Source organism: Vibrio sp. 1078-1, assembly GCF_033340475.1.
Genome location: NZ_JAWOWM010000003.1, coordinates 346,028 through 576,713 on the forward strand (window position 1 = coordinate 346,028; position 230,686 = coordinate 576,713).

212 protein-coding genes, 1 tRNA gene and 2 pseudogenes (2 of these 215 cut by a window edge) are annotated in these 230,686 nt (G+C 45.2%); 100 read left to right on the forward strand and 115 right to left on the reverse strand.

Features of this window, described 5'->3' with window-relative positions; all coding sequences use genetic code 11:
* The 3 genes from R7190_RS08590 to R7190_RS08600 all read right to left on the reverse strand — a co-directional run.
* On the reverse strand, nucleotides 1-934 hold the 5' portion of the coding sequence (locus tag R7190_RS08590; RefSeq protein ID WP_186585467.1) for a sucrose-6-phosphate hydrolase. It extends 521 nt beyond the left edge of the window; the window shows 934 of its 1,455 coding nt (coding positions 1-934); its start codon is at nucleotides 932-934; its stop codon lies off the left edge, out of view.
* Between the two features lie 31 nt (nucleotides 935-965).
* Nucleotides 966-1,889 carry an aminoimidazole riboside kinase gene (locus R7190_RS08595; protein WP_017819849.1) on the reverse strand — a complete coding sequence of 308 codons (924 nt, stop codon included), beginning with the start codon at nucleotides 1,887-1,889 and terminating at the stop codon, nucleotides 966-968.
* Between the two features lie 165 nt (nucleotides 1,890-2,054).
* Nucleotides 2,055-3,494 (reverse strand): sucrose-specific PTS transporter subunit IIBC, encoded by a 1,440-nt coding sequence (locus R7190_RS08600; RefSeq protein WP_025767958.1) that lies wholly within the window; start codon nucleotides 3,492-3,494, stop codon nucleotides 2,055-2,057.
* A gap of 235 nt (nucleotides 3,495-3,729) precedes the next feature.
* Between R7190_RS08600 and R7190_RS08605 the strand changes: the two genes are divergently transcribed.
* Nucleotides 3,730-4,716, forward strand: a complete 987-nt coding sequence (locus R7190_RS08605) for a LacI family DNA-binding transcriptional regulator (RefSeq protein WP_005373712.1) — start codon at nucleotides 3,730-3,732, stop codon at nucleotides 4,714-4,716.
* 63 nt (nucleotides 4,717-4,779) lie between these two features.
* Here R7190_RS08605 and R7190_RS08610 read toward each other — a convergent pair whose 3' ends face one another.
* From R7190_RS08610 to R7190_RS08630, 5 genes and pseudogenes are all read right to left on the reverse strand, one after another.
* Nucleotides 4,780-6,153: a carbohydrate porin gene (locus R7190_RS08610; RefSeq protein WP_186585612.1), complete on the reverse strand. Its 1,374-nt coding sequence runs from the start codon at nucleotides 6,151-6,153 to the stop codon at nucleotides 4,780-4,782.
* Nucleotides 6,154-6,892: 739 nt separating this feature from the next.
* The gene (locus R7190_RS08615) at nucleotides 6,893-7,771 is read right to left on the reverse strand and encodes an alpha/beta hydrolase (RefSeq protein WP_186585471.1); all 879 of its coding nucleotides are present in this window, start codon (nucleotides 7,769-7,771) and stop codon (nucleotides 6,893-6,895) included.
* Nucleotides 7,772-7,802: 31 nt separating this feature from the next.
* Nucleotides 7,803-9,746, reverse strand: coding sequence for a TonB-dependent receptor domain-containing protein (locus tag R7190_RS08620; protein ID WP_054576367.1), 1,944 nt, complete (start codon nucleotides 9,744-9,746; stop codon nucleotides 7,803-7,805).
* Between the two features lie 151 nt (nucleotides 9,747-9,897).
* Nucleotides 9,898-10,851, reverse strand: a complete 954-nt coding sequence (locus R7190_RS08625; RefSeq protein ID WP_256900902.1) for a LysR family transcriptional regulator — start codon at nucleotides 10,849-10,851, stop codon at nucleotides 9,898-9,900.
* A 196-nt stretch (nucleotides 10,852-11,047) separates the two neighbouring features.
* Nucleotides 11,048-11,371 (reverse strand): annotated as a pseudogene (locus R7190_RS08630) (IS1-like element transposase); the annotation flags it as partial.
* A 394-nt stretch (nucleotides 11,372-11,765) separates the two neighbouring features.
* On the opposite strand from R7190_RS08630, the gene R7190_RS08635 reads away from it, so the two are divergent.
* Nucleotides 11,766-13,370, forward strand: a complete 1,605-nt coding sequence (locus tag R7190_RS08635) for a S8 family peptidase (RefSeq protein WP_132937018.1) — start codon at nucleotides 11,766-11,768, stop codon at nucleotides 13,368-13,370.
* Between the two features lie 279 nt (nucleotides 13,371-13,649).
* Here R7190_RS08635 and fabG read toward each other — a convergent pair whose 3' ends face one another.
* The 4 genes from fabG to R7190_RS08655 form a co-directional block, all read right to left on the reverse strand.
* Nucleotides 13,650-14,369, reverse strand: a complete 720-nt coding sequence (gene fabG / locus R7190_RS08640; RefSeq protein ID WP_017633598.1) for a 3-oxoacyl-ACP reductase FabG — start codon at nucleotides 14,367-14,369, stop codon at nucleotides 13,650-13,652.
* A gap of 300 nt (nucleotides 14,370-14,669) precedes the next feature.
* Nucleotides 14,670-15,464 (reverse strand): metal ABC transporter permease, encoded by a 795-nt coding sequence (locus tag R7190_RS08645; RefSeq protein ID WP_167416166.1) that lies wholly within the window; start codon nucleotides 15,462-15,464, stop codon nucleotides 14,670-14,672.
* 3 nt (nucleotides 15,465-15,467) lie between these two features.
* Entirely contained in the window at nucleotides 15,468-16,394 is a 927-nt protein-coding gene (locus tag R7190_RS08650) for a metal ABC transporter solute-binding protein, Zn/Mn family (protein ID WP_186585473.1), read from the reverse strand.
* On the reverse strand, nucleotides 16,384-17,526 hold the full coding sequence (locus R7190_RS08655) for a hypothetical protein (RefSeq protein ID WP_017633595.1): 1,143 nt from the start codon (nucleotides 17,524-17,526) through the stop codon (nucleotides 16,384-16,386). Before R7190_RS08655 ends, R7190_RS08650 begins: the two co-directional genes overlap by 11 nt.
* Nucleotides 17,527-17,734: 208 nt before the next feature.
* Here R7190_RS08655 and R7190_RS08660 point away from each other — a divergent pair, with 208 nt between their 5' ends.
* Nucleotides 17,735-18,406 carry a cupin domain-containing protein gene (locus tag R7190_RS08660; protein ID WP_186585475.1) on the forward strand — a complete coding sequence of 224 codons (672 nt, stop codon included), beginning with the start codon at nucleotides 17,735-17,737 and terminating at the stop codon, nucleotides 18,404-18,406.
* 73 nt (nucleotides 18,407-18,479) lie between these two features.
* Here the strand turns inward: R7190_RS08660 and R7190_RS08665 are convergent, their stop codons facing one another.
* Nucleotides 18,480-18,719 carry a YdcH family protein gene (locus tag R7190_RS08665; protein ID WP_005373737.1) on the reverse strand — a complete coding sequence of 80 codons (240 nt, stop codon included), beginning with the start codon at nucleotides 18,717-18,719 and terminating at the stop codon, nucleotides 18,480-18,482.
* A 228-nt stretch (nucleotides 18,720-18,947) separates the two neighbouring features.
* On the opposite strand from R7190_RS08665, the gene R7190_RS08670 reads away from it, so the two are divergent.
* On the forward strand, nucleotides 18,948-19,751 hold the full coding sequence (locus tag R7190_RS08670) for an SDR family NAD(P)-dependent oxidoreductase (protein WP_025767963.1): 804 nt from the start codon (nucleotides 18,948-18,950) through the stop codon (nucleotides 19,749-19,751).
* A gap of 77 nt (nucleotides 19,752-19,828) precedes the next feature.
* Here the strand turns inward: R7190_RS08670 and R7190_RS08675 are convergent, their stop codons facing one another.
* On the reverse strand, nucleotides 19,829-20,731 hold the full coding sequence (locus tag R7190_RS08675) for a LysR family transcriptional regulator (protein WP_017633593.1): 903 nt from the start codon (nucleotides 20,729-20,731) through the stop codon (nucleotides 19,829-19,831).
* Between the two features lie 80 nt (nucleotides 20,732-20,811).
* Nucleotides 20,812-21,681, reverse strand: coding sequence for an AraC family transcriptional regulator (locus R7190_RS08680; protein ID WP_005387011.1), 870 nt, complete (start codon nucleotides 21,679-21,681; stop codon nucleotides 20,812-20,814).
* Between the two features lie 125 nt (nucleotides 21,682-21,806).
* Between R7190_RS08680 and R7190_RS08685 the strand changes: the two genes are divergently transcribed.
* Together R7190_RS08685 and R7190_RS08690 are read left to right on the forward strand one after the other, a co-directional pair.
* The gene (locus R7190_RS08685) at nucleotides 21,807-22,955 is read left to right on the forward strand and encodes a PLP-dependent aminotransferase family protein (RefSeq protein WP_017819834.1); all 1,149 of its coding nucleotides are present in this window, start codon (nucleotides 21,807-21,809) and stop codon (nucleotides 22,953-22,955) included.
* Between the two features lie 411 nt (nucleotides 22,956-23,366).
* Entirely contained in the window at nucleotides 23,367-24,395 is a 1,029-nt protein-coding gene (locus tag R7190_RS08690) for a hypothetical protein (RefSeq protein WP_186585477.1), read from the forward strand.
* 79 nt (nucleotides 24,396-24,474) lie between these two features.
* Here R7190_RS08690 and R7190_RS08695 read toward each other — a convergent pair whose 3' ends face one another.
* Entirely contained in the window at nucleotides 24,475-24,801 is a 327-nt protein-coding gene (locus R7190_RS08695) for a DUF4156 domain-containing protein (protein WP_017633591.1), read from the reverse strand.
* Nucleotides 24,802-25,025: 224 nt separating this feature from the next.
* Between R7190_RS08695 and R7190_RS08700 the strand changes: the two genes are divergently transcribed.
* Nucleotides 25,026-25,736 carry a biotin/lipoate A/B protein ligase family protein gene (locus R7190_RS08700; RefSeq protein ID WP_005373753.1) on the forward strand — a complete coding sequence of 237 codons (711 nt, stop codon included), beginning with the start codon at nucleotides 25,026-25,028 and terminating at the stop codon, nucleotides 25,734-25,736.
* Between the two features lie 59 nt (nucleotides 25,737-25,795).
* Here the strand turns inward: R7190_RS08700 and R7190_RS31355 are convergent.
* Nucleotides 25,796-25,873, reverse strand: a pseudogene (locus R7190_RS31355) (VOC family protein); the annotation flags it as partial.
* Nucleotides 25,874-26,021: 148 nt separating this feature from the next.
* Between R7190_RS31355 and R7190_RS08705 the strand changes: the two are divergent.
* Nucleotides 26,022-27,590 (forward strand): DEAD/DEAH box helicase, encoded by a 1,569-nt coding sequence (locus R7190_RS08705; RefSeq protein ID WP_062854891.1) that lies wholly within the window; start codon nucleotides 26,022-26,024, stop codon nucleotides 27,588-27,590.
* A gap of 106 nt (nucleotides 27,591-27,696) precedes the next feature.
* Here R7190_RS08705 and R7190_RS08710 read toward each other — a convergent pair whose 3' ends face one another.
* Complete coding sequence (locus R7190_RS08710) at nucleotides 27,697-30,576, reverse strand: MGH1-like glycoside hydrolase domain-containing protein (protein ID WP_062854892.1); 2,880 nt, start codon at nucleotides 30,574-30,576, stop codon at nucleotides 27,697-27,699.
* 220 nt (nucleotides 30,577-30,796) lie between these two features.
* On the opposite strand from R7190_RS08710, the gene R7190_RS08715 reads away from it, so the two are divergent.
* Nucleotides 30,797-31,708: a LysR family transcriptional regulator gene (locus tag R7190_RS08715; RefSeq protein WP_186585479.1), complete on the forward strand. Its 912-nt coding sequence runs from the start codon at nucleotides 30,797-30,799 to the stop codon at nucleotides 31,706-31,708.
* Here R7190_RS08715 and R7190_RS08720 read toward each other — a convergent pair.
* Nucleotides 31,661-32,596: a LysR family transcriptional regulator gene (locus tag R7190_RS08720; protein WP_318137538.1), complete on the reverse strand. Its 936-nt coding sequence runs from the start codon at nucleotides 32,594-32,596 to the stop codon at nucleotides 31,661-31,663. The two genes, R7190_RS08715 and R7190_RS08720, sit on opposite strands and share 48 nt — an antisense overlap.
* 200 nt (nucleotides 32,597-32,796) lie before the next feature.
* On the opposite strand from R7190_RS08720, the gene grxB reads away from it, so the two are divergent.
* Together grxB and R7190_RS08730 are read left to right on the forward strand one after the other, a co-directional pair.
* The gene (gene grxB / locus R7190_RS08725) at nucleotides 32,797-33,426 is read left to right on the forward strand and encodes a glutaredoxin 2 (RefSeq protein ID WP_029825713.1); all 630 of its coding nucleotides are present in this window, start codon (nucleotides 32,797-32,799) and stop codon (nucleotides 33,424-33,426) included.
* Nucleotides 33,427-33,436: 10 nt separating this feature from the next.
* Nucleotides 33,437-34,561, forward strand: coding sequence for an alkene reductase (locus R7190_RS08730; protein WP_186585481.1), 1,125 nt, complete (start codon nucleotides 33,437-33,439; stop codon nucleotides 34,559-34,561).
* Nucleotides 34,562-34,643: 82 nt separating this feature from the next.
* Here the strand turns inward: R7190_RS08730 and R7190_RS08735 are convergent, their stop codons facing one another.
* From R7190_RS08735 to R7190_RS08745, 3 genes are read right to left on the reverse strand one after another with little or no spacing between them, the layout of a single operon-like run.
* The gene (locus R7190_RS08735; RefSeq protein WP_186585483.1) at nucleotides 34,644-35,702 is read right to left on the reverse strand and encodes a zinc-binding dehydrogenase; all 1,059 of its coding nucleotides are present in this window, start codon (nucleotides 35,700-35,702) and stop codon (nucleotides 34,644-34,646) included.
* A gap of 4 nt (nucleotides 35,703-35,706) precedes the next feature.
* Nucleotides 35,707-36,219, reverse strand: a complete 513-nt coding sequence (locus R7190_RS08740) for a 2,4'-dihydroxyacetophenone dioxygenase family protein (protein ID WP_186585485.1) — start codon at nucleotides 36,217-36,219, stop codon at nucleotides 35,707-35,709.
* A 40-nt stretch (nucleotides 36,220-36,259) separates the two neighbouring features.
* On the reverse strand, nucleotides 36,260-37,021 hold the full coding sequence (locus R7190_RS08745) for an SDR family NAD(P)-dependent oxidoreductase (RefSeq protein WP_054574554.1): 762 nt from the start codon (nucleotides 37,019-37,021) through the stop codon (nucleotides 36,260-36,262).
* A gap of 131 nt (nucleotides 37,022-37,152) precedes the next feature.
* Between R7190_RS08745 and R7190_RS08750 the strand changes: the two genes are divergently transcribed.
* Nucleotides 37,153-38,175, forward strand: a complete 1,023-nt coding sequence (locus tag R7190_RS08750) for a helix-turn-helix domain-containing protein (RefSeq protein ID WP_047102756.1) — start codon at nucleotides 37,153-37,155, stop codon at nucleotides 38,173-38,175.
* A 20-nt stretch (nucleotides 38,176-38,195) separates the two neighbouring features.
* Here R7190_RS08750 and R7190_RS08755 read toward each other — a convergent pair whose 3' ends face one another.
* Nucleotides 38,196-39,629, reverse strand: a complete 1,434-nt coding sequence (locus tag R7190_RS08755; protein WP_005387040.1) for a PLP-dependent aminotransferase family protein — start codon at nucleotides 39,627-39,629, stop codon at nucleotides 38,196-38,198.
* A gap of 271 nt (nucleotides 39,630-39,900) precedes the next feature.
* Between R7190_RS08755 and doeA the strand changes: the two genes are divergently transcribed.
* From doeA to R7190_RS08785, 6 genes are all read left to right on the forward strand, one after another.
* The gene (gene doeA, locus R7190_RS08760) at nucleotides 39,901-41,088 is read left to right on the forward strand and encodes an ectoine hydrolase DoeA (RefSeq protein ID WP_005373780.1); all 1,188 of its coding nucleotides are present in this window, start codon (nucleotides 39,901-39,903) and stop codon (nucleotides 41,086-41,088) included.
* Between the two features lie 54 nt (nucleotides 41,089-41,142).
* Entirely contained in the window at nucleotides 41,143-42,150 is a 1,008-nt protein-coding gene (doeB, locus tag R7190_RS08765) for a N(2)-acetyl-L-2,4-diaminobutanoate deacetylase DoeB (RefSeq protein ID WP_186585487.1), read from the forward strand.
* Between the two features lie 123 nt (nucleotides 42,151-42,273).
* On the forward strand, nucleotides 42,274-42,753 hold the full coding sequence (locus tag R7190_RS08770; RefSeq protein WP_186585489.1) for an Lrp/AsnC family transcriptional regulator: 480 nt from the start codon (nucleotides 42,274-42,276) through the stop codon (nucleotides 42,751-42,753).
* A 155-nt stretch (nucleotides 42,754-42,908) separates the two neighbouring features.
* Nucleotides 42,909-44,429 carry an NAD-dependent succinate-semialdehyde dehydrogenase gene (locus tag R7190_RS08775; RefSeq protein WP_186585491.1) on the forward strand — a complete coding sequence of 507 codons (1,521 nt, stop codon included), beginning with the start codon at nucleotides 42,909-42,911 and terminating at the stop codon, nucleotides 44,427-44,429.
* A 41-nt stretch (nucleotides 44,430-44,470) separates the two neighbouring features.
* Complete coding sequence (locus tag R7190_RS08780; RefSeq protein WP_053304591.1) at nucleotides 44,471-45,874, forward strand: aspartate aminotransferase family protein; 1,404 nt, start codon at nucleotides 44,471-44,473, stop codon at nucleotides 45,872-45,874.
* A 172-nt stretch (nucleotides 45,875-46,046) separates the two neighbouring features.
* Nucleotides 46,047-46,568, forward strand: a complete 522-nt coding sequence (locus R7190_RS08785) for a DUF2058 domain-containing protein (RefSeq protein ID WP_186585493.1) — start codon at nucleotides 46,047-46,049, stop codon at nucleotides 46,566-46,568.
* Between the two features lie 92 nt (nucleotides 46,569-46,660).
* Here R7190_RS08785 and R7190_RS08790 read toward each other — a convergent pair whose 3' ends face one another.
* The 3 genes from R7190_RS08790 to R7190_RS08800 form a co-directional block, all read right to left on the reverse strand.
* Entirely contained in the window at nucleotides 46,661-47,275 is a 615-nt protein-coding gene (locus R7190_RS08790; RefSeq protein WP_017633575.1) for a LysE family translocator, read from the reverse strand.
* A gap of 77 nt (nucleotides 47,276-47,352) precedes the next feature.
* Nucleotides 47,353-47,745: a ribosome recycling factor family protein gene (locus tag R7190_RS08795; RefSeq protein WP_017633574.1), complete on the reverse strand. Its 393-nt coding sequence runs from the start codon at nucleotides 47,743-47,745 to the stop codon at nucleotides 47,353-47,355.
* Nucleotides 47,746-47,764: 19 nt separating this feature from the next.
* Nucleotides 47,765-48,634, reverse strand: a complete 870-nt coding sequence (locus R7190_RS08800) for a LysR family transcriptional regulator (RefSeq protein ID WP_186585494.1) — start codon at nucleotides 48,632-48,634, stop codon at nucleotides 47,765-47,767.
* Nucleotides 48,635-48,739: 105 nt separating this feature from the next.
* Here R7190_RS08800 and R7190_RS08805 point away from each other — a divergent pair, with 105 nt between their 5' ends.
* Both R7190_RS08805 and ansB read left to right on the forward strand, forming a co-directional pair.
* Nucleotides 48,740-49,996 (forward strand): adenylosuccinate synthase, encoded by a 1,257-nt coding sequence (locus tag R7190_RS08805; protein ID WP_005373814.1) that lies wholly within the window; start codon nucleotides 48,740-48,742, stop codon nucleotides 49,994-49,996.
* 370 nt (nucleotides 49,997-50,366) lie between these two features.
* Nucleotides 50,367-51,431 (forward strand): L-asparaginase 2, encoded by a 1,065-nt coding sequence (ansB, locus tag R7190_RS08810; RefSeq protein WP_053304594.1) that lies wholly within the window; start codon nucleotides 50,367-50,369, stop codon nucleotides 51,429-51,431.
* A gap of 76 nt (nucleotides 51,432-51,507) precedes the next feature.
* Here ansB and R7190_RS08815 read toward each other — a convergent pair whose 3' ends face one another.
* Nucleotides 51,508-52,344: a pyruvate, water dikinase regulatory protein gene (locus R7190_RS08815; protein ID WP_005373820.1), complete on the reverse strand. Its 837-nt coding sequence runs from the start codon at nucleotides 52,342-52,344 to the stop codon at nucleotides 51,508-51,510.
* A gap of 251 nt (nucleotides 52,345-52,595) precedes the next feature.
* On the opposite strand from R7190_RS08815, the gene ppsA reads away from it, so the two are divergent.
* From ppsA to tyrS, 4 genes are all read left to right on the forward strand, one after another.
* Nucleotides 52,596-54,968 (forward strand): phosphoenolpyruvate synthase, encoded by a 2,373-nt coding sequence (gene ppsA, locus R7190_RS08820; RefSeq protein ID WP_005373822.1) that lies wholly within the window; start codon nucleotides 52,596-52,598, stop codon nucleotides 54,966-54,968.
* Nucleotides 54,969-55,138: 170 nt separating this feature from the next.
* A complete protein-coding gene (locus R7190_RS08825) occupies nucleotides 55,139-55,918 on the forward strand; it encodes a hypothetical protein (protein WP_005373824.1) in 780 nt (259 codons plus the stop codon).
* Nucleotides 55,919-56,111: 193 nt separating this feature from the next.
* The gene (locus R7190_RS08830) at nucleotides 56,112-56,918 is read left to right on the forward strand and encodes a response regulator transcription factor (protein WP_021707696.1); all 807 of its coding nucleotides are present in this window, start codon (nucleotides 56,112-56,114) and stop codon (nucleotides 56,916-56,918) included.
* 82 nt (nucleotides 56,919-57,000) lie between these two features.
* Complete coding sequence (gene tyrS / locus R7190_RS08835) at nucleotides 57,001-58,260, forward strand: tyrosine--tRNA ligase (protein ID WP_017633572.1); 1,260 nt, start codon at nucleotides 57,001-57,003, stop codon at nucleotides 58,258-58,260.
* Between the two features lie 107 nt (nucleotides 58,261-58,367).
* Here the strand turns inward: tyrS and R7190_RS08840 are convergent, their stop codons facing one another.
* Complete coding sequence (locus R7190_RS08840; RefSeq protein WP_017633571.1) at nucleotides 58,368-59,402, reverse strand: ABC transporter substrate-binding protein; 1,035 nt, start codon at nucleotides 59,400-59,402, stop codon at nucleotides 58,368-58,370.
* Between the two features lie 137 nt (nucleotides 59,403-59,539).
* Nucleotides 59,540-59,899, reverse strand: coding sequence for a DUF6559 family protein (locus R7190_RS08845; RefSeq protein WP_017633570.1), 360 nt, complete (start codon nucleotides 59,897-59,899; stop codon nucleotides 59,540-59,542).
* Nucleotides 59,900-60,066: 167 nt separating this feature from the next.
* On the opposite strand from R7190_RS08845, the gene R7190_RS08850 reads away from it, so the two are divergent.
* Nucleotides 60,067-60,321, forward strand: coding sequence for a hypothetical protein (locus tag R7190_RS08850; protein ID WP_318137539.1), 255 nt, complete (start codon nucleotides 60,067-60,069; stop codon nucleotides 60,319-60,321).
* Nucleotides 60,322-60,422: 101 nt separating this feature from the next.
* Here the strand turns inward: R7190_RS08850 and R7190_RS08855 are convergent, their stop codons facing one another.
* Nucleotides 60,423-62,831, reverse strand: a complete 2,409-nt coding sequence (locus R7190_RS08855) for a beta-mannosidase (RefSeq protein WP_017633569.1) — start codon at nucleotides 62,829-62,831, stop codon at nucleotides 60,423-60,425.
* Nucleotides 62,832-63,134: 303 nt separating this feature from the next.
* Between R7190_RS08855 and R7190_RS08860 the strand changes: the two genes are divergently transcribed.
* The gene (locus R7190_RS08860) at nucleotides 63,135-64,721 is read left to right on the forward strand and encodes a BCCT family transporter (RefSeq protein ID WP_005373846.1); all 1,587 of its coding nucleotides are present in this window, start codon (nucleotides 63,135-63,137) and stop codon (nucleotides 64,719-64,721) included.
* Nucleotides 64,722-64,783: 62 nt separating this feature from the next.
* On the opposite strand, the gene R7190_RS08865 is transcribed toward R7190_RS08860, so the two are convergent.
* A complete protein-coding gene (locus R7190_RS08865; RefSeq protein ID WP_005387087.1) occupies nucleotides 64,784-65,512 on the reverse strand; it encodes a UTRA domain-containing protein in 729 nt (242 codons plus the stop codon).
* A 210-nt stretch (nucleotides 65,513-65,722) separates the two neighbouring features.
* On the opposite strand from R7190_RS08865, the gene R7190_RS08870 reads away from it, so the two are divergent.
* The 9 genes from R7190_RS08870 to R7190_RS08910 all read left to right on the forward strand — a co-directional run bounded on the left by R7190_RS08870 (nucleotide 65,723) and on the right by R7190_RS08910 (nucleotide 76,245).
* Nucleotides 65,723-66,790 (forward strand): ABC transporter substrate-binding protein, encoded by a 1,068-nt coding sequence (locus tag R7190_RS08870; RefSeq protein ID WP_005373851.1) that lies wholly within the window; start codon nucleotides 65,723-65,725, stop codon nucleotides 66,788-66,790.
* A gap of 12 nt (nucleotides 66,791-66,802) precedes the next feature.
* Nucleotides 66,803-67,627, forward strand: a complete 825-nt coding sequence (locus R7190_RS08875; protein ID WP_005373854.1) for an alkaline phosphatase family protein — start codon at nucleotides 66,803-66,805, stop codon at nucleotides 67,625-67,627.
* On the forward strand, nucleotides 67,624-68,514 hold the full coding sequence (locus tag R7190_RS08880; protein ID WP_017633568.1) for an ABC transporter permease: 891 nt from the start codon (nucleotides 67,624-67,626) through the stop codon (nucleotides 68,512-68,514). Before R7190_RS08875 ends, R7190_RS08880 begins: the two co-directional genes overlap by 4 nt.
* Before the next feature lie 2 nt (nucleotides 68,515-68,516).
* The gene (locus tag R7190_RS08885) at nucleotides 68,517-69,305 is read left to right on the forward strand and encodes an ABC transporter permease (protein WP_017633567.1); all 789 of its coding nucleotides are present in this window, start codon (nucleotides 68,517-68,519) and stop codon (nucleotides 69,303-69,305) included.
* A complete protein-coding gene (locus R7190_RS08890) occupies nucleotides 69,302-70,321 on the forward strand; it encodes an ABC transporter ATP-binding protein (RefSeq protein ID WP_005373862.1) in 1,020 nt (339 codons plus the stop codon). The genes R7190_RS08885 and R7190_RS08890 overlap by 4 nt, the downstream gene beginning before the upstream one ends.
* Nucleotides 70,322-70,323: 2 nt before the next feature.
* Entirely contained in the window at nucleotides 70,324-70,983 is a 660-nt protein-coding gene (locus R7190_RS08895) for an HAD family hydrolase (protein ID WP_017633566.1), read from the forward strand.
* Between the two features lie 192 nt (nucleotides 70,984-71,175).
* Entirely contained in the window at nucleotides 71,176-71,832 is a 657-nt protein-coding gene (locus R7190_RS08900; protein WP_021707693.1) for a TetR/AcrR family transcriptional regulator, read from the forward strand.
* A complete protein-coding gene (locus R7190_RS08905) occupies nucleotides 71,819-73,147 on the forward strand; it encodes an efflux RND transporter periplasmic adaptor subunit (RefSeq protein ID WP_042523281.1) in 1,329 nt (442 codons plus the stop codon). The genes R7190_RS08900 and R7190_RS08905 overlap by 14 nt, the downstream gene beginning before the upstream one ends.
* Nucleotides 73,144-76,245, forward strand: coding sequence for an efflux RND transporter permease subunit (locus R7190_RS08910; protein ID WP_186585495.1), 3,102 nt, complete (start codon nucleotides 73,144-73,146; stop codon nucleotides 76,243-76,245). The genes R7190_RS08905 and R7190_RS08910 overlap by 4 nt, the downstream gene beginning before the upstream one ends.
* 482 nt (nucleotides 76,246-76,727) lie before the next feature.
* On the opposite strand, the gene R7190_RS08915 is transcribed toward R7190_RS08910, so the two are convergent.
* The 5 genes from R7190_RS08915 to R7190_RS08935 form a co-directional block, all read right to left on the reverse strand.
* On the reverse strand, nucleotides 76,728-77,534 hold the full coding sequence (locus R7190_RS08915) for a DNAase (protein WP_373921214.1): 807 nt from the start codon (nucleotides 77,532-77,534) through the stop codon (nucleotides 76,728-76,730).
* Nucleotides 77,535-77,761: 227 nt separating this feature from the next.
* A complete protein-coding gene (locus tag R7190_RS08920) occupies nucleotides 77,762-78,610 on the reverse strand; it encodes a hypothetical protein (RefSeq protein WP_064354528.1) in 849 nt (282 codons plus the stop codon).
* Between the two features lie 395 nt (nucleotides 78,611-79,005).
* On the reverse strand, nucleotides 79,006-79,272 hold the full coding sequence (locus R7190_RS08925) for a hypothetical protein (RefSeq protein ID WP_005373876.1): 267 nt from the start codon (nucleotides 79,270-79,272) through the stop codon (nucleotides 79,006-79,008).
* A 324-nt stretch (nucleotides 79,273-79,596) separates the two neighbouring features.
* Nucleotides 79,597-82,755: an efflux RND transporter permease subunit gene (locus tag R7190_RS08930; protein ID WP_186585496.1), complete on the reverse strand. Its 3,159-nt coding sequence runs from the start codon at nucleotides 82,753-82,755 to the stop codon at nucleotides 79,597-79,599.
* A 13-nt stretch (nucleotides 82,756-82,768) separates the two neighbouring features.
* A complete protein-coding gene (locus R7190_RS08935; protein WP_025767993.1) occupies nucleotides 82,769-83,926 on the reverse strand; it encodes an efflux RND transporter periplasmic adaptor subunit in 1,158 nt (385 codons plus the stop codon).
* Between the two features lie 518 nt (nucleotides 83,927-84,444).
* Between R7190_RS08935 and R7190_RS08940 the strand changes: the two genes are divergently transcribed.
* Both R7190_RS08940 and R7190_RS08945 read left to right on the forward strand, forming a co-directional pair.
* Nucleotides 84,445-85,962 (forward strand): phospholipase D family protein, encoded by a 1,518-nt coding sequence (locus R7190_RS08940; protein WP_171344242.1) that lies wholly within the window; start codon nucleotides 84,445-84,447, stop codon nucleotides 85,960-85,962.
* A gap of 90 nt (nucleotides 85,963-86,052) precedes the next feature.
* Nucleotides 86,053-86,640: a class I SAM-dependent methyltransferase gene (locus tag R7190_RS08945; RefSeq protein WP_186585497.1), complete on the forward strand. Its 588-nt coding sequence runs from the start codon at nucleotides 86,053-86,055 to the stop codon at nucleotides 86,638-86,640.
* A gap of 54 nt (nucleotides 86,641-86,694) precedes the next feature.
* On the opposite strand, the gene R7190_RS08950 is transcribed toward R7190_RS08945, so the two are convergent.
* On the reverse strand, nucleotides 86,695-87,165 hold the full coding sequence (locus tag R7190_RS08950; RefSeq protein ID WP_186585498.1) for an ASCH domain-containing protein: 471 nt from the start codon (nucleotides 87,163-87,165) through the stop codon (nucleotides 86,695-86,697).
* A 200-nt stretch (nucleotides 87,166-87,365) separates the two neighbouring features.
* Here R7190_RS08950 and R7190_RS08955 point away from each other — a divergent pair, with 200 nt between their 5' ends.
* Nucleotides 87,366-88,211, forward strand: a complete 846-nt coding sequence (locus R7190_RS08955) for a tetratricopeptide repeat protein (protein ID WP_005373890.1) — start codon at nucleotides 87,366-87,368, stop codon at nucleotides 88,209-88,211.
* A gap of 13 nt (nucleotides 88,212-88,224) precedes the next feature.
* On the forward strand, nucleotides 88,225-88,620 hold the full coding sequence (locus R7190_RS08960) for a DUF2391 family protein (RefSeq protein WP_005373896.1): 396 nt from the start codon (nucleotides 88,225-88,227) through the stop codon (nucleotides 88,618-88,620).
* A 9-nt stretch (nucleotides 88,621-88,629) separates the two neighbouring features.
* Here R7190_RS08960 and soxR read toward each other — a convergent pair whose 3' ends face one another.
* On the reverse strand, nucleotides 88,630-89,064 hold the full coding sequence (gene soxR / locus R7190_RS08965) for a redox-sensitive transcriptional activator SoxR (protein ID WP_005373898.1): 435 nt from the start codon (nucleotides 89,062-89,064) through the stop codon (nucleotides 88,630-88,632).
* 201 nt (nucleotides 89,065-89,265) lie between these two features.
* Here soxR and R7190_RS08970 point away from each other — a divergent pair, with 201 nt between their 5' ends.
* The 5 genes from R7190_RS08970 (at nucleotide 89,266) to fusA (ending at nucleotide 95,994) form a co-directional block, all read left to right on the forward strand.
* On the forward strand, nucleotides 89,266-90,474 hold the full coding sequence (locus tag R7190_RS08970; RefSeq protein ID WP_025767996.1) for an MFS transporter: 1,209 nt from the start codon (nucleotides 89,266-89,268) through the stop codon (nucleotides 90,472-90,474).
* 170 nt (nucleotides 90,475-90,644) lie between these two features.
* The gene (locus R7190_RS08975; protein WP_025767997.1) at nucleotides 90,645-91,526 is read left to right on the forward strand and encodes a LysR family transcriptional regulator; all 882 of its coding nucleotides are present in this window, start codon (nucleotides 90,645-90,647) and stop codon (nucleotides 91,524-91,526) included.
* A 101-nt stretch (nucleotides 91,527-91,627) separates the two neighbouring features.
* On the forward strand, nucleotides 91,628-92,632 hold the full coding sequence (dgcN, locus tag R7190_RS08980; RefSeq protein WP_025767998.1) for an N-acetyltransferase DgcN: 1,005 nt from the start codon (nucleotides 91,628-91,630) through the stop codon (nucleotides 92,630-92,632).
* A gap of 50 nt (nucleotides 92,633-92,682) precedes the next feature.
* Nucleotides 92,683-93,675 carry an N-acetyl-D-Glu racemase DgcA gene (gene dgcA, locus R7190_RS08985; RefSeq protein WP_053307177.1) on the forward strand — a complete coding sequence of 331 codons (993 nt, stop codon included), beginning with the start codon at nucleotides 92,683-92,685 and terminating at the stop codon, nucleotides 93,673-93,675.
* 294 nt (nucleotides 93,676-93,969) lie between these two features.
* On the forward strand, nucleotides 93,970-95,994 hold the full coding sequence (gene fusA, locus R7190_RS08990) for an elongation factor G (RefSeq protein WP_042523303.1): 2,025 nt from the start codon (nucleotides 93,970-93,972) through the stop codon (nucleotides 95,992-95,994).
* A gap of 75 nt (nucleotides 95,995-96,069) precedes the next feature.
* On the opposite strand, the gene R7190_RS08995 is transcribed toward fusA, so the two are convergent.
* Nucleotides 96,070-96,264: a hypothetical protein gene (locus R7190_RS08995; protein ID WP_005373920.1), complete on the reverse strand. Its 195-nt coding sequence runs from the start codon at nucleotides 96,262-96,264 to the stop codon at nucleotides 96,070-96,072.
* Between the two features lie 187 nt (nucleotides 96,265-96,451).
* Here R7190_RS08995 and R7190_RS09000 point away from each other — a divergent pair, with 187 nt between their 5' ends.
* Nucleotides 96,452-97,264, forward strand: coding sequence for an aminoglycoside phosphotransferase family protein (locus R7190_RS09000; protein WP_165935375.1), 813 nt, complete (start codon nucleotides 96,452-96,454; stop codon nucleotides 97,262-97,264).
* Here R7190_RS09000 and nqrM read toward each other — a convergent pair.
* Genes nqrM through R7190_RS09015 form a run of 3 tightly spaced genes read right to left on the reverse strand, consistent with a single transcriptional unit; the run spans nucleotide 97,242 to nucleotide 98,246 of the window.
* Nucleotides 97,242-97,451 (reverse strand): (Na+)-NQR maturation NqrM, encoded by a 210-nt coding sequence (gene nqrM, locus R7190_RS09005; protein ID WP_025768002.1) that lies wholly within the window; start codon nucleotides 97,449-97,451, stop codon nucleotides 97,242-97,244. The two genes, R7190_RS09000 and nqrM, sit on opposite strands and share 23 nt — an antisense overlap.
* Before the next feature lies 1 nt (nucleotide 97,452).
* The gene (locus tag R7190_RS09010; RefSeq protein ID WP_005373923.1) at nucleotides 97,453-97,959 is read right to left on the reverse strand and encodes a NifB/NifX family molybdenum-iron cluster-binding protein; all 507 of its coding nucleotides are present in this window, start codon (nucleotides 97,957-97,959) and stop codon (nucleotides 97,453-97,455) included.
* Nucleotides 97,956-98,246 (reverse strand): DUF134 domain-containing protein, encoded by a 291-nt coding sequence (locus R7190_RS09015; protein WP_005373924.1) that lies wholly within the window; start codon nucleotides 98,244-98,246, stop codon nucleotides 97,956-97,958. Before R7190_RS09015 ends, R7190_RS09010 begins: the two co-directional genes overlap by 4 nt.
* Before the next feature lie 500 nt (nucleotides 98,247-98,746).
* On the opposite strand from R7190_RS09015, the gene R7190_RS09020 reads away from it, so the two are divergent.
* The 4 genes from R7190_RS09020 to ompV all read left to right on the forward strand — a co-directional run bounded on the left by R7190_RS09020 (nucleotide 98,747) and on the right by ompV (nucleotide 102,661).
* Nucleotides 98,747-99,646, forward strand: a complete 900-nt coding sequence (locus R7190_RS09020) for an ABC transporter permease (protein ID WP_005373926.1) — start codon at nucleotides 98,747-98,749, stop codon at nucleotides 99,644-99,646.
* Nucleotides 99,639-100,868, forward strand: a complete 1,230-nt coding sequence (locus R7190_RS09025; protein WP_005387213.1) for a quaternary amine ABC transporter ATP-binding protein — start codon at nucleotides 99,639-99,641, stop codon at nucleotides 100,866-100,868. Before R7190_RS09020 ends, R7190_RS09025 begins: the two co-directional genes overlap by 8 nt.
* A 261-nt stretch (nucleotides 100,869-101,129) precedes the next feature.
* Nucleotides 101,130-101,663: a copper resistance protein NlpE gene (locus R7190_RS09030; RefSeq protein WP_158155736.1), complete on the forward strand. Its 534-nt coding sequence runs from the start codon at nucleotides 101,130-101,132 to the stop codon at nucleotides 101,661-101,663.
* 221 nt (nucleotides 101,664-101,884) lie between these two features.
* Complete coding sequence (gene ompV / locus R7190_RS09035; RefSeq protein ID WP_158155734.1) at nucleotides 101,885-102,661, forward strand: outer membrane protein OmpV; 777 nt, start codon at nucleotides 101,885-101,887, stop codon at nucleotides 102,659-102,661.
* Nucleotides 102,662-102,736: 75 nt separating this feature from the next.
* Here ompV and R7190_RS09040 read toward each other — a convergent pair whose 3' ends face one another.
* The 3 genes from R7190_RS09040 to R7190_RS09050 form a co-directional block, all read right to left on the reverse strand.
* Nucleotides 102,737-104,404, reverse strand: a complete 1,668-nt coding sequence (locus tag R7190_RS09040) for an ABC transporter substrate-binding protein (RefSeq protein WP_158155732.1) — start codon at nucleotides 104,402-104,404, stop codon at nucleotides 102,737-102,739.
* 160 nt (nucleotides 104,405-104,564) lie between these two features.
* Entirely contained in the window at nucleotides 104,565-105,179 is a 615-nt protein-coding gene (locus R7190_RS09045) for an outer membrane beta-barrel protein (RefSeq protein ID WP_005373936.1), read from the reverse strand.
* Between the two features lie 180 nt (nucleotides 105,180-105,359).
* Nucleotides 105,360-106,244, reverse strand: coding sequence for a LysR family transcriptional regulator (locus R7190_RS09050; protein ID WP_005387224.1), 885 nt, complete (start codon nucleotides 106,242-106,244; stop codon nucleotides 105,360-105,362).
* Between the two features lie 93 nt (nucleotides 106,245-106,337).
* Here R7190_RS09050 and R7190_RS09055 point away from each other — a divergent pair, with 93 nt between their 5' ends.
* Nucleotides 106,338-107,219: a DMT family transporter gene (locus tag R7190_RS09055; protein ID WP_318137540.1), complete on the forward strand. Its 882-nt coding sequence runs from the start codon at nucleotides 106,338-106,340 to the stop codon at nucleotides 107,217-107,219.
* A 63-nt stretch (nucleotides 107,220-107,282) separates the two neighbouring features.
* On the opposite strand, the gene R7190_RS09060 is transcribed toward R7190_RS09055, so the two are convergent.
* From R7190_RS09060 to pncB, 4 genes are all read right to left on the reverse strand, one after another.
* Entirely contained in the window at nucleotides 107,283-108,062 is a 780-nt protein-coding gene (locus R7190_RS09060; RefSeq protein ID WP_054730619.1) for a methyltransferase domain-containing protein, read from the reverse strand.
* Nucleotides 108,063-108,232: 170 nt separating this feature from the next.
* The gene (locus R7190_RS09065; RefSeq protein WP_064369415.1) at nucleotides 108,233-108,751 is read right to left on the reverse strand and encodes a glycine zipper 2TM domain-containing protein; all 519 of its coding nucleotides are present in this window, start codon (nucleotides 108,749-108,751) and stop codon (nucleotides 108,233-108,235) included.
* Between the two features lie 214 nt (nucleotides 108,752-108,965).
* Nucleotides 108,966-109,325 (reverse strand): acyl-CoA synthetase, encoded by a 360-nt coding sequence (locus R7190_RS09070; protein ID WP_318137541.1) that lies wholly within the window; start codon nucleotides 109,323-109,325, stop codon nucleotides 108,966-108,968.
* Between the two features lie 320 nt (nucleotides 109,326-109,645).
* The gene (gene pncB, locus R7190_RS09075) at nucleotides 109,646-110,956 is read right to left on the reverse strand and encodes a nicotinate phosphoribosyltransferase (RefSeq protein WP_005373949.1); all 1,311 of its coding nucleotides are present in this window, start codon (nucleotides 110,954-110,956) and stop codon (nucleotides 109,646-109,648) included.
* A 298-nt stretch (nucleotides 110,957-111,254) separates the two neighbouring features.
* Here pncB and R7190_RS09080 point away from each other — a divergent pair, with 298 nt between their 5' ends.
* The 4 genes from R7190_RS09080 to R7190_RS09095 all read left to right on the forward strand — a co-directional run bounded on the left by R7190_RS09080 (nucleotide 111,255) and on the right by R7190_RS09095 (nucleotide 114,100).
* Nucleotides 111,255-111,980, forward strand: a complete 726-nt coding sequence (locus R7190_RS09080; RefSeq protein WP_005373953.1) for an NUDIX domain-containing protein — start codon at nucleotides 111,255-111,257, stop codon at nucleotides 111,978-111,980.
* Nucleotides 111,981-112,012: 32 nt separating this feature from the next.
* Nucleotides 112,013-112,666 (forward strand): isochorismatase family protein, encoded by a 654-nt coding sequence (locus R7190_RS09085; RefSeq protein WP_054579245.1) that lies wholly within the window; start codon nucleotides 112,013-112,015, stop codon nucleotides 112,664-112,666.
* Nucleotides 112,667-112,695: 29 nt separating this feature from the next.
* Nucleotides 112,696-113,052, forward strand: a complete 357-nt coding sequence (locus tag R7190_RS09090) for a VOC family protein (protein WP_042523322.1) — start codon at nucleotides 112,696-112,698, stop codon at nucleotides 113,050-113,052.
* A gap of 154 nt (nucleotides 113,053-113,206) precedes the next feature.
* Entirely contained in the window at nucleotides 113,207-114,100 is an 894-nt protein-coding gene (locus R7190_RS09095) for a DMT family transporter (RefSeq protein ID WP_005373960.1), read from the forward strand.
* Here the strand turns inward: R7190_RS09095 and R7190_RS09100 are convergent, their stop codons facing one another.
* The gene (locus tag R7190_RS09100) at nucleotides 114,101-114,841 is read right to left on the reverse strand and encodes a DNA-binding transcriptional regulator YciT (protein WP_186585499.1); all 741 of its coding nucleotides are present in this window, start codon (nucleotides 114,839-114,841) and stop codon (nucleotides 114,101-114,103) included.
* Between the two features lie 217 nt (nucleotides 114,842-115,058).
* On the opposite strand from R7190_RS09100, the gene R7190_RS09105 reads away from it, so the two are divergent.
* Nucleotides 115,059-115,538 (forward strand): peptide-methionine (S)-S-oxide reductase, encoded by a 480-nt coding sequence (locus R7190_RS09105; protein ID WP_054701515.1) that lies wholly within the window; start codon nucleotides 115,059-115,061, stop codon nucleotides 115,536-115,538.
* Nucleotides 115,539-115,576: 38 nt separating this feature from the next.
* Here R7190_RS09105 and R7190_RS09110 read toward each other — a convergent pair whose 3' ends face one another.
* The 4 genes from R7190_RS09110 to R7190_RS09125 all read right to left on the reverse strand — a co-directional run bounded on the left by R7190_RS09110 (nucleotide 115,577) and on the right by R7190_RS09125 (nucleotide 120,524).
* On the reverse strand, nucleotides 115,577-116,632 hold the full coding sequence (locus tag R7190_RS09110; RefSeq protein WP_170896882.1) for an NAD(P)H-dependent flavin oxidoreductase: 1,056 nt from the start codon (nucleotides 116,630-116,632) through the stop codon (nucleotides 115,577-115,579).
* A 187-nt stretch (nucleotides 116,633-116,819) separates the two neighbouring features.
* Nucleotides 116,820-118,223 carry an ethanolamine permease gene (gene eat / locus R7190_RS09115; protein ID WP_149192166.1) on the reverse strand — a complete coding sequence of 468 codons (1,404 nt, stop codon included), beginning with the start codon at nucleotides 118,221-118,223 and terminating at the stop codon, nucleotides 116,820-116,822.
* 11 nt (nucleotides 118,224-118,234) lie between these two features.
* The gene (gene eutC, locus R7190_RS09120) at nucleotides 118,235-119,119 is read right to left on the reverse strand and encodes an ethanolamine ammonia-lyase subunit EutC (RefSeq protein ID WP_054701512.1); all 885 of its coding nucleotides are present in this window, start codon (nucleotides 119,117-119,119) and stop codon (nucleotides 118,235-118,237) included.
* Nucleotides 119,112-120,524 (reverse strand): ethanolamine ammonia-lyase subunit EutB, encoded by a 1,413-nt coding sequence (locus R7190_RS09125; RefSeq protein ID WP_047102789.1) that lies wholly within the window; start codon nucleotides 120,522-120,524, stop codon nucleotides 119,112-119,114. Before R7190_RS09125 ends, eutC begins: the two co-directional genes overlap by 8 nt.
* Before the next feature lie 184 nt (nucleotides 120,525-120,708).
* Between R7190_RS09125 and R7190_RS09130 the strand changes: the two genes are divergently transcribed.
* Nucleotides 120,709-121,659, forward strand: a complete 951-nt coding sequence (locus tag R7190_RS09130) for a helix-turn-helix domain-containing protein (RefSeq protein ID WP_005373973.1) — start codon at nucleotides 120,709-120,711, stop codon at nucleotides 121,657-121,659.
* Nucleotides 121,660-121,703: 44 nt separating this feature from the next.
* Here the strand turns inward: R7190_RS09130 and R7190_RS09135 are convergent, their stop codons facing one another.
* Nucleotides 121,704-122,231: a TetR/AcrR family transcriptional regulator gene (locus R7190_RS09135; protein WP_005373975.1), complete on the reverse strand. Its 528-nt coding sequence runs from the start codon at nucleotides 122,229-122,231 to the stop codon at nucleotides 121,704-121,706.
* 122 nt (nucleotides 122,232-122,353) lie between these two features.
* Between R7190_RS09135 and R7190_RS09140 the strand changes: the two genes are divergently transcribed.
* Nucleotides 122,354-122,575 (forward strand): hypothetical protein, encoded by a 222-nt coding sequence (locus R7190_RS09140; RefSeq protein WP_017635120.1) that lies wholly within the window; start codon nucleotides 122,354-122,356, stop codon nucleotides 122,573-122,575.
* A 98-nt stretch (nucleotides 122,576-122,673) separates the two neighbouring features.
* Here R7190_RS09140 and R7190_RS09145 read toward each other — a convergent pair whose 3' ends face one another.
* Together R7190_RS09145 and R7190_RS09150 are read right to left on the reverse strand one after the other, a co-directional pair.
* The gene (locus R7190_RS09145) at nucleotides 122,674-123,045 is read right to left on the reverse strand and encodes a VOC family protein (protein ID WP_005373979.1); all 372 of its coding nucleotides are present in this window, start codon (nucleotides 123,043-123,045) and stop codon (nucleotides 122,674-122,676) included.
* A 59-nt stretch (nucleotides 123,046-123,104) separates the two neighbouring features.
* The gene (locus R7190_RS09150; RefSeq protein WP_005388706.1) at nucleotides 123,105-123,995 is read right to left on the reverse strand and encodes a LysR family transcriptional regulator; all 891 of its coding nucleotides are present in this window, start codon (nucleotides 123,993-123,995) and stop codon (nucleotides 123,105-123,107) included.
* Between the two features lie 109 nt (nucleotides 123,996-124,104).
* Between R7190_RS09150 and R7190_RS09155 the strand changes: the two genes are divergently transcribed.
* On the forward strand, nucleotides 124,105-124,716 hold the full coding sequence (locus tag R7190_RS09155) for a LysE family translocator (protein ID WP_047102790.1): 612 nt from the start codon (nucleotides 124,105-124,107) through the stop codon (nucleotides 124,714-124,716).
* 130 nt (nucleotides 124,717-124,846) lie between these two features.
* Here R7190_RS09155 and R7190_RS09160 read toward each other — a convergent pair whose 3' ends face one another.
* The 3 genes from R7190_RS09160 to R7190_RS09170 form a co-directional block, all read right to left on the reverse strand.
* Nucleotides 124,847-125,056, reverse strand: coding sequence for a hypothetical protein (locus R7190_RS09160; RefSeq protein ID WP_080257663.1), 210 nt, complete (start codon nucleotides 125,054-125,056; stop codon nucleotides 124,847-124,849).
* 105 nt (nucleotides 125,057-125,161) lie between these two features.
* Nucleotides 125,162-126,760, reverse strand: coding sequence for a chaperonin GroEL (groL, locus tag R7190_RS09165; protein WP_047102791.1), 1,599 nt, complete (start codon nucleotides 126,758-126,760; stop codon nucleotides 125,162-125,164).
* A gap of 33 nt (nucleotides 126,761-126,793) precedes the next feature.
* Complete coding sequence (locus R7190_RS09170; RefSeq protein ID WP_005373989.1) at nucleotides 126,794-127,084, reverse strand: co-chaperone GroES; 291 nt, start codon at nucleotides 127,082-127,084, stop codon at nucleotides 126,794-126,796.
* Between the two features lie 267 nt (nucleotides 127,085-127,351).
* On the opposite strand from R7190_RS09170, the gene R7190_RS09175 reads away from it, so the two are divergent.
* On the forward strand, nucleotides 127,352-127,702 hold the full coding sequence (locus R7190_RS09175; RefSeq protein WP_025768015.1) for a rhodanese-like domain-containing protein: 351 nt from the start codon (nucleotides 127,352-127,354) through the stop codon (nucleotides 127,700-127,702).
* 96 nt (nucleotides 127,703-127,798) lie between these two features.
* Here R7190_RS09175 and R7190_RS09180 read toward each other — a convergent pair whose 3' ends face one another.
* The 4 genes from R7190_RS09180 to R7190_RS09195 all read right to left on the reverse strand — a co-directional run bounded on the left by R7190_RS09180 (nucleotide 127,799) and on the right by R7190_RS09195 (nucleotide 131,965).
* On the reverse strand, nucleotides 127,799-128,197 hold the full coding sequence (locus R7190_RS09180) for a GFA family protein (RefSeq protein WP_005373991.1): 399 nt from the start codon (nucleotides 128,195-128,197) through the stop codon (nucleotides 127,799-127,801).
* Nucleotides 128,198-128,449: 252 nt separating this feature from the next.
* Entirely contained in the window at nucleotides 128,450-128,713 is a 264-nt protein-coding gene (locus R7190_RS09185; RefSeq protein WP_005373992.1) for a DUF3012 domain-containing protein, read from the reverse strand.
* A gap of 194 nt (nucleotides 128,714-128,907) precedes the next feature.
* The gene (gene fni / locus R7190_RS09190; protein ID WP_005388695.1) at nucleotides 128,908-129,927 is read right to left on the reverse strand and encodes a type 2 isopentenyl-diphosphate Delta-isomerase; all 1,020 of its coding nucleotides are present in this window, start codon (nucleotides 129,925-129,927) and stop codon (nucleotides 128,908-128,910) included.
* A 238-nt stretch (nucleotides 129,928-130,165) separates the two neighbouring features.
* Nucleotides 130,166-131,965 (reverse strand): cation:proton antiporter, encoded by a 1,800-nt coding sequence (locus tag R7190_RS09195; protein ID WP_005373994.1) that lies wholly within the window; start codon nucleotides 131,963-131,965, stop codon nucleotides 130,166-130,168.
* A 440-nt stretch (nucleotides 131,966-132,405) separates the two neighbouring features.
* Between R7190_RS09195 and R7190_RS09200 the strand changes: the two genes are divergently transcribed.
* A complete protein-coding gene (locus R7190_RS09200) occupies nucleotides 132,406-135,069 on the forward strand; it encodes a DUF2339 domain-containing protein (protein ID WP_054574522.1) in 2,664 nt (887 codons plus the stop codon).
* Between the two features lie 88 nt (nucleotides 135,070-135,157).
* Here R7190_RS09200 and R7190_RS09205 read toward each other — a convergent pair whose 3' ends face one another.
* Genes R7190_RS09205 through flgB form a run of 12 tightly spaced genes read right to left on the reverse strand, consistent with a single transcriptional unit; the run spans nucleotide 135,158 to nucleotide 145,148 of the window.
* Nucleotides 135,158-136,198 (reverse strand): flagellin, encoded by a 1,041-nt coding sequence (locus R7190_RS09205; RefSeq protein WP_186585500.1) that lies wholly within the window; start codon nucleotides 136,196-136,198, stop codon nucleotides 135,158-135,160.
* Between the two features lie 18 nt (nucleotides 136,199-136,216).
* The gene (gene flgL, locus R7190_RS09210) at nucleotides 136,217-137,116 is read right to left on the reverse strand and encodes a flagellar hook-associated protein FlgL (protein ID WP_005373998.1); all 900 of its coding nucleotides are present in this window, start codon (nucleotides 137,114-137,116) and stop codon (nucleotides 136,217-136,219) included.
* 13 nt (nucleotides 137,117-137,129) lie between these two features.
* Complete coding sequence (gene flgK / locus R7190_RS09215) at nucleotides 137,130-138,503, reverse strand: flagellar hook-associated protein FlgK (RefSeq protein ID WP_005374000.1); 1,374 nt, start codon at nucleotides 138,501-138,503, stop codon at nucleotides 137,130-137,132.
* The gene (locus R7190_RS09220) at nucleotides 138,504-139,052 is read right to left on the reverse strand and encodes a rod-binding protein (RefSeq protein WP_054728653.1); all 549 of its coding nucleotides are present in this window, start codon (nucleotides 139,050-139,052) and stop codon (nucleotides 138,504-138,506) included. It abuts the gene before it with no gap.
* 10 nt (nucleotides 139,053-139,062) lie between these two features.
* On the reverse strand, nucleotides 139,063-140,199 hold the full coding sequence (locus R7190_RS09225; RefSeq protein ID WP_373920861.1) for a flagellar basal body P-ring protein FlgI: 1,137 nt from the start codon (nucleotides 140,197-140,199) through the stop codon (nucleotides 139,063-139,065).
* Nucleotides 140,184-140,855, reverse strand: a complete 672-nt coding sequence (gene flgH, locus R7190_RS09230) for a flagellar basal body L-ring protein FlgH (RefSeq protein WP_017635111.1) — start codon at nucleotides 140,853-140,855, stop codon at nucleotides 140,184-140,186. Before flgH ends, R7190_RS09225 begins: the two co-directional genes overlap by 16 nt.
* A gap of 32 nt (nucleotides 140,856-140,887) precedes the next feature.
* Nucleotides 140,888-141,673, reverse strand: a complete 786-nt coding sequence (flgG, locus tag R7190_RS09235; protein ID WP_005374008.1) for a flagellar basal-body rod protein FlgG — start codon at nucleotides 141,671-141,673, stop codon at nucleotides 140,888-140,890.
* 24 nt (nucleotides 141,674-141,697) lie between these two features.
* Nucleotides 141,698-142,429: a flagellar basal-body rod protein FlgF gene (flgF, locus tag R7190_RS09240; protein ID WP_005374009.1), complete on the reverse strand. Its 732-nt coding sequence runs from the start codon at nucleotides 142,427-142,429 to the stop codon at nucleotides 141,698-141,700.
* Between the two features lie 12 nt (nucleotides 142,430-142,441).
* On the reverse strand, nucleotides 142,442-143,638 hold the full coding sequence (flgE, locus tag R7190_RS09245) for a flagellar hook protein FlgE (RefSeq protein ID WP_005374010.1): 1,197 nt from the start codon (nucleotides 143,636-143,638) through the stop codon (nucleotides 142,442-142,444).
* Nucleotides 143,639-143,665: 27 nt separating this feature from the next.
* Nucleotides 143,666-144,349 carry a flagellar hook assembly protein FlgD gene (gene flgD / locus R7190_RS09250; RefSeq protein WP_171342656.1) on the reverse strand — a complete coding sequence of 228 codons (684 nt, stop codon included), beginning with the start codon at nucleotides 144,347-144,349 and terminating at the stop codon, nucleotides 143,666-143,668.
* Nucleotides 144,349-144,783, reverse strand: a complete 435-nt coding sequence (flgC, locus tag R7190_RS09255; protein WP_005374012.1) for a flagellar basal body rod protein FlgC — start codon at nucleotides 144,781-144,783, stop codon at nucleotides 144,349-144,351. Before flgC ends, flgD begins: the two co-directional genes overlap by 1 nt.
* Nucleotides 144,784-144,785: 2 nt before the next feature.
* On the reverse strand, nucleotides 144,786-145,148 hold the full coding sequence (gene flgB / locus R7190_RS09260; protein WP_005374013.1) for a flagellar basal body rod protein FlgB: 363 nt from the start codon (nucleotides 145,146-145,148) through the stop codon (nucleotides 144,786-144,788).
* A gap of 77 nt (nucleotides 145,149-145,225) precedes the next feature.
* Here flgB and flgA point away from each other — a divergent pair, with 77 nt between their 5' ends.
* The 4 genes from flgA (at nucleotide 145,226) to R7190_RS09280 (ending at nucleotide 147,626) form a co-directional block, all read left to right on the forward strand.
* Nucleotides 145,226-146,023: a flagellar basal body P-ring formation chaperone FlgA gene (gene flgA, locus R7190_RS09265; protein ID WP_171342657.1), complete on the forward strand. Its 798-nt coding sequence runs from the start codon at nucleotides 145,226-145,228 to the stop codon at nucleotides 146,021-146,023.
* 136 nt (nucleotides 146,024-146,159) lie between these two features.
* A complete protein-coding gene (gene flgM, locus R7190_RS09270) occupies nucleotides 146,160-146,441 on the forward strand; it encodes a flagellar biosynthesis anti-sigma factor FlgM (protein WP_005374016.1) in 282 nt (93 codons plus the stop codon).
* Nucleotides 146,442-146,461: 20 nt separating this feature from the next.
* Nucleotides 146,462-146,899: a flagellar export chaperone FlgN gene (gene flgN / locus R7190_RS09275; protein WP_005374018.1), complete on the forward strand. Its 438-nt coding sequence runs from the start codon at nucleotides 146,462-146,464 to the stop codon at nucleotides 146,897-146,899.
* On the forward strand, nucleotides 146,880-147,626 hold the full coding sequence (locus tag R7190_RS09280) for a lytic transglycosylase domain-containing protein (protein WP_021707687.1): 747 nt from the start codon (nucleotides 146,880-146,882) through the stop codon (nucleotides 147,624-147,626). The genes flgN and R7190_RS09280 overlap by 20 nt, the downstream gene beginning before the upstream one ends.
* 434 nt (nucleotides 147,627-148,060) lie before the next feature.
* On the opposite strand, the gene R7190_RS09285 is transcribed toward R7190_RS09280, so the two are convergent.
* The gene (locus tag R7190_RS09285; RefSeq protein ID WP_017819767.1) at nucleotides 148,061-148,579 is read right to left on the reverse strand and encodes an NUDIX hydrolase; all 519 of its coding nucleotides are present in this window, start codon (nucleotides 148,577-148,579) and stop codon (nucleotides 148,061-148,063) included.
* A gap of 277 nt (nucleotides 148,580-148,856) precedes the next feature.
* Here R7190_RS09285 and R7190_RS09290 point away from each other — a divergent pair, with 277 nt between their 5' ends.
* Together R7190_RS09290 and R7190_RS09295 are read left to right on the forward strand one after the other, a co-directional pair.
* Nucleotides 148,857-149,123, forward strand: coding sequence for a DUF333 domain-containing protein (locus R7190_RS09290; protein WP_005374023.1), 267 nt, complete (start codon nucleotides 148,857-148,859; stop codon nucleotides 149,121-149,123).
* A 249-nt stretch (nucleotides 149,124-149,372) separates the two neighbouring features.
* Entirely contained in the window at nucleotides 149,373-150,029 is a 657-nt protein-coding gene (locus R7190_RS09295; protein ID WP_005374025.1) for a hypothetical protein, read from the forward strand.
* Here R7190_RS09295 and R7190_RS09300 read toward each other — a convergent pair.
* Complete coding sequence (locus tag R7190_RS09300) at nucleotides 150,019-150,861, reverse strand: YdcF family protein (RefSeq protein WP_138939760.1); 843 nt, start codon at nucleotides 150,859-150,861, stop codon at nucleotides 150,019-150,021. The genes R7190_RS09295 and R7190_RS09300 overlap by 11 nt on opposite strands.
* 131 nt (nucleotides 150,862-150,992) lie before the next feature.
* Between R7190_RS09300 and R7190_RS09305 the strand changes: the two genes are divergently transcribed.
* Nucleotides 150,993-152,363: an L-serine ammonia-lyase gene (locus R7190_RS09305; protein WP_186585502.1), complete on the forward strand. Its 1,371-nt coding sequence runs from the start codon at nucleotides 150,993-150,995 to the stop codon at nucleotides 152,361-152,363.
* 121 nt (nucleotides 152,364-152,484) lie between these two features.
* Here R7190_RS09305 and R7190_RS09310 read toward each other — a convergent pair whose 3' ends face one another.
* Nucleotides 152,485-152,721, reverse strand: a complete 237-nt coding sequence (locus tag R7190_RS09310; protein ID WP_005374030.1) for a hypothetical protein — start codon at nucleotides 152,719-152,721, stop codon at nucleotides 152,485-152,487.
* 248 nt (nucleotides 152,722-152,969) lie between these two features.
* On the opposite strand from R7190_RS09310, the gene R7190_RS09315 reads away from it, so the two are divergent.
* Nucleotides 152,970-153,845, forward strand: coding sequence for a LysR family transcriptional regulator (locus tag R7190_RS09315; RefSeq protein ID WP_047102796.1), 876 nt, complete (start codon nucleotides 152,970-152,972; stop codon nucleotides 153,843-153,845).
* A 68-nt stretch (nucleotides 153,846-153,913) separates the two neighbouring features.
* On the opposite strand, the gene R7190_RS09320 is transcribed toward R7190_RS09315, so the two are convergent.
* The 5 genes from R7190_RS09320 to R7190_RS09340 form a co-directional block, all read right to left on the reverse strand.
* On the reverse strand, nucleotides 153,914-154,783 hold the full coding sequence (locus R7190_RS09320; RefSeq protein ID WP_138939764.1) for a LysR substrate-binding domain-containing protein: 870 nt from the start codon (nucleotides 154,781-154,783) through the stop codon (nucleotides 153,914-153,916).
* Between the two features lie 200 nt (nucleotides 154,784-154,983).
* A complete protein-coding gene (locus R7190_RS09325; protein ID WP_005374035.1) occupies nucleotides 154,984-155,964 on the reverse strand; it encodes an OmpA family protein in 981 nt (326 codons plus the stop codon).
* Between the two features lie 453 nt (nucleotides 155,965-156,417).
* Nucleotides 156,418-157,542: a M14-type cytosolic carboxypeptidase gene (locus R7190_RS09330; RefSeq protein WP_017819760.1), complete on the reverse strand. Its 1,125-nt coding sequence runs from the start codon at nucleotides 157,540-157,542 to the stop codon at nucleotides 156,418-156,420.
* 113 nt (nucleotides 157,543-157,655) lie between these two features.
* Nucleotides 157,656-159,056, reverse strand: coding sequence for an FAD-dependent oxidoreductase (locus tag R7190_RS09335; RefSeq protein WP_042523350.1), 1,401 nt, complete (start codon nucleotides 159,054-159,056; stop codon nucleotides 157,656-157,658).
* Between the two features lie 218 nt (nucleotides 159,057-159,274).
* Entirely contained in the window at nucleotides 159,275-159,634 is a 360-nt protein-coding gene (locus R7190_RS09340) for a DUF3316 domain-containing protein (RefSeq protein WP_017819758.1), read from the reverse strand.
* Nucleotides 159,635-160,046: 412 nt separating this feature from the next.
* On the opposite strand from R7190_RS09340, the gene R7190_RS09345 reads away from it, so the two are divergent.
* Together R7190_RS09345 and R7190_RS09350 are read left to right on the forward strand one after the other, a co-directional pair.
* On the forward strand, nucleotides 160,047-160,973 hold the full coding sequence (locus R7190_RS09345) for a VirK/YbjX family protein (protein WP_005384371.1): 927 nt from the start codon (nucleotides 160,047-160,049) through the stop codon (nucleotides 160,971-160,973).
* Between the two features lie 12 nt (nucleotides 160,974-160,985).
* Complete coding sequence (locus R7190_RS09350; RefSeq protein WP_005374044.1) at nucleotides 160,986-161,537, forward strand: outer membrane beta-barrel protein; 552 nt, start codon at nucleotides 160,986-160,988, stop codon at nucleotides 161,535-161,537.
* Nucleotides 161,538-161,605: 68 nt separating this feature from the next.
* Here R7190_RS09350 and R7190_RS09355 read toward each other — a convergent pair whose 3' ends face one another.
* The 5 genes from R7190_RS09355 to R7190_RS09375 form a co-directional block, all read right to left on the reverse strand.
* Complete coding sequence (locus tag R7190_RS09355; RefSeq protein ID WP_186585504.1) at nucleotides 161,606-162,511, reverse strand: EamA family transporter; 906 nt, start codon at nucleotides 162,509-162,511, stop codon at nucleotides 161,606-161,608.
* Nucleotides 162,512-162,577: 66 nt separating this feature from the next.
* On the reverse strand, nucleotides 162,578-163,282 hold the full coding sequence (phnR, locus tag R7190_RS09360; RefSeq protein WP_005374048.1) for a phosphonate utilization transcriptional regulator PhnR: 705 nt from the start codon (nucleotides 163,280-163,282) through the stop codon (nucleotides 162,578-162,580).
* Between the two features lie 9 nt (nucleotides 163,283-163,291).
* Nucleotides 163,292-165,016, reverse strand: coding sequence for a putative 2-aminoethylphosphonate ABC transporter permease subunit (locus tag R7190_RS09365; RefSeq protein WP_213986350.1), 1,725 nt, complete (start codon nucleotides 165,014-165,016; stop codon nucleotides 163,292-163,294).
* 8 nt (nucleotides 165,017-165,024) lie between these two features.
* A complete protein-coding gene (locus R7190_RS09370; RefSeq protein ID WP_186585507.1) occupies nucleotides 165,025-166,131 on the reverse strand; it encodes a putative 2-aminoethylphosphonate ABC transporter ATP-binding protein in 1,107 nt (368 codons plus the stop codon).
* 260 nt (nucleotides 166,132-166,391) lie between these two features.
* Complete coding sequence (locus R7190_RS09375) at nucleotides 166,392-167,402, reverse strand: putative 2-aminoethylphosphonate ABC transporter substrate-binding protein (RefSeq protein WP_171342663.1); 1,011 nt, start codon at nucleotides 167,400-167,402, stop codon at nucleotides 166,392-166,394.
* Nucleotides 167,403-167,668: 266 nt separating this feature from the next.
* Here R7190_RS09375 and phnW point away from each other — a divergent pair, with 266 nt between their 5' ends.
* From phnW to phnX, 3 genes are all read left to right on the forward strand, one after another.
* Nucleotides 167,669-168,772, forward strand: coding sequence for a 2-aminoethylphosphonate--pyruvate transaminase (gene phnW / locus R7190_RS09380; RefSeq protein WP_186585508.1), 1,104 nt, complete (start codon nucleotides 167,669-167,671; stop codon nucleotides 168,770-168,772).
* Nucleotides 168,773-168,798: 26 nt separating this feature from the next.
* Entirely contained in the window at nucleotides 168,799-170,178 is a 1,380-nt protein-coding gene (locus tag R7190_RS09385) for an aspartate aminotransferase family protein (protein ID WP_186585509.1), read from the forward strand.
* A gap of 79 nt (nucleotides 170,179-170,257) precedes the next feature.
* Nucleotides 170,258-171,073, forward strand: a complete 816-nt coding sequence (phnX, locus tag R7190_RS09390) for a phosphonoacetaldehyde hydrolase (protein ID WP_186585510.1) — start codon at nucleotides 170,258-170,260, stop codon at nucleotides 171,071-171,073.
* Nucleotides 171,074-171,159: 86 nt separating this feature from the next.
* On the opposite strand, the gene R7190_RS09395 is transcribed toward phnX, so the two are convergent.
* Nucleotides 171,160-172,188: a LacI family DNA-binding transcriptional regulator gene (locus tag R7190_RS09395; protein WP_005442357.1), complete on the reverse strand. Its 1,029-nt coding sequence runs from the start codon at nucleotides 172,186-172,188 to the stop codon at nucleotides 171,160-171,162.
* Between the two features lie 227 nt (nucleotides 172,189-172,415).
* Between R7190_RS09395 and R7190_RS09400 the strand changes: the two genes are divergently transcribed.
* From R7190_RS09400 to R7190_RS09410, 3 genes are read left to right on the forward strand one after another with little or no spacing between them, the layout of a single operon-like run.
* Complete coding sequence (locus R7190_RS09400; RefSeq protein WP_005384357.1) at nucleotides 172,416-172,859, forward strand: PTS sugar transporter subunit IIA; 444 nt, start codon at nucleotides 172,416-172,418, stop codon at nucleotides 172,857-172,859.
* 59 nt (nucleotides 172,860-172,918) lie between these two features.
* Nucleotides 172,919-173,206 (forward strand): PTS sugar transporter subunit IIB, encoded by a 288-nt coding sequence (locus R7190_RS09405; RefSeq protein WP_005374080.1) that lies wholly within the window; start codon nucleotides 172,919-172,921, stop codon nucleotides 173,204-173,206.
* Nucleotides 173,207-173,215: 9 nt separating this feature from the next.
* Nucleotides 173,216-174,472, forward strand: coding sequence for a PTS ascorbate transporter subunit IIC (locus R7190_RS09410; protein ID WP_186585512.1), 1,257 nt, complete (start codon nucleotides 173,216-173,218; stop codon nucleotides 174,470-174,472).
* 217 nt (nucleotides 174,473-174,689) lie between these two features.
* On the opposite strand, the gene R7190_RS09415 is transcribed toward R7190_RS09410, so the two are convergent.
* Together R7190_RS09415 and R7190_RS09420 are read right to left on the reverse strand one after the other, a co-directional pair.
* The gene (locus tag R7190_RS09415) at nucleotides 174,690-175,052 is read right to left on the reverse strand and encodes a hypothetical protein (protein ID WP_005384348.1); all 363 of its coding nucleotides are present in this window, start codon (nucleotides 175,050-175,052) and stop codon (nucleotides 174,690-174,692) included.
* A 9-nt stretch (nucleotides 175,053-175,061) separates the two neighbouring features.
* Entirely contained in the window at nucleotides 175,062-177,092 is a 2,031-nt protein-coding gene (locus R7190_RS09420; RefSeq protein ID WP_025768035.1) for a S8 family serine peptidase, read from the reverse strand.
* Nucleotides 177,093-177,558: 466 nt separating this feature from the next.
* On the opposite strand from R7190_RS09420, the gene R7190_RS09425 reads away from it, so the two are divergent.
* Nucleotides 177,559-178,815 (forward strand): type 2 secretion system lipase, encoded by a 1,257-nt coding sequence (locus R7190_RS09425; protein ID WP_017819748.1) that lies wholly within the window; start codon nucleotides 177,559-177,561, stop codon nucleotides 178,813-178,815.
* A gap of 155 nt (nucleotides 178,816-178,970) precedes the next feature.
* Here R7190_RS09425 and R7190_RS09430 read toward each other — a convergent pair whose 3' ends face one another.
* Nucleotides 178,971-179,570: a TetR/AcrR family transcriptional regulator gene (locus R7190_RS09430; RefSeq protein ID WP_005374096.1), complete on the reverse strand. Its 600-nt coding sequence runs from the start codon at nucleotides 179,568-179,570 to the stop codon at nucleotides 178,971-178,973.
* Nucleotides 179,571-179,681: 111 nt separating this feature from the next.
* On the opposite strand from R7190_RS09430, the gene R7190_RS09435 reads away from it, so the two are divergent.
* On the forward strand, nucleotides 179,682-180,224 hold the full coding sequence (locus R7190_RS09435; protein ID WP_005374097.1) for a carboxymuconolactone decarboxylase family protein: 543 nt from the start codon (nucleotides 179,682-179,684) through the stop codon (nucleotides 180,222-180,224).
* A 96-nt stretch (nucleotides 180,225-180,320) separates the two neighbouring features.
* Here the strand turns inward: R7190_RS09435 and R7190_RS09440 are convergent, their stop codons facing one another.
* The 3 genes from R7190_RS09440 to R7190_RS09450 are packed head-to-tail and all read right to left on the reverse strand — an operon-like array spanning nucleotide 180,321 to nucleotide 184,853.
* Entirely contained in the window at nucleotides 180,321-181,697 is a 1,377-nt protein-coding gene (locus R7190_RS09440; RefSeq protein WP_213986349.1) for an efflux transporter outer membrane subunit, read from the reverse strand.
* 14 nt (nucleotides 181,698-181,711) lie between these two features.
* Nucleotides 181,712-183,676 (reverse strand): MacB family efflux pump subunit, encoded by a 1,965-nt coding sequence (locus R7190_RS09445; RefSeq protein ID WP_186585514.1) that lies wholly within the window; start codon nucleotides 183,674-183,676, stop codon nucleotides 181,712-181,714.
* A 1-nt stretch (nucleotide 183,677) separates the two neighbouring features.
* On the reverse strand, nucleotides 183,678-184,853 hold the full coding sequence (locus R7190_RS09450; RefSeq protein ID WP_005384341.1) for an efflux RND transporter periplasmic adaptor subunit: 1,176 nt from the start codon (nucleotides 184,851-184,853) through the stop codon (nucleotides 183,678-183,680).
* A gap of 390 nt (nucleotides 184,854-185,243) precedes the next feature.
* Between R7190_RS09450 and R7190_RS09455 the strand changes: the two genes are divergently transcribed.
* The 5 genes from R7190_RS09455 to R7190_RS09475 all read left to right on the forward strand — a co-directional run bounded on the left by R7190_RS09455 (nucleotide 185,244) and on the right by R7190_RS09475 (nucleotide 188,853).
* Entirely contained in the window at nucleotides 185,244-185,369 is a 126-nt protein-coding gene (locus tag R7190_RS09455; protein ID WP_261393921.1) for a hypothetical protein, read from the forward strand.
* A gap of 256 nt (nucleotides 185,370-185,625) precedes the next feature.
* Entirely contained in the window at nucleotides 185,626-186,969 is a 1,344-nt protein-coding gene (locus R7190_RS09460) for an OmpP1/FadL family transporter (protein ID WP_213986348.1), read from the forward strand.
* A gap of 78 nt (nucleotides 186,970-187,047) precedes the next feature.
* Nucleotides 187,048-187,767, forward strand: coding sequence for a carbonic anhydrase (locus R7190_RS09465; protein WP_140390011.1), 720 nt, complete (start codon nucleotides 187,048-187,050; stop codon nucleotides 187,765-187,767).
* A gap of 79 nt (nucleotides 187,768-187,846) precedes the next feature.
* A complete protein-coding gene (locus R7190_RS09470; RefSeq protein WP_186585517.1) occupies nucleotides 187,847-188,398 on the forward strand; it encodes a YtfJ family protein in 552 nt (183 codons plus the stop codon).
* A 20-nt stretch (nucleotides 188,399-188,418) separates the two neighbouring features.
* Nucleotides 188,419-188,853 carry a hypothetical protein gene (locus R7190_RS09475; protein WP_005480927.1) on the forward strand — a complete coding sequence of 145 codons (435 nt, stop codon included), beginning with the start codon at nucleotides 188,419-188,421 and terminating at the stop codon, nucleotides 188,851-188,853.
* Between the two features lie 79 nt (nucleotides 188,854-188,932).
* On the opposite strand, the gene R7190_RS09480 is transcribed toward R7190_RS09475, so the two are convergent.
* Entirely contained in the window at nucleotides 188,933-189,472 is a 540-nt protein-coding gene (locus tag R7190_RS09480; RefSeq protein ID WP_017635078.1) for an NUDIX domain-containing protein, read from the reverse strand.
* 51 nt (nucleotides 189,473-189,523) lie between these two features.
* On the reverse strand, nucleotides 189,524-190,198 hold the full coding sequence (gene yjjG / locus R7190_RS09485) for a pyrimidine 5'-nucleotidase (protein WP_005374109.1): 675 nt from the start codon (nucleotides 190,196-190,198) through the stop codon (nucleotides 189,524-189,526).
* A 138-nt stretch (nucleotides 190,199-190,336) separates the two neighbouring features.
* Between yjjG and R7190_RS09490 the strand changes: the two genes are divergently transcribed.
* The 4 genes from R7190_RS09490 (at nucleotide 190,337) to R7190_RS09505 (ending at nucleotide 192,771) form a co-directional block, all read left to right on the forward strand.
* Complete coding sequence (locus R7190_RS09490; protein WP_005374110.1) at nucleotides 190,337-191,260, forward strand: LysR family transcriptional regulator; 924 nt, start codon at nucleotides 190,337-190,339, stop codon at nucleotides 191,258-191,260.
* A 115-nt stretch (nucleotides 191,261-191,375) separates the two neighbouring features.
* The gene (locus R7190_RS09495; protein WP_140116651.1) at nucleotides 191,376-191,690 is read left to right on the forward strand and encodes a hypothetical protein; all 315 of its coding nucleotides are present in this window, start codon (nucleotides 191,376-191,378) and stop codon (nucleotides 191,688-191,690) included.
* Nucleotides 191,691-191,737: 47 nt separating this feature from the next.
* On the forward strand, nucleotides 191,738-192,424 hold the full coding sequence (locus tag R7190_RS09500) for a helix-turn-helix transcriptional regulator (protein WP_005497912.1): 687 nt from the start codon (nucleotides 191,738-191,740) through the stop codon (nucleotides 192,422-192,424).
* Nucleotides 192,425-192,588: 164 nt separating this feature from the next.
* Nucleotides 192,589-192,771, forward strand: a complete 183-nt coding sequence (locus R7190_RS09505) for a hypothetical protein (protein WP_186585521.1) — start codon at nucleotides 192,589-192,591, stop codon at nucleotides 192,769-192,771.
* A 70-nt stretch (nucleotides 192,772-192,841) separates the two neighbouring features.
* On the opposite strand, the gene R7190_RS09510 is transcribed toward R7190_RS09505, so the two are convergent.
* The 5 genes from R7190_RS09510 to R7190_RS09530 all read right to left on the reverse strand — a co-directional run bounded on the left by R7190_RS09510 (nucleotide 192,842) and on the right by R7190_RS09530 (nucleotide 200,297).
* Nucleotides 192,842-196,960, reverse strand: a complete 4,119-nt coding sequence (locus R7190_RS09510; protein WP_054574510.1) for a M66 family metalloprotease — start codon at nucleotides 196,958-196,960, stop codon at nucleotides 192,842-192,844.
* A 31-nt stretch (nucleotides 196,961-196,991) separates the two neighbouring features.
* Nucleotides 196,992-197,861 (reverse strand): hypothetical protein, encoded by an 870-nt coding sequence (locus tag R7190_RS09515; RefSeq protein ID WP_005384146.1) that lies wholly within the window; start codon nucleotides 197,859-197,861, stop codon nucleotides 196,992-196,994.
* Nucleotides 197,862-198,893: 1,032 nt separating this feature from the next.
* Entirely contained in the window at nucleotides 198,894-199,127 is a 234-nt protein-coding gene (locus R7190_RS09520) for a hypothetical protein (RefSeq protein WP_005497910.1), read from the reverse strand.
* Nucleotides 199,128-199,214: 87 nt separating this feature from the next.
* Nucleotides 199,215-199,769 carry a sugar O-acetyltransferase gene (locus R7190_RS09525; protein ID WP_186585522.1) on the reverse strand — a complete coding sequence of 185 codons (555 nt, stop codon included), beginning with the start codon at nucleotides 199,767-199,769 and terminating at the stop codon, nucleotides 199,215-199,217.
* A 129-nt stretch (nucleotides 199,770-199,898) separates the two neighbouring features.
* Entirely contained in the window at nucleotides 199,899-200,297 is a 399-nt protein-coding gene (locus tag R7190_RS09530) for an OsmC family protein (RefSeq protein WP_186585523.1), read from the reverse strand.
* 202 nt (nucleotides 200,298-200,499) lie between these two features.
* Here R7190_RS09530 and msrB point away from each other — a divergent pair, with 202 nt between their 5' ends.
* Both msrB and R7190_RS09540 read left to right on the forward strand, forming a co-directional pair.
* On the forward strand, nucleotides 200,500-201,642 hold the full coding sequence (gene msrB, locus R7190_RS09535) for a peptide-methionine (R)-S-oxide reductase MsrB (protein ID WP_132936960.1): 1,143 nt from the start codon (nucleotides 200,500-200,502) through the stop codon (nucleotides 201,640-201,642).
* Nucleotides 201,643-201,675: 33 nt separating this feature from the next.
* Entirely contained in the window at nucleotides 201,676-201,822 is a 147-nt protein-coding gene (locus tag R7190_RS09540; protein ID WP_005374142.1) for a DUF2256 domain-containing protein, read from the forward strand.
* 61 nt (nucleotides 201,823-201,883) lie between these two features.
* On the opposite strand, the gene R7190_RS09545 is transcribed toward R7190_RS09540, so the two are convergent.
* The 3 genes from R7190_RS09545 to R7190_RS09555 are packed head-to-tail and all read right to left on the reverse strand — an operon-like array spanning nucleotide 201,884 to nucleotide 205,487.
* On the reverse strand, nucleotides 201,884-202,591 hold the full coding sequence (locus R7190_RS09545; RefSeq protein WP_186585524.1) for an SDR family oxidoreductase: 708 nt from the start codon (nucleotides 202,589-202,591) through the stop codon (nucleotides 201,884-201,886).
* Complete coding sequence (locus tag R7190_RS09550) at nucleotides 202,591-204,135, reverse strand: cryptochrome/photolyase family protein (RefSeq protein ID WP_186585525.1); 1,545 nt, start codon at nucleotides 204,133-204,135, stop codon at nucleotides 202,591-202,593. The genes R7190_RS09545 and R7190_RS09550 overlap by 1 nt, the downstream gene beginning before the upstream one ends.
* Complete coding sequence (locus R7190_RS09555; RefSeq protein ID WP_085569242.1) at nucleotides 204,135-205,487, reverse strand: DASH family cryptochrome; 1,353 nt, start codon at nucleotides 205,485-205,487, stop codon at nucleotides 204,135-204,137. The genes R7190_RS09550 and R7190_RS09555 overlap by 1 nt, the downstream gene beginning before the upstream one ends.
* A 349-nt stretch (nucleotides 205,488-205,836) precedes the next feature.
* On the opposite strand from R7190_RS09555, the gene R7190_RS09560 reads away from it, so the two are divergent.
* On the forward strand, nucleotides 205,837-206,850 hold the full coding sequence (locus R7190_RS09560) for a GGDEF domain-containing protein (RefSeq protein WP_005374150.1): 1,014 nt from the start codon (nucleotides 205,837-205,839) through the stop codon (nucleotides 206,848-206,850).
* A 90-nt stretch (nucleotides 206,851-206,940) separates the two neighbouring features.
* Here the strand turns inward: R7190_RS09560 and R7190_RS09565 are convergent, their stop codons facing one another.
* Nucleotides 206,941-207,519, reverse strand: a complete 579-nt coding sequence (locus R7190_RS09565; protein ID WP_005374156.1) for a malate synthase — start codon at nucleotides 207,517-207,519, stop codon at nucleotides 206,941-206,943.
* Between the two features lie 174 nt (nucleotides 207,520-207,693).
* Between R7190_RS09565 and R7190_RS09570 the strand changes: the two genes are divergently transcribed.
* The gene (locus tag R7190_RS09570; protein WP_080773721.1) at nucleotides 207,694-209,250 is read left to right on the forward strand and encodes a DUF3612 domain-containing protein; all 1,557 of its coding nucleotides are present in this window, start codon (nucleotides 207,694-207,696) and stop codon (nucleotides 209,248-209,250) included.
* A gap of 387 nt (nucleotides 209,251-209,637) precedes the next feature.
* On the opposite strand, the gene R7190_RS09575 is transcribed toward R7190_RS09570, so the two are convergent.
* Nucleotides 209,638-210,993 carry a diguanylate cyclase gene (locus R7190_RS09575; RefSeq protein ID WP_021035911.1) on the reverse strand — a complete coding sequence of 452 codons (1,356 nt, stop codon included), beginning with the start codon at nucleotides 210,991-210,993 and terminating at the stop codon, nucleotides 209,638-209,640.
* A 132-nt stretch (nucleotides 210,994-211,125) separates the two neighbouring features.
* Between R7190_RS09575 and R7190_RS09580 the strand changes: the two genes are divergently transcribed.
* Together R7190_RS09580 and R7190_RS09585 are read left to right on the forward strand one after the other, a co-directional pair.
* The gene (locus R7190_RS09580; protein ID WP_158173507.1) at nucleotides 211,126-211,731 is read left to right on the forward strand and encodes an alpha-ketoglutarate-dependent dioxygenase AlkB family protein; all 606 of its coding nucleotides are present in this window, start codon (nucleotides 211,126-211,128) and stop codon (nucleotides 211,729-211,731) included.
* A gap of 69 nt (nucleotides 211,732-211,800) precedes the next feature.
* Nucleotides 211,801-212,889, forward strand: coding sequence for a DUF3541 domain-containing protein (locus R7190_RS09585; RefSeq protein WP_005384167.1), 1,089 nt, complete (start codon nucleotides 211,801-211,803; stop codon nucleotides 212,887-212,889).
* Nucleotides 212,890-212,943: 54 nt separating this feature from the next.
* Here R7190_RS09585 and R7190_RS09590 read toward each other — a convergent pair whose 3' ends face one another.
* Complete coding sequence (locus R7190_RS09590; protein ID WP_017635515.1) at nucleotides 212,944-214,152, reverse strand: NupC/NupG family nucleoside CNT transporter; 1,209 nt, start codon at nucleotides 214,150-214,152, stop codon at nucleotides 212,944-212,946.
* A gap of 561 nt (nucleotides 214,153-214,713) precedes the next feature.
* Between R7190_RS09590 and R7190_RS09595 the strand changes: the two genes are divergently transcribed.
* A tRNA-Leu gene (locus tag R7190_RS09595) sits at nucleotides 214,714-214,797 on the forward strand.
* A gap of 32 nt (nucleotides 214,798-214,829) precedes the next feature.
* Nucleotides 214,830-215,441, forward strand: coding sequence for a DUF2913 family protein (locus tag R7190_RS09600; RefSeq protein WP_005374167.1), 612 nt, complete (start codon nucleotides 214,830-214,832; stop codon nucleotides 215,439-215,441).
* Nucleotides 215,442-215,519: 78 nt separating this feature from the next.
* On the opposite strand, the gene R7190_RS09605 is transcribed toward R7190_RS09600, so the two are convergent.
* The gene (locus R7190_RS09605) at nucleotides 215,520-216,920 is read right to left on the reverse strand and encodes a tryptophanase (protein WP_053307136.1); all 1,401 of its coding nucleotides are present in this window, start codon (nucleotides 216,918-216,920) and stop codon (nucleotides 215,520-215,522) included.
* Between the two features lie 298 nt (nucleotides 216,921-217,218).
* The gene (locus R7190_RS09610; RefSeq protein WP_186585526.1) at nucleotides 217,219-218,463 is read right to left on the reverse strand and encodes an NADH:ubiquinone reductase (Na(+)-transporting) subunit B; all 1,245 of its coding nucleotides are present in this window, start codon (nucleotides 218,461-218,463) and stop codon (nucleotides 217,219-217,221) included.
* A 159-nt stretch (nucleotides 218,464-218,622) separates the two neighbouring features.
* Here R7190_RS09610 and R7190_RS09615 point away from each other — a divergent pair, with 159 nt between their 5' ends.
* The 3 genes from R7190_RS09615 to R7190_RS09625 all read left to right on the forward strand — a co-directional run bounded on the left by R7190_RS09615 (nucleotide 218,623) and on the right by R7190_RS09625 (nucleotide 221,599).
* On the forward strand, nucleotides 218,623-220,011 hold the full coding sequence (locus tag R7190_RS09615; protein WP_017635517.1) for a cytochrome ubiquinol oxidase subunit I: 1,389 nt from the start codon (nucleotides 218,623-218,625) through the stop codon (nucleotides 220,009-220,011).
* A 10-nt stretch (nucleotides 220,012-220,021) separates the two neighbouring features.
* Nucleotides 220,022-221,020, forward strand: coding sequence for a cytochrome d ubiquinol oxidase subunit II (cydB, locus tag R7190_RS09620; protein WP_005374173.1), 999 nt, complete (start codon nucleotides 220,022-220,024; stop codon nucleotides 221,018-221,020).
* Nucleotides 221,021-221,194: 174 nt separating this feature from the next.
* On the forward strand, nucleotides 221,195-221,599 hold the full coding sequence (locus R7190_RS09625; protein WP_054574501.1) for a hypothetical protein: 405 nt from the start codon (nucleotides 221,195-221,197) through the stop codon (nucleotides 221,597-221,599).
* Between the two features lie 65 nt (nucleotides 221,600-221,664).
* Here the strand turns inward: R7190_RS09625 and lhgO are convergent, their stop codons facing one another.
* The 3 genes from lhgO to R7190_RS09640 form a co-directional block, all read right to left on the reverse strand.
* Entirely contained in the window at nucleotides 221,665-222,891 is a 1,227-nt protein-coding gene (gene lhgO / locus R7190_RS09630; RefSeq protein ID WP_186585527.1) for an L-2-hydroxyglutarate oxidase, read from the reverse strand.
* A gap of 8 nt (nucleotides 222,892-222,899) precedes the next feature.
* On the reverse strand, nucleotides 222,900-225,023 hold the full coding sequence (locus tag R7190_RS09635; protein WP_186585528.1) for a TRAP transporter permease: 2,124 nt from the start codon (nucleotides 225,021-225,023) through the stop codon (nucleotides 222,900-222,902).
* A gap of 88 nt (nucleotides 225,024-225,111) precedes the next feature.
* On the reverse strand, nucleotides 225,112-226,122 hold the full coding sequence (locus R7190_RS09640) for a TAXI family TRAP transporter solute-binding subunit (RefSeq protein WP_005374185.1): 1,011 nt from the start codon (nucleotides 226,120-226,122) through the stop codon (nucleotides 225,112-225,114).
* An 836-nt stretch (nucleotides 226,123-226,958) separates the two neighbouring features.
* On the opposite strand from R7190_RS09640, the gene brnQ reads away from it, so the two are divergent.
* Nucleotides 226,959-228,269 carry a branched-chain amino acid transport system II carrier protein gene (brnQ, locus tag R7190_RS09645; RefSeq protein WP_186585529.1) on the forward strand — a complete coding sequence of 437 codons (1,311 nt, stop codon included), beginning with the start codon at nucleotides 226,959-226,961 and terminating at the stop codon, nucleotides 228,267-228,269.
* Between the two features lie 103 nt (nucleotides 228,270-228,372).
* Nucleotides 228,373-229,581 carry a GGDEF domain-containing protein gene (locus R7190_RS09650; RefSeq protein ID WP_005374203.1) on the forward strand — a complete coding sequence of 403 codons (1,209 nt, stop codon included), beginning with the start codon at nucleotides 228,373-228,375 and terminating at the stop codon, nucleotides 229,579-229,581.
* Nucleotides 229,582-229,624: 43 nt separating this feature from the next.
* On the opposite strand, the gene R7190_RS09655 is transcribed toward R7190_RS09650, so the two are convergent.
* A protein-coding gene (locus R7190_RS09655) for a sigma-54-dependent transcriptional regulator (protein ID WP_186585530.1) crosses the window boundary here: on the reverse strand, nucleotides 229,625-230,686 show its 3' portion. 288 nt of this gene lie beyond the right edge of the window; the window shows 1,062 of its 1,350 coding nt (coding positions 289-1,350); the start codon falls outside the window, past its right edge; its stop codon occupies nucleotides 229,625-229,627.

Below are 230,686 nucleotides of genomic sequence, written 5' to 3' on the forward strand. Positions count from 1 at the left end.
CGATTTCTGGCAACCCTATCCATGCAATAAGAATGCGACGCCCATTCTCATCTAAATAGGTTTGTGGGGCGTAGAAATCAAACCCATAATCTGGCTGTAAAATATCTTGGTGGTTTTCTAAAGTCATCGACTCTAGGTTCAACTGATCACCCACGATATACGCGACAGAATAGATGTTTTTGAAATCATAAGGATTACTACTGCTCACGCCCTGTGGAGAAAACAGCATCACCGATTGACCATTAATCTCAAATAAATCAGGACACTCCCACATGTACCCAAGGTCAGAGAACTTGGTCTTGATAGGACCTTTATGCTGCCACGTTTTCAAATCTTTGCTTTGATAGAGCGCCATAGAACCATGCTCGGTTTTGGTTTGAGCACCCACCACCATCAAATAGTCGTCGCCTTTCTTCCAAACTTTTGGGTCACGAAAGTGCTCCGTGTAATGTTCGTTCTCAATGACTACACCGTGCTTTTCAATGCTACCGTCTGAATCCATGGTGGCAAAACACTGTGTTGGGATTCGATTCCAGTTTTGGTCACGCTTGTTGCCAGTAAAAAACAGCAAAGCCTTGTTGTTTTCCACCAAAGCGCCGCCCGAATAGACACCATGTGAATCGTAGTCTTGGTCGGGATGAAGACCCACGCCATGATCAGTAAAATGGATGAAGTCTTTAGTAGAAAGGTGATACCAATACTTCATTCCATGGACTGGTCCCACAGGCGTCCACTGGTAAAAGATGTGGTGCTCACCATTGAAATAGCACAACCCATTTGGGTCATTTAACAGCCCAAATCTAGGGGCGATATGAAAACTAGGAAAGCCTTTATCTTGCTGACGTGAAAGTGTCATTTCTTCGATATCACACTGAGGGATTTGCTCAAGTCGGCGATATCTTTGCTCTACAGTCCAACGGTTGTTTAAGCTCATAATTTTTCTCAACTGAAATTGGATCTGAAGATCATTGCCCAATAAATTGCAGCAACTCTGTCTGGGTCGGAAGCGCGGTCATTGCGCCTTTTTGCGTCGTCGCTAATGCACCACAGCCATTTGCCCATTGAATCGCAGAGCTAACAACAGGATGATTTTTCCAATCGTCATGCCGAGACAGGCATGCCAGTAGCCCTCCGACAAAAGCATCACCCGCACCTGTGGTGTCAATCGGACTAACGACTTGACCTGTGATCAGTTCACTCTGACTTTCAAAGACGCGCCAAACACCTTTCGCACCTTGTGTCACCAAGACCAAAGCAATATTCAAAGAGGCTATTTGTTGTAAACCTTGCGCCATCGACGTTGAGTCAGTTAAGAACAAAAGCTCTTCTTCAGAGAACTTAACCACATCGGCCATCGCTACAGCCTTCATCACGACAGCTTGGATTTCTGATTGATCTTGCCACACTTCATCACGCAAGTTAGGGTCAAAGCTAATGAAACCACCAGCGGCTTTTGCTCTTTTGATCGCCTCAAATGTGCTGCTTCTACTTGGCTCATTTGCCAGTGAAATTGAGCAAACGTGTAGCCAGTCACCTTGCTTAAAGTTTGGGATGTCTTCAACAGACATAAACTGATCAGCGCTCGGTTTTACCATAAACGTAAAGCTGCGCTCACCTTGCTCGTCTAAATCCACCACCACTGTTGATGTTCTTTGCTCAGGATCTTTAACGAGAAACTCCGTGCTCACGCCCTCTTGATCGAGCGTTGATTGCATGAAGCGACCAAATGGGTCATCACCTACACGTCCAAAAAACGCACTCTTACCAGATAGACGAGCAATTGCTACGGCGACATTCGCTGGTGCACCACCGGGACATTTGAGTAAAGAAGTCTCAGATTCCGGTATTAGATCGACAACAGCATCACCAGTTACCCACACTTGATTCATCTTGCTTACCTTGAAATTAAAGCCCTGATAGTCCAACGTGTTGAACACCTTCACTACCAAGTAAAAATTGAAAAAGGCTAGCCAAGCCATTAGTGCTTGGCTAGCACCCCAAACATTTAGGAAAAGAAGTGGATTTTGGGGGACTCCACCCCTAAGGAGTTCAGATTAAGCCGCTGCTTTTCTACCGACTTTAGCGCGGTCACGCATACCAAGAACAATGGTGAGAACAAATGCGGTCAAGAACGCGATCACCATACCCGCGATGTAGTACCCAATCTTCTCTGGCGTAATGGAAATGATGCCTGGAAGACCAGCTGCGCCCAATGCCTGAGCTTTCACATTAAACATTGTGATGAACGCACTTGATAACGCCGCAGCGCAAACTGCCGCAATAAATGGGTAACGTAGTTTTAAGTTAACACCAAACATAGCCGGTTCTGTAATACCTAGCAAACCCGTAACACCAGATGGAATCGCAATACCTTTCATCTTCTTATCTTTGCTCATCACGCCCACCGCCAACGCTGCCGCTCCTTGAGAAACGTTAGACATCGCCGCAATAGGAAAGATAAAGGTGCCGCCCGTCGTCGCAATATCCGCAAGAAGTTGAGTTTCAATCGCAATGAAGCTGTGATGCATACCAGTAATAACAAACGGAGCATAAATAAGACCAAATACCGCACCACCAACAAAGCCAGCAGTGTTGTATAGCCAGTTCAGACCATCACCCAATAGGAAACCAATATCACGCGTGAACGGACCGACGACAGTAAACGTCAGCAAACCCGCTATGAAAATCGCCAGTAATGGCGTTAAAAGGTTGTCTAAAACAGAAGGTATGACTTTACGTAAGCCTAGCTCAACCTTCGCAAGAATGAATGCCGATACCAAAACCGGTAACACCGAACCTTGGTAGCCCACTTTTTGGATTTCAAAGCCAAGAATATTCCAAACCGGAATGTTGCCAGACACAGATGCGCCGCCGAATCCCCAACCATTCAGCAAGTCAGGGTGAACCATCAACATACCTAGCGCCGCCCCTAAATATGGGTTACCGCCAAACTTCTTACTGGCTGAAAATGCCAGCAGAATAGGCAGGTAAACAAACGGCGCGTTCGCAAACGTGTTGATCATGTTCGCCAAGTCTGTCAGTCCTGGGTTGGCATCAATCAAAGATTTGCCATCAATGAACAAGCCTTGAGCAGTCAATAGGTTATAGATACCCATCAACAAACCACCAGCGACGATTGCTGGAATGATTGGAACGAAAATATCAGACAGCCCTTTCACCGCGCGCTGAACAATGTTTTGTTTCTCTGCGCCAGCAGACGCAACGTCGTTGGTGGACATTTCACTCATCCCCGTCAACTTCGCCATTTCTGCATAAACTTGGTTTACGATGCCAGATCCAAAAATGATTTGGTACTGACCCGCAACTTTGAACTGCCCTTTTACTCCTTCAAGGCTATCAATCGCTTGTTCATCTATTTTTTGCTCATCTGCAACGGCAAGGCGTAAGCGTGTCGCACAATGCGCAAGTGCGGTGATGTTGCTTTTACCACCTAATAGAGTTAACAACTCTTTTGCTACTGCCGGATAATTCATTTCATACCCCATTGGATTATTATCTGAGCTTGCGAAATTTTCGGGAACGTTTGCAAAACAGATTTTTGCTCAATAAAACCAAATGATCAAAGATAAAGCAGAGAGAATGTGAGAATGATCGTCAAATTCTCTCCCTAAGAGCAGTATAGGAGGTTAGAATCGCTACTTATCAAAGAGCTTTTCATCTTCTCTTTGCAAACAATCCCAAAAACGAAAAACAGAATGGATAGGAACAATGGCGAGTCTGCATGATGTCGCCCGTCTGGCTGGCGTATCAAAATCAACAGTGTCACGGGTTATAAACGATGAATATGGCGTAAAAGAAGCGACAAAACTGAAAGTCCGCCAAGCAGTAGCGGAGTGTGGCTATGTGCCAAACCAAGTCGCTAAAGATCTAAAATCTCAAAAGACCAATCTGGTTGGTGTCATTGTTCCTCGGGTTTCCTCTCATGCCACATCCCAAGGTGTCGATGGATTAACCGATGTCCTTGAAAAAGCAGGGAAACATGTCTTACTTGCTAGCACTCACCAAGCCCACGAAAAAGAACTGGAATACATTCAGATCTTTAACCAAAAACGGGTTGAAGGGATCATTCTTTACGCCACCCACCTCGATTCCAAGCTGGTAAAAGCAATTCAAAACTCAGCCGTTCCAGTTGTGCTCGTCGGTCAAGATGGTTCCATGTTTAATATTCCAAGCATCATTCATGATGACGCACGAGTAGGGTTTGAAGCGGGAAATAGACTGGTTGCAAAAGGTTGCCAAACCATGGGTTTTATTGGCGTGCAAGGTGACGATATCGCGGTAGATAAGCAACGCTCTGAAGGATTTGTTCAAGCGCTGCAACACCATGGTTTTGAGATCGCCTTCCATGCTCGTGGTGACTTTACCATCGATTCTGGCTATTCATTGGCAAAACAACACTTAACAAAGAACCCTAAGCTAGATGGCTTGTTCTGTGCGACAGACCGTATTGCTATCGGTGCGATGAGAGCGATTCAAGAGCTCGGGTTAACACCGGGTAAAGACGTTTTAGTGCTAGGAGTTGGTGATGATGAGCTCGCATCAGTGTGTACCCCAACCTTATCAACATTTAACTATGCATTTGATAAAGCGGGTGAAAATGGTGCGAAACTGCTACTAGATAGAATTGCCAACAGAAGTTTTGAAATGAGTAAGATGGTACTAACCTTCAAAACAATTGAGCGTCAGTCCTGTTAATGAAAAAGCGCCAACTGAAATCAGTTGGCGCTTTTCTTATTACTCTTTGTCGGTTAGATCCCTTTAGAACCAAGTTTCCATTTGCAGTGCAAACAGAACTTCACCACCATCACCCATCGTTGCAGCACCCGCATCCTGGCTAATCGAGTAGCTATTCAAGTCTTCGCTCCAATCAACGTAGCTAACTGCAAAACGTAGCTCCGGACGGTCAAAGAAACCTGCAGCGGTAGACATCTTAAGCGTTGGTGCGATTGTCGCTTTGTAAAAACTGCCACTTGCTTTATCAATCGCATTGTCTAGGTCCATGTATTGGTATGAGCCTTCATAAACCATCTCAAAGTTCTGCGTAAACTCTTGCGCTAAGCGGATGTTGAACGATGCCCACGTAAATTCATCATTTTTAGCAAAGCGATCTTGGCTGTGTTCTGCTAGCAACGCAGGTGCTACACGCCAGTTGTCGCCGATGCGTGTTACACCATAGCTGAACAAGCGTACGGCTTTTGCGTCTTCTAACAAATCTCCGTTTGAACCGATGCCTTTAAGTTCCGCACCCAGTCCATCACCCATCAAAATACCGGTTTTAGAGAAGCCTTCACTCATGCCAAAGAAGGTATCGCCATGGTAAGCAAACATCGCATGTAAACCTTTGTCCGCTGCTCCTTCTACGCGATCATTGTTATCAGCTGACGTCATGCCGCTCAGCATCAATTGCCAATTACCGAAGCGGTTGTTCATTGTCGCGATATAGTTTTCAACATCCGTTGACGAGCTATCAATCTCACCAAAATCACGACCATAGATCGAGAAGTTTGCTTTCCATGATTCGCTCATTTGGACGTCATACACACCAGCACCAGTGCCAGATAAGAAAACAATATCCGAGTCAAAGAAGTGAATGTCAAAGTTATCACGATCAAATCGTTTACCAGCCCAAAACGTCGCGTCAGCAAAAGCTCTTGATTCAGAGAACATACTCAACTTGTTTAGCTCAGCATATACCTGACGAACGTTTAATTGACTCTCGCTCGCCGTCCATTCGTTATTGGTTTCCGTACTATCTGCCAACATGATTCGGAACAATGCGCTGGAACCATCATCTGCAAAACGTTTGTGAATAAGGTTTGCTTCCACATAGTGATCATCCTCTACCCCTAATCGCCCAACTGGAGCGCCAATAGCACCAGCTGCCGTCATGTAAGGACCAGTACCCACTGCACCATTCAGATCGTCATTAATCAGTAGCCCGGAACGAGCGTAGCCGTGAAACTCAAAGCTTGAGGCTTTCTCATTTGCTTCTGTGGATGCTTTTTCTGTCTGTTCAAGTCTCTGTTCTAATTCATTAATTCGCTTTTCAAGAGCGTCAACATCTGTTGCTGCGAATACAGGTGCAGTAACCAGTCCAAGCGCTACTGCCATCGTCAAAGTGTGTAGTTTCATTTCCATAGTCTCACGTAAATTTATACTTAGGCATATTGCAAACGCTCCCAAGAAAAATCGCAAACTTATGGTGACTTTAAATGTCCATCTAAAGCCTGAATTTCAGAGCGCTCGTACTCAGAGCGTCTCTACTACTTATATCAATGAGGGCGATAATATATAAACTTTTCGGGAACGTTACCGCAAAGAGGTAATTTTGTTACTTCTATCACGTTCAATTGTGTTACTTACAGAAAAATCATTAACCAGCGCACATTTGAATTAATTGTTAGCGCTAGAGGAAGTAGTTTGAAGGTGACAGGCTACAAAGAAGGAGTTTAATGTTCATTTGAGAGAATACTCCCTCGCTTCCCTATGCTACTTGATGGTAACTCATCTCTATTTATTGATGAAAAGTAGCAGCTAAGGTTGAACGTAACTAAGAGCGAAGCGGATCTCGATACCTCATTTCAAACAACTTGAAAGGCTGTTAAGACGAGATAAACGACCTTCATTTTCTGTGAAGAGCGCTTTGTTGTTCTAATTCAAGCTAACGAAACACTTTTTTGGACAGAAGTACGTTAGAATACATACCCTAAAGTAGTCATAGATTTATTCAACCACTGCCTGAAAATGAGCCAGCCGCTCCCATTAATCAGAATGATAAAATGCCCAATAGAGATACATGAAAAAGCCAACTGTAATCACAGTTGGCTCAGTATTTCCCCTTGAACTTTTAAGCCTTATATTGACTAGAGCGTTAGTTCGGAAAGTGTTTATTTAAGAAGTCCAAAACATGAGTAACGTACTTCTCGGTATCAAAGACAGGTGCACTGTGTCCTACACCTTCTTCAATGAAAAGTTGGTTGGTAACTCCATGCTCATCAAGCTTAGCCTTAAGTATCTCACTTTGAGATAGAGGCACTCGCTTATCCAAGGTGCCGTGTAACTGTATATATGGTGGAGTATTTTCATTCGCATAACTCGTCGTTGATGCTTTCTTGGCAAGCTTTGGAATATTGTTTGGAATATCTCCTAAGAAACGAGATACAGACGATTTTTTGCTGGTTTTCTTGCCACCTTTATTACTTAACTCAAGTAAATCGGTAGGGCCAAAAAAGCTCACTACGGCTGAGACCTTGTACTTTGGTGGCTCATAGAAATCTACTTGGTTGTATGCCGAGTTAGTCGCACCAATAAAGCCAGCGAGGTGCCCACCAGCAGAGCGTCCCATTATCACAACATTGTCCGCTTTAATACCGAGCTTTTCAGCATTGCCGTACAAATAGTTCAGTGCATCATTAATGTCTTGTACTGGCTGAGGAAAGATCGCTTCTCCACTTAAGCGATAATCAACTGAAGCTAGCGCATAACCTTCATTCAACACAGACTGAAGTAATAATGGGTTCTTTTCTGGGATGGCGTCTTTGCTTCCACGTTTCCATGCACCACCATGTACCCAAACTAATAACGGGTACTGAGTATTTGATTCAACCGATGGAGTATAAAGATCAAGTTTAATCTCTCTCTCACCTACAGTTTTGAACAAGATATCCTTCTCTACATTGAACTCCCCAGCCAAACAGACAAAGGGCATAAGTAGCAGAGAGGTCATCGCAGACTTAATTTTGGTATTCATTGTTTTGTTATTCGCTTAAAAAGTGAGTAGATTAGAAAGTCGCTTCAGCAGCTAACCAGTAGCGTCGGCCATCTTCAATGTAGCCAAACTCTTCCTCTGTGGTTTGAGCATCGAACAAGTTATAAACCGCTGCCATTAACTTCACACTCTTAGTTACACGCCAGTTCACACCGAGATCCACGTAAGTAATAGAAGGTGCCAACGTTCTTGTGCTATCACTAGTGATGTTGTTTTTGTCTTTGCCTTGATAGTTTATTCGGGCCCATGAAGCAACATCATCACGCACTGCCCAATCACCATTAAGTGAGAAGATATGTTCAGGTGCTTGTACGAGAGGTAAGCCATCATCATCGTCATTAGTGTTCTTTTCACTACGAGTATACGAGTAGGTCGCACTTAGTGTAATTGACTCTGTAATACCCTTAGATACGGAACTTTCTGCACCATAGCTGATCGCATCATCAATGTTGACGTAAGTGCGGTCGCAACTTCTGCTATCAGTACAAGTCGGATCGACAAACTCACTTTCGATCTTGTCTTTGAAGTTGCTGTAAAACAAAGTAATGTTTGCAGAAAGGTCTCGCTCATTAACGTAATACAGTCCCATCTCTGTATTGATGGAGGTTTCTGCTGTTAAGTCTGGATTACCGTAAATAGAACAACGTCCTCTACAGCTCTCTTGAACCCACTCTTCGTCCATTTGTGTCAAACTAGGTGCTCGATAACCCGTAGACACACCACCTTTTAGCGTCCAACTAGGGTCAATAGACCAGACCCCGTAAGCTCTTGGGCTAAATTGCCCGTCAAAGATCTCATTGTCGTCGTAACGTAAACCAAGAGTGAGAGCGAATGTATCCGTGAGATACCACTCGTCCTCAGCAAATACTGCCCATTGCTTGTTTTTAGAGGTCAATGATAGTTTATTATCAGTCAGATCCTTTTGCTCGAAAGATGCGCCCAGCGTTAAATAGTGAGCATTAAGAGGCAGACCCCATTGCGTATTAATTTGACTATTCTCTACTTCTTTATCTGCACCGATATTTTTTACTGTTTCATTACTGATAAATGAAGAACTTGTACCCCAAGAGTAGTTTCCGTCGTGGCTAAAACCAATAGATTGGCGTTCATATTCTCGTACTGCAACTTGAGACTCTCGCTCCACTGATTTACCTAGAGTGGTCTCTCGCTCTTGGTTATGATTGGTGAACTCCAGAGTAAAAGTGTCATCCGAGGTAGGTGTGAGGTACAAAGAAGCTCGATAGTTGTCGAGTGTCTTACCTGCATAACCACCTTCAATTTCATCTTCTTTTCTTTCCTGATACAGTCCAGTCAAAGAAGTACTCAACAGACCATCTATGACAGGGCCAGCAAGGTACAGCTGCCCTTGATAGCTATTTCCAGATTTTGAATTTTCTTGAAGCGTCGTTTCTGCACGCAAGCTTCCGTGCCACTCTTGATAATTTTTACGCGTAATAATATTAATCACACCCCCCAAAGCATCAGACCCATAGAGGGTTGACATAGGGCCACGTACAACTTCAATACGTTCAATTGCACTCAACGGGGGAAGCCAGTCTTGTTCAGTAAACGTACTACCATTAGTTTGAGTTTCTCGACCAGACTGCTTCCTGCCATCAACAAGAATGGCCGTATATTGAGCAGGCATACCTCGAATTGAGATATCTTGGCCATCACCACCTCCTGTGACGGTTACCCCAGGTATATCACTTAAAGCATCAGTCAAATCTTTATATGAGCGATTTTCAAGTTGCTCTCGGGTGAGAACACTTATAGTTGCTGGCGCTTCTGTGACATTCTGTTCGTAACCAGAGGCTGTGACCACTACGGTTTCCATTGCTGTTGTATTGATACCAGTCTCAGGTAACTGGTCATTTGCAACAACGACCATAGGTACAGTAATACAAGCAGAAACAACTGATGTAGAAAATAGAGAGTATGTGAAAAGAGGCTTCATATTGAATAGGCTTAAAATGTAATTGCATTTAATAATTATTATCAATTAAACCTGATTATCATAATCACTGACAAGTTAATCACTATCGAGAAAAGAGAATATCACTATCCAATATACGAATAGTTAAACACGAATTACCCGATATAAGCATTTAAGCTAAAGTATCGGTTCCAACATAGAGCTGTTTAAAGATCTCTCGTACCCATTCACACATAGGATCATCGTTAAAGCGTTTGTGCCAATATAGGAAGACTTCTTGAAAGTCCAACTGCAACTCGGCAGGTACTTCTCGAACGATCAAACGAGGGTCTTGACAAGCTGCTTCTGCAAAAGGTGTTGGTAGATGAAATATAATCTCAGTCTCCGCAGCGACACTTGGAGCAGAACTAAAGTTATTCAGTTGAACTGGTGCTGATAAACGCTTTTTTTTGTTCGCTAGCCCTAGCTCTTGGTATTTATGCTCAAACGACAATCGCTTCTCACCCTGCAAAGAGACTTGTCCAAAGTCAAATTCGGCCAAACGCTCTGGAGTTAGCTCTAAATCGGCCAGTGGATGATAGCGGTTCATAAGCAAACGGAAAGTGCGCTTAGCAACAACCATTCGATAGATATTTTGCTCAGAGCTTGGCGGTTGATGAGAGGAAAGTGCGAAATGAACATCTCCAGCCACCAACGCATCAAAATGACGTTTTGGTGCTGAGTCCAAACTGACCTTAAGGTTTGGAGCCTCTTGCCGAATCTTAGCGATAACCTTAGGCATTAAGGTATTAATCTGAGGAAGAAGGCCGTAAACCTTAACGGTGCTTGATACAGTGCTCGGATCAAACGAGTCTCTATGGGCAAGTTTTTCTAAACTGGTAATCACATTATTGATGTCTTGCCTTACTGACTCTGCTTTTGGAGTCAGTTCATAGCCGTATTTCTTGCGCACCAGTAATTCGTCATTAAAGAAAACTCTCATTTTTTGCAGTGCTCGACTTACCGCAGACTGGCTCATATTTAAAGCCATAGCGGTGTTAGATACATGCTTCTCTTCGAGCAAGTGCTTTAAAACAAAGAGCAAATTCAGATCAATTTGAGATAAGTTCACGTCAATACCACCCATCAAGCTTCCAGTAGGTGGTATAGTACATAAATCTCTAGAGTTTGTGGTAAGTGTTTTCGATACTACAAGGCACTATTGAAACACAAGTCTGGTAGCAGGACAGTTTCCGTGCTAACACGAAAAGGGGCAAAAGTGTGTTTCAGTTCTTAAATGGGGAAGTGTTTTCCTCATATACCTCAACCAATACAGCTAGCCTTTCAAGTTTACAAATTAGTCTTATATTTGCTTTATCGAAAGGCATTGAGGTTACTTACCTTGGCGAGATTTTTTAAAGTACTCAATACTGTGTTGTATACGACATTCAACACTTGTACTGTTTCCCTAACGCCAGAGCTATTCATTGACATATCAACAGTTTTTTCTTTTACATCTGGCTTGCGGGCTTCGTAAACGTAATCGAGTTAAAGCTCTTTCGACACTCGATACATCTGGAGCGAGGAGAGCCAGAATGCCCTTTTCCATGTTCACGAACGGGCTCTGTTTTATTACAGAAACGATATTGAACTTGGATAGTAACCATGAGTTAAAAACATCAGAAATCAGGTGGCTATATTAACATCTATCAACCGATTTGAGTTATGACCAATAAAAGGATAGTTAGGTTTTTATTGCGTAAATTATCGGTAAGATGAAGTCATATAACAGGCAATATGTCAGGTGTGTAGAATTATTCTATTTTAGGGATTTTGCTCTAAGTCTAAATGAATCTTTGCATTTCAATTTCAATAAAGCTTGGTTATTGATCATGTTTCTGAGTATGCGAATTATTATCAGTTATGCATATGATTGCTCATTGTCTAGTTTGACTTGTGTAACGTCACTTCAGCACGCACTACGCTGATTGTCTGTGTTTTCGTGTTGACAGTTTGGTACTAGGTAAAAATCAACAAGACTATGATTTCGAGGAACATTTTATGTTAAAGAAACTACTAAGTTGTTGTATCACCTCCGCACTCTGTTTTCATTCTTCTCTCGCTTTTTCGCAACCCAATGAGATTGCGGACAGTGCAGAGTTACAACAAGCTCCCGACACATTGCCTGCCACTTTGATGCTTGCACCGGACGACATCGCCATTGCAGATCGCTATATTGTGGTATTTCAACAGCCGCAAATGATGGTGAGCAATTCAACGGAATTCGAGCAATTCACGCAACAATCCGTAGACCGCATGTCTGGTTTGTATTCGATACAAGTGGAGTCGGTTTTTGACCACTCGATAAGTGGATTTGTCGCTAACTTGAGTCCTGAGCAACTAAAAGATCTGCGTTCTGATCCTCGTGTGGACTACATTGAGCAAGACAGAATCCTATCGCTTGACCCAATAGTCTCGGCAGACGCAAATCAAACCAATGCCATTTGGGGACTAGACCGAATCGACCAACGAAACTTGCCACTCGATAACAACTACAGTGCCAACTTTGATGGGACTGGGGTAACGGCTTATGTCATCGATACTGGTGTGAATAACGCGCATGTTGAGTTCGGTGGTCGCTCAGTTTCAGGGTATGACTTTGTCGATAACGATGCAGATGCAAGTGACTGTAATGGACACGGCACACACGTAGCTGGCACCATTGGCGGCAGCTTGTATGGTGTTGCGAAAAACGTCAACCTTGTCGGCGTGAGAGTATTGAGCTGTACCGGATCGGGTTCTACTTCTGGTGTTATTGCCGGTGTGGACTGGGTGGCTGCGAACGCTTCCGGACCTTCAGTCGCCAACATGAGTTTAGGCGGCGGTCAATCCGTCGCTCTGGATAGTGCGGTGCAAAGTGCGGTTCAGTCAGGTGTCAGCTTTATGCTAGCAGCAGGTAACTCCAACGCCGATGCGTGTAACTATTCTCCAGCACGCGTTGCTTCCGGAGTAACTGTCGGCTCGACCACCAGCACGGATGCACGTTCGAGTTTTTCAAACTGGGGCAGTTGTGTGGATGTGTTTGCGCCAGGCTCGCAAATCAAATCTGCGTGGTATGACGGTGGTTACAAAACCATTAGTGGTACTTCGATGGCGACGCCACATGTAGCGGGTGTAGCAGCACTGTATCTTCAAGAAAACAGTTCGTTGTCACCAAGCCAAGTGGAAGCCTTGATCGTTAGTCGCGCAACAAGCGGAAAGGTGACGGACACAAGAGGCAGCGTGAACAAGCTACTTTATAGCTTAACCGATGCTGATTGTGGTCAAGACTGTGGTGGTCCAGATCCAACACCGGACCCAGAAGGCAAGTTAACCTCGGGCGTGCCAGTGAGCGGTTTAAGTGGTTCAACTGGTCAAGTCGCGTATTACTATGTTGATGTAGAGGCGGGGCAGCGCTTAACCGTACAGATGTATGGCGGTACTGGCGATGCTGACTTGTATCTCCGTTTTGGTGCAAAACCAGCACTGAATGTATGGGAGTGCCGACCTTTCAAATACGGTAACAATGAAACATGTACGGTAAGCGCAACACAAAATGGACGCTACCACGTCATGATTCAAGGTTACTCAAACTATAGTGGTGTCAGCATTCAAGCAAGCTACTAGTTATTATTCTCGTTATTGAAAGAGAACAAAGCCCACTTTTCGGTGGGCTTTTCTTTTGGGAATACTGTGCTTAAGGATTACTGAGTTTCATAGGACACGTTCGATGCTATTCAAACGCATCAGTTTTTTGCTTCAAGAACTCAATGAGAGTGCGAACTCGAAGCGGCATCAAGGCTTTCTATTAGTAGTTAGTAGTACTCACATAAGTCGGGTTCCTCAAACAAAAACGCCCTTCATATAAGTAAAGGGCGTTTGGTATTTGACGTTTTGATTAGCGAGCTATAATACCAACCCACCGTCAATCTTGAGCACTTGGCCTGTGATGTAGGCGCTCTTGTCTGAGGTTAGGAAAGAGACGCCATTGGCGATATCTTGAACTGAGCCCATGCGCCCTAATGGGGTTTTGCCTTCCATCATTTGAATGACTTTCTCTGGCAGGTTCTTGGTCATGTCGGTGGCGATAAAGCCTGGCGCGACACAGTTGACGCGTATCTGTGCACCCTTTCTTGAAAGTTCTTTCGCCCAGCCTTTGCTCATTGAGATGACGCCGCCTTTACTTGCGCCGTAGTTGCTCTGGCCGATATTACCATCCGTTCCCACTATAGAAGAAATGCTAACAATACTGCCTGTGCCCTGCTCTAGCATGACAGGAGCAACACGTTGGGTGAGTAAGAACACCGCTTTTAGGTTCACGTCGATCACGCTGTCCCAGTCTTGCTCTAACATATCTGGCAACAATGCATCTCGAGTGATGCCCGCGTTGTTAACCAGAGCATCGATTCTTCCGTGCTGCTCTACAACACTTTCTACTACTTCACTGACGGCTTCGGCATCACACAAGTTGACTTGATAACTGCTTAGCTGCGCCGACTGACTCCATTCCACGGGAGATATGTCTAGCCCGATTACGTGGAATCCATCCTCCAGTAATTGCTCACAAATCGCTTGGCCAATACCACGAGCCGCACCAGTGACTACTGCTACTTTTTCCGGTTTCATCTTGGTCTTCCTTAAATGTTGAGATTACAAATTCGCTTGTATCCCTAGCGTTTTTTGTTTTTATGCCTAGTCGCGTTACAGCTGCGCTTCTCATACGCAGGGTCTTTTATATCTTATAAAAACTATAGAAACAGTCTGGGAGTCGGATGTGAACTAATCAAGGCAACTTGATGACTATGGCAAGATCAACGTAAGAAAGTGTGTTGGAAGGCGCAAAGTTACACGATTGGAGGACTTGGATAGAAAAGTATTGGTCTGATTAATCAAATACTACTTCATCAGACCAATATTACTTGTCTCTTAATCTCTTACAAAAGCTGGTTTTGTTATTTTCACCAGAAAAGGCTGAAGCAAGAGATTAAACAACATGCCAGCAATAAACAGGGTGATCACAATACTCGCACCACTCGGTAAGTCATAGCGAGCCGATGCGGCAATACCCGTTAATATCCCAACAATACCGATGCTGATACTGGCGACAAAGAATCGAGTTCCCTTCAATGCTGCCGCACATAAAGCTGGAATCACCAACAAAGCAAATTCTAAATAAATGCCGGTTAACTTGACCGTAATGGGCATCAGAATAGCAAAGATCAGATAAAAACCACTACCGCGCATAAACGCAGGTTTTAACCAAACTAATAGCAACATCGCAGTGGTAATGAGTGCCAAAGGCCAAACGTCTGCCCAAGTCGCCCATAACAGTTGCCCATTAAGAATGCCTTGAATAAAGTCTCCGCCGTGTGGGTCTTTACTCACCAGCAGGATCGCCAGCGATGCAGACACAACAAACAAGCTGCCAATCATGGGCTCTAAATGCTGCTGGTATCGTTTCTCCATTAAAGCAATCAAACCGCAAAGCATCAAAGACATCACCCAAGGGCCAATCATTTCGCCAAAGAATGAACCTGAGAACAGCGCGTATTGGCTCAACCAGTAGTGGCTTAGTGCTGCCCCCAATGCCGCGACTTGCGCCACCGCCAAATCAATAAAGATGATCTGACGATTAAGAACTTGCTGCCCCAGTACGATGTTGCCAACCAACGCAATTAAACCACAAAAAACCGCAGGTAAAAGCCATGCATAATCCGCCATGACTTAGATCTTCACAGGAACGGGTGGCACTAACACATCCAGTAAATCATCAATGACCTGATCGTACATCTCATCTAAGCTTTCACCCTCAGAAACGGTCAATGGCAGTTGAATCACAGGTTTGTCAGTATGATCTTGCAACCAGTTCGCTGGACGCTGATCCTGATGAGAAGAGTAAACAATCGCATCAAAACTGTCAGCATCTAACTTGGTAAGTGATTGCAGGTGAGATGTGGTCGGTGAAATGCCCGGTTTAGGTTCGAGATCGGCAATCTGCTTCATTCCGAGCCAATCGTACAAATAACGATACGTCGCGTGATAACCGACAACTTGCTTACCCTTTAAAGCAGCCCCTTTCTCATTCCATTCTTTAAGCTTTTTACGCCAATGAGCACGAAACTTCATACCATTCACTTGGTAACTTGGTGCGTTGTCGGGATCAATCGCTTTTAGGCGCTCCGTGACTTTACGAGATAATGGAATCATGTCATTTGCCGCAAATTGAACATGTGGGTTACCGTGAGCGTGTATATCTCCCATGCTACGGTCAACGTGAGCATGAGTATCTAACATGCGCACGAAGTCCGTCGCGTAGATCATGCTCGGCGCACCATTTTGCACCGCCGCATTGCTGCTACGAACTTGCAGCATAGGTAACCACCCCACCTCTAGCTCTGCGCCCGAACACATTGCCATGTCCGCTTGGCGCATCTTCGCAATCAAAGAAGGACGAGCTTGTACGTAATGTGGGTCTTGCTTAGCCGTTGTCGCTGAATAAATACTGGCATCTGGCGCGTGGCTTTCAAGAAAGGCTTTCCATTCTGGCTCACAAACGAAAATGTTTAGAGCCGAAGCAGGCGAAGCAATGATGGCAGCTCCTGCCGCCATCATCACCAAACTGCATTTATTTAATGTCAGCTTAGAACGCATGAGCACCGTGCGCTCCAAATGTCATCACGTATTGCAGAGTGAACACGTTGTCTGTCTCACTGTCTTGGTTATCAATGCGAGTGTATTGCGCACGGATAGTACCGAAGTGAGAAGAATCCCATGCGATCATCGCATCCATTTCTTTATCATTCAGCTCAGTAAAATGCATGTGGTCGCCATGTGCATGACCATCGTAGCTTTCTGCTTCGCCGTAACGTAGACCTGCTGACCAGCTTGGGTTGAAGCGATAAACACCCGAAACATAGTAAGCGCTTAAGTTGTCTGGTGACTCTGCATCGTTTTTATATTTGCTATCTACCACACCGTCTAACAGCATGTATTCAGCCGATAGCGTGAAGTTGCTGTATTTGTAATTACCGTCTGGTGCCCATTTCCAAACAAAATCAGCACCGTAAAGGTTCGCACCTGTCACTGCTGCGCCATGATGGTGATCGTGCTCATGCTCTTCTTCATGACCGTGGTCGTGATCTTCGAATTCTTTAACCTTGCCGTTTTCGTTACGCAGGTAACTTAAACCAAACTGCCAACTTGAAGATTCGGAGAAGTCACTACCAAGCTTCAGCGTCGTGGTGTACACGCCAACTTCAGAACCATCTTCGACAGAAGACATTTTGCTACCACTGAGCGCTTCTACACCAAGTTTTACATAAAGGTCGGTTGGCAACACGATGTTTGCACGTACACCATCATCGTAGTAGTGCGAGCCAAGGAAAGTACGATAAGCAATTGGACGCTCAACAAAGCTATCGGTGTGCATGTGTTGGTTGTTCAGGTAACCAAAGTCAGATAGGAATCGGCCAGCGCGCACGTTTACACCATATGGCAATGCCAAAGTTTCGATGAATGCCTCTTCAAGCTCTAATTCTGTCTCATCACCATGACTTTCAAGAACCGCGGTCAATGCGCCGTAAAACTTGTCGTCGATATTTGATGAGAAGTTTAATTCCGTATGGCCTAGACCAAAGCCTTCTTCGCGCTCAGAATTATGACGTTGGCCATCTTGGTAGTAGCCATCAACAACAACACCAATCTGTGGGTTCGATAGTGTGTCGGCAAAAACAGGGGATGCAAAAATGCTACCGATCACGAGAGACACCAATTTCTTATTCACTACTATTTCCTTTTTGTTATGTTATAACATTTAATTTTGCGATGTTATAATATAACAATTCTCATTACACAAGCAGAAATTTAAATTAGGCTCCGATTTCATGTTCGTACTCAATCCATGAATTGGGCTATCAACAAATGAATCAATTGATGTTTTTTATACGTATACTAATGAGAATTAGTAATTAAATAAGTAACGGAATTTCAATATGTTGAATATGGATTTTTCAAAAAGAATCGTGATAGATACTGCTCAACAGGAGTGGATCGCCAGCCCTTCCAAAGGTGTGTGGCGCAAACCTTTGGAACGAGAAGCCAAAGAATCAGGGCATACCACCAGCGTCGTTAAGTACGAGCCAAATTCGCAGTTTTCGACTCATCCTCACCCTCAAGGAGAAGAAATATTGGTGCTCGAGGGGGTATTCTCTGACGAATACGGTGACTATCCTGCCGGCACTTACCTTCGTAACCCTCCAGGAAGTCAACACGCACCATTTAGCAAAGAAGGCTGTGTGATTTTAGTTAAACTAAATCAGTTCGAATCTGAGGATCTTGAAACAGTTCGCATTAATACAAACCAAGCGAGCTGGCAGAGTGGTGTCGGTGGGTTGCAAGTCATGCCGCTGCATAATTTTGAGCACGAACATGTCGCATTGGTTAAATGGCCAAAAGGTAAGAAGTTTCAACCACACCGTCACTTTGGTGGTGAAGAAATTTTCGTATTGTCAGGAGAGTTTAGAGACGAGCTAGGTACCTATCCCGCTCTCTCTTGGATTCGAAGCCCACATATGAGTGAGCATTTTCCTTTTGTAGAGCAAGATACGATCATTTGGGTAAAAACTGGTCACCTGCCGCTCCAAGCTCCTGCTCAGCACTCCTAGTGTTTGCACACTTGGCATCGTCCATTGGAACTAAAATCGGCCCGCAATTTACGAGCCGATGATCATTTCGTCACTAAGAACCCATTATTCGCGAGTGGAGCCAGTCTTTGAGCTCAGCCCGGTTATGTTTTAACACGTTCATTTCGTGATCATCAATCGGGCTTCCTTGAAGTTCTAGTACGCGGATTTCCTTATCTAAAGCATTGTAGTTTTTAACGGTTTCAGCAAATGATGCATCGTTTTCGGTAAGCTGAGTAATGGTATCCAAATGTTCTGGGAATTCATGAGTTAATGAGTGATTTTCACCTAACATAGAGACCTCTTGGCTATTATTTGAGTACAAAATAGTGCCTAATTTTTGAGCACCACATGTATAACCGTAGCATCTAATGAGACGTTAATTCGTCGCACCGTCCACAAAAAGAACAACAAAGTTATTTTCAATTTTTCCTAGAAAGTGTTTTCTTTTTAGTCTCAATAGTCGAATGCAAAAGATGCCACTATGATCGTTCTATATTAACCTTCAACAATGAGAGCGATCATGCGAAAGACAATTCTAGTTACTGGATCTACTGACGGTATTGGTTTAGAAACCGCGAAAATGTTAATTAACCGTGAACAACACGTAATAATCCATGGCCGGAATATAGAGAAAGTTCAACAAGTTGAGCAAAGTTTGAGGGAGATGAAAAGTGGTAAAGTTGAAAGCCTTGTTGCTGATTTATCCTCTCCCAATGCGGTAAAACAGATAGTGATGGAGATAACAGAACGGTTCAATCATTTAGACGTCATCATTAACAATGCTGGTGTGTACGCAACACCAAATCCAAGAACTAAAGAGGGTCTTGATGTACGCTTCGCAGTCAACACCATTGCTCCCTACTTACTCACTAGAGAGCTATTGCCGTTGCTCGGAGATACGGGTCGTGTGGTTAATTTGTCTTCAGCTGCACAAACAACAGTAAACACTAGCGCTTTACTCGGTAACAAACCATTGTCAGATGGCGAAGCATATGCCCAAAGCAAATTGGCATTAACGATGTGGTCACGAGCAATCGGACTAAAGCTTAAGAACACTGGCCCTATGTTGGTATCAGTAAACCCAAAATCATTCCTAGGTAGTAAGATGGTTAAAGATGCTTATGGGGTTGCTGGTGGTGATATCCGCTTAGGAGCAGATATTCTAACTCGCGCTGCGCTATCAGAAGAGTTTGCTCAAGCGCATGGTATGTACTTCGATAATGACATTGAAGCATTCGCGCCCCCACACCCTGATGCATTAGATCAAAGCAAAACACAGCAGATAATTGATACTATTGAATTAATCTTAAGCAAACTCTATTAATAACAATTAAGAATTATCTTGAGGTTCGTTTTTATTCGGACCTTAAAAACAATGTATTCGATAAGTGAAACTTGTTATCACTTTTCCGCAAACTCCCAATAAGGTGGCGTGCCATAGTATTCAGCAAAGTAATCAATAAAGGCACGCACCTTAGGCGCAATTAAACGAGAGCTTGGGTACACAGCCCAAATCCCAGCATCCATCGCTAAAGGGTGATCTTCGAGTACTTCCACTAGCTGACCACTTTGTAATTCTTGATAAACACTCCAAACCGAGTTGATAGAAATACCTAACCCGTTTACCGTCGCGTCTCTCATCGCATCACCATTATCGGTTTTAAAACGACCAGAAGTTCTTACATTGACCATTCCATCTTTTGTATTGAATGACCAATTATTCATTCCAACTAAGTTAATACATTGATGATTCGTCAAGTCTTGGGGCTTGTTAGGTCTCCCAAATTGTTCAATATAATCTGGTGATGCAACGATAATACGACGATCTGGCGCAAGCTTTCTTGCGACCAATGAAGAATCTTTCAACTCAGCGACACGAATGGCGACATCGAAACCTCCCTCAACCAGATCAATAATGGAATCAGAAAATCGGCAGTCCACGGTTAACCCTGGGTAACGCGCCATAAAACCTTTTAATGCGGGCACAATATGCAAGCGACCAAAAGTTGCAGAGGCGGTTATACGTAATACTCCCGTTGGCGCGCTCTGCCCTGAGCCAACAGCTCCCCTTGCTGCCTCCACTGTTGCAAGGACCTCCTCCGCGTGAGGTAAAAATGCCTGCCCCTCTTCAGTTAAGGAAACTTTGCGTGTGGTGCGATGAACTAAACGAACTCCTAAGCTGTCCTCAAGTTTATTGATGTGTGCGCTAGCGACAGCAGGAGAAAGTCCAAGCTCCTGACCAGCCATGCTGATGTTGTGTGTCGAAGCCAAACGGACAAATAGCTTTACATGATCGATGTTCATTTAATTTTCAATTATTTGTAAAAAATCACCATATAGAGCTTAGCATTTTCTTCCTTACGGATAGTAAATAAATACTCCAGTTAGAAAAAGCTGATGGGCAGATAGAAGTCCAGCTCAAACGCCTCATCATGGCTGAGGAAATGGTTTTTATGATAGTGAACATAAGCGGGAGTAGAACGCTGCTTAAAGCCTGAATTCGGCAACCACTTCTCTAACACCATACTCAATTGAGGAAGAAGCTCTCCATATACCCCTGTTAAGCGAAAAACAGCATGCAAACCACCCGGAATCGTCATTTGATTCACGACACCGCGTACTTTAAGCGGCTTATCAATCGCCATACAAGCCACATAGCGACACTTATCGAGCTCGACCCAAGCGGGGTTGGAGTGATGCAAACCGTATTGAACCGAAAAGTCCCGATTCTCAGAGCTTGCCCACGCCTTCAAAATCAGCCACGCATTGCGAATGGAACGGCTATAACCCTCATGCCGCACATAAGCCGCAAAGCGTTGTGGAACCTCCATAATTTTAGGTTCTGGCAACTCGCGTTTCGCAACCCGATGATAACCCGCAGCCACTTCCGGATCTTTTAGATACGGCTTTTCTGCGACTTGTAAATCATGCTTTCGCCACGCACCAGGAGACATAGCGAACGTTGCTTTAAACGCTCGGCTAAAAGAAGATACCGAGCTAAAGCCGCACTTGTTAGCAATGTCTAACACCGATGAGCTGGTATCAAACATCAGTTGATTGGCGGCGTATTCCATTCTTGTGCGACGGATATATTGATGGACAGACTCCCCTACCACATCTTTAAAAATACGATGGAAGTGCTGTTCAGAATAGGCTGCTACATCTGCTAGCTCTTTAGCCGATAAATCTCTGCTAATGTCCTGGTGAATGTAAAACAGCACGTCATTGATTCTGGAAACTTGTTGATGGCTCACGGAGTAAACTTTCGCTTAAATAGCATAAATGGACATATTTAACAGCATAAATGGACACACCAAGCTTGGCAATTTACCTATACTATTTCTGACATAAAAAAAGACAATTACGAGAAGCACAGCACATGGAAATCGCACAGTCATTACAACAAACTAAGTCATCCTACATCCGAGAGATCCTCGCAGCAGCGAGCGATAAGAACGTCATTTCTCTTGCAGGTGGCTTGCCGGACGAAAAAACCTTCCCGATCGACTTAATGAAACCGACGCTCGAAAACCTCGCTAATATGCCAGAGGTGTTTCAATATGGCGCAACAGCAGGCTACGCCCCGCTACTTAACTTTTTGACCGATTATTACCAGCTGCCGGAATCTCATTTGGCGATGATCACAACGGGCTCTCAGCAAGGGCTAGATTTGATTGCGCGTGCGTACGTAAATCCGGGCGATAAAGTGGTGATGGAAGCACCGAGCTACCTTGGTGCTATGCAAGTATTCGGTCTAGTGCAAGCCAACATCGTGACCGTTTCACAAACCGAGTGTGGCCCAAACCTTGAAGAACTCGAACAGTGCTTTGCCACGCAGCAACCAAAAATGTTCTACGCCGTACCCGATTTTCACAACCCAACGGGCGTATGCTGGGCGCTAGAGACTCGCCAAAAAGTTGCCGAGCTTTGTATACAATACGACGTGGCGTTCATTGAAGACGCACCATACCGCGAGCTGCGTTTTTCTGGTGAAGCGCTTCCACTGGTTTCGGACTTCTGCCCACAGCACTCCATCGTATTGCGCTCTTTCTCCAAAATAGCTTCACCAGGCTTGCGTATTGGTGTAGTTACGGGCAAGAGTAGCTACCTTGAGCCACTCATCAAAATTAAACAAGGTGCCGATCTGCACTCTAGTATTCCTATGCAAGCTTTGCTGCATGGTCTACTTCAACATGACAACTTCGAAACGCACATTTCAACCATCTGTGCGCTTTACAAATCACGTTACGATGTCATGTTTGCTGAACTGCAAAAACAGCTGCCAGAAAGTTGCGTACTCAAACCCGTCGATGGTGGTATGTTCGTTTGGGTCGAGATTCCAGAATGCGACACCTTCGAACTGGCGAAAAACCTTCTCGCAAACTGGGTTGCTGTAGTGCCTAGCCCGGTCTTTTATCCAGAAGGTTCAAAGGTAAAAGCCGCTCTGCGTCTTAACTTTACCAATGCTACACCAGAAGAACTGACGACAGCTGTCTCTCGACTCGCGGATGTCCTCAACACGTTGTAATTGAACGCGAGTGTAAGAACCTGCCTTTGAGATTCAAAAAAAAGTCTCAAAGGCAGCATCAAAAAAGTTCCCAAAAAAATTTATATTTTTCCTTCAAATCAACTCTCTACAGTAAGTGCCTGTTTTCTCTTGAACCTCTCACTCATATAAAAATGAGAACTCAATCACGTATTTGATGGTTAGAAAAGTTACGTCTATCTTTCAGTCAAAGACATCAACTTCGCAGCGTTAATGCTCTCAATTTCAGACACTTTATCAATCGTGGCTTAGCGGTTGATAAACGACTAAATAAGCATCTGTGGGCATACCCACTACGAAGGGTTGACCAGAACCATTCTGAATGTCGCGAGCCAATCTTTTGATTGGCTATTACGTCAGTGAATCGCACCAAATGACAGAGGGGTTATCAGGATGAATACTCGAACCACGACAGGACTCGTCACCATCGGCTGGTCCGTTACACTTTCACTTTTTACCGCATTCGCCGTGTATGCCAATACGTCGCCAAACTGTAGTGACGTATTAGCGGGCAACACAACCGCCGCATCGCAAAAAATGATGGTTTTATTGGGCGAAGACATCACCAAATCCAACCGTATCACTACGGTGATTCCTGCCGAAAACAATCCATTTGTGACCGAAGAACTGGTTTCGGTTTCTAACGACGTATCGCCAAACGGTCGTCTTTCACAAAAGAGTTTGGAAGAGATTCGGAAAGTCCGCTCAAATCTAGAGAAAGCAGCACAGGAAGTAAGCCGATTACAGGGCACTTTTGAAGTGGCTTTAATCAGTTTGATTGATGGTTACTGCCAATTTTCTAATCATAAACGTACTCAACATGCCAAAATCGACTTTGACCATTTGGAAGGCCTCACTTTGTATTCAATCCCCGCTTTAATAGCAATGGTCGATCAGTCGTACTACATGGCAAAGAATCGAATCGCTAATGAGCAGAAACAGTTAAGCGACATTGAAAAAGAGAAACAGAGGCAGAAACAGCAAGCAACTGCGGCGGCAGCCGCTCGTTACCAAGACAGTAACGTACTTGTAAGAGTCGAGAACTTTGATGGCGCTAATGTGACATTTTCCGTTACTAACATTGGTTCACAAGGATCATTGCAACCAAATTTCAACTCGTTTAATGCATATCGCACAGAAAGTGGAGAATTAATCTACAAGTCAGAGTCTTTATTACACCTGGCGGATACTGCAGGTAACACACTTGAAACAATGGGTATCGCTGAGCTCTCATCACAAGGTGGAAGTGACATATCGATCTCTCCTGGAGAAACCCGAAAATTCGTTACTAGCATTGCTTCAGAAGTCGCGCCACATACGCAGTTGAGCTTAGAGTTTCCAGCCAAAGTGCTTAATACCGAGCGAGACTTTACATTGTCGTTTTCTGATACATCAGCGGTGGCGACAGCAAACGTTAATTAACGCAAAGTCTCCAGTATTTGTAGAACGCATCAAAGACAGGCGAGCAGCGCCTGTCTTTCAATTATGAGCAAGAAAATCGCTACTGTTTGCACTTGTAAGCATTTGCAAACATCGTCACTGACGTAGAAAAGCTCAACGGTTGATACAAGTACAAGGTATCTGCGCCTAAATCCACCGCCTTGATGCGCATTTGGTTTAGCGTCCCCCAAACCATGTCTTTATCTGCGTGAAACCAGTAATCGTAAAAGTGTCCTTCTGAGCCGATCACGGTACCCATTAGTTCACAGTTTTCAATCGCATTCACATTGTCCCAAAGCACCTGTACTTGCTCAGATTCTTGAGTTGGGAACGTCACACATCCCGTTAATGATGCCGCTAACGCGAGAGTCATCACTCGCTTTTTCATACTTATATCGCCAAAATTTTTCATAGATGGCAGATTTTATGAATGGCTGATGTGATGACTAGCAAAAACTTTTTATCGCGTGTTCAAGCAGAATTAATGGACAACGGAAAAGATCCAAAAGGTGATCATGCAGCTAGCGAGCAAAAGCCTAATCACTCAGACCTAGCAATAAAGCTGTATCTGAGATACAACAGTAACGATTAAATAGCCGCGAGGGATAGAGTTTGGTTGCTAAAAATAAGCTAATTCGCTACACAGCTACGGAAGTCGCTGATGCATTTGACAAAGAAGATGAGCTCATTAAACAAGTTCAGTCCAACCAACTCTCGCAAGTGCTATTGCTTTGGCAAGTAAAAAGTCCAACGCTCGTGCTTCCCGCGGGTAAGAAATGGCCAGTGTCTAATGAGTTAGAACATGCGTTAAATACGTCTGGCTGGAAGCTCTTTTCTCGTAAAACCGGTGGTGCCCCAGTCCCTCAGGTGCCAGGTATTATCAATCTATCCCACATTTACCACTGGCCAGAAGGCGAGCCTTACAACATCAAAAAAGCGTATCTCGATTTATGTGCGATATTAACGGTTTTCTTTAAACAGCTCGGCGTGAAAGTGGATGTTCATGCTACGCCTTATTCCTACTGCGATGGCGAGTACAACCTCAACATTGGCGGGCAAAAAGTCGTGGGAACCGCGCAGCGTGTTTTACTTAAAAAAGGCGGCGGACAAGTGGTATTGTCACAAGCATGCATTCTGATTGATGCCGACGTCGAGAAGATTGTCGAACCAGTACGAATGTGTAATCAGCTTTGCGGTCACAGCGATGATATTCGTGGTGATGTCCACACACCGCTCTTCCATCATGTATCCGACCGCCCATCGGTAGATTCGCTCTTTCAGCAATTGACGAGTGCGTTTTTAACGCATGCAAAAGCGGAGTAATGAAAGGAGCAAGCCTCCCCCACACTCCGAACAGCATTTGATAAACTAAAACTGCATACCGTGATAGCGATGTAAGAATGGGCATCGCCAACGTAAAACCATTCAATCGATCGACCAAACCAGTTATCAGTTTTGCCTGCCAAAAAGAAATGAGATCCAGTTCAAATATTTATCCATGACGGAATTAGTTGAAGCCTGCGCGTAAAAGCCTCAGAATGTCGCACTTTTCGCACCGATTTGTTTTCGGCGCGTTGTTATCTAACTCTACAATTGAGAATCATACATATGGGTTTTACCTCGTTAGGTCTATCTGCTCCAATCCTTAAAGCTATTCAAGAGAAAGGCTACGACACCCCTTCGCCAATTCAGGCAAAAGCAATTCCTGCTATTTTGGAAGGGAAAGACGTAATGGCAGCAGCGCAGACTGGTACAGGTAAAACCGCAGGCTTTACGCTACCGATTCTTGAGCGTTTATCGAACGGCCCTCGCGTTCGTGCTAACCAAGTTCGTGCACTTATCCTGACGCCAACGCGTGAACTGGCGGCTCAGGTGCAAGAAAACGTGTTTATGTACGGCCGTCATCTTCCACTAAGCAGTGCGGTTGTTTTTGGTGGTGTGAAGATCAACCCGCAAATGCTGCGTCTTCGCAAAGGTGCGGATGTGTTGGTTGCGACACCAGGCCGCCTGATGGATTTGTACAACCAAAATGCAGTGAAGTTCGACCAACTAGAAGTTCTGGTACTGGATGAAGCAGACCGCATGTTGGATATGGGCTTTATCCGTGACATTCGTAAGATCCTAGCTCTGCTACCAAAACAGCGTCAGAACCTACTGTTCTCGGCGACTTTCTCGGATGAGATCCGCGATCTTGCGAAAGGCTTGGTGAACAACCCAGTTGAGATTTCAGTGAATCCGGCAAACTCGACAGCGAGAACGGTTGAGCAAAGCATCTACCCAGCAGACGTTAAGAAGAAAGCACCGATGTTGGTTAAATTGATCAAAGACGGCGATTGGAAGCAAGTGCTGGTGTTTACGAAAACGAAACACGGCGCAAACCGTCTGGCGAAGTTCCTGATCGAACAAAACCTACCGGCTGCTGCCATCCACGGCAACAAGAGCCAAGGTGCGCGTACCAAAGCACTGGCGGATTTTAAATCGGGTGAAATTCGTGTGTTGGTCGCGACGGACATTGCTGCGCGCGGTATCGATATTCCGCAATTACCGCAAGTGGTGAACTTTGAGCTACCGAAAGTGGCAGAAGACTACGTTCACCGTATTGGTCGTACTGGCCGCGCGGGCGAAGTAGGTAAAGCGATTTCACTGGTGTGTGCGCTAGAAGCATCTGAGTTGTTTGCGATTGAACGTTTGATTCGAGAAGTACTACCACGTAAAGAGTTGGAAGGTTTTGCGCCAACCAATGTGGTGCCAGAATCTAAACTGGATACGCGCCCAATCAAACCGAAAAAACCTAAGAAGCCGAAAAAACCAAAAGCGCCAAATGCTGCAAGTGAAAACGCCCCAGCAGCCGAAAAGAAAGCAGGCAATGGTGCAAACAAACCTAAACGTCTCTTCAACGGTGGTAACAACGGCAACAAAAACAGCACCAACCAAGGCGGTGCAGACAAGCCTAAAGGTAACCGTGAAAACCAAGGCCGTGCACACAGCAAACCAGATGACCGCAAACCTAACGGCAACAAGCCAAATGGCAATAAACCGAATGGAAATAAACCAAACGGTAATAAGAGTGGCAACGCTGGTAAACCGTCTGGTAACCGCAAGCCAAACAATGCTAAGCCTGCAGGAAACAAACCATCAGGCCAACGCCGTAAGCCTCGTCCGCAAGCTGCAAACTAACCTGTAAACGGCCCCCGATAGCAAATACAACAAAGCCGCTGATAATCTCAGCGGCTTTGTTTTTCTTAGAACACAGTTTTTTATAACACAGCTTTGTTAAAACAGCCTACATTAAAGGTGTGATTCGAATATCTGCGATTTGCGCTTCGTTCTTTTCACCCTCAATACCACCAGCGTAGATGTAGGTTTCATTCGATGTGAGGTAACTCATATTGAAGTGGTCCTTCAGCGCGATCTGATAGGTTTTCCCCTGCTCCAACGCTACTTCAATTGGCGTCGAGTAACGCATACCTTGGTTTTCACCAATATGGCCCATCTGCAAGTAACCTTGGCCAACCACTTTACCTGCATCATCCAATACCTCTAACAATTTCACGGTGTTCGTGATACCAGTATTAAGTTGCCCTAGGTTATTGTTGTACCAAGCATCGAACTGGTAAGTGCCCGTTACAGGAGCTGTAAACGACTCTGCACCTTTTACGACGCCGCTGTCTTTGCCCACCGTAACCACTGAGACATTGTCTTTGAGTGGCTGATATTCGCCATCAAGTTTGATGCGGATCTCTTCACCGACACAAACTGGCTGGCTTGGGTTAGAACGGAAGCCTTTATCGTTAATGCTTTCAGCCAAATAACAAGCAAAACCTGTTGGCGTATCGGAATAAGATTGAGCAATCACGTTCTTTTGAATCAGCTCGCCATTGCGATACAAGTTCACGTTGTACTTGCTCGTCACGTCAATCGAAACCGAATTATCAACGCTTTTTACCACCAATGTTGGCTCTTGCGGAGAATAAACGCGACTGTCTTCACTCACATACGGTTTCACACCAGAAACCAAAGTAATGCTGCTATCTACATTCACAAGCGCACCCAGTGTCACGTGGAAATGCCCCTCTTCGTCCATCGTGACATTTTCAACTGGGTAGTAGCCCGTTTCATCTTTGCTTACTTCAGGCAAATCAATGGTTACCGAGTAGTTCTTTCCTTTGAAGGCAAAGTTTTCCAACTTGATTTGTTCAGACTGAGCCAACAAGTTATTGCGCACCCAACTTGTGATAAATGGCTTCACTTCCAACTTACCCGTTTCGGTATGGATGCCGAATAGGGTCTCTACCACCATGTTCAAGTAGCCACCCACAGACCAAAGCTGACGCTGAGAGTTAATCACTGGGCCATCCAAGCTCGGATCTTCGCCATGATCACTATGGATGATGAATGACTTACCAGAAAGCCACTCTAAGTTTTCCATGTTGGATAAATTGGTTGCCGTACCACGAACCAACGATTGAATGGCATTGTTCGCTGCTGCCACGTTTTGTGTTTGATGCGCGGCACGCAAGCTGTACGCGGTAACAAATGGCCAAATTGCGCGGTTATGGTACACAGGCACGTCTGGTTGTTGAGGGAAATAAACCGGCACGCCAAACTCACTGTGTGGGTAATTGGCCATGATTTGTTTCGCCTGCGCATCACTTGCCACACCACTGATGATCGCAAGTGCTTCGCCCAACATGTCGTATTTGTCGACCGCGATGTCTTTGCCATTATCAAACAAATAGCTTACGTACATACCGCGTTCGGCATTCCAAAACTGCTCGTTGATAGCGTTTTTTAACTGAGCAGCCCATTCAGTGTATTTGACCGCGTTGGTTGAGTCGTACTTCTCTGCCAACTTAGCCGCGAGCTGAATCGCGCGGTAGTGAACCACGTTTGTCGATAACGCTTTGCTGCTACCAATCGCATTGACATCGTTTGGCGTCCACGTTGAATACGTTTGCTCACGCCAATCAAGGAATGATTGCTCACCAGTGTATAAACCAGATTTCGCATCAAAAGCCGCCAGGCGATCGGCTTCAAGTGTATTACTGATCGCTTTGTAAGCGCGCTCGGCAAACTGGTTGTACTCTTCTCCATCCAATGCCGAAAGTAAGCGTTCTGCACCAAGCGCCCAAGTCGTGCGGTCGGTACTAATTGGCCAGCTACCGCCCGTGCCCGTATCTTGCACAATCTGCTCGCCATCGTATTGCTGATCGGTCGTATCGCGGAAAGCGGACAATTTGAAATTCAAACCATTTTGCACGCGAGTTGGATTCATCAATGCAAGCGAAAGGTCTGCTGCGTACGCCAAATCACGCGTCCATACGTAATGCCACTTCGCGCCCGTCTCAAAAACTTCCGCTTTGATTGGGTTGTTGTAGTTGTAATTGCCGTCTTTGATTTCAGAAACGGCAAGCTGGTCTAGCTCTTTCATCGTCAACGCAAACAACGCATCAAACGCGACATCGCCCGACACCACTCGCGGCCCTGTTTGTTCATTAATCACTAAGCCCTGGTCGAGCGCATCACGCAATTCTGTCGTCGTTGAAATACCAAATTCACGCAGCTCAGCTTTAGGATCTTTCACCGAGAAAATCACGGTATCACTCGAGTCATCGTAATTGGCGAACAGTTTCACTTCTTTATTCTGATGCCCTTCATGCACCATTGCAGGGTCGAGAATCGCATCAGAGTAGTATTTTTCCGCTTCTTCTTGCGTTGCTTTCGTCACAGTCATTGTCGCACGACTTTCATCGGCAAAGCTCACAGAAAACTTGTAATACCCTTTGTCTTCAAACGTGATCTCAGAGTTGCAATCATCGTTCATACACGCTTCATTCGTGTCTGGTTTTGGCAGGTACTCTTGAGCTTTATCGAACGCCGCGGGCTCCTCAAAATAGGTGTATTGGATCTGCCAACCCGGATCAGCAATCTTGAACTGATTGCTACCTCGAGCGACGCGCAGTACGGTTTCGTACTCGTTATTACCCAAATAGTTTAGCTTGGCATGCTCTGCCGTGCCCCAATCCCCATTTAAACCACGTAAATATAAGTCGGCTGAAATAATTGGTTTGTCGACCGGCACAGGCGCATCAGAAGAATCTGACCCACACCCAGCAAGACCAATACAAGACGCGACGGCAAGCGCAATAAAACTCGGTTTCATGTTCATCCCTTAGATTGTTGTTTTGGCGACAGTCTAAAGAACACCCTTTTGAGGGGAAAATAGGAAGTCAGGAGCGAGCTATAGATAACATCTATACGTCAGACCCCAACAGTGATGTAGATCTATGAAATGCGCATAATTTCAATCAAATGAGATTCCAGATTTGTGATTTATAAATGAAATTGTGCAAAATACCCCTCGTTCTTAAAGGGGAAAGAAAATGGACAAATCTCTGCAGCAATTTTTACTGGTTGCACGCTGCCAAAGCATCAGCGCTGCGGCAAGAATGGCAGGGTTAAGCCAGCCAACGGTAACAAGCAATTTAAAGAAGCTGGAAGAGAATCTCGGCGTGACGCTGTTTGAACGTCATCCTAATGGCATGGTGTTGACCGAATACGGACGCATCCTCTATCGCCATAGCAACGCGATGCAGCATGAATACAACCAAATGATGCAAAGCATTGATGAACGGAAACAGTACCAAGTCGGAAAAATTAAAATGGGCACTGGCGATGCGTGGTGGCCGCTATTCGTCAAACAAGCACTCAATGAACATCTGACCAAGCAGCCATCGGCATCTACGCACGTCGAATTTGGCAACCACTTAGGCTTGATGGATTCATTAATCAGCGAACAGATTGAATTCTTCATCGGTCACGAGATTGTCGGCTTGTCGTCTAAATGCGATGTTACGTTTATTCCACTATTTCAAACGGTTGATGCCTATTTTGTTTCCCCAAGCCACCCACTTCTAGGGAAAACCGTCACCGAAGAGATGCTGCACGAATACCCCGCTCTTTCGGTCACTTATGACGCTAAGAAATTCGCTCACGTCATCGACAACCCAATCCCGAAACAAAATGAACGCGAAAGGCAGCAACTGGATGACAGACCGACTTACGAAGTGGATTCTCTGCTCGCCAGTATTGATGTACTGAAAGAAAGCGTCGCGGTGATGTCTTATACCGGCCACCTCAAACCGTATTTGGAATCCTTTGGCTTACGATGCTTAACCATGGAAAACGAACCAAACCCTGGCACCGTCGGGATTTATCGCCACCGCCGAGAAACCTCTGAATCGCATCTAGATCTGATTGCTGGCATCACTCAGCGCGCTAAATTGCTCAACTAGAAAGTCCAAAAACAGGCGAACTCTTTTCGGTTGATATTGGCGGCTTTGATAAATGACATATAGATCCGCTTCAGCGCCTTGCGAAAAGGCGCTGAAGTTTTTCATATACCCATCCAAAACCGTTACTAAACGTTGTTGTTTTAGGTCTTGCTGAATATCTAAAATCGATTTCAACGCAATCCCCGCCCCCTCCAACGCCCATTGTCGAATCACTTCACCATCATCAGAAAAGCGCTTTGGCGTGACCGTGATCGTTTGGTGAGACTCTTCATCTTTAAAGTGCCACGTCTTTAATTCTTCATTGCTGCGCACCATGGCTAAGCAGCGATGGTCCGCGAGATCTTGTGGACAGTTTGGGACACCTTGCTTCGCCAAATAATCAGGTGACGCGCACAGCACGCGTTGACTCGACGCCAGCCTGCGCGAAATGAGATTACTGTCCGCTAACTCACCGTAACGAATCACTAAATCGAGCCCCGATTCAGCCAAGTTCGATAAATTGTCATTAAGATAAAGATAAGGCGTCACATCCGGATATTGCTCAGAAAAAGCCGACACCATCGGCGAAATAATTTGTTTGCCAATATCTCGTGGAGCTGAAATTTTCAACGTTCCGCGCACTTCCGAAATACCCGTTTGCAGCAAGTTTTCCGTCTCTTTCACGCTATCAATGATGTTCAGACAAGCTTGATGGTACATTGCCCCTGCGTCCGTGAGTGATACGTGGCGTGTGCTTCGGTTGAGCAGCTTTACGCCATAGCGTTCTTCTATCGCTTGCAGCCTTGCCGTTACCGTCGCCGGAGACAAACCTAACTCCCTTCCCGCCGCTGCCAGACCTTGATGTTTAACGATGCTGACAAACAACGTCATATCCGAAAACTTATCCACCTTCGCGCCCTTATTATTTGGAAAAACTGAATAATCAATTCAGATATAACCCAATTATCAAATTAAGTCGAATCCATATACTGACCCTATCGACATTGTTTAGACCCAGAACGTTATGTGACAGGGCAAAGTTAAACGCCGTAACGCTGTTCAACGCACAACAACACGCCCTACCCAGCCAAGAGAATAGGAAACAAAAAATGAAACTGTACATTTATGAACATTGCCCCTTTAGCGCCCGCGTCCGTTTTGTCGCTGGCATGCTGAATATTCAGCTCGACGTCATCAACATTGCTTATGACGACGAGAGCACCACCACAAACATCATCGGCGCAAAACAAGTTCCTCTTTTGATCAAAGACGATGGTGAAGCGATGGCGGAAAGCTTAGACATCATCAACTACTTCCTTGAATTGGCATCTTCCAATGAAAGCAGCCAACCCTCAGCGCCGGTTTTAGACTGGCAAAAACAAGCGTTTTTACCGCTACAAAAAGTCGGGTATCCGCGTTGGTCAAACATGACGTTACCGGAATTTGCAACAGAAACCGCTAAACAAGCATGGCGTGCAAAAAAAGAAACCGAAGCGTTAAATTTTGAAGCCTTGATTAACGATACACCTGCGATTGCGAAAGAAGTCGCCGCTTTGATAGAACAAACCAAACCCTTGCTCAACCTAAGTTCAGAAAAGCAAACGTCACTGGTTGACCAAGCCATTATGTTCTCTATTCTACGCGGTTTTTTCAGTGCTCCCGAAGTGCAATGGGATCCAGCCGTACTTCATTGGATGGCAACCGCTCGTAAAGCGACCAACGTGCCAGTACTTATCTAAGGAGCGCAACATGCAACAAAGATCAAATAAGCTGTTTGAACCAGCTCAACTGAAAGCGTTGTCACTACAAAACCGTATTGTCATGGCACCAATGACTCGCGCACGCACCACTCAGCCGGGCAACATCCCGAATGAGATGATGGCAACGTATTATCAACAACGCGCTTCTGCCGGGCTGATCATTTCCGAAGCCACACAAATTTCGGACGATTCTCAAGGCTATTCGTTCACCCCTGGCGTTTACACCGATGCGCAAGTGGCGGGCTGGCAGGGTGTGACCCAAGCGGTCAAGTCACAAGGCGCAGCGATGTTTTGTCAGCTATGGCATGTGGGCAGAGTGTCTCACCCAACATTCCAAAATGGTGAACAGCCTATCGCGCCATCTGCGCTCGCTCCGGTAGAGACGCAAGTTTGGATTGCAGATGAACAAGGCAACGGCAATATGGTCGATTGTGTTGAGCCACGCGCCATGACACAAGCGGATATCAACCGAGTTGTCGGTGATTTCGCGAACGCAGCCAAACGCGCTATTGAATCGGGTTTTGATGGTGTAGAAATCCACGGCGGGAATGGGTATCTGATCGATCAGTTCTTAAGAACCAACTCAAACCATCGAATAGACAACTACGGCGGTTCACGAGAAAATCGTATCCGTTTTCTTATCGAAGTAGTGGATGCAGTTATCGCCGCTATTGGTGCGCATCGAGTTGGAGTGAGACTGGCACCATTCATTACGTTTAAAGATATGGACTGCCCAGATATCGTTCCAACAATCTTGGAAGCATCAAAACAGCTACAGGAGCGCGACATTGCCTACTTGCACTTGTCCGAGGCCGATTGGGCCGATGCACCAACGATTCCTGAGACGTTTCGAATCGAACTTAGAAAGCGCTTTCGCAACGCTATTATTGTTGCCGGTCGCTACGATCCTCAACGAGCAAACGAAGTATTAGAGAAAGGCTACGCGGATCTTGTAGCATTCGGACGGCCATTCGTAGCAAACCCAGACTTAGTCTCTCGCTTGCAACATCACCATCCGTTGGCAGAACTCGATGGCTCAACGTTGTTTGGCGGAAACGAACGAGGCTACACCGATTACCCTGCTCTGCAACATGAATGCGCAGAACAGGCCTAACAAAAAAGCCCCAACCTAGCAGCTACGGTTGGGGCTGTCACCAAACTAAAATTGGTTTTAGCTAGCTTAATCTGGCTAAGAGTTAAATCACTTCTAACGCGCCGCAGCGCCAAGGTTCGATAACGACTTTGATGTGGTCATTTGGCGTCATTAACTGTCTAAACGCGTCTTCGACACCGTCGATTCCCACTTTGGCGGTGAGCATTTTCTGCCAAGGCAACTTGTGTTCGGCAATCGCTTGTAGGCATTGCTCAAACTCGTGCGGTTGGTAGTAGTAAGAGAATCTCAAGTCGAGCTCTTTTACCGTCGCGTAAGCGTAGTTAATGATTGCGGGTGTCGTATGGATACCCGAGATGACGATTCGCGCTCGGGCAGGGGCGCGGCGCATAAAATCGTCAATTAATGTATGCTTGCCCACACACTCATAAATGACCAGACGTGAATTCATCGCGTACTGCTCACCAACGGCGATCTCGTCTTCCTTGGTCGGGTTGATCAATCGATTTGCGCCAAACTCACTAGCAAGTAGCAACTTCTCTTCCTGAAGATCGACCGCAAGAATATTGCTGACGCCACGTTGTTTCAGTGCAGCAATCACAGCCAGCCCTATAGGACCGCAACCGACAACCAGCGCGGTTTCTTCCGTTTCGATTTCACTGCGATTGACCGCGTGCAAACCGACCGCTAGTGGCTCAGTCAGTGCCGCCGCCTCAGATGGCATTCCGTCTGGGACAGGTAGCAATAACGCTTCATCAAGCAGGAAGTACTCAGAGTAAGCGCCATAAGTACCCGGAGTAACACCAACGCCCGCGCCATTTTGGCTGAGCAACATCGGTACTGAGGTGACTCGGCTACCAACGGACAACGTTTGCTGCGTATCGGCACCGTATTCGATAATTTCCGCGCAGAACTCATGCCCCAACATCACTTGAGCGTGCTCACCGGCTTCATCAGGCATCAACCCGAGCTGGTGGAATACATCAAATACCTCATCCGCGTGTCGAGTAATGTGAAGGTCGGAGCCACAAATGCCACAGGCGAGACTGCGAACCAACACTTGTCCCGAAGCGGGTTTGGGGATTTCGACTTGCTTCAGGCGGACACTACCATCCTGCATTATGATACTGTTCATCTGTTGCATGGGGTTACTCCGCAAGATCATCACTCAGGCCAGCAATCGCACCCGGTTTGATGTAGCGCGCGGTGAAGCCTTGTGCTTTCGCTGTTGCAATAACAACTTGCTCAATCCAACCTGCATCCATAATGTTGATGAAGTTACCCTCTTCGTCAAAGTTAATGTTCGCACCTTGGATCACCATAAAGCCATCAGCACCACCCGACTCTTCTGGACAGTGAAAGGTATGAATCGAACCGCCCGGCTCATATAAGTAGCTACCAGCGGTTTGGACTTGGTCTGGGTATTCAATGTAGTGCCAAGCGCCACTCAGTGTATAGAAATGCACCACACCAGTATGGAAGTGCTTAGGTAAAGTCACGCCCGGCTTGAATTTGGCACGAATCACCCAAGTACCGTTTTCTGGGTCAAGAAACAACGGGTAAACATCCACACCCGGTAGAGCGTCTTTGATGAGCGACTCCTCATTGGTATTAAGAGTTAATAAGAAATCTTGGTGCTGAATAACTTCTGGTAATGACATAACTTACATCCTCGCTATTGCTGTAATGTGGCGTACTCACCTATCCCATAAGTGGGTACTTAAAATTCTCGAAACCGTCAGATGCGCTGATGGTACAACCGTTGATACAGTTGGCTTTCTCGCTGACCAGAAACGCCACCACATCAGCAATCTCTTCTGGTTGTGTGAAGTTTTGACGCATCTGTTCTTTGCGGATGTGGTCCCACAGGCCAATCTCTTCGTATTGCCTTAACATCGGAGTATCAACGCGTCCCGGAGCGACAGCGCAAACACGAATACCCAATGGTGCGAGTTCTAATGCGGCGCATTTGGTCATCATATCGACTGCGGCTTTACTGACGTTGTAGGTAAAGGTCATCTCAGACGCCATTCGTGCGTAAACAGAAGAAGTATTGAGGATCACGCCCGGCGTGCCTTGCGCTTGGAATTGTCTTCCAGAGGCAAGAATGCCGTAGTAAACGCCATTTTGGTTGACCTTAGAGATCGGCTCAAAATCGGCAATTGGGTCGTGGTCAAGCAGAGGTTTCGGTGCACCGATGCCCGCGTTGTTGACCATGATGTCAAGCGAGCCAAACTGTTCGACCGCGCACTTCACCATAGCTTCAACTTGTTGGTAATCGGTGACGTCCGCGACAAAGGTTCCCAACTGCTTTGAGTCAAAACTTGTGTACATTTGCAGTGATTGTTCTGAAATATCGACAGCAAGCACTTTGGCTCCTTGCTCTCTCAGCTTTGCAATGATGGCTTGGCCAATTCCACCAGCCGCCCCAGTCACAATGGCCGTTTTATTGATAAGTTCCATACTGCTTCTCATCCATGCGTTGTTGTTATCAAAATGTAACCTAGATCAACTCACTGACACTCACTTGACCTTTTGCGAAGTAAATTTGATACATTGCGATTTACAACCTGTTAACATTTAAAAATCGAGACATGTATATCGTACGAAGTGGCGCTGCCGATAAATTTGATAGCTTGGTTTCCGAACTGGGGCAGAATCCGGTTGAGATTATGGCTGCCGTCGGGCTGTCTGCGGCGCAGTTTCGCAATCCCGATACGTATCTCGCCTACCCTAGGCTGGCTGAATTGCTGGAGGAAGCGGCTGCTCGTTGTCAGCAACCGCTGTTTGGCGTGTTGCTCGCCGAGCGTCAAAACCTACAGAGCTTGGGAGACTTACCAATGCTGGTTTCCCGGGCGCAAACGGTCGGTGAAGCCTTGGCGCGGGTGAATGATTTTCTCTATCTGCATTCGTCAGGGGTCACTCTCAACATGACGCCACAAGATGATTGGGTACGGTTGTCGCTCAATATTGATGTGCACAGCGAACGAGGTATCGCGCAGTTGATGCAGCTCAGTGTGTCGCATCTGGCGATGTTTATTGCCAGTCTGCTTGATATTGAAGCAAGTCACTTCGCGCTACATTTGACTCAACACGCAACATTGGAAGTAGAAAAAAGCAAGTTTGCCCAGCAGAACAAACTGCGTTTCGGTGATAAGTTTGACGGTATCCTACTTAAAGCGACTCTGCTTAACGCTAAGAACCACCAAGATGAAGACGCACTAGAGCGCCATTTTCAACAGCACCTCAAAGAGCTGCAAACCCGTTACCCCAACAATCTCAGTGACCAAGCAGCAAACATGATTGGCCGTCTGCTCTCAACCGGAGAATGCAGCGTTGAGCGCGTTGCAAGAGCATTGGACCTGCATCCGAGAATGCTGCAAAACAAGCTGAAACAACAGGGCACAAATTATCGACAGCTTTTACAACAAGTGCGTCAGGATTTCGCCGAACAGCGATTGCATGAGAATATTCAGAGTATTACTGATATCGCGTTGCAACTGGGCTATGCAGAAACTGCGGTCTTCAGCCGCCACTTTCGTCGCTGGACGGGAAAATCACCAAGGCAATGGCGACAAGAAAAAACTCAGTTACAAACGTTTAAGCCCATCAGTTAAAAGCATAAATAACCTATCGTTCAAACCAAAAAGTGTGAGGTGGGAGGGTTGGTATCGAGAATTTCAGCAATCACAGATAACCCGTGTTTGATGTAGCCTCGGTTTGTTTCTGCTCCCAAGCTGATTCGCACGTAAGGCATTGGCTGATTAGTATCGAGAACAAACGGTTTATATCCAGTGATCTGCACCCCTGAACGCTTAGCCGAAGCAACCAGGTCATCGCTATTCCACTGCTCGGGTAGTCTCAACCAAATGTGCTGTCCATTCGGGTGCGAGCTATAAACATGCCCTTCTAAAGCGGCTTTTGCTATTCGCTGTCGCTTAGCAAACTCATTGACTTGAAAGCGAATAAGTCGATTTAACGTACCGTTTTCGATCCACAAATGAGCAACTTCAAATGGTAATGGAGTCGCAGACCAACTCGTTGCCGCTAAACGACCAATCGCGTGCTGCAAAAAATGACGTGGGACCGTCAGATAGCCAGTGCGCATGCCTGGCGCTACAACTTTGGTTAAACTGGTGACATAGAAAGCTTGTTCGGGTAACAATGTGGCAAGGGGTGGGACACGGTTAGGTTCTAGTGCTCCATACACGTCATCTTCAATGACATAGATGTCGTATTGCTGCGCAATATTCGCTATCGCCTCTCGGCGTTCAACATCCATATGCGCACTAGTCGGGTTAGCCATGCTAGGTGTGCAACACAATACCTTGATTGGTTTGTGTTTACATGCCCATTCAAATGCATCCGGCGTTATACCAAACTCATCCATTTCAAGTGGTTGCAACTTAAATCCAAGCATTCTCGAGCGAGAGATCAAGCCATGATCAACCAAGTGACCACAAGCAACTACATCACCGTGTTCAACAACTGTGCTTAAAGCCAACGTTAAACCATGGCATGCACCATTTGTGAGTAATATTTGATCGGCACCCACATCCAGCCCTTGGCTACTTAGAAATCGTGCTCCTGACTCAATATGATGAGGCTGACCTGTTACCGGCTTTGCTTTACTGATCAAACCACGATTGTTTGTTTGCCCAGCAATCTCCATTAACGCCTGATTAAAAAGCGTAATGTGGCGATCGGTCACCACTGGATGTGCAATCGACATATCAATTTCATCCGGCGTTTCTTTCATCTCTTGTGTCAGCATGAACTCCGTGTCCGTACTTTCATCCACAAAACCTGATTTGACAAAAGTACCATTCCCAACCCAAGACTCGATCGCCCCTTTTTTCTCTGCATAACCATATGCATGGCTCACCGTTTGTACGCTGACGCCAATTTGCTCTGCAAACTCACGATGTGTGGGTAATCGAGTCCCCGGTTTTAGATAACCACTGCGGACACATTCGACAAGATAGTTACCAATGGAGATGTATTTAGCGGTGCCTGGCCGAATGATCGGGTTCAAAGAAATTGTCATGACACAATATTTTAATTGATTCATTTTTAACGCTCATTGTAACTTCCATTTAACAATTGGCGAACTTTAACTCACAAAATGAGGTGAAATGCACAAAAATAAACCACAATTGTAATGATTGACATGAAATGTATGGGTTAAACAAACATGTTAAACAGCATCGTTTAATCCAAATACAACCCCAGAGGTAAGTTGCAATCATTTTTAACGCAGATCTGGCTAGCTGGTAGAAGGTAGAAATACCTCAGCGTCTCCGAAGGCCCATAAGGCGTCGGATTTCTAACAAGGAGAAAATATGAGAGGCGTTGCTTTGCATTTTACACTGGATGAGTTCCAGGATCGGTTAACGAAAGTTCGGCAATCGATGGAAGAAAGAGAATTGGATGTCCTTATCATTCATGACCCTTCTAACATGGCGTGGCTGACAGGCTATGATGGGTGGTCTTTTTACGTGCCACAATGTGTCGTTGTTGGTCCATCTGATGAACCCGTTTGGTTTGGACGCTGCCAAGATGCCAACGGAGCATACAGGACTGCGTATATGTCGGCAGAAAACATCACCTACTATCCAGACCATTATGTAATGAATCCGCCGCTACACCCGATGGATTTCCTGGTCGAAGCCGTACTGGCTCCGCGCCTTTGGGATCGTGGTCGTATCGGTGTAGAAAAAGATAACTATTACTTTAGCGCCACCGCTTACGAATCACTCACCACGCACCTACCGAATGCTCAACTTCTCGATGCAACTGGACTAGTCAACTGGTGCCGCGCCGTTAAATCCGATCAAGAACTGGCGTACATGTACCGTGCCGCTCGCATTGTTGAAAATATGCACCGTGTCGCGTTCGACATGATTGAACCAGGATTACCGAAACACCACCTTGTTGCCGAGATTAACCGCCAAGCCGTGCTCGGGCATGAAGACCACTTTGGCGATTACACCGCGATTGTGCCGCTTTTGCCATCAGGTTCTGATGCTTCCGCACCTCACCTGACTTGGGATGACAGACCGTTCAAGAAAGGCGAAGGGACGTTTTTTGAAATTGCAGGGGCGCACCGCCGATACCATTGTCCACTCTCTCGCACTATTTTTCTTGGCGAGCCTGACGACAAGTTTAAACGAGCCGACGAAGCCCTAACTTTAGGGCTTGAAGCAGGCTTGAAAGTGGCAAAGCCCGGAAATACCTGCGCCGACATCGCCAATGCACTAAACCAGGTTCTCGATAAAGCGGGATTCTCACGCGAAGGCGCCCGTTGTGGCTATCCAATAGGTTTGAGCTACCCGCCAGATTGGGGGGAACGAACCATGAGTTTGCGAGACACCGATAAAACCATCTTGAGAGAAGGCATGACATTCCATTTTATGCCGGGGTTGTGGTTCAAAGATTGGGGATTAGAAACAACGGAAAGTATCGTCATTACCCATGATGGAGCAAAAACGCTGTGTGACTTTCCACGCCACTTATTTGTTAAACACTAATTTTTCAAACCTCAAGCTCTGTTGAGCTAGGTCTGAGAACTAAAAGGACTTGATATGCAAAAAAGCTCGATCACAGCCACCATAGACTTTGACCGAGAAGGTGTACAGCACGGCTTTTTAACGCTGCCCTATTCACATGACGACTCCGCTTGGGGAAGTATTATGATACCTATCACCGTGATCAAAAATGGTCACGGACCAACCGCACTGCTTACTGGCGGTAATCACGGAGACGAATACGAAGGCATCACCAGCCTGCTAAAATTGACGAACTCGCTTCAGGCAGATCAAATCCAAGGTCGTGTCATTATTGTACCCATGATGAACTTACCTGCGGTACAAAATGCCTCACGTACGTCGTTTATCGATAAAGGGAATTTAAATCGCAGCTTTCCCGGCAACCCCATAGGCACAGTGACCGAGAAAATTGCGGATTATTTTACTCGTTACCTAGTTCCTAAGTGCGATTTTGCGTTAGACATTCACTCAGGTGGCAAAACGTTAGATATCGTGCCATTCGCCGCTGCCCATCGTCTCGACAATCTCGATCAAGAAGAATCCTGCATATTAGGTGCAAAACTGTTTGGCGCACCTTACACCATGATCTTGCTCGAAATGGACGCCACCAGCATGTATGACACTGCCGTGGAGTCTCAGGGAAAAATCTTTGTTACCACCGAACTAAGAGGAGGCGGAACCAGCACTCCAGAAACCATCGCTTATTCCGACCGTGGCATTCGCAACTTCTTACGCTTCTCAGGCAACTTGCCCGGTGACTACGAACAACCAACCCAACCAACTAAATTATTAGATATGCCTGATGCAAGTTGTTATGTGCAAAGCCAACACCACGGCATCACAGAATACTTATTTGATCTTGGCGATACCGTCAAAAAGGGAGATGTATTAGTGAGAATCTTCTCGACCGAGCGCACAGGTACCGCCCCCGTTGAGTACAAGTCACAGCGCAATGGTATTTTCGCGGCACGTCGTTTTCCTGCTATGGTGAATATCGGTGACACTATCGCAGTTATAGCCGAAGACTGCGGCGAGATAGGCTGATTGAAAAGCCAACTAAAGAAATCAAAACAAATGGCATACCAGAAGCAAACTGGAAAGCACCTTATAACAGCGACCAGTCATCAGCCTTTATGAAATGATTAGTATTCAACAGGGAGACTCATAATGCGCCTCGATCGCTACGACGTAAAAATTCTACAAATACTTCATGATAATGGTCGTATCACCAAATCTCACCTTGCCGAGGCCATCAACCTATCCGTGAGCCCTTGCTGGGAGCGCGTCAAAAAACTGGAAGAAGCAGGCATCATTGAAGGTTACGGAGCAAAAGTAAATACCGATATTTTGTTCAAACGAACGTCAGTTATGGTTGAAGTTACGCTCAAAGAACACAACGCCCAAGCGTTCAAACGCTTCGAGCAACTGGTTCAACATTCACCAGAAGTCACTGATTGCTATGCCACGGGCGGTGGTATCGATTACATCCTTAAAATTCAGTCAGAAGATATCGACCATTATCAGCGGCTTATCGACAACTGGTTAGACTCAGATGTGGGCATTGAGCGCTACTTTACTTACATTGTGACAAAAACAATCAAACGTGATGCGGGCACATTCGAAGTAAACCAAAACGCTTTGTTATAAAAGGGAAAATGCGTATCAGGCGTGAACAGAAAAAACACCATATTTAACGGCACTAAAAAGAAAGTTCTGACGTTTTAAACCTCGGTATCAGAAATTACTTCGGTCACTTCTCCATTACAGTTTCATTATGGACAACGATGCTGGGAGAAGGACTCATGACAGCACTGCACAGCTTACACGCTGAAGAATTAAAAGCCTCGCACGACATGATGGCGATAATGAAAGACGTACGTTTGGTGAGAGGTTTAGCGTACGTGAATGGCAAATGGGTAAGTGGTGATCAATTTCATCCGGTGGATAATCCAGCAGATGGCACGGTCATCGGTTACATCACTAAGCTATCTCAGCAACAACTCTATCAAGCGATTGATGAAGCCGACCAAGCCTTTCGTCAATGGCGAAAAATGCAAGCAGAAGAGCGCGCTGAAATTCTCATGCGTTGGCACGACCTGATTCTAGAATCAAAGCAAGACCTTGCTCATTTGATGGTGATGGAGCAAGGAAAAACACTAGGTGATGCTGTAGGTGAGATTGACTACGGCGCATCCTTTGTTCGTTGGTTTGCCGAAGAAGCACGCCGCTGTTATGGCGAAACCATCCCAAGTCATATTCCGAATGCGCAGCTATCAACGGTGCGCGAGCCAATTGGTGTCGCAGCACTGATTACACCATGGAACTTTCCTAATGCCATGATCACACGCAAAGCCGCAGCCGCACTAGCAATAGGCTGTCCGGTGCTCATTAAGCCAGCCAGTGAAACGCCTTTTTCTGCGTTAGCGTTGGCAGAGTTAGCAGATCGAGCTGGCTTTCCACCTGGTGTGTTTAACGTGATCACTGGCGATGCGGTGATGGTGTCACAAACCTTGTGTCACTCCGATAAAGTCAAAGCGCTCTCGTTCACAGGCTCAACTCGAGTAGGCAAACTATTGCTACGCGACGCGGCACAAACCGTGAAGAAGTGCAGTATGGAACTCGGTGGTAACGCCCCTTTCATCGTGCTGCCAGATATGGATGTCGAGCAAGCAGCCAAAGCCGCCGTGGATGCGAAGTTTCAAACCGCAGGACAAGACTGCTTGGCCGCAAACCGTATATTCGTCCCTGACGATAAGTACGAAGCGTTTTTGGAAGCGTTTGCCAAAGAAATGAGCCACATCGTTTTGGGCAATGGCTTAGACGAAAAAACCACCATGGGACCGCTTATTAATCGCACTGCGGTGGATAAAGCGCATGATTTGGTGCGTGACGCGCTCGACAAAGGCGCGCGATTGGTAGCGGGATACCACCAGCCCGTACCAGGCGAAAACTTCTTCGCGCCGACATTGCTAGCCGATGTAACCCCAGAAATGGCGGTGTATCGCGAAGAGAATTTTTGTCCTGTGGCAGGCGTATTGCCTTACCAAGACTTAGATACCGTGATTGAAATGAGCAACGACACTGAGTACGGCTTAGCTGCCTATGTTTATGGTCACGATATTCACCAAATTTGGCACTGCACGCGCGGTTTGGAGTTTGGCATGGTGAGCGTGAACTCCGTCAAAATGACAGGGCACCCTATCCCATTCGGCGGCGTGAAACAGTCTGGTCTTGGACGAGAAGGAAGCCGTCACGGATTTGAAGAATACAGTGAAATCAAATACTGCTGCTTAGGCGCTTTACCAACCGTCAGTGGCAGTTGAGACACGAAATATGGATATCCAATTATTCGAGGAGAAGGATCATGAGTAACAAAACCCAACAACTTTTAGAGATCGATCGTCAGAGAGTATTTCATGCCTCAACCCACCTGAAGCAGTATGCGGCCGGGGAGCTTCCGGGAAGAATTATCTCGAGCGGAAGCGGAATACGCATCACCGATTCAGAAGGCATCGAGCTGATAGACGGCTTTGCCGGGTTGTATTGTGTGAACATTGGCTATGGCAGGACTGAAATGGCCGATGCGATTTATGAACAAGCCAAAGAACTGGCGTACTACCACACTTACGTCGGCCATACGAACGAAGCGCTCGTGACACTGTCAGATCGCATCATCAAAATGGCGCCTGAAGGCATGAGCAAAGTTTACTACGGCATGTCAGGCAGCGACGCGAACGAAACTCAACTTAAGTTGGTATGGTATTACAACAATGCTCGTGGTCTACCAGAGAAGAAAAAAATCATTTCGCGTGACCGCGGCTACCATGGTTCAAGTATCGCGTCCGGTTCAATGACAGGTTTGCCGCTGTTCCACGCCCATTTTGATTTACCACTTGAGCGTATCAAACACACCATCGCGCCATATTATTATCGCCGTGAAGACGAGAGTATGTCTGAGCTTGAATTCTCTCAATATTGCGCAGATCAACTCGAAGCGATGATCTTGGAAGAAGGCCCAGAAACGGTAGCAGCAATGATTGCAGAACCAGTGCTCGGTACTGGCGGTATTGTGCCACCACCAGCAGGGTACTGGCAGGCGATTCGCAAAGTGCTCGACAAATATGATGTACTCTTGATTGCGGATGAAGTGGTGTGTGGCTTTGGTCGCCTCGGCTCCGATTTTGGCTCACTCCACTACGACATGAAACCAGATCTCATCACGGTAGCGAAAGGGTTAACCTCAGCGTATCAACCGCTGTCTGGCGTGATCGTCGGTGAACGAGTTTGGAGTGTGCTAGAAAACGGCACCGACCAATGGGGCGCTATCGGACACGGTTATACCTACTCTGGTCACCCAATGGGAGCGGCAGCCGCGAACTGCAACCTCGATATCATTGAACGTGAAGGCCTGGTGCAAAACGCAGCCGAAGTCGGCGCTTACTTGCAGCAACGTATGGCGGAGACGTTTAACGATCATCCATTGGTCGGTGATACTCGTGGCGTTGGCTTGTTGCATGCGTTGGAGTTTTCTTCAGACAAACTACGCCGAGCACACTTTGATCCAAACTTGAAAGTAGGTCCGCAAATCGCGGCAGCCTGTTTAGAGCAAGGCTTAATCGCTCGCGCTATGCCACATGGTGACATCCTCGGTTTTGCTCCACCGCTTATCGCGAATCGCAACGATATAGACACCATTGTCGACAAAGCGCATCAAGCGGTAAACAAAGTGATGGATAACCTCGTCACATCTAAACAGTGGCAGCCATAACCCACCTAGATTTCAGTAATGCTCGCGGGCTTTGGAGAAGGCCCGCTTTGCACTTTCCATTAAAGAGATAACAAGCCAACCAAACATTTTAGACCCATAGAAAGCACTATTATTTACTACAAGTGGCAATAGTGGGTAAAATGCCCAAAATTGCGCACTAACTGGATAAAACATGGCAAAACTTACCCTTCAAGAACAAATGCTGAAAGCTGGCTTAGTTAATGAAAAGAAACTAAAGAAAGCGAAGAAAGGCTCTAAAAAATCACGCGTTCAAGCACGCGAAGTAAAAGCGGCGGTTGAAGAGAATAAACGCCAACAGTTAGAGCGTGATAAACAATTGAGCGAGCAGCAAAATGCTGAGCGATTAAACAAAGAGATCAAAGCGCAGATCAATCAATTGATTGAGATGAACAAGATCGACTTAAAAGATGGCGACATCAAATACAACTTCACTCACGGTACGCTAGTGAAATCTCTTTATGTAGATTCACTTATCCGCGAGCAGTTGATTAAAGGTATTTTGGCAATCGCAATTGTTGGTGAAAGCTATGTTGTCATTCCACGTGGAGTAGCGAATAAAATTGCTCAACGTGATGAGTCCGTCATCATCGAACAAAAAGAATCTGAATCGGACATTCCAGCAGAAGACGACCCATACGCAGATTTCGTCGTGCCTGACGATTTGATGTGGTAACAATAAATAATCGATGCATCAACGAAAAGAGCCGCTGATGTAACATCAGCGGCTCTTTTTATAGAAAAATAATCTACAGAGATGATGTGTTGTTATTGCTTACTTAGTAGCAAATTCGCCCCTGATGCGGCTAAAAACAACGAACATCCGCGATTGAAACGTTTCGCCATTTTGGGATTTGAAAACCAGTGTCTCAAGTACAAACCAAAGATGGCATAGATTGAAATGGCGACCATTTCTAATATCAAAAACGTCGAGCCAAGGGCAAAAAACTGCTCTTGAACGTTGGCATTGGCATCAACAAATTGCGGCAAGAATGCAGTAAAAATAAGTATCGCTTTCGGGTTGCCAGCAGCAAGCGTAAATTCTTGCTTCGCAAGTCCTGCGTAATTGCGCGAATTGTCCAAGTCAGAGATCGGACTGGACTCTGAACGCCAAAGGTTAAACGCAATCCACAGTAGATACAGCGCTCCTACCAACTTTATTGCCAAAAATAGCATTTCTGACGTATACAAAATCACAGCCAGACCTGATGCAGACAACGCAATCATCGCTGAAAAAGCAGCAATTCTGCCTAAACTGGCCGTAAACGCGGCCCTAAAGCCGTAACAACGCGCATTATTCATTGCCAATAAATTGTTTGGGCCTGGAGCCATATTTAGAGCGAAGCAAGCAGGAATAAAAAGGAGAAGCTGCCAAATATCCATAATAAAATGGTCTTAGTGAGTGATTTTGATCGGTACCCTAACATCTGTTAATAAAGTGAGTAAACCACAAACCGATCTTAAAGCAACTCAGCACCAAATCGTACCGTGCGAGCTTGAACTAACGTGCAGTTCGTTTCAGCCATCAGCTCCGCTAGGGTGATGTTTGGGTTTTGTCTCACCAAACGTATCAACTTCACGTCCAAAGGTTCCAATTTGTCTTGGTGAGCAAGTAGAGCTTGTTCGATCTTGTTGATCGCAAATCGCATCGTCTCTGCTTCTTCGTTTTTGAGATGCTCTAAAAACGCTTTTACATCCAAAGCCTCGCCCGAGATTTGCCAGTGACGAGATCGTCTAATTCGCTTAAGATCGCACTGTTTTTCTGCTGCGAGTGTTTTCGCTCGCTTGGCATGGTCGCCCCCAATACGGTGAATCAAGGATGGGAGCGAAATCGTAATCTTCGTCTCTTTCATGGCCTTTTCTTTCATCGTCTTAGCCCTCAACCACCGACACATTCTCGCCAACCCATGCCAGCAACTGTTTTGCCGCTTTGGATAACACCTGATTTTGACGCACGATGTAGCCGAAATCAGTGTTTGGAAAACTTGGCAAAGGCGTAACTTCACGAGAAAGCTTTAATCTCGGATCGAGCGAGAAATCCGGCACAATAGCAGTCCCAAACCCCGCTTCCGCCCAGTCGATTTGTGCTTCCACACTGCCCACTTCCATCACGCGATGCTTAGGCAGATTTAGTTCAGGTAAAGACGAATCAATCAGCTCTCGGGTTCGAGTATCGTGCCCTAGCAGGATCAGCGTCTGGCTCTCTTTTCGATTGTCTTGCCACTCAAAAATGTTATCGCCAAACGCACACCAGTGAATCTGCGTGAGAGGCGTAAAATGCAGCGGTTGACTCTCTTTTTGTGCGATAACAAAGCCGATATCGGCACGCGCACTTTTCACCAAATCCACCGCTTGAGAAGATGTGGTATTGAACAATGCCAAGTCGATCCCCGGATATTCACTTTTGAATTGCTGAAATGGTTTGATAAGCAGTAAACGTGAAACAATATCGCTCGCCGCAATAGAAAGCGTCCCCTGCGTAAGATCGTTGATGGCATTGAGATCCGACTGACAAATTTGCAGCTCATTGAGCATCCGCTGCGCCGTAGCTAACAAACGCTTCCCCGCTTGCGTCAACTGCACAGGATTTCGCTCAATCAATTTCGTGCGCGTGGCTTGCTCCAACTGCTTGATATGCAAACTTACGTTCGGCTGTGTCATGTGGAGTTCCGTCGCTGTTTTACCAAAGTGTTTTACCTCTGCAAGAGTTACGAAGGTTCGCAGCCAGTTCAAATCTAACATTGCCAATTCCGATATGAGATTCTTATCAAGTTAATGAGTATAATTAATTTCTCTTATTATGGCGAACACCTTAAGATTTTTGCATCTGTTTTTGGAGATTAAATTATGTCGTCTATCGTTGTTGTGGGTGCAAACTGGGGTGATGAAGGCAAAGGCCGCATCGTTGACTTTTTGGCAGAGCAAGCTTCTGCGAGCATTCGTTTCCAAGGTGGTAACAACGCGGGTCACACCGTGGTTAACGATCTAGGTACGTTTAAGCTGCACCAGCTACCAAGTGGCGTATTCAACCCAGACTGTTTGGCAGTGTTAGGTCCGGGTATGGTTATCAGCCCTGCGTTGCTGTCTCAGGAGATTGCGGAAGTTGAAGAAGCAGGCGTAAAAGTGAATATGTGCATCTCAGATCGCGCAACACTGTGTCTACCTCTACACGCACTAGAAGATACGCTAGAAGAACAACGTTTAGGCGACAAAGCATACGGTTCAACTCGTCAAGGTATTGCACCTGCGTACGGTGACCGCGTAATGAAGAAAGGCATCCTAGTTGGTTGGTTGAAGCAACCAGAAGTATTGGTTGAACGCCTTCAATTCATGATGGATTGGAAACTGCCGCAACTGCGTGCACTTTACCCGACGTTCGAGTTTGAACAAACCGCTGAAGAACTGGCGAACTGGCTGCTAGAAGTCTCTGCACCTTGGCGCGATTCAATTTGCAACGTAACGCTTCCTCTAAAAGAACTACAAGCGAAAGACAAAACTCTATTGTTCGAAGCGCAGCTTGGCGCGGGTCGTGACCTTGTTTACGGTGAGTACCCTTGGACAACATCTTCTAACGTTGTATCAATGTACGCGGGTATCGGTAGTGGCCTTCCGGCACTTCGTCCTGAACGCGTTATTGCGGTTGCAAAAGCCTTCAGCTCATCAGTGGGTACTGGTACGTTGATCACTGCAATGGAAGAGCAAGACGCTTTCCGCGAACTTGCTGGCGAGTTCGGTGCAACTACGGGTCGTCCACGCGACATGGGCTACTTCGACGCAGTCGCTACGAAGAATGGCGTTGAACTGCAAGCCGCAACTGAAATTGCACTAACGAAAGTAGACTGTTTGACTGGCCTTAACGATCTGAAAATCTGTGTTGGCTACGAAGGCGACCACAGCGAAAACCCAATCTGGCCTCAAACTGCCTCTCTTGCGCCAATCTACGAGAAGATGGAAAGCTGGAGCGAGGACATCACAGGTTGTCGTAAGTTTGAAGAGCTTCCAGTAGCAGCACAGAAATACGTTCTACGCATTGAGGAACTCATGGGCGTACCAGTAAAAATGGTGTCTGTGGGTCCTGGTCGTGAACAAATGATTATGCGATAAGATGTGAATTAACACATCATTGGCAAGCGGCTTTTATCTGTTCCGGGGTAAAGCCGCTTTTTTTTACACTGTAAACTTTGAAAAATTGCACGGCTAAATTCATGTTTAGTAACCTCATCACGAGACTCCTACCTCCTTTATTTATAAATCAATAAATTATAGGGCTTAACACGTTGTGCACGTTACTAGCACATCTCACTTGTTAAAGAAGCACATCAATTAGGTTAACTGGTTGATTTGATATTCTTTAAGTGATTAGTTGATCACGATCTTCATCTGCAATTTGTTGAACTAGTACTCAAAAAATCTAACCCGCTGTTTTTAGGATAGATGAGTTCCCCAACATCCAACCTAACAGCAGGTGATTCCCATGACGAAAAATCTTTTCCGCCTCAGTACGATAACCCTTGGTTTGTGCCTTAGTTCTTTGTCTTTCGCGCAATCCGATCTTCCGAACATTAAAATTCTTGCCACTGGCGGCACCATAGCAGGCGCAGGTCAATCTGCAACCGAGTCAAACTACACAGCAGGTAAAGTCGGCGTTGAATCATTGATTTCTGCGGTGCCGAGTATGACCAACATTGCCGATATTTCTGGAGAGCAAGTGGTCAGTATCGGTTCACAAGATATGAATGATGAAGTGTGGCTAAAATTATCGAAAAGAGTTAATGAGCTACTCGCTCAAGATGATGTTGACGGCATCGTCATTACTCATGGTACGGATACGTTAGAGGAAACCGCTTACTTCCTTGATCTGACCGTCAAGAGCAAAAAGCCTGTCGTGATCGTCGGTGCAATGCGTCCTTCCACCGCAATGAGTGCTGATGGACCAGTCAACTTATACAATGCAGTCGTAACAGCCACCGATGAAGATTCAGAAGGACGTGGCGTGCTAGTCGCAATGAATGACACGATTTTCGATGCGCGAGATGTGACAAAAACCAATACAACCTCCGTCAGCACTTTCCAGTCACCCAACTTTGGTGCTATCGGCTACATTCATAATAGCGATGCCAAATATCAACGAAGCCCAGAGCGTAAACATACGACAGAAACCCCATTCGATGTATCAAAGCTTACTAAGTTGCCTAAGGTCGGTATTGTTTATAACTATGCAAATGCCTCCAATTTGCCAGTGAAAGCCTTTGTGGATGCGAAGTTTGACGGCATCGTAAGTGCTGGTGTCGGTAATGGTAACTTGTACCACACTGTGTTTGATGAGCTAGAGAAAGCGAGTAAAGATGGCGTTGTTGTTGTAAGAAGCTCCCGAACGCCTAGCGGCTCAACCACTTTGGATGCTGAAATTGATGACGAAAAATACGGCTTTGTTGCCGCTGGTACATTGAACCCACAAAAAGCACGTATCTTACTGATGCTGTCACTGACTCAGACCAAAAACTATCAAGACATCCAAAAGATGTTCCAATACTATTAATTCTGTCTAAGGTTCATTCGATAGAGGAGGTACACACCTTACCTCCTCTTACACATAGCGACATGAGCGTCTCTTGTTAGCCAAACAAGCGACGCTTCATTCCTGCTTTTTCCAGAATACGCGTAGTAATTTCCTCAACAGACAGAGAGGACGTATTGATATATGGGATCGCCTCTCTTCTAAACAACGCCTCAACAGTGTCTAGCTCCAGCTTGCACTGCTCTGTGCTAGCGTAATCACTTCCAGACAAACGATTTTCACGGATTTCAGTCAAGCGCTCGGGATCGATAGTCAGCCCAAACAACTTATGACGATGGATCTCAAACTCAGGCAACAAACGCATCATCTTCACATCTTCCGCAATGAACGGATAGTTCACAACACGTAAACCAAATTGCATCGCCATGTACAAGCTAGTCGGCGTTTTTCCGCTGCGCGATACTCCCAGCAGGATAATATCGGCTTGTTCCAACCCTTTTAGCGTGATGCCATCATCATGCGCCAATGTGTATTCAATAGCCGCAATACGGTCAAAATAGGTGTCGGAATCTTTCCCCACACTGCGAGAACGCTGCAACTTAGGCTTTGGTGCCATCTGAATGTCGTCTTGCACTTTCTGCACAATACTCTCCAACACATCGTAACTGTATGCCGGCGCTTCAAGCAGCATTTCACGTACTTCTGGAACGACAATTGAGAAAAAGACCAGAGGTTTGACGCCATTGCGCTGGTAGGAAGTTTCAATTTCTTTGACTACGTCAGTAGCTTTGTCCTGGCTTTCTACAAACGGAAAGGTTTTTTCGTTAGGAATGAACGGAAATTGACCGAGAACAACATGCCCTAATGTCTCACATGTTATCGCCGTACCGTCAGAAACATAGAACACATCACGACTTTGGTTATTTATTTGCATTTCTGTTTAATTTTTCAAAATCTTTTGAGTAGGATGGTACACATAATATTAATAAATCAGTTTGGCTTTCAGTTAGGTTCACCACAGCTTTAAAAATTCTTTTGAATTTTTTTCAGCCAGAACGTAATCGTTTGCCTTTGATATCAATCTGAATGAAGCAATGTATGGTCAACGTGTAATAACAGCCAACATGCGATTGTTTAGATCGATTTAAGTCCCCCTACTAAGCTGCAATGTTTCTGGAGAAAGACATGCAAAAGAACACCCTCTGGTTCAATGGCCTATCCATGGATGATGTCGACAAAGTCGGCGGTAAGAATGCTTCACTTGGCGAAATGGTATCTAACCTAGCAAACGCAGGCGTTTCTGTACCAAATGGTTTTGCGACAACCTCATACGCGTTTAACCAATTCCTTGACCACGAAGGTTTGGATGAGCGTATTCACCAATTACTCGATGAACTAGACGTTGAAGATGTAGAAGCTCTGCGTAAGACAGGTGCAAACATTCGTCAATGGGTATTAGAGGCCCCTTTCCCTGCGGACCTTGAACAAGAAATTCGTGAAAATTACCAAGAACTGATCGAAGGCAATCCTGAGCTTTCAGTCGCAGTTCGTTCATCTGCTACGGCAGAAGACCTACCTGATGCTTCTTTTGCTGGTCAGCAAGAAACGTTTTTGAACGTGAAAGGCATCGACGCAGTACTAGAAGCAACTAAGCACGTTTACGCTTCTCTATTTAACGACCGTGCGATTTCTTACCGCGTTCACCAAGGGTTCGACCACCGTGGCATCTCGCTATCTGCGGGTATCCAACGTATGGTGCGTTCAGATAAAGCCTCATCGGGTGTTATGTTTACACTAGACACTGAATCGGGTTTCGACCAAGTTGTCTTCATCACCTCTTCATGGGGTCTAGGCGAGATGGTCGTTCAAGGTGCAGTAAACCCTGACGAGTTCTACGTTCACAAGCCAATGCTTGAAGCAGGCGAACACCCAATCGTTAAGAAAACATTTGGTTCTAAGTTGATCAAAATGATCTACTCAGATAACCAAGAAATCGGCAAACAAGTTGATATCGTTGATACTTCTGATGAAGAGCGCAACACGTTCTCATTGAACGACGACGAGATCAAAGAGCTCGCAAAACAAGCAATGATCATCGAAAAGCACTATCAGCGTCCAATGGACATTGAATGGGCAAAAGATGGCATTGATGGCAAGCTGTACATTGTTCAAGCGCGTCCTGAAACCGTATGTTCACAAACGGAACAAAACGTGATTGAGCGCTACGAGCTACAAAACAAAGCGGATGTTTTGGTTGAAGGTCGTGCAATCGGTCAGCGCATCGGTAAAGGCGTGGTTCGCTTGGTTGACTCTCTGGACCAAATGTCTTTAGTCCAAGAAGGTGACGTGCTAGTTACAGACATGACTGACCCAGATTGGGAACCAGTGATGAAAAAAGCATCTGCAATCGTAACCAACCGTGGTGGCCGTACGTGTCACGCTGCCATCATCGCTCGTGAGCTTGGTATTCCTGCAATCGTTGGCTGTGGCGATGCGACAAGCAAGTTAACCGATGGTGCAACCGTGACCGTATCTTGTTCAGAAGGTGAAACGGGCTACGTTTACCAAGGTGAACTTGAGTTTGATGTAAAACGCTCTTCTGTTGATGAACTGCCACTGCTACCAACAAAAGTGATGATGAACGTGGGTAACCCTGATCGCGCGTTTGACTTCGCACAAATTCCAAATGAAGGTGTTGGTCTTGCGCGTCTTGAATTCATCATCAATAAGATGATTGGTATCCACCCGAAAGCATTACTTAACTTTGATGCACAAAGCGATGAGCTAAAAGCAGAAATCACTCAGCGTATTCGTGGTTACAAAGATCCTATCGATTTCTACGTAAGCAAACTGACAGAAGGTATCGCAACCATTGCTGCGGCATTTTGGCCGAAACGCGTTATTGTTCGTATGTCTGACTTTAAGTCTAACGAATACAGCAACTTGGTTGGCGGTAAAGCCTACGAACCGCATGAAGAAAACCCAATGCTTGGCTTCCGTGGCGCGTCTCGTTACATTTCTCCAGTGTTTGAAGACTGCTTCGAGCTAGAAACTCAAGCAATTAAACGCGTTCGTAACGAAATGGGTCTGAAAAACGTTGAAATCATGATCCCATTTGTGCGTACACCAAGCGAAGCAGCATCAGTGATTGATTTGCTAGCGAAGTTTGATCTGCGCCGTGGCGATCAGGGTCTTAAAGTCATCATGATGTGCGAACTGCCATCCAACGCGGTCCTTGCCGATGAGTTCTTGAAGTACTTTGATGGCTTCTCGATTGGCTCAAACGACATGACTCAGCTAACGCTTGGACTTGATCGTGACTCTGGCGATGTTGCACATCTATTTGATGAGCGCAACCCAGCGGTTAAGGTGATGCTTCAGATGGCGATTGACGCGGCAACAAAAGCAGGCAAATACGTTGGTATTTGTGGTCAAGGCCCATCAGACCACGACGACCTAGCGGAATGGCTAATGGATCAAGGAATTAGCTCTGTATCACTAAACCCAGATACGGTTATCGATACTTGGTTAAAACTCGGTAAAGTTAGCAGCAAGTAACACACGATAAACTCTAGCCCTCACACTCCCCTTGTGAGGGCTTTGTTATTCACACGTCATTTCACAATCAGTTCGTGATTCCTCTCTCAAGTTCGTCATTTAGTCAATTTCATTATCAAAGTCTGATGACCTAAAATGAATGGTATATTGATAACTCCAGAGAGAATTTGATGAAAAAGCCTATCGCACTCCTTACTACTTTGATGCTCCTGGCATCCCCTGCTTATGCCGATTGGGATGAAATTTCCAATAAAATGTCTGAGCTTGGCGACGCAGTTTCTGATACTGCACAAGATGCTTGGGACGATACCAAAGCGTTTTCAAAACAAGCGTGGCAAGATTTCACGAACTGGTCCGAGGAAGCGATCAATACCGCAGGCGAATGGACAGAAGCCAGCATCGAGAAAAGCAAAGAATGGATAGATGCTGCCGACAAAAAAATTGATGAGCTGATGGAAGGCGATACGCCAGAAGAAGCTCGCCAAGCCGTGGACTTAATGGCAGATAGCGCTTTGCTCAAGTTATTTAATGAAAAGCCGGAGGCAAAAGCTATTTACGACAACGCGTACGGCTACGCGGTCTTTGATTCTCGTAAATTATCTTTGCTGTTTCACACCAACTCAGGGTCAGGAGTCGCAGTGAATAAGGAAACAGAAGAACGCACTTATATGAATATGTTTGGTTTGGGCGTTGCACTTGGGGCTGGCGGCAAATTTTACCAACAAGTGGTTCTGTTTGAGAGCAAAGAAGACTTTGATACGTTCGTCAACGAAGGATGGGAGGCCACAAGTGAAGCCTCTGCTGTTGCGGGCGAAGATTCAGAGCAACTTTCAAAACAATTTAACAGCGGCGTCGCCGTCTATCAGTTGAACGCTAAAGGTTTGCTCATCGATGCTAACGTGTCTGGTTCTAAATATTGGGTTAACGAAGAGCTCACTAACTCGCAGTAATGCATAGCAACTAATCGCTTAAATAAAACCGTTGTTATGCACCCTTATCAATAAGTTAACGGGGATATGATTCCTCAAAACTGAGCACTTACGCAACTTTCTCTATGGAAGTCACCAGAAGATGGCGACTTCCCTTTCTCGTTGGATTGCTTTTGGTTATGCTTGCGCAAAACCACCTGCAATTCGGTATCCCATGCCTGACAATAACTTTAATAATCTGCTAGCAGAAGCAATTTCTGCTCTTAACACGCCTAACTTTACTCCTAAACTTATGCGTGTCATTCGCACTCTTTTTCATTTTGATTGCGCAGTTATTTTAGGTTACCGAGAAGGTAAACATCCTATTTATCTCTACGACTCAATTGAGAACGAGCGAGAGTTACTTTTTCAACGCTACCTTACTGACTCATTTCAAAATGACCCTTTTTTTCTCAAACTAAACGAGACAAAGCAACAAGGCGTATTTACGCTCAAAGACGTGGCGCGTAAAGGCGTTGACTTCACCTCATACTGCGAGCAGTTCTATCATCAAACAGGGTGGAAAGACGAACTTAGCATGCTAGTCGAAGTTGAATCTGGCCGTTGGGTCATGCTGTACTTCGGATATATGACTGATGGAAAATACTTTTCTCAGCAACAAATCAATAAGCTAAAGCCCTATTTCCCGATAATTCAGTCGCTTTGTCAGCAGCATTGGAAACAAACGGAATTTACCTTTTCTGAGCCTGTTTTTGCACAGAGTGCTTATTCTGGCAGTATGCGATTAGCCATTGAGCAAGCTTTAGCAACGTTTGGCGTAGAATCACTCACCCGTCGCGAACAAGAGGTGGCTTCGCTTCTCGCTCAAGGGTTTGACACCAAAGAAATTGCCGCGCGGTTACACTTAGTTCAAGGCACGGTCAAAAATCATCGAAAGCGAATTTACTCGCAATTAAATGTGTCTTCATTGAGTGAGTTATTCCAGCTTTTCCTCAATCACCTCATTCTCCATTCAAGATAAAAAACTGTCCCTTAAGGGATATATCGAGAAAAGGTGTCGCGTTTTAGTCTGAATGTAACAACCACTAAAACAGACAAAAAGAATGACGACACCATTACTGCAAGATTTACAAGATCGCGGCTTGATTGCACAAGCCAGCGATTTGGAAGAAATTCAGACACTTCTCTCACAGCCACAAACCGTTTACTGCGGCTTCGATCCTACAGCTGGCAGCTTACATATCGGCCACCTCGTGCCTTTGATTATGCTTAAGCGCTTTCAAGATGCCGGACACCAAGCTGTTGCCTTGATTGGCGGTGCAACGGGCATGATTGGCGACCCAAGCTTTAAAGCGACTGAGCGCAGTCTGAACTCAGAGGAAATCGTCTCAGGCTGGGTTAACGATCTTTCTAATCAAATTCAGCAGTTGATGAATCACCAACTGGCCAAGCCGATGATCATGGTAAACAACGCTGACTGGATGAAAGCGATCAATGTGATCGACTTCTTCCGCGATGTGGGTAAGCACTTCTCAATCAATACTATGGTAAACCGAGAATCGGTAAAACAACGCCTGCAACGACCTGACCAAGGTATCTCCTTCACCGAATTTAGCTACGCCCTACTGCAATCGTACGATTTTGCCGAGCTAAACCGTCGATACGGTTGCCGTTTGCAAATCGGTGGCAATGACCAATGGGGAAACATCGTCAGCGGGATCGATTTAACTCGCCGTCAAAATGGTGAGCAAGTATTTGGCTTAACTCTGCCGCTGATCACCAAATCCGATGGTACCAAATTTGGCAAAACCGAAGGCGGTGCAGTATGGCTAGATCCTAGCAAAACCTCTCCTTACGCGTTCTACCAGTTCTGGCTTGGCGCAGAAGACGCCGACGTTTACCACTTCTTGCGTTACTACACATTCTTGAGCTGCGAAGAAATTGCCAGCATTGAAGCGCAAGACCAAGCAAGCCAAGGTAAGCCACAAGCACAACGTATTCTCGCTGAAGAAATGACGCGATTTGTTCATGGCGAAGAAGGCCTAGCCAGTGCCGAGCGTATCACTCAAGCTTTATTCAGCGGTAATGTGCAACAACTGAGTTTGGGTGAATTAAAACAGTTGGAGTTGGATGGTTTACCAAGCATTGAGAGCACACAACAAGATTTGGTTGAGCTGTTGATTGAGTCGGGCTTAGCAAGTTCGAAGCGTGTTGCACGCGAACACATCAGCAACAACGCCATCAGTGTAAACGGTGAAAGAGTGGCGGCTGATAACCCGAGTTTAAGCTTCCCACTGTTTGATCAATATTGGTTACTGCAACGCGGTAAAAAGCACTTCTGCCTCGTAAAGCGTGCCGCGTAGCAACACTCGCAGTACAAAACTTATAAAAAAATTCCCCTCACCACTTTCGTGATGAGGGGAATCCAAATTTGAACGATTTTAAGCCTAACAATAGGCAAAGACGTTGCTTATTGCGTTCTTAAACGTTGCCAGTACTTTTCGTAAATCGCTAACGTTTCTGCGCCAACATCATTAATAAACTCGCCTTTTTTCAAGTCTTCTGATGAAGGGAAAATAGTACGGTTGTTTTTCAACTCTTCTGGCAATTTGTCACGCCCAGCGTTCGTTGCCGACGCATAACCCAAACTGGTCACGATTTCCGCTTGGTTCTCTGATTGGTACATGAAGTTAATAAATTTATGCGCCAATGCTTTGTTTTTACTGCCAGACGGAATAGTGAAGTTGTCCATCCACAATACCGCGCCCTCTTCCGGCATCACGAACTTCAGCTCAGGCATTTCAACCTGCCCTTGGAATGCGTTGCCGTTCCATTGCATGCCGACCGATGTTTCACCGGACACGTAAGGGACTTGCGGCGCATCTGAGTTATACAGTAATACGTTGTTTTTCAGCGCAACTAGAGAATCAAAAGCCTGTTCGATTTCAGCTTCGTCTTTTGTATTCACGCTATGGCCATTTTTCTTAAGCGCCATACCAAACACATCGCGCACGTCATCAATCAACATGACTTGTTGTTCGTATTGAGACTCCCATAAGTCTGCCCATTTTGTCACTGGTTGCTCAACCATGGATTCGTTGTAGCTAATCCCGGTAATGCCCCAAATATAAGGCAGCGAGTAATCATTTTTAGGATCGTGCGCTTGGCCAAGTAAACCGTCCATTGTGTCTTGCATGTTTGGCACTTGAGCGTGATCTATTTTCGAAAGCAGCCCTTCTCGCCCCATTTTTTCAATGAAGTACGCAGAAGCAAAAACCACATCGTAACCAGAACCTTTTAGCAATTTTAGCTTGGTGTACATTGATTCATTATTCTCAAAGGTCGAATAATTAATCGTAACGCCTTCTTGTTTTTCAAACGCTTTTAACGATGCTTCCGGCAAATAGCCACCCCATGCATAAACGTTCAACGTTTTGCTATCTGCATGAGCAAACATGCTGAGCACAAGAGCACTCAGCCCCAATCCTTTGATGATTAATTTCATGGTATGCAATCCAACCAGTCCAGCGACGCGCTGGGATTCGGGTGCATAATTAGGTAATTGTTACCCAATTGAAAGAAAATTTAATTAATCTTTAACAGCAAAAATATTTATCGAATTTATAAAATTAACGCATGTTTTTAATAGCGACTGTGCATACCAAAATGATGAGACATTCCATCTTCCATTCGGCCGCCTTTCCAGCCACCAGAGCCGAGTAAATTAAGCACATCTTGAGCGGTATAGTCGGCACCAGAAAAGAAATCATGCGCCACGTCTGAGCGTATTGCTTGCAACTCTGGTTGATTTTCCAAATCAAGATCTTGCGGATCCGCATATAATGCCAACGCAATTTTTTGTTGGCACGCGCTTAACTCACTGGTGCTCGTCTTTACCTGATCAACCGAAAAATACTCACGACTGCCGTATCCCACCACCAATCTAGTACTCATTAGTTTAATCACTTTCTTAATGCGACGACGTTGTATAAATCTCAACATGTTTTGTTATTCCTGTATTAAGTTGGCTATGGTCGTATTCTTTTGTTCGAATTAAAACACTCTGTTTTATCCGCGAAATTTCTCTAGCGCTTTTCGCGATGATCGGTTGTATAATACGATCCTGAAATATTTTGTTACGTTACCTCGGTAACCCCTGAGACTGCAACATGAACAACAGCAGATGGGTCGGCTTTATAGGCGGCACGATTGTCTTACTTAGTACCTTTATCCTATTCGGATCTTCCGTCCACGCTGCTTGGTACCGAATCCCTGCGGAAGCCATTCATGGTATCGCCTTCACTTTGGCTTTTGGTTTAGGGTTAAACAGCCTGCTGGCGTACGCGACGGCAGTGATTACTCTTGCTGTACTATTCTACATTGGCTTTGTCGTTAGCTATCGGGTCCATCAGAAACTTAAATAGTCTTCTGTCTCAACCTGAGCTTAATAACGGATACTTGGTAACTAAAAAGGGAGCAAACGCTCCCTTTTTAGTTATCAGCATATAGATGTTCTATGCCCGCTTTAATCATTAAGGTGGCATACCCTCAACGACTGCTGCATACCTGAAACATCATCACCTAAATACTCAACCGTCATTGGAACGTTGACCAACAGAGTAAAACTGGAGTCACTGAATCTTCCATCAGCATCACTCTCCAAATGAACAAAAAACGCAGGCTTATCCGCAATCAATGTAATTCGCCTCCCTTCAATAGAGACATCTATATTGGCTTTCGCTATCGGCAAGGTTTTTAGCTCGTGAGTACTAAACCATGTGTTGCTTATTCTGTCTTCACCGATTTGCGCTTCAACATAGAAGAAGCCTGACGTAAGTTCATCCTTCTCGATCAATTCATCCAACTGCCACAAAATCGTATTGCTGTCTGCTATGACTGTTTGTTCTAAGCTCCAACATTGCTTTTCTTCCCCTTGCCAATCTACCCACTTAAGCAGTGCGTTGACGCTTGCGGACTCTTTGGCATCATTGAGCAAATGTAGGCTCAACATGCCTGTATGCTCGGAAAATACCAAATACTGCGGCGCAAAAAAGCGTTTTGCATGGTAGTGCAACTGCTTCCATCGACCACTGTATTCCAAACTAGACCAAGAACTGACAGGCCAATTGTCGTTGAGTTGCCAGTACAGCATGCCGCGACAAACTGGAGAAATGGCACGCCAATGATCGCATGCAGTTTTGATCGCGATTGCCTGCTGAACTTGACTTAAATACAGCATACTCTCAAATCCAGAGGGAAAACGAAAATAGCGCGTGAACATCTCTGTGATAATACTATGACCTCGAGGGTTCTTCTGATGTTGTTCGAAAGTTGGGGATGTAATATTCCAGTCTTGCTCAGGGACAAACCGCTTAACTTCAGCAAAAGATGGCCAAGATTGAAAACCAAACTCAGAGCAAAAACGAGGATTCACGTCAACGTAGGCACTGAATGATTTTCCTGAATGCCAAACGTCCCAAAAGTGCATATCGCCTTTACTATCATCATGCCACGCATCACCGAAATCCAGTTCACCATTACATGGGGAACTTGGCCAGAAACGGCGAGTGCTATCTCGCTCGGTAATCTCCTTCTCAATCATGCGGTTGAGGCGATCGTAGTTTACCGTGTATTTGACTTTGCTGCGCTTAGATTCGTCATACCAACCAATAGCTCCAATCACTTCATTGTCACCACACCAAAGTGCGATTGATGGGTGCTCCTTGAGCCTCGGGATTTGGAATCTAAGTTCTTCTTCTACCTCTTTTAAAAACTCGTCGTTTGATGGGTACAACGAGCAGGCGAACATCATGTCTTGCCACACCAACAAGCCAAGTTCATCACAAAGGTTATAAAAGGTTTCACTCTCGTACTGACCACCGCCCCATACGCGAATCATGTTCATGTTGGCATCAACCGCACTTTGCAAAAGGTTGCGATAACGTGTTTCGCACTCTCGCCCCGGCATTGCGTCAATAGGGATCCAGTTGGCGCCTTTAGCATTAATCGGTACGCCATTGACGATAAATTCCATTGCAGAGCCGTGCTCATCAGCTTGGTTATTTAGGGTTAACTGACGCAAACCAATGTTGTGCGTTAACTTTTGCTCTCTGCAAGAAATGGTAATGGGATAGAGATACGCTTCGCCATAACCCGATGGCCACCAGCGTTGAGGCTCAAAAATGTGGAACTGGCAATGATAGTGATCACTTCCTTTTGTTTGAATACATTGACGCTCACCATTAAATTCAACAATCATTTCATGGCGTTGACTGTCCGTTTCCACTTCAACTACTACATCAAGAAACACACTCCCATCGGCTTGCCATTGCTGCTCTGTCGAGAAGCCTTTGAGCCAAAGCTCATTCACAATGTCGATTTGAATGGGGTCGTAAATACCCGATACCATCAAGCAAATGCCCCAGTCCCATCCGGAATGGCATTGTGTTTTGCGGATCAAGTTCATGTGTGGAATTTGGTTGTTGCCCATTGCCGATGGAATAGGAAATGGCAGTTTTTTTGCTCTTGCGATACCTTCTAAATCCGCCCGAGCAAACTCAACCCGAATCGTGTTAGTACCTTGCTTTAAATGCGGTTTAATATCCACACGTTGCTGGGTAAACATGTTGCTGCAAGTTAGTGCTAGCTCACCATTAACATAGAAGGTTGCCAATGTATCGACACGAGTTAGCGTCATCCAAATTTGCTTGGCAGACAACGTAAACGCGTCGACGTCAAACTCACGTGAGATATGCCACTCACACTCTTCAATCCATCGAACTTTGTTTTCATTATCGGCAAAATAAGGATCTGGAATCTGCTCTGCTTGTAAAAGCGCCGACACATTATCGCCCGGAATAAACATTGGAATTTCAAGATTGGGGCGCTGTGGCGAGGTAAGCATCCACTGCCCGTTAAGTTCGAAGTGAGCCATCGAGTTAAACCTTAGCTTGGGAAAAACATGTTTTCTCAATGTAATCCTGATAAACCCATGCAAAAACAAGGGAAATGTTAATTACATACGAAATGCGGTGCATTTCACGTAAAAACTCTTTCTTTTGATCTCTACCCAAAAATCAGCAACTTGGCTAACCTGTTAAAAATTAATCGAAATCTAAGGTTATATTTGCAACTTCGACATGTTAACATCATCGGCTTTTTGAACATCCTCACACTTTTCGTTGAAACGATGTGAGGGGAAATGCACGGCTTCATAGCCCTAAAAAGCGAAGTAATTATGTCAAATATGACGAATGCCGCCTCCCACACAGCGCCTATTCAGGATGCTGACTATTCTGCTATTCATCCCCCATCTTTACTCAAGCGCCTCGAACTCACCAATCCTGTCTTTTGGTTAAGTGGTAGCTTCCTCACTCTATTCGTTTTACTTGCTCTAACGAATACCGACTCTCTAACCGCAATGGTTAACACCGGCTTCGGCTTTGCTACTAAATATTTCGGAGCTTACTGGCAAGTACTGCTTCTTCTGAATTTCCTAATTGGTTTGGCTCTTGCGTTTGGTCGCACTGGTTATGTGCGCCTAGGTGGTCTAGCGAAACCTGATATTGATAACTTTAAGTGGTTGTCAATCGTACTCTGTACTCTACTTGCAGGTGGTGGTGTGTTCTGGGCCGCAGCTGAGCCTATCGCGCACTTTGTGACTGCTCCGCCTCTATACGGGGAAGCCTCACCGAAAACTGCCGCAATCAATGCCCTATCTCAGTCTTTTATGCACTGGGGCTTCTTAGCTTGGGCGATCCTTGGTGGTCTATCTTCCATTGTCTTAATGCACTTGCATTACGATAAAGGCCTGCCTCTTAAGCCGCGTACTCTGCTTTACCCTGTGTTTGGTGATAAAGCCATTAAAGGCTGGATTGGTGATGTTGCTGACGCATGTAGCATCATTGCAGTAGCAGCAGGAACCATCGGTCCTATCGGCTTCTTAGGTTTACAAATTAGCTACGCGCTAAACTCATTGTTTGGCCTGCCAGATACGTTCGTAACGCAAAGTATGGTTATTATGGCGGCGATCCTGATGTATACCCTTTCCGCACTGAGCGGTTTGAGCAAGGGTATTCAAATCGTCAGTCGTTACAACATTATTTTGTCTGTACTATTAATTGGTTACATCCTGTTCTTCGGGCCGACAAGCTTTATCGTTGATGGCTACGTGCAAGGCGTTGGTCGTATGGTGGATAACTTCTTCCCTATGGCACTTTACCGTGGTGATACAGGCTGGCTAAGTTGGTGGACAGTATTCTTCTGGGGTTGGTTTATCGGTTATGGCCCAATGATGGCGATCTTTATTGCTCGTATCTCTCGTGGTCGTACAATTCGCCAATTAATCATGTCTATTAGCATCGCGGCACCGCTGATTACTTGCTTCTGGTTTAGTATCGTTGGTGGCAGTGGCCTTGCGTTTGAACTTGATAACCCTGGTTTGATTTCATCTGCGTTTGAAGGCTTTAACTTGCCCGCAGCACTGCTAGCGATTACTGGTGAATTACCTTACCCAATGATCATTTCGGTTCTGTTCCTGATCTTAACGACAACATTTATCGTGACGACGGGTGACTCGATGACTTACACAATCAGTGTAGTGATGACGGGCTCAACAGAACCAAACGCAGTGATTCGCTCGTTCTGGGGGCTGATTATGGGTATTGTCGCTATTGCGCTTATCTCAATGGGCTCTGGTGGTATTTCTGCATTGCAGTCTTTCATTGTAATTACTGCCGTGCCTGTGTCTTTCATTTTGCTGCCAAGCATTTGGAAAGCACCCGGCATTGCAAGCAGAATGGCAAAAGAGCAAGGCCTCGTTTAAACCGCCTCTCTAACCAATATGCGAAAAAGAGCCCTTCATTGGGCTCTTTTTAATTCTGCGCTTTATCCTACGCTATCAATGCGAATCATCACTGCGTCTGGACGCCAATACTCGAATTCGCAGTCCATTAAATGCCCATCTTGTTTGTAGTTTACCCGCCGAATTTTCAGAACGGGTTGTCCTTCAGCTAGGTTCAACGCCTTAGCGACATGAGCAGGAGCTGACGTGGGAATCACATCAAAACGAGAGCGCTTTGTCTCGTAACCATACTTCTCACGATAAATGCCTGTCAGGGACATGGTGAGGTTCTCAGACAATATACCCTCAAACAGTGCCGCTTTGAGCACGTTCTCAACAAACAATACCGCTCGCCCATCAATAAAACGTAACCGTTCAATTACATAAATTGGGGTAATTCGCTCCACCTCTAACGATTTGGCATACTCACCTGCGGCCATTTCACTTCGCACGTTGAGTAGCTTAGTTTCTGCAATACGATGCTGCTCTCGAATCATCTGATGGAAGTGAGAACGAGACAACGGGTTGTAACAGATACGCTCAGGAGATACATACCAACCCCGGCGCTCTTCTCGATAAATAAGACCTTCCGTTTCCAAAGACACCAACGCATCTTTGATTGTGATTCGAGTCGTAGAAAACAGCTCACTGAGCTCTCTCTCTGACGGCAGTTTTTGTCCTTCCGACATGATGCCGGAAAGAATCTGCTGTTTTAAGCTGCTTCTAATTTTTCCTAATTGGGTACCAAATTGTCCGGTGCCTGTCGCTCTCATTCTGATCTAGTCCAAGGATAATTTGACGAATAACATAAGGCGTTTACGTAACAAAAATATGACATTAATCAACAGAACACATACTGAACGTATGAAATATAAGTGCCATATAAAATCAGCAAAACTGTCAAATTACTTGCGCTAAATCGTCACATTCCATCCATAGCATACAAAGCGAACTTACTGACCTAGTCCAGAAGGATGGAGACAATGAAAACTTTGCTAAGTCGTTCAATTACCGCACCAGCGGCAATCATTGCGGTAACGCTCGCTACGCCAACAGTAGCGAAAGAAGCCGATATTGAATCTTTGGTAGCAGCAGCACAAAAAGAAGGGGCGGTTTACAGTGTGGGTATGCCTGACAGTTGGGCAAACTGGAAAGACACTTGGGCTGATTTAAAGTCAAATTACAACCTTAAGCACCAAGACACGGATATGAGCTCGGCTCAAGAAATCGCAAAATTCGAAGCTGAGAAGAAAAACGCGACCGCAGACATTGGTGACGTAGGCTTTGCCTTCGCACGTGTAGCGGTTAAAAAAGGCGTCACTCAGCCATATAAACCAACAACTTGGAATGACATCCCAGATTGGGCAAAAGACGAAGATGGTCATTGGGCACTTGCTTACACTGGCACTATTTCTTTTATCTCCAACAATAACCTCGTAAAAGACGCGCCAAAAACGTGGGATGACCTATTAAAAGGCGACTACAAAGTGACCGTAGGTGACGTAGGCGTAGCAGCACAGGCAAACAACGCGGTTCTCGCCGCAGCGTTCGCCAACGGTGGGGACGAATCCAACCTCAAGCCTGCGCTCAAATTCTTTTCTGAACTCGCGAAGCAAGGTCGTCTTTCATTTACCGATCCGAACATCGCCAACCTAGAAAAAGGCGAAGTGGAAGTGGCGATCATGTGGGACTTCAATGCATTGAACTACCGCGACAAAATTGACCGCGACCGCTTTACAGTGAGCATTCCTCAAGATGGCTCTGTGATTTCTGGTTATACAACCATAATCAATAAATACGCGAAGAACCCTAATGCAGCAAAGCTTGCTCGTGAATACATCTTCAGCGATCAAGGGCAAATCAACTTAGCAGAAGGTTATGCGCGTCCAATCCGCACCAACATCACACTGCCTCAAGCAGTGCAAGACAAGCTAATTGCTAATGACCAATACAGCAATGTACACCCAGTGACTGACTTCTCAGCTTGGGAAAAGTCCGCACGTAAGCTGCCACGTCAATGGCAAGAAAGTGTCTTAATCCACCAGCAATAAGAGTAAGTCGTTATGAGCAATAAGGTCATCCTTGTTGTTCTAGATGGACTGAACTATCAGGTAGCCCGTGATTGCATGGGCTACCTCAATGGTCTTCTAGAACAAAGTCGTTCCCAACAAGAAACTCGCGCAACGCTTTATCCTGTGCAGTGTGAGCTGCCCTCTATGTCTCGCCCACTTTATGAGTGCATTTTAACGGGCGTTCGCCCTGTAGAAAGCGGCATCGTAAACAACAATATCGTTCGTCTATCCAAACACGATTCCATTTTCAGTTTGGCAAAAGCCCAAGGAAAAGTGACCGCTGCGGCTGCCTACCACTGGGTAAGTGAGCTTTATAATCGCGCGCCATTTGAACCTGTTCGCGATCGTTTCACGCATGATGAAACCCTGAATATCCAGCACGGCTGCTTTTACCATTGGGATCATTATCCTGATGAAGCCTTGTTCCTGGACGCAGAGTATTTACGCCGCAACTATCAACCTGATTTCTTATTGATCCATCCGATGAATATCGACGATACAGGACATAAGTTTGGCCTAGACTCTCGCCAATACCGCAATTGTGCGCGAGGTGCAGACATTATTCTTTCCAACTACATCGATCAATGGCTTGCTGATGGGTATCAAATCATTGTGACCAGCGATCATGGCATGAACAACGATCTTTCTCACGGTGGGATTTTACCTGAAGAACGAGAAGTTCCCCTGTTTGTCATTGGTGATAAGTTTACCCATCAAGATTGTCATATTAAGCAAACTGATATTTGTGGCACCGTTTGTCAATTGCTAAACCTTGACCACACGAAGCCATACACTCAGGAATTGTTAGCACTATGAGCAGTTCAGTCCTCTCCCCAAGCTCTAGCGAATCACGTTCAAATTTGGCAAGTACTTGGTTAAAGCGCTTTAAGCCAGCCATTTGGTTGGCACCTTTCGCACTGTTTTTCTATCTATTTCAACTCGCACCGATGATTTGGGTGCTGTTAAACAGCTTTATCTACGATGGCGAGTTTGCCTTCGATAACTACATTGAAGTGCTCGACTCCGCCTTTATGATGCAGGCGTTTGGCAACAGTTTGTGGTTAGCTGTGTGGTCGAGCATTTTTGGCTTAGCCATTGCGACTCTGTTGGTCTCTTCTCTGCGCAGAGTCGATTCTAAAGTCCGCGACGGTGTGATTGCGTTTACGAACATGAGCAGCAACTTTGCAGGCGTACCTCTGTCATTCGCTTTTATTATTATTTTGGGCACCAATGGGGCGATTACCCTTTTGCTCAAGCAGTATGGCTTACTCGGTGATTTCGACCTTTATGGTAAATGGGGCCTGCTGGCAATTTACATCTACTTCCAAATCCCGCTGGCGGTGTTGTTGCTCTACCCTGCGTTCGATGCGTTGAGTGATGATTGGCAAGCAGCTGCTGCGCTACTGGGAGCCAAAACATCACAGTATTGGGCGAAAATCGCTCTGCCAGTGCTCTCACCAGCCTTATTCGGTACCTTTATTATCTTAATAGCCAACGCAATCGGCGCATATGCGAGTGTTTATGCGCTGACCTCCGGTAACTATAACGTCATCACAATTCGAATTGCGAGTCTGGTATCGGGAGACCTGTTCCTTGAACCTAATCTCGCCGCTGCAATTTCGGTGATTCTAATGGCGTTACTTGCCTTTATCACAGTGATTAACCAATGGCTCATTTCGAAAAGCTATGCAGGTAGGAAGTAGTCATGAACAACGTTAATACTCGATTCCATAAAACGGTGGTTTATTCCATTGTTGGGATCATGCTCATCCCGATTTTAGCGACCTTTGTCTATTCGCTTTCATCACGCTGGGGTGCCACGGTGCTTCCAGATGGTTTCACTTTTGATTGGTACGTTAAATTGCTGACCGACCCACGCTTTTTGCAAGCGTTTGGGCGTTCGCTGTTTATTTGTATTGCTTCGCTAACCCTCAGTGTGCTTCTGGTTCTGCCAGCGATATTCGTGGTGTTTTACTACTTTCCGAAGCTCGATAAGCTCATGAACGTATTGATTTTGCTACCATTCGCTGTACCACCAGTGGTGTCCTCCGTCGGCTTGCTTCAACTTTATGCTGACAGTGAAATCTCCCTTATCGGTACTCCTTGGATTCTAGTAGGTACTTACTTCACCATCGCGTTACCGTTCATGTATCGTGCGATTTCTAATAGCTTCGAAGCAATTAACCTTAACGATTTAATGGACGCTGCACACTTGCTAGGGGCAAGCACAACCAAAGCGTTTTTGATGGTCATTTTACCTAACCTCAAAAAAGGACTGATGGCATCGCTTTTCCTTTCATTTTCATTTCTATTGGGAGAGTTTGTGTTCGCCAATATTTTAGTCGGCACACGTTATGAAACCCTGCAAATCTACTTGTATAACATGCGTCAGACGAGCGGCCACTTTACGTCTGCCTTAGTGATGACCTACTTCCTATTTATTTTTTTACTGACTTGGTTGGCAAGTCGTTTCAGCCGAGGAGTCAAACAATGAGCTACGTAACAGCGAAAAATCTGACTAAACGTTTTGGTGATAACACCGTATTTGAGGACATTCACTTTAACATCGAGCAAGGTGAATTCATTACGCTTTTAGGCCCTAGCGGTTGTGGTAAATCGACACTACTTCGCAGCCTTGCTGGGCTTAACCCTGTCGATGGAGGCGAGATTTGGGTAAACGGAGAAGATATCACGCATCAAGTCCCGCAAGAGCGTGGTATTGGGATGGTCTTTCAATCGTATGCGCTGTTTCCCAATATGACCGTCGAAGGCAACATTGCATTTGGCTTAAAAATGAAAAAGCTTGCGAATGATGATATTCGACGTGAAGTGGCTAAAGTCATCAAACTGGTGGATCTGGCAGGTAAAGAAAAACACTATCCGCATCAACTTTCTGGCGGTCAGCGCCAGCGTGTCGCACTCGCTCGAGCGTTGGTGGTGAAACCTCGCATATTATTGCTTGATGAACCACTTTCTGCGCTTGATGCCAAAATCCGCAAACACCTTCGTCAGCAAATCCGAGATATTCAGAAAGAGATGAATCTCACCACTATCTTCGTAACTCATGACCAAGAAGAGGCGATGATTATGTCTGATCGTATCTTCCTAATGAGTAAAGGAGAAATTGTTCAAGCAGGAACACCTGAAGAAATCTATACTCATCCTGCTAACGAGTTTGTGGCCGGTTTCATGGGGCACTACAACCTTGTAGAGGCCAATAAAGCCAAGCAACTCTTCAACATTGATACCGAATGGAAAGTGGCGATTCGCCCAGAGTCTATATATGTAAAAGAGCAAGGTCGTCAATATGATAGCCACATCTCAGCGCCACAAGTAGGTACGATCACCAACCACCAGCTTCTAGGTAATGTTATTCGCTATCAAGTGAACGTTGAAGAGTGTGAGCTCACTGTTGACTTGCTTAACCGCTCTTCAGAACGCTTACTAGCGAATGGCAGCCAACTAGAGCTACTCTTTAACCTAAACGAAATTCAACCAGTGAGAGCCTAAACATGTCCAAACCTTTGTATGTTTTTGATATGGATGAAACCCTAATAAACGCTGACTGCGCAATGATTTGGAACGAGTTTATGGTTGAGAAAGGCATCGCGACTGATCCTTTATTTATTATGGAAGATCAGCGTCTAATGGCCTTGTACTCTGAAGGCAAAATGGACATGGAAGATTACCTAGCGTTCTCCATGAAGCCACTAGAAAACATGCCGATTGAAGAAGTAAACGCCTTGGTTGAAGAATGTGTTGAAAGCCATATTTTGCCTAAACAGTTCCCTCAAGCCAAAACCCTGATTGAGCAACTGTCTCGTGATGGTATAGATATGGTTATCATCTCTGCCAGCGTCACTTTTTTGGTGGAAGCCGTTGGTCGCCGTCTTAATATTCCAACCGCACTCGGAATTGATTTAATCGAGAAAAACAACCGTTATACTGCTGAAATCGACGGTATCCCGAGTTATCGTGAAGGCAAAGTCACGCGATTAAAACAGTGGCTAGAAAATCAGCCTGAGCCTTATTCCGAAATCCATTTCTATACCGATTCAATCAACGATTTACCGCTTTGTGAATACGCGAACTACGCTTATCTGGTAAATCCATGCCCACAACTAAAAGAACACGCCAACAGACCGAATTGGAGTGTGTTAAGTTGGGGGTGATATAGCCTCACAAGACCGTTCTTCCTAAGTAAATACTTTTCTATTTGTTCAAAGAGCAGTTCTTTCTGCTCTTTTTTACTTCTCTTCATCACAAATTAATCACTTGATTAAATACTGATTAATTTTTCACATGTCGCATGAGAAATCAGCGTCTTATAATTAATCAAATGTTTAATATTTTGAGAGAAGATTGTGACGGAAGCGCATCGAAGGGCGGGAAGACCCACAGATAATATCGACGCAAGGGAAAAACTGATTTTCCACGCGCGCGAACTCTTCACCATTATGGCTTATGACAAGGTCTCTACTCGCCTAGTCGCGCAGAAAGCAGGCGTGAACGTGGCGATGATTCGTTACTACTTTGGCAACAAAGAAGGCTTGTTCGAGACCATGTTGCGCGAAACACTGTCACCGATGCAAAAGCAGATGCAGACGTTGGTATCCAACAGTAACGAGCAAAACTTTCTCGATCTAATGCGCACCTACTACCGCGAAATGATCAAGGTACCACAGTTCCCACGCTTAGTTGCCCAAGTTATGAATATGCCCCCATCGGAAACCCAACGCAAACTGCTCGAAAAAGTCTTCGCAGATATCAGTAAGCCAATGCAAGGCGTGATCTTTGATAAGTTGATCGACAGTGGCGTTTTACGAAAAGACGCCGACCCTCAACTTTGTCGCGTCTCTTACATCAGCTTGATGGTATTTCCTTTTATGGCACCACCAGCACTGCTCGCCATTCATGGCATTGAACTTTCTGAAGCCTTCTTGAACCGATTATTCGAACACAACATACAACTGATGAAACATGGATTTTTAGACTCGGGCGACCAATATGAAGATAAATAAAAAGCTGCTGTTCTTTCCTGCTCTTGCGGTGGGGGTCGTCATTCTGTTTTTGGCGATTAGCCTCAAACCAGATTTGCCCGTAAAACCCGCTGGAGATCGTGCACGGTTGGTCGAGACGATTCCACTTGAGCTCAAAGCCATTGCTCCAGTAGCCATAGGGTTTGGCAAGATCGCCCCAAAAGTGGAATGGAAAGCGATAGCCGAAGTGACGGGGAAAGTGGTCTACCGCCATCCGCAGCTGGAAAAAGGACAAGTGTTGCAAGCAGGGACAGAAATCTTGCGAATCGACCCACTCGATTACGAACTGAAACTGGTTCAAGCTCAAGCCGATCTCAAATCTGCTCAAACCTCTCTGGCTAAGCTGAACCAAGAAGAAGCGAATCTCAAAAGCACACTCAAGATAGAAGCCAACCGTCTGGTTATCGCCAACAAAGAGTTAGACCGTAAACAAAACCTACGTAAAAAAGGCCTAACGTCTCAATCGGATGTAGATCAGCAAGAGCAAAGCGCGCTCTCTCAACGTAAGTTAGTACTGGATATTGAAAATCAAATTGGTTTGATGCCGGATGAGAAACGAGTCGCGGAAGCCCTAGTTAAAGTTAATGCATCAAAAGTGGATGAGGCCGAACGCTCGCTTGATAAAACCATCATCACGCTTCCTTACGATTTGCGTATTGCTGACGTAGAAATTGAGAAAAAGCAAGTGGTTAATCTACAACAGACCATGGTGACCGGGCATGGTATTGATGTTATGGAGGTTGAAGCTCAACTGTCCATTCATGACATGCAAACTTTGGCTGCGAGCATCGGTGAGTTTGTTCGTGATGAATCTGGTATTCCACAACCTGATATGAATGCGATTCATGCCAACATTGAACTCAGCAGCGGTAACCTCTCTGCAAGCTGGCCTGCGAAAGTTGCACGCATCAGTGAAACGGTTGATCCAAGCCAAGCGACTGCCGGTGTGATTCTGGAAATTGAACAAGACTACCGTGCATTAAACCCAACCTCTGCGCCTCCACTAGTGAACGGCATGTTTGTGCGAGCCTTGATTGAGGGACAAGAGAACCCGAGTTGGGTCATCCCAGAGCGTGCGCTTCATGGCGATAAGATTTACCTGATGGGCGATGACAATCGTCTGCAAGTCGTGACGGTTGAAGTGTTATATCGCCGAAATAACCAAGTGGTGATCGATGGCGAATTGGAGCAAGGTCAGAAACTGATCATCAACGATTTGCTGCCTGCGATTAACGGCATGCTATTGAAAGAGTCACCTGAACAGTCAGAAACGGCTATTGAGGAGTCTGATTCATGATCCGATTCTTCGCCAAGCACCCAACGGCAGCCAACTTGCTGATGCTAACGCTGCTGATATTGGGGATTTCTTCACTTTCCACGATTAAGCGGGAAACCTTTCCTGAGTTTGATCCGCCCTACATCCTAGCTGGTGTGGTTTACCCTGGCGCTTCCCCGCAAGAAGTCGAAGAGAGTATCTGTGTCCGCATGGAAGATGCTGTTGATGGCCTTGCTAACATTGAAGAAACGCAATGTGAAGCGATTGAAGGCTCTTCGCGTCTTATCTTAAAACTGAATGAAGAAGCCGACATCGGCCGCATGTTGGTCGACGTTCAGACTCAAATCAACTCAATTAATGACTTCCCACAAGAAATTGAGTCTCCTGTGGTCCAAGAGCTAGATTGGAATGAGCCCGTTGTGGATGTCGCGATCACTGCAGACACCACATGGCCAGAGCTAAAAGCCTATGCAGAACAACTTAAACGCACATTAAAGCTCGATTATGATGTGTCTTTGGTTGAAGTTGCAGGCTTCTCTGACCACCAATACCGAGTAGAGTTAGATACTCAAGCTATTCGACAACTTGGCTTAAGTGTTGGTGATATTGCTGAGCAGATTGGTCGTCAGAACGTCAAGCTGCCAAGTGGTAATGTCGAAACGCCAGATAAGAACTTTCTGATCCGCTTTGACGAACGACGCGTGACACCAGAAGAGCTTGAGACTATTGTCGTGGGCTCTGGTCCAAATGGATCAATCATCCGTCTAAGAGACATTGCGACGATTACCGACCGATTTGAATTGGACGAACAGAAAGTCCTCTTTGATGGTCACCCATCTGCCCTACTAAAAGTCAGCAAAAACAAAGAAGACGATGCACTGCGCATTAAAGAACGTGTTGCTCAATTTGTCCAAGAACAACAAGCCATTGCGCCAGATGGTGTGATGCTACAAATGACCAATGATCTTTCATCCGTGCTTTGGGATCGCCTGACCATGATGGTCAAAAACGGTTGGCAAGGTATCATTCTGGTTTTCGCCACCATGTGGTTGTTCTTTAGTTTTCGCTACTCTTTTTGGGTCGCAGCTGGTTTGCCCGTAGCCTTCTTGGGTGGCTTATTTTTGATGGCGCAACTTGGCCTGTCCATCAACATCATGTCTTTGGTCGGGTTACTCATGGCCATCGGTATCATGATGGATGATGCCATCGTTATTGCCGAATCGATTGCCGCTCACCTCGACCGAGGAGAAGAGATCGATGATGCCGTTATCAAAGGAGTGAAAAAGGTACTGCCAGGGGTAATTTCTTCCTTCCTAACTACGGTGTGTATTTTTGGTAGCTTGTTATTCCTGCAAGGTGAAATGGGTGCGGTACTTAAAGCAGTTCCTCAAGTTCTGATCCTCGTTTTGAGTTTGAGTTTGGTGGAAGCCTTCTTGATCCTACCTAACCACCTTTCTCATTCGCTACATAAACAAAAGCAAGAGCGAAAAACACCGAAGTTCAAACAAAAGCTGCTCGCTTCTTTTGAAAACTTCCGCAACACCACCTTGGTCAACGCAGTAGATAAAGTGGTCGAGTATCGCTATGCCTTTATGGGTGGCGTGGTTGCCTTGCTTCTTATCTCCGCGGCCACGTTAGTAGGTGGTTTACTCAAGTTCCAACCCTTCCCTGAATTGGATGGCGACATTGCAGAAGCGCGTATTATTCTTCCTCCGGGTTCTTCTCTGTCTCAAACGGAAGCTGTCGTCGATAAGATCGTCGCTTCCGCTCAAAAGCTAGATAAAGAATGGACAGAGAAAGTGGAAGACGGCAATCCATTGGTTCTACACATCACCAGTCAATTCAACGCTAACGCCGACGCGAATGAATCTGGCCCTCACATTGCCACGGTACGTCTGGATTTGCTGGGTGCAGAGAGTCGTAACACACTCATCGATGAATTTATCGATGCATGGCGTGAAGACATTGGTGAACTTGCCGATCCTATCTCGCTGGTATTTAAACAACCGACCATGGGGCCGGGTGGACGAGCGATTGAAATTCGAGCGAAACATGATGATCTTGATGCGCTCAAAGCAGCCTCTATCAACATTCAGCAATACTTGAATGAGTTTGACGGTGTCCATGGCGTGTTGGATGACATGCGTATGGGTAAAGAAGAAGTCTTGGTTAAACTGCGTCCGGGAGCGGAAGCTTATGGGATTAACGGCCAACTCATCGCCAATCAATTGCGCGCGGCTTTCTTTGGCCAAACCGCAGACGAAATCCAAGTTGGAGTAGAAAATATTTCCATCGAAGTTCGCCTTGATAAAGCGCAAGCTGGTGACTTACAGCAATTGGCAAACTTCCCAATTATCTTGTCCGATGGAAGTCAAATTCCGCTCGCGACCATTGCTACTTTGGATTTCCAACGTAATTACGTAAGAATCCAGCGCATTGATGGCTTGCGCACCGTGAGCGTATTCGGCGATATCGACAATACGAAAGCCAACTCAACCGCCATTATTCGTCAGTTCCAACAGGATGAAGCGCCAAAGCTTATGCAAAAGTATCCTGGTCTTCGCTTTGATTTTGAAGGCGAAGCCAAAGATACCGCTGAAACTGGCGCATCAATGGGTAAAGGCTTCTTGCTTGGTTTGTTTGGCGTGTTTGCGATTCTGAGTTACCAATTCCGCAGTTATTTGGAACCATTCGTCGTCATGCTTGCGATTCCCCTCGCTTTTATTGGCGTGGTATGGGGACACATCCTACTCGGTCACTCATTAAGTATGCCAAGTATGATGGGCTTCGTCTCATTAGCAGGGATTGTGGTGAATGACTCGATTCTGTTAGTTCAGTACATACGCCATCATGTGGATGAAGGGGATAATGTGCATGACTCGGTAGTCAAAGCCAGTCGGGAACGCTTTAGAGCAGTATTCCTAACATCAATGACCACTGCAGCAGGTTTGCTTCCGTTGCTGACTGAAACCAGTTTGCAAGCACAGGTTATCCAACCACTGGTTATCTCTATCGTGTTTGGTATTTTCGCATCCACTCTGCTGGTGTTGTTTATGATCCCTGCTGCGTATGCCATTTTAGCTGACTTCGGCCTAGTCCATAAGCACGAAGAAATCTAAAACGACTGATAAGTAAACTTATCAAAATGAACAAGAGCGGCTTAGGTCGCTTTTTGTTCAATACCAACACGTTAAAAAACACACAATCACTTAACAAACAGAGGGTTATTGTGTCTCATTAAGTGTGAATATGAACAGTTAAGGATTAAGTATGTTGAGTTTTATATAACCAAATCAAATAACCAACACAAGATTTATAATATGTCTTATTGTCAAAAACGGAATTTCACAGAGTAAAAATACACGTAGGCAACACATTCACAATTTAAACTCACGATAATGAAAACATTGATTGAAGAATTAACATTTTAACAATCATTACAACAATGTTAACTTTAGCCTCGTTGGTCGCGCTGGTGGTAAGCCTCTCACCAAGCCTATTGTCAGTTTTATATGGACGTTCGACCACCTCCAAAATGAATAGACACCCAATTTGGTGCCCTTTTTTCGCCCGTGAAAGCATTCTTCGCGGGCTTTTTTCTTTAAGTTAAGTATGAACGCTCTGGATCAACTTTTTTTGTCAACCTTTCGGATTTGGAGGTAGTATGCGAATCAATAAGCGGAGACAGTGCTAGCAACTCTAAAACATTTTTTTCAAAGATTTCATCCGCGTGTCTTACCCAATCTAAAAACTTTTTTTGAGCAAACATAGGCTCGATTTCATATAAAAATTCAATACTAAAGTAAAACTCATTTTTGATAGGCAAATTGTACACTCTTCGATAGTCTTTTTTATACTCCAAATTTCCTTCTACATATTTTGAAAATGTATTTTCACCAATCTTGATGTCTTGGCATTTGATTGGAGGGTAACCACGAAGAAACTCTCCTATAAGGAACTCTTCTTTCGCTCTCTTTTTTTCTTCGTTTATCGGGTCCATTCCCCAACGATGATTTGCGTACGCAATGGCATCATTCATCAACTCTGTATGATCACCTTTTCGAGAGCCGTCAGGTGACTCTACAGCATGATAAAAATCCACGTACTCTTTCTCTATAAATGAAGATAGTTGATTAACACTAGTAATATATTTATCTGAAGATTTAATCCTTAACCGAATATATAAGCTACCTTGTTTATTGATTGGTAATAGTGGATTTATTATTCTATTTTGAAAAGAGAAATAAATCGTGGCCAAGTTTATAAACTTTTCATGCCGCTCTACTTTTGAATCAATATTGAATCGTTGTAATTCAATAAAATCTTGGTATACATGACCTTCATATATATTGTTCGGACATTCAAATGATAGTACTAAGTCATCTATCTGGAATACATTATGTAACAAGTGCGCAAAATCTGGTTTCCCTCTAAACCCATCTTTAAAGATTTTGATAAAATTAATATTTATATCTCTTGTTATTTAAATATGTATTGATATTTGTGATAAGCTCTATACTAAATCCATTGGCTTTATATGCGCCATGGCGTACAAAGGTAAATAGACATCCAATTTGATTCATTTTTCTCTCATGGCTACATACTTTGCTAGCTTTTCTTGACACTGACGCTGTGTTACTCAGCCTTAGTTTTTTCGTTCAACCCCTTTACTGCTTTGGCTGTATACGAGTCGATGAGCGGAGACAAATCCAGTAATTCCAATACTTTTTTTTCAAAGGTTTCATCCGCACTTCTCACCCAATCTAAAAACTTCTGCTTAGCAAACATCGATTCGTACTTATACCAAAACTCGATGCTCAGGTAGAATTCATTTTTTATGGGTAAATTGTATACTCTTCGTAATTCACTCTTATACTTAAGATTACCTTCTGAGTATTTTGAGTATTTGTTTTTTCCAACTTCAACTATCTCACACTTTATTGGTGGATAACCACTTAAGAAACCTCTAATTAAATATTCTTCTTTTTCTCTTTTTCGGTCTTCACTTTCTGGAATTTCTCCCCATTGTTTATTCGCACGCTTAGTCAATTCTTTCATCAAGTCTGTATGATACCCCCTCATAGAGCCTTCACTTTGCTCCGGGGCATGATAAAAATCATAATATTCTCTCTCTAAAAATGAGGACAATTGACTAATATTATCAATATCTTCTCCAGTAGATTTAACCCGTAGCCTAATATATAATCCACCTTGTTTGTTAATAGGAAGCAAAGGGTTTAATATTTTCTTCTGAAACAAAAAATATACCGTAGCTAACTTTACAAACCTTTCATGCCTCTCTATTTTTGATTCAACATCGAACTGTTCTAAATTAACAAGATCCTGGTATACATGTCCTTCATATATGTTGTTCGGACACTCAAATGACAGCACTAAGTCATCTATCTGGAACGCATTATGTAATAAGTCAGAGAAATCCGGCTTTCCTCTAAAACCATCTTTACACATTTTAATAAAACTCATATGTCTATCTCTTACTCTTCAAATATGCATCAATACCTTTAAACGAACGCCTGAAATATGAGTTCTAATTCAAGTAAAGGTAAGCCACATACTAAGGTATTATGAAGGTCAAAAAGGAGATCGGATCTTTTCAAAATTTTAAATATCTAACATCACCTCCACTTTACTGAAATCTACACTTTTGAAAGTTACATCCCCTCCATCCAGCAATAGCTCATCAAACACGCCAACTATTGATAATAAGCTTGAGGATCTGATCTCCACCCATGAAATGAGAAACAAAAAAGCCAGCCTTAAAAGGCTGGCAAGTAGAGCAACAAGGTCAGTGCTTACTGCTAACTAACACCGAACTCGTATTGGATTCATTTTCGTCTGTTAGTCTCTTTTATCGGCGTTTATGACTTGCTTGCTTTCTCTTTGTGGCACGTTACCTTTACTAACTGTTCTTGCTCATCTTTAATGTTTTTCACGATACGCTCATCACGTGCGTGAATGGCATCCATGTTCATTTGCTGAATATCTGCTATAGCTTCATGTTTCATTTCAGAAAAGTCCTGACGTAAATCTGAGCTCCACTCCTCTTTGTCTAAAGTGTTAGCAGCAGCGATTGGTGATGACATTACAGCAATAAGACTTAGAGTAGATAGAAATACGCTTTTCATAATAAGCTCCTTGAGGATTAGCAGTTAATTTTAATTACAATTCATATATTGCACATACGATGCCAACTTTTATTTTGTTATTTTTCAACAGCTTAAATAAAACCTCATATTCAACGTTATCTTCGTCTGGTAAATTTCGCTAACCAAGTGTCAAATTAACCATGCGAATTTAAAACATTAGAAACATACATATTATAAATGCTTTGTCAGGCAGTTTTCTCATCAGATAATTACGTAACTGCCCACTAAAAAATCACTTTGAATCAAAATGCGGAAACAAAAAAGCAGCCCGAAGGCTGCTCCTAATCGTTAACATCAAGCTTGTTAACTCGATACGCTTGCTTCAACGCTCGACGTCACTGGCGACTTTCTGAAACGATTAATCAAACGATGGATAAACCTCTTAATCGATCTGAAAATATTTTTAATATCTTCAAGCATTAAATACAAACAAGGCACCAACACTAAAGTCAGAACCGTTGCGTACAACACCGCAAAGCCCAAAGCGACAGCCATCGGTATGACAAAACGCGCCTGCAAACTCGTTTCAAACATTATCGGCAATACACCCGCAAACGTCGTTATTGAGGTGAGAGTGATAGCTCGAAAACGAGCACAACCCGCCTCAACAACCGCTTGTTTGATGTTCATACCCTTTTCTCTCACTTGGTTTACGTAATCTGTCATAACCAGAGAGTCGTTGATAACCACGCCAGCAGCGGCGATCAAACCAAATGTCGACATCATACTGATGTCTAAACCTAGCCAGAAATGGCCCCAAATCGCCCCCGTCAGACTAAACGGAATGACGGACATTACAATCAAAGGTTGGGTATAACTTTTTAACGGTACAGCTAACAAGATGTAGACGATGATCATGCCTGCAATAAAGAACAAAATCTGTTCATTACGCTGCGCAGCCTGCTCTTCAATATCACCACCCAATTCTGTTTTCACACTCGAGAACGCTTGCTTCATATCCGGTAAGATATTGTCGTCAATGACCTTTACGATTTCTTGAGGTTCAACCAATTCTTCGTCTATCGAACCATAGACATAAACGGTTTGATACCCGCCTTCACGTCGAATGCTACTCACGCCCGGCTGCTCGTTGATCTTCACCACATCACCTAGCATGACCTTCTTACCTGCTGGTGTGGTAATCACAGCGTAACGCAATGATGAGAATGCTTCACGCGTCAGTTGCGGGTAACGCACCATAACTTTAATTTCTTCACCATCACGAATAATGCGCTGTGCTTCGCCACCATAAAAGCTGCCACCAACTTGCTCTGCGATCATGGTGAGATCCAGACCGAGATCGTGCGCTACAGGCGCAAGAGACAGGAGTACTTCTTTGCTTCCAGAATCAATAGAAGATGAAATATCATATAACCCTTCTTCCTGCTGTAAACGCTCTATCAAGTAACGCCCAGCCTCGTTGAGCTCATTGATGTTAGAGCCAAACAACAAGTAGCCAAACTCATCTCTGTCACCACCACCCGCACTCTGCTCACGGATTTTGATGCTCTTCATACCGGGAATAACAGGCATAGCTTCACGCCAACGTCGAGCCAGTTCAAATGTATTGAACGGGCGTAACTCTTCATCAACCAGAGGTACTAATACACGACCTTCGGTGCGGCTTCTGTTGTAAGACAGCACATCACGAATCATTCCTTGACCATGTTCTGCAATGGTCTCAGATTCGATCTTTTGCATGACACGTTCAATAGTCTTGAGTGCACTGATTGTCTGCTCACTTGAAACGGTATCATTCATTTCAATAGTGATCGCAGGATAGTCAGTCGGCACTTTAGGGTTAGGGATCACCCGAACATAATTCGCGTTGATCAAAGCCGCGCTGATCAGCAGTAAACCACAGAACACCGCAAACACTGTCCAGCGCCAATGGGTGCATGTTGTTACAAAGTTACGATATGGACCATTTACAAAACCAAAAAAACGTTGGTTAAATCGGTCACGCCAGCCACCTGGTTTAACTGGCTTAAAATGGGTATGCGCCAAGTGCGCTGGTAGGATCAACTTTGATTCAATCAAACTGAAGATCAAACACAGAATCACGACACCAGCAATGCCGTAAAAGAAAGCGCTATCAATACCACTCGAAAGCAAGAATGGTGCGAATACAGCAATCGTTGTCAGAACACCAAATGTCGCTGGCGTAGCAACACGTTTGACACCGCGTACCACGTTCTCGACACCGCCGCCCTTTTCTTCGATTTCACTGTACGCACTTTCTCCCATGACGATGGCGTCATCCACCACAATTCCGAGCACCATGATGAAAGCAAACAGCGAGACGATGTTCACTGTAATACCCAAAGCTGGCATCATCATTACAGCACCGAGGAAACAGACAGGTAGCCCAATCATTACCCACATAGCCAAGCGGAAACGTAGGAAAATGGTCAGCATAATCGCGACTAATGCAGCGCCTTGCAGCAAGTTTTTCAACATCATGTCGAGACGCCCATTTAAATAATAAGTCGTATCAACTAAGACTTTGAGCTTAACATCCTGCGGCAATGTCTTGTTTTTTGCTTCAATATAATTACGAACGGACTGTGCAACAGGGATAATGTTCTGATCACGAGTTGCTTCAACAGACATGTAGATCGCATTTTGCCCTGAGTATTCAAAATAGCGCTCTTCTTCCGTAAAGCCATCTTTGATCGTGGCGATATCTTGCAGTAAAACCTTCGCACCATTTGCGCCAAGCTTTACAGGAATATTTCTAAACTCATCACCACGGTAGTATTGGTTTTCAATCCTTACTGCAATCATCCCTGAGTTTGTTTTTACTTCGCCCGCAGAAAAGTTAGCTGAATAACGGCTGATCGCGCTGCTGATATCGCTCAACGTAAGGTCGTATTTACGAAGAACAAGTGGGTCAACTTCAATCGCTATTTCTTCTTCTGGCGCACTCAGATACACCAGCATGACGTTTTCTAACTGAAGTAATTCATCTTCGATTTGCTTAGCAAGCGGTTTAAGCTCCTCGAGCGGTCGGTCCCCAACTAACCCCATTTCGATTACATCTTGGCGCCATTCAACTTGGTAGACATTGATTGGTTCCATACCCGCTGGTAAGTTAGATAAGGTATCAATACGTTGGTTTACATCATCTAAGACACGCTTGATATCGGCATTAACGTCTACCTCGATGGAAACATACGCGCTACCTCTAGAGGCCGTTGAGACTGCTTTTTTAATCCCGGTGACGTCTTTAATCGATTCCTCGACCTTAACGAGAATACTCTCTTCTATCTCTTGAGGAGAAGCGCCAGGATAAGTCGCACGAACATCAATGTAGTTCACCTCAATATTCGGAAACATCTGCCTTTGAATAAAGAGAAAGCTCACCACACCCATGATAATGATGAACACCATCAAAAGGTTGGCAGCGACGGGGTTATTCGCAAAATAGGCAATTAAGCCCTTTTGTTTAGTATCTTCCATGACATACTCCTACTTACTGTACGACGGTTTCGGAGTCGTCACTCTTTTTTGCGATTTGTACCGCCATGCCTTTTTGAGGGTACTCGGGCAAGGTCAGTACCAACTTATCACTTTGCTCTAAACCTTCGCCCACCAACAAAAACTCACCTTCTGCTCTCAAAACCGTGACAGTTCTGGGTTGAAGTTGATTATCGCCATTCACTACCCACACGGTACGATTTTTTACTAATTCCTGTGGCAAGCGGTAGATATGCTTAAGTTCCTTACCAGTGAAGCTCACTTCAACGTAGGAGCCGAATTTAATTGGAGGCTGCTGGTTATCGACACCGTATGGGTCCGCGATTTGAATGACCATGTTAATCATTCGGGTAGCGCTATCAATCATGCCTAGATCACGAACTACTCGACCTTCTCTAGTGGTAGAAAACACACCTTGCTGCGTCACTGTCGCAGTGAGTTCACCAATGGATTCGGGTAAAAATGCACTATCAAAACCGGCAATCGGTACGTGCACCTCTGCCACTTCGATGTTGTTTAATGTGGCAACTCGAGAACCAGATGTAACAAATTGACCAACACCAATATCACGCTCAACAACCAGCGCATCGTAAGGTGCAACGACTTTGCAATTTTCTAACTCTCTTTTTGCTCGTTTGAGTGCCGCTTGAGCCGACTTTACTTGCGCTTGTGCGCTCAAAACGTGAGGCTTGCGTAAATACAGATCCGTCACTTGCTTATCGCTCAGTCTCTTTGCCTGACGTTTTGCCACTTCGGCTTTCGCTTGTTCCTCAATCAAGTTTGCGCGTGCACTAGCTAAATCGGCTTCAGCTTGTAAAACCGACGCTTCATAGTTGTCGCTTTCAATTGTGAAAAGAACCTCTCCTCGTTTCACGATGCCACCCGTTACAAAATTCGGGTGCCAACTTATCACTTCACCACTGACTTGCGCGGAAAGGTGTGTTTTTTCAAAAGGGACTAATTCACCGTGACTGGTAATCACCACTTTGTGATCAGTAGGAAAAAGAGAAGAAGCCTGAACAGTAGGTTCTGTAATTGCATCTTTGGTTGACTCTTTTTCCGGCGCAGTTGCGGCAATTGCAGCATATCCTGCATAAGAGCCTCCAACGACGACGAAGGGTAAAAGCCAACGTAATATGGGTTTTGCTAACATCGAAAATCCTTTTTTATTGTTGTTTTCAACACCACACTTTTATTCAGTCCATTGCTCCCGGTAAGCATGGTGATGAGAGAATTGAATTTGAATAAACATCAAAGCGGCGCTTGCCTAGTCTTTTAAGCAGCGAACTAGATAGTTATTGCCAATTCAAAGTTAATAAAATTAACAAAAAATTAACCAACTGCGCAAGTTGCTCTGACTTAACTTTTGTTCTAAACAGCAAATGACATGCCAAGCATTTATTTATTAAAAATCATATGGTTATATAAAAATCATTATTTTATCCAGTGTGCTATTGGTCATAATCACCAGATATTAGTGATTATGACCAATACGGCCATAATGATAATTAAAATAAATGATTATCTGCGCTCTAAAAGTTGAACTTAGTGCAGGCTCTATGGCAATTCATTGATTAATCGCTCGTTATCAAACGGTTCTGGGTGCATGTGGCGTCAGCTTAAGTCTATAATTTGGAGTAGGTAACACTCTGTAAGACAAGGAAATGTGCTTTGTTACAAACACTCGCCAAGTTGCTCTTCCCCTCGCTGCTCACTATTTTATCGGCATGCTCATCCGTATCGTTGAATGACGCCAGTGAAAAGTCCACCAGCTTTCAGCTCGGTTATCAAAAGGATTCTGTTCTTGCGCAGTACTTTGAAGCTTACGGGAGAGACCCTAAGTCCATAACTGGCTTTGCACCGTTAAATCAGGGACACGATGCCCTTCTTGCTCGAACCTCTTTGATCGAGTCCGCCCAGAAAAGCCTTGATCTTCAATACTATATTTACCGTGGTGACGAAACGAGTCAGCTAATAACGTGGCGCTTGTATGAAGCGGCAAAGCGTGGTGTTCGAGTAAGGCTGTTGCTTGACGATATGCAAAAGCGAAACGACGATGTGATGGCTGCCCTCAATGCACATCCTAATATAGAAATCCGCTTATTTAACCCGCATCAGTATCGCGACTCCCGTTGGTTCGCTCTTGCTAGCGATTTTGAACGTCTTAATCGTCGTATGCACAATAAGTCTCTGATTGCAGACAGTGTTTCCGCCATTGTCGGAGGTAGAAATATCGGCAATGAATACTTCTCTTTTGAATCGCAAGTTGAGTTTGGTGATTTTGATCTTCTGCTCTATGGTGAGGCGGTACAACAAACTGCCGATCAGTTCGACCTCTACTGGAATAGCGCCTATGCGATACCAATGGAATGGATTACACCGAATTCACAGCAAATTACCGACCAAGCGATTCAAAAGCAGGTCAATAAACTCCGGTTAGAGGAAAAGTTTTCAACCGGCCGCTATGACTTCACACAACTGGATATGTACCAAGATCTAAAACAAGGCAAACTCAAGCTCTACTGGGGAGAAGCGAAAGTATGGTTTGATCTGCCCGATAAAGTCGCAACCCGAGAGAGCCAACTTATTGATAATTTGTCGGAACTGGTTAAAAGTGTTGAGGATTCATTTGTGCTCATTTCTCCTTATTTCGTTCCTACTAAAGTAGGTACTCAAGCATTAAGTAACGCGGCCAAGCGAGGCGTTGATATCACGATTGTGACCAATAGCCTCGCGTCTAACGATGTGTTTGCCGTGCATGGTTGGTACGCAAAATATCGAAAAGATCTACTCGAAGCTGGAATCAAGCTTTGGGAAGTAAAAGCGAGCGCAAAACTCAAAAGTAAGTGGAGCCTCACGGGGAGTAGCAGAGCAAGTTTACACGCTAAAGCAATGACGATTGATAACAAAACACTTTTCGTTGGTTCAATGAACTGGGACCCACGTTCGGCAGCTTTGAATACCGAAATGGCCGTTGTTATCGAACAGCCAGAATATGTGCAAATGTTTCTAGAACAACTGCCGAATCAACTGTCGAGTAACGCCTACGCCTTAACTCTGCGCGACGGGGACATTGTCTGGATCGACGTAAAAACAGGCGAAGAATACGACTCCGAACCAGAAGCAGGAGTATGGCGAAAAATGGGCGCTTGGTTCTCCGGAATATTACCGATTGAAGATCAGCTATAACAGTTGCCAATACTGCAAATCTCCCCAGTCAAGCAAAACAAAATGGACGCTAGTTTTGGGCAGGGGACACAACCAACATAAGGAAGTTCAATGCCAGCGCAATGGAATGAATACTATCAGAAGATTTTAAGCCAACCTCACCGCCCAAACGTGGAAAATGCCCTGAACCTACTTAAGATAGAAGGCAAAGTCGCTCTTGATATTGGCTGCGGAATAGGTCGAGACAGTCACTTTCTCCTCGAACAGGGATTTAAGGTTCACGCATGTGATAGCAATGAAGATGCAGTAAAAACTTGTTTAACACGCTTTGAAGGTAATAAGCGATTTTCAGTTTCGCAGTGCTGTTTTACTGAGTTTAATTATCCTCAGTGCAGCTTGGTTATCGCAAATGCCAGTTTGTTCTTTTGCCCTGACAAAGGCTTCAAACAAGTCTGGACAAAAATAGACAGCGCATTACAACCGGGCGGTATCTTCTCCGGTGATTTCTTGGGAGTGAAAGACTCCTGGGTTACCTTCGAAATGCACCCAAACATTACCGCATTAACAAAAAAGGAAGTGGAAAGCTTATTCGAAGGTTACGACCTCATTTCATTGCATGAAAGAGATGAAGACGGGACCACTGTAGTCGGAAGCCAAAAACATTGGCACATGTTTAGTGTGACCGCTCGAAAGCGCTAAAAATGGTCTCTCAGTAAAGAAAGCAGCACTTCAAATCAGTGCTGCTATCAGAGATTAATTGACGGGATACACCACTTCAAAACGCTCTAAAACCAGCGTACGTTTCTCATGCCAATCGATGTTCAACTCATCGCATTCAGCTCTAAAAAATGCAGTATGAGCATCACGCCACCAGTTTAAGGTTCTATCACCTTCGCCTTCTGCGAAGGCAAACTCTGCGGTTACATCCTCATATTTGCATGTACTTACGTCAGTAATTCGTATCACGCAAACTGGGTCCCCATCCCAATTCGTCACTACTTGTAAATGACCGACTTGGGGCATGATTTCACCATGTTCTCGATACCAAAGCTCCAAACTGCACGATGCAGTTTTCTGTCCAATACGAACCAAATCTGCGCATACATTCGCGTTGTATTCGTCGGCACAATAATAGTCAGCACTGACTGATGGTACAGCTTCCCTTTGTTCTGGTGATAATAATTCTAGGAATTGTTCTAAGTAATCCTTAGCTCGCGCGTCCATGCTCACTCCATTAATCATAAATTCGCAAGGAGGATAAAAGATATCACAACAAATAACCACCAGGAACAAACTGAAAAACAACAAGAATATGACTTCTACGTAGACGACTGTTATTTCTTTTGTAATAACTTTGCTAAACGTTTGTGCTATTTGCTATTGTTGCATGGTCTATCTGTACTCTTCTCGTGAAAGGACGTTATATGCGCTTATTTATTGGTATTTTTTTCTCGCTGATACTTGCCTTGCCAACAATGGCATCGGAGGAAAAGTATTCAGAATCGGATCTGTTAGATAGACCATTAATGGAACGCTATATTTTAGATGAACTAAAAGCGCTACGTCAGGACTATCAAAGCCTAGAAAAGCGAATGATCACAGAGATCACCGATCGCGAGCTAACGGTCGCAGATAAATCGTTGAACTATGCCAACGTGACCGTTACATACTTCTTCTACATCATTGCTGGTGTCGCATCGCTGATTGCCTTTGTCGGATGGCAATCTCTGCGCGAGTTTAAACACAACACCAAAGAGATGGCTGATAAACGATTGGAGAAGATCGCCCAAGAATACGAGAAAAAGTTTGTCGCCCTTGAGCGAGATTTAAAACGCAAAACTCGCATTATCAGTGAAAACAACAAAGAGATTGAGAAAATCAACGAGATCCATAACTTATGGCTACGTGCACAAAGCTCTCAAACTCCAGAACAACGTATTGAAATCTATGATGAAATCTTATTAATTCGTCCAGGTGATTTAGAAGCGTTGACTTACAAAGCCGACGCAGCGATGGAAATCAACGAATACCATTGGGCACTTAGCATTTGTAACCGCGTACTTGAAGTCGATTACACCAACGGCCCTGCACTGTATCAACGCGCGTGTGCATACTCTCGCCTTGGTATCGAAGAGCAAGCTATTGAAGACTTGGAACGCGCAATTGAATACAGCCCATCCATTCGTGATTTACTTGCAGAAGAACGAGACCTCGAATTGCTGCACGGTAATGAGCGTTTTGAAAAGCTCTTACATCTAGCAAGCGAATAATGGAATAAACAGCATGAGCAGCCACTTTAATCTAGAAGACGCTAGCCAAGTATTGGTTGGTGCTTTTGCCCTAGCAGTCCCGATCTCATTTTCGGAGGAGGCGTGGCGATTGGGTGAGAGCCTACCAATGGCAAACTTGCTCATGCTGTTAAGTCTTTCTGTCATTTTCCTCAGTTTTTTCGCGTATCAAAGCGTGTTTCAAAGCCACATCAAGAATCGCGTATCCATCTTTATTTTTCGTGTGGTTATCGCGTACCTCATTGCGGCCGTTGTGGTAGCGTTAGTTCTTTTCTGTCTTGATAAGCTGCCACTCATGAATGAGCCTTTGGTTGCGATAAAGCGCGTTATCGTCATCACAATGCCTGCTTCGATGGGCGCGATCGTAGTCGACAGTTTCGACAAAGAATAGAGATAATCGCTACTCTTCTTCTAACGTTAAGTTCGACCCCGAGTGGTCTTTCCCTAATACATCTTCTGGGTTTCGCAGTGCGCAGGTTTCTAACGACAAGCACCCGCAGCCAATGCATCCGCCTAAATCGTTTTGCAACGCTTTAAGTTTTTGAATCTTTTGTTCTAACTGTTCATGCCAATGGCTTGCCATTTCTTCCCATTGCGCTTTGTTAGGGGCTTGGTGTTTCGGCAGTTCATCTAACGCATGTTTAATTTCTTCTAACGACAACCCAACTTGCTGCGCTGCTTTGATCACCGCAACACGGCGCAACACACTGCGATGGTAGCGACGCTGATTACCTTGATTTCTCCAACTCGAAATCAGTCCTTTTTGCTCGTAAAAATGTAGGGCAGATACTTTCACTCCAGAACGTTTTGCCACTTCTCCTACGCTGATTTCCATCCTTGACTCCCTGTGTATCAATTTTGTTAAAAAAATGCTTTACCTCAAGTTTACTTGAGGTTTTAAAGTTGCACCATCTTAATTAACGCTAAACCCCGGCGATCTCAAGATAATGTGTTCAGCGCGAACGACTTGGTTGTTAAACACAAGACAGTTGGACATCAACCTTTTGAAATCCATCGGGAGTTAGAGGCAAACATAATGAAAAATAAAACTCAGCCGTACTTAGCTGGCCGCTTCTTCGACAGTATCTCCTCTGGCTTATTCATGATGGCGCTGCCATGGGTCATGCTTTCCGAACCTAACATGGGTACATTCGTCGCTTTAGTTTCTCTGAGCTGCACCGCGATTTCTTTTCTAGCAACGCCTTTCTTTTCCACTTTAATTGACCGACATTCACGCAAAGTACTACTCGTGCTCAATCAATGGATTCAATCGGGTATGGCTTTGGTGGTGTTCATTGCTTATTGGTTAGGGTTTGAGTCACACTGGTTACTGGCTTTTGCACAATTGGTGTATTGGGTTTCGAGTAATTTTGCATGGACGACCAACAATGCCTTCACCCAAGAAAATTATCAGCACCATGAGTATGCGAAAATTTCGGGTCAGCAAGAAATTGTAATGCAATCCACAACCCTCGGAGCTGGCGCGTTGGGTATTGTTTTGCTTGAAATGTGGGGTATGAAAGAGTTTGCTTTGTTTGCGGCCAGCGCCTCTGCGTTAGCAGCGATGTTCTATATTCTGACGCCTTATACCCAACAATTAAGGGCATCAAAATCCGTTGCTTTCATCGCGCAACTCAAAGAGAGCAAACAAATATTCCGTCTCGAACCTCGATTTTATGGCTTTATTCTGCTCTCTTGCCTCTCTTATCCTGCATTGACGTATTTGAGCAAACTGGTGCCGATTTGGTTTTCTGAACAAGGCATCTCTGGCGATTGGTTTGCAGGGTTCAACATCAGTTTTGGCCTCGGCTCGTTGCTAACCGGCTTTATTGTCACCAAAGTGCTAAGCCGTGCCTCCCATAGCCACATTATGTTCGCTTCGATGGTTATGGTCTCTTTTGCGCTTATCGGTATGAGTTTTGCGATGAGCCCGCTGACCATCTTATTGTTTACGGCGCTGTTTGGCGTATTTAACGCGCTAAATCGCATTGCGAGAGTCAACTGGATGCATCATACCGTAGCGGTTCATCAACGAGGTCGCGTCGATGGCGGCATCAGCATGTTTGCCACCACCATTCAATCTCTCAGTTACGTGTTAATCGCGATGTTAAGTCATTACGAGCTAACACAATACGGTTTTGCAATAGCAGCTGTTGTCATGGTGTTAGCAGTGGTTTTGATGGGATTACTCAGCCGAGACGTCGAGCCGTTTAACGACCTGCCCCTTCATGCAGCAGCAAAGTGAAGCATAGAAGTTGAGAAGTTGAGAAGTTGAGAAGTTGAGAAATTGAAAAAGCGAGATAAGAAGGCAACCAACATCGTCTTCCTATTTTTTACGCCAGCACTTTTGCCTCTATCGCTTATCAGCAAGGTTGGGTATTCTGAGGTGACCAACATGAGCAGGGGGAAATCGCAGTGAACTTAAGGCAATTAGAAGTCTTTTACGCCATTATGCAAGCAGGAACGGTGTCAGGCGCGGCTCGCTTACTGCACGTTTCCCAACCTAATGTCACTCGAGTTCTCGCCCATACAGAACAACAACTGAGCTTCGCTTTATTTGAGCGTGTAAAAGGTCGCCTCGTTCCCACTCAAGAAGCCAAAGCCTTATTGCCAGAGGCTGAAAAAGTCTATCAACAACTCGGACAATTTCGCTCTCTGACCAACAAAGTCAAACAGGGAACTCAACATTTACGAGTCGGTGCCCCGCCTGTTTTGGCCGCGCACTTGTTAGCGCCGACTGTCGCGTTGTTGTCGAAAGAGCACGGCATCTCCTTTGAGCTATTAACGGCCAATCGCGATGAGCTGTGCTCAGGATTACTGAAACATGAACTGGATGTCGCCATTGCGTTCGGTGAAGAAACACCACCAGCGATCATGGGGCACGTGTTATTGAAAGAAAACTTAGCACTGATCGCTCCTAAAAGCGCAGCGATACCCGCAGAAAAAACCGTCATTTTAGAAGAACTCATCAGTCACGATTTACCCATTATCGGTTTAGATAGCCGAGACCCTCTGGGCTTGCTGTTACATCAAACCTTGTCAGCGCGTGACGAGCATTATCAACATGCCATTACCGTCCGCAGCTACTCCGCGGCGGCTGAACTGGTGAAAAACGAAGCAGGATTCGCGATTGTAGACCCTTGGACTGCAAAACAATATCGCCAAGATAATGCCGTTTCCGTGCATGCTTTGGAGCCAAATATGTCCTTCTCTGTCTCTATTTTATTCGCAGAGCACACACCTCAATCCATTGCGACAAAGCAATTTATCACCGCTCTAAAACAACAGATGGTTTAAAGGTATAACCTGAAGTTATACCTGCCTAACAAATAAGCATTCGGTTTCCTAAATCAGTCTGGCTAAATTAATGAGCAATAACGATGACGAAGGGAACCATCATGCAAATTGCTCAACCTTACCTACTTTTTCTTGGCGATGTAACCGATCCACTTGCAGCAAAAACCGCGCGTGGCATTTACCAATGGCGACCTGAGATTTGCCTTGGCCAAATCCGCCTGACGCCAGAAACCGTATCGCTTGGTTTAACCGACATGACAATACAACAAGCGCAGCAGCAAGGAGCAAAAACGCTGGTGCTCGGCACGGCAAATCCAGGAGGCGTCATTCCCGAAGCTTGGCAAGCAACCTTACTTGAAGCGGCAGAGATGGGATTTGAAATTGCATCGGGCATGCATCAACGTTTGGCGGAATTTTCTCCTCTTGCCGATCTAGAACAACGCGGATTAACCAAACTGTATGATGTTCGCCATTATGATGCCCCGCTCAAGGTCGGCAATGGCAAAGCTCGTGCAGGCAAGCGAGTACTTACTGTAGGAACAGATTGCTCCGTTGGCAAAATGTACTCTGCCCTTGCCATTGAGTATGCATTGAAGCGTAAAAACTGTCGTGCAGAGTTCAAAGCAACGGGTCAAACCGGAATTCTCATCGCAGGCAGTGGCATTTCGATTGATGCCGTAGTTGCCGATTTTATCTCCGGCGCAGTAGAAGCGATCAGCCCTGAGTTCACCGATCACGATTGGGACATCATCGAAGGGCAAGGTTCATTGTTTAACCCTTCGTTTGCTGGCGTAAGTTTGGGCTTACTTCACGGCGCACAAGCTGACGCTCTGATACTGTGCCATGAGATTGGTCGCCCGCACATCCGCAACTTACCACATGCGAGCTTGCCAACCATTGAACAAACGATAGAAGCGAATCTGGCCGCTGCTCGCCTAACAAATCCAAACGCTCAATTAGTGGGTATTTGCTTGAACACTTCGGCGGTCAGCGAAGAAGATGCAGCCCAGTTATGCCAGGATTGGAGCGACAAATACCAAGTGCCCGTCACCGACCCTGTACGTTTTGGCGTTGATGCGGTTGCAGATAGGCTCCTTACGATTTAAGAAACATTTACGGTTTAGAAAATAACTGCGGTTTAGGGAAAACTAGTGAGATGAAAATTCATGTAGAACCTGTCACGATTGCCATGGCGACACCATTTCGCATCTCTCGCGGCAGTCGGACAGAGTGCCACGTAGTCCGCGTGACAATTGAACATCGAGGCATGACCGCCCAAGGTGAATGCACGCCATACCCTCGTTATGGTGAATCGGTTGAATCGGTGATTAAGGCGATTTCTCACGCCGCGCATGAACTGCAAAGTTTGTATGCCAAAGGCGAAGCTGATGTCATGGTTCTCAAAAGCCAGCTTCAATCGTTATTACCCGCAGGGGCGGCAAGAAATGCATTGGATTGCGCCCTTTGGCATCTTCACGCGCTTTTGAGCCAAAAGCAGCAGGTTCACGACCTCTTTACGTTACCCGAGGCGATTGTGACGGCGATGACGGTTTCTATCGACACGCCGCAAGCGATGGCAAAACAGGCACAAGCTTACCTTAGCCAAGGCGCAAAACTGCTAAAGGTAAAACTGGATGGTGAAAACGTGATTGAGCGCGTTGCAGCAGTACGCGATGCCGCGCCGCACGCACAAATTGTCTTAGATGCGAATGAAGCGTGGCAAAACCTCGACCTCGCGACGGTATTTGCTCAACTCGAACCGTTTAATATCACCATGATCGAGCAACCGTTGTCACAAGACTGCGACGACGTACTCGCCAGCATTCCACACCCCATTCCACTTTGCGCCGATGAGAGTTGTCACACCAGAGAGCAATTGCATCAACTGCTTGGCAAATACGAGATGGTGAACATTAAGCTAGATAAAACTGGCGGGCTCACTGAAGCACTATTATTAGCCGACGACGCCCAAAAACTCGGTTTTAGCCTCATGTCCGGTTGTATGTTGGGGACGTCGCTGGCGATGCGAGCCGCGTTACCCATTGCTGCTCAGGCGAGCGTTGTCGATCTTGATGGCCCGGTGTTACTAGGACAAGATGTAACGCCAAGCTTGGTTTATCGCGACGGCGAAATCGTTCTTTCCAAATAGCCTAAACAATCCAGAGGTTTTACTCCAAAAGTCAGAACCTCTGAGTTTATGATCTCGATAAAAAAAACAATCAGCCCCATCATGAAATAAGTCACATAAATTATATGGTTATTGAGGCATGCTAAGATTCCAGTAGTCCAAGAAGGTGATCTTATGCATCGAGTCATCCGGAAAATGACGTGGAAAACGAATAGGCGGTAATCCCGCCCTACTCCAATGCAGTGCGTGGGTTTCTATAACAACCCACTTCCTAGCAATTCGTAGGTTTTTCACGCCATCTTGCAAGGAGGCTCTATGCCTATCAATAAAATACGCAATATCGCTTTTGTCGGTCAAACCGGGACCGGTAAAACCACACTGATAGAAAAACTGCTCTTCACCTGCGATGCCACCCACCATTTAGGCAGCGTAGAAAAAGGCGATACTGTTACCGACTTCGACCCTCAATCCATCCAATATCAACACAGTATTGAAGCAACGCCAGTCGCACTGCGCTGGAATAAACACCGGCTCAATATCATCGACACTCCGGGACAAAACGAGTTACTTGGCCGTACTATCAGCGTTTTTCCTGCCGTTGAAACATCCGCCCTTGTCATCGACCCTCAAACACCACTAAACCAAACTTCCGATCGCCTATTCACCTTTGCAAAAGAGCAGCAAAAATGTCAGATGATCATCATCAATAAGCTCGATAACCACGGTAATCAGTTAGAGAGATTGATGGAGAACATCGTTGAGCATTTTGGTGACCACTGCTTGCCGATCAACTTACCTTCGACTGACGGAGAATCTGTAGTTGACTGCTATTTCGAACCAGAATTGGGACGAGAAACCTTACTTGCAACGGTAGATGAAGCTCATGAGACCTTAATTGACCAAGTTATCGAAGTCGATGAAGAACTAATGGAACTGTATCTGGAACAAGGCTCCGAACTCACCGCAGAGCAACTGCATGATCCGTTTGAAGAAGCACTGAGAACTGGACATGTGATTCCTGTCTGTTTTGTCTCAGCACAAACCGGTGCGGGCGTCGAGCTGCTGCTACGCACCTTGGCGGAGATCATGCCCATGCCAAACGAGGGTAACCCTCCTCAACTGGAAAAGAACGGCAAAAAAATCAAAGTAAATTGCGAAACCTTAGAGCACACCGTCGCACACGTGTACAAAGTCAGCGTCGACCCATATATGGGAAAACTTGCCTACTTACGTGTATATCAGGGTGAAATCAATGCGGGCAGCCAGCTTTATATTGGCGAAAGCAACAAGGCATTCAAGGTTGGGCACTTATATCAACTGCAGGGCAAAGATAGAACCGAGATCCCTCGCGCGCTTACAGGCGACTTCTGCGTTTTAGCCAAAGTGGATGATCTCGAATTCGATTCAATCGTTCATGACTCTCACGAAGAAGATGGTGTTCAACTCAAAACGTTGGATCTTCCTGACCCCATGTATTCTTTGTGCTTGAAGCCTCTTAAGCGTGGAGATGAGCAAAAATTAGGAGATGTGCTGAATAAAATTGCCAGTGAAGATCCTTCTCTGCGCATCGAACATCGCGCTCGCACCAACGAAACCATCATCAGCGGCCAAGGGGAGTTTCACCTCAAAGTCGCATTAGAAAAGATGGCGAACGTGTACAAACTGGACGTCGAAACCTGCCAACCAAGCGTCGAATACTTTGAAACCATCACCAAACCTGCCGAAGGGCATTATCGACACAAAAAACAAAGTGGCGGTGCAGGCCAATTTGGTGAAGTGCAATTGAAGGTTCGTCCACTCGAACGTGGTGCCGGATTTAAGTTCATCAACAAAGTGGTGGGTGGCGCCATTCCAACCGCGCTCATTCCTGCTGTTGAAAAAGGTATTTTGCAAGCGTTAGAGGAAGGCGCGATTTCTGGCAACCCAATTAAGGATGTGGAAGTCACCGTTTATGACGGTAAATATCACTCCGTCGATTCGAAAGAAATAGCGTTTGTCATCGCAGGTAAGAAAGCCTTTTTAGATGCGATTAACAACGCAGATCCTATTGTGCTAGAACCCATTGTCCAGATGGAACTGCACATCCCAACCGCGAACGTTGGCGATGTTTCTGGAGATTTATCTGGAAACCGAGGCTTAATCGAAGGCACCGAGCCAATCGACAGTAGCTTCACCTTACTCAGAGCCAAGTCACCAGTAAACGAGCTGCAAGATTACGCTCGTCGATTACGAGCTATCACGGGTGGTGAAGGCAGTTTTAGTATGACTTTAAGCCATTACGAGCCCGCGCCACCAGCAGTGCAAAAACAGGTCTGCCAAGGCAGTGCACAACAAGGTTAATTCCCTACGATTCAAATCAATCACATAAACAAAAAAGCGCCCTCATTTTGAGGGCGCTTTTAGGTAAAAGAAAAATTATTTATCGAGAGACAAACCTATCTGACTGATTTTGCTTTCAAACTCTTCGATGCTGTTCGCTTTGTAAGTCGGAGCACCGTTAAAGTAGCGCGGTTTCTCTGGCAGCATCGCATTTTTCAGCTCTTGTTCTTGATCGATATTGTCATGGTAAACCGTTACACGATTTGGAATATCCTGCTTCATTACAGCCATTTTGGTTCTCCTTTATTAAGACGAATAGTAAGCGTAGAACGAATTTATCGGAGTACAGGCGAGACTGTGTAAAATTTAGACACTCACAGCAAAATCATATTTAAACAGTTGCATTTAATATTTTTGAGGCACTTTGTCGTGGCTATTGGAAAACGTGAGTGCAGCGATTAAGGTGAGCTCTCTCTACATGAAGACAGGAAGTCCGGTGTCGCAACAAGAACTCAACCAAATGGGCAGTGCCAAAGTTTTTCTCATCGAAAAAGATGGCGTCCAAGTAATAGAAAAACGTAACCCTACTCAAATAGAAGTGGCGTTTTATCAACGCTATGCCGAGCAGTTTAACGCGCTTGGAATACACGTACCGCGCTTGATTCAACTCGACGACCAGAAAAACGTTCTGTACATTGAATACGTTCCCCACGCAGTCGAGCAAGCATTCTTACTTGAAGATGATCGAGTCATTGAACAACTCGTCAAACTGCACCGACTTCCACCAACATCAGATGGTGTTTATCACCGCCACCAGTGGACACCACAAGCGACTCAACAAGCACTCGCAACACTTAAACTGGGCTCAGAGACAGAACAGTTCTTCCACCAGCTACAACAACGATCGGCGCACCTTTTCGATGGGCAGAACTTGATCTCCGGAGACACCAATGCAGGAAACTGGGGACAGCGCCAAAATGGCGAGCTGGTGCTGTTCGACTGGGAGCGCTTTTCTACAGGGCATGTCGCGATAGATTTAGCGCCGCTCATCGAGGGCATGGGCACATTTGATGATTACTTGAACGTAGCAGACAAATATATAAAGTGCGCAGAGAAAGGTGAAACAACAGAATTGGCGCGCGATATCGGACTAGCAAAAGCGTGGATCGTTGTCGAGGTAGTCAACATACTGGTCTCCAGAGAGAATCCGCAGACCAGCAAGTATTTGGACTGGTTTCGGCAAACCTTGCCGCAATGGGCCAAAAGCCTTAGTGCTCAGGTGATGAGTTAGGCTCTGAGATTTGATGTAAACGCCTTTCAGGTTCTGCGCATGAGGTTTCGCAGTTGCATACTTTATCAACACCGACGTTGTTTAAACCGCCGCAACTTCCTTGAATACGCTTGTTATGAAAAATGACACCAAGTGACATCAACAAAATGATTGCGAGAAAACCAAGAAAGGTAAATAACCAAACCATATTAACCTGCCTTATTAGCCATCGACTCTAGCTTAAGTATAGCAGGGCTAGATGTTGCTTTGAGTAGCGCTTTAGGTCTTGCCAACAAGGAGGTTTTTGATTTTTGGCCACCACAACCACAGGAGCCGCAGCCGCCTTTTTGTTTGTGAACACTTTTCTTATGATTGTTTGATGGGCGTCCTTGAGAGGGCTCAATCAAAGGCTCTCTTGGAACCGCAAGCACATCTTCCAAGGAACTACGAGTAGACAGCCTAAATACTGGCGTGCCACTGCTAAGTAGCTTTGCCAATACACGTTCACCGATATTTCGCACAAGAACAGCATCCACGTTGTACCCTTGTAGAGACTGAATCAACTGAGACTTCGCATTACAACCCGCTTGTGGCATAGAAGCAATGTTCGCTAAGTTTTTTAGCATACCGTCAGTATCAGAATAAATAGCAATGTATGGTGCTTTTACAAAGTGGTTTGCCACCCGCTCACCATCATTAGGAATAGCATAAATCATAAGTTTGACTCCTCATTCGGAAAAACTAATGCATGACCTTCAACTAAACTTTTTGCGACTTTCAATCTTGCACTTTTTACTGTGTTACCAAAAGTTTGTCTAGAAACGCCCATCTGCTCCGCAGCTTGCTGCTGGCTAAGCCCCTCTAAGTCGGCTAAACGTAGCGCTTCTAACTCTTCTGGTAATATGGCGACTTGCTCCAACTGATTAAATGGAATGCCATTGGGCTTAAAGCAATGGTGAGCCGCACGTCCGCATATTCGTCTTTCTATCTTTGGTCTTGCCATCATTGTCCCTCAAAAACACAGAGTCAAATTACGCCTTAAACTGGCATATGCCAATAACATTTTTAGCATATGCCAATAAACTAAGTTTGCAAAAATCAACACGACAAATACGTAATACATCAGCATTAATTAGACATCTAATAATTTAGGAATTTTGATGACAAACGAACAAAAAGATCAATTCTAATTAACCGGATAATAAAAACGTTAGTTTGCGCAGATTTTTCATACAAATACACGCTAATGTGTTCATTTTATTGAAGAAGAAAAACTATAATCCAAGCAAATCATTAGTTTGAACACTAATGATTGTTTTATTTAAAAGGATGTATACCTAAGGAACGAAAAAGAGAAGTTTGACGACATCGGCCTGAGCTTAAAGGGTAATACTTTCGATACAGAACCTGTCGAACGACCATTACTTGGCCTAGGCGCCCTACTCTTCTTGCCAAATTAAGTTTCTTGAAAGCGCTTAGGTATATCAGAAAAAGGAAGTACATATGTCTGACTCAAATTGGCTCAGCGAATTCCCGGAAATGGATGCCTCTGATCTCAGGGCGATTCGCAAAACACTCGACGGCGCCTACAGAGATTTCTCTCGCGAGTATGGTGAACTCATTGAGTCTCTGTTTGATCCGCTCCTTGCGTTTCTTGTCTGGTTTGAAAAACTTCTGATTTCTACACCTTGGTTCATTATTTTAGGTGTCTGCACCACTCTCGTTTATGCCGCCAGCCGCTCTTGGAAACTGGCCGCTGCATGTTTTGGTTCGCTGATTCTGATTGGCTATTTTGGAATGTGGGAAGACACTATGCGTACGCTCAGTATCATCACTGTATGTACTATGCTTGCCATCGCACTTGGTATCCCTATCGGCATCGCTATGGCGCGCTCTAATCGCATTCAGTCGGTGGTAACACCATTACTCGACGTCATGCAAACCATGCCGGCATTTGTGTATCTCATTCCAGTTGTGATGTTATTGGGCATCGGGAAAATTCCTGGCCTTATCGCAGTAGTGATCTACGCGATTCCACCGGTTATTCGTTTAACCAATTTGGGCATTCGTCTAGTTGATAAAGAAGTATTGGAAGCCGCAACCGCATTTGGTGCCAGCACTCGGCAACGGCTTTTTGGGGTTCAGCTTCCGCTTGCAATGCCAACCATCATGGCGGGAATTAACCAAACGATCATGATGGCACTGTCAATGGTGGTCATCGCATCAATGATTGGGGTAAAAGGTTTAGGTCAGCCTGTTCTAAAGTCTATTACCAATCAATATTTCACTCTTGGTCTTCTCAATGGTTTAGCAATTGTCGCCCTAGCAATCCTTTTTGATCGTGCTTCACAAGCGTATGCGAAACGCACTCAAGCTCATTTAGGAGACTCAAAACATGACTAGTCCACTTATCGAAATCAGCGGTCTGTATAAAATCTTCGGTACCAGACCCAATAGCGTGATTGAGCGCGTTAAGTTGGGACATAGTAAAGAGCAGGTTTTAGCGGAAACGGGCCACACGGTCGGACTAAAAGACATCAACCTGCAAATTCAAAAGGGTGAAATTTTTGTCATTATGGGATTATCCGGTTCTGGAAAATCCACCATGATTCGCCACTTCAATCGATTAATCGATCCAACCATGGGGCAGATCTTGGTAGAAGGGGTGGATGTCATGCAACTTTCTAACAAAGAGCTTGAACAGTTTCGCCGTCACAAGATGTCTATGGTGTTCCAACGCTTTGGCTTGCTGCCTCATCGCACTGTTATCGACAACATCGCATATGGTTTGGAAGTTCAGGGAATGAATAAAGAGGCGCGCTTAGAAAAAGCAAATGAATGGTTAGAAACCGTTGGACTGACGGGTTATGAGCACCAGTATCCTGCTCAACTATCGGGTGGACAGCAACAGCGTGTGGGCCTTGCACGGGCACTGGCTACCGACGCCGAAATACTGTTGATGGACGAGGCTTTCTCGGCATTGGACCCTCTGATTCGGAGCGAAATGCAAGATCAGCTGGTAGAGCTGCAACAGAAGCTGCACAAAACCATTATTTTCATTACTCATGATTTAGATGAAGCGCTTCGACTTGGCGATCGCATCGCGATTCTTAAAGACGGTGAACTTGTCCAACAAGGCTCACCAGACGAAATTTTACTGCATCCTGCCGATGAGTACGTTGAAGCCTTTGTAAAAGACGTCAATAGAGCGCGAGCACTGACAGTCGAAACGCTGATGCAGCCACCTTCATACTGTGTTCGCGCTGAAACCATTGAAGATGCGCTGAGTGAAATGAAACGTGTTAAACGTGATTATGCCTACCATGAGACCAATGCAGGCTATCAAGGCGTGATAACACAGCAAGGATTGCTAAACGCAGCGAAGTTAACTCATATATCAGATTGGCGTGATGATATCTATGAAGAGGTGCCTATCATCTCTCCACATTTAGCCATTGAGCAAGTGCTGACTGAAGTCATGTCGTGTGAACATTCACTGCCCGTCATCGATGAGCACGGCCATTTGAAAGGCGAATTAAATCGTCAGGTTATTGCGGAGCTGTTTTCTGATCAACGAAGCACAAAACGAGGCACTTCACGCTCAAGCTTCAATAACGTTTCTTAGATGATGTTGATAATACAGCTCACAACAATGTGGGCTGTTATCAATTAACTCACTCCCACTCCCCTTTTTAGATATTTATCTGTGGGCTCAAGCTTGATACCCAAAGCAACATTTACATTGTTCTGATTTTCCTGACAATTTCATGCTCATATCCGGTTTTATTGACATAGTTAGATCATTCTATTGCTTTTTGATGACGCAAATCCTCGATAAATGTCTACTATTACTCTCATACAAAATCTTGATTTAAAGAGGGATAAAATGAAAAAGACAATGTTGGCACTAACAGGCGCGGTAATCATTCTTGCAGGCTGTCAAGATGAGAAACCTGCCGAAACAAGCGCAGTTGAAGTACCTCAGGCAACGGAAACTGAAGTCACCACCAGTGCAGACGTTACGACTGAGACAATTGACACGTTACCAGTAGAAGAAGAACAAGTAATTACTGAAGAGACTTTTGTAGACTCTGAACACAACGCACAAAGTGCTCTGGACTGGAACGGCACCTACAAAGGAACACTACCTTGCGCGGATTGTGCTGGTATCGATATGACCATCACACTAAATCAAGATGGCACTTACGTACTTGAAGAAAGCTACCAAGGCAAAGAAGACGGTCAATCAAAATCTGAAGGTCAATTCACTTGGGACGCAAATGGCAGCATCGTAACGTTGACAAATGAAGATGCACCAAACCAATACTTTGTTGGTGAAAACGTACTTATGAAGCTAGACATGAATGGCGAAAAAGTAACGGGTGACCTAGCACCACTATACAACTTAACGAAACAGTAAGAAGTTAGTATCAATACCTGATAAATACCCCAAATCCGAGCCACCCCAGCTCGGATTTTTCGTTATTTTAACGAAAGCTATTCCAGCAACCTTTCTATTCTGAAGCAACATTCTGCTTCTTACCCTGATTGTTCATTACATTTCCATACGCTTTGCCGATAGATGCTTACAACGTTATTTTGTACAGTGTTCAAAACAAAACAGAACAACTCGGAAAAATGATGAAAAAAACATTAATTGCACTACTTACTCTGACAGCTGCTGGCTCAGCTTTCGCTGGCGATACTTACATTCGTAACGGTAACATCTACAACAACGAAGGCGGTTGGAACGTAGAAGCTGGTGTGGCTCAAGGCAGCGATCTTTTCAAAGATCAAAAGCATAATACAGCACCAATTCTCAACGGTGGTTACCATGGTGACGACTTTAATGCCGACCTAAGTGGCATTAACTACCGCTTCTTCGGTAACACCAATGAGTTAATCAACATGAGTACCTACCTTGTAGGTAGCGGTGTAATGCGCGACGGTGATACAGCGAAAAGCCTGAAAGGCACAGATAAACGCCGCTTCGCCGTCGATCTAGGTTTAAACGCAGACTTTACACTGGATCAAAACAACGTCATTTCTACGTACCTTCAGCACGATATCAGTGGCGCTTACAAAGGTTACTTAGCGGGCGCGACTTACTTCCACATCATGAAATTCGGTAGTGTTGATTTTGTTCCTTTTGCTAACCTAACTTATCAAAGTGAAGACTACGTAGATTACTACTTTGGTGTAAAACAACGCGAAGCAAACGCAAACCGCAAAGCATACAAAGGTGATTCAACGGTAAGCTATGGTGTGGGCTACAAACTTGTTATGCCAATCAACGACAACTGGCAAGTAAGCCAAATGACACAATACACGCGCCTAGGCAGCGGTATCAGCGACTCATCTATCGTTGATAGTGCAAACCAATGGGTTGTTGGCGCAAGTGTGTCGTACAACTTCTAATCCGATACGCCCTTATAAAGCCATCATTTCGATGGCTTTATGCGTTGGACATTTGCATAATCTTGAACACAGACTCTAGTGTGAATGAGCAATCCATAACCTATGTAAATCGCTATAGCCTGTATTCTTCACCTGCACACCTCGCACTTGCTGTGTTTTTGTCACTTCTTCGTAGCCAACAAACAAAGGCAAATATAGGTACTGATCGCGCAGCGCTTTCTCTAGGTTTAATAAAGACTGTAGCGAGTGATCATCTGCCATCGCCCTGCGAACCTTTTCTCTGTGCCTTAACATCTGGCTTTGATCAAAACTAAAACGCAGTCCAGTTGCTATCGACAGCCATTCGAAGATGCCATATTCAAATGGTGCTTCCATGACTTCCTCAATGAAGAGCAAATCTGCTTGGTGAGACACTACCTCAGGAAAACTAATGTCATCAATAACGACGATCTCCAACTCCAATCCCGTTGCACGAATCACACTGTGCAACCATTCGGAATGACGAATTAAACTCGGTATCGTCCAGACAGGTTCAGCTAATACCACTTTACCTTTCAGTTTAGGTATCACAACACCATCTGTTATTGATAAATCTTGCTCGTGAGTCTCTAACTGAATGCTGTCAACGGCACTTGGCGCATCATAAATTCGCTTTTGCACATGGATGTAATCAGCGAGTTGATACCAAGTTTCTTTTGTGAGTTGGGATTCCGCACGTTCGCGGTAGGTCAGATATGAAAATGCGCTAATTTTTTCCACTTCAACGTGATCGGAGCTTTGGTTAAAGCTCAACATATTTAAGGTTTTAACATCACCATGAGACAGCGTTATTTGATCTAACAATGCGCGTGCTGAAAAATACTCTTTGTGCGCTTCAAGAGTCATACTCTCCTGGTTCCAGCCGCTGATTTTAAATGGCCCAGTCCCTATGTGGTAGGAATAACTAGAACCGAAAGAGACGACATCTCGACACAGAATAGACGCATGAGGAGTTGCTAGCATGTATGGAAACAACTTGTTCGGATGCTTCAATATGATTTTTAAGCAGTTAGATGTTTCTGCAACCACGCTATCAATGCATTGCCAGAGCTCGTGAACTGGTCCTTTTATCTCCCTGAGTCTTTCTATACTCCAAACCACATCCTGTATGTTAAGGGGCTCGCCATCATGGCGATATATGCCTGGCCGCAACCATAACGTCATTACCTTGCCTTCCATTTTCCATTCATGTGCTAACGATGGCTCGATACCACCATTGGAATTTTGGGTCAGCAATACGTCATAAACGCTTTTCGCGACGTGTAATTCAGTGTGACGGTAAGTATTCGCAGGGTCGATTTTGGATACCCAAGGGTAAGAAGAAATCAAAATAGCGTTATTTGATTCATTCAATCGATTCACTTTTTCAGAAGCGATGGTTAGTGCTCTAACCGCGGTTTGACCGAACCAATCAATAAGTTTCGTTATTGAGTTCATTCTTCCTCTGCCAAGCTCCTCAACCAAAAACTCGGTCATCGCTTGTTGGAGGGAAATATTAATACTGAGACGGCTAGCGTTACTTCGGCCAATCGCAGGTTGCCAATCGACCCAATCGTAAGTGGCAAGCTTTTTCATCACAATAGAAACATTGCGCCTCGACGTGCAAATCACCGCTTCTAGCTCAGAAAGCGTAACAAGGTGATACTGGTGAGGTTCAAAGTGCTTTAACAGTAGATCCAGATACCTAAGATTGACATCGTTCACAAAGATTCCTAAGAGTTATTCCAAAGCAAAAAAATAGCACAGGACGCTTAGCAACTAAACTTCCTGTGCTATATCTAAACAAATTCAAAGCTTGGACTCAGCTCGACCAACAGAAGTCAAAAACGTTTACTAAGCCAAGAGGTAACTTGAATAAGTATACTTAGAAACGGTAGCTCATACCTACAGAGAATACATTGATGTCTGCATCAACCGTTACTTTTTCATTGCCAAATTTCGCAATGTCTAGCTCAGGCATCATGTATTCCCATTCAACTTGTAGAGCAAAGTTTTCAGTAATAGCGAACTCTGCACCTAAACCGTACATGCCTGTTACAGTGCTGTCAGAAATGGTGGTATGGCCTGCGCTACCGTCAATCACAGAGTTGCTAATTTTGAATTCAGCATTGAAGTAAGAAAGACCAGCTTTAGCAAAAAGGTTGAAACGATCGCCAATCGGTAGAGTCGCTTTTGGCTGAATCGATAGATACTTCATATCACCAACAGTAACAACTTTGCCGTCTAAAGCATCGTAGCCACCAATGGCTGCTTCTAGAGAAATGTATTCGTTGAATTTGTAACCACCGAATACTTTGCCTGAAAGGCTTGAGTCATCTTCAAGTTTAAGTTTAGTGCTAGCGTTAGTACCACCACCATTGATAGAGCCATTAACATCACCAAACGATGCTTGACCTACAGATGCACCAACGTAAGGAGCTGCGTTTGCAACAGAACATGTTGCTAGAAGGGCTGTCATTAGCCATGTTTTTTTAAACATTGTATTTCACTGCCTGTTAATTATTGAGGTTGTGTTTTGCCCATCCTTAAGCATGCCATGCTGTCCATTTCACTTGGTTTCAAAACCAAGTGGATGTTAATGAATAAAAACTCAATAAAACATGAAATATTTAGACACAACTTTGCCACTTTCTTTCTTAATTTTGACAATTTAGTCATTTCACAAGCATTGCTGCTTCAACCAGTTAGTGAGCTTGATGATTTCCGCTTGCTTGGCTCGACTCTTTTTATGAATAAAATAAAAGCTGTCTCCGGTTTCCAATCCATGAGAAGGGATGTACACCAAATCGTGCGCTTTATCTCTTTCATTGAGCATAAAATCATTCGCAAATGCGATGCCTTGGTCATAACGCGCCGCCTCTATTGCCAACAACATATGACTAAAATGTTGAACATCGACATCTTTCGGCAAGGTGTAACCGCCCGCTCTGCACCACTCTGCCCAATCTTTTCCTCTCTCTCGATAAATTGAGTCTGTCGACAAAATAGGGTATCGCCAAAGCGCTTCTGGAATCGGTTGATCTTGCAACTCTTTCCAAATTTTATGGCTGCAGACCGGATACAACGTCTCCGCGTATAACTTTACCGACATGTAGTTTCGCTTTGGCTTCTCTACCGTGATAAAACAATCGCCAACGCTGTCTGTCTGTTCAGGATCACCAACGACCATATTGAGTGTCAGATCGATTTCTGGATGTAGGCGCTTAAAATCAGACAAACGCGGAATAAGCCACTTTACGGCGAGCGAGCTATAAATCGCCAACCGTATGCTGCCTTTGTCCCCTTCTCGCACCTTTTGGCTGGCCATCGCAATTGAGCTAATTGCTGGGCTAATATCCTCTAAATAGCGGGTGCCCGTATCGGACAAAGAGAGCTTTCTGCCTTGGCGGATAAATAATGATTCACCCAAGTAATCTTCTAATAATCGTATCTGGTGGCTAACGGCACTTTGCGTCACATTGAGTTCTTCAGCAGCAAGCGAAAAGCTAGAGTTTCTGGCAACAGATTCAAAACAGTGAACCGCTCTGAGTGGTGGCAATTTCATTATCTAAAAATCTCATACTTAAACTAATAAATATCACTTCACTTCATCCTATGACATCACCTACTCTTTGGCAAAGAAAGAGGAGAGGAAAAAGTGAAAGTTACATCGGTCGGAGCAGCGATGCTGCTATTAATTGTTGGAAATCTCATTGCGGTGCTTTCGGACTCTTTAATTAAAAGTGTCGGAAATGAAGTGCCTATTTTTCAATTTGTCTTTTTCCGACAAATATCAGCGGTGCTTTTCCTGCTGCCAGTCTACCTGCTAACAAAAAATGCGCCTTTTCTTGAAGGGTTTAAGTGGCATACTGTTCGCGCTCACGTATGGTTACTTGGTGCAATATTCATGGTTTTGGCGATCTCATCTTTACCGCTCGCAACTGCGAACGCGATCTTTTACGCCGCGCCATTGATCATGTTGCCGCTTGCAGCAATCTTTTTTGGAGAACAGTTGTCTAAGCAATCGGTCGCCGCAGCGATAATGGGCTTTGCCGGTGTATTGGTCATCATTCGTCCAGACCAAATCGATTGGGCAGCCATTTCAGCTTTAGTTGTTGCAATTACTTTAGCAATCAATAACTTGCTCATTCGAAAACTGCCAAAAAATCAGTCTGTGATGCAAACGTTATTGATGACAAACTTGGCAGGTATTCCAGTAGCCTTCTTGCTTGTTCTGATCGAAGCAGAACCTTGGGACTGGAGTGCTTTCCCTGTTGCTGCTGGCTCAAGTTTGTTCATCATGATTTATGCAGCAACATGTGTCATCGCTTACCGCTCGATCGATAGCAACAAAATTGCCAGCGCTGAATACAGTGGCTTAATTGGTGCCGTGTTTGTGGGATTGATTTGGTTTGGAGAAGTGCCAGACATATTTATGGCAATAGGAACCATTATGATTGTTGTGCCTCTGGTTTGGCTTTCTAAACGAGAGCGTCGCAAGAAAAAGTTGCAAGAGCAACAAGAAGCGCACGTTACTTAAAGTTGTGCTCTAACCCAAAGACTAAAAAACCGAGCCGTAAGTGCTCGGTTTTTTTATGTGGCTCTAATCGGTTTTTACGTAAGCGACTACGTGAGATAAAAACTGCCTTGCAAAGCGATCATTAAACCGGATGCGATATTCATGCTCGGCTTCCGACACTAGACGCCAGCCTTCAGCAAAGTATTCTTTGATATCATCAACCGCCTCTTCTTTATTTTTGATGTGTTTCGCGTTCCACTGATAAGTGCAAGAGACAACGATCAGCCCACCCACCTTGGTGGTTTTTTTTAGAGCATTGATCACGCTAAGTGGCGACTCACATTGATCAATCACATTTAAACATACGACTAAATCAAAGCGAGATTGGAGAGTATCGAGCTCAAAAGGCTGGTTAATTAGCGTCAAATCAACATGAGCACATTTCTGTACGATATCTCTATTCTCAACCTCTAAAGTGTTTAAGGTGTTCACATCGTGAAGGTAAGTAAGCTCGACGCGTTGTTCTTCTATTAACAGTTGCTTCAAGCCATCCATTAACCTATTTGAAGGCTCCACAAGCGTCGCTTCTTTAAGGTTAGGTAAGCGTTGCACTAACTCATAATAATTTCTTCCCAGCGCCGCCCCAACCTCAAGTAGGGAATACGGCTGAACGCTGCTTTCGATTACCGCCTGCGCAATAAAATCAGCAACTTGGGAGCAGTGAGGTGATGACAAAAAAGAAAGTGGGACTTGTTTTGAGCGACTGGTTATCATCTCAATCTGTTGATCCTCAATGAACTTGTCGAACCATTGAGCTTCGAAATAACCAGCCAGACCGTGCTCGGTCAGGTAAAAATCTTCCATGTTTTTTCCGTTCGTACTTTTAGAAAAGTGATTGTATCGAACGCGGAAATTAACGGGTATTTCTGGCCGCACATTCCAATAGGAAAACAGATGAAAACGCCGCGTATGTGAAAAAGCCCTTTCATCTCAAAGATAAAAGGGCTTGTTAATCGCTTCGGTTAAGTCGCTAACTATTGTGGTAGAACAACGTTACCATCTTGAATTGGGAACGTTTTTGTCGCTGGTTTGCTCGCCAAACGAACCGTCGTTGGTGCACCTGAAACTTCGTAAGTGACGTCGTAACCCACTACTTTATCTGATGTCGTATATTCTGTATGACACTGTTTTTTCGTCGTTGTTACTACATCACCTTTTTGCACATTCTCCTGGATCTTACGACCTGTCAGTGCACCAGCAATCGTACCAGCTGCAGTTGCAATCACTTTACCTGAGCCACCACCGATTTGGTTGCCCAGCGCAGCTCCAGCTGCTGCGCCACCAACCGTACCAATAATTTTATTGTCATCCGCAGGGGTAACTTGCTCGGTTACTACCACGTCTTTACATACTTGGTGCGGCTTTTTCACCGTTTCAGTCACCGCTTCAACCAAAGTAATGTTTGCTTGAGTTGGAGCTGGTGGCGTTTTGTCTTTACAGCCTGCTAGTACAGCAACAACTGCCGTTGCAATTGCGATAGATTTCATATTCATGATTTACATCCCAGTATGGTTTGCTTTGATGAGCGTTATGGTAAATCGCAAAAGGGAAATCACATCAGACGAAAACAAACCCTTTGTTATTAACAAGTAAAGAAACACTGTTTTATAAGAGGTACGTCAAGAAACACTCAGCAGAATGTCAACAGAGCTAAAACTGTATCACTACTGATTATGATTGGGCTGGACTAGTCTATGAGATTTATTTTTAAGCCAAGCTCAAAAATAGTTCGTCATCCGTTAAATACTTATGGCGGTGGCTTAGATTACGCACGTGCATAAACATAAAATCAGGGAAACCAGGCGCTATAATGTTATTTGGTTCCCAGCATACACCGCCAACAAACACATATCGCTCCTGCTTGTCATCTTCGTGAAGGGGGTTATTAAGAGGAGAAGAAAACTCTGCTCGGCAACCTTCAACCACACAAACAATTTGTCCTTTAAAAAGGCCAATCACGCGCTTTACAAGATTTGCCTTGATACCACACTTCCATGCTTGGCGAGTGGCCATCTCATAGCCATATTTTCGGATCGCTTTCTTTTGCAAATGTACTACTAGGTTCATTTTGACTCCTGATTCAAGCAACTACGTGAAGCCCAAAGTCATAAAAGCAGATAGACGTCTATACCCGAGTGAGCTCATGGTACGTGGGAATAAACTACGTGATTAGACTGAGTTTAGTGTCGGATGAGATACACCGTCCACGATGCTGTAACGTATCGATTTACACCAATCAAAGGCAGATAACACATCAACTTTTGAGTGCTTTCCTGCGCTGTATCTGGTTACTTCTGTATATTACTATAACGAAATCACCCTCCACGTTTACCTATATAAATTTGTCGTAACGATAGAGGGTGCTTATCATGGAGAGAGGATAACGCCTACGCGTCGATGAGATAATTTTGACCTTCAGTTTCTAAACGATCAATCATTTTACGACACTCATTTAAATCAAGAGGTTGTTCAAAGCGGCGCTTGAGATTCATCAAAAAGAAGATATCTTCACACATGGCTTTCTCAGGTTCGTCACTGATTTTGGCGACCGGTGAACCATTGCACGTGACCATTTTTATCACGATAGAAAGTGGCTGGTAGGCTTCACCATCTTTATTGACATAATCACCCATATCATTGGCAAGAAAAGTACCGATACCAAAACTCACCTGAATACGTCCTTGGAAATACTCGCAAATATCTAACGCTTGTTCGAAGTTAAGTCCGTCGGTAAACACCAGTGTTTTTGTTAATGGGTCTATATTCAGTGACTGGTAGTGTGCAATCATTTTTTCACCCCAGCTATAAGGGCAACCACTATCGTGACGTACACCGAAGTACGCGTTACTTAGTTCTTCATCAAAGTCTTTAAGGAAAGCATCGATACCAATCGTATCGGTTAACGCAATACCTAGTGCACCATTAAACATTTTTTGCCAACGTTGCAACGCCACTTTTTGCGAATCTCGCACATTCACCAGAGCTTGGTGTCCCATAAACCATTCATGAGCAACGGTGCCGATAGGCGTCAAGTTTAGCTCTTTTGCTAAGTGATAGTTACTTGTTCCTGTCAAACATTCCGGCACTTCCTGGCACAAATATTCCAGCATAGTGCGCTGAGCTTGGAAGGAAAAACGTCGACGCGTCGACATGTCAGAAAATTTAAAGTTAGTGATTTTACGACGTTTTAGTTCCGACTTTAGGTGCCGAACTTTCTCTTCTAAAACAGTGGTAAATTGCGCAACAGGGATATCTGACCAACGCTGACGGCTACGAACTTCAGACACGATACTCATGATGATCGTTTCGTACAAGATGGTATCTCGCCACAAACCGTTAATGGTAATTCTTAACTGGCTTGAGCCATCAGCCATGGCTTTATTATGGAAAGAGACATCACTTTGTGGGTTGAAACGGAAATGGCGCAGTGCATCAACAAAGTCAGGATTCAGGTAAGGCGCGACACGCTTAATATATTCAATTTCTTCTTGCGTAAATTGAATATCTTGCAGTTTAAGGACTTCGGCTTTTACCTCAGGCAAAAGCTCAGAGAGGTCTTCCTCACTGCGCACGATAAACTTATATGACACCATCGCATCAGGGTAAAGCGCTGTTACAGCACTCATCATATTGACTTTGTAGACATCGAAATCCAAAGCGCTTTGAATGATGCGGGAAGAAAATAGTTTGGTGGTCATTAGGTGCCCTTCTACATGCCCTTCCTGGGTATATAACTTTTTGTTACTAACTAATTTGCGTAAACAATAAACACCCATCTATAGTTTGTCAACTTTTGTTACTAACCACTCATTTTTATAAGGTTTTTTTGTCTAGAATTCGAGCAAGCATTGTGAATAAGTCAGAGTCATCCGTAAATTTATGCTCAAACCGTATTACGAACACTACCAAAAACGTTTCTAACAACTCGTTACTTACCCATTGATTGACCACTTGTTATGCGCTAGATTACTTACAAATCAATATTAGGACCCAACCATGATCGTATCTGTCGACATTATTCCATTCAGGCTATCTGGCTGTGCCGATAAGGGATTGGAAGTGTTGTTGATTAAACGTTCAAATCCAAATCGGCCATACCATGGAGTCTGGGCACTACCGGGCGGATTTGTCTTTGATAAAGACTTAACCAGTGAAGGCGGACGCCCGGCCGATGAAAACTTTGAAGCGGCGCGTCGCCGAATTTGCCGTGAGAAAATCCATACCTACCCTCGCCATTTTAGCGAAGCGTTTATCGACGGTGATCCAAAGCGCGACCCAGAAGACTGGAGCTTAAACATTACGCACTACGCCTTAGTCGATCGTAACAATGTAGAGCAAATAAATAATGCAGGTGTACCGGAATGCCAACTTAAATGGTTTTCGCTACAGGCTATTCTCAATGGAGAAGAGACTCTCGCATTTGATCATCAAAAAACCATTGAAAAAGCGTGGCAAAAGCTTCGTGCATCCATTGAATACACATCGGTTCTTTTGTTTGCATTAGACAAAGAGTTTTTGGTTGCGGACATCATTTCTGCTTATCAAGAGTTTGGTATTGATATCAGCCGAATGACGATTAAGCGCCGCTTGATAGATTCAGGCGTACTAAAACCCACTAATAAAGTCGCTTCAACCAACAAAGGCAAAGGTGGAAAACCCGCAATGGTATATACGCTGACTAGCGACGAAGTAACCTTTTTTCAAAACTGTTTGCGTGGATAAACGCAGACAATCAGACAGACAAGGAGTCTGCCATGACTGTTCGAGTAAACTATCAAACTACAGCAGTGATCGACGTTGATCCAGAGAAAGGCTTTAGTGAGTTATGTCCAAATGAACTGCCCGTTGCAGGTGCGTTGGAAATCGTACCGGAGCTTCTGAGTAATCATGCCAAAGGCCGATTAAAACTGGTCAGTCGTGACTTACACCCACCAAAAGCAAAGTGGGATGCAGAATCGCCATCCAATATGCTTGAGCCCGTTGGTTTACCGAATGTGGATATAAAGTGGAACCGTCACTGTGTGCTTGGCACAACAGGTTCTGAGCTGCTAGATGGTTTACCACCCGTGTTGGACTATGATTTTCAAGTTAATAAAGGTATGGATCCTGACGCGCACCCTTACGGTATTTTTTTCCATGATATTGCCGACACCAAAACGACAGGCGCGCATGAATTTCTAAAGTTCAACGGGATTGATACCTTAGTTATCGGTGGCCTTGCCTTAGACTTTTGTGTGAAAAAATCCGTCATGCAAGCGCTGGAACTTGGCTACAATGTGGTAGTTAATCTTGCTTCAACTCGTGCGGTGCTGCCTGATAATGTAGAGAATGTGCTGACAGAGCTCAGAGATAATGGCGCATTATTTGTCGAAAAAGCGGACGACATCATCGTAGAAAAGTTCGCTTAGAAACGATAGTAACCGAGAAGGATTTCACCATGCATCAACATGAAAAATTGAATTACGTTGAATTTGGTTCCACTAATGTCAGTGCGACCAAACAATTTTTTGAGCGTGCTTTTGACTGGAGCTTTACCGATTATGGTCCAGAATATTCTGCATTTTCAGGACAAGGGTTGGATGGCGGATTCTTCAAATCTGAGTTTATAAACCAAACCGCAAATGGTGGCGCACTTTTAGTATTTTATAGCTCAGACATTCAGGCCACTCAGACAAAAGTAGAGCAGCATGGTGGAAAAATTATCCGCCCTATTTTCGAATTCCCCGGCGGCTGTCGATTCCACTTCACTGAACCGAGTGGAAATGAATTCGCAGTATGGTCAGAGAGCCATTAAGTGATCACAAATCAACAACACACCATCAACGTGAGCCCAAGCTAGCCAGATCCGGAACTGGCATTACATTTCTGGTTGACCTCATCCTTGGTTTAATTCACTGTTAGCGCAACAATTAATCGATGAGGCGCTAGACCTCGACCAAGGATGTCAAATGACTGCCGTCAGTTTTTTTCGCTTACTCTGCCTCGCTGCTATTTGGGGTGGCTCGTTTCTGTTTATGCGAGTCGCCGCCAACACATTCGGGCCGGCTTACTTAATCGAATTTCGAGTTACATTTGCCGCCGTCGCTTTGTTATTGATCGCCGTATATTTGAAGAAGAAACTCACGTTAACTGCGCATACTAAACACTTCTTTATTATTGGCTTATTCAATAGCGCAGTTCCATTTTTACTCTTTGCGTACGCAGCCCAGACACTGAATGCATCAACTTTAGCAATATTGAACTCAACCGCCCCAATATGGGGAGCACTAGTTGGCTTTGTTTGGTACCGCAGCCCACTCACAGCGAAATCTGTTCTCGGTATGCTAATAGGCATAGGAGGCGTTGCAGTCTTGGTCGGCTTAGATACTTCAACCATAGGTGAAGAAGCCATGCTCCCTATTGCCGCCAGTTTGATGGCTTCTTTCAGCTATGGCATTGCTACCAACTACACTAAAAATGCGCCACAAGTACCTGCTTTTGACAATGCTCACGGCAGCATGTGGGCGGCGGTTATTTGGGTACTGCCGCTGCTACCATTCTTACCAATGCGTGCAGAACCAAGTCATTTCGAATGGAGCTCTGTTGTCACGCTCGGCGTTGTATGCACAGGGTTCGCTTATTTGCTCTATTTCCGCTTAGTTTCTGATATCGGCCCAGCTTCAGCACTGACTGTCACTTTTCTTGTTCCTGTTTTTGGTATCTTATGGGGCTACTTGGTGCTAGATGAGCCCGTCGGCTCTAACACCATCATAGGAACAATTCTAGTGCTTAGCGGCACTATGCTAGTCACCGGTTTCTCCCCAACAGCAATGCTCGCGAAGAGAAAACGAAGCGTGGCTTAATCAGCCTAATATAACTTCCACACCTAGCTTTTTGATTTGTTCAAGGTCGCTTTTCGGAGCGGCTTTGTCAGTCAGCAGCACTGATATTTCGTCAGTCTTACCAATTGATGAGGGATAAATTTGCCCAAATTTACTAGAATCCGTTAGAACAATATTGCGCCTTTTTTTCGCAATGATGGTTTCTGCGATCTCAGCGCGCATCATGTCGCGGCTAGTAAAGCCAGTGTCTTGATGGAAGCCGTCAATACCCAAGAAGGCCGTGCTGAAATGAATGTTCTTAATACACAACTTAGTCAGCGGTCCGACCAAGCTCTCGCCTTGGTGCTGATACACGCCACCAAGCAAGATAATGTTGGCAGAAGTGTTACGGATGAGATGGGCGATATACGCCGATGGCGTAATAATGGTCACATCGCCGCGCTCAGCCAATGTCCGAGCCAACAACGCATTGGCACTGCCTCCTTCAATCAGCACTGTCTCATTCGATGCGACCAAATCCGCAGCTTGGTTTGCGAGCGATTGTTTAATATCGAAACGTACTTCTAGGCGGGCATCAATGTCATCACTTTGCAACGCGGTAGCTGCGCCGTGAACGCGCTTTAGGTAGCCCTGTTGCTCCAGAAAGTTCAAATCCTGTCTGATGGTCACACCCGACACGCCAATGATGTCAGAAAGCTCTGTGACTTGAACGCGTTTACGGTCGTTCACTAATTGCAGGATTTCATTTTGTCTTGGGTTCACAGGTTCGCTCCTTATTGATGAGCTTACAGTATACTCACCTGATGTTTCATATGAAAAGAACTTGAAAGTAAAAAGGAAAAAACGCGTGGTCTGATTAGCCAAGCTGTACCTTGCGAATATCGCTCCCATCAACAGATAATAGGGCAACGAAAATGGGATGGAAGAAGAGGGGTTAACTCCCTACATCCCAACAACGGTAAAGACTAGGATAAAAGTAATGGAAGAAATTTACTTCGCAGGCGGTTGCCTTTGGGGCGTGCAAGAATTTATGCGCCACCTTCCGGGCGTAATCAACACAGAAGCCGGGCGAGCAAATGGCACAACGGATAACACTCAATCCGAATACGATGGCTACGCAGAGTGCGTGAAAACCCAGTTCGACCCTGAGCAAGTTTCGGTTGAAACTTTAATGGGGTATTTGTTTGAGATAATCGACCCTTACAGCGTTAACAAGCAAGGTGAAGACGTAGGTGAGAAGTACCGTACTGGTGTTTATAGCCAAAACGAACAGCATCTCACCATCGCGAAAGCGTTTATCGCAGCACGACCGGACGCCGACAAGATCGCCGTAGAAGTACTGCCACTCACAAATTATGTGCCAAGTGATGATGAGCACCAAGACAGACTCACAAACTTTCCGAATGATTACTGCCACATCCCATTAGATTTACTACATAAATACAGGGATAACTCGTAACCATTCAGTCAGCATCGCTTTAAAAGGCAAGATGCATATCAGTTTAAATCGATGCCTTCCACTAATGACAATGTCATTTCTGCCGCCGATATTTCTTTACAACCCGACGAGTTTTGTCCGCACCACAACGGAGTGAATTCATCTCGGTTTTGCTTTTCCATAAGCGCTCTTAGTTGAGCCATTTCAATGGAGGCGTATGGGAATTTCGGCGCAAACTCACTGATGTAGCCTAGCTCCGACATCGCGCGATTCACAATGCCTCTCGCTGGTCGGCCCGAGAAAACATTGGTCACAGCGGTATGTTGCGCGCGTTCACTGGCAATGGCATATCGATGTAAAGACGATGTTTTCGCCTCATCACACAACAAATAGGCGCTGCCAACTTGAACGGCACTAGCTCCTAATCTCAACGCGGCTTCCACCCCACTTCTATCAGCGATTCCGCCTGCAGCAATAACAGGCAAATTCACCCGTTTGGCGATTTGTGGTAATAACGCCATCAAACTTAATTGAGTAGTTAAATCATCCGATAAAAACATACCTCGGTGTCCACCAGCCTCCAAGCCTTGGGCGATAATACCGTCAACGCCTTTTGCTTCTAGCCAAAGTGCTTCGTCCACCGTGGTCGCTGACGAAAGGATCTTCCCTCCCCACCCTCTAATTCGAGCTAACAGATCATCGTCTGGCAAACCAAAGTGGAAACTGATCACTGGCGGTGCAAATGGTTCAATCGCGTCAGCAATATCATGATTGAAAGGCATCCTTGTCGGAGCGTTTGGCTGAACCTGAACGGTTGCATCAACCTCGGAAAAATACGGTTGCAGCGTTTTTTGCCACTTTTCGTGCTTGTTGGCGTCATACTCCGGCATTTCATGGCAAAAGAAATTGAGGTTAAACGGTCGGTTAGTTGCCTGCTTGATAAGTTGAAGTTCTTTTACGATGGCGTCTTTGTTCAGCATTCCACAAGGTAACGAGCCAAGCCCGCCAACATTACTGACGGCTATGGTCATTTGGCTGTCTTGCACACCGGCCATTGGCGCTTGAATAATCGGTAACTCTGTTCCCAAAAGTGTATTAAATACCTTGTTTATCATGCTCTTTCCTTGAAAACTTAACCTTTACCTGTGATGGATCTGCGCCATCGTTATCCAGACTAGACTTTCACATGATTAACCGCTTATAAAGTTAAAGTGATGCATTTGTGCGCTATGCACTTTTGATAGAAATGACAAAGGGAGCCTATGGCTCCCTTAATATGCTGAATAACAAGAATCAAAGTGACTATCGTACGACATCTGATTCAAGCTCTAGCTCTGCTACAGACAGCATGGCAAACTCTTCCTCGGCGGTTGCTGCCACCAGTTTGTTGCGGCTGTATAACCCATAATAAACACCACCGATAAGAAACAATCCCATTGTCATGAAAAAGGCTGAGGGATCAAAAGCATAAACACCTGTCATTGCGATCAAAGAAAGCACCAGAGAAATACTCGAAGTAATTATCCCACCAGGCGTTTTATATGGACGAGTTAATTCCGGCTGTTTAATTCGCAATAAAATATGGCTCAAGGACATTAATGCGTACGATACAGTCGCACCGACAACAGCCATCGCCAAGATTAAGTCCCCCTCACCCGTAAGTGAAACCAAGAACCCAAAAACGCCCGGAACCAAAAGCGCACGAGAAGGCACTTTTTTGTCACTGGTTAATGACAAAGTTTGCGGTAAATAACCCGCGCGGGAAAGCGCAAACACCAAGCGACTGTAACCATAAATGATTGAAAAGAAAGAAGCGATAAGGCCAGCCAATCCAAGTAAGTTCACGGCCATTGCTACCGTTGAATTGCCCGTAAGCTTTAGGGCGTCAACTAATGGCACCGCGCTATCGCCTATGACCTTTGAGCCAACCGCACCAGCCAAAAGGACGACTACGATAGTTGCGGTTAGCAATAAAAACAGCATCGCACCAATGATGCCTTTGGGAACATCTTTTGCCGGATTTTTTGCCTCCTCTGCCGCTAAAGGCACACCTTCAACCGCAAGAAACAACCACATTGCAAATGGCAACGCAGCCCATACGCCATACCACCCAAACGGCAAGATTTCTGTTGCCTGAGCCGTCGCCGGAGCAATATCGAATAAGTTATTAACGTCAAAGTGACCAATAAGCACAGCAGCAGTAATTAGAATAGCTAGCACAGCCAAACCACTGATGACCATCATTACTTTGAGAGCTTCGCCAACCCCTGCCATATGAATAGCGATAAAGACGGCGTAGAAAAGTGCGTAAACAACAGGGCCATCGATACCAACCAATTCATTCACTGCTGAGCCAATAAAAATCACTATCGCAGCAGGCGCGAGCGCATATTCAATCAAAACTGATAAGCCAGTGAAAAAGCCACCTGTCGGCCCCATCGCCTGTCTTGCGAAGCTGTAACCACCACCCGCAGCAGGAATAGCCGCAGACATTTCAGCTAAAGACAATACTAGCGTGAAATACATTACTGCCATCGCGATAGCAGCAATAAGAAAGCCTCCCCATCCTGCTTGAGCGATGCCAAAGTTCCAACCGGCAAAGTCACCAGATATAACATACGAGACACCTAAGCCAGCAAGTAAAATCCAACCTGCGGTGCCTCTTTTTAGCTGCCTTTTGGCCAAGTACTCCTGATGTTTAGACATAGTAAATCCTTCTACTTTGATGAAATTAAAAAGTTGTCGCTGTGTTTATCTTCAACGCTTGCGCCACTTGGCTCATTGATATCGGAGCGATCTTTCAGATTCACTCCTGACAGTTGTAATTTTCGAGCCTCCTTGAGCAAGTAAAATGCGCGTTCACAGGCATCGTCATAGTTGAGCCCCTGAGGGCGCACATTGGAAATGCAGTTTCTTTGGGAATCTTTAGAGCCTCGTTTAGCCCCCCAAGTGAGATACATACCCATGCTATCCGGAGAAGTTAGGCCGGGTCTCTCTCCAATTAAAACCAGCACGGCCTTGGCGTTAAAACATTCACCAACATCATCCCCTACCGCTACTCTTCCTTGCTTTACGATTGTGATAGGTGCGAATTTCCATTGATGTCCATCATCAGCGCTTAAAAGAGAAATCAATCGAGTAACAACAGGCACGGCATGGTTTTGAATTGCGACGGAAGAAAGTCCATCAGCAATAACAATCGCAAGATCAATGTCAGCGTTATGCTCATTTGCTATCGAGTTGAGCGTTTGCCAAGAAGATTCATCGAGTTGCCTTCCTAAATCGGGCCTTTGCAGGTACATAATCCGATCACTCACTTGGCTGCTCACTACCACTGGAGGCTCTAAGGTATTTTCAAGAATCGAGTAAGAGTCCGACAAACCAGCAACGAGAGACTCAATATTCAAACTGCAATGCACTGCATCCATAGCTTGGGCGTGATCCAGCTGAAATGAGAGTAACTCGTTGGTTGGTACACTGTTCCCGCTACGACCCAGAGCGATCCGAGCAGAGGTGAAGTCGCGTAACTTGCCCCACGGGTTGTGTGTGACAACTTCAGACTCATCTTGTGGGGACTGAGCAATGGTGATTACTTTACCCATGAGAATACCCCTTATTCAGTTGGTTAATTGCTCCCGAAAACGAGCGAGAGATTTGCTCACTTAACCGAACGTCTTGCACGCTCTCGAAAATCTGCATCTCCATTAACCATTGTTCAAACTCTGGTGCTGGCTTCAAACCGAGTACTTTTCTTGCGTAAAGGGCATCGTGAAATGAGGTAGTTTGATAGTTGAGCATGATGTCATCAGCCCCTGGAATACCCATGATGAACGAGCACTCGGCCACACCTAATAGTGTCAGCAAGTTATCCATGTCATTCTGATCGGCATAGGCATGATTGGTGTAACAGATATCGCAACCCATAGGTAAACCAAGCAACTTCCCACAGAAATGATCTTCAAGCCCAGCACGAATGATCTGTTTGCCATCAAACAGATACTCAGGGCCAATAAACCCAACGACAGTATTAACCAACAAAGGATCGAACTGTTTCGCGACAGCATAAGCGCGGGCTTCACAAGTCTGCTGATCGACCCCATGAAATGCATTAGCAGACAGCGCTGTACCTTGTCCGGTTTCAAAATACATCACATTGTTTCCTACACTACCTCGATTCAAAGACAACGCGGCTTCATGGGCCTCTTTCAAAATCGACAAGTCGATTCCGAAGGTATCATTCGTCCCTTGCGTGCCGCCTATCGACTGAAAAACGAGATCGACTGGTGCGCCCATTTCAATGGCTTCGATCGTGTTCGTGACATGAGTTAACACACAAGACTGAGTCGGTATTTGATAGTGTTGAATCACCTCATCCATTAAGTTCATTAACTTAATAGCTTGAGGTACATTATCTGTTGCCGGATTGATACCGATAACCGCATCGCCATTTCCGTACATCAGACCATCAAAAATGGTCGCTGCGATACCGTTGAGAGAATCAGTGGGATGATTCGGCTGTAAGCGAGTAGACAGGCGACTCGGCAAACCAATCGTATTCCGAAAAGCCGTGACAACTTGGCATTTTTTAGCAACGAGAATCAAATCCTGGTTGCGCATAATCTTACTGACTGCGGCCACCATTTCTGGTGTTAAACCTTGACGAATTTTAGCCAACGTTTCACCATCGGCTTCTTCACTCAGCAGCCAATTTCGAAAATCTCCGACCGTCAAGTGCTCAATCGGCTTAAAGGCTTCAAGGTCATGCGTATCGATAATTAGGCGAGTGATATCGTCGCTTTCGTATGGAATAACCGCCTCGTTAAGAAACGTTTTAAGTGGTAACTCAGACAGCGCCATTTGTGCGACTACACGTTCTGCCGCTGACTGAGCACAAACCCCGGCTAACGCATCGCCTGAGCGCTCCGGTGTCGCTTTCGCCATCAAGTCAGCTAATGACTTAAAGGTATAGACTTTACTTCCTTGTTGCCGACGATAAGTTGCCGTCATTGCTCTTCCTCTTCACTATTTGGTTCGCTTTTTGCTGAACTATCAATAAGCTTTAAGAAAGTATTGCCAAATGTGTTCCGTAGCGTTATCAAAAACTGGCAACATTTATAAACCAATAATAAACAATGAGTTATGTAAATACTGCTCCAACATGACTCACAAAAAAGGAATGAGCATCACAAGGATGAGTAACCAAATGCCCCAAACTGCACCAATGCTGTGCATCCATCACACTAAGGATGCAAACCAACAAGCTGCGAGTCTGATAAACTGGCAACAGGAATATGACCAACTCAGCGATGGTCGATTTTTAGGTCAAATTCGAGAACGACGATTTCCCAATTTCCATGTGTTTCGTGAAGACAGTAACCGCTCGCTAAGACAGCAATGCAGGGTTGAAGAGGGAGGTATTTGGTTGGGTTTGAGTGCGGAAAATAAGCCGCTACACCTAAATCACAGTCAGTTTAATTCAAGCCAACTTTTGCTTAGGCAAGGTGGCGCTGATTTTGAGTTAATGACACCGGAGCAGTTTTCTATCTATGGAATAGTGCTCGACAAAAACTTCGTTCACATCATAGAAAATCAACTTGAGCTTGGGAGTATCCAAAACAACACATTACACTTAACGGGTTTGACGGAAAAACACATTCAACAACTTAAATACTACTTAGGCACGTTACTTGGTTCCGCCGAGCCAAGATGGTCTGAAACCACACATCAAGCAATCTTAAAAGATATTGTGCTGGAGTTGTTCTCACTCAGTTCACTGCACACGAGCCATCCGATATCAATCTCTCATCGTCAACACGTGATGCACCGTATAAAACAACAGCTACAGGATCTAGACTACCGTACACCGATAACCGTCAGTGAACTGTGTGACGCAGTACACGTCAGTCGTCGCACACTACAGTACACCTTTGAACATTGCTGTAATACTTCCCCAAAGCAGTTCATACATCGAATGCGCCTGAATCAAGTACGTAGAGTGCTACAAAGCCCTGAAGATAATCGAACAATTGCAGAAATCGCTTTTGACTTTGGTTTTTTCCATCTCGGGCAGTTCAGTCAAAGCTACAAGCGGCTATTTGGTGAGACGCCAACTGAAACGAGAAAATGGGAGCCCAGCAAATAAAATGACAGGCAGTATATTCTTTCAGATCCTGCGTTGGGGCCATGTTATGCAGTCGCAATGATTTGCTGAAACTTAGCATGAAGCTCTTCAAGTGCCGCTTCAACATCCGGTTCTGCACGGCTCAAGTGCGAGATTAACGTCATAAAATAGCAGTCAAAAATCAGCGGTATTTTTCCCTCAAGGACGGAGCTTCCGTTTACAGATTGAAACAAAGCTTGGTTAAACGACTGATAATAATCCAAATCCCAAATCACTTCTTTCAACAAAGCTCGGCTCAGCTCAACGTTCGCAAAATAGTAGCGATAGTATTTCTCCGTCAGTGCCAAACCAATGTCGATATCGGTTTTACCTTCCACACTGACTAGCGTTTCTTGGCTGATCTGTTGCAGTTGCGCCAGCATCCCTTCGCGCAAAATCGACAGTTTAGTCGGGAAATGGCTAAACACTGTACCATCGGCTACTCCTGCTTCTCTCGCTATCTGCCTTGTGGTCGTCATGTCATAGCCATTTTGAGCAAAAGATGCCCATGCGGCTTTTAGAATTTTATCTCTGGTTTGTTGTCGCTTCGTCATTGATGTGTCTGCTTAATGAGCCTGAAAGGATCATACCTTGCGTGGTTGAGATTGACAAATTGAGCGCGCTCATTTATAAAATTGAGCATGCTCATTTTATATAAAAACAAAAGGAATCGCTCATGTACGTATTAAACAAACTAGGCCAAGGATTGATTTTCTTCCCGACCATCTTCTGCTTTTCGTATATTTTAAGACCGATATTAATGGTCATCCTTATTCCAGGAGGACTCGCACTTTTGGCGTTAATCGGTGGCGCAGAAGTCAGAGCGGAACTCAAAGCCATGCTGCTTGAGGAGTTTTTTGGCGTTAGCCCATCGCACACCACCTCGAAAAAGGCGTGAGTGCGCTACAAACGTTGGCAAGGCTAAGTAAAAAAGAAAACGCGCAGATATCGAGATCTCAATACCTGCGCGTAGATGTGGTGAAAATAAGACTGGCTTTAGTCAGTATTCATGTTCTGGCCAATTCGCCATAAAACGCCACTAGGGTCAAACAAACAACATTCGCGCATGCCCCAAGGTTGCTCGACTAGCTCTGTCAAACGCGAACCAAATTCCTCATGACCCACTTTGGATAAGTGCTGATGCCAACTTTCTGCGTCTTCTACGAGCAAGTGCATCATGAAGTTATTGCCGTGTTCTGGCTCATAAAAATTCTGTAAAAGAAACGCGCAGCTACCTTGAGAGAAGTATGCTACATCACCGAAGTCCGACGCCATTTCAAAGCCAATCGCCTCATAAAAACGTTTTGATAGCGCGTAATCTTTCGCCGGAACAAATGATTTGATTTCAACAATATTGAGGTTTTCCATTTCCAATTTCCTAAGCCTTTTTCCATAAAACTGACTGACGTAATCTCGCTCTATGCCTTCTATTCGCCTTGCGTAATCTGCTGTGATGACAGTGGCACACACTCTGCCATTTGCGTTTGTAACCACGTGATAAATTTATGTTCGAGTTCTGTACGCTTTTTATCTTGACTCAATAAAACGTAATTGCAACTTGATGGAGAAAACCCAAATGGTGCGACCAAATTACCACGCTTAATATCGTCCATGACAAAAGGATACGATCCCATTGCGACGCCTAAGCCGTCCACCGCTGCTTGTATGCAAAAATAAAAATGCGCGAATGATTGCTGAGTGTTGCCGTTGAAAGTTTCACAACGTGTTGATTGCTGCCAATCCGCCCAAGCATTCGGTCTGGTTTGGCTATTCAACAATCGAGCTGCTTTCAAATTGTCTTTAATGGATTGCCAATACTCAGGAGAAAATACCGGCCCCACCCACTCTTCCACAAGAATGGTTTTGTCGTAATCGTGATGCTGCGCAAAATCGTCTCGACGAATCGCCATCGAAAGCCCAGTTGATCCTAATGTTACCGGGCCACCAGCCGTCGACAAACGAACATCAGCACGGTGTTCATCATTAAACGCGGCCAACCTTGGCATCAACCAGCGCATGGTTAATGTCGGTTCACAAGACACTTCAAGATGCTGATGCTTCTCTTGAATAAGCGTATTCACGCCTGTTTCTAGCGTTTGGAATGCCGTTTCTGTGTATGTCTTGAGTAATTCGCCTTCTGCCGTCAACACGACTTTCCTGCCCTCTTTGAAGAACAAAGGTTGAGACAGATATTGCTCAAGTTGCTTGATCTGCTTACTCACGGCTCCGTGAGTAATGTTCAGTTTGTCAGCCGCTTCAGTGTAGCTTGAAGAACTCGCCGCAACGTGGAAGACATAAAAAGATTTCAGGTGACGCATCTGTGAGTTTTTCTCACCAATATGGGAATATTTTTCGATTATAGTCAGTAATAAAGACACCTACAATTCCGCTACATCCCAGACTTCATCATTCAAACAGGAAATCGATATGGAATTTGTAACTCTTGCGTTATTAGGTGTGCTTATTGTCATTAGCCCTGGCGCAGACTTTGTTTTGGTATTAAGAAATAGCTTAAATCAAGGACGAAAAGCAGGCGTATACAGTGCGATTGGTATCAGCATGGCGATAAGCATCCACACCGCTTACTCCATGCTGGGGATCAGTTACTTAATTTCACAAAATGAATGGTTGTTTAATCTCGTGCGCTATCTTGGAGCCGCTTATCTTGTCTACCTTGGGATTAAAGGAATATTCTCCTCGCAACCTGCATCAAACTCAGAAACCGTTCAACAGAGCGAGTATTCAATGTGGCGATTTTTCATGCAGGGGTTTCTGTGTAATTTACTCAATCCCAAGACGATGCTGTTTTTTCTGAGTATTTTTAGCCAAGTGATTTCTCCCGACTCTAGTCAGCAACACATCGCCTTGTTCTACGGGATTTATATGATTGCGCTGCATGGTATTTGGTTTTCTATCGTTGCTGTTTTATTCACGTCACCCCAGCTACAAGCTTTCTTGTTGAAGATTAAGCATCGACTCAATCAAGCATGTGGGGCGGGATTAATCATTTTCGGCGCGATGCTGGGCTTAAAAGTGTAGTACGCTTGCGGTCCGATTACCCCAATTCAAATTGATCATTGAACAAGTGGCTGTAATCAAATAAAAATCTGCATTATCAATACCTTAAATTAGAAAAAACAGCCAACGTGCGCTGGCTGTTTCGATGCAGTTAATGAATGACCCGAGCGTCCCCTTTAAGTAACTGAGACAGATCGATAGTGAATATCGTCACTGTCGGACGTTTAGGCAGAGCATTTTCGATCGAAAACTCTGGCCCAGCTGGAACGAGGGGGAAGTGAATAGCAGTCGGCCACTTTGACGAAGCTTCATTACCGCCCGGCTCAGATATTGAGAAAGAAAACGCAGGTAAACGGGTCATAACACTTACCTCAAATGACTGATTAGCGGGCTCAAGCGAGCCCGCTTAGGTTTTGCAATGTTATTGTTATTTTAACGCTTACTTAATCACTAACGATTGATGACGTTAGATATCAAGTTCTTTGTCTTCAACGTGGTTGGTGATCATCGCTTCAGTGGTGATCATCAAGCCAGCAACAGACGCTGCGAATTGAAGCGCTGAACGTGTTACTTTCGCAGGGTCCAAGATGCCCATTTCGATCATGTTGCCGTATTCACCTGTTGCAGCGTTGTAACCGTAATCGGAATCACCAGCTTTGACAGCGTTCGCCACAACAGAAGCTTCGTCACCTGCGTTAGTTGCGATTTGACGAAGAGGCTCTTCCATTGCACGTAGCGCAACTCGGATACCCACGTTTTGGTCATCATTGTCGCCTTTTAGATCCGCCAATTCTTTCGCGATCTTAGTTAGGGCAACACCACCACCAGCAACAATACCTTCTTCAACCGCTGCGCGAGTAGCGTGTAGCGCATCGTCCACGCGGTCTTTCTTCTCTTTCATCTCAACTTCGGTTGCAGCGCCGATCTTGATCACCGCTACGCCGCCAGATAGCTTCGCAACACGTTGTTGAAGCTTATCTTTGTCGTATTGAGAAGTGGTTGTTTCGATTTGTTTTTCAATCGAAGCCACACGATCAGCAATCGCGCTTGCTTCTGCTGCGCCACCCACAATGGTTGTTGTGTCTTTGGTAATGGTCACTTTCTTCGCACTACCTAGTTGCTCTAACGTTGCTTTTTCGAGCTCTAGGCCGATTTCTTCAGAGATGACCGTACCAGCAGTTAGTACCGCAATGTCTTCCATCATCGCTTTACGGTTGTCACCAAAGCCAGGCGCTTTCACCGCGGTCGCACGCACGATGCCGCGCATGTTGTTCACAACCAATGTCGCTAACGCTTCACCTTCGATGTCTTCAGCAATGATCAATAGCGAGCGAGAAGATTTCGCTACTTCTTCTAGTACAGGCAATAGCTCGCGGATGCTGCTGACTTTTTTGTCCACCAATAAGATGTATGGGTTGTCTAGCTCGACGCTGCCATTTTCTTGGTTAGTGATGAAGTATGGCGACAAGTAACCGCGGTCAAATTGCATACCTTCAACCACAGACAATTCGTTGTCTAGACCTTGGCCTTCTTCCACCGTAATCACGCCATTGCGACCCACTTTTTCCATCGCTTCTGCAATGATTTCACCGATCGCGCGATCGCTGTTTGCAGAAATGCTACCCACTTGGATGATGGATTCTTTGTCGCTGCATGGCTTAGACATTTCACGTAGTTTCTCAACCGCCGCTTCAGTGGCTTTGTCGATACCACGTTTTAGGTCCATTGGGTTCATGCCAGAGGCTACCGCTTTAAGACCTTCATTGATGAAAGATTGCGCCAGTACAGTAGCCGTCGTTGTACCGTCACCCGCTTCATCATTCGCTTTGGACGCCACTTGTTTCACCATTTGTGCGCCCATGTTTTCGAACTTGTCTTTCAGTTCGATTTCTTTCGCTACAGACACGCCATCTTTGGTGATGGTTGGCGCACCGTAAGATTTATCAAGCACAACGTTGCGGCCTTTCGGGCCTAGTGTCACTTTTACTGCGTCCGCCAGTAAGTTCACACCTTTCAGCATTTTTTGACGTGCGTCATTAGCAAATAATACGTCTTTTGCAGCCATGGTTATCTCCTCAAAAAACTACTACAAAAATAATTACTCAACGATTGCTAACACATCAGATTCGGACAGAATTAAGTATTCTGCGCCGTCAATTTTCTCGGTTTTCACGCCGTAACCGTCATTGAAAATGATTTGGTCGCCCACTTTGACTTCCATCGCAGCGCGTTCGCCATTTTCAAGACGTTTACCTAAACCAACAGCAATGACTTTCCCGCGGTTTGATTTTTTCACCGACTGAGAAGTTAAAACGATTCCCCCTTCAGATTTATTTTCCACCTCTTGTCTTTCAACAATTAGCTTGTCATTTAAAGGACGAATTTTCATTTTTAAGTGCCTCCTACTTGGAACCAAAAATAAAAGACAAAATAAACATCAAGATGGATTTGCGAGTCGACAGCTCGCTTTCGATGAAAATAATAAGGTCGAAAAATGAGAGTTCAAGAGGTGAATTTGATAAAAATTTTTTATTAAATTAAATAAAATTTTCTATCGAATTATCGCATTCACAACCACTTAGCATCTCTTTATGATGGAAAATGTGCTCAATCAAATCTAGAGTGGTTACGTACTCTTAAAAAGGATAATCAAACAATGAAAAAGGCCGTATCTCTATTTCTTGCAACGTTATGCGTTGGCTTCCTCTCACCCAACGTGTCAGCTTCTGAACGCGCTGAACAAGGTTGGCAATTGATTGACGAGGGCGCGATGATTGTCGATGTGCGCACGCCGCAAGAGTTTTCTGAAGGGCATTTGGATAATGCCGTCAACTTCCCTTTATCTGAACTTGATAAACATTTTCAAGACGTCGATAAAGATCAAGCTATCGTGTTGTACTGTCGCAGTGGTAACCGCTCTGGCAAAGCGTATCAATACTTACAATCGCAAGGCTTTACGAATCTGCACAATGCAGGTGGCTTTGAAGAACTACAAGACGCCAAATAGTCGTCTCCGTTCTAATATACAAAGTAAAAGCACAGAGCGCGTCGCAAGCGTATTGTAACGCGCTCTGTTTCTAAATACTTATCTACAACAACTCTACTATCTGGGCCCTGCATCAAATTGAGTCAGGTTATCCGATATCTCGATCCATGGCGCTTTCGATGCGACAAAAATATGGAAATCAGGCTTGTGAGAAGGTGTGTCATCCAAGATACCAAGGCGAATATTGACGATCCCATTGTTCTTTTTCGAATACAGACTTGATCCGCAGTGGCGACAAAAGCATAGCATGGTATTTTCGCTTTTCTGATAAGTTTGAATATCTTCTTTCCCTTGGATAATAAGCAATTTATCCAACGCAATACCACCGGCAGATGAATAGTCAGAACCTGTGAACTTGCGGCATTCAGAGCAATGGCAATTTCCCATGTACTTGAATTCATCTGCCACTTCCAACTTTACCTTGCCGCACAGACATGAGCCTTTTAGTACTTCCATTTGAATTCCTTTTTGTTATGAATCTAATTGAATTAGATGGCTATCTCGACACCATGCCACTGCAATACGAAAAATTAAAGACAGGCAATACAGGTTTTCAAAAATGAAACGAAAATGTAAAACATTCCATTCAGAGGGAAGTGCGCTCGACACGTGAAAAATCGAGCTATTTTAGATACAAAAACACCAAGCAATAACGCTTGGTGTTTACCTCACAGAATGTCGCCTCAGAAAAGGCGCTTTCCGCTGTGCTTAAAAAATGCAGTGTTTAGTAAAGCTGGTCGCTTCGTTTGCAGTCCAGTCACCTTTCGGCTTATCTTTCAGGTTTTCACACCATTGCTCGCTGCCGACACCATCTTGCAGAACACAATGCTTTGCAAAGTCTACCGCGTTGTCTGCTGTCCATTCTGTTTTTGGCTTATCGCGCATGTCGTTACACCAGCCTTCAGTGCCCACTTCATCACTACAAGCGGTCAAAGCAGAAGCCGCCAACATCAGCATGACTAGTTTTTTCATAAATTTAAGGTTCCAGTTGCAAACAATAGTAAAATTAAACTCAATCTCTTCAACACATGCCCATTCAAGTGTCTGAATAAAGGCGTCACTAGCTGAAGTGACTTTTGTATCAACTATAACGAAATTATCAGTCTACGTGTTAAGACACCGAAAAATTATTGAGCGACTCTGTGTAAAGCGCGCCATTCTAAAAGCTATAGGCAGCGCGCTTTTGTTAGCTCACCAACCTTAAAAGAGCCAGTACCAAAGCACGCTAAACGCAGCTCTAATGCCATTTGTTCAAAGTGATCGACGACAGACTGCGTGCTGATCGTCGCAGCTTTTAATACCGCACCAGCTTGCCCAATGAGATTAGCACCCAAATGAATGGCTTTCGCCGCTTCAAGTCCGTTATGAACACCTCCCGAGGCGATCAAGGGTAATGTAGGATGCAGTGCGCGGATTTGAGCCAAACATGTTGCTGTAGGGACACCCCAATCGCGGAAAAGCTCGGCTGCACGCTGCATTTTCGGATTATCTTGGCAATACCCTTCAACCGCACTCCAGCTTGTGCCACCCGCGCCCGCAACGTCAATTGCATCCACACCAGCATCAATTAATCGCTGCGCAACGTGTCCGCTAATACCAAAACCGACTTCTTTGATAATGATAGGAACCTTCACGCGAGATTTAAGCATCTCAATTGCCTGGAAAACACCAACCCAATTGTGGTCGCCATTTTTCTGAAACGCTTCCTGCATTGGATTAACGTGCACAAACAAGGCATCGGCTTGAATCGCCTCAACCGCACGTTGCGCATTATCGAGTTTACCTTTATCGAGCAATTGAGCGGCTCCAAGATTGGAATACAACGGTACTTCTTTCGCCAACTCACGAATGGTTTTACCCAAGCCCGAATGCTGACTTTCTTCTAAGCTAATCCGTTGCGAGCCCACACCCATGGCAATACCTAATTCACTTGCTGCTTCAGCTAAACGACAATTGATCGTTTCTGCGTCTTTTGCTCCGCCAGTCATCGAGCTAATCAAAAACGGTAGCGCTAATTGATGACCAAGAAACTCTGTCGATAAATCGATCGCGTGAAAGTCACATTCTGGCAGCGCACAGTGTTCAAACTCGACAGACTCAAAACCCGCCGTTTTATGCTTCATGCTCATATCATGATGTAAAACAGCATCTAGGTGTAAATCTTTTCGGTTAGTTTGCGGAGCCATAATGTCACCCTAAAGTAAAACAGTCGCGCAGTATTGCGATCCTTATCAGTAACGTCAATGCGAATTTTGTGAATTTGCCGGATTACTTTTCCGAAACGAGTAATGAATCTCGACTGCCCCTGACATTATAAGAAAAGAAACTCGCTTTCCGTTTTAAACAAGCCGGCAAGTTTCTCTTCAAATTGAGATAATCAGCGTACGATACCCATGATGAAAATGGATCACATTGCTCTGTAGTTTACTTTACGCTGTCCGACAGAATTAGCGACACAACAGTGCTTGTCGTCGTTGGTTCAAACTGTTCGGGATCATCACAGAATTGAATTTTTCCTTTTTCTTCTACATGGAACAGCGGTACAACTGAACTACCTTTGTGATGCGCTAAATAATCTTGATACGTGAAGTTATCGCTCAATTTCGTGTGTTTAACCTCTGCACCACGACTTAACATACTGGCTAGCTGGGTATAGCTTACATTGCCGCCCATCAGCAATTTACCATGGTACTCCTGAGCCACGGAGTGCTTCTCGCTGCCATTGCCGTTGGTTTTCACTTTTTGTAAGCAGTGAACTTTATCTTCCCCAAACTCGTCGACGAATTGCATGCAAGCCATAATGTTGAAATGCTGATCGGGCGTTAATGCAACCACTTGTCCAACTCCTATCAAGTTCAAGTTGTCGTCCGCGTGACTAGAAATAGGGTTGCCGTAATAGTAATCCAATCCCAACATACGAACCTGACTGATGTACTCCCAGTTTGAGTCAGTCATTAATACGCGGCGGTCATAACGCGCCAGCGCCTGCCCTATTTCTCTTGCTACTCGGTTAGCACCAATCAACAAGAAGCCGCGTGGTGCTGGCTCTGCAACGCCCAACGTCAGCGCTACAGGACGTGCCGTCGCACTTTGTAACACGACCGTTCCTATAATCACCATGAAGGTCATAGGGACCAGTAAAATCGCTTCATCAATGCCGTATTCAGTCAATTTGATCGCGAAAAGAGACGAAATCGAAGCAGCAACAATACCGCGCGGTGCAACCCAAGACAAAAACAGCTTATCTTTGAGACGCAAGTTGCTGCGGAAGGTTGAAAGAAAAATCGATAACGGACGCGACACTAACTGCATAAATACAAACAACAATAACGCACCGCTACCTAGCGCAGCAAAATCATCCAGACTGATTCGAGCCGCAAGGAAGATGAACAATCCGGTGATCAGTAAAATGGTTAAATGCTCTTTAAAATGCAGAATTTGCTGAATATTGATGTCTTTAGCGTTTGCGAGCCACATACCCATTACGGTGACGGTTAGTAACCCAGCTTCAGACTCAATGTGGTTAGAGACCGAAAATACACCTAGAACCACCATCAAAACCGCAAATGGCTGCAAATATTCCGGTAGCCAAGAACGACGCATGATCGTCGCAACTGCATAGCCTGAGGCCGCACCTAGCATGACACCGACAGCAATGATCGTCCCAAACACTTCGACGCTATTTATCGCACTGTGAGATACGATAAACTCGTAAACCATCACAACAAAAAGCGCACCGAGCGGGTCAATCAAAATCCCTTCCCATCGCAAAATGTTAGCAAGCGTACTGTTAGGTCTTACGGTTCGTAGAAGTGGCACGATGACCGTCGGCCCTGTTACTACGGTTAAGCTGCCAAACAACATGGCAAGCTCCCAAGTAAAGCCGAGGAAATAGTGTGTTGCGATACTGGTCGCTGCCCACGAAATGATCGCCCCGATGGAAACAATGCTCCATACCGAACCACTCACGCCACGAATTTCTTTAAAATTTAAGGTCAAACTGCCTTCAAATAAAATCACTGCCACCGCTAAAGAGACCAACGGAAAGAGCAAATTACCTAATATCTCATCAGGGTTTAACCACTGCATAAATGGCCCGACGATCAGCCCTGCCAACAACAAAAATAAAATCGCTGGCAAACGCAATCGCCAAGCTAACCATTGGCAACCTAAACCAATAACCCCAACCGCTGACAGCACCAGCGCTTCATTACCCACTTGCATCAATAATTACCTGTTTTTGTCTTTTTTCGCGTGAATGCGCTATACCCGAATACATTCAGCCTTACGGTCAAATAGAAACAACCGAACGTGCAAATCAAACGACTGACCTTCGATGACATCGCTACGAAACGCACATGTTTGAAGTCATTTGGCGATCGCATCAGAACTATGAATATAGTTGACCCCCAATGACTTAACGACTCATTTTTGTTCATCAGGTTTTAAAGTGGCACACAAGTGTGCGACTTTGTCGAATTCATCATTACGCATTGAGTTTCATTATGTAGAATGATTTCTAAAGAAAGCGCGGAACCTAGCACTATATGAGGCTAAGGCATAGAGCATGAACTAAGCTTTAGCGTAAGTGCTCAAAGTTAAGAATCGTGGGTCACGCGACGTACGCAAGGAGAAATGGATTGTACGTAATACTAGCACTGTTCATGGCGTGTCTCGCCATCCTCATCGGAGTGAAAGCCGCCAACCGAGCTGCACTTTTAGAAAAAGAACTAGCCAAACTTCGTGAGGAAGTCACATCACTACGAGCCAGTGTCCATGGGGGCTCAAACCCACAAGTGCACCAACAATCCAGCATCGAAAAAGACACACCATCTGTAGCGACGCCACCTCACATAGAATCACAACAGAAAAATGTCTCATCCTCTGGGGAACATGATCCAGCTGCCAACCTAGACTTGGACCAGAGCGCTGCGAATCAAGGGTACGCCCAGACAAGAGAAGTGCAACTGGATGTTTTTAGTCAAGAAAATGAGTCATTCCTTCAGAGTAAAGTTCAGAGCCTGCTTAGCAACATTCAAGAAAATTGGTTGGTTTGGGTAGGCGCATTGGCCATGCTGATCGGTGGAGGTTATCTCGTACAGGTGATTGGTAGCCACATCCAGTTTTCGCCATTTATGCGAGTATCCTTTGCCTTTGTGATCTCATTACTTATGGTGCTTGTTGGCGAGTGGTTTCACCGTAAAGAACAACAGAATCCGCAACGGGCAGCACGAGCCCAAGGCTTTACGTATGTTCCTGCTGCCGTTACCGGTACGGGATTAACGGGCATTTACTGCACCGTCATTTTTGCCTTTGTGGTTTATCAAATGCTAACGCCGAGTATCTCGTTGATCATTTTGGCTTCAGCCGCATTTTTCAGTTTAGCATTATCATTGCGACAAGGGCCGTTAATGGCCGTGCTTGGCTTAATTGGTGGCTACACAGCACCACTGTGGATTGGAGGTAGTGAACCCAACTACTTTTTGTTAGCCGGATACATCTGCGCGATTTCGTTCGCGGCGACCTTATTGATGCAAAAAGTGCGTAGGGCATGGATTACGCCAAGTATCGCGATTCCACATGTCATTTGGATGTTGCTGTTAATTGAGAGTGTACCAACAGAACTGTTGTTCTCGTGGCTCGCGATTTATCTCTCCATCACTTTGTATCTCATTTTCGCGGTTCCGAGAATGGGTTGGATGCTCAATCCTCGCTTTCGTCACTATCAAAGCAAGTGGACAAACTCGCCGACCGCTACCGCTCTCGCAACTGCTTTATTGACCTTTTCTGCCGTCACCAGAATGCCGGAGCTGAACACTCTACAAATGGCGTACTGTTATACGCTGCTTGTTGCGAGCATCTGGCTACCAGCACTTCGTACAGGCTGGTCATTACGTGTATTTTTGCCATCCATACTCGTCTCGGCAACCGCGCTAATAGTTCTTACCATCGCTTTTGATGCGCTGTATATGGTAGAGCGAGAAGCTAGCATCCTATTCGCATTGGCGGTGAGTATTGCGCTGATCTGCTATCGAACATATTGCCAATCACTTAGTGACCGTTCGCAACTCAGTGGGCTGCTTCTGCTGGTACTGGCTCCCGCGATGAGCTTAATTACGTTGCTTTATGTTGACGAATTTATGCAAGGCTACCTGTGGTATTGGACTACCTTCTGCGCATTGATGGCCACTTACTATGTTGTGCTTGGTCAGCGTGCACGTTCGTTGGCATTAGAATGCTCTGCCGTTATGCATGCTTTAATCGTAGGTATCGCTTTTGTTTGGTTGAGCGATACTTGGTTAACAACAGCAATCTCAATACAAGTTGCGATAATGGCCTTACAGGCTCAAGTCGGGTTATTTCGACCTGCGAGTTGGGCGATTAAAGTGGCAATGGGAATACTGGTTATCCGACTCACGCTGCTACCTTTCATACCCGAATGGCAACCGGTAGAAGCTGGGCATTGGGCTTGGGTTCTTGTGAGTTATATGCCTTCTCTCTTCATCTTGTCTTATGCTCGTTCAACACTAAAACAAGTGGACCGAGAACTGACCAACTGGTTTGAAGGGGCGTTTTTACATGTATTCTTAATGGCATTGTTCACCCAAACTAACTACTGGTTAACGGGGCAATATGGTTACTTGGGGCACATCGACTTCACAAGTGCGGCAGTCTTTGCCAATCAAGCATTAGTTATGGGTTTGGTATACAGCTACCGCAGCCAATTTGCGCAACGCTTAAGCCGTATCTACGAAATCTATAGTTACTTGCTTTGGTGCGCGTTCGCTATATTGATTATTTTGCTTAATACGGCAGAATCGCCGTTGGTGACTGATAACGTCTCGGCACAAGCACTTCCCATCTTTAACATGCTGAGTATCGGCTGGCTGTTACCAGCTTGCATCCTGCTTATCGCAACGTTTAAGCGCTGGAATACGTTGCAAGTTCATCGATTTGCGATTGCTAGTCTAGGCTTTTTACTTGCAGCCATTTGGTTGGGGATGTCTATCCGTCAATTCTGGCAAACCACATCGATGATGCTGTATCAGCCAACCAGCATGGCAGAGTTGTTCAGTTATTCAGTGGCTGGCTTGCTCGTAGGTGGATTGCTGACTTGGCGCGGCGTGACCCAACAGGGGCTGATGATGCAGCGTGTCGGTCTAGTGGTCCTTGCCTGTGTCGCACTGAAAGTATTCTTATGGGATGTGAGCTCTCTGGATGGGTTCTGGCGAGCGATAAGCTTCTTAGGCTTAGGTGCGTCTTTGATAGCACTTGGATGGCTATTCCAGAAATTGAATCGTTCGGTGGCAAAAGCTCTCGAGCCCTAGACGAGTCGAAGAGAGATTCCCGACAGTGCGCTGTTTTCGTTATTGGGGGACGATAACAGTGTAAAGCCGGGAATCATTGGAGTGTTCGTTACTTCAGTAAAGCGACCACAGTATGACGACGCACGTTTGCTTGCGCATTCAATGCCTGAAAAGTCGAAGTAAACTCGCCAGACTTTTGCATGAATCCATCCAGTTTTGCATTCACCTCATTGACTGAAAGCTGTGCGGTTTTGGTTTGGATAGAACGCATTTGAGTATTCAGTTCACCATGAAAAGCTTTCGCTTCCTGCAAGCTCGTTTGAACTTGTTTCAGATGCTGATTTACTTTGGCAATCGTCTGCTTGATGCCGTCGCGTGAGCCTAGATCAAACCCGAGCTCCGCAATACCATCTGGCTCAGACTTTAAGTTCAAAACGTTAGGCTGTCCCGCAGGGAATCGGTGCCCTTCCCCCGTTACCATCACCTTTTGCTGCATTTGTTGATAAGCGTTGTCTCTGGCTTCAAATAAAATGCTGCCATCATCGGCTAATGAGGCTCGCATTCCTAACGCAATCAAGCTGCGATCCAGCATTTTGACCGTTCGCTCACCGTCTGATTGTCCATCAAACTGAATCATCACCGCTTGACCTTGAGGAAAATCCAAACGGATTTGCTCGGCCTTGTCGCTTAAGCGATGAACATTCAAACCTGGAATAGAAAAGCGACGAATATCCGCTTTATCCAGTTTTAAGTGCAGTTCGTTATTTAGGACTTTCTGGCCATCGAAACGTGCTTGCTCAACGACTTTTTGGATGGTGGCTTTAGAGCGAACCAATGTATCCTGCAAACCAGGAACATTTTGTACGCCTTGATTAATAGCTTGCGTCAAACCACGTTTAATTTGCGTGAGCTCTTTGCCAATCACCTGCAGCGATTTGGACGCGATCTGAACCGCCGTGGCTTGCTGCTGACCCTGTGTAAGCTGAATACCAGATACAGAGTAGGCTGACGCAGTGTCAGCCTGAATTCGCCCCGGGCGCGGTTTAATTGCCGTACTTGAGTCTGCAGAACGGGTCGGCATGATAGAGGCTTGTTCTTGTCCACCTAAGCGTATGCTATGGGGTCTAACCTCTACTGTACTCATTACCATAAAAAGAACTTCCTAACCTTATAAACGGTCAAACAGCGACAAACCATCGATCTTCACATAGCTTGCTTGCGTTGCTTGCAAAGCGGCCATGTAATTACTCAATCGTACCGACGCTTCACCATAGTCCAGAGCAGAGAGGTCTCCAGATACTTTGTCAACGAACAGCTTGTTTTCACTGTGCGCGCCACCAACAAGATCTAAGTTGTTGTGTCGACCACCAATCTCAGTCATGGTCCCTAGTACGTTTGAAAAAGTATCGTCGATAGCGCTGATACTCGCCTCAACTTCAGCTCTGAAGTTGGCGGTAGGGCTCTCAAACTCTTTGATCAGCGCATCAATTTGGTTAAGCACGTTATGGCCTCCCCCAAGGTCCAATATTTCTTTTGCAGTCATATTGGAATCCATCGTGACACCTTTAGCAATTGTTACTACGCGCTTGTCACTATTACCTTCAATTACGTAGCTGCCGCTCGCTTTACTTACAGCCGCAGTATCCGTTTTAGTACCAGAGAAAAGGTAGTGCCCTTCTTCATCCTGCGCGTTAAAAGACGACTCAATAGAGTCACGGTAACTCTTAAGCTCTGTAATCATACCGCCACGACTTTCGTCAGTAAGAGAGCCGTTCGCACCCCAAAGCGCGATGTCTCGCATGCTTTTTAAGCTTTCTTTGATCGAATCTAAATGGGTTTCTTGACTCGATAGCGTCGTTTTTACGTTTTCAATATTGTTTTTGTACTGAGCAATCGCACTGGTTTCTCGGTCTAAGTTAAGCAACTTGATCGAAGCCATTGGATCATCAGACAGCTTGGTCAAGCGCTTGCCAGTAGACATCTGTTGCAGAGCTTCGCCTAGTCCCGCGCTATTGCTCTGCAAGCTGTGCAACATCATTTGACTAAATTGATTGTCACTAATTCGCATCTAAACTTTCCTCTTAGAATAACTGCAGAATAGAATCGAGCAGTTGATTTGCTGTGCTGATCACTTTCATGTTGGCATTGTGCGCATTAGCAAACATCATTAGGTTAGCCGCTTCTTCATCGCTGTTTACGGAACTAACATTATCGCGAGCTGCGTGCGCTTGCTTGTTCATGGCTAACTTCGCTTGATAATCAGCATTAGCTTGGCGTGCTTTAATTGCGGTTTGACCCACCATTGAACTAAAGGCATCGTTCAAGCTTACTGAGCCGTAACCTGATACCGCCACTGGCTTGTTGCTTAACTCGATCAATGATTGCAACGCATCTGCGTTACCAGGTGTTCCATCACTTGAGAACGCAAGCTCATCTGGAGTTAGCTTGGTAATATCCAAACTGGCTGCAGGGTTTGCTGGGTCATAGCTGAACAAAGGTTTACCTGGGTTGCCATTTAAGTCTTTGCCAGTCGCAAGCACGGCGTTGTATTCATCCGCGAGAGCTTTCGCCATGTCATTCAGAGCCAATTGGTTTGGTTTCAACACTTCGGTTTGATAGTCATTAATCGCACCTAATTTGCCACCAAGCGAGTCACCAATCGCAAAACTTTGATTCGAGAACGTGACGTGTAAGTCCGCCAAGTAAGGATCACTCGGGTCAGGAATGGCTTCCAGTTTGCCATGGTCCGTACCCATCACAAGCGGTTGACCAGAGGTTAGTGTGACCTGAACACTGCCGTCATGCTGCTGTGTTGTTTTGATTTCAATGGTTTGAGATAACTCACCGATTAACCTATCTCGTTCATCCATTAACTGTGATGGGTTACCACCTGTACCTTGCATCTCTACCAGTTGCTTGTTCACCTTCGCGATATTTTCCATAAGGCTATTCGCGTGGTTAAGCGCTGCATTACGTTGGTCGCTCATGTCTTTATGTTGATTGTATAAAGACTCGGTAAGCGTATTAAAACGGCGGGCCAAAGCTTCAGATTCGTTAATGATCTGCTGGCGGTAAGGTATGGATTCCGGCTTAACGGTCGCATCGTTAAGCGCAGCGTTTAGCGAGTCCAAGCCAGCCGATATACTGAAACCATCGGCACCAAGCGTATTCTCCAGCTGACTCATGTTACTGGTGTATCCAGATGCGTATGCCGCCATACTGTTAGTCGACCACGTTTGCTTAATCAGAAATTGATCAGTAACGCGGCGAATGCTAGTGACTTCTACCCCTAAACCTGGACTTAAGCGATTGGCTTTACCATCATCGACAGACGCCATCAACGCTTGTTGACGACTGTAACCCACGGTATTCACGTTTGCCACGTTTTGCGCGGTTACGTCTAGGGCCACACGGTTCGCGCCTAAACCTGAAAGGGCAATATTAACTAGGTTCATTTACAGCTCCATTTTTCTGATCAACGGCTGAGAAAACGCGGTAGTCATACCGGCCTCACCGAATACCTGTTTAACAGAGGCGACGGCTTGAGAAGCGGTATTAAATAGGCTTGAATTCTTCTCCACCTCTTTAGAATCTACTTGTGAGATAGATTCAGAATTCGAACCTTTACCATCGTTAGCGGATGAGATGTTACGCGCAGCATCGAAAGCAACCTCACGCATAGACGGGCTCAGCTGCTGGATGAGCATATTGGCAATGCCTGAGCTCTGTTTCTTTGCTAGTTCCATCGCCAGCTGACCGTCATACATATCACGGAATACCCCTTGTTGCTGACTGGCAAACGGGCTGTCTTTATCAGCAAGAGCATCACTACTGCTACGCATTTGGCGTAACACCATTTGTAGGAACATTGCCTCAAATTGACCTGCGACGACTTCAAGTGCGCCTTCTTGATCACGACTATGCTTGATGTGAGCCAATGCACTGTTGTCGTGATAAAGCATCGAATTTAACTGAGTTTGTTCATTGGTACTGTCTAGCTTCATCCTTAACTCCTTATATCACGACCAATTCAGCGTTCAATGCACCCGCTTCACTCAAAGCTTGCAGGATAGACATCAAGTCTGTAGGCGTGGCACCTAAACTATTTACCGCATTAACTATGGTGTTAAGTTCCGTGCCTGGAGGCCAAATCACCATCTGAGCGAGATCTTCATTCACATCAAGATCCGTTTGGTTAACGACTTTCGTATCGCCATTTGCAAACGCATTAGGCTGACTAACTTGTTGTGATTCAGAAATTCGCACGGTTAAGTTACCGTGACTTACTGCTGCTTCACTTACTTTGACACTCTTACCTATCACCACGGTGCCAGTGCGAGAGTTAAAGACAATACGAGCAGGTTTACGGCCTTCAACGACGCTCATTTCTTCAAGCATCGACATCATGACGACACGCTGCTGTGTATCTTTTGGTGCACGCATATCAATGCGAGCTTTATTGATCGCAACTGCAACGTTAGGTCCAAAAGTGTTGTTAATTTCACGCGCAATATTTTTTGCTGTAGTGAAGCTAGGCTTGCGCAGGTTTAGGGTGATTTCATCACGTTGGTTGAAATCGGTTTTGATTTCTCTCTCTAAAGTCGCACCATTCGGAACGCGACCCGCCGTTGGTGTGTTTACTTCTACTTTGGAGCCACTTCGCCCCTCTGCAGATAAGCCCCCCACAACCACGTTGCCTTGCGCAATCGCGTACACTTCGCCATCAATACCACGTAAAGGCGTTAGCAATAACGTACCACCGCGAAGGCTCTTTGCATCACCGATTGAAGACACAACCACATCCAACGTTTGTCCTGGGCCTGCCATTGGATCAACGGACGCTGTCACACTCACAGAAGCCACATTTCGTAGCTTAGGGTTCATACTGTCATCAATTTGAACCCCAAACTGACGTAGCATGTTGGTAATAGATTGAGAGGTAAATTTCACTTGGTTTCGGTCACCTTGGCCGGCTAAGCCAACCACCAAACCATAACCAACCAGCTGGTTTTCTCGAATGCCGCGAACATCGACCAAGTCCATGATCGGAATTTCCGCTTCAGCATGTGAAGTGCCTGGTAGTCCCAAGGTCAACACCAATAGGAGAGACATAAAGAAAGATTGCATTGTCTTCATTAGAAAGGTACCCATGGGCTGTTGAAGAACTGAGTTAGCCACCCGGCTGCGTTGCTGTCAGCTAGGGCTCCGCGACCTGCGTAGGTAATTCTTGCATCAGCAATTCGTTGAGAAGAAACTTGGTTACTGCGGTTAATATCATCCACACGGACGATACCGGTTAGGCGAATAAACTCGTCGCCTTGATTCAGACGAAGCCATTTTTCACCGCTGATACGCAATACGCCATTAGGTAATACTTCGTGTACCGTTACCGTAATGGCACCTTGAAGCTTGTTGCCTTGTGAACTTGATGCACTGCCATCGAAGTTACGTTTGCCATCCACGCTAACCCCTAACTCATCGATAGTTTTCGTGCCTATGGTCGGCGCCACAAAGTTAATTGCTGAACTTTTACCGAACTTAGTACCCGCATTTTTACTCGATGAGGTTTCTTCTGATAATTGAACCGTTAATACATCGCCAACTCGGTAAGCACGACGATCCTGGAACAGAGTCATCGTGTATTGGTGACGATAAAGGCTACCAGATTGGGTTTCCGGCAGCGTGTAATCGAGCGTTGGTGGTGCATATTCCTCAGCATTCGGCTCAGGCGGAATAAATTCCTGACGGCCAGCACATCCCACCAGCAACACGGCGGCTACTGCCCAACTCTTAGAAAGCCATTTCATTGCTTTTTCCTTCATCATCACCAATTTCATACTTACATTGATTGCGAAACAAACTTCAGCATGTCATCTGCAGCAGAGACCACTTTCGCATTCATCTCATACGCACGTTGAGTGGTGATCATGTCGACCATCTCTTCTACTACTTGTACGTTTGACCCTTCCAGTGCACCTTGCTTGATAATGCCGGCGCCATCAGCTCCTGCAATCAGCTCATCAGCTGGACCGCTGGCTTCCGTTTCACGGAATAAGTTGCCACCCATGGCCTCTAAGCCGGCTGGATTGATGAATTTTGCAAGTGTAATTTGACCAAGCTGCTGAGGTGTTGGATCGTCTGCTGTTGTTGTAGTCACTGTGCCATCAACACCCACAGAGAAAGAGACCGCATTGTCTGGGATCTGGATTTGAGGCTCTAAAGGCAGGCCCTGACTGTTCACCATTAAGCCTTCTGAGTTTCGATGGAACTGACCATTACGTGTATACATGATCTGTCCGTCCGAGTTTTCTATTTGGAAGAAACCCTGACCCATTACAGCAAGATCCAACTCTTGCGTTGTGTTTTGGGTATTACCTTGCGTGAACACTTTTTGTGTGCCAACAACGCGAACACCGCTACCTAGCTGAATACCACTTGGTAGTTCGTTAACTTGGTCTACTTGTGCGCCTGGTTGACGCTGAATGCTGTAGAAAAGATCTTCAAATACGACTCGGTCACGCTTAAAGCCAACCGTGTTTACGTTTGCTAGGTTGTTAGAAATGGCAGTCATCTTCGTGTCTTGCGCTGCCATGCCTGTCTTACTTACCCATAATGCTGAATGCATTTTTTACTCCTTGCGGGGCGAGACTTAGCTCGCCGCCATTAATTTGTTACCAGCTTTTGCTAGAGTTTCCGCCGTTTTCATCATGCGAACTTGCATTTCAAAGTTGCGCGTCAGCGACATCACACTAACCAATTCATCAATAGCAGATACGTTACTGCCCTCAATGTGCTCAGGAGAGAGTTGCACGGTTTCATCTGCCGCGAATGGCACGCCATCTACGCTGTGCAGCAAGCTATCGCTCTCTTTTTGCAGTTGATTAATTTCCGGTTTAACCAACTTCAAAGTGCCTGCCACAATTTCTGCGCCGCCACCTGGTGGGATCACTGAGACTTGACCACGCTCGCTGATTTCAATCTTTTGATAATCCGGCACAACCAAAGGACCATTGTCACCGAGGACAGGGAACCCATTGATTGTTAGAGCGCCAAAAGTATCGACCTGAATATTGCCTGCACGGGTGTAAGCTTCGTTACCCGCTGGGGTTTCTACAGAGAGATATCCCTCCCCCATAACCGCAACGTCCAACGGACGTCCTGTTTTCACAATATCGCCAGCGTCGAAACGTGTTGAGGCAGAGTTGGTCACAACCATAGTGCGACCATCAAAACCTGGGCCTTGCATCTCTACACTACGCACACGCTCCATATCCGCTCGAAAACCCGCAGTATCAGCATTTGATAAGTTGTTTGAACGAACGTGCTGCGCTTTAAGAACTCGGCTGGCACCCGACGTTGCCGTAAATAACAAACTATCCATGCAAAACTCCCATTACACCGCGTTAAACAAAGCTTGAGTAAGCTTGTCGCTGGTAGAAATTGTCTTTGCGTTTGCTTGGTAGTTGCGTTGTGCAGTCATTAGAGCAACAAGCTCGCTGGTTAAGTCAACGTTAGAACCTTCTAATGCACCCGGAGTTAGGTCACCCATCGTACCTGAACCCGGAACACCCATAATTGGAGCACCTGAGCTAAAGCTTTGAGTCCATGATGTTCCACTCACTTTCGCTAAGCCTTGTGTGTTTGCAAAATCAGCAAGAACAACCTGACCTTGTAGCTGTGATTGGCCGTTAGTGTAAGTCGCGTAAACCATGCCGTTACCTTCAACGCGTACACCTGCAAGTTCACCTGATGTGTAACCGTTAGGACTATTAGTACTTACGCCAAAAGCTGCACCAAATTGCGTGCTGCCTTTCAGGTTAATGTCTACACTCATCGCGTTCGCGCCTGCAGCAGGGAATGAAACATTAAACGGCGCAGTTGGTGCTGAAAGCGAGCCGTCTTTACCAAACGTTACAGGCACAGTTGCTACTGGCGTCGTACCGCCATCTACTTGAACGTTCACTTCCCACGAGTTAGAAGCAGTCTTAGTAAAGTACTGAGTTACCGTGTGCGAGTTACCCAGTGAGTCGTAGACTTTTGTTGTGTAAGACGAGTTAAATGAGCTTGGATCTTTTGGATTGAATGGCGTTACGGCTTTATCAATAACAGACGCGCTTGCGTCGAAGTTCGCAACAAAATCTAAGCTGTCTGTTGCTTTAGCATTCAGTGAGGAAGTCGATACCTGAATATTACCCACAGAACCTGTCATTAGGTTGTTGTTGCTATCGACACTGTAACCTTGAAGCTTTGCACCGCTGTTAGCCGTAACAAAGTTGTTCTTATCCGTTGAGAACACACCTGAACGTGTGTACAACATTTGACCCATATTATCTTTAGTAACAAAAAAGCCACCGCCATTAATAGCTAGGTCCATCGCACGGCCAGTTCCTGTGATACTGCCGTCTTTGTCGAAGTTCTGTGAAATTGACGCGACTTCCACACCACCAGGTTGCATGCCGTTATATACAGCGGAGAATTCTGTGCGGCCACCTTTAAAACCATACGTTGATGCGTTGGCAATGTTGTGACTGATTGTGTTTAGCTCTGTGTTGGTCGCGTCCAGACCACTTAGTGCGATGTTAAAACTCATAAATAGACCTCTGATTTCCGTATTTGGTTAAGCACCAAACTGAGTGATTTGATAGAAAGGAACGTTGCCAACGCCATGGACATTGACTAATGCTGCGCCACCGGTATTAGGAATGCGCACTTGCTCAACAGTGCCTGCCATCAGCACATTTGGACTTGCTTGCCCTTCTTGCACTTCTACGGCCACTGAGTATTTGCCTGGTTTAAGACCAAGTTCTTCAGGATTAATTGAAAAGTCGACGTCACCTTTGCCGTGAGCACCTAGTGGCACTTTAGTTGATTGACCAAATTCATCTTTAACAACTAACGTGACTTGGTTTGAGCTATGAGCGAGTTCGATTTTTCCGTTTTGTACGTCTTCACCAAGCTGAAATTCATCCGCATTGACGTAAACCGTTTGCCCAACAAGGCCTGCTGTTGACAGCACTTGCATGTTGTCCAGTAACACCATGCTCTGTTGCATTGTCTTAGACATATTCTCGGTACTTTGTACCTGCGAGAACTGAGCCAATTGACCAACGTATTCCGTACCATCAAGGGGGTTAAGTGGGTCTTGGTTTTGAATTTGAGCCACCATCAAAGAAATAAACTCATTCTCCAATGAAGAAGCACTGTTCATGTCTTTAGGGTTTGGTGAGATACCGTTGCTGTCTTTTGATTTTGTATTTACTGGAGCGTCAGACGATAAAGGGGTGTATTGTGCAATACTCATTAGCTACCCTGCCCTAATCTAAGCAGACCTTGCTGCATACTTTTTACATTGGCTAATACTTCAACATTCGTTTCGAAGCTGCGTGTTGCGGACATCATGTCTGCCATTTCAGCAACTACATCAATATCTGGGTAAAACACATAGCCTTCATCATTAGCCAGTGGGTTGTTCGGCTCAAAACGCTTCTCTGCATCTCCAGCATTTTTAACAACGTCAACAATGCGAACTTCTGCATTGGGATAAGCTCCATTTTCTGTTGTCATTTGCGTTTTTTGGTACACAGTCGCAAATACTGGCTTAAGCGCTTTATAAGCATCTTCTGGATTTGCAGATACTGCATCTGCGTTTGCTAGGTTACTGGCTACCGTATTAAGACGCACAGTTTGTGCTGTCATCGCGGAACCAGTGATCGAGTAAATATCAGTGAATGACATAATTAACGTCCCTCAATCGCTTTCGCTAAGCCATTAAATTTCATGTTGAGAAACGTCAGGCTAGTTTGAAAGTCCATGTTGTTTTGCGTGAATTTTGCTTGTTCAACACCAAGCTCTACGGTGTTGCCATTTTTGCTATTCTGGTAAGGCACCGAGTATTGGGCCTGAACCTGGAACTTTGGCACCGGTTTGTTCACACCACCTGCCGTTACTTGGTTCATTACGGTGGTGAAACTTAGGTCTTTCGCCAAATACCCAGGGGTGTCAACATTTGCTAGGTTACTGGCGAGGACTTTGGTACGCTGAACGCGAAAATTAAGTGCCTCTGGATGTACTCCTAAAGCATTTTCAAATGTGATCGCCATGCATCTTCCTTACAGTTGGCTCGAATACGCCAACATACAAACAAGATACGTGCCATAAAAAATAGCCATATATATCAATGATTTACAAACAAGGATGGAAGCCAAACTTCCGGTTCTCGGAAAGCATTAAAAACAAGAGGAAAGTGTCTACTTCCTCAACAATAATGCTGACGTTACTCGCTTTGACATCAGAACAAGCATTCGCCAACACCAATGACAAAACCCTAAGCGTTGAAGAGATAAGGTCCGTTGTAGCAACGGATTTCGAACAAGAGGTGGATCGCGTAGCGCTCTCCAATCAGTGGGGGGAGTACAAACTAGACTTCGACATGTGGGTGCCCGGTTCAGCCAATCACTTGCCAGAATGTGAATCGCCTTTAGTTATCACAGGTCGTGACAACAACACGTTGCCAGTCGGTAACCTCAAGCGCTCAGTCAGCTGCGACAATATCGCATCACCATGGCGAATTAACGTTACGATAAAGTCTTCGCTGACTCTGCCTGTTTTGGTCGCGACAACCACGGTTGGCCGAAATGAAGCCGTAACGGCTAAACACATAAAGCTTGAAACCCGAACCATCTCTCGCCAAGACGATTTTTATACTCGCCCCGAGCAAGCAGTAGGCTTAGAAACCTCTCGTCGTTTGCGGGCTGGACAAGTGGTTAATCCATCCAATTTGTCGGCCCCACCTCTAATCGAGAAAGGCAATGAAGTCATAGTCATTGCGAGCAAAAATGGATTTAGTGCCAGCACAAAAGGAGTCGCCTTAGAAGATGGAGCGAAAGGGCAACAAATTGACGTGGAAAACCCAAGTTCGGGCAAGGTCATAAGAGCAGTCGTAACTGGATTAAACCAGGTTCATACTCAATTTTGATTTTTTGACTCGGGGTAACATTTTTTAATTTTGGCTCTCGTCAGTAACACTGAACTTCGAGTACAAAAAAAATATTTAATGTTTATCACATTCTAACCGCCTACTTAATTTAGAACATGATGATGAGGACCACAGCATGAAAATCGACAAAGTCGCGGGCGGTCATGTCCCACAAACAAAATTACAGCAAGCAAGCAAACAGCCTGTCGACGTCGTCGAACAGAGCAAAGTACACGAGCCTGCATTTCAAGCGAATACCGTAGCGATAGATCGCGCTCAAGCTGAAATGGCATCACTACCTGATGTTGATATGGAAAAAGTAGAACAAGTACGCAACGCATTAGCGCGTGGTGAACTTAGCCTAGATACAAAAGTGCTATCCAAGGCAATCATGCAGTTCCATACAGGTCACGAGTAATAAAACGCTAGGAAGACATCATGGCAAGCGCAGTATCGCAGCGAATTCAACAATTTGTTCGCTCTATATCTGAGGATATTAAGCTTTATCAACAACTGCTTCCTTTGCTTCAGCAGCAAAAGGTATTGTACTTAAAGTTTGATGGAGAGGCACTGAACGACAATGTTCAGAAACAAATGCCGATACTCAATAAACTCAGCCGCTCCGCCAATGACAGAAGCCAGTGTATGCGAGCGCTGGGGTTAGCGTGTAATGACGCCAGCGTAAAACGAATTTTCAACGCTTTGCCTGCCCAAATAGGTATGCAAGCTAGAAAACAATGGGCGCTATTGGAAACGTTGGTAAGTCAGTGCCAACAATACAATCAGAGCAATGGCCACAGCTCTGCGGCGTTCCATGAGTTGGTCAGTCAACTCAAACAACCTGTGCAACACACTTATGAAGATAAATCGTTCTAAACGATGTTCGTCTTGCCTACAGATTCAGTCGCCATCTCGGCTGAGTACTGTAGGCCTTTTTATTTTTATTGCCTTTCTGTCCTACCTTCCATTCACATGCCAGGCAAAACCAAATGCTGTCGATATTCAAACGCAGTATCAAGTATTAGCCCCATATAAGCCACAAATTGCCAAGCGTCTCGATTCATCCAAACCGGTAATTAACCACATTTTCAAACAGCTTCAAAACCACTCATTACCAAATAGCCTAGCCTTAGTGCCAATGTTAGAGTCTTCTTACAATCCCAAAGCCGTTTCTCATGCTAACGCCGCCGGACTTTGGCAATTGATACCAACCACAGCGAAACGATTCGGATTAACGATAAATACAAAACAAGACGATCGCTTTGACACAGAAGCCAGCACAACGGCCGCGCTCAAGTACCTGGCGTTTTTATACAACAAATTCGATCAAAATATGGCTCTGACCTTAGCTGCATACAATGCCGGAGAAGGACGCGTTGCACGTGCTATTCAGCAAGCAGGAAGTCGAGATTTCCAACAACTCACGCTGCCTAACGAGACTCGTCAATACGTCAGCCGCTTCTATGCATTGGAAAAGTTGATAGATATCGGTCAGTTACAATCCTCATCATTTCAACCTTTACTCTTGTTTGCTCCAGACACTCCTATGATTTCACAACCGCTGGTCGACTTTAGCCGACTGCCTCCGCTAGTTAATTTGTGATAAAAGCTACGACAGAGCCCAATGTCAGAGAAACGTAAAATTACAAGATCCTGTTCGGCGAATTTGAAAACTCGTGATCTCTATGCAAACGTGTGCAAAAAAGTTGAGGTAAGGTATCTCAAAGATAAGAAAGAGTAGTGGTTTACTAAAAAGCGCCCCAATTGCGCTTGGCAATTGGGTAGATATGCGTCACATTGCGTTTGCAAAAAACATGAAAACCAATGGTCAGACCTAATAATTATTTACACACTAAATGTAAAACAGCTATTGTTTTCATAGTTCGAAACAAATCTAACATATCAAGATGGCGCTTCGCTTGCGCGTCTGGAATAAGTCCGGGTTCCGGGGGGGAGTCCGGACTTTTTTATTGCTCTAAAATCTTTGCCCACAATAGAGCCAACAGAAGCTAAGTCGTAATAATGCAAGCTAGCTGCTTATAGTAATTCTTTAGAAATCAACTGAAGCAAAAACGTTTCGCGCTCAATGCTCATGCCTTTTTTCGGGCTTTCTGCCATCGTTTTTTCATTGTGTGCAATTGCTTCGTGAATGTTCATCCATAACGGGCGCATTCCATTTTTAACTTCGTAATCTTCATACGCCGTTTCGCCTAGCTCACGTTCGATTTTACATGTATAACAATACGACACCATGTGCATCACGTCAGCGTCATCCTTGTACCACGGACGAAACTCCTCAAAGATTCCGAAAGGCTTAATACCATGTATATTTTGGGCGCCCGTTTCTTCCTCTAATTCACGGACTAATCCAGCAATGACATCTTCACCATCATCAATACCACCGCCTGGTAGCGTGTAGTCATGGTAACGTTCTGTATAGAGCAACAGCACATCTTCACCATCAAGTACAATGGCTCGCGCTGCATTGCGCTGAAAAACAATTTTGTCATCCAAATGCTCTATGTCTGGATGAACGGTCGATTTTAAATGTCTCATCGAAAATACCACGGTCAATGTTTTGTGCGCATATTACCGAATTTCACACTTTAAATCATTGTTGTAGGCCAGGTACGTTCGAGCGCTTGTCAGGAAGTGATTGATATGACCTTCACAACAATACGCCAAGAACAGAAGTGTGACGTGCTAATCAGCAATAAATGAGAATATCTAAATTCTTATACGTCCCTCTTACTTTTAACATCGATAAGACAATAATCTCTTAAAGTTGCCTATAATCAATACAATACTCGCCCACCCCATGCGGAGATAAAGAATGAAAAAGACAAATTTAATGATGGCTATGGCTGCAACATTGGTACTGGCTGGTTGTTCAACTTACGAGGGAGCGACCCGATCAACTGAGTATACCTCCGTTGCAAATCCCGCAGCCGTATACTGTGTTCAGCAAGGTGGTGAGCTGGATACCGTGTCGGAAAACGGCGAACGTGTCACTTACTGTGTGCTGTCGGACAATGAACGCGTCGAGCAATGGGAATACTATCGCGAGAATCACAAAGAAAATGAGGGTGACAACTACTAATTATTTTTGTCGATACGTCACCTTCCCTCTATCACTTAGGAGCCTTTGGGCTCCTTTTTTATTTGATTTATCAAAGTGTTCTTACGTTGTTTTTACATATCTCTGACTTTACCGCACATCGACCCTATATCGAACAGTGTTCTATTCTTGACATTCCCCTGACATAACTTTCCACTTGGACAATAAAATTCCAAACACAGATCACACTAATTCACATTTCTTCCACATTTTCTGGGACAGGTGAGCAAGATGAAAACACAAATAGTAAAAGAAGCCGAGTCAGCCCCAAGCAACGTTGTTACTGAAAAATCAAAGCGCATTATTTATAAATCGAGTTTAAACGCCTTGATGATTGTCGCTATAAGTATTCTCGTTAACCTTAGTCTTCGTCTTGATTATGTCGTGTTGGGATCAAGCCTTGGCGAGCTTTCCGTTACAGAAACGCTCCAGCTTGTGATGCTTGCTATTGCATCATGGTCGTTTTTCAGCTTATCGAAACAACAGCCTCAGCTAAAGCATGCGGCTATTTTGATTGCAGGATTTTTTGCAGTACTGATTATTCGCGAAACGGACTATTGGACAGACATGATTCATCATGGCTCTTGGGTTTTCCCAGCACTTGCTGTCACCGCACTGGCTTGCGCCAAAGCTTACCAAGGTGGTAAAGGTACCATGAACGAAATGGCGACCATTTTAACGGTGCCACATATGAAGCTATTAGTTGGTGCTGTAATGCTATTATTAGTCTTCTCTCGTTTGTATGGTATGGGTAGTTTTTGGCAACAAGTGATGGACGAAAATTACATCCGTGATGTTAAAAATATCTCAGAAGAAGGTATAGAACTGCTTTGCTACTGTTTGATCGCATTAAGCGCCGTCCGCACAAAACGCGAGCTTAATGAATAGACTCTGGGTCAAAGCGACGGTTCAATGCCGTCAGTATCGGATGGAAGATACTTAATGCCTTTTCCGCAGCACCTACAGATTCATCCAAGGCCGTCATTTCGACGGCCTTTTTCATTTCTTCAATATGTTGCAAAGCCTCTTTATCGAGCGGTAAAGAGAGCAATTTGTGAATAGCATCTCTTGCGATCATCAGTGGCTTTTTTCGGACAATTGATAAATCTCGGAAAAATGCGCCATGCTTGATCCCTTCTAAATAAACTCGGTAGGTTGTGAGTTCATCGAGTAGCAAGAATGTCTCCGCCATAAGCCCTTTATGTGGGTATGGCACGCTAATATGTTTGCTGATATCCAGTGGAATATTGAGGGTCACCCCCATGGATTCGCAATCGGATTTAAGTACTCGTAATAAGCCTTGCTCATCCATCAAATTCTGGATATCAATGATTCGTTCGAGGTGGTAGTCATTAGACAGCAAGATAACCTCAACCGGATGCCCCGACCATAACTCGAACAACCCACTTTTGCACAAAACTTGGGAAACATAACGCATGTTTTGAAACGTGTTCAACGACTCCGTTTCTAAGAGTATATGACGTTCAGGGAACGGATTCACAGAGTCTGCGTTTAGGGTTCTAAAATACGCGTACATCGCCTCTGCTTCAGAAACACTTTGTCCTTGCGTTACTCCGCCACAAAAAATAATCGCCGTTCGCTCTGTCGGTAGTGATGCAGTCCTACAAGACAAAGCTTCGACTCTTGTTATGCCCTCAGAGGTCAACCTGTTATTGACGAGGCGTTTACCTAAAACGATGACGATGTTGTCTAACTTCATTTTAAAATCTCGCGCTTAGTTGGCAGTGTTACAAAAATCTTCTTTCACTCCCGACCCACAAGCTTTAACATCTAGTTAACAACACTGTTCTAGAGACCTTTATAAAGGTTCACTGCTAAAGGAAGTCAATTATGCTGTCGATTTTCGATATATTTAAAATTGGTGTCGGGCCATCCAGCTCCCACACTAATGGTCCTATGCTTGCCGGATTCCATTTCACTCAGCTAGTTAGCGACTCTATGGCGAAAGTGCATCGGGTGCAAGTGGACCTTTATGGCTCATTGTCACTGACAGGTAGAGGGCACCATACAGACCGAGCCACGGTCCTTGGTTTGATGGGAAATAAACCTGATACCATCAAAATGAGCAGTGCCAAAAGTGCGCTACAAAATACCATAGACAATAATACGCTCATGCTCGCCGGTACACACCAGATTGAGTTTAGCTACGACCATGACATCGTCTTTCATAGCGACAACCTTCCCCTGCATGAAAATGGCATGACGATTACGGCATTAGACGCAGCTGGAGATCAAGTAGCGTTTGAAATTTATTACTCCATTGGGGGCGGATTCATCGCCACCGCCGACGAACTAGAGAACGGCACGCAACAAAATGAGGTCGCAGTACCATTTCCGTTTACATCCGCAGATGAGATGCTGGAAAAAGCCGAGACGAACGGTTTCAGCTTGGGAGGCATGATCCTCCAAAACGAACTCGCATTTCGCTCAGACGAAGAAATTAACCAAAGAGCAGAGCAAATTTGGAAAGTGATGTCGCTCTGCATGCAACGTGGTTTCGATACGGAAGGGGTTTTGGAAGGTGGTCTAAATGTCACTCGTCGAGCACCAAACCTTTTGAAAAAGCTCGAAGCCAACGCTGCAGTTGAAAACGATCCGATGGAGATCATGGATTGGATCAATCTCTTTGCCTTTGCGGTTAGTGAAGAAAATGCAGCAGGAGGGCAAGTCGTCACTTCTCCAACGAATGGTGCAGCAGGAGTGATTCCGGCGGTATTGATGTACTACCATCGCTTCATCAAAGAGCTCGATGTTAAACAGCTAAAAGACTTTCTCGCAGTCGCCGGCGCTATCGGCATCTTATATAAAACTAACGCGTCAATTTCTGGTGCAGAAGTGGGGTGTCAGGGAGAAGTTGGGGTTTCTTCATCCATGGCTGCCGCTGGCTTAACAGCGCTAAGAGGGGGCAGTAACGAGCAGATTTGTATTGCTGCGGAAATTGCGATGGAGCATTCATTGGGTATGACTTGTGACCCGATTGGCGGCTTGGTTCAAGTACCTTGTATTGAAAGAAATGCCATGGGAGCAATGAAAGCGATTAATGCATCGCGTATGGCATTAAAGCGCACAAGTAAATGCTTAATTTCGTTAGATAAAGTTATCGAAACCATGTATCAGACTGGTAAAGATATGAATAAAAAATACCGTGAAACCTCTTTGGGGGGCTTAGCTGTCATTCATATGGCACCGCCATGCGAATAATGGCAAGTGGTCATTGCGCTTAGCTTCTCACCATACGCTTATCTGGTAATTATGATCTGATGATATTACATATAGAAATGCCGCGTTCTTCGCGGCATTTTCTTAACAAGAAACTATTCGATTAATCACGTCGACCACGAAGTTCAATTTTTTGAGTTGCAGCATCCGAATGGATTGTTACACCGCCATAGGCCATTTCATTGCGACCCTTCAGCGTCAATTGAGAATCTGCACGCTCTACGTCAACCTGATTTTTCGTTGCCATCGTCATATCAATCGTGCCCGTGTATGACCCATCGCCAGCAAATGCTACGTTTGTTGAGCAAACCATCAAAACAAGTGCGATTAGTTTTTTCATACATCACCTCTATTATCGTTCTTACTTTCTTTCGGTGGAAAAACTGTAACAACAGAAACGCGCTCATACGAGGAAAGCCATTATTTACCAAATGGAAATCCATGCTAATAAACTGATGTAACCAAGAATAACTTATCGTTACCTTCAATAAATCAGGGATAAGGCAGCAACTTAAATTGACCAAGCGTTGTCTTTTCTTAAGAAATTCAGCGATATGATTTGTCGACAAAAGCCAAGCGAGACAATGTATGAGCGTTAATCTGGATATTCAAAATATTTTGGTATTAAAACGGATGTATGAGTTACGTAACGTCCGGTTAGTCGCAGAATCACTCGGTAAAACGTCAGGAGCAATCAGCAAAAATCTGACAAAGATGAAAACTCAGCTCAATGATCCGCTATTCGTTCAGACCAAAAATGGCTTTGAACCAACAGCTTTTGTGGAAGCGAACATTGCGCATTTTGAGCAAATAATCAACAGTATTGATTCCATCAAACCACAGCATTTTTCACCAGCTCATTTTGACGGCTCAATCACTATTTATGCCAACACATTGTTTTGGGAGTACTTCGGTGACAAGTTTTACTTGGAGTTACTAAAGCACGCTCCAGAAGCAAAATTCTCATGTTTGCGCTGGGGTAGCGAAGCAAAAAAACGATTAATTGACGGTGAAAACGCCATTGCGATTCATTACTTTGATGAAGATCTGCCACAGTCAATTGTTCAGACCGAACTGGGGCGAGGAAAAGCGGTATTTTTTGTTCGACAAGATCATCCCGCTCAAAACTCCCAAGAGCTAGAAGAATACCCTTTTATACTTTTTAAAACGCCGGGATGGAACGACTACCGATACCCTGTGTTGGAAAGGCTCAAACATATGGGTTTTAGAACCACACCTAAAGTGGAAATTGAGCACCCAGCGATGATTCAAAAAGTGCTTTTGCAAACGAATCATTTTGGCATAACGATGAGTGGACATGTTCCTAAGGGTTGCCGAAGTATCGCGCTTCCTGCTGGGCTAGAGCTTGATGTTCGCTACGTGATGAGCTGTCGTCGCTCTCAACAGCAAGCTCCGGTAAATCAGTGGTTATTAGATGTCATTAAGCATGTCGCTCAGTCCTAGACTGATGACTTGCTACTGCTAATAATAGCCAAACCACACATGCGCTCTACTCACTCGCTGAACGAACATTAAAGACTCTGTATTAACCATTGAGCAAAGGTGTTTACGTGTGATTTTTCGGATGCTCGAACCATCATATAATGTGCACCAGAACTTGGCATATGCCAAGTTCCAACCTGGACTAATACGCCCTGTTGCAGCTCATCCTCAACAAGAAAGTCTCTTACCAACAACACGCCAAGTTGATTCATCGCAGCATGAATAGCAAGCAATGAATGCTCAAACTCGGCGACGACTTTGCTCACCTTCCCTTGATAACCTTGGTGCGCAAGCCAATCTTGCCAAGATTCATGATAACCGCTAGTACAGATTTTAGGCACTTTAGCTAACTGCGAGAGGTCATTTATCGGGTTTAAATGCATAAAGCCCGGGCTTGCGACAACGATCCAGTTTTCTTGGGTTAATCGTATGGCTTCTTGCTCTTGCCAATCTCCATCTCCGTTAATAATTTCGATATCCGCAATTGCACTGGCGTTTGGAACTGTATTAGCAGTGGTCGAGATTTTAAAGGAAATGTCTGGGAATTGTCGCTGAAAATCAGCCAATCTTGGCATTAACCACTGAGAGCAAAAGCTGTGAGCGACATGTAAGTTAACTTGCGTATTCTTGGGACGAGTAAATAAATGCTGCGTCGTGGTCGATAATGTTTGAAGCACATGATTAACCACAGGCCAGTATTCTTGTGCGGAGCAGGTCAGCGTAAGGTGAGTGCCCTTGCGCTCGAATAACGTCGCATTGAGCTGTGACTCTAGCGATTTCACCTGTTGGCTGACGGCCGCACGAGTCACATTTAGCTCCTCTGCGGCTTTTGTAAAACTCTGTAGTCGCGCCGTGGCTTCAAAAGCTCGGAGCAAATTGAGCGGCGGTAAACTTTGCATATCATTCTCCCAAACACTTGGCTGTCATGCTATGAACTGGTGATGACAAATTGATGAAGGTGCTGAGTTTACGTATGTTGAGCACATGTCAAAGCGTCCCGATATAACTATGTTTCTACACAACTACTGAGTTAGTTAAGCGGGATCAAAAAAGCCAGCGTGATACACGCTGGCTTTTGGAACTTTATCTTAAGCAGGAATTATTCTGCTTTTTCAGTTGTTTGGTATTCAAACGCAGGAACAACCACTTCAACACGACGGTTCATTTGACGACCTTGACGTGTCTCGTTGCTTGCCACTGGGTTAGCTTCACCCATGCCTTTCACTGTCATACGCTCAGCCGCAATACCTTTTGCTTGGAACTCGTCAGCAACGGCTTTCGCACGTTTTTCTGTGAGTTGCTTGTTGTAAGCAGCAGAACCTGTCGTATCGCTGTAACCCGTGATCTCAACTTGAGCTTGTGGGTAAGTATTCATCAAATCAACGGTACCAGAAAGGTTCGACGCGTCTTTCACTTCTGCACTTTCTAAGTCGAATTGTACTGTCGCTGTTGTTTGAGCAGGGTAAACGTGATCTACAATGCGTGTTGCAGGACGTGCTTCTACCACCTCTTCAACGGCTTTTTCTTGAACGACAGGCTCAGAACCAAACTTGTAGTTGAAACCGATACCGAAGAAATCTGAATCCATGTCTTCAATTACATCATCAGACATATCTTGGTAGCGTTGGTATTCAGCACGTAGGCTCCAGTTGTAGTTGATTTGGTATTCAGCACCCAGAGAGCCAGTTGGTACGAAATCTTTCTCGTCACCAGCCATCATGTATGCAGCACCAACTTTCGCGAATAGATTCCAAGAATCCGTTAGCGGTAGGTTAAATTTAGGAGCAAGCGTCAACGCCCAAAGATCACCATCAACGGTGTTTAGGCCAGGCTTTTTGAAGTTTGCAGTGAAGTCACCAAGGTAATCAACACCATACTCTGCTGCAACGTACTTGTTGAAGCTGTAGCCTAAGTGCATAGATGCTGCAAAACTGTCGTCGTCACAAGGTTCGTTTAGGTAACACGCATCGTTTAGAGAGTTGTAACCTACTTTACCGCCCATGTAAGTGTCAGCAAGTGCAACGTTTGAGATCACACCACCAGCAAGTACAGTAGCCACTGCTATAGCGATTTTTTTCATTATTCTTTTCCTTTTTCTTGTACACAAAGCAACACATCGCGGCAGCATACTGCCGTAAAATATGAAGCCGTAACTTTCTCTTTTCTTCGAATAGAAATAGCTAAATAGCGTAGGAAAGAATCAAAAATGATATTCAAACGCCAATGACGTAAAACGGAAAAAGGTAACCTCAAGACCATCTATTCATGAGCTTCATCCGCATACCCAACCGAAAAACAAAGTTCGTTGCGTTGGTTTAGCCATAGTCAATTCGTTGCGGAGAATATCACAAAGAAGCCAACTTTCTGTGACGCAAATCACCATAAAAAGCCACTTTCTCAAATTTAAGAATCATCATTTAAGCTTGTGAATGGCAACAAATTTTTACAGGGGAGCGTGGATCTGGAGAGCACAAAAAACAGCTCATTTAAATGAGCTGTTTTCGAAATAATGAAAAAGCGTTAACTCGTCGCGCTAAATTTTATCCGCTACGGTTAACGTTGCAGCTAATACATCTTGCCCAAACAAGACACTACGCTCAGGAGACCAACCGTAAAGTGGATCTGGGTGATTGTTGTTATCTTTAAATGGCATTTCGATTGTGTAAGACAAGCATTTGAACTGCTCTGCAACCCAATTTGAACCCACCGTCAAATTCGCTTTACCAGGCTCATCTTTATCGTAACCAATCTCATCTTGGAACTCTGGCGTAATAGTCAGTAACGCTTGCTTAAATGATGTCTCTAAAGCGGCAAGATTTTCATCGTAAGAAGGAATACCTTCTGAGCCAGCGACGAAGTTATACGGAATCGCTTCATCGCCATGAATATCTAAAAACATGTCAACACCCGTTTCCAGCATGCGCTGACGCACAAGGTAGACTTCTGGGCTCTTTTCCATTGATGGCGTTTGCCATTCACGATTTAGGTTTACACCTACTGCGTTGGTACGCAAGTGACCGCGAATACCACCGTCTGGGTTCATATTTGGTACGACGTAAAGCACCGCTTTTTCAAGCAATGCACGCGCAACCGTGTCGTTTTCATCTAACAGACGTTGGATCATACCTTCCATGAACCATTCCGCCATGGTCTCACCTGGGTGCTGACGTGCAATCATCCAGATTTTCTTTTTGCCTTCTTCTGGCTCACCAAAAGTAAGCAAGCTCATGTCATTGCCATCTAGCGTATGACCAAGCGTCTCTAGTTGGCAGTGGTGCGCGCTTTGTGCCATGTGTAACAAGTCTAAATGACGATCGTACGTGTATGGCGCAAAGTACGCGAAGTAAATTGAGCTGCGCTCAGGGATTACAGTGAAAGTCAGCGTGTCGCCATCGAACTCTGCCGGTACTCGGAACCATTCTTCACGATCGTAAGACGCAACCACATCGTAACCTTGCCATCCTTCTGGATAAGCCGATTTAGCCAAATCAAGCAATTTGATGGTGTGTGATTGCTCGGCTTCTGTCTCAAGACGGAAGTGGAACCACTGGTAGAATTCCGACATATTGTCGTTAGGAATTTTGAGTTGGATGTCGTTTTTGTCGTCCGCTTTCACTACGTGAATGCTGCCGCTATCGAAGTTGCTGAATACTTTCATTTTATGACTCACCTTTTAAATCTGAGCTTGAAAGACAGAGGCTAACACAAGGCTTCATCGCGCCCCAATGACTTTCACTGCAAACTGTCTCGTTTGTGGCTAAAGTCTTCAGTTTAGTCAAGCTTATCCGCTTTGCCTGCTGGTCCCGCGAGTTTTGCTAGCCACTTATCCCAGATAAACGGCGTTTTCTCGTTATCTTCTGCTTCCTCTTTTCGACGTACCGCGTTGCGCACTATCATAGCCCCGGTCCAGCGAAGCGGTTCTGGTGGGAAATACCCCAACGGTCCTTTGGCTAAACCACTGTTCGTCCACTCGTTATCGATTCCCAATATCAATGAAGATAAGATCTTTCCGCCCATTCGAGTCTGCGCTACACCATTGCCTGAATAACCAAATCCGTAAAAGATATTGCTCTGTTTATCTAGCTCGCCGAAAAAAGGGAAACCAGTAGCAGAACGATCAGAGCCCCCCGTCCATGAATAAGCAAACTCCTCTCCTCTCAAATGAGGAAACAACTTATCGAACGACTTGCGCAGTAGACCTTGGTAGCGTGTTGGCTTGTTAAACATTGCGTCGACTTGGTTATTGAAAGAAAACTGATTGCCGCCTTTCCCCAACATCAAACGGCCATCTGGCGTATCTCGGTAATAGTGGACGAAGATACGTGAATCCAACACGCTAGAACCTGCCTGCCAACCAGATAGAGGTAGTGCGTCACCAAGGGGCTTGGTGATCACCATGTCGGAAGAGACCACCACGATACTGTTTTTGAACTGTTTAAACTGCTCCACCATCCATGCATTTAATGCCAATACCACCTGCTGCGCTTGAACATTTCCTTTAGGTGTACAGACAGTGGCAGGTTTTCCATAATCTAGACGCGTCATCGGCGTGTTCTCATAAACTTCTACACCCAGATCAATAGCAACACGGCGTAACCCCCTCACTAATAATGCAGGTTGAACGCTGGCTGCAACTGGAGAGTGAAAGCCTTCTATATGTCGAGGTGAACCCGCATTGGCACGCAGTTCCTCCACCGAGCAACGACGCCAACTGTTCACTTCTAATCGCTTTAACTCGTCCACAACTGGCTGCATTCCCCCAGTTTGAGCCTGATTGGTTGCAGTGTAATAAACCCCTTTCAACGATAAGTGCGCATCAATGTTGTGCTGCTGACAAAAGTCGTCAATCTCTAGCACTGCTTGTTCCGACTCTTTTACTAACCAAGCAGCATGTTCTTCACCGAATAACCGTTTCAATGTCGGAAACTTGGTAGACCAAGTCAGCATACAACCGCCGTTTGCGCCCGATGCACCACTGCCACAAAGGCCTTTTTCAATCACGACTACCTTTTTTTCCGGAGATTGCTGCTTAATCATAATCGCGGTCCAAAGTCCGGTGTATCCGCCACCAACAATCGCAACGTCAGTATTAATGTTCTGCTGTAACGGTTGTGGCGTTTCTGGTTGCTCAGCTTCAATTGCCTGCTTGAACCAATATGAATGATGTGTCATCGGGTATCCTCGTTAGTGCGTTACATCCATTTCCGCAAACACTTTACAAACGATGATGACAATCAACGAGCAAGAAAATCTAACGCTGAGCGATAGAAAATGTTGCACTGAGAGTGTGAAATTTTCGCTTTCGACAAAAACAAAATGGGGAGCTCGTGGCTCCCCAAAACAAACAGCAAAAAATATTAGTGGTAAACAATTCAAGTCCGTCTTACTGGTTAGTATTTACCGGTATCACGCATGCGGTACTCGTATTGAACATTGAGAATAGGCTGGTAAACAACTTGCCCGTCACTTTGCAAGAACTCATTTACCATGACTTTTGAGTCAGTGATAGAAAACGATTGGCGATCAACATACGTTGTAAGGCTCGTAAACTCATCACGGAGTTGTCCAGATGATTTATTTTGGTAGCTTTGGATCATGTCTCGGCCCATTTCATAAGCCGCTTGTTTGCTATCCATTACGTCGCCATGGATAGTTTCAGTATCGTTTGTCCACTGATAACCACCAGCAAGAGCCATAGAAGGTGCAGCAATCAGAGCAATCGTACTTGCTAAAGTTGTTAAGCGTTTCATAAACCTCTCCTTACTTACCTTTACATCGGGCCAAAATTGGCTCGATACTTATAAGGTACGTATAAAGACCTAAAACACGTCAAAACAATTTCAAATAATGTTCAATTTTCGTTCAACTTATTTCACATTAACTTAGCAACTCAACGTCATATTCAGCCTACATTCGCATTTTCTTCATTTAGAACAATGGGTTTCAACCTGACACTTCCTTACCAAACCATACAATACCTAAGGTCAATTTTCTCTTAGAATTCCAGCAAAAGAACAGTGTTCAAAACCTTACACAAACGTCGGACACAGCAAAAACCACCTCTTTTCAGTCGTGCTTTGCATTCCTCCTTTTCGGGTTCTTCGCTGCTCGTCCGTCGGTTCTTAATTGTCGCTATTGAGCACAAGTTAATCTGGAGTGAAAATGACCGCGAACAAATCCATTTTTTACCATAGCAAATCGATTTACTCAGATGATTATGCTGATGTCTACAAGCCAATTTGGACCTACAGAGCTAAGTTCATCTTACGTGCGCTTTATTACAAACGTGCGTTTAAGCACCTTTCAGACAATATTGAATCGTCATTGTTAGAGTTGCTTTGTACACGTACGCATCGATTTTTAGAGAAGCCGTTTCGTCCGTATATCATCAAAAACAACTCAGCGTTCGATCGTTCTAACTTGGTGGTTGATCACTATAAAACGATTTCAGAACTGTTTTCTAAACAAACAATCGAAGAAATCTACACAGACTCGAAAGGCCTAACATTAGCCTCTTTTGAAATTGACGAAATCCTGTACTCGGTGAGATTAGTATACGAAGCACGTTATCAAAAAGAAGGCGATATGAGCCTAGTGCTGCACAGCGCTGAAGATGGCAACTTCTACACACTCTCTTTTACGCTCGGTCACATCGAATCTGGACGCAGCATTATGATTGGCGGCTTACAAGGACCGCGAAGCAGTGAAGAAAACAACGCGAAAATTAAAAAGCTAACTCGTAAGCTTTACGGACAGAGACCAAAAAGCTTGATGGTGAGCTTGCTCACTTTGCTCGCACAAATTTGGGAAGTGAACACGATTCTAGCAGTGAAAACGCAGTCCCATACTTACGCAGCTAAGCGCTACAGCAAAGGGCGAATCAAAACAGATTACGATGCACTCTGGCAAGAATTAGGCGGCACCGAATACAATCGTCATTTTTACTCAATTGATGTAAATGCACCCCGTCGAGATATCGAAGGCATGTCGCGCTCTAAGCGTTCGATGTATCGTCGCCGTTATGAATGGCTAGACAACACCAAGATCACTTTCGAACAAATATTAAAAGGCGAGCAAGCTAAAAGCTAAGGAGAAGCGTTCATGCGTTATTCATTCATTACTGCTTTAGTGTTGTCGGCTTTTTCTTTGTCAGCCAATGCAGAAACCAGTGAGCACATCATAGGTACAAACATTGGCTATGGCGATGTGAACTACGATGCTCCGACAAGCAAAGAATCAGGCGACATGTTCTTAGGTGAAATATATTACCGCTACATGCCAACACATAACTTTGGTATCGAAGCAGGTTATAAAGGCGCGTTTGACGGTATCGGCTCGATACTCGTGAGTCCGATTTCAGAAGTCACCGATACGAGCTTCTCCGGACCTCGCTTGAGTGGCTATGCTAGCTATCCTCTGGGTTCAGGTTTCGAACTGTACGGCAAGGCAGGTGTCACTCTCTACACTCTCGAATACACTTATAAAGTGAACGGTCAGAGCAAGAACATCGAACACTCAAGTGTCGGAGGTGAAGCGGCTGGCGGTATCGGCTGGAGCTATAAACACTTTGGTTTGAATGCAGAATATGTGTACTCAAAAAACAGCGATTTTGACTCTAGCGGCGTGATGTTTGGTGCGCAACTGCGTTTTTAAACAAGGCTTACAAGTTAATACAAAAGGCAGCGAGAGGCTCATTCGCTGCCTTTTTTCGTGAATATAGGTCAATACGCAAGCGCGAGAATGATCCCCGCCACGATAGAAGTAACGCCAAGCCCTCGGGTGAGATACCATTTCTCAGACAGAAACCAAATCCCCATAAACAATCCAAACACAATACTGATTTGCCTTAGTGCTACGACCAAACTCACGTTGTCGGTCATGGTCATCGCAAACAGCACCAAGCCGTAGGTGGATGCCATCATTACCCCTGCCATGCTGGCTGTTTTTCGGATATGCCAGGCTGTCTTAATCTCATCTGGCTTGCCCGTAACCAAGCACCACACAAGGGCAGGAATACCAATTGCCCAAAACTGCACGCCCAAATAGAAGATTGCACTGTACTGATCATTCAAGATCTCTGATACTTGTCCTGTGAGTAAACTCAGCGCTTCTTTGTCGACCACAGAGTAACCCGTTGTGCCTATTGCGGCAATCAATGCCCAGAACACACCGACATTCAAATAAGAGCCCAATGTCATTTGACGAAAATTCGTCAGTGGCACCAGCATACAACCAAGGGTAATCAGCAAGAACCCAACCCACTGCTGACTGGATAATTCATGTCCCAATACCACAGTGATTGCGCCGACCATCATCACAGGCAGTGCTCGAGCAATCGGATAAACCACACCCACGTCTGCGTGCTTATAAGCGACAATCAAACCGACCAAATAAACCATTTGTGAAATGCCGCTAATGAACAGCAATCCCCAAAACTCGCTCGGTAATGATGTCCAGCCAATGGTCGCCAAATACCAAATCAAATAAGGGGTAAGAATGGCACAGGCAGAGAAGCTGGCGGCCATGGTAAACGCGAGTCCAGAACCTGAGTTGCTTTTACCAAGGATATTCCACCCCGCATGGAGAACAGCAGAAAAAACGACGAGACCAATCGCCAACAAATCCATTTCAATGTTCCTGTCTGAATAAAATAAAGGCCCCGAGATGGAGCCTTACATAATGAGAAAATCCACTTAACGATTGAGTTCCGCCAGAGATTCAATGCTGATGGCATCGTGTCGCCAATACTCGATATCGCAATCAATTAACTCACCGTGTTGATTGTAGTTGATGCGCTCCACTACCATCGCAGGCGTACCGGCTGTCGCACGCAGTGCCTGAGCCATTTCACCCAACAAAGTGCTGGTTGAAATGCGGTAGCGAATCTTTTGATACGTCACGCCATAATGCTCGCGGTAAATGTCCGTCAGTGAATTTGATAAATCGTAATCCAGCAGGTTCGGAAACAGCTCTGGACGAATGTAGTTTGTTACGAACACCACAGGTCTGTCTTCAAGGTATCGTACACGGTCGACTCGATACACATCCGAGAAAGGCTGCAAGTCCAGCAAACGCGCCGCTTGTTTGTTTGCCAACGTCCCTTTTGCTGCGACCAACTCCGTTTTTGGCACACGATTTTGCGCTTTCGCCATGTTCGGGAAGTTCAGCGTTTGGGTTGGGTCGTAACGCAATGGCTCAGGTGAGATAAACCAACCTCGGCGATCTTCGCGATAGATTCGACCTTCCGCTTCCAGCAGTGATAAAGCTTCACGCAGAGTGACGCGTGTAGTATCGAACGACTCCGCCAACTTACGCTCTGCTGGCAGTTTTTGACGCGGCGATAGCATGCCCGCTTCAATCTGTTCAACAATCGAATCTTTAATTTTTACGTATTGCACGAAGTGTCCTTATCTTTTGCGCCAAGCTTGTGTGCGATTTTCTAACAATTTACCCAAAGTCATCTGAACAATCTTCGCAATTGCGGCAGCCATCATGATCATCACAGCCATTGCCGCAGCAGCGCCAGTTTGACCTGCATCGTCCATATTCAGAATCGAGACCGAAGCCGGAATCGTATCGGTTGAGTAAAGGAATACTACCGCAGAAGTGGTGGTCAATGCATTAACAAACAAGTAAGTCGCAATGTCCAAAATCGCAGGTAAACACACAGGTAATGTCACTTTAAAGAACAACTTGTACTGAGGAAGCTTCACCGATGCCGCCGTGGCTTCAATCTCTGATGGCAACTGCTTTAGCGCTGTCAGGGCGGTCATGTGACCCACTGTGTAGTAATGCACTACCGTGTTAATCACCAAGAATGCCATGGTGCCATAAAGCACGTTCAGAGGATTGTTCGCATCGTTGAAGTAAAAGATGTAACCCAAGCCAAGCACCATACCAGGAACCGCCATTGGCACCACGCTAAGCATTTGCATCACTTGACGAATTGGACCAAACGCACGTCCTTTCTCAATGCAGTAAGCACCGACAAAGATAATGGCTGTACCAATAACTGCCGTCCAACCTGCCAGCGTTAGCGAGTTGAAGAATGGGCTCCAACCGTAAGTGCTCATTTCAGCAAAGTTGTAGTTGTTTAGTGTCAGCGCTTTGTTCCAAGGCCAGAACGTAACTAACGAGCCATACACCGCCATGCCAAGTACTGCCAACACTGCAATAGAAATGATGCTGCAGTAAACCAAACAAATGCTGTCGCGCGCTTTGTTAGGTTCTGGCTGATAAGGCACCGAGCGAGTGTCAAATAAGCTCTTTTGCTTTTTCTGTACCCAGCGGTCTGCTCCAAATGCCATTACCGCAGGGAATAAAAGCATAATGCTGGTCACCGCCCCCATGGCAAAGTTTTGTTGCCCCACGACTTGCTTGAAGATGTCAGTCGCCAGAACGTTGTAGCTGCCACCAATCACTTTCGGCACACCAAAGTCCGTGATAACCAGTGTAAAGACGACGATAAGCGTACTGATCAAACCGTATTTCGCCGCAGGTAGCGTCACCATAAAGAAGGTTTTGATGGGCGATGTTTTAAGTGCGCGGGCAGCTTCATACAAACGGGCATCTGAAGTGCGCAGCGAAGTAGTCAAAATCATCAATGCATGAGGGAAGGTCCAGAAAATCAAACCCATCGAGATACCAATCACGCCGTAAATCGAGTTTCCTAACAACATCTCTTTGGCAATGCCTTGATTACCGAAAAGGAAGATCAAACTGATCGCTGGTAACAGCGAAGGCGCAAGAATTGGCGCAGTACCTAGGATTTGGAACAAACCTTTAAACGGCATGCATGAACGAGTCAGCGCGTAGGCATAGCCAAATGCAAGCACACCGACTAACGAGGTCACTATCACGCCCAAAGTGAAGGTGTTGCCCACCGACACCCACAAGCTTGAAGAGGAAAAGTACGTCGCAAAGTTTGCCAATCCGACAAATTCGCCATTGGCATTTTGCACACTCTTGGTCAACATAGCCCAAAGCGGCATTAAGATGAACAACACCATCATGGTCGACAAGCCAGCGAGCAAACCAAACAACACAAGGTTGTCGCGGCTAACACGTCCGAGTAGGGATTTTGCTTTGTCTTGTGTGGTCAGGCTATTCATCGTCATTGTCTTCGCATCCATGTTTACACCTACGCCGCTAGCGCTTTATCAACCGAGGGCACGGCGTAACCATGCAGCCCTTCTTCAGCAAACTGGATGTAACGTACATCGCCCGCCTTGATATTGAGTTTTTGAACCGTTTCCACAGGCACATCCACGACGATGGTTTTCGTTGCGCTGTCGTTTTGCAATACGCAATCAATGCGGAAAAACGCCCCCAAAAACTCGGTAGCCGTAACTCTCACAGGTAAAGAATTGGTGTAGTTTTCAACGAACTTGATACTTTCAGGACGCACCGCAAGGTCGAAGCGGTCACCGCGTTGGATCTTACGATTAGTCAAGCTTGGCGCTGGCATTAGGGTTTCTGCAATGCGTACTTGGGAGTCCGTTGCGGCTGAGGTTTCAATAAAGTTCATGCTGCCGACAAACTCAGCGACAAAGCGCGTTGCTGGTTGTTGGTAGATTTCTTGAGGTGTGCCAACTTGCTCAATCACGCCATGGTTCATTACCACGATACGATCCGCCATCGACAACGCTTCATCCTGATCGTGCGTAACCATGATGGTGGTGATGCCCAGCTTACGTTGCAGCTTGCAAATCTCATCACGTAAGTGAACACGTACTTTTGCATCCAGCGCTGACAGCGGCTCATCCAATAACAATAAACCCGGAGACAACGCCAATGCACGAGCCAAAGCAACACGCTGTTGTTGACCGCCAGAAAGTTGATTAGGAAATTTCTCGCCAGAGGTTGGAAGACCAATGGTTTCTAGCCAGTAATCCACCTTCTCTAACGCTTCTTTGGTCGACATACCTTGGTTTTTCAAACCCACCGCAATGTTCTCTTGCACAGTTAGGTTCGGAAACAGCGCATAAGATTGGAATACGATGCCGAAATCGCGCTTCTCTGGTGGTAGGAATGTGGTCTCTTGACCGTTTTGAAAAATTGCACCAGACGTTGGCAAGTCTAGGCCTGCAATGGCACGTAATAGAGTGGTTTTACCGCAGCCAGAAGGACCAAGAAAACAAACAAACTCGCCCTTTTCAATCGCTAGCGAGATTTTCTTTAATGCAGTGAACTGTCCGAATTGCTTCACTACATTTTCGATATTTAGGTAATGTTGGTTAGTTGACATAACACACGCTCCAGATGGTATATACCAACTTTAGTTTTGGAGTGTTACGTTCCAATGACAAATTTATAGCCAGAAGATGACAAATAGATGAAGGGAGATGAGAGTGGTAATTAGAGATTCCCGACTTTCTTAAGTCCGTCATTCCAGCGAACCTAGGTGAGACTAGGAATCTACTTGCAGCAAACTCTGAAATAACATAGAAAACAAAAAATCCACCTCAACCGAGGTGGATTTCAGTATTCAACTCAAAGCAAATTCAATTAAGATTTTGGCTCTGATTTCGCGTCAAATTTCTCAGACCATGCCGTTAGAATCTCTGCACGCTTGCTGCCCATTTGCGCAAAGTCCATCTTCGCCATGTTCTCTTGAACATTAGGGAAGTTAGACACAGTAGCTTTCACTTCTTTATGTGCAACCACTGGGTACATTTCTACGTAAAGCTCGTTTGCCGCTTTAGAGATTGACCAGTCGACAACACGTTTCGCTGCATCCGACTCTTTTACTAGACCAACGGCTTCTGATTCCCAACCGATGCCTTTTGGTGTGATCACCGCTAGTGGCGCGCCTTGTGTTTTCAACTTCGCGCCGCGGCTTGCCATCGAGATACCGATAGCCACTTCACCCATACCCGCTTGAACACATGGCTTAGAACCCGAGTGCGTGTAGTGTGCAATGTTCTTGTCTAAGTCACGCATGTAGTTCCATGCCTGATCTTCACCCATGTTTTGTAGCCACGCAGAAACTTGCATGTAGCCAGTGCCCGAAGACGCAGGGTTCGGCATTGCAATGTGACCTTTGTAAACCGGCTTTGTTAGGTCTTCCCAAGAAGTTGGTTTCGGTAGGTTAAGTTGTTTCGCTACCGCTTCGTTGAAACAAACTGCGTTAAAGAACGCATCGTTACCAAACCAAGCTTGGTTTGATTGAGGGTCGTTTAGGTTCGCGTGCAGCTCTTCCAAACCTTTTGGTGTGTAAGGCTTAAGAAGACCTTCATCTTTAAGCAGTGCCATTGACGATCCAGCAAGACCCCAAACCACTTCCGCTTGAGGGTTGTTCTTTTCGGCCAGCAATTTCGCCGTCATGATACCGGTGGAATCGCGAACCCACTTAATCTTGATATCTGGGTTATCTTTCTCAAACGCAGACTTGTATTTAGCAAGAATGTCAGTTTCGAAAGCGGTGTAAACCGTGACTTCCTGTGCTGCCATTGCATTCGTAGCTAGCAGAGAGACAAGTGCAGCCAGCGATCCTTTCATCAAACGGTTTTTCATCATTTTCTCCAGTTAATTTGGCCAAGTTTTAATTTGGTCTGTACCAGTTGACGATATACACCCTACTGAGCCTTTGTGACGAAATCATGACCATTAAATGGCAGTTTTACGAAAATTTGCGATGAATAATCGTTCAATTGATCCGCAATTTTCTGGATATTAAAGTTTTATGAAATTGGACATTCGCCTATTTACTGCCCTTTTCTTCCTCGCTAGAGTTAACTCGAAATTTGGTGTAGACCAATTAGCCTATTCTAATGGAAATCGAGATGAAAAACGAATACCTACTACTGACTCCAGGTCCTCTATCTACTTCTGAAACAGTACGTGAAGCCATGCTAAAAGACTGGTGTACTTGGGATGATGAATACAACAAAGACATTGTAGAAGTGATCCGCACTAAGCTTGTAAAACTGGCGACGGAGCAAGACAGCTACACCAGCGTACTAATGCAAGGTAGCGGCACCGCATCAGTAGAAGCAACGATTGGCAGTGCCATTGGCAAAGATGGAAAATTGTTGGTTGTCGACAACGGTGCTTACGGTGCGCGTATCGCTCAGATCGCTGAATACCTAAATATTCCATGCCATGTAGTTTCCCCAGGCGAAACATCACAGCCACACTTGAACGAGGTGGAAACTGCATTGGCATCGGATCCTGCGATCACACACGTGGCAATTGTTCACTGTGAGACAACCACTGGCATGCTGAACCCAATTGAGGCGTTTGCTTCTGCGGCAAAAGCACACGGTAAAGTGGTGATTCTCGATGCCATGTCGAGCTTTGGTGGCATTCCTATCGATATTGCAGAATTAGGCATCGATTTTATGATCAGCTCTGCAAACAAATGTATTCAAGGCGTGCCGGGTTTTGGCTTTGTGATTGCAAAACAAACTGAGCTAGAAAAGTGCCAAGGTCAGGCACGTTCTTTGAGCCTTGACCTTTACGACCAGTGGCACTGCATGGAAGTGAATCACGGCAAATGGCGTTTCACGTCTCCAACGCACACGGTTCGCGCTTTCTATCAAGCATTGTTAGAGCTGGAACAAGAAGGCGGTATTGAGGCTCGTCATCACCGTTACCAAACTAACCAGAAAACACTGGTTGCAGGTATGCGTTCTTTGGGGTTTGAACCGCTACTGAGTGACGATCTTCACTCGCCAATCATCACTTCTTTCTACTCTCCGACGCACAGTGATTACCAGTTCAAAACGTTCTACACACGTTTAAAAGAGCAAGGTTTTGTGATTTATCCGGGTAAGGTATCGAACGCAGATTGCTTCCGTATCGGCAACATTGGCGAAGTTTACCCAGCTGATATCGAGCGCTTAATCGGTGCAATTGAAAAAGCAATGTACTGGCAAGTTGCGTAAAGCAGCCTTCTGATTGAGAGAGCGTTATGACTCAGAATATCAAACCGACCCATTTCCGCAGCGAAGGCGATGTCAACACGACACCAGCGCGCCAAGCTTGGAACGCATCGATGGACGACGAGCGCACGCAAGCATTACTGAAGCGTGATTCGGAGGTCTTTCTTCATCAAGCCATGTCAACGCCTTGCTTAGATACATTGGAAGCGGCAGAAGGCATCTATATCCAAGATGCTACCGGCAAAAAGTACATGGATTTCCATGGTAATAACGTCCACCAGTTGGGCTATGGTCATCCGCATGTGATTAAACGTGTGCAAGAGCAAATTGCCAAACTGCCGTTTTCACCGCGTCGTTTTACCAACGAGACCGCGATTGAATGTGCCGAAAAACTCACCCAAATCTGTGGCGGCGAATTGAATCGCGTGCTGTTTGCTCCGGGTGGCACATCTGCGGTTGGCATGGCACTTAAACTAGCGCGCCACATCACGGGCAACTACAAGGTGGTGTCTCTGTGGGATTCCTTCCACGGCGCATCGTTGGATGCCATCTCAGTAGGTGGCGAAGCGTGTTTCCGCCAAGGCATGGGACCATTAATGGCAGGTGTTGAACGCATTCCACCAGCCGTGTCTTACCGAGGCGCTTTCCCAGTAGAGGACGGCAGCGACGTGCATTACGCCGATTACCTCGAATACGTGATTGAGAAAGAAGGCGGCGTGGGCGCATTTATCGCAGAAGCGGTTCGCAACACGGATGTTCAAGTGCCGAGTAAAGCCTACTGGAAACGCATCCGTGAAATCTGTGACAAACACAATGTCATGCTGATCATCGACGACATCCCTAACGGCATGGGTCGCAGCGGTGAATGGTTTACATACCAAGCCTACGACATCGAGCCAGATATGCTCTGCATCGGTAAAGGCTTGGGTGGTGGCTTAGTGCCTATCGCAGCCATGGTGACCAAAGACAAATACAACACTGCTGAGCAGATCTCCATGGGCCATTACACTCATGAGAAAAGCCCTATCGGTTGTGCAGCGGCACTGGCAACCATGGAAGCTATTGAGCAAGACGGTTTGCTAGATAAAGCCAAAGCCGACAGCCAGTTCATGCGTGAAAAGTTGCTAGAGATGAAAGCCAAGTACCCAGTGATTGGCGATGTTCGTGGCATCGGCATGTTATGGGGCATTGAACTGGTCACTGACCACGAAAGCAAAGCACGCGCGTATGACGAAGCGGAAGCTGTGCTGTACCAATGCCTCAACAACGGAGTGAGCTTCAAGGTATCGCAAGGTAACGTGATTCAGCTCAGCCCACCGCTGATCATTACTCGCGAACAACTAACCGAAGCGTTGGCGATATTCGAAGAAGCCATCGCCAAAGTATGCAAAGACTTTAACTACTTCTAACCTCAACAAAAACCAATTTATCCTGAGCGCAGTTCCAACGTGTAGGCAGCGCTCTGGCAAGCAAGAAAAAGGATTGAACATGAGCAACTCACCAATTCAAGCAGTGATCTTTGACTGGGCTGGCACTATCGTCGATTTCGGCTCTTTTGCGCCAACCAGTATCTTTGTGGAAGCGTTCAAACAAGGTTTTGATTTTGAAATCGACCTTAAAGAAGCACGTGAACCAATGGGGCTTGGTAAGTGGGATCACATCCAAGCTGTGGGTCGTATTCCTGCTGTTGATAAGCGTTGGAATAAGAAGTTTGGTCGCTCAATGACCAGCGAAGACATCGACGCTATCTACGCAGCATTCATGCCTCTGCAAAAAGCAAAAGTGGCTGACCACGCAGACCCCATCCTTAATGCGATTAAAGTTGTGAACGGTCTGAAAGACAAAAGCATCAAGATCGGTTCTTGTTCTGGTTACCCTCGTGAAGTGATGGACGTATTGATTCCAGTGGCGGCGGATTACGGCTACAAACCGGATTACGTAGTAGCAACAGATGACCTGCCTCAAGGTGGTCGCCCAGCACCATTTATGGCACTGAAAAACGTGATTGAGCTGAATGTAACCGACGTTAAAGCGTGTATCAAAGTGGATGACGCAGCACCGGGCATTGATGAAGGTCACAACGCCGGTATGTGGACCGTTGGCTTGCTGCTTTCTGGTAACGAAGCAGGTCTGACGTTTGAAGAATACCAAGCTGCGGACGAAGCAACGCTTAATGCCGCTCGTGAAAAAGCGCGTGCAAAATTGCTCAAGAGCTCGCCGCACTACCTCATCGACACCATTGCTGACTTCCCAGAAGTGGTTGCAGATATCGAACGTCGCCTAGCAGCAGGTGAGCGTCCGTAGTCGAGAATCACTGTTCTCACGTATAAAAAAACCTCTCAGCATTGAGAGGTTTTTTGTATCGCGTTTTAGTATCTAACCAAATCAAATTAGTTGATCGCAGTGCTCGCTCGGCGTTTTAGCTTAAAGCCCATATCCGTTGCATGCTCTACAGGCTCACCTTTAATGGCTTGCAGTAACTTGTCTGCAGCTTTCGTCCCCATGCGTTCGTAGTCGAATTCCGCACAGGTCAAACTTGGATAGGCGTGCTCACCCATGGAAGAACCTTCCAAACAGATAATCGCAATGTCGGTCGGGACTTTCAGCACTCGGCGGTGACACTCAAACAACGCGCCAATCGCAATCTCTTCATGGCTACATACCAAAGCATTCAAACTTGAATCGCGCAGCAATAGCTTTGCCAACCCTTCCGCACCCAATTGTGAAGATGGTGCTTCGTGCGTGGTTAAGAAATGATCCGGCGCAAGATAGTTCTCAATCATCGCGCTTTGCCAGCCGTGTAGCTTACGTTGCAAAGTGGAGTGATCGCCACGCGCACCAATGAAGCCCACGTTCTTGAAGCCTTGTTCAATCACATGCTTGGTACAGGCTTTACCCACCTCAAAATGGTCAACGCCGATATTGAGATAACTGGCTTTCGAACTTAACTCTGCAATTTCCAATACTGGCGTGTTCGAGGCTTCCAAAAGCTGATTGGTTCGCTGGCTGTGTTCATTACCAAACAACACCACTCCCGCTGGGCGGCTCTCAAGAAATGTCGAAAGCAGTTTCTCTTCTTGCTCTACCGAGTAATCACTGTAGCCAAGCAGCAACTGATAACCCGCTTTGTTCAACGCTTGTTGAAAGCTCGGTAAGAAAAGCGCGCACGCTTTTTCAAACAGGGAAGGAATGATAAGAGCGATGGAGTAACTTTCAGCAGACGCCAAAGCCCCTGCCGCTTTATTCGGGATATAGCCGAGCTCATCAACCACTTGTTGAATCTTTTCTCTCAGCTTGTCAGATACTAGCTCGGGCGTTCGTAATGCTCGCGACACCGTCATGGTGCCTACGCCGGCTTTTTTAGCGACGTCCGCCAAGGTGACATTGCCAGTACTTCTTCGTTTGCGAGGTTCGCTCATTGTTCTTATTTAGTGTTCTCTATTTTCTGCCGCGACATCTTACCACAGCGTTTTAGTGGTTTTGATATTAGCGCATTAGAAGTCGATCACAAGCATATGAAACTCGGATGACTGATAAAAATGGTAGCGCTATCAGATAGCGCTACCATTTGTGATCATTCTCAGGTTTTTCTGACAAATTGATCGATAAAGTACCCATCAACAAAACAACAAACCGGAAAGATCCAATGCTACGTGAACTGATTACCTCTGATGTGATTCGCATCCATTCTGATGCTACTGACTGGAAAGATGCGGTGAGCAAATCCTGTGAAGCACTGATTGAAAATGGCGCGATTGAGCCAAGCTACGTGGACGCTATTTACCGCTCACACGAAGAGCTCGGTCCTTACTACGTGGTAGGTCCTGGTATGGCAATGCCACACGCTCGCCCTGAAGATGGCGTTAACCGTTTGTCTCTTGCCATCACAGTGATTCAAAACGGCGTGAACTTCGATTCTGAAGGTAACGACCCAGTAAAAATGCTGGTTACGCTAGCCGCGACAGACAGTAACTCGCACGTGGATGCGATTTCTAAACTGGCTGAGTTGTTTATGAATGAAGAGCATGTAGAAGCCATCTGCACCGCTCAAAACACACAAGATGTTCTCGCGATCATCGAAAAATACTAACTCCTGATGTGCCCTTAAAAAATGGGCATACACCCCTATAAAAAGAAAAGGTCTGAATTATGAAAATTATGGTTGTTTGCGGTCACGGTCTTGGTACTAGCCTAATGATGGAAATGAGCATCAAAGGCATCGTGAAAGAATTGAATGTAAACGCAGAAGTGGATCATATCGATCTAGGCTCTGCAAAAGGTACGGATTGTGACATCTTCATCGGTACTAACGACATCGTTGAACAGTTGAACGCACTTGGCGTTGAACCTCGCATCGTTGCGCTTGATAACATGGTCGACAAAGTGGCAATGAAAGAGCGTCTATCTGTGGCACTTCAAGAGCTTGGCGCTCTATAAGGTGACGTTATGGAATTTTTCAGTTTCTTAATGAACGATGTCCTATCAGAGCCGGCGGTTCTGGTAGGTCTCATCGCCCTAATCGGCTTAATTGCCCAGAAAAAACCGGTCACCGAGTGCATTAAAGGCACGGTAAAAACCATTCTTGGTTTCATCGTGCTTGGCGCGGGTGCGGGTCTGGTTGTGACTTCTCTGGGTGACTTTGCGACGATTTTCCAACACGCGTTCGGCATCACAGGCGTGGTTCCAAACAACGAAGCTATCGTCTCTATCGCACAAGAAGCGTTTGGTAAAGAGATGGCGATGATCATGTTCTTCGGTATGTTAGTGAACATCTTGATCGCTCGCTTCACGCCATGGAAATTCATCTTCCTAACGGGTCACCACACGTTATTTATGTCGATGATGGTAGCGGCGATCCTTGCTTCTAGCGGCATGAAAGGTGTTCCACTGATCGCACTTGGCTCTCTGGTTGTGGGCTCTGTGATGGTGTTCTTCCCTGCGATTGCTCACAAGTACATGAAGCAAGTAACAGGTTCTGACGACGTTGCGATTGGTCACTTCTCTACCCTTTCTTACGTACTAGCGGGCTTTATTGGCAGCAAGTTCGGTAACAAAGAACACTCTACTGAAGAGATGAACGTACCTAAGAGCTTGTTGTTCCTACGTGATACGCCTGTAGCAATCTCGTTCACCATGGGCATCATCTTTATGGTGACGTGTATCTTTGCTGGCGGTGACTTTGTACGCGAAGTTAGCGGTGGTAAGCACTGGTTCATGTTCGCGCTGATGCAATCCATCACATTCGCCGGTGGTGTGTACGTTATCCTTCAAGGTGTACGTATGGTTATCGCAGAAATCGTTCCGGCGTTTAAAGGCATCTCAGACAAACTAGTACCAAACGCGAAACCTGCGCTTGATTGTCCGGTTGTATTCCCATACGCACCAAACGCAGTATTGGTTGGCTTCCTATCGAGCTTTGCGGCGGGTCTTTTGGGTATGTTCCTACTTTACGTGATGAGGCTTACTGTGATTATCCCTGGTGTCGTTCCACACTTCTTTGTAGGTGCAGCGGCAGGTGTATTTGGTAACGCTACAGGTGGTCGTCGCGGTGCAATCTTGGGTGCTTTTGCACAAGGTCTACTGATTACCTTCCTACCAGTATTCCTAATGCCAGTACTGGGTGACCTAGGCTTTGCTAACACGACCTTTAGTGACGCAGACTTCGGCGCTGTTGGTATCCTACTGGGTCTGATTGTTCGCTAAGTAGTTAGTCTGAATATAACTAGCTGATAACTGACTTGATTGATGCGCGAATAGGCTCATCGGCATCAATCTTCAAGAATATCTCGTCATAGCAAACGACTGGCTTTAGAAGAAACCAGTCATAAAAAATAATCATAGAAAACAATCGTAGAAAGAAAACAAACGCCCCTAACGTGAGGGGCGTTTTCTTTTTGGCACTATCTTAAGGAGGTTTGGCTTATTGAAGCGTATTTCCGTTAGATAGCAGCTTTCTTGTCGGCTCTTGCTCAGTGTATTCGACCGCATCGTGATCCGCGAGCTTATCGACTTCCGCCTGTTCACCCACCACAATCAACACATGTTGTTTCACCAGAGCATCGACCACTTCAATGTTGTGCTGACGAAGAAGCGCTCTCACTTCGCTCTCTTTTCCTTCATGATACTTAACAAAGTAACGTGCAGGTTGCTGCTCGGCTTGATCTTGGCGTTCATCCACGAGAGGAAATCCTTGATTGTTTGCCAAGCTGCTTGAGCTCAGTCCGATTGCCAATAGTGCGGTAGCGCCTACCGCAGACAAAGAAAGTAAGGTCAACTTCTTCATAGCCACTCCTTATTGAAAGGTCAGAGTCCAACTGTTGATGGTGCCTGTGTCTCTTCTGGCACTGTCCACCGCTTTTAGTTCCCATGTACCTTGCGATTCAAAACCAGAAAAATCCGCTTGGAACGTGTTTTTTATATCGTTAGCGCTGCCGCCAGTATTATTGTGAAGTACAACTTCTCCACCAGTCGGTGACGTTAAAGTCACTCGTAGATCACCGATGTAAGTGTGGCTAATATCAACGTCAATACTTACTGTGCCTGAATCACCAGAGCGATCGACTTCTACTGCACTGATTGCGCCAGAAGATTTATTATCTGGAATCGCAACAGGGCTGGTATTTGAGAAGCTAGAGTCCGAAGAGCTACCACCATCAGGTCCATTACAGCCAGCGTCCAAGAACAGCTTCGCCGCTTCAGCATTAACTAGGCCGTGGCCAGTACGGTTGTCTCGACCAGCAACATCAATATCTGTTGCAGTTTTCACTAGGGCATTACGTACTTGCGCTGCGGTACAGGTTGGGTGGTAACTCCACACCAAGCCAGCTACGCCCGTTACGTGCGGTGTCGCCATTGATGTACCATTGTAGTACTCGTAATCTTCACCAGAGGTTGTTGCAACAGTAATTTCCTGACCAACATACCCCAACAGCTCTTGACCAAATGCACGATCAACCGTTACCGAAACCATACGATAAGCGTTGTTTGTGTCTACCAAGAAAGGGTTTTGTAAACCAGGTAGTTCAGAGTTGCTGTATACGATTGCAGCTCGCGCACCCGCATTGTAACAAGCCTGAACCGCATCTACTTCAGGGTAGTTTCCTGAAGACTGGTTGCCGATACGCTCAGTCAAACAAATTTTGCCCGACATATCACCACAGTTAAAGTTACCGCCAGAGACATCACAGCTATCTAGCGTTGCCGTTACTGAACCCGCGATTGGATCCGGAACATACGAAGAACCGTTATTGATCAAACGATTGTGAGGAACAATCCCACGATCAAACTGACTGACACCATTCAAGGTAATATCAGAAAGTTTACCTTCACCTACCGTAACCGTTGATAAGATCGCCACACCCGGGCCTGAGATCTCAACTTGATTAGTAGATTGTGAGAACGCTGCATGATCATTTTGATTATCAACAGCCGCAACAGACATCACTGAGTCATAAGAAGCTGGATAGCTGTGCGCTGTATTGCCATCATTACCCGCAGCGGCGATCAATAGAACGCCTTGATCGTAAATATTTTGCAGTGCATTTTGCTCAGTTCGGCTTGATTGACTACCACCAAGGCTCATGTTCACAACGTTAGCACCATTATCGGCACAGGTCTGGATAGCTTTAACAAGCCCAGATGAGTAACCCCAACCCGATTCGTTAAATACTTTCACGATGTGCAAATTAACATTCTGGTTTGGCATCACACCCTTTACACCTTCGGTGTTGGCAATCGCAGCAATCGTACCCGCGACGTGAGTACCGTGGGCATTGTTGTTACCCGGATCACTCCATGATCCCGTACCACTATCGTTAGTACCAGCAACGCGGTTACCGCTTAGGTCGTTGTGCGAAATGTCGTACCCTGAATCGATAATACATACAGTGCGATTACCCGCATTGAAGTCAGCTAGCAGTTGAGCATTAACCGCTTCATATCCCCATGGGGTCGTTTCGCTGAGCAAATAGCGAGGTGGATCGACTTCCACGTATTCCACATCACTACGATTGCGAAGCGGCTCTAAGTCATCGCCATCCAATTCAACGCTGTAAATGGCGCGATTGCCTAGTTTTTCCACCTTACGTGCCTTCACCTGTTCTAGAACAGACTCCTGCGCGATTCGTGGCCCCCAGAATGAGTTACCACCCATTGAAGAACGGCTGACTGCATCTTCTTTGAATTTGACGATGTACTTCGTCGGTAACTTAGATTCATCAAATCCCATTGGTGGAGCCGCAAACGCTGACATCGAAGTGGTCAGTGCTATTGCTACGGCAGACAACGAAAATAAGCCTTGTTTTTTACTTGTTGTGTAGTGCATTTGCCCTATTCCTTATTTGAGCTAATTTTTATTCACTATATTCTCATGAAAAGTCATCATCATGATGTTTGCATGAGAGCTTCAGCTATAGTTTACAGAGCAAAAATGCCAAACAATTTGTTTCATGAATATACAAATTTGTACAAAAGATCATTCAATAAACACTTTAAGTTAACATTAAAAATCACCGACAAAACCTTATAAAGCAATTACTTAATTAACAAAAAGTGAATGTTAAATTAATGTTAGTGAGTAATTATTCTAAATATCACCCATTTAATCGATTGCTATGCTGAATGGATTTTTTGACCGTGGTGCCAAAACTGAAATATTGAATATTTAGTTGTTGACTGTCTTGAGCATTTACTCAGAATTAGAAGGTTTAGTGAGAAAAATTCTCATCTAAATACTGTTATAGCCGAGCGTATTCACGCATTCGGAACAATAACCATTACAAGAAGAGTGAATGATGAAAAAAACAATCACACTATTAACTGCATTACTTCCGCTTGCCTCCGCCATTGCAGAGGAGCCAACTTTATCACCAGCAATGGTTTCTGCGGCTGAAGTGGTTAGCGCGCAAGAAAATCAAACTTATACGTACGTTCGATGCTGGTATCGTACGAGCCACTCTAAGGACGATGCGGCTACCGATTGGAAATGGGCAAAAAACCAAGATGGTAGTGACTTCACTATCGATGGCTATTGGTGGAGCTCTGTTTCATTTAAAAACATGTTCTACACCAATACCTCACAAAACGTAATTCGTCAGCGTTGTGAAGAAACACTAGATCTAGCGAACGAGAACGCAGACATTACATTTTTTGCTGCTGACAATCGTTATTCTTATAACCACACGATCTGGAGCAATGATGCTGCAATGCAACCAGATCAGATAAACAAAGTAGTGGCTTTAGGCGATAGCTTGTCTGATACAGGCAACATCTTTAACGCGTCCCAATGGCGCTTTCCTAACCCGAATAGCTGGTTCTTGGGTCACTTCTCAAACGGTTTTGTTTGGACGGAATACGTTGCTAAAGCCAAAAACTTACCGCTATACAACTGGGCAGTTGGTGGCGCAGCAGGTGAAAACCAATACATCGCGCTAACTGGTGTCGGCGAACAAGTTTCTTCTTACTTAACCTACACAAAGCTGGCGAAGAACTACAACCCTGCTAACACATTGTTTACGTTAGAGTTTGGTTTAAATGATTTCATGAACTACAACCGTAGCGTGCCGGAAGTAAAAGCGGATTACGCTGAAGCTCTGATTCGTTTAACAGACGCTGGCGCTAAGAACTTCATGTTGATGACACTGCCTGATGCAACCAAAGCACCACAGTTCAAATACTCAACACAGGAAGAAATTGAAACGATTCGTGCGAAAGTATTGAAAATGAACGAGTTCATCAAAGCACAAGCGATGTACTACAAAGCCCAAGGCTACAACATCGCATTGTTTGATACACACGCACTGTTTGAGAAGTTAACCTCGGCACCAGAAGAACACGGTTTCGTAAATGCAAGCGACCCTTGCTTAGACATCAACCGTTCATCCTCTGTTGACTACATGTACACTCACTCATTACGTTCTGAATGTGCAGCATCTGGCGCAGATAAGTTCGTGTTCTGGGATGTGACTCACCCAACCACAGCAACGCATCGTTATGTGGCTGAAAAAATGTTAGAAAGCAGCAATAACTTAGAAGAGTTTCGCTTTTAATAAGCCGTTGTTGTTCATTGCAAGTTAATCTGCATAAAAATGACCACGATGCTTCGTGGTCATTTTTTATCGATATCGAACCCCGATAACGGGTTTATTTGAGCTCGCTTAGTTCAAGCCGTTGATTTAGAGACGTTGACTTTGAGCAGCCTCATTCAGCTTTCTGTTTTTGGTACGTTACCGCGGAAGCTGTCCACCATAATAGAGATCAACGTCTTTAAGGTTACATCATCACTACGGTATGAGTAGGCTCGTATACCCGTAAACTGAACCTGGAACAACTGAGCAAGAAGCAATGTATCCTGAGCTTCAATTTCGCCATTCTCGATTGCTCGCTCAAACAGCTTTGCAAGAAAAGATTCAAATTGGTTTGCTAAGCTGTTTGTTTGATTGCGCAGCGCATTAAAATCCTCAGCAAATTCACTTGCTGATTTGACTAACATGCACACTTCACTGGGATTGGAGTCTCGCTGATTGATAACCACATCAATCGCGAAAGCTTCTATTGCATCTAGAACCGTTGTGTTCTGAGCTAAATGCAACTCAAACAGGGCTTGTAAGTTCGCAACGTACATTTTTAGCGCTTCACAATATAGCCCCTCTTTTGACCCAAACGTCGCATAAATACTTCCAGGACGCAGATTAACGCTATCTTGTAAATCACGTGTAGATGTTGCATGAAAACCTTTCTTCCAGAATAGATCCGAGGCGGCTTTCACCACTTCATCACGTTGGAATTTCTTTGTATTCGCCATGAGCAATTATCAATTTTGAACATATGCTCAATTTTATATTGAGCGACCGCTCAAAATCAACTATCCTGTTCTTGCCTAATTCGCTCATATCCAACTACAGGAGATTTAAACATGGCAGAATTTAAACTGTATACCGCAGAAAACGCACCCGAAGGATCAAAGCATCTGATTGAAAATTCAGTCAAAGCGTTTGGCATGCTACCAAATCTTCATGCTGTTATGGCTGAAGCGCCAACCTTGCTTGAGGGTTATCAAGTTGTGCATGAGCTCTTTCAACAAACATCATTTAACGCAGAAGAATTGACCGTCGTATGGCAAACCATCAACGTTGAACATGGTTGTCACTACTGCGTTCCTGCTCATAGTGCGATCGCGGCGTCAATGAAAGTGGATCAGGAGATTGTCGATGCTCTCGTCAACCAAACACCATTGGCAGACGAAAAACTTGAAACACTACGAGAAACAACGCTTCAAATGGTGCGTCAACGTGGTGTAGTGGAAGAGTCTCAGATAGAGAAATTCTTTGCGGCAGGTTACGGACAGCAGCAACTGCTTGAAATTGTTCTTGGTCTAGCGCAAAAAGTGATGAGTAACTACACCAATCACCTAGCTGACACCCCGGTTGATGCACCTTTCAAGAAGTTCGCCAAGTAACTTAAGCTTTTATTACTGGTCCCATTCATGGGACCAGTAATACCTTCAAAAAAGGCTTTGTTGCATGGCGCTTCGCTAGTGTGAGCTGACACCTAATTACAACGGCGCAACGTCGGCTCCTCCTAAAGACTGGTAAAGCGTAACCTGAGTGAGAAACTGGTTGTAGCGGTTCTCCAACAAAGAAGCTTGCGCGTTTCTGGTGTCTTCTTGGGCATTCAAATAGTCCATGATCGACGTCGAGCCATACTGATACCGCGCAGCATAAATGGACTCAGCGGCACTTGCGGCATCATATTGTTCTTGTAAACGCGCCGCCTGATACTTCAATTTCTCGCGTGCCGACAAGGCATTTTCGACATCTTGGAATGCGGCGTACAACACTTGGCGATAACTCACAATAGCCGATTGATAGTCTAAATCGGCAATGGCTTGGCTATTTTTCATCTCATTCCACTGCAAAAACGGCAACGTCATATCTGCACCTAAACTGCCGATCGGGTTGGAAAGCAGGTCTTTGAGCGCTTGTGACGATCCCCCCAGAGCCCCAGTGAGCGTCAGCTTGGGCAAATAGTCCAAATCTGCTGCGTCTTTATTTGCTAGCGCGGCTTTGACTTCATAAATCGCTGCTTTAATGTCGGGTCTGCGGATCAATAAATCAGACGGAGCACCAACACTCAACGATGGCATATCGCCTTCAGGCAGCATTTGGATGTTTGCACTGATGCTCTTCGGCGATTGATTGAACAAAATCGCAAAGGCGTTGTTTGCCTCAAGTAAACTCTGTTCAAACTCACTTTGCTGCGCTTGTAAGCTTGCCAACGTACGTTTGGCTTCAAGCACATCTAACTGATCCACAGCGCCAAGTTGGTACTGTTTTTCAATCAATTGTAGCGTTTGAGCTGCGTCTTCCACATTACGCTGACTGAGGTTTAAACGCTGTTTCAGATAGCCGATTTGCCAATATAACGATGCCGTCGTTGCCACCAAACTTTGTGCGGTCGCCTCGCGATCTTGTTGACTTGCCATAGCCGTCCACTTGGCTTGGTCAACGTCCGCCGAGATTTTTCCCCACAAATCCAACTCGTAATTGACGGACAAGTTAGTGCTGTAGCTATCTGCCGATTCCCCGCTATCAAGAGATTTTTGAACTTGTCCTGATGTGGAAGAACTCAACGTAGGGAAAAGGTCATCTTGCGCTAAACCCAGCTGTAAACGCGCTTTCTTTAGCGTTAGCGTTGCCAGCGTCAAATCGTTGTTTTGAGCCAACACCTGAGTAATGTATTGATTAAGCGTTGGGTCGTTAAACGCCAACCACCAAGGATCCATACTGACATCACCCGCAACATGCATCTGTTGCCAATTTGCAGGCACTTGCACCGCAGGAGCTTGATAGTCGCTACGCATAAGCGAACCACAACCTGACAACCACACTGCGCTTAAGGCAGCCGCGACCAATCGAGTTTTGAATTTCATTGTGTTACTCATTTTTAGTCTCTCGCTAGCGCTTCTATCGGATCGAGTTTGGCGGCATTGCGAGCGGGTAAAAAGCCGAAGGCGATGCCAATCAACGTTGAGCAAATAAACGCCCAGATGATCGAGTTCATCGAGTAAATCATTTGGAAGCTGCTACCAGACGTACTGAATGCAAAACCAATCAAAAACGCCAAGCCAATACCAGCAATGCCACCACACAAACACACTAGTACCGCTTCAATCAAAAACTGACGCAAAATATCCGCTTGCCGCGCCCCCACTGCCATTCGCACACCGATCTCTTTCGTGCGCTCTGTCACCGACACCAACATGATGTTCATTACGCCAATTCCCCCGACAATTAGGGAGATCACCGCAATCGCTGAGATCAGTAACGTCATGGTTGCGGTGGTTTTCTCGATGCTCTGACGAATGGTGTCAGTGTTAATCGTGAAGAAATCTTCTGTACCGTGGCGCATTTTTAACAAGTTGATGATGCTCTGCTCTACCGCCGCACTTGGGGCGTTCTCATCAATCCGTACAGTAATGCCGTTGAGGTAGCGTTGTCCCATCATGCGTCCCGACATAGTGGTGTATGGCACCCAAATTTTCAGCGCGTCGCTGTTGCCAAACGCGTCTTCTTTTTTCTGCGTGACACCCACAATACGCACTGGCAATGAACCTAGAAAAATCACTTCACCAATCGGATTTCTATCCGCAAACATTTCCTTTCTGGTGTTGTCATCAATCACTGCTTCTTGGGCGAGCGAATTCACACTCTCTTCATCCCAAAACTGACCTTTGGCGATCTCATAACCGCGCACACGGAAATAATCTTCCCCAACCCCTTCCACAGACGCGGTTGCATCCTGATTGGCGTAACGCACGGTTAAGCTGTTGGATAAAGACGGCGTGACACTGTCGACAAAAGGTAGACTCTCCAACGATTTAGCATCGTCGGCGGTTAGCGTTTTCACTCGTCCGGAGCGGCGGTCACCAAACCCTTTGCCCGGCCTGACATCAATGGTGTTTGTTCCCATGGATGAAATATTCGACAAAATTTGCTGTTGTGAACCATTACCTAGTGCCACCACGGAAACCACCGAGGCTATACCAATAATGATGCCGAGCATGGTCAAAAACGTGCGCATTCTGTGGCTAGACATCGCCAGCAGCGCCATTTTTAGCGCGTCAATAAAACTGTCCCACTTCCACCACTTACTGGCGGCTTGCGCTGGGCGATGAAAAGACGCGCTCGGTGTCTTTGCTGCTTGCTCATTGATTACAACTTGTGCATTTGGCGTATCTGCAATTATTTCACCATCTTTTATTTCAATGATGCGATCCGCAAAGTTCGCCACGTTCATATCATGAGTCACTAAGATGATCGTATGCCCAAGTTGATGCAATTCTTTAAGCAGTGCCATCATCTCTTGCCCACTGTGACTGTCTAATGCGCCAGTGGGCTCATCGGCGAGAATCACCTCACCACCGTTCATCAGTGCACGAGCAACACTCACGCGCTGTTGCTGGCCACCACTCAGTTGGCTGGGCTTGTGAGTCAAACGATCTTCCAGCCCCAAGCGAGCCAATAACGACTGCGCTCGCTCCGTTCTTTGACGATGAGGAACTCCCGCGTAAACCGCAGGTACTTCCACGTTTGCCACCGCGATTAAGTCCCCCAGCAAATGGTAACGCTGGAATATAAAGCCAAAATACTCGCGGCGCAGTTCCGCCAGTTGGTCGGATTCCAACGTCGAGACATCTTGCCCATTAATGAAGTATCGACCGCTGGACGGTTTATCCAAGCAGCCGAGCACATTCATCAGCGTCGATTTACCTGAGCCTGATGCACCCACGATCGCGACCATTTCACCGCGTTTTATCTCTAAATTAATGTGGTTCAACACGGTAAGCGACTCGTCTCCAGAGACGAAACGTCGAGTTAAATCCTCAACTTTTAAAAGCACGTCACTCATCTTAGAACCTCATTGGAGGTCGACGACGATCACCTCGGCTTGATGATTCTCCATCCATAGCATTGCCAAGAACAACTTGGTCGCCTTCCTTCAAACCTGAGAGAATTTCTGCGTTCACTTTGTTGTTGATACCCACTGTCACGGGCTTTTGCACCACTTGGCCCTGTTCAAGCACTGGCACGGTATAGTTGCCTTTGCCGCCAGATTTTTGCAGCACTTGTGAAGGGACAATCAAGGTATTTTCCGATTGCTCAAGGACAATCGAAACTTGCGCAGTCATGCCGATACGCAAAATACCTTGCGGGTTCTTCACATCAAATACAGCGTTGTAGTAAATGGCGTCGCTATCTGAAATGCTCAAATCGCTGTCATCGCCATCCATGATGGTTGGCCCCGGCTCAATGGCGCGCAATGTGCCTTTAAACTGCTGATTCGGTTTGCCTAAAATGGTGAACAGCGCCGTTTGGCCTGGGTGAACAAAAATCACATCGGCTTCCGAAATTTCGGCTTTCACCGTCATCGTATCTAACTTGGCTAACTCGATAATAGTTGGCGTGGTTTGATTGGCGTTTACGGTTTGTCCTTCTTCCACCGCGGTGTAAACCACCGTGCCATCCATCGGTGCGTTGATGGTGGTGTAACCGAGATCTAACTGCGCATTGTCGACGTTGATTTTGGCTTTCTCGATTTCGGCATCCAGTTGCGCTAACTCGGCTTTGTAGATGGCGAGCGTCGCTTCGGCATTCTCGTAATCAGCTCGTGAGCTCGCTTTCGCTGCCAACATGCCTTTTTGGCGCACGTATTCATAGTTTGCTTGTTTAATCTGCGCTTGCTTAGCCTGGTACTGAGCGTTGAGACTATTAAGAGACGCTTGGGCTTCTTTGAGGCTGTTTTGCTGAGTCAGGCTGTCAATCTGTGCAATCAAGTCCCCCTGTTTGATCTCATCCCCTAAGTTCACAGCGAGGCGTTGAATTTGCCCAGATACTTGCGCACCTACATTCACCAATTTGGACGCTTGCAACATGCCGTTGGCTAATACCGCCTTTTCGATATTGCCTTTGCGAACGACTTCTGTCGCGTAAGGAGAAATGGGTTCTGGACGTTGCAGATAATGATAACCACCAGCACCAATAGCAAGTAGGCCACACAAAACGAGCCATTTTTTATTGAGTTTCATAGCAGGAGTGAAGTAAATAATCGTTTTGATTTTATACTGCTATTTTTCTTAGCCGTACAGGGTACGAGACGTAAAGATAGGTAAATTAACGTCAAGATACTGAAGGAATAACTTCACTAACGTGAAAAATCATAAATATTATAGTCACTTCAAAACTTTATCATCCAATAAATATAGCAAAGACCATTTTTAATATAGAAATTCAAGTTATAAGTATTATAAACAAAATTTTTAAATACCAACAAACCAGTAAAGTCCAAAATTATTCAATATGCCATCAATTTAAATTTCATTATGGCCATTTTTAATTATTGAATTTCAAGAGGAATTAAGTGACAAGTTAAATAAAAAATACCCACATAACACAGGTAAGACCGAGAGGAGTGTGTCATGTGGGTTCAAAACGATAGTTCTCTTGCTGATTCGAACTACCAACGTTGGGATGCAATGGAAATACAAATGACTCAGAGTTTCCATCACGGACACTTTATCGCTGGATTTGCCTCTGTTTGTTAGGGAACAGTCAGCACAATAAAAATAGAGAAGTAATACCGCAAAAATAAAAATAGAGGCTCTGAGTTTAATTTACACGTAAAATAATCACCACATTCACGACATGAACCATTAATAAATTCATCAATAAATATTTATTAAGTTAAATTTATTTATTGTCAACATACTGTTAGTTTTACCCCTAAATATACTGGTCAGATTTGTTTATTTTACTGCTTTTCGTTGCAATACAACCTCTAATTAATTCATGAGAAAAAACATGCAGCGACAATTCACTCTTTCACCGATTTATTTATTAATCGGTTTAGCCTCATCGACGGCGTATGCCGGTGGTTTTCAAATTAACGAACATTCGGCGACGGGTCTTGGTCGTGCTTTTGCTGGTGATGCAGTCATTGGTGATAATGCGTCTGTAGTCAGCCGCAACGCTGCAGCGATGACGCTGTTTAAACAAAATGCCTTATCGTTCGGTGTCACTTACGTCAAACCTGACGTTACCGTTAAAAATGCGCAATATCATCGAGCTAATATTAATGCGGATGTCAATGTTGGTATGGGCGGTTTTCCTCCGTCCCCTCAAGTTGACATTACCCCGTCCTTCTCTCAAACCGTGACCGACATTGATGACGTCGATGGCGTTGGTCAACCAGCCGTTGTACCCAATTTTTACTTTATTCACCCTATCAACGACGACTGGTATCTAGGCTTATCGGCATACTCCAACTTCGGAACCGACATGGAGTTTAAACCAAACTATGGCGCACCTGTTTTTGGCGGTGTCACCAGCGTAGCGAGTGTCAACCTTGGCGCAAGCTTGGCATACAAGGTGAACGACCGTTTTAGTATCGGTGGTGGTATTGATGTGATTTACGGCTCTGGTGAACTGTACCGCGATATGGACGTGGGTGTTTGCGTTGGTGGGAACATACTTGGAAACGAACTAGAACAACGTTGCGGAGCCGTAAAAGGCAACGCACTTGATGTGGAAGCTGGCGGCATTGGGCTTGGCGCGAACATTGGCATGATGTACGAGTTTAACGAACGTCATCGCTTAGGTTTAAGCTACAAGCACAGCCCTAACATAGATGCCAAGGGCGACATCCACTTTGCTGGCGAATCGTACGACTCGCTTGCTATGCCGCTACCGGATATTGCGGAGTTTTCCGGTTATCACCGCGTCTTACCTAAATTTGCCCTGCACTATTCTGTGCAGTGGATTGGTTGGTCAGCATTTGACAGCTTGAAAGCTGATGATCAGTTGCTAAAAGATTTTCAGTGGCAAAACTCCGCGCACTACTCCATCGGTGCGACTTGGTACGCCAATGAACGTTGGACACTTCGCACGGGTTACATGTTCGACAAAACACCTGTCGATGAGCTGACTTCGCTTTCTATCCCAGATTCGAACCGTCACTGGTTATCTGCGGGGGCCTCTTACCAGTGGTCATCAGATACCACGGTTGACATCGGCATGACGTACTTGATTGGTGAAGATGTCAACGTAGAAGAGTACGCGTATGAAGGTGTTCCTGCACCGATGGTAACGGGCGTGACCCATTCAAATGCGTTCCTAATTGGTGCCCAACTCAGCCACAGTTTCTAATTTGTCAGGCAGTGATCAAACCTCTAGGTCATTGCCTTGTAACAACGCTTATCAAAGCGACCGAACAGAGACATTATTATGAACAAAACACTACTTGCTTTTTCACTCTCACTTCTCACTCTAGGCGCGGCTCAGGCTTCAGAATGGGGCTATGGCAATGACAAACACGGGCCAGAGCACTGGGGAGAAATCGCCAAAGACTGCGCAACCACGAAAAACCAAAGCCCAATCAACATCGACAACCCAGCCGATGCAAAACTGGAAGCACTGAACCTTTCGTACACTGGTCAGGTCATTGGTTTAACCAACAATGGTCATACGCTGCAAGCGCAAGTGAACGGACGTAACAGCTTCACCATCGATGGCGAGACGTTCGAGCTGCAACAGTTCCATTTCCACACACCTTCAGAAAACCAAATCAAAGGCCGCCAATATCCACTTGAAGCGCACTTTGTACACGCCAACGAAGACGGCGAGTTGGCGGTAATTTCGGTGATGTTTGATGCTGGTGATCAAAACGCAGCACTGTCTAAACTGATCAACGCAATCCCACAAGAGAATCAAACCACGTTCTTTAAAGATACGTTTGAGATTAACGACTTACTGCCAAAAACTGCAAACTACTATCGATTTAACGGCTCTTTAACCACACCGCCATGTTCAGAAGGTGTGCGCTGGTTTGTGCTTAAAGACACTCAAACCTTATCCAAAGGTCAAGCCGCGAAACTGATGGAAGTCATGGGACAAAACAATCGTCCGCTGCAACCGCTAAATGCGCGCGTTGTACTTTCTAACTAATCGCCACATTCGATAAGGGGCATCGTATTTGCCCCTTATTTTGATTCGCTCTAACCTCACTTCGTTACAGGGACCCCCAATGAAAACTCCATCTGTTCTGTCACTCTTACTCGCACTCGCCCCGACATTCGCCTTCTCTCATAACCTTTCTGTCGGTCAAACCACCCCTTCCGTCAGCATTGATACCTATGGCGAAATGACGCTGCAAGGAGACGATGTGGCTTATAAACCTTGGGCAACTCAGCAGATGTTAGGCAAAGTCCGTGTGATACAAGCCATTGCAGGTCGTAGTAAAGCCAAAGAGATGAACGCGCCGCTGATGTCAGCAATCACTGCCGCTCACTTTCCTGAAGATCAGTATCAGACCACAACCGTGATCAACCAAGAAGACGCCATTTGGGGAACCGGTACATTTGTAAAATCGTCGGCAGAGGACAGCAAAAAGACATTCTCTTGGTCTTCCATGGTGTTAGACAAAAATGGCGTATTAGCAACAACTTGGGATCTACAGCAAGAAAGTTCTGCGATTATCGTACAAAATAAACAAGGCGAAATTTTATTCGTGAAAGAAGGGGCTTTAACTCAAGACGAAGTCACACACGTCATCGAACTGATTAAACAGAATATCTAAACCTAAGGTAAGGAAAAGCTATGAAACTGTTCAACACCATCGCACTCTGTCTTTTAGCGGCTGTAGCCTCTTTCCAATCGGTTGCAGGAGACAACGATTGGGATAAGATTGCAGATAAGACCGTCAGTTTTAAATCGGAAACCGACACAGTCAATCCACTGTCACCATTTGCTAACGCTCGTTTCAGCCACATAAAAATCAAATGTACGCAAGGTACGGTCGATCTGAAAAGCGTTAAAGTAATCATGAAAGATGGTCAGGAAAAGACGTTCGACAGTTTAGGGGTTCTGACTAAAGGCATGTCATCAAGAAGCTTAAGCCTACCAACAAAAGATAACGCGAAATTAGACAAGATCGAGTTGAACTATGAATCGGTTGGCAGCACAGCGCTGCAAGTCGCGGGGGTGACCAAAAAAGCGCAAGTGGAAATCTTAGGTAAGAAAATCGACGAGTAAGCGATGGCTCAACGAACTCACCCAAACTAAAAACAGCGGCACTAGGCCGCTGTTTTCATTAAAAAATCGTCATGGATAACTAAATGAATTTCTTCAGCTTCGCCAAACCATAAGCGGCGATGGTGACACAATCTTTGATCGTGCCGTCGATCATCATCTGTTCGAACTCCTCAACAGAAAAAGCGCGAGTGATCAAATCCTCTTCTTCACTGTCGAGTTGATTGCCCACGTCCGTTAAATCAGTGGCGAAGTAGACGTGACATGTCTGATTCAAAAAGCCGTATGCGATAAACTGCGCGCCGACATACGCCATTGCGCTCGCCTGCATGCCCGTTTCTTCACGCAGCTCGCCTTTGGCAAGCTCAAGATGATCCGCATCTGGGTTTGATTCCCACGCCCCTTGTGGGATCTCCCAACAACGTTGACCTACGGTGTAACGGTACTGCTGAACCAAGTGAATCATCCCGTTATCGATAGCCAGAATCGCAGCACAATCAGGTTTGTCGACCACACCATAGATGCCCTCTGCGCCGCTCGGACGTAAAATTTTGTCCTCACGCACCGTCATCCACTTATTCTGGTAAACGACTTTGCTGTCTAGCTGTTTGATGTCTGACATGGTTATTCCTTGATTTTTCTGAGGGTTACTGCGGAATAATACCCGATTCGGTTACGCCACCAAAATGTTCTTTAGTTCACTCAAAGACTCAACGGTGTAATTTGGTGCGATACGCTCATCGACGCTTGCGCCTGTGGTATTTAACCAGCAAGTTTCAATACCAAAATTATTACCACCCAGAATATCGGAATGCAGGTTGTCACCCACCATCAGTACGCGCGTTTTGCAGGGGTTGCCCATTTGCTGCATCGCGTATTCAAAAATACCTAAGTCCGGTTTTGCTACGCCCACTTGTTCAGAGATCACTACTTTATCGAAGTACTCAGTCATCCCTGTGCGCTCAAGGCGGATCGCTTGCAACTCTGTAAAACCGTTGGTGATAATGCCCATTTTAGCTTTGCCTTGCAGCGCTTCCATCAGCTCTTTTGCACCTGGCAACAAGCTGCAAATATCGGCCATTGCTTCTAAAAATGCGCTGTTGAGATCTGCTGTTGTGGTATTCAACTTCTCAGCCCACTCGGTAAAACGCTTATGTTTTAGCTCATCTGCCGTTACTTTGCCGTCTTGGTAATCCACCCAAAGCGGTTTGTTTACGGTTTGGTAATGAGCAAAATCTTGTTCAGTAAAATCTACGCCTTTGCGAGAAAACATAAGCTGCAAACCTTTGAAAGCATCAAAGTGGAATAAGGTTTCGTCAGCGTCAAACAGGATCCAATCGTACTTCATTTTCTTCTTCCCAAAATCAAGGTCGTAATACTGGTGCATAGTCTAGATTGTTTTCTTCTTGAAGATAATCTCTATAATTGGAAATTAATTGTATCCTTGTGCTCAACAATAAATGCTTCACGATAATAGGAGATTGATGTGAACGCGATTGCCTCCCTGCCCGTTTTTGTTGCTGTTGTCGAATGCGGCAGCTTTTCCCTTGCGGCCAAACAGCTGAATCTGACGAAATCGGCGATCAGCAAACGCATCAACCAGCTAGAAGACGATTTGGGCATTCGTCTCCTTAACCGAACTACGCGTAAGCTGAGCCTGACCGAAGCGGGAGAACGCTATTTTGAGTACGCTTCTCAAGCGCTCAATCTGGCCCAGCAAGGCGTAGACGCGGTATCTGAGCTGCAAGGCTCTCCACAAGGTCGGCTCAAAATTACCGTGCCGATGTCTTTCGGTGTACTGCATATCGCACCTTTGATCAGCGAGTTTCTCGCTCGTTACCCGAAAATTGAAGTGGATTTAAACCTCGAAGACAAAATGGTCGATCTGGTTAAAGACGGTTTTGATTTGGGGATCCGTATTGGTGAACTCACCTCTTCCAATCTAATCGCAAAACGTCTCGCCCCTTGTAAAAGTGTGCTTTGTGCCTCACCAGATTACTTAGAGGAGTTTGGAACACCACAAAAACCAAGTGATTTAGTCGGTCACAATTGCCTGCGCTACTCCTATTTCCGTGGCGGCGTCGAATGGATGTTCATCAACAACGGCAGCGAATACAAGGTACTTCCAAAAGGAAACTTTATCGTCAATAACAGCGAAGCCATTCGCCAGTTGCTGTTAAGAGGTTCGGGCATTGCGCAGCTGCCAACATTTATTGCAGGGAGAGACTTTGCCGCAGGAAATCTAAAACCGGTGATGGAAGAGTATTCTCTACCAGAACACGCCATTTATGCGGTTTTTCCTGAGCGCAAGCACATGCCGTTGAAAGTAAGAGCCTTTATCGATTTTATCAGCGAAAAACTCGGCACAGATTTACCTTACTGGGATCGTTACAATAGCCCAGAAAAATAACCATATTGATGATAAGTGAGTGAGATTTCACTACTGACATGTTCTGACATTCCATCCGCGTAACCTTATTTGGAACTCAACAGGCAATCCGCCAAAACCAATAAGGAATCACAATATGGAAACCGTTATCGAAACTGTGCAATTTCGTCTAACCGCAGGCACAACAGAGCAAGACGTGATCGCTGCTGCCAAACAGTCACAAACGTTTGTGAAGAATCTGCCGGGCTTTTTGTACCGATCGCTCAGTCACGAAGCGACGGACGATGTGTGGACAGACATCATTTACTGGCGTTCAATGGACGATGCAAAACAGGCGGGAAAACAGATTAAGCAAGCCGTTGAATTTCAGCCTCTGTTATCGATGATTGACTGCGAAAGCTTCAAGCTTAAACATCACAACTTAAAAATGTGCAGTGAGCTAGAGAAGTAATCAGCCACACTACCACTAACAACCAGTAGGTCTAGATAAGGAACATCATGAGCAAATCAGAACGACTGTTTGAGCTACTGACGCTTCTGCGCGCAAAGCGTTACGCCGTGACAGCGAAAGAGCTCGCAGAAAGAATGGAAGTTAGCGAACGTACGATTTATCGCGATATTCAGTCGTTGCTTAGTTCTGGTGTTCCTATTCAAGGTGAAGCAGGTGTTGGCTACCTGTTGCAAGCTGGCTCTCATCTGCCGCCTTTGATGTTCTCAGAAAAAGAGATGATGGCGCTTGAACTGGGTATGCGGATGGTTCGAGCCTGGTCGGATGCCGAACTCGCCGAAGCGTCTCACTCTGCGTCCACCAAAATACTTTCGGTATTGCCCGATAAGCTCAAACAACAAGTGGAAGATTGTCCGCTGATTGTGCCCGATTATCACACCCAATCCGAGACTGCCAAACGAGGGCAGCTTCTGCGCCACGCGATTGATCATCAGTTTAAGGTCAGTTTGGATTACCAAGATGAAAGCGGACAGGTGACCGAGAGAAAAATCCAACCGTTAGGCCAGTTCTTTTGGGGCAAAGTCTGGACGCTGGTCGCCTGGTGCGAATTGCGTGATGACTACCGCCAGTTCCGCCTCGACCGTATCCAAGCACTGCGTATGCACGATGAAGAGTTTCAGAGTGCGGAAACCAAATCTCTCAAACATTATATTGCGCAGTATGAATCGAAAGATTGAGTGTTCTTCATCCTTCCATCACAAGGATTCTAAATTGCTCTGCTCAATGCGCGATATTTGGAAAGGCACATTTGGTTAAACTAATGTTTCATTTTTAACAGATGCGCAACCAACCTAAGATCGTTAACTTAAGTAGCACGTCAACCACACCGGAGCGTGAAGCTATGAAAGTACTGATTCAATACACCCAAGCAGGGAAATATCGAGATCAAGCGTGGGAGTCTTTAACTCTTCGATCTAAAGGTGATATGCAGGCCGTTACTCCTTCTTATGCCGCTCAACTTATCGAACAAAGCAAAGCGACACTTGTGATAACAGAAGACGGACAGATCATCTTTCACTCCTAAATTCTATCAGTCCTATGACGAAAAAGGCCTGCATTGCTGCAGGCCTTTGTATGAGTGAATTAAGAGTTATTTACTGGAAACTCACTGCAGTTGGTAGGCGATCAAGCATCTTGTAGTAATCACCAGCCACAGCGCCGATATCACCACGCAAATACGCTTGAATCATATTGAGATCTTTCAGCCAAAGTTCTTTGTCAGCATCTGAAGACGCCATGTACCCTGCGTACACATTGTCGACCGCGAACATCATGTCTTCGGCGTGATCGTTGTAAATCAAAAGCATCGCATCTGTGTAAGCTTCGAACGCTTTCAGCTCATCGTGCGCTTTACCACCTTTATAGCTCAATGTGCCCGAAGTTGCATCGATGACCAAATCACCCGAAGTCACATTCGCTGTCGTAAAGTTGATGAAAGACTGGCTGAACGACAGCACACCTGCCGCAATATCCGCATCAATGGTTCGCTTCATTGCGTTGACCATTGGCGCATCCAGCAGCAATACAGGATCGTGGAACGCTGGGACAATCGCTGTTCGGAATGGCCCCCAAGCGCTATCGATGCTCTCTGCGACCTTGTTTAGTGTTGCAGGCTCATAGCTATCTAGGTACGTTTTTAGATCGTAACCTTTGGACGTCACCAGTTGATTTGCGTAGTCGTAAGCCAGCTTGTTTGCTTTTGTTGCCACAAACTTCTCGCCGTCGATAACAAACTCAACCTTGTCACCCGCAATAATACCGTAGCGGTCTTGCTGCTTCGTAAACGTATCAAACTGAGATTGACCACGAGTCTTCACTGTGTAGTCGTAAGACTTCATTTGGCGCACTCCCATTCTCAAGATGACATCGCCAACACGTCCGCGGCCTTCTGCACCAATATCAAGGAATCTTGCAATACCACGAGGCATTGGTGGTAGGGACTCCATTTGCTCAGTGATGTGTAGGTTCACGGTAACACCTTTTAGATTGGTGTATTCCTTACCGTCTTTACCCACCAATTTAACTGGCGTATTTAACGCGTCATTTGCCACGATGTTGCCCATGATGTCTTCGTATTCAGCTTGCACCCCAGGGATATCAAGCAGCGATGCAAAGCTCACCTCATCGGTAAAACGGTTCGAGAATCGACGTGCTAAGAAGTGGCTCGCCAACGCTTTGTCTGGCCAGTTGCCCAACACAGACACCGCATTTGACCAAGGATAATCAGGGTCAAAGCTACCAATTGAGTTTAGGAAGCGTCCATTCGCAGTTTCCGCAACAGCTATATAACCCTCATCTGAATCTTCGATAAAGCGTGCTGCCAAATCATCAAAACAGCTGGCTGTTGAAAGATCGTAATCAGCCGGAATTTGGTGTGAGTTGTTGTCTAACAGTTGACCAAAAGAAATCACTTTTTGGTTGCCTGCCGCATTTTCTATCACACATTGATGCTCTGGTGTGCGCAAGATATCAAGGAAGAACGCCGCGGATTTTTTCGCCCCATTCGCGTAATCACAGAACCATGAGTTATCGGCTTTGCCTTCGCTACAGTATTGAGGGTTTGAAGCAATGCGCAATAAGAAATCACCCGGCTTATCCGTTGACGAAGTGTAACCAAGATTGGTGTACAGGTTATCGATGCGCTCAAGATCTTCCATCTTGTCACGGATAGCGCTCATTTCCATATAACGGCGCACTAAGTAACCAGGATAATCGGACGAGAATAATCCCGTCGTCCCATATAACTCCAAGTTGCGTCGATCATAGCTATCGAGATAGTTCTGCCACTCGTAAGAAACAATTTCTTCTAGGTTTGTACCTTCGTCAAAACGGTTACAGTCGCTGTTTAGAGAAACGTTCCCATCGGTACAGAAATCGTAAGACTTACGCTCAATTTCATTCACTTTATCTAGGTAGTAAAGTGCGCCATAACGAGTTTTCGCATTCAGTTCAGGATCATCAGACAACGCGGCGGTATCGAATCGGCTGAAGTCACAGTTGTAGAGTGATTTGCCTTTCTCGCTCCCCGTTAGTGCCTTCACTTCAGAACACACCATCAGCGATGTGTTGTCTGGATTGTTGCCAAACTTGTATGCAAAGCTTTGTTGGTAGGCTTGCTGATCAGCGAGGTAACGAGCGTATGCCGCTTTGTCTTCATCGCTCGCACTGTCTGCCGGTTTCGCAACAGGCGCAGGAGCTGAACCTGAAGAATCTTGAATCGTCTCGACTTTACGACCGTAGCCAAACTTAAACGCCGCAATGTCGTACAGACCCCAAGTTGGCGTTTCATCCAACATGCTTGGTGCGTAGTCCATTGTCGAACTGTAAGCAGGAATGTTGTTCAAACCAAGTTGATGCGCTTGCTCTAGCGTGTAGTAGTTCGCTTTGTCATTTGAGCCTTTAAAGTTATGGCGCAGACCCATGTTATGACCAAGCTCGTGAACAAGCGTATTGCTGTAAGTCGCAACCGTAATCGCATCTGCGGCTTTCACTTGCAACTCTTTTGGTAGGTATTTCCAACGCTTAAGCTGACGCGATACTTCGTTACCTGCGTCATCGAGTTTGATCTCAAAGTAACGCTCGTCATCCAACTTCAAGTTGTCCAACATGGCCTTGTTGGTTGAAGAAACCCACGACGCTTCGATTGGATAGACGTTGTTCTCTGCCCAGAAAGACAAACGGTTCTCTTCAGCTTCAACCACCTTTTCAAACTCCATGTCATCATTGAAGTTTTTCATTAGCTGAGTTGGGCTCTTCGTCGCTGCTTTTCCAGAAACGATGTCTTCTTTTGAAACGAGCGGCGCATGAATGTTTTCATCCGATTTCAGGCTCGCCATCGCCGCCATTGTAGAAAGCGCTTCAATTCTATCCGCGACTTCTGTTTTCACAGATTCGCTGCTGGTTGGCAATGGATCTAAGCCATCTAAGTCCAGTTGATTACGATTATAGAAACGCGCCAAGTTGTCCCAATAGAAAGGCACACCCGTTCTTGCAACACCTGCGTATTGGTTCACGTGGCCTTTGATGATTTCCCCCGTCATCGGGTTAGAAACCGACGGGCCATAGCCAAGCAGACCGTTCGCTAGAGGCTCGTCAATCAGGTTAATCACGTTGTAACGCAGATCACCTGGGTGAATACCAGCCGCTTTGGTTTTGTTCACAATCTCGATTTCAGGCTTGCCTGCATCCGCCCCAAATACATTCAGCGCTTGGTTCATCTTGTCGATCGATTGCAGCGTTGCATCCAAGAACAACTTGTTCTTCTCTTCAAAGAAATTGTCGCTCAAGTAATATTTGATAGAGCCTTGATCTGGGTTGAAACGATTGAGGTAAACCACATCACGGTCGTATTTATTCGTGACTGGGTTAAGCTTTTTCGTCGACGTGGTGAAGAAACCAATGTCGTTCTCATCACCCACAGGGTACAAGATCGGTTGGTAACCTTCGGTTGCCACTTCACTTTCGTGCACTAACGAGTAGTAGAAACGAGATTTAAACGCGCCATCCACAAGCGCTTCATCCAAGCTCGCTTTCGTTGCAAAGTTGATGTAGTCAGAAATATTATCTAAATCGATACGGAACGTGCGCTCTAGTTCGAAATTGAGAAGACCGTTTTTAGGGTCAAAGTCCCACGAGATCAATCGTGGTGCGCCAATTTCATCAATGCCTTCGGTAATGCCATACAGATCTTCCATATTGAATTCTGCAATTTCGAGATCTTCAGGACGAGGAGTGAAGTGGGTTTTCTTCTTGTAGTTTAGGCTTGCGTCTTCGTTGGTTTCTTCTTTGTTGGTGCAATCACCATGCGCGTCTTCTTGACAGCGATACGCCGCAAAGTCACCCGGAATCGTCAGCACTTGCGCGAAGTTAACGCCGTCGTCGTCTGCGACAAATTTCTCTTCACCGCAGTAGTTATTAGCATCTTTGCTTAGATGCGCGTCTGGGTAGTTTTTATCGTAACTGCGAACTTCCAGACCTTCTTTGGTAAAACAAAGCTCAACGTAACGAGGTGAACCTTGCAAGAATGGGAATTGGTTCAGAGCAAAGCGTGGCGCGGCACCAGTCGTCGGAACGTAAAACCAACGACCGTCTTTAAGGTCTTTTACTGCGACTTCTTTTGCATCTCTTTCGACATAGTCATACGCCTGATCATCTGCGCCACAGCCTGCAAGTGCGGCCGTTATTGCTGACACCAGAGTCAATTTTTTAAACATTATTTGGATATCCTTAATTGTTGTTATTTTCCTAGAAGGAGTAAGTCACTGTCACGATGTAAGACGCTTTCTCTTGGTCCAACAAATCGATGTTGCCCAAGGTGCCTCGCTCTGCATCTTGATAGAAACCCGTTGATGATGCCGCGAGTAGCAATGACCAGCTTTCATCAAACTCGTATGTGCCGTACAACGCCCCCTCATACTGCCAACTGCTTCTGCGCGTACCTTGATAACTGATGCTGTTACCACCTAACGCCGTAATCCCCACTGCGAACGATTCCCACGACTTTTCCGCAACAGCAAACAACGAGTAAGTCCACTCAGTCAGCGAGCGTCCACCCATGGTTTTGTATTCGTGGAAATTTTTTCTCAGTCTTGGCGAAACCGAAAAATCGACGCTCCAAGCTGAAAAAGAGATCGGCACATCTAAACGAACCGCGGTGTGCAGTTCATCTTTACGAGATGTTTCTGAAGTTGGAATGGTGAGCTGACCCGCAACGCCGATTTTCCCTGTATCTCCAAAGCGATATAGGTTCGTGTATTGCAAGCCCAACACCGAATCTGTCGCGTAGGTGCCGACTTCATCTTCTAGGGCACGATAGCCCCCCGTAGAAAAATAGGCTTTTGTGTCGCTCGAAAAGGAATAAACGAGATCGCCTCCCCACGAGAAATTGCGGACAGAACGGTAGTCGTCTTTATCGTAAATGTTTGTATCGTAAGATAGGTAAACGGCCCCACTAAACTTACAAACAATACAGGACGTATCTCCTTCATTTTGTGTAGATTCAGGCGTGCTAGTGCTATCAATTACACTCGTTTCCACCGCGAATGATGGCGCTGAAAACAGCGTACCCAACAACATTGCAAGCGGCGTCATCATCCACTTTGTTGTGTGCTGCATGTTTTGAAACTTCCATGAGAATTAAGTTTATTAGAATAAACTTAAAGACAAACAGATTATTGGGATGAAATTCCATAAAAATTCAGATAATCAACCCCAATAAACCTATCAACCATAAAATTACTCTTATGGTTAAATCCTTATTTAACTTTTTAATACTATTTATCTGAGTATTGTCGCGTTCTAATTTGCTTAAAAACGTACTTTAAAATGACTTTTTATAAATAAAGCCACACACCACAACATTAAAGAAACAGCAAAGCAACGTCATTAAAACAAAAGTTAAAAGGCAATTATTATCAACAACTTAAAATCAACAAAAACAGTTAAAATGAATGAGTCAAAATGTATAAGTTAAAATACAATAAAAATATAAGAACATCATTCCGTTTAATTTTAGTCGTTATTGTATTGAGAAAGTTTAATTTTCAATTTCTAAAATTGGTGGGATACACATAAGAGAAATCATCAAAACCATCCGTTGTTAATAATGAATTTCGCATTTAAAACAAAAGATAGAAACAAGATCAAATTCATGTTTTCTAATATATCGATTCAACCTTTCACAAGTTTGAATAGAAAATCAAACCTTCAGTCAATCTAAAAACAACAAAGCATTCACCAAGTGAATATTCAAAAGATAAGTCAAAACTAAATAGCACATACGGTCAGCATATTTGTGAATTACTATTCATTAATTATTTTTTCATAAATTAAACATTAATGTGACTAATTTCACACAATTGCACTGCGTACAACATAAAGTAAACGAAATTTAAGTGTTTACTGACTCAAAACGTGTCGATAGAACAGAGGTTAAACATCGAGCTGAAACACGTATTTCCCACCAAAATTTATTATACATAGCAGTGAGTTACCTGCATCCAAGCGGTTAAAATGCGTACTGATGTGACTCACTTTTGAGAGAGGAACATAAGAAGAGCAAAAGCACTAAAAGAGGATAATGCGATTTGAATAACCAGTGCTTCAAACCGCACTTATGAACTTATGCAGAGAAAGAAAGACTATCAGTTACTGTTGAATGGTTTTATGACCACAGTTTTCGCAGATCAAGTGACGTTCAAATTCATCCATAGAAGCAAGGAAGGCGCCGAACACTACACTTTTAAGAAAGCCAGCGATGAACTCTTTCTTGTTGCGATTTTTATCGCCTTCATAGCCACTTTTCTTTCTAACTAACACCACGACATGATGCGTTTCTACCCCACATGTAGGGCACATGAGGACTTCTGTCTTGTTCGACATCTTAGACTCCTTGACGAATTATCCCTTTCTGATGGCATGATTCTCTTACGCCCGTAAAGCGAGTCATCATGCCATCACTATCGATTCTTACTCTTCTTCGTTGAGACGACGAATCAACTTCGCTGGTGTGCCTCCGTATAGACAATCTGGCGGCACATCATGGTTAACGACTGAATTCGCCGCAATTACTGAGCGAGCACCTATCGTCACACCTTGGTTAATGACCGAATTTCCGCCAATCCACACATCATCTTCAATCGTGATGGGTTTACAAAACGTTTCCCAACGTCGGCGACTTCGGTAATCAACAGAATGAGAAGCGGTATAAAATTGCACGCTCGGTCCAATGAGCACGTGGTTCCCGATGGTAATTTTGGCACCATCGAGCATGACCACGTTCATGTTGATAAAGGTTTCTTCACCTATTTCGATGGTCTTACCAAATTCACAATGAAAAGGGACCTGGACAATACAACGGCCTACCTTGCCAAATAGCTGCTTTTGCAATTCGTCGCGCTGACTTTCGTCGGTGTTATTATTGAGTGCTCTAAGTGCTTGAAGAGCATGGCTTCTAATGGCGTCAATTTCTTTGTCCATGCCATCAAAGACCTGGCCAGACATCATTTTTTCTAGTTCTGTCACTGGAAGACTCCTACAACCTGCAATTACTGCTTTCAGACTCCTCACAAGGTACGTGAACTGCGAAATAAAAAAAGAGAAAAGCCCGGACTTTTCTCTTTCCTGTTTTTATATTTTGTGGAGTCTGTCAACTTACACAATTTCCCAACTGTGGGTCATCTCAACACCTTCGCCTAGCATTAAGCAAACCGAGCAGTATTTTTCTAGCGAGTCAGCCGCCACGTTTGCTACGACTTCTGGGTCAAGCTCGTCACCTGACACTTGAAAGTGGATATTCACTTGCGTAAAGATACGCGGTGCGGTTTCACGACGCTCTGTGGTTAGCTTGGCATTAACTGACGAAACCTTTTGGCCTGCTGTTTTCAAACCATCAACAACATCGACTGAGCTACAGCCACCAGCAGCCATTAGTACCATTTCCATTGGGCTTGGTGCGGTTGCACCACCATTGCCATCCATCACTACGGAGTGGCCCGACTGAGATTGCCCAAGGAATTTAAAATCTTCTATCCATTTAACTTCAGCTTGCATGATTTACCTCATTTAGCATCGCTTATTCAAGGCATCGTTGCCCTTACTAGCGGTGTGTTTCTTGTCGATACTTTAGCTCTATCGCATAAAAGGGCAACGGAATTTTCAACATTACTGTAATTTTTTCGCTCGGTTACCTTTCTCTATACGTAACACTTTTTATTTAAGTAACACTTTCTACAAAAATAACGATGAGGTAGCTATGAAGAATATGTCTAAGTTATTGGCCGGTTTCTCCTTCGCACTTCCAGTCTTGTTTCTACTATTGAGTAAAACAGGTACCGCCGATACGATGGATAAGCTGAAGGCTTCAGAGAATACAAGAATCGCAACGCTAGCTGGCGGTTGTTTCTGGTGTACAGAATCGGATTTAGAGCAACTGCCCGGCGTAATCGATGTTGTATCAGGTTATTCAGGTGGTCATATTGAAAACCCGACTTACCGCCAAGTCTCTTCTGGTAAATCTGGTCATATTGAAGTGATTGAGGTGAAGTACGATCCTGCTGTCGTGAACTACGAACAAGTGCTGGACTACTTCTTCCGCCATATCGACCCGACTGACGACAAAGGCTCATTCGTCGACCGTGGTCCCCAATACCGCCCGGCGATCTTCTATCTTAATGCGGAGCAAAAGCAGATTGCTGAGCAGTTTATGATGGAAATCGACAAGGCGATGATCTATCCAAAACCGTTGAAAACAGAACTGATCGAGTTTGAAAAGTTCTACCCTGCGGAATCGTACCATCAGGATTACTACAAGAAGAGTAGCCTGAAGTACAAATACTACCGCTACGCATCAGGTCGCGATAAATATCTCGACGAAGTATTTGGTGAAGATCGAAAAGAAAGCCCTAAAACACTTCGACAGTTGATTGAAGAAAAAAAGCTGCTTTCGAAAGTGAAAGCGTACAGTAAGCCTGCTCAGTCTGAAATCAAATCAAACTTAACAGAGCTACAGTATTACGTGACGCAAGAAGAAGGCACGGAGCGTCCGTTTGATAACGAATACTGGGACAACAAAGAAGCGGGAATTTATGTGGATATTGTGACCGGTGAACCGCTATTTTCTTCTACTGATAAATACAAATCTGGCACAGGTTGGCCAAGCTTTACTCGACCAATTAACCCGGCTTACATCGTGGAGAAAACCGATTATAAACTGCTCTACCCTAGAACGGAGATCCGCAGTAAGTTTGGTGATTCACACCTAGGTCATGTGTTTAAAGATGGTCCGAAGCCGACGGGATTACGCTATTGTATGAACTCTGCTGCGATGAAATTTGTACCTGTGAACAAGATGGCGAGTTTAGGCTACGGCGATTACCTGTACCTATTTGATAAGTAGTTTTAACCAAATTAGGAGTGAACATTCAGCGCGATGAAAGGTTTTAAATCCAACCTTCCCATGAAAGTCTGTCCGGTCTGTCAGCGCCCATTTTCTTGGAGAAAGAAGTGGGCGCGAAATTGGGAGGAAATCGTTTATTGTTCTGAGCGTTGCCGAAGAAATAAATCAACGAAAACGTAGGTCACTCCGACCCTCTCTGGAGTATGTTATTTCATTTGTATTAACGTTTGTACGCGTTCTCTTACCAAGGTAATAACGTCCCATCATAAGCCCAAAACGCCCCGCTATCTTGCGGGGTTGCTTTTTCTATCAAGCCTAATAAATCCTTAGCAACTCGCTCTGGCGTAAACAACTTTCCCTCTGGGACATTGGTTTGAAAAGGTGCCGACAAAGCGGTATCTGTGGTGCCAGGGTGAAGTGAAAGCACCGTGCCATGTTTGACCACTCTTTGCCATTCGATCGACATGGTTTTTAGGAACATGTTTAATGCGGCTTTCGATGCTCGATAGCTGTACCAACCACCTAACTGATTATCGCTAATGCTGCCAACTTTGGCCGAAATGGTCGCAAACTTGGGTGCAGTACTGCGCTTTAGCTTGGGCGTGAAGTATTTCGCCAACAGCAAACTTGGCAAAGTATTAACCGTGATGGTTTGCTGAAAGAAGTCTGCGTCGAGCGAATTAAGATTCTTTTCAGGGCCTTTCTCTTGGGTGTGCAACATACCAACACAGTTCACCAACCAATCGACGTGTTCAATCTGCTCACTGAACGCTTTTATCTGCTCGTCTTGCGATACATCCACTTGATGCCAAACGACATTTGGGTGTTGCCAATCTGGTTGCTGCTTACGATAAGTGGCATGCACGCGCGCTTGAGGGAACCGAGCTGCGGCTTCTCTCACCACTGCCAAACCAATTCCACCATTGCCACCGACGATGAGTATTTCCATCACAAGTTCTCCACGTTTTCTATGTAGTGCTCTGCGGTATCAAGAATCGCTTGGCGTTGCTGTTCTTCCATGTTGTCCCAAGAGCGGAAAATCATCCCGATTCGTGGATTGGCTGCGAGGCGCTTGTCGTGCTTGTTCATAAAGCGCCAATAAAGGCTGTTAAACGGACACGAGCCTTCTCCGCTCCTCGCCTTATTGTCGTAATGGCAACCTTTACAGTAGTCGCTCATTTTGTTGATGTAAGAACCACTCGCCGCGTAAGGTTTGGTGCCAACAATGCCGCCATCCGCAAACAATGCCATGCCACGTGTGTTCGGCATTTCGACCCATTCAATCGCATCAACATAGATACCGAGATACCACTCATCCACTTGATCTGGGTCGATCTCGGTTAGCAAGCAAAAGTTACCAGTGACCATCAAACGTTGGATGTGGTGTGCGTAGGCATAATCGAGGGACTGCTCAATCGCATTGCGCATACAGGCCATTTTGGTTTCGCCACTCCAAAAGAAGTTTGGCAGCTTTCTTTCTGCGCCCAGCTCGTTCTTTTTCGGGTAATGAGGCATGTTCGCCCAATAGACGCCTCGAATGTACTCTCGCCATCCTAATATTTGGCGAATAAACCCTTCAACTTGAGAAATGTCGATGTCCGCGTTGGAATGAAATGCCTTGAGTGAAGCATCAATGACTTCTCTCGGGTGCAGCAATTTGCTGTTAAGCGAGAATGAAATTCGGCTGTGATACAAGCTCCACTTAGCATCATGCTGGCCTGTCATGGCGTCTTGAAAACGGCCGAACAACGGCAGACAGACTTGGCAGAAATGCGCGAGTAAAGAGAGGCTTTGCGCGCGATTGATCGGCCACAACAAGTCTCCTTCGAGATTTCCGATAGTTTTGATGTCATGTTTTGCCAATCGCTCAATAATGTCGCTTACGTCGGCACTGAACATCAAAGGTTGTGGAAGTTGTTCAATGTCTTTGGCTTTGAGCTTGTTACGATTATTGGCATCGTAATTCCATTTTCCGCCGACGGGCTTTCCGTCTTGCATCAAGATGTCGAAGCGCTTGCGCATACGGCGGTAAAAGTGCTCCATCATGATGTGTTTGCCTTGAGGAAACTGCGATTCTATTTCCTCAAACGGCAACAAAAAATGTTCCGAGTCGACACAACGCGTCACGACCCCATCAAGCTTTAGTTTGGCTAACTGCTCCAGCAGACGGTATTCATCCGGGCGTTGATATTCAAACTTACTTGCACCAACTTCACTCGCGTAGTGTTGCAAGACTTGCTCAAGATCGTCGAAGGATTGTGTGTCATCCAATGTGAGGTACAGAACTTGGTGACCTTCACTCTGACGCTCTTTCGCAAACTGTTCCATTGCAGAAAAGAACGCACACACTTTCTGAATATGGTGCGTGACGTATGTATTCTCTTGCTTGAGCTCCGCAATCAGGTAAAGCACTTGCTCATCCGGTTGCTGAAACCAAGAGTGCTCACTGTTAAGTTGATCGCCCAAGATCAATCGTACGGTTTCAAATTGCATTACGGTTTCTCCGATGACGAAGCTTTGTCACTGCTGCCCATCACAATCGGCCAATCGACCATGTCTACACTATCCAAATGCGCGCCAGGACAACGACCTTGCCACCTATCGATGAACTCCATGTGCGGATCGTACATTTCGGTTTGCTTTTCGAGGTTGAATTGTCGTGAACCACGCGGATCAGCACCAACGCCCGCTAGGTATTGCCAATTTCCCCAGTTTGATGCCACATCGTAATCAACCAGTTGTGACTCAAAGTACGCCGCGCCATAACGCCAATCGAGGCCAAGTTCATGCACCAAACAACTGGCGACTAACTGTCTGCCACGATTCGACATATAACCGGTTTCATTAAGTTGGTGCATACACGCATTGACGATAGGAAATGGCGTTTCACCTTTCTTCCATTGTTGAAAACGGTGCGCGTAAAAGCTGGTGAGTGGTGCTTGATTTTGGATGCCACCGAATCGGAAGAGCTGTCGCTTGTGTCGACGGGCATACCAATAAAAGTATTCACGCCAAAGCAGCTCGAAGTAAATCCAGTAGGTTGAATCATTTGCACCATTCTCCGCTTCATAACGTTTCAACATGGCATAAATAGTTTTCGGAGAAACGCACCCATGAGCTAGCCAAGGAGAGAACTTGGTGGAGTAATCCATGCCATCTAAACCATTGCGTGTTTGTTTGTATTCACTGGCTAGTGTGGAAGCAAAATACTGGCGACAATGTTCAAGCCCGCGGCTTTCTCCACCATGAAACGCAGCTTTTGTGTCAAAGTAATATGCAGTAACGGAAGGAAGATTCACACCTAAAGGAATTGGAGGTAACGAACGGATACTCTCGTGGGGCCGAGAGATGTCTAAACCTTCAACTTGCTTTCTAAACTGCGTGAAAGTCGTAGGCAGATTGCTCAAGTCAAATGGCAGTTGTTCTTCCCTTAACAGGGTCCGGATTGCTTGCTGTTTTATTTTTACATGAGACGCGCCTTCAACTGCGCGATCTAACGCTTGTTGCTCATCCGAACCGGGAAAGGCGTCAGCATATATATGTGTGACGTCGAAGCGATTAACAGCATACTTGATTGCTTGATCGGGCGTCAGTTCAACCGCCCATAATCGCTGACCAAGGTGATTCAAAGATTGATTGAGTTCACTAAGCGATAAGTCGAGAAACTGCAATTTCGCACGCCCGAAAGAGGCTTCCTGCGCAAAGTGATGCAAGTAAGGCGTCATTGAAGGGTAGCAATACAAGCAAATTAACTCGTCCATTTCTACACTGGCGCTTTTCAACAGTGGGTTGTCGTGCAATCGCAAGTCGTTCGTGAACCAATAAAGTCCTATTTTCTTTTTCAATTCGCACCCTCAGATGTTAATTCTTCGTCTACGAGTTCTTTTCACGGAGACCCTGACGTTAAGCCTTTTGATTTACTTGCTTTTATACGAAAACGAGAGTTTGACGATCATTAGGTTACTAACGTTTACACGGAATCCATTTGCTGGATATCTCAAAACACGCAATACCACCAAATGCCTGTACATGTTTCATACTGATATTTTATAAAATTCGAATCCAACGGTATTGATCACGATCTTAATCACTCATTTTCTATATAAACCATGCAAAAGTGATAAAAATTAAAGCGACATTAGTTAATATCCGTTAATCTAAGCCCAATCCCATTTTGCTAGTACCATCGCAGAAATGACCGACGAGTTTAAGAAATCAACCGCTAATTTAAAAAAAGCGGTCCCACTGATGATCAAAAACCATGTTGCTGCCACGCCAGCCAACTACGCGCTTTGGTATACCTACGTTGACAAGACCATTCCAGAACTCAACTTTGAGTTAGACACGGTGTTAGAAAACTACGGTATTTGCCCGCCAGCAACCAATAAGCAGCTTTACAACAACTATGTGGCCAGCAAAGCAGAAACCAGCCTTGAAGATCTTAGAACCAATGTAGAAGTTCTGCTACATGAAGTATCCAGTTCAATGAGCGATACGATTTCAGATACTTCCTCCTTTTCTGAGATGGTAGACAAAAGCTTTAATAAACTGGAAAAAGTTGAGGACAATAGCCTAAGCATTGAAGAAGTGATGGTGGTGATTCGTCAACTTGTCGCAGAGTCACACGAAATTCGTCACTCAACAAAGTTTTTGAATAGCCAATTGACTAACGCGAGTGAAGAAATTTCTCGCCTCAAAAACCAATTGGCTGAAGTACAGCAAGATGCGTTGTTCGATGGTTTGTCAAACCTATACAACCGCCGAGCATTTGACAAAGATCTCTCTTCACTTATTGCATCAAATCAGGCAATGACCTTGATCATGCTTGATATCGATCATTTCAAATCATTTAACGACAATTACGGGCACCTTTTTGGCGATACAGTATTAAAAGCCATTGCCCGCCGACTACAACAAAGCTGCCGAGATGGGATATGTGCGTACCGTTTTGGTGGTGAAGAATTCGCGTTAATTGTACCTAACAAATCTCTGCGAATTGCTCGCCAATATGCAGACACACTACGCCGCATGATAGAAAAGCTGCGTATCAGAGATAAGCGCTCAGGCACACAAGTTCACAGCATTACCGCTTCTTTTGGGGTAGCAGAATTTGAGCCGGGTGATACGCCTGAAGCCTTAATCAATAAAGCCGATAAACAGCTTTATGAAGCAAAACAACTCGGTCGTAACCGCGTGATGCCAATTTAAATAAACTGGCTAAGCGAAAACGACTTTTATGATGAAAAAGAAAACCCCGCGCTGTAAAGTGCGGGGTTTTTGTATCCAATCATGAGTATCTTAATCGACGCTGTAACAGTAACTTAGAATGTAGTCGTCACCATTTTTTGCGGTATATTCTTTATCTTCACTGCATGCCATCGGCTTACCTTTTTTGTCGCCTTTGATTAGACTTATCCAATGGCGCATCGCGGTTGGTGCATTGCCAGTTAGTTCAGGATGAAACGTCGTGCGAGTTTCCAATTGAATATCATCAATGTCCACTAATTCCACGCAACCAGTGCCTTTATGACAGCCAAACAGCACTTCTACATGATTGCCCGAATCATCTTTGAACAAAATAGACTTTGGATCTTCCTTTTCACCAGTGTACGCCACGAAGTGTTTTGGGCTTTTCAGGCCGCTGTGTGTACCGTCTTTGAAATAAGCCAAAACATGGCGGTAATCAATCACGTAACTTGATACATCTTGGTGCGACCCGTTCTCCAATGGAAACATGCGGTCTAGTAGTTGCTTCGCTTTTACTTGTTTCTCACTCTGCTGCTCAGCACTTACCGCTTCGACGGCAAATACGGCTTCAGCGATAAATGGGCGTTGTTGTTGTTGCATCTCTTTTTTATCGAAGTTCAGCATATTCATCGTCATATCCTCGCACTTAAAAACTCGTCCTAGAGTAAAAACTTAAATCCTTTATTTAAGTTTCAGGCAATTCTGTGAAGTGGATGGTTAATTTCCTTGCCTGCTCATTATGTAGACTAGCGAAATATTGACTACAATTTCACAACAAAAATTTTACAATGTGAATTTTACAAAATGTCTGTGTCAAAAAGCCTTATTCGTCAGTCTCATTTTCTTGGTACGAAAATTCGTAACCTAAGAAAAAACAACCATTTAACGATGGAAGATTTGTCTGCCCGTTGTGTAAGAATTAATCCAGAGTACGCTCCGTCGGTTTCTTACCTTTCAATGATTGAGCGCGGAAAACGCGTACCGAGTATCGATATGCTCGAAGTGATCGCGGAAGTTTTTCAAAAAGATCCTGCTTGGTTTTTAGATGATGAACCCGAATTAGAAGCCATCACACCCAACAAAGGAAATCGTGGCGGGATTAGTGGCATGGCGTTGGAGCCGAGCTTTCTGTTCTCCAATGATATTCTTCAAATCGCGATACCAGAAATGCTCTCCCAAACAGGTATCACGGGGCGTCAGTTTGCTCATCTCTTGATTCGAGCACACCAAGAAAACCATCAAAACCATTTTCCTGATTTAGAGCGCGCCGCCGAAGAGGTCGGCTTGAAGCGGCTGAATCTATCTGTAGAAGATCTCGTAGACATTGCAAAGAGTATGGGATTGGATATCCGCTGGGTAGATCGAGCGCCACAAGATGTGATTGATGAACTGGGCGTCAGCGCCAAACAGTTGATTACGTCTTTCATGGAGCCACCTGGGACTATTTATCTCAATAAACGAATGCGTGACTATCCAACCCGATTGAAGTATGACTTGGCGGTATATATCGGCCATCGAGTACTCCATAGCAGCGATGCAATGAATAACGTTTTATCTATCGGGCATCAAAACAATTGGGAGCAAATGGACAGCCCTGTGTCGAACTCTGAACTCAATTCGCAAGATATCCTGCAAGCTTGGCGTGATTTTGAGTCCAGCTTCTTTGCCGGTGCCCTACTCTGCCCCAAAGTACCCTTTCGTCAGCTGCTTGACCGTTCTGGTTACGAGATTGATGTTCACAAAAAGGCGGGAGTTTCTCCTTCTGTTGCAATGCGTCGCATGACGGTGGTCTCGCCTTACCCTCATTGGCACTATTTTGATGCCTATGGCCCCGGCAAGTTAAAAGCAGTGTATCGAGGAAATGGTATTCCATTGCCTTGGGGCAACATGCGCAAAGTAAACGACCCTTGCCAGCACTGGGCGGTATTCCGACGCCTTTCCCAGCCTTTGGATACCAGTTCAGCGCAAATTTCGATTTTAAATGTTGGCGACGAGCCACGTATCTACTGCTGCGAATCGGTCAACGTATTTGACCCTGCGGGAAATAATCGCGTGCTATGTGCCGGTATTGATCTTAACCCTGCTATTTCTGCACAAGGTGGCGATGCCGTTTCCATAGCGGAAGAACTTAAGTCCCTTTGTGTCGCTTCCGGCGGAAGTAGTGTTATTCCTCCCCACATCAAAAAAGACTTAACGACTATCGCTAAGATATTAAACATCAACTGGATAGAGCGCGGGATTCAAACCCAAGCAAGGTTGATCTGCTCCAGAGGGGCGGTTTGTCCAAGACAACCTAGTTGTTACAGCAAGTGCGGAGAAGCTGATGAGACGGGCAGCGACGTGAATATCATCGGTCTTTAGAAAGAAAAAACGCCAATCACAATATACGTGATTGGCGGTATATACTTGTGAACAATTTGTATTCACTAACAACGTCAGTTGGCTAGGTGACCCTCGGCTTAATAAGGGTCACTCTAAGTAATGCACGATGCGTGCCAACTTTAAAAAAGCCGTTTTTTAGTAGATCCAGATGCATATCGTTGCTTTATTAACCATTAATTTCGCAAACTGCATTTGCAAAATGCAACATTATGCAAATATGCCACTGAATGCACTGCTAATAACGACTCTCTCAGCAAAGTGTCTGTGAACATATGAAGTCACATATTCTTGCACCTCAATGATGATGAGATTTCGGGCTCCCAACTTTACCATTCTTCTAACCCCTTATTGAAACTGGGTTCAGGCTCATCCGCCATGCTTTTGTTGATACATTCTCTCATCGGCTATTTTCATCATTTGCTCAGGAGATGACATTTTCGGGTCAAATATCGCGTACCCAATACTGGCTTTCAAATAGATAAGCGTTTCATCGTAAATGACGGGCGTCGAGCATAGCGCTAATCGAAGTTTTTGTAGAAGGGACTGAACATTTTCTTCCGTTCCTGGGTGATGAACTACAACTAAGAACTCATCACCGCCCATTCTGGCCACGATGTCTGATTTACGCAGAGAGCTTTTTACCCTTTCAGCCGTAGCGATTAAAACTTTGTCACCTGCGTCGTGACCATAGGTATCGTTAATGTGTTTAAACCTATCTAGGTCAATATTAATTAAGGCGAAGCTATAACGCTTTTTATAACGTTTCGCTATTTCAAACTGCTGCTTGTAAAACTTCATAAAATAGCGACGGTTTGGTAAATTCGTGAGTTCATCGTGTAAAGCTCTGTCATCTGCAATGGTATACAGTCGATAAATGGCGAACAGCGCGAGGCTAAGTGCGAATATAATGGGATAGCCGATTACTCTAGCTAAATGCAACTGATGCCAAGAGATTTGGCGATCAGCTTTGCCTCCAGAGAAAACCACCATACTCCACCCACCATAAGGAAAATGAACCATCTCTTTTGCATATACCATGCTATTTACACTTTGCGCGCCAAAGAAAGCATCACCAAATGAGCCACCGCTATCGTAACCACGGATCATTAAAGGGTAACGATACGAGAAATCAATTACGCCGGTTTCTCTCATCAGAGCATCGAAATCAATCACCGCACTGATCACTCCCCAGTAGTCCTGATTCATTGGAGGATCAAGAAAAACAGGCACACGCACGATCAAACCTCGGCCACCTTGAATCAAAGTCACTGGCCCTGCGATGAAAATTTCTTGTACATCCTTGGCTTTTTGCACCTGTACCCACTGCTGTGGCACTGCGCGGTAATCAAGGCCGATTAGGCGCTCATTACCTTGGCGTGGAAATACATGACTAATTACATCATTTTTCGCGATACCGATGATTGTAATATGTTTACTTTTATTTAGGATTCGGTGAGCGGCGATACTCAATTCTTCTTCTTGATTTTTAGGAAGTAACGTAATGAGTGTCGCTAAAGTACTGGCTTTGTAGATATCCGCCATAAGTACCGCTTCCAAATTGGAACGGAGAATGGAAAGTTGTTCTTTGGCCTCAACTTGAACTCGCTCTTTGTGAAGCTCTTGCTGGTTTCGATTTAACAGCTCAATAACCCCAATACACAAAGCGAAAAAGGTGAGGAAGAACAATGCAAAATAGCATCGCTTTCTGGGTAAATAACGCATTTTCTCCCCACAACTCGTATACAACTACGAGATTTTTTATTTATTGTTAAAATTCTTATTATCACAAGAATAACCAATCATAATCAGAAAGGTAACAGTGATTGACAACTTTTATGTTTTAGGTGTGAGATGATGCATCAACAAGGCGATTTATTTGGCGGCGATCTATGGCAAGAAGTAGAAAGAGGAAAACTTTATTATGATCCTCATTTTCTTAGCAATCTTGAGGCGGATAATTACTTTGACCAACTTCGAAAGACACTGCCATGGCACCAAGAACACATTACTATGTTCGGCAAGTCAGTACTTCAACCTCGCTTACAAGCGTGGCACGGTGATGCAGCATATACTTACTCAGGCTTAACCATGCAGCCTCACCCTTGGACTCCTGAGTTAACTCAGCTCAAAGTGCGTTGTGAATCAGTTGCTGATGTCACTTTTAATTCTGTTCTCGCTAACTTATATCGACACGGCCAAGACTCAATGGGCTGGCACCAAGATAATGAACCAGAGTTAGGTAGAAACCCTGTTATCGCATCTTTGAACTTAGGTGAAACACGTCGATTTTTGCTTAGAAATTTACATTGTAAAACTGAGATTGAATACGAGCTTTCTCACGGCTCCTTACTGATTATGGCTGGCGAGCTACAGCATCACTGGAAGCACTGCGTACCAAAAACCGCGAAAACCAAAGATGAACGTATCAACCTGACTTTTAGGCAAATTTTTAACTATTGACTCTGCTTTTACATTCTCAATTAATATTGATGGTAGGTTTAGGTTCAGGACTTCATAGGGAATGGATTTATGCGTATTAAACCTCTTAGCTTAGCGGTCTTACTCTCTTGCTCACTTACCTTTGCAGCTCAGGCATCACAGGAAGAGGTACCGCTTCTCGATAATACTCAATCAGCGCAGTTGATTCGTAGTACCTACGAACAGGAACTGTTCACTTTCCCGGCGTTTAAAGAGGGCCATTTTGGCTTACGCATGTACCGCCAAACATTAGATGAGAAATATCACGCTGCCATTTGGACCGACATGGCACAAGTAGCCAGCCGGTTAAACCAATTTGCTAATGAAGTTGTTGAACCAGAAGACATCATTCTCTATTCATCTCAAAGGCTGACCACGTATCAAGAGAAAGAAACCGAACGAGGGCAGCGACGCTATACCGTGACTAAACACCATCCTGAGTACCTTTATCTTGGTGTGGATTTGCTTGGCGCAATGGCAAGAGCAAACGAATACGGCCTAAAGCATAAACAAGACAAAACGCTGAGAAAAATTATTAGGCGCTACGATTTCTCGCGTTACGTTACGGACAAAGAGATGATAGAAGCATGGGCAGCTCAGCTTGCAAACCAAGTCTACTGGCTTCGTCAGTTAGGAGAGCAAGATGTGGTCGAGGAATTCACTCAAACCTTCCGTGACACCTACCCCGACGATAAAGATAAGATGCTTTCAGCTCAGCAGTATTGGAACAAACTCTATGGGATGACGCACATCATCTTTGCCGATTCACAGTATTATCAGGAGCGAGTAAGCGAGAAGAAACACCAATGGATTTATGATTACTTTCGCAACAACATCGACACTATCCTACTGCGCGCCAAAGAAGACGTGATTGCGGAAGTCGGCATTTCGTTTTTGTTAGCAGGCTTGGACCATGATCCGGTCGTAAAGAAAACCCGCCAAGCCATTCGTCACGCAATCAACGCAGAAAAAGGGATGATTCCGTCGGTCGACGGTAACTTTGATCTCAAGTACGGCGAACACCGTAACGTGCTAGCCATCATGCTGCTCGATTGGAAAGGGGTACATAAAGCGCCAACTTATCAAGAGCACCCAGAGGCTTTTAAATCGATACCTTACGGCTTAATGCCCAAGCCTTAGAAATAACAAAACCCGCCATTTAGGCGGGTTTTTAGTGTGTATCTTCAATCTAAATTAGAGAGAGATAAAAATGCCCGCTAAGCACGCACTCATCAGGTTAGCGAGTGTACCAGCAGCAACCGCTTTTAGGCCTAGACTTGCAACATCTTTGCGGCGCTCAGGTGCCATCACGCCGATAGAACCCAACTGAATCGCAATTGAGCCAATGTTCGCAAAACCACACAACGCAAAAGTGATAATAATTTGAGTATGCTCAGACAGTGTCGCTTTGTGCTGCACAAAATCGATAAACGCAACAAACTCATTCATCACCACTTTCTGACCAATGTATGAACCCGCAGCTAGGATTTCGTGGCTTGGCACACCAATCAACCATGCGAGAGGTGCAAACAAATAACCAAAAATCGCTTGTAGCGTTACGCCAGAGAAACCAAGTATCTCACCCAAGTTTTCTAGCCCCGTGTTCACCATCGCGATAACACTCACGAAAGCGATAAGCATGGTACCAACAGCAACAGCAACTTTCATACCGCCCATAGCACCGCTTGCTAGCGCATCAATTACGTTGCTTTCTTCTGATTTATCTAGCTCAATATTGTTGTAATCGCTTGGCGTTTGACGCTCAGGAACGATAATTTTTGCCATCATCAAACTACCTGGCGCTGCCATAAAGCTTGCCGCGATCAAGTATTTGAGGTCGACACCCAAACCAGCATAACCACCAAGCACACTGCCCGCCACTGAAGCCATACCACCAGCCATCACGGCAAACAGTTCAGAGCGAGTCATGTTAGAAAGAAATGGACGAATAAGAAGTGGTGACTCGCCTTGAGATAAGAAGATGTTCCCTGTTGCAACCAAAGACTCTGCTTTACTCGTACCCAAGAACTTCTGGATAGCGCCGCCAATAAATTGAATCACTTTTTGCATAATGCCCAAATAGTAAAGGGCGGAGATAAGAGCACTGAAGAAGATGATGATAGGAAGGACACGAATAGCGAAGATAAAGCCAGAAGAAGCGAGGTCACCAAAGAGGAATTTAATCCCTTCATCAGCAAAGCTGAGTAGCCCCGCGACCCCATTACTTAAACTCGCCAGCGCCGCTTGACCCAACGGGAAATAGAGCACCAAAGCAGCAAACCCCATTTGTAGCATCAAGGCGCGAGATACAGTTTTCCAATTAATGGAAGAACGACCCTCAGAAAGTAGGAAAGCACAACCTAGCAGTGCAACAATACCAAATAGACTAAATAGAACACTCATGAGCTGGACCTACTAAACGTTGAAAAAGAAAAAAGAGCCAAAGGAATTGGCAGAAGAAAGGGACAACGCAGCGAGTGATAACTCACTTTTAGATCCAGAATGTAGACAGAACGAATAGTTCGACATCTTATTTTTACCTTATACAAGCAATTGAACGTAGCTGGTCCGGTCCGTGGGGTCATTCACTGCTGGCGAGCATGTTGCTTGGCCTGCTCCATGTGACGGCTTGTATGGGTAAGGGTCCTGAACAACTAAACCCTAATTCCCGCTTAAACGGGACGCAAGTATAGCCAACAAAAAGAGATATTCATCACATTTATTTACGCAAACGTTCAAGCGTTCAAAATTTAGGCAAAAGTACTCTTTTGTCGTCATACTATTAATAAAAGTAAGGGCATAAGGATAGGCGTTGATGGTAAAAAACATAAAAGTGACCAATAAATATGCAATCAAACTCGAAAGAGCCAAAATTCGTCATTTTGCTCTCGCCAACAGGTGGATTTTGGTTATACAATTCGCGTTGCTTCTTTCGAGGCCTCTGAGTATTCAGAGCATCATGATGCCGAGATGGTGAAATTGGTAGACACGCTAGCATGAGGTGCTAGTGCCTTTGGTGTGAGGGTTCGAGTCCCTCTCTCGGCACCATTATCCTTCTTCCCTAATTTTGTTCGAGTGTAATGCAAAGTTCTAAGCAGGCAAGACAGTCTACAGATGCTAATCAACTTCTGAGTGAGCTTGCGGTTCACGCTTTATTACACCTGCACTTTAAAATTCACGCGTCCTCGCATGGCCTCTCCCTTAAAGAACGTAATGACTTACTTCAGAAATGGCTGAAACCAAAACTGAAGAGTAATCGCTATAAGCTGATTAAAAAGCCGTTAAAATCTTTGACTCAGCAGGCAAAAGGTGAGAACGGAAATCTGGAAGCATTACTCGAGCGCTGCGTCGGTGCAGACAAACCCAGCAACCCTCAACCCGATCTAGATAGCTACTTGCTGCTGATCAACGAGATTGAGAAGAAACTGGGGACTACCGTGTTATTATCTCGACCGGAAGACGTCGACTTATCTCACGACCAACACGGCTGTTTGCTGTGTGTGCTTTCTGAGAACTTAAATCAGCACTTCGATGATAATAACGCCCTAATCGCTCCTATTTCGATGCTGTTCCGCGGACCAATGAGTCAACGTTCACTTTTTCTTGGCAGCATTTACGCCAGTGGTACCTTCAATTATGAAGTGCAGTATCAAGACGACCAGTTCGTTCGCATCACATTAGAGTTGGCGTAAGTGTAACGCTAAGAAATAAACGAATCGAAAAAGGCCGCGAAACTCGCGGCCTTTTGCTTATCTAGATTTAAACTTGAGTTAATCGATCTCTTTAAATCGAGCAGTAAAGTGGCGCAGCACTGGTGGCTCGTACTCGAAAGTGAGCCCTTTTAACTCATGTGCACGATTTTTCAGTTCGATAATCGCATCCGCAATGTAATCCATATGATCGTTTGTGTAGACACGACGTGGAATGGTCAAACGCATCAACTCAAGCTCTGACACTTTTTGTTTACCCGTTTCCGGATCTCGACCAAGCAGCAACGATCCTATCTCTACTGCTCGAATACCCGCTTCCAAGTACAAAGCATTACACAATACCTGCGCAGGAAACTGATCCGCTGGAATATGTGGCAAAATCTTAGCGGCATCCACAAACACCGCATGACCACCCGTTGGGTATTGAATCGGAATACCGCCTTCACGTAAGCGCTCACCTAAGTATTGAACTTGGCTAATTCTATAGTGAAGAAAATCCTCATCCGCGGCTTCATACAAACCGCGAGCGAGCGCTTCCATATCACGCCCAGCCATGCCGCCGTATGTTACAAATCCTTCCATGGGTACGCAGCGCGTCTGCACCGCCTGGAACAACTCCTTATGATCACGAATACAACACATGCCACCAATGTTTACCATCGGGTCTTTCTTAGCTGACATGGTGAGCATATCACCGTACTGGTACATCTCACGGATGATTTCCAGAATCGATTTATTCTCGTAACCCGCTTCACGCTGCTTGATAAAGTAGGCGTTCTCACAGTAACGAGCCGAGTCAATCACCACTGGAATATCGTACTTGGTTGCAATCTCGTACACACTGCGCATGTTTTCCATCGACACAGGCTGACCACCGGAGCTATTACAAGTAATCGTGGTGATAATTGCACAAATGTTATGCGAACCGTGCGCTTCAATTGTTGCCACCAGCTTATCGATATCAAAATTGCCCTTCCAATCATAAGGCGTAGTGGTGTCGAATGCTTCTTCCGTTACCACGTTAATCGCTTTACCGCCATTGAGTTCAATGTGACCCGCTGTGGTATCAAAATGGTAGTTCGAGATAAATACTGGCGTTTCGCCACCACGCACCTGACGCATACGCTCAATCAAAGCTGGGAACAAAATTTGCTCGGCACCACGCCCTTGGTGTGCAGGCACGGTGAGCTTATAACCGAAGAAGTGCTCCACTGCATCACACAGGTTGTAGTAATTTCGACTCCCCGCATAGGATTCATCCCCCATCATGATGCCAGCCCACTGATTATCACTCATGGCACCAGTGCCAGAGTCAGTCAGCAAATCGATATAAACATCATCACTACGAAGAAGAAATGGATTATAGCCCGCTTCTTTTAACGCGACTTCACGGTCTGCCAAAGTCGTCATTTTGATTGGCTCAACCATTTTGATACGGAAAGGTTCTGGAATACGTTTCATTGTTAATTTCCTTATACGCATTGCCCTACGCAGTTTCACGTAAGACTAAAAAACAAATAGATAGAATGCTTTTCAATGCGATTGCATTGAGGAAATCAACGAGAAGAGATTTTACTAAGAAGAGACAAGCAGTAGTCTAGGTTATACCAGAACGACAGCACCAAACGGCTATCGAGAATATCCTTTATTCTCATCGTCTTCGTCCTCCTGATAAAAATAAAAAGTCAGAAACCCCATGTCTCTGACCTTTTCAATATAGTGCAGTTTTCAATCAATTTTCAGTGAGGTCACCCTCATTTTAAGAAGGTCTCGCCCTTTTCATTCTGCGTTTGATATTACTTTCTTTGACTAGGTAATCGAAAAGTGGCGCGAATAAGTTAGCAAATAGAATCGCTAACATGATGCCTTCTGGATAAGCCGGGTTCAGCACTCGGATAAAAATCGTCATCACGCCGATTAATACTCCGTATGCCCATTTCCCGTTATTGGTAAAAGCTGCCGAGACAGGGTCTGTCGCCATAAAGAAGGTACCAAACGCAACCCCACCAATCACGAAGTGCCAGTAGAACGGCATGGAGAACATGGGGTTAGAGTCTGAACCGATCGCATTCAATAGTAATGAAGCTCCGATTAAACCGACCAACACGCCCGCAACAATTCTCCACGATGCAATCTTCATAAAGATGAGAACCAAGCCTGTTAGTGCGATCAACAACGTAGAGACTTCACCCATCGAGCCTGGTAAATTACCAACAAAAGCATCTCCCCATGAAATTGTTTGTCCTGTCATATTATTTATCAAAGCACTTTGCCCGCCTTCATACCATTGACTAAGTGGAGTAGCGCCAGAGTAACCATCAGCCGCGACCCACACAGCACCACCGGACATGTTGGCAGGATAGGCAAAGTATAAGAACGCTCGCCCTGCTAAAGCTGGATTTAGGAAGTTTCGTCCAGTACCACCGAAAATCTCCTTCGCCACAACAATACCGAAAGTGATACCTAAAGCCGCTTGCCATAGTGGAATTGTCGGAGGAAGGATCAGCGCAAAGAGTATAGAGCTGACAAAAAAACCTTCATTCACCTCATGCTTTCGCACAATAGCAAACAGAACTTCCCAGAAACCACCAACGATAAACACCGTCGCATAAACCGGGAGAAAGTAAGTAGCACCAAGCCACATTTTACTTTCCCACCCCGCTTGTGAAACCGCATCTAACGAGCCCCATACCCAACTCAGTTGCCATGAAGAAACAAGCGCTTGCTGAGCTGAGGCTTGTTCCATTCCATACAACAAGGCATCACTCGCTTGCTGGCCTATGTTGTACATACCCCAGAACATGGCAGGGAAGACCGCCAGCCACACCATGATCATAATACGTTTTAAATCGATGCTATCTCGAACGTGAGTCATGCCCTGGTTTACCTTACCAGGCGTGTAAAAAATGGTTTCGACAGCTTCGAAAAGTGGGTAGAACTTGTGATACTTCCCACCTGGACCAAACTTAGGTGTCGCTTTCTCAAAGTAATGTTTAAGGCTCATAACACTCCTCCTTTATCTAAAAGATGGTACGCACATGTGTAAAAAGCGATCGTTTTTTAATCTCTTCGTCTTCCTTCTTCGTATTTCACCTTGTTCGCCACTCTTCTGTCTCCTCTTTAAATCCAGCGAACAGTTTATCCAACGAAAAAGGGACCGCTCATGGACACACTCGCCATTGACCTAGCTAGATTCCAATTTGCCTTTACTGTCTCTTTCCACATTATTTTTCCAGCTTTTACGATCGGTTTGGCAAGTTATCTCGCTGTATTAGAGGGCTTGTACTTAAAAACGGGCAACAAACAGTACATGCAAATCTATAAGTACTGGCTCAAAATCTTTGCCATCAGTTTTGGTATGGGTGTGGTGAGTGGCATCGTGTTGAGCTATCAATTCGGTACTAACTGGAGCGTGTTTGCCGACAAAACAGGCCCAATCCTAGGCCCGCTAATGGGTTATGAAGTTTTTACTGCGTTTTTCCTCGAAGCGGGGTTTTTAGGCGTGATGCTTTTCGGTATGGATAAGGTGGGTAAGAAGCTTCACTTCGCCGCGACTTGTATTGTTGCATTCGGGACGTTTTTGTCTGCGTTTTGGATACTTTCTGTTAATAGTTGGATGCAAACACCAGCGGGCTACAGTATCAACGAAGCCGGACAGTTTATCCCAGAAGACTGGTGGGCGATTGTCTTCAACCCTTCCTTCCCTTACCGGCTCGTTCATATGTTGCTCGCCGCTTACCTTACTACTGCTTTTGTTGTAGCCGGCGTTGCCGCTTATCACTTGCTAAAAGCAAACCATAACCCTCTAGCCAGAATTATGTTCTCGATGGCAATGTGGATGGCTGCCATCGTGACACCAATTCAAATCGTTGCTGGAGACATGCATGGTTTAAACACCCTTGAACATCAACCCGCCAAAGTCGCCGCGATGGAAGGGCACTATGAGTCTCACCAAGGCGCGCCATTGATCCTCTTCGGTATCCCTAACGATGAAGAAAAACGCATGGAATACGCACTGGAAATCCCCAAACTCGGTAGTTTGATTTTAACTCATGACCTCAACGGTGAAGTGAAGGGATTAGATGCTTTTCCAGAGGAGGAACACCCTCCTGTCTCTATCGTTTTCTGGTCTTTCCGAGTCATGGTCGCGCTTGGTTTTGGCATGCTTGTTATTGGTTTGTGGAGCCTTTGGCTAAGAAAGCGTCGCAAACTTTTTGATTCGAGGGCACTTCAACGTATTTGTGTGCTGTTTGCCCCAGCGGGGTTCATTGCAGTTTTAGCAGGCTGGATAACTACCGAAGTCGGTCGACAGCCTTACACCGTATACGGTCTTTTAACCACAGCCAATTCGGCATCGCCTATTGATGCCGCCGCGGTGAGCGTCTCCCTGACGGCGTTCATCGTGGTTTACTTTGTGGTTTTTGGAGCTGGCTTCTTCTATCTCCTACGTTTGATGCGTAAGTCTCCAACTCGATATGAAGAAGGTCTAGATAGCCGACTTCCTGATGGCACGAAAACCGATGCCATCACACATTCTAACCATCTAACCTAGGAGCTAACTCATGGATTACGCATTAATTTGGTACGCTTTGATTGGGCTCGCCGTTCTGATTTATGTCGTGTTAGATGGCTTTGATCTCGGTATTGGTATCCTATTCCTCAGCGCTAATGACGATGAAGAGCGCGACATGATGATGAACAGCATCGCTCCTGTTTGGGATGGGAATGAAACTTGGCTAGTTCTTGGCGGTGGTGGGCTTTTTGCCGTGTTCCCCCTCGCCTACGCGGTCATTATGCCAGCACTCTATGCTCCCCTGATTTTAATGCTGCTCGGGTTAATTCTGCGCGGGGTTTCTTTTGAGTATCGCTTCCGAACACAACGCGGAAAGTTTTTATGGGATAGCGCTTTTTTCATTGGTTCACTCACCGCGGCATTGATGCAAGGCATTATGCTCGGAACCCTGCTCCAAGGTATAGAGGTTAGTGAACGAGCATACGCAGGTGGATGGTTTGATTGGCTTTCACCATTTAGCGTATTTTGTGGCCTGGCGCTTGTTTGTGCTTATATTCTGCTCGGTTCATGCTGGTTATTAATCAAGCTTCCAGAAGAGCTGATGGGGCGCTATTACGTGGTCGCGCGACGATGGGGACTAGCGATGGTAGCCTGTATATTCATCGCCAGTTTGTGGCTGCCATTGAGCCAAAATATCGTCTTTGAACGTTGGTTCTCATTACCAAACTCGCTACTGTTTTTCATTTTACCAATTATTGCTGCGGCACTTATTTGGCAGTTATTCAAAGCCTTACTCGACCACAAAGCCGTCCGAGCCTACGTTCTTGCGATCGGCCTGTTTCTTGTGTCCGCGATGGGTTTCGGTGTCAGTACATTCCCTTACTTGGTCCCATTCGCACTCACTTATCAAGACGTCGCCGCGCCAGATAAGAGTTTGGCATTTTTACTTGCCGGTGCGGTGGTATTACTTCCTCTGATCATAGCCTACACGGCTTATTCGTACTGGGTTTTCCGCGGCAAGATGAAACGTGGAGAAGGATATCACTGATGAAACTAAAACCCATTTTGTGGTTCATTGGCATTTGGCTGGCAAGCGTGGTCTCCTTGTTTATCATCAGTTCGTTGATACGAACTGCGATATTGTAGGCCCAGAGTCTACTGCACCACATCTGAAGCCATTGAGGTCTATACTCAAGCAAGAGTAAAACAACGGAGTGTTTTTATGACCTTAAAGCGGTTTCTGGTAACTTTGATTCCTTTGACGGTTCCACTGTTTTCACCAAATGCATTGGCCGTAGACAAGCAGATGTCATCCGCCATGAAAAGTAAAATGCGGTCTATTTGCTCCGCAACAAACGAACAGAGCCATTGGCAACTTGCTGAGGCAACTCCTGACGCCAGACGCTCACTCAACATGGTGCTTTATCAAATGAATGCCGATGATAAATTGAAAGCAATTCATGAGGTGAGAACGAAAATGGTCGGCGGCACCCATTATGCGTTTGAGTTCGAGTTGCAAGATGGTCAAGTCTGGAATGCAATTGTATTGCACAGTGCCCGAGGCGATTACATGATAGAAAGACACGCAAAGAAAGGGGAACTCTGCCCTAAAGATGGCAACTCCTAAATCCCAGATTCAAATACAATAAAGGCGACCGTTACGTCGCCTTTGTTTTTTACGTCGCCTTTGTTTTATACCGTTTTCGCCTCTATCTTTTCATTCACTTTATCGCAAATGTACTCCCCAATGGGCATCGCAGATGTCGCTGCGGGTGAGGGTGCGTTGCAAACGTGCAGGCTTCTTGCGCTCTCGGCAAACAAAAAGTCATGAACCAAAGTGCCATCGGATAACACCGCTTGCGCACGAATACCCGCAGGATATGGTTTGAGATCATCGACCTTGATGCTTGGGCAGTATTTATTGACCAGCTTGAGATAACCCGGCTTCCACCACGAGTTCTTAAACTCATCCAGTCCGGTTTTTAGATGCTTTTGTGTCACCTTCCAAAAGCCGGAGAAACTGAGCATTTGCATGGTATCTTGCAGGCTAAAGTTAACCTTGTCGTACCCTTCTCGCTTCCAGCCTTGCACCGCGTTTGGACCAACGGTCACACTGCCATCAATCATGCGAGTCAGGTGGACACCTAAGAATGGCAAATCAGGGTCGGGAATTGGGTAAATAAGATGATTCACCACTTGGTCGTGTTTGCTATCTAAGCGGTAGTATTCACCACGATAAGGGATAATTTGGAAATCGGTTGGAATACCCATCATCTTAGTCATACGATCCGCCATCAAGCCGCTGCAAGTGACCAAGAATTTGGCATTGAGCTGCATGGTTTGCCCGTCTGCAATGCAGGTCAATTGAACTTCTTCGTCTTTCTCTTCGGCAGCCACCACTTTGGTTCTCAGGCTGATTTGACCTCCGAGCTTTTTGAACTCTTCCGCCATCTGCTCAGTGACCAAACGATAGTCCACAATACTGGTGGTTTTGACATAAATCGCGCCCAAGCCTGTGATGTTTGGTTCAGCCAGTTTGAGTTGAACTTCATCGAGTAGCTTTACGTCGATGCCGTTGACATGGCAGCGCTCATAGAGGGCATTCATGCGTTCGACTTCTTGCTCATTAGTCGCAACCAACAACTTGCCACAGTTCTCCACCGGAATATCGTGCTCAGCACAGAACGAAATGGTTCGCTCTACCCCACGCTTACAAAAGTCGGCTTTTAAACTGCCCGGAGCGTAGTACACCCCGGCATGAATCACGCCACTATTGTGTCCGGTTTGGTGCTTGGCAAAACCGGACTCTTTCTCAACCAATAAAATGGATTTGTCTGGATGACGTTGCTGCAGTTGCCATGCTGTCGACACACCAACGATACCGCCACCAACAATGATGTAGTCATAGACTGATTTCATACGACCTCTTATAAAACCGATAGTTGAGATTGTTGCAATTTGAACTTGCGACCACTGTAAATGAACACCGCGACAAATACCGCACAGCTTGCCACACGAACCAACATTGGGATGTCGTGCCAAACCAGCAATGTACCCACCAGTACCAACAAGAGACGCGTCAGAATGTTTAGAGGACCTTCCAAGTAGCCTTCAATCGCACCAATCAATGCATAGGTTCCGATGATGGCGAAGAAGCCCACGGTAATTACCGACGTTACATCCCAACTTACTAAGCCTGTGTAAGCAATCAGCAGCGGTACAAGATACAAACCTTTAGCGATTTTCCATGCCATCAAACCGGTACGCATTGGCGGTGTTTTAGCGATGGTTGCCGCAGCAAAGGCGGTCAAACACACTGGAGGCGTTACGTTGCTGTCTTGCGATAACCAGAAGATGATGAGGTGAGCAGCCAGCAATGCCAAGCCTACCGCTTCCATACCCAAACTTTGCTCTAGTAGGGTTTCCATAAAGTCAGCAGGTACTAGCGCCACCATTTCTTTCGCGGTTTCCAACGCCATTGGCGCATTAAGCAGTTCCAGCTTTTCTGGCGCCGCCAACATAAAGATGGCTTTTGCTTGTTCAGGCAATTGACCCGATACCATCAATTCAAGCAATTGGTTTTCTGCAATCAACTTGTAAAGCGCAGGGGCAGACAGTGTTCCCAATACAATATACGCCGCTGTTACAGGTAAACCCATACCCAAAACAAGAGAAGCGAGTGCAATCAGAACGATCATGATGAACAAGTCGCCATTCGCCCAACCGTCGATCATCAGTGAGAACGTGTTGCCGATACCCGTTGTGCTGATCACATTGATCACCAGACCAATACCCACCAGCAATACGGCAGTTGTCGCCATGTTTTTCGCGCCTTGCGAAAGTGCTTCGATGATCGCTTTTGGTCCCATCTTGTGATCTTTCGAGAACCAAGACGCCACCACTACTGAAATGATCGATAAGCCAGCAGCGTAAGTTGGCGTAAAGCCTTGAACCAACAAAGTAACCAATACCACCAGTGGGATAAGGTTGTGCCAACCGCTGATCAACACTTTCAATAGAGATTCATCGCTGGTCGTGATTTTTTGAACACCGCTGCGTTTGGCTTCTATACGCACAAAGAACGCAACAGACAAGAAATAGATAAGAGCAGGAATGAAAGAAACTGCGATGATATCGACATAAGGAATTTGCGTGTAAGACGCCATGATGAAAGCACCCGCGCCCATCACTGGTGGCATCAACTGACCACCTGTCGACGCCGCAGCTTCAACCCCCGCTGCAAAGCGCGAAGGGAAACCCGCTTTTTGCATCAAAGGAATACTGATAACACCGGTGGAAACCGTATTTGCCACACTTGAGCCCGATACTGAGCCCATCAATCCCGAACCAATCACCGCAATAAAACCGGGACCACCGATGATTTTGCCTGCCGCAGCTCGTGCCACATTGATGATGTAATCACCTACACCAGAACGAACGAGAAACGCACCAAACAGAATGAACATGAATACGAATGTCCAACTGATGCGCGAAATAGAGCCAAACATACCCTCAGAAGAATAGAAACTGCGGTAGAGCAAGGTTTCCATGCTCAAACCCGGGAAATGGAAAATGCCTGTTGCCCACTTACCCCAAAGCACAACGTAACTCAGACACACCACAATCAGCACTGGAATAAACCAGCCCATGGTGCGTCGGATAAGCTCAATCACAATCAGGATTGCCATGATGGCGAAGACCCAATCGCTGGTCACGAACTTCACGCCACGTTCGTAGAGCGCATCTTCGGCATAGGGAATGTAGAGCAAACACGCGACCGCACCCATAGCAATTAACACATCGATACCGAGTGCAATCTTACTCTGCTTGAGAGAGATATGAGCCGGATACCAAAGCGCACAAATCACCGCAAAGCCAGCAAAGTGGGTAGCGGATATCCATAACTCTGGTAACGTCGATAAGGTGTTAAACCAAATGTGCAAAGCAGACAACACAACGCCAAACACTGTAATTGTGGTGGTTACCCACGGAAAATCAGTGCGCGTGGGCAGCTCAAACTTCTGCAATTCCTTTTCTATTGAGTCGCTCATCTCATACTCCAAGCTCTGGCGGCTTTTTCCATCTTAGAAATCGGTAGGGATAAAATGCCCCGAGCCGAAACTCGGGGCCAAGTTAGCGTTATTTCGCCATTAGATCTGATGGGATTTCGATGCCCATTTCTTTGTAGTAACGTGCCGCACCTGGGTGAAGAGGCACTGGCAAGCCAGCGATCGCTTTCTCAATCGCCATTGCTTTGGTTGCTTTGTGGATTCCTTGTAGGAAAGGCAGGTTCTCGTAGATCGCTTTGGTTAGCTGGTAAACGTCTTCTTCCGAGATATCTTCACGAACTGCCAAGAAGTTTGGCTGTGCAATGGTGGTAATCGGCTTATCTAGACCCGGGTACGTGTTCGCTGGGATCTCGTACTTCGTCCATAGGTTGTAATTGCCGTTCGCCTCTTTGATTTGTTCGTCAGTAAACGAAAGAATCGAAATGTCTTTACCCAGCGCAGCAAAAGCTTGAGTAACCGCACCAACAGGTACACCTGCAGGCGTGTTCATACCGTCAATGGTGCCGTTTTGAAGTGCGCTCGCACTACCGCCGTAGCCCATGTAAGCAAGATTGAATTTATCAGGGTCGACCTTCAGGCCTTTCATGATTTGGCGACCAGAGTTTTCAGTACCTGAGTTCTTCTTACCGATAGAGAACTTCTTGCCATCTAGGTTGTTCAGGTCAGTCACTGTGCCCGTTTTTGCTAGGTCAGAGCGAACAATAAAGTGCTCAACGTTTTGCCACAGCATAGAGACTGAACGCAGCTGCTCTTGGCGACCGCTTTTCTCATAAGGACCTTCGCCAGACCAAGCCCATGCACCGTAAAGGCCTTGTAGAATCGCGAACTGTGCTTCGTTTTCGTTCAGCAGTTTGACGTTTTCACCAGAGCCCGCAGAGCTGATTGCAGAAAGGGAGAAGTGGTGCTTTGGTGCCAATTTCACTTTGCTTAACGTCGCCAACGCTACGCCCACAGGGTAGTAAGTACCACCTGTCGATGCCGTTGCAAGAATGTAGCTACGATCTTCTGCCGCAGCGTTAGCAGCAATACCAAAAGAAGTCACAGCGACAGCCAAAGCTTTTACCAGCTTATTCATTTTCATTATTACTCTCCGTGTAGTCGTTTCACGATTGGGGATTTACATCATGTTAAACCTTTATTAACAACACATTCCCTAGAGCAATTGAAATGCCAACTTTTAAACCTTTGTATTTATTGAACTAAGAGCTGAAATACATCAAAAATGAGCAAGATTCTGCTGATTTGATAGCAAAGCAATGAGCAAGATCTTGCCTATCTAAGATGAGAAGGTTGTACGCCTAGATCGCAAAAGGTTAATAAAATGTGATCAAGACAAAATAAATGCACGATTCACTAATAAGCAATATTTTGCCGATGCAATTTTGGATTGAACTGCAACTAATGAGCATCTTAACAATAAGAAGAAAAAGCGTATCATTCTAAACTGCTCACTTTATCAGCTAAGGTTTATAGCCTAAACGACTTCAAATAGCACAAAAATACAGCAAAGCAAGCCATGTTACAGAAATGAAAAGTCATTTATTCTGATTTTCAATTTAAAAAGCAGCTCGATCCACCAGTTCAGAAACAAACATTGACCGTATCAACTTATTTTCTACTTCGGGGTTGTACCAATAGCCCTATGTTCGTTAGTGTAACAACACACCAAGGCAAACGTATTCCTTGGTATTTTTTCGTCATTAAGGATTACCCATGTCAGCAACTGCGCAATCACAATTCGCTTTAAAACGCCCATCTGGCGTTGCTGCTGCGATCCTCCTGCTCTCTCTGAAACTGATTCAGAGCTGACAGGCTATATCTAAACTTTCTGTCAGCTTGAGAAGAAGCTGACGGGAACACCACATACTCCTTCCATTCCTTTCAGTTTCTTCCAAGCGAAACATAAGAGGAATAACAATGTTAAGCGCACGTAATATCGCCGCTTTGGGCTTCATGACTTTCGCCATGTACTTAGGCGCGGGTAACCTGATCTTCCCTCCATTTTTGGGTTACCAAGCAGGTGAAAACTTTCTGAGCGGGATGTCTGGCTTCCTCTTGACGGGTGTAGGTCTGCCTGCGATGGCACTGGTGATGGTGGCTATCGTAAACGGTTCAGACAAATTAACCGCCGCCCTACCTAAACCTTTGGCGACCAGTTTTTGGGTGATGGTATTTATTGTGATTGGCCCTGCGTTCGTGATCCCACGTGCAATTACCGTGGCTTACCAATTTAGCTTTGCGCCAATGTTTGGTGATGCAGCTTTGGTGCCTTTCACTATTGCCTTCTGTGCTATCACCATTCTATTTGCCCTATATCCGGGTAAATTGGTCGACAACCTAGGCAAGATCTTAACGCCTGCCTTGATGGCAATCTTGATCATCATGTCTGTGACGGCTTTGGTTTCTCCTGCAGGTGAGCTAACTGCCGCAACGGGACCATACCTATCTGGTGCATTTGCTGAAGGCTTGACCCAAGGCTACATGACCATGGATGCGCTAGGTTCTATCGGTTTTGGTTGGATCATCTTCCGTGCGATTCGCAGCATGGGTGTAGATTGCCCGAAAGCGACCGCAAAATACACGCTAATTGCAGCTTTGATGTACGCGGTTGCCATGGCATTTGTTTACATCTCATTGGCTTACATTGGTTCGACAAGCTCATACTTGGGTTCTGAGTTCAGCAATGGTGGCGACATTTTAACGGCATTCACCTTCAGCCACTTCGGCGCATTTGGCTCACTATTACTAGGTGCCGTGATGGTATTGGCGTGTTTGACTACTGCTATCGGCGTAACCACAGCAGGCAGTGAGTTTTACGACAACACTTTCAGCAAAGTGAACTACAAAGGCTGCGTTATCACGACCATGGTATTGGCTGGTTTGATCGCCAACGTAGGTCTAGAGCAACTATTGGCTATCACATTACCAGCGGTTGTGGCGCTTCACCCAGTAGCGATTGCATTGATGATCATGGCACCAGTGCGCGACAAGATGTCGCAAATCATGGTCGTCGCAACCGCGTTCACTGCTCTAATGTTTGGTTGTGTTGATGCGCTGCACATCCTAGGTTACATGCCAAGTTCCACTGATGAGTGGATGGGTAATTACATGCCTCTGTACAATGACTTTGCTAGCTGGATTGTGCCTAGCGTATTTATGATGATTGTTGGTCTGCTGTTTACGACGAAAACCAACCAAACCGAACAATTCGAGCTGGTGAATGAATAGCCGTTTAACATAAGACATCGCTCAATAAGTGCGTTACTATGTAGCTCGCTTATTGATATCAGGCAAAGGAGTTGCCTGAATGAAAGATTGATATGGGTCGCCTATGGATAATCAGTATCTAGACATCAGAACACTGAACTTTATCGTTATTCTGTTCTCTTGCATTTACTCTATTAGTCTGCTTTGTTATCAATACACTCAGGGTAGAGTCAAAGGCTTAAAAACCTTCTCGATATCACTACTGTTTATTGGTTTAGGCCCTTTTTTACTTGGCTTTAGAGGCTCTGCGCCAGACTGGCTGACCATCGTCATAGCCAACACTCTCATATTAGTCGGCTTCTTGCTTACGCTATATAGCGTAAGCATTTTTCGTCAATATCCTTTAAAATTGGCTCACTGTCTTACCTTGTTAACACCTGTTTTCAGTGGTTCATTTTACTATTTCACCTTCCATGACCCTTCTATCAAAAGCCGCATTATTTATCTGAGCATGTATATTTGTATCGTCACCTTCTTTAGTGGTGTCGCCATGCTTAAAGGTACCCAAAAGGACTTAAAGCTCCCTGTTAAAGCAATGGCTTACTCTTTCTTTGGATTTAGTTTTTTTATGGGATTTAGGGCGCTTTGGAGTACTTTTTCAGGTGAGTTACCAAGTTTTATGGTCGCAGGCCTTATCCATCAGCTGACTTTCTTATTTAGCATCTGCCTGATCGTTGCTTTGAGCTTTAGTATGCTGTGGTTAATTAACGGACGCTTGGTGCAATCCATAAATGATCTCTCTCATTTAGATGCACTCACAGGGCTATATAATCGTCGAGCCATGGAAGAAATCGTTCCAAACTTGGTTAGTAAAGCACATAAAAAAAGCCAAGCAATCAGCATTATTATGACTGATGTCGACAAGTTCAAAGCGATTAATGATCACTATGGTCACACGGTTGGCGACTCCGTCATGGCAACGATCTCCACTATTTTTAAAAAGCATCTTCCTGAGTCAGCCTGCATTGTGCGATTTGGTGGTGACGAGTTCATGATTGTTTTGCTCGAAAAAGCACAACAAGCCAAAATTGTCGCAGAGCAAATTCGCCTTGCGGTCGAAACTGAAACCGCTTTGCAATCATTTAAAACTGAAGTGACCATGAGCTTTGGTATCAGTCAGTTATCTGAGGGGCAATCACTTCAAGAGGCGCTTGCTGAAGCAGACGAAGCGCTATATAGCTCTAAACATACTGGAAGGAACCTCGTTACCTTGTTTGGAGAAGGTAAAGACCTAAATTATAAGTTTGTCCCAGCTCCTGCCAAAAGCGCATAACATGTTTGTTATGCCAATGATTTTACATTAGCTAGAAATCGTACTAAGTATAGTCGGAGCGATTCAAACCAAACTTCTGCATCTTTTGGTTAAGGGTTCGACGTGGTAAATCCAACTCCTGCATCACCTCATTGATGCGTCCATGATGCCTGACTAAAGAATCATGTAGCACCTTACGTTCAAAGTTATGTAGCTGAATCGCCAACGGCACGCCCGCATGCGTCTCTTCAGTTGTTGAGGATGGTCGACTGGAGAGAATTTCCATCACGGAGACGGTTTCATCCAATGCAAAACGCATCGCGACATTCCTTAGCTCACGCACGTTACCGGGCCAAGCGTAAGCAAGAATGGCTTTTCTATCAGCTTCACTCAGTGGACGACTCTCAGGGTTACTTTTCAGAGCAAAGTGTTCAAACAAGATCAACGCGTCTTCTTCTCGCTCACGTAGCGGTGGCAAATAGATCTGCGCCACATTAAGACGATAGTACAAATCCTGACGAAACTCGTCATGATCATTGAGATCTTCTTTCGCGGCGGCGATCACTCTCAAATCAACCGAGATCTGCTGATTACCCCCAACGCGCTCAACCGTATGTTCCTGCAATGAACGCAACACTTTCACCTGCATAGACAGCGGCATACTCTCGATTTCATCAAAGAATAAAGTGCCTTTATCCGCGTATTCCAACTTACCAATGCGCTTTTTACCCGCTCCGGTAAATGCCCCTGCTTCATGCCCAAACAGCTCACTTTCAAACAGGTTCTCAGGAATAGCGCCACAGTTGATTGGCACAAAATGATAGGATCTGCGTTGGCTTTCATTATGCAAACTGGTCGCCACCAGCTCTTTACCACAACCTGTTTCGCCGTAAATGATCACGTTAGTATCAATGCGTGCTAACTTGGCTACTTGTTCTCTAAGCTGTTGCATCACTCGGCTTCGGCCAATCAGCATTTCTTCTAAGCCGCTAACGCTAGATAGATACTCTTGGCGATCTTGAGTAGACGTTTGTGCGCGATAGCTCTCGACCGCTTCGGTTACTCGTTGGGATAAACGCTCAGGTTGGAAAGGTTTCTCAATAAAATCGAACGCACCGTTTTGTAA

Excerpts from the sequence above, each read along its gene's own strand:
- flgN (WP_005374018.1), top strand. The coding sequence starts at position 146,462 with ATGGCAAGCGCAGTATCGCAGCGAATTCAACAATTTGTTCGCTCTATA.
- grxB (WP_029825713.1), top strand. The coding sequence starts at position 32,797 with ATGAAACTGTACATTTATGAACATTGCCCCTTTAGCGCCCGCGTCCGT.
- dgcA (WP_053307177.1), top strand. The coding sequence starts at position 92,683 with ATGAAAATTCATGTAGAACCTGTCACGATTGCCATGGCGACACCATTT.
- R7190_RS09465 (WP_140390011.1), top strand. The coding sequence starts at position 187,048 with ATGAACAAAACACTACTTGCTTTTTCACTCTCACTTCTCACTCTAGGC.
- R7190_RS09495 (WP_140116651.1), top strand. The coding sequence starts at position 191,376 with ATGGAAACCGTTATCGAAACTGTGCAATTTCGTCTAACCGCAGGCACA.
- R7190_RS08905 (WP_042523281.1), top strand. The coding sequence starts at position 71,819 with ATGAAGATAAATAAAAAGCTGCTGTTCTTTCCTGCTCTTGCGGTGGGG.
- doeB (WP_186585487.1), top strand. The coding sequence starts at position 41,143 with ATGCAAAAAAGCTCGATCACAGCCACCATAGACTTTGACCGAGAAGGT.
- R7190_RS09440 (WP_213986349.1), bottom strand. The coding sequence starts at position 181,697 with ATGAAATTCAAAACTCGATTGGTCGCGGCTGCCTTAAGCGCAGTGTGG.
- R7190_RS08795 (WP_017633574.1), bottom strand. The coding sequence starts at position 47,745 with ATGAAAGAGACGAAGATTACGATTTCGCTCCCATCCTTGATTCACCGT.
- flgF (WP_005374009.1), bottom strand. The coding sequence starts at position 142,429 with ATGGATAGTTTGTTATTTACGGCAACGTCGGGTGCCAGCCGAGTTCTT.
- R7190_RS08755 (WP_005387040.1), bottom strand. The coding sequence starts at position 39,629 with ATGAATCAATTAAAATATTGTGTCATGACAATTTCTTTGAACCCGATC.
- ppsA (WP_005373822.1), top strand. The coding sequence starts at position 52,596 with ATGCAAAAGAACACCCTCTGGTTCAATGGCCTATCCATGGATGATGTC.
- R7190_RS09050 (WP_005387224.1), bottom strand. The coding sequence starts at position 106,244 with ATGAAATTGCCACCACTCAGAGCGGTTCACTGTTTTGAATCTGTTGCC.
- R7190_RS09010 (WP_005373923.1), bottom strand. The coding sequence starts at position 97,959 with ATGATTTATGCTATTCCTAATGATGGTGAGCGGGTGGCAAACCACTTT.
- R7190_RS09305 (WP_186585502.1), top strand. The coding sequence starts at position 150,993 with ATGCTGTCGATTTTCGATATATTTAAAATTGGTGTCGGGCCATCCAGC.
- R7190_RS08780 (WP_053304591.1), top strand. The coding sequence starts at position 44,471 with ATGAGTAACAAAACCCAACAACTTTTAGAGATCGATCGTCAGAGAGTA.
- R7190_RS09335 (WP_042523350.1), bottom strand. The coding sequence starts at position 159,056 with ATGACACATCATTCATATTGGTTCAAGCAGGCAATTGAAGCTGAGCAA.
- R7190_RS09545 (WP_186585524.1), bottom strand. The coding sequence starts at position 202,591 with ATGGAAATACTCATCGTCGGTGGCAATGGTGGAATTGGTTTGGCAGTG.
- cydB (WP_005374173.1), top strand. The coding sequence starts at position 220,022 with ATGGATTACGCATTAATTTGGTACGCTTTGATTGGGCTCGCCGTTCTG.
- R7190_RS08605 (WP_005373712.1), top strand. The coding sequence starts at position 3,730 with ATGGCGAGTCTGCATGATGTCGCCCGTCTGGCTGGCGTATCAAAATCA.
- R7190_RS09590 (WP_017635515.1), bottom strand. The coding sequence starts at position 214,152 with ATGAGTGTTCTATTTAGTCTATTTGGTATTGTTGCACTGCTAGGTTGT.
- R7190_RS09180 (WP_005373991.1), bottom strand. The coding sequence starts at position 128,197 with ATGGAAGTACTAAAAGGCTCATGTCTGTGCGGCAAGGTAAAGTTGGAA.
- ansB (WP_053304594.1), top strand. The coding sequence starts at position 50,367 with ATGACGAAAAATCTTTTCCGCCTCAGTACGATAACCCTTGGTTTGTGC.
- R7190_RS09650 (WP_005374203.1), top strand. The coding sequence starts at position 228,373 with ATGGATAATCAGTATCTAGACATCAGAACACTGAACTTTATCGTTATT.
- R7190_RS08735 (WP_186585483.1), bottom strand. The coding sequence starts at position 35,702 with ATGCAACAGATGAACAGTATCATAATGCAGGATGGTAGTGTCCGCCTG.
- R7190_RS09060 (WP_054730619.1), bottom strand. The coding sequence starts at position 108,062 with ATGGAAGATTTTTACCTGACCGAGCACGGTCTGGCTGGTTATTTCGAA.
- R7190_RS08740 (WP_186585485.1), bottom strand. The coding sequence starts at position 36,219 with ATGTCATTACCAGAAGTTATTCAGCACCAAGATTTCTTATTAACTCTT.
- R7190_RS09455 (WP_261393921.1), top strand. The coding sequence starts at position 185,244 with ATGTGGGTTCAAAACGATAGTTCTCTTGCTGATTCGAACTACCAACGT.
- R7190_RS08960 (WP_005373896.1), top strand. The coding sequence starts at position 88,225 with ATGAGCAGCCACTTTAATCTAGAAGACGCTAGCCAAGTATTGGTTGGT.
- yjjG (WP_005374109.1), bottom strand. The coding sequence starts at position 190,198 with ATGAAGTACGATTGGATCCTGTTTGACGCTGACGAAACCTTATTCCAC.
- R7190_RS09625 (WP_054574501.1), top strand. The coding sequence starts at position 221,195 with ATGACCTTAAAGCGGTTTCTGGTAACTTTGATTCCTTTGACGGTTCCA.
- R7190_RS08620 (WP_054576367.1), bottom strand. The coding sequence starts at position 9,746 with ATGAAGCCTCTTTTCACATACTCTCTATTTTCTACATCAGTTGTTTCT.
- R7190_RS08805 (WP_005373814.1), top strand. The coding sequence starts at position 48,740 with ATGTCGTCTATCGTTGTTGTGGGTGCAAACTGGGGTGATGAAGGCAAA.
- flgH (WP_017635111.1), bottom strand. The coding sequence starts at position 140,855 with ATGAAATGGCTTTCTAAGAGTTGGGCAGTAGCCGCCGTGTTGCTGGTG.
- R7190_RS08715 (WP_186585479.1), top strand. The coding sequence starts at position 30,797 with ATGGACAAATCTCTGCAGCAATTTTTACTGGTTGCACGCTGCCAAAGC.
- soxR (WP_005373898.1), bottom strand. The coding sequence starts at position 89,064 with ATGGAAATCAGCGTAGGAGAAGTGGCAAAACGTTCTGGAGTGAAAGTA.
- R7190_RS08615 (WP_186585471.1), bottom strand. The coding sequence starts at position 7,771 with ATGAATACCAAAATTAAGTCTGCGATGACCTCTCTGCTACTTATGCCC.
- R7190_RS09185 (WP_005373992.1), bottom strand. The coding sequence starts at position 128,713 with ATGAAAAAACTAGTCATGCTGATGTTGGCGGCTTCTGCTTTGACCGCT.
- R7190_RS09025 (WP_005387213.1), top strand. The coding sequence starts at position 99,639 with ATGACTAGTCCACTTATCGAAATCAGCGGTCTGTATAAAATCTTCGGT.
- ompV (WP_158155734.1), top strand. The coding sequence starts at position 101,885 with ATGAAAAAAACATTAATTGCACTACTTACTCTGACAGCTGCTGGCTCA.
- R7190_RS09605 (WP_053307136.1), bottom strand. The coding sequence starts at position 216,920 with ATGAAACGTATTCCAGAACCTTTCCGTATCAAAATGGTTGAGCCAATC.
- R7190_RS08635 (WP_132937018.1), top strand. The coding sequence starts at position 11,766 with ATGTTAAAGAAACTACTAAGTTGTTGTATCACCTCCGCACTCTGTTTT.
- R7190_RS08600 (WP_025767958.1), bottom strand. The coding sequence starts at position 3,494 with ATGAATTATCCGGCAGTAGCAAAAGAGTTGTTAACTCTATTAGGTGGT.
- R7190_RS09150 (WP_005388706.1), bottom strand. The coding sequence starts at position 123,995 with ATGCGTCACCTGAAATCTTTTTATGTCTTCCACGTTGCGGCGAGTTCT.
- R7190_RS08745 (WP_054574554.1), bottom strand. The coding sequence starts at position 37,021 with ATGGAACTTATCAATAAAACGGCCATTGTGACTGGGGCGGCTGGTGGA.
- R7190_RS09315 (WP_047102796.1), top strand. The coding sequence starts at position 152,970 with ATGAGCGTTAATCTGGATATTCAAAATATTTTGGTATTAAAACGGATG.
- R7190_RS09290 (WP_005374023.1), top strand. The coding sequence starts at position 148,857 with ATGAAAAAGACAAATTTAATGATGGCTATGGCTGCAACATTGGTACTG.
- R7190_RS09130 (WP_005373973.1), top strand. The coding sequence starts at position 120,709 with ATGAGTAACCAAATGCCCCAAACTGCACCAATGCTGTGCATCCATCAC.
- R7190_RS09140 (WP_017635120.1), top strand. The coding sequence starts at position 122,354 with ATGTACGTATTAAACAAACTAGGCCAAGGATTGATTTTCTTCCCGACC.
- R7190_RS09540 (WP_005374142.1), top strand. The coding sequence starts at position 201,676 with ATGAAAGGTTTTAAATCCAACCTTCCCATGAAAGTCTGTCCGGTCTGT.
- R7190_RS09415 (WP_005384348.1), bottom strand. The coding sequence starts at position 175,052 with ATGAAGAAGTTGACCTTACTTTCTTTGTCTGCGGTAGGCGCTACCGCA.
- R7190_RS09585 (WP_005384167.1), top strand. The coding sequence starts at position 211,801 with ATGCGTATTAAACCTCTTAGCTTAGCGGTCTTACTCTCTTGCTCACTT.
- R7190_RS09020 (WP_005373926.1), top strand. The coding sequence starts at position 98,747 with ATGTCTGACTCAAATTGGCTCAGCGAATTCCCGGAAATGGATGCCTCT.
- R7190_RS09220 (WP_054728653.1), bottom strand. The coding sequence starts at position 139,052 with ATGAAGCTAGACAGTACCAATGAACAAACTCAGTTAAATTCGATGCTT.
- R7190_RS09520 (WP_005497910.1), bottom strand. The coding sequence starts at position 199,127 with ATGTCGAACAAGACAGAAGTCCTCATGTGCCCTACATGTGGGGTAGAA.
- R7190_RS09470 (WP_186585517.1), top strand. The coding sequence starts at position 187,847 with ATGAAAACTCCATCTGTTCTGTCACTCTTACTCGCACTCGCCCCGACA.
- R7190_RS09365 (WP_213986350.1), bottom strand. The coding sequence starts at position 165,016 with ATGGATGCGAAGACAATGACGATGAATAGCCTGACCACACAAGACAAA.
- R7190_RS09450 (WP_005384341.1), bottom strand. The coding sequence starts at position 184,853 with ATGAAACTCAATAAAAAATGGCTCGTTTTGTGTGGCCTACTTGCTATT.
- R7190_RS09400 (WP_005384357.1), top strand. The coding sequence starts at position 172,416 with ATGCTACGTGAACTGATTACCTCTGATGTGATTCGCATCCATTCTGAT.
- R7190_RS09105 (WP_054701515.1), top strand. The coding sequence starts at position 115,059 with ATGGAAGAAATTTACTTCGCAGGCGGTTGCCTTTGGGGCGTGCAAGAA.
- R7190_RS09600 (WP_005374167.1), top strand. The coding sequence starts at position 214,830 with ATGCAAAGTTCTAAGCAGGCAAGACAGTCTACAGATGCTAATCAACTT.
- fusA (WP_042523303.1), top strand. The coding sequence starts at position 93,970 with ATGCCTATCAATAAAATACGCAATATCGCTTTTGTCGGTCAAACCGGG.
- R7190_RS08970 (WP_025767996.1), top strand. The coding sequence starts at position 89,266 with ATGAAAAATAAAACTCAGCCGTACTTAGCTGGCCGCTTCTTCGACAGT.
- R7190_RS08800 (WP_186585494.1), bottom strand. The coding sequence starts at position 48,634 with ATGTTAGATTTGAACTGGCTGCGAACCTTCGTAACTCTTGCAGAGGTA.
- R7190_RS09385 (WP_186585509.1), top strand. The coding sequence starts at position 168,799 with ATGACTCAGAATATCAAACCGACCCATTTCCGCAGCGAAGGCGATGTC.
- R7190_RS09420 (WP_025768035.1), bottom strand. The coding sequence starts at position 177,092 with ATGCACTACACAACAAGTAAAAAACAAGGCTTATTTTCGTTGTCTGCC.
- flgL (WP_005373998.1), bottom strand. The coding sequence starts at position 137,116 with ATGCGAATTAGTGACAATCAATTTAGTCAAATGATGTTGCACAGCTTG.
- R7190_RS09570 (WP_080773721.1), top strand. The coding sequence starts at position 207,694 with ATGTCTGTGTCAAAAAGCCTTATTCGTCAGTCTCATTTTCTTGGTACG.
- R7190_RS09300 (WP_138939760.1), bottom strand. The coding sequence starts at position 150,861 with ATGAAGTTAGACAACATCGTCATCGTTTTAGGTAAACGCCTCGTCAAT.
- pncB (WP_005373949.1), bottom strand. The coding sequence starts at position 110,956 with ATGACCACCAAACTATTTTCTTCCCGCATCATTCAAAGCGCTTTGGAT.
- R7190_RS08645 (WP_167416166.1), bottom strand. The coding sequence starts at position 15,464 with ATGGCGGATTATGCATGGCTTTTACCTGCGGTTTTTTGTGGTTTAATT.
- R7190_RS09340 (WP_017819758.1), bottom strand. The coding sequence starts at position 159,634 with ATGAAACGCTTAACAACTTTAGCAAGTACGATTGCTCTGATTGCTGCA.
- R7190_RS09350 (WP_005374044.1), top strand. The coding sequence starts at position 160,986 with ATGCGTTATTCATTCATTACTGCTTTAGTGTTGTCGGCTTTTTCTTTG.
- R7190_RS09295 (WP_005374025.1), top strand. The coding sequence starts at position 149,373 with ATGAAAACACAAATAGTAAAAGAAGCCGAGTCAGCCCCAAGCAACGTT.
- R7190_RS08840 (WP_017633571.1), bottom strand. The coding sequence starts at position 59,402 with ATGAAATTAATCATCAAAGGATTGGGGCTGAGTGCTCTTGTGCTCAGC.
- R7190_RS09175 (WP_025768015.1), top strand. The coding sequence starts at position 127,352 with ATGAAAAAGGCCGTATCTCTATTTCTTGCAACGTTATGCGTTGGCTTC.
- R7190_RS08955 (WP_005373890.1), top strand. The coding sequence starts at position 87,366 with ATGCGCTTATTTATTGGTATTTTTTTCTCGCTGATACTTGCCTTGCCA.
- R7190_RS08595 (WP_017819849.1), bottom strand. The coding sequence starts at position 1,889 with ATGAATCAAGTGTGGGTAACTGGTGATGCTGTTGTCGATCTAATACCG.
- R7190_RS08750 (WP_047102756.1), top strand. The coding sequence starts at position 37,153 with ATGTATATCGTACGAAGTGGCGCTGCCGATAAATTTGATAGCTTGGTT.
- R7190_RS08610 (WP_186585612.1), bottom strand. The coding sequence starts at position 6,153 with ATGAAACTACACACTTTGACGATGGCAGTAGCGCTTGGACTGGTTACT.
- tyrS (WP_017633572.1), top strand. The coding sequence starts at position 57,001 with ATGACGACACCATTACTGCAAGATTTACAAGATCGCGGCTTGATTGCA.
- R7190_RS09070 (WP_318137541.1), bottom strand. The coding sequence starts at position 109,325 with ATGAACCTAGTAGTACATTTGCAAAAGAAAGCGATCCGAAAATATGGC.
- R7190_RS09320 (WP_138939764.1), bottom strand. The coding sequence starts at position 154,783 with ATGCAAAGTTTACCGCCGCTCAATTTGCTCCGAGCTTTTGAAGCCACG.
- R7190_RS09505 (WP_186585521.1), top strand. The coding sequence starts at position 192,589 with ATGAAAGTACTGATTCAATACACCCAAGCAGGGAAATATCGAGATCAA.
- R7190_RS08925 (WP_005373876.1), bottom strand. The coding sequence starts at position 79,272 with ATGAAAAGCGTATTTCTATCTACTCTAAGTCTTATTGCTGTAATGTCA.
- flgM (WP_005374016.1), top strand. The coding sequence starts at position 146,160 with ATGAAAATCGACAAAGTCGCGGGCGGTCATGTCCCACAAACAAAATTA.
- R7190_RS09195 (WP_005373994.1), bottom strand. The coding sequence starts at position 131,965 with ATGCAAGTGGGTAATGAAGCGCTGGTGCTGTCAGCGGTTGGGGTTATT.
- R7190_RS08685 (WP_017819834.1), top strand. The coding sequence starts at position 21,807 with ATGGAAATCGCACAGTCATTACAACAAACTAAGTCATCCTACATCCGA.
- R7190_RS09475 (WP_005480927.1), top strand. The coding sequence starts at position 188,419 with ATGAAACTGTTCAACACCATCGCACTCTGTCTTTTAGCGGCTGTAGCC.
- R7190_RS08945 (WP_186585497.1), top strand. The coding sequence starts at position 86,053 with ATGCCAGCGCAATGGAATGAATACTATCAGAAGATTTTAAGCCAACCT.
- R7190_RS09445 (WP_186585514.1), bottom strand. The coding sequence starts at position 183,676 with ATGAGTGACGTGCTTTTAAAAGTTGAGGATTTAACTCGACGTTTCGTC.
- groL (WP_047102791.1), bottom strand. The coding sequence starts at position 126,760 with ATGGCTGCAAAAGACGTATTATTTGCTAATGACGCACGTCAAAAAATG.
- R7190_RS08625 (WP_256900902.1), bottom strand. The coding sequence starts at position 10,851 with ATGGGTGGTATTGACGTGAACTTATCTCAAATTGATCTGAATTTGCTC.
- R7190_RS09560 (WP_005374150.1), top strand. The coding sequence starts at position 205,837 with ATGACCGACGAGTTTAAGAAATCAACCGCTAATTTAAAAAAAGCGGTC.
- R7190_RS08845 (WP_017633570.1), bottom strand. The coding sequence starts at position 59,899 with ATGTTGAGATTTATACAACGTCGTCGCATTAAGAAAGTGATTAAACTA.
- R7190_RS09430 (WP_005374096.1), bottom strand. The coding sequence starts at position 179,570 with ATGGCGAATACAAAGAAATTCCAACGTGATGAAGTGGTGAAAGCCGCC.
- R7190_RS08910 (WP_186585495.1), top strand. The coding sequence starts at position 73,144 with ATGATCCGATTCTTCGCCAAGCACCCAACGGCAGCCAACTTGCTGATG.
- doeA (WP_005373780.1), top strand. The coding sequence starts at position 39,901 with ATGAGAGGCGTTGCTTTGCATTTTACACTGGATGAGTTCCAGGATCGG.
- R7190_RS09285 (WP_017819767.1), bottom strand. The coding sequence starts at position 148,579 with ATGAGACATTTAAAATCGACCGTTCATCCAGACATAGAGCATTTGGAT.
- flgB (WP_005374013.1), bottom strand. The coding sequence starts at position 145,148 with ATGGCGATCACATTTGAAAATGCTTTAGGAGTACATCCAGAGGCACTT.
- R7190_RS08710 (WP_062854892.1), bottom strand. The coding sequence starts at position 30,576 with ATGAAACCGAGTTTTATTGCGCTTGCCGTCGCGTCTTGTATTGGTCTT.
- R7190_RS08690 (WP_186585477.1), top strand. The coding sequence starts at position 23,367 with ATGAATACTCGAACCACGACAGGACTCGTCACCATCGGCTGGTCCGTT.
- flgA (WP_171342657.1), top strand. The coding sequence starts at position 145,226 with ATGATTTACAAACAAGGATGGAAGCCAAACTTCCGGTTCTCGGAAAGC.
- R7190_RS09205 (WP_186585500.1), bottom strand. The coding sequence starts at position 136,198 with ATGGTAATGAGTACAGTAGAGGTTAGACCCCATAGCATACGCTTAGGT.
- R7190_RS08775 (WP_186585491.1), top strand. The coding sequence starts at position 42,909 with ATGACAGCACTGCACAGCTTACACGCTGAAGAATTAAAAGCCTCGCAC.
- R7190_RS08950 (WP_186585498.1), bottom strand. The coding sequence starts at position 87,165 with ATGGACGCGCGAGCTAAGGATTACTTAGAACAATTCCTAGAATTATTA.
- fni (WP_005388695.1), bottom strand. The coding sequence starts at position 129,927 with ATGGCTCCGCAAACTAACCGAAAAGATTTACACCTAGATGCTGTTTTA.
- R7190_RS09480 (WP_017635078.1), bottom strand. The coding sequence starts at position 189,472 with ATGTCAGACATCAAACAGCTAGACAGCAAAGTCGTTTACCAGAATAAG.
- R7190_RS09330 (WP_017819760.1), bottom strand. The coding sequence starts at position 157,542 with ATGAAAGTATTCAGCAACTTCGATAGCGGCAGCATTCACGTAGTGAAA.
- R7190_RS08875 (WP_005373854.1), top strand. The coding sequence starts at position 66,803 with ATGAGCAATAAGGTCATCCTTGTTGTTCTAGATGGACTGAACTATCAG.
- R7190_RS08670 (WP_025767963.1), top strand. The coding sequence starts at position 18,948 with ATGCGAAAGACAATTCTAGTTACTGGATCTACTGACGGTATTGGTTTA.
- R7190_RS09145 (WP_005373979.1), bottom strand. The coding sequence starts at position 123,045 with ATGGAAAACCTCAATATTGTTGAAATCAAATCATTTGTTCCGGCGAAA.
- R7190_RS08865 (WP_005387087.1), bottom strand. The coding sequence starts at position 65,512 with ATGAGAGCGACAGGCACCGGACAATTTGGTACCCAATTAGGAAAAATT.
- eat (WP_149192166.1), bottom strand. The coding sequence starts at position 118,223 with ATGTCTAAACATCAGGAGTACTTGGCCAAAAGGCAGCTAAAAAGAGGC.
- R7190_RS09435 (WP_005374097.1), top strand. The coding sequence starts at position 179,682 with ATGGCAGAATTTAAACTGTATACCGCAGAAAACGCACCCGAAGGATCA.
- R7190_RS09200 (WP_054574522.1), top strand. The coding sequence starts at position 132,406 with ATGGCGTGTCTCGCCATCCTCATCGGAGTGAAAGCCGCCAACCGAGCT.
- R7190_RS09375 (WP_171342663.1), bottom strand. The coding sequence starts at position 167,402 with ATGATGAAAAACCGTTTGATGAAAGGATCGCTGGCTGCACTTGTCTCT.
- R7190_RS09080 (WP_005373953.1), top strand. The coding sequence starts at position 111,255 with ATGATCGTATCTGTCGACATTATTCCATTCAGGCTATCTGGCTGTGCC.
- R7190_RS08860 (WP_005373846.1), top strand. The coding sequence starts at position 63,135 with ATGTCAAATATGACGAATGCCGCCTCCCACACAGCGCCTATTCAGGAT.
- msrB (WP_132936960.1), top strand. The coding sequence starts at position 200,500 with ATGAAGAATATGTCTAAGTTATTGGCCGGTTTCTCCTTCGCACTTCCA.
- R7190_RS08855 (WP_017633569.1), bottom strand. The coding sequence starts at position 62,831 with ATGGCTCACTTCGAACTTAACGGGCAGTGGATGCTTACCTCGCCACAG.
- R7190_RS09530 (WP_186585523.1), bottom strand. The coding sequence starts at position 200,297 with ATGCAAGCTGAAGTTAAATGGATAGAAGATTTTAAATTCCTTGGGCAA.
- R7190_RS09325 (WP_005374035.1), bottom strand. The coding sequence starts at position 155,964 with ATGAAAAAAATCGCTATAGCAGTGGCTACTGTACTTGCTGGTGGTGTG.
- R7190_RS09500 (WP_005497912.1), top strand. The coding sequence starts at position 191,738 with ATGAGCAAATCAGAACGACTGTTTGAGCTACTGACGCTTCTGCGCGCA.
- R7190_RS08650 (WP_186585473.1), bottom strand. The coding sequence starts at position 16,394 with ATGCGTTCTAAGCTGACATTAAATAAATGCAGTTTGGTGATGATGGCG.
- fabG (WP_017633598.1), bottom strand. The coding sequence starts at position 14,369 with ATGAAACCGGAAAAAGTAGCAGTAGTCACTGGTGCGGCTCGTGGTATT.
- phnW (WP_186585508.1), top strand. The coding sequence starts at position 167,669 with ATGAAAAACGAATACCTACTACTGACTCCAGGTCCTCTATCTACTTCT.
- R7190_RS09635 (WP_186585528.1), bottom strand. The coding sequence starts at position 225,023 with ATGAGCGACTCAATAGAAAAGGAATTGCAGAAGTTTGAGCTGCCCACG.
- R7190_RS08675 (WP_017633593.1), bottom strand. The coding sequence starts at position 20,731 with ATGAACATCGATCATGTAAAGCTATTTGTCCGTTTGGCTTCGACACAC.
- R7190_RS09135 (WP_005373975.1), bottom strand. The coding sequence starts at position 122,231 with ATGACGAAGCGACAACAAACCAGAGATAAAATTCTAAAAGCCGCATGG.
- R7190_RS09155 (WP_047102790.1), top strand. The coding sequence starts at position 124,105 with ATGGAATTTGTAACTCTTGCGTTATTAGGTGTGCTTATTGTCATTAGC.
- R7190_RS09610 (WP_186585526.1), bottom strand. The coding sequence starts at position 218,463 with ATGAGCCTTAAACATTACTTTGAGAAAGCGACACCTAAGTTTGGTCCA.
- R7190_RS08885 (WP_017633567.1), top strand. The coding sequence starts at position 68,517 with ATGAACAACGTTAATACTCGATTCCATAAAACGGTGGTTTATTCCATT.
- R7190_RS09280 (WP_021707687.1), top strand. The coding sequence starts at position 146,880 with ATGAAGATAAATCGTTCTAAACGATGTTCGTCTTGCCTACAGATTCAG.
- R7190_RS08705 (WP_062854891.1), top strand. The coding sequence starts at position 26,022 with ATGGGTTTTACCTCGTTAGGTCTATCTGCTCCAATCCTTAAAGCTATT.
- R7190_RS08880 (WP_017633568.1), top strand. The coding sequence starts at position 67,624 with ATGAGCAGTTCAGTCCTCTCCCCAAGCTCTAGCGAATCACGTTCAAAT.
- R7190_RS09515 (WP_005384146.1), bottom strand. The coding sequence starts at position 197,861 with ATGCAGCACACAACAAAGTGGATGATGACGCCGCTTGCAATGTTGTTG.
- R7190_RS09045 (WP_005373936.1), bottom strand. The coding sequence starts at position 105,179 with ATGTTTAAAAAAACATGGCTAATGACAGCCCTTCTAGCAACATGTTCT.
- dgcN (WP_025767998.1), top strand. The coding sequence starts at position 91,628 with ATGCAAATTGCTCAACCTTACCTACTTTTTCTTGGCGATGTAACCGAT.
- R7190_RS08815 (WP_005373820.1), bottom strand. The coding sequence starts at position 52,344 with ATGCAAATAAATAACCAAAGTCGTGATGTGTTCTATGTTTCTGACGGT.
- R7190_RS09085 (WP_054579245.1), top strand. The coding sequence starts at position 112,013 with ATGACTGTTCGAGTAAACTATCAAACTACAGCAGTGATCGACGTTGAT.
- R7190_RS09550 (WP_186585525.1), bottom strand. The coding sequence starts at position 204,135 with ATGCAATTTGAAACCGTACGATTGATCTTGGGCGATCAACTTAACAGT.
- R7190_RS09370 (WP_186585507.1), bottom strand. The coding sequence starts at position 166,131 with ATGTCAACTAACCAACATTACCTAAATATCGAAAATGTAGTGAAGCAA.
- R7190_RS09095 (WP_005373960.1), top strand. The coding sequence starts at position 113,207 with ATGACTGCCGTCAGTTTTTTTCGCTTACTCTGCCTCGCTGCTATTTGG.
- flgK (WP_005374000.1), bottom strand. The coding sequence starts at position 138,503 with ATGAACCTAGTTAATATTGCCCTTTCAGGTTTAGGCGCGAACCGTGTG.
- R7190_RS08730 (WP_186585481.1), top strand. The coding sequence starts at position 33,437 with ATGCAACAAAGATCAAATAAGCTGTTTGAACCAGCTCAACTGAAAGCG.
- phnX (WP_186585510.1), top strand. The coding sequence starts at position 170,258 with ATGAGCAACTCACCAATTCAAGCAGTGATCTTTGACTGGGCTGGCACT.
- R7190_RS08825 (WP_005373824.1), top strand. The coding sequence starts at position 55,139 with ATGAAAAAGCCTATCGCACTCCTTACTACTTTGATGCTCCTGGCATCC.
- R7190_RS08695 (WP_017633591.1), bottom strand. The coding sequence starts at position 24,801 with ATGAAAAAGCGAGTGATGACTCTCGCGTTAGCGGCATCATTAACGGGA.
- nqrM (WP_025768002.1), bottom strand. The coding sequence starts at position 97,451 with ATGGTTTGGTTATTTACCTTTCTTGGTTTTCTCGCAATCATTTTGTTG.
- R7190_RS09460 (WP_213986348.1), top strand. The coding sequence starts at position 185,626 with ATGCAGCGACAATTCACTCTTTCACCGATTTATTTATTAATCGGTTTA.
- R7190_RS09580 (WP_158173507.1), top strand. The coding sequence starts at position 211,126 with ATGCATCAACAAGGCGATTTATTTGGCGGCGATCTATGGCAAGAAGTA.
- R7190_RS09110 (WP_170896882.1), bottom strand. The coding sequence starts at position 116,632 with ATGATAAACAAGGTATTTAATACACTTTTGGGAACAGAGTTACCGATT.
- brnQ (WP_186585529.1), top strand. The coding sequence starts at position 226,959 with ATGTTAAGCGCACGTAATATCGCCGCTTTGGGCTTCATGACTTTCGCC.
- R7190_RS08790 (WP_017633575.1), bottom strand. The coding sequence starts at position 47,275 with ATGGATATTTGGCAGCTTCTCCTTTTTATTCCTGCTTGCTTCGCTCTA.
- eutC (WP_054701512.1), bottom strand. The coding sequence starts at position 119,119 with ATGGGTAAAGTAATCACCATTGCTCAGTCCCCACAAGATGAGTCTGAA.
- R7190_RS08830 (WP_021707696.1), top strand. The coding sequence starts at position 56,112 with ATGCCTGACAATAACTTTAATAATCTGCTAGCAGAAGCAATTTCTGCT.
- R7190_RS09410 (WP_186585512.1), top strand. The coding sequence starts at position 173,216 with ATGGAATTTTTCAGTTTCTTAATGAACGATGTCCTATCAGAGCCGGCG.
- flgE (WP_005374010.1), bottom strand. The coding sequence starts at position 143,638 with ATGAGTTTTAACATCGCACTAAGTGGTCTGGACGCGACCAACACAGAG.
- R7190_RS09425 (WP_017819748.1), top strand. The coding sequence starts at position 177,559 with ATGATGAAAAAAACAATCACACTATTAACTGCATTACTTCCGCTTGCC.
- R7190_RS09510 (WP_054574510.1), bottom strand. The coding sequence starts at position 196,960 with ATGTTTAAAAAATTGACTCTGGTGTCAGCAATAACGGCCGCACTTGCA.
- R7190_RS09575 (WP_021035911.1), bottom strand. The coding sequence starts at position 210,993 with ATGCGTTATTTACCCAGAAAGCGATGCTATTTTGCATTGTTCTTCCTC.
- R7190_RS08890 (WP_005373862.1), top strand. The coding sequence starts at position 69,302 with ATGAGCTACGTAACAGCGAAAAATCTGACTAAACGTTTTGGTGATAAC.
- R7190_RS08920 (WP_064354528.1), bottom strand. The coding sequence starts at position 78,610 with ATGAGTTTTATTAAAATGTGTAAAGATGGTTTTAGAGGAAAGCCGGAT.
- R7190_RS09310 (WP_005374030.1), bottom strand. The coding sequence starts at position 152,721 with ATGAAAAAACTAATCGCACTTGTTTTGATGGTTTGCTCAACAAACGTA.
- R7190_RS09355 (WP_186585504.1), bottom strand. The coding sequence starts at position 162,511 with ATGGATTTGTTGGCGATTGGTCTCGTCGTTTTTTCTGCTGTTCTCCAT.
- R7190_RS08870 (WP_005373851.1), top strand. The coding sequence starts at position 65,723 with ATGAAAACTTTGCTAAGTCGTTCAATTACCGCACCAGCGGCAATCATT.
- R7190_RS08995 (WP_005373920.1), bottom strand. The coding sequence starts at position 96,264 with ATGGCTGTAATGAAGCAGGATATTCCAAATCGTGTAACGGTTTACCAT.
- R7190_RS09640 (WP_005374185.1), bottom strand. The coding sequence starts at position 226,122 with ATGAAAATGAATAAGCTGGTAAAAGCTTTGGCTGTCGCTGTGACTTCT.
- R7190_RS09565 (WP_005374156.1), bottom strand. The coding sequence starts at position 207,519 with ATGAATATGCTGAACTTCGATAAAAAAGAGATGCAACAACAACAACGC.
- R7190_RS08850 (WP_318137539.1), top strand. The coding sequence starts at position 60,067 with ATGAACAACAGCAGATGGGTCGGCTTTATAGGCGGCACGATTGTCTTA.
- R7190_RS09015 (WP_005373924.1), bottom strand. The coding sequence starts at position 98,246 with ATGGCAAGACCAAAGATAGAAAGACGAATATGCGGACGTGCGGCTCAC.
- R7190_RS09065 (WP_064369415.1), bottom strand. The coding sequence starts at position 108,751 with ATGAATATGAAATCTATCGCAATTGCAACGGCAGTTGTTGCTGTACTA.
- R7190_RS08785 (WP_186585493.1), top strand. The coding sequence starts at position 46,047 with ATGGCAAAACTTACCCTTCAAGAACAAATGCTGAAAGCTGGCTTAGTT.
- R7190_RS08895 (WP_017633566.1), top strand. The coding sequence starts at position 70,324 with ATGTCCAAACCTTTGTATGTTTTTGATATGGATGAAACCCTAATAAAC.
- R7190_RS09000 (WP_165935375.1), top strand. The coding sequence starts at position 96,452 with ATGAAGACAGGAAGTCCGGTGTCGCAACAAGAACTCAACCAAATGGGC.
- R7190_RS09160 (WP_080257663.1), bottom strand. The coding sequence starts at position 125,056 with ATGACCCGTTTACCTGCGTTTTCTTTCTCAATATCTGAGCCGGGCGGT.
- R7190_RS09345 (WP_005384371.1), top strand. The coding sequence starts at position 160,047 with ATGACCGCGAACAAATCCATTTTTTACCATAGCAAATCGATTTACTCA.
- R7190_RS08660 (WP_186585475.1), top strand. The coding sequence starts at position 17,735 with ATGTTGAATATGGATTTTTCAAAAAGAATCGTGATAGATACTGCTCAA.
- R7190_RS09030 (WP_158155736.1), top strand. The coding sequence starts at position 101,130 with ATGAAAAAGACAATGTTGGCACTAACAGGCGCGGTAATCATTCTTGCA.
- R7190_RS09225 (WP_373920861.1), bottom strand. The coding sequence starts at position 140,199 with ATGGGTACCTTTCTAATGAAGACAATGCAATCTTTCTTTATGTCTCTC.
- R7190_RS08770 (WP_186585489.1), top strand. The coding sequence starts at position 42,274 with ATGCGCCTCGATCGCTACGACGTAAAAATTCTACAAATACTTCATGAT.
- R7190_RS09615 (WP_017635517.1), top strand. The coding sequence starts at position 218,623 with ATGGACACACTCGCCATTGACCTAGCTAGATTCCAATTTGCCTTTACT.
- flgC (WP_005374012.1), bottom strand. The coding sequence starts at position 144,783 with ATGTCATTCACTGATATTTACTCGATCACTGGTTCCGCGATGACAGCA.
- R7190_RS09170 (WP_005373989.1), bottom strand. The coding sequence starts at position 127,084 with ATGAAAATTCGTCCTTTAAATGACAAGCTAATTGTTGAAAGACAAGAG.
- R7190_RS08935 (WP_025767993.1), bottom strand. The coding sequence starts at position 83,926 with ATGTTAGCAAAACCCATATTACGTTGGCTTTTACCCTTCGTCGTCGTT.
- R7190_RS08930 (WP_186585496.1), bottom strand. The coding sequence starts at position 82,755 with ATGGAAGATACTAAACAAAAGGGCTTAATTGCCTATTTTGCGAATAAC.
- R7190_RS09090 (WP_042523322.1), top strand. The coding sequence starts at position 112,696 with ATGCATCAACATGAAAAATTGAATTACGTTGAATTTGGTTCCACTAAT.
- R7190_RS09125 (WP_047102789.1), bottom strand. The coding sequence starts at position 120,524 with ATGACGGCAACTTATCGTCGGCAACAAGGAAGTAAAGTCTATACCTTT.
- R7190_RS08665 (WP_005373737.1), bottom strand. The coding sequence starts at position 18,719 with ATGTTAGGTGAAAATCACTCATTAACTCATGAATTCCCAGAACATTTG.
- R7190_RS09395 (WP_005442357.1), bottom strand. The coding sequence starts at position 172,188 with ATGAGCGAACCTCGCAAACGAAGAAGTACTGGCAATGTCACCTTGGCG.
- lhgO (WP_186585527.1), bottom strand. The coding sequence starts at position 222,891 with ATGAAATCAGTCTATGACTACATCATTGTTGGTGGCGGTATCGTTGGT.
- flgD (WP_171342656.1), bottom strand. The coding sequence starts at position 144,349 with ATGAGTATTGCACAATACACCCCTTTATCGTCTGACGCTCCAGTAAAT.
- flgG (WP_005374008.1), bottom strand. The coding sequence starts at position 141,673 with ATGCATTCAGCATTATGGGTAAGTAAGACAGGCATGGCAGCGCAAGAC.
- R7190_RS09405 (WP_005374080.1), top strand. The coding sequence starts at position 172,919 with ATGAAAATTATGGTTGTTTGCGGTCACGGTCTTGGTACTAGCCTAATG.